This is a genomic window from Vibrio sp. GLN_1, from assembly GCF_043106015.1.
Lineage (GTDB): Bacteria > Pseudomonadota > Gammaproteobacteria > Enterobacterales > Vibrionaceae > Vibrio > Vibrio parahaemolyticus.
Map to the genome: position 1 here is coordinate 173,015 of NZ_JBICMD010000007.1, position 230,686 is coordinate 403,700.

At 46.9% G+C, this 230,686-nt stretch carries 200 protein-coding genes and 2 pseudogenes (2 of these 202 cut by a window edge); 108 read left to right on the forward strand and 94 right to left on the reverse strand.

Annotated elements, in window-relative coordinates:
• Together malQ and ACF8OV_RS03510 are read right to left on the reverse strand one after the other, a co-directional pair.
• On the reverse strand, positions 1–1,354 hold the 5' portion of the coding sequence (gene malQ, locus ACF8OV_RS03505; protein WP_317676232.1) for a 4-alpha-glucanotransferase. The gene continues 827 nt to the left of window position 1, outside the view; the window shows 1,354 of its 2,181 coding nt (coding positions 1–1,354); the start codon lies at positions 1,352–1,354; its stop codon lies off the left edge, out of view.
• 117 nt (positions 1,355–1,471) lie between these two features.
• A complete protein-coding gene (locus tag ACF8OV_RS03510) occupies positions 1,472–3,925 on the reverse strand; it encodes a glycogen/starch/alpha-glucan phosphorylase (RefSeq protein ID WP_020841521.1) in 2,454 nt (817 codons plus the stop codon).
• 753 nt (positions 3,926–4,678) lie between these two features.
• Here ACF8OV_RS03510 and malT point away from each other — a divergent pair.
• The 9 genes from malT to ACF8OV_RS03555 all read left to right on the forward strand — a co-directional run bounded on the left by malT (position 4,679) and on the right by ACF8OV_RS03555 (position 14,794).
• Positions 4,679–7,387 (forward strand): HTH-type transcriptional regulator MalT, encoded by a 2,709-nt coding sequence (gene malT, locus ACF8OV_RS03515; protein WP_005480178.1) that lies wholly within the window; start codon positions 4,679–4,681, stop codon positions 7,385–7,387.
• A gap of 591 nt (positions 7,388–7,978) precedes the next feature.
• Complete coding sequence (locus ACF8OV_RS03520) at positions 7,979–8,896, forward strand: DUF368 domain-containing protein (RefSeq protein ID WP_005458367.1); 918 nt, start codon at positions 7,979–7,981, stop codon at positions 8,894–8,896.
• A 245-nt stretch (positions 8,897–9,141) separates the two neighbouring features.
• The gene (locus ACF8OV_RS03525; RefSeq protein WP_020838259.1) at positions 9,142–9,567 is read left to right on the forward strand and encodes a hypothetical protein; all 426 of its coding nucleotides are present in this window, start codon (positions 9,142–9,144) and stop codon (positions 9,565–9,567) included.
• Between the two features lie 9 nt (positions 9,568–9,576).
• A complete protein-coding gene (locus ACF8OV_RS03530; protein WP_025590222.1) occupies positions 9,577–10,191 on the forward strand; it encodes an SCO family protein in 615 nt (204 codons plus the stop codon).
• A complete protein-coding gene (locus tag ACF8OV_RS03535) occupies positions 10,181–10,642 on the forward strand; it encodes a copper chaperone PCu(A)C (RefSeq protein ID WP_140279638.1) in 462 nt (153 codons plus the stop codon). Before ACF8OV_RS03530 ends, ACF8OV_RS03535 begins: the two co-directional genes overlap by 11 nt.
• A 176-nt stretch (positions 10,643–10,818) precedes the next feature.
• Entirely contained in the window at positions 10,819–11,115 is a 297-nt protein-coding gene (locus tag ACF8OV_RS03540; RefSeq protein ID WP_005480175.1) for a glucose PTS transporter subunit EIIB, read from the forward strand.
• Positions 11,116–11,428: 313 nt separating this feature from the next.
• The gene (gene rsgA, locus ACF8OV_RS03545; RefSeq protein ID WP_021822074.1) at positions 11,429–12,505 is read left to right on the forward strand and encodes a ribosome small subunit-dependent GTPase A; all 1,077 of its coding nucleotides are present in this window, start codon (positions 11,429–11,431) and stop codon (positions 12,503–12,505) included.
• A gap of 355 nt (positions 12,506–12,860) precedes the next feature.
• Complete coding sequence (gene sstT, locus ACF8OV_RS03550) at positions 12,861–14,078, forward strand: serine/threonine transporter SstT (RefSeq protein WP_005458382.1); 1,218 nt, start codon at positions 12,861–12,863, stop codon at positions 14,076–14,078.
• Positions 14,079–14,299: 221 nt separating this feature from the next.
• Positions 14,300–14,794, forward strand: coding sequence for a hypothetical protein (locus ACF8OV_RS03555; protein WP_021822075.1), 495 nt, complete (start codon positions 14,300–14,302; stop codon positions 14,792–14,794).
• 49 nt (positions 14,795–14,843) lie between these two features.
• On the opposite strand, the gene pdxY is transcribed toward ACF8OV_RS03555, so the two are convergent.
• From pdxY to ACF8OV_RS03585, 6 genes are all read right to left on the reverse strand, one after another.
• Positions 14,844–15,713, reverse strand: coding sequence for a pyridoxal kinase PdxY (pdxY, locus tag ACF8OV_RS03560; protein ID WP_005499985.1), 870 nt, complete (start codon positions 15,711–15,713; stop codon positions 14,844–14,846).
• A gap of 101 nt (positions 15,714–15,814) precedes the next feature.
• The gene (locus ACF8OV_RS03565; RefSeq protein ID WP_005458312.1) at positions 15,815–16,003 is read right to left on the reverse strand and encodes an AbrB/MazE/SpoVT family DNA-binding domain-containing protein; all 189 of its coding nucleotides are present in this window, start codon (positions 16,001–16,003) and stop codon (positions 15,815–15,817) included.
• Between the two features lie 147 nt (positions 16,004–16,150).
• Positions 16,151–17,461, reverse strand: a complete 1,311-nt coding sequence (gene potE, locus ACF8OV_RS03570) for a putrescine-ornithine antiporter (RefSeq protein WP_005374814.1) — start codon at positions 17,459–17,461, stop codon at positions 16,151–16,153.
• 61 nt (positions 17,462–17,522) lie between these two features.
• Positions 17,523–19,703: an ornithine decarboxylase SpeF gene (speF, locus tag ACF8OV_RS03575; protein ID WP_011106546.1), complete on the reverse strand. Its 2,181-nt coding sequence runs from the start codon at positions 19,701–19,703 to the stop codon at positions 17,523–17,525.
• 410 nt (positions 19,704–20,113) lie between these two features.
• On the reverse strand, positions 20,114–20,560 hold the full coding sequence (locus ACF8OV_RS03580; RefSeq protein ID WP_005458369.1) for a helix-turn-helix transcriptional regulator: 447 nt from the start codon (positions 20,558–20,560) through the stop codon (positions 20,114–20,116).
• A 697-nt stretch (positions 20,561–21,257) separates the two neighbouring features.
• Positions 21,258–22,454, reverse strand: coding sequence for a tetratricopeptide repeat protein (locus tag ACF8OV_RS03585; RefSeq protein ID WP_023584485.1), 1,197 nt, complete (start codon positions 22,452–22,454; stop codon positions 21,258–21,260).
• A gap of 543 nt (positions 22,455–22,997) precedes the next feature.
• Here ACF8OV_RS03585 and pulA point away from each other — a divergent pair.
• Positions 22,998–26,987, forward strand: a complete 3,990-nt coding sequence (gene pulA, locus ACF8OV_RS03590) for a pullulanase-type alpha-1,6-glucosidase (RefSeq protein WP_203503543.1) — start codon at positions 22,998–23,000, stop codon at positions 26,985–26,987.
• Positions 26,988–27,100: 113 nt separating this feature from the next.
• On the opposite strand, the gene ACF8OV_RS03595 is transcribed toward pulA, so the two are convergent.
• The 5 genes from ACF8OV_RS03595 to ACF8OV_RS03615 all read right to left on the reverse strand — a co-directional run bounded on the left by ACF8OV_RS03595 (position 27,101) and on the right by ACF8OV_RS03615 (position 33,795).
• Positions 27,101–28,717 (reverse strand): endonuclease, encoded by a 1,617-nt coding sequence (locus tag ACF8OV_RS03595; protein ID WP_203503546.1) that lies wholly within the window; start codon positions 28,715–28,717, stop codon positions 27,101–27,103.
• A 345-nt stretch (positions 28,718–29,062) separates the two neighbouring features.
• Complete coding sequence (locus tag ACF8OV_RS03600; protein ID WP_203503548.1) at positions 29,063–30,673, reverse strand: alpha-amylase family glycosyl hydrolase; 1,611 nt, start codon at positions 30,671–30,673, stop codon at positions 29,063–29,065.
• A 120-nt stretch (positions 30,674–30,793) separates the two neighbouring features.
• The gene (locus ACF8OV_RS03605; RefSeq protein ID WP_025498758.1) at positions 30,794–31,300 is read right to left on the reverse strand and encodes a hypothetical protein; all 507 of its coding nucleotides are present in this window, start codon (positions 31,298–31,300) and stop codon (positions 30,794–30,796) included.
• A 313-nt stretch (positions 31,301–31,613) separates the two neighbouring features.
• On the reverse strand, positions 31,614–32,423 hold the full coding sequence (locus tag ACF8OV_RS03610) for a MalM family protein (protein ID WP_017447177.1): 810 nt from the start codon (positions 32,421–32,423) through the stop codon (positions 31,614–31,616).
• A gap of 100 nt (positions 32,424–32,523) precedes the next feature.
• Positions 32,524–33,795 (reverse strand): maltoporin, encoded by a 1,272-nt coding sequence (locus ACF8OV_RS03615; RefSeq protein ID WP_017447176.1) that lies wholly within the window; start codon positions 33,793–33,795, stop codon positions 32,524–32,526.
• Between the two features lie 444 nt (positions 33,796–34,239).
• On the opposite strand from ACF8OV_RS03615, the gene glgX reads away from it, so the two are divergent.
• The 3 genes from glgX to ACF8OV_RS03630 all read left to right on the forward strand — a co-directional run bounded on the left by glgX (position 34,240) and on the right by ACF8OV_RS03630 (position 38,324).
• Positions 34,240–36,231 carry a glycogen debranching protein GlgX gene (gene glgX / locus ACF8OV_RS03620; protein ID WP_015313663.1) on the forward strand — a complete coding sequence of 664 codons (1,992 nt, stop codon included), beginning with the start codon at positions 34,240–34,242 and terminating at the stop codon, positions 36,229–36,231.
• A 243-nt stretch (positions 36,232–36,474) separates the two neighbouring features.
• Complete coding sequence (locus tag ACF8OV_RS03625) at positions 36,475–37,119, forward strand: recombinase family protein (protein ID WP_025634965.1); 645 nt, start codon at positions 36,475–36,477, stop codon at positions 37,117–37,119.
• The gene (locus ACF8OV_RS03630; RefSeq protein WP_031411804.1) at positions 37,116–38,324 is read left to right on the forward strand and encodes a multidrug effflux MFS transporter; all 1,209 of its coding nucleotides are present in this window, start codon (positions 37,116–37,118) and stop codon (positions 38,322–38,324) included. Before ACF8OV_RS03625 ends, ACF8OV_RS03630 begins: the two co-directional genes overlap by 4 nt.
• A gap of 80 nt (positions 38,325–38,404) precedes the next feature.
• On the opposite strand, the gene ACF8OV_RS03635 is transcribed toward ACF8OV_RS03630, so the two are convergent.
• Complete coding sequence (locus tag ACF8OV_RS03635) at positions 38,405–40,132, reverse strand: hypothetical protein (protein WP_020838274.1); 1,728 nt, start codon at positions 40,130–40,132, stop codon at positions 38,405–38,407.
• Positions 40,133–40,605: 473 nt separating this feature from the next.
• On the opposite strand from ACF8OV_RS03635, the gene ACF8OV_RS03640 reads away from it, so the two are divergent.
• Together ACF8OV_RS03640 and ACF8OV_RS03645 are read left to right on the forward strand one after the other, a co-directional pair.
• A complete protein-coding gene (locus ACF8OV_RS03640) occupies positions 40,606–41,559 on the forward strand; it encodes a M23 family metallopeptidase (protein ID WP_005455166.1) in 954 nt (317 codons plus the stop codon).
• The gene (locus ACF8OV_RS03645) at positions 41,463–41,915 is read left to right on the forward strand and encodes a polymer-forming cytoskeletal protein (protein WP_017447171.1); all 453 of its coding nucleotides are present in this window, start codon (positions 41,463–41,465) and stop codon (positions 41,913–41,915) included. Before ACF8OV_RS03640 ends, ACF8OV_RS03645 begins: the two co-directional genes overlap by 97 nt.
• A gap of 57 nt (positions 41,916–41,972) precedes the next feature.
• On the opposite strand, the gene ACF8OV_RS03650 is transcribed toward ACF8OV_RS03645, so the two are convergent.
• Positions 41,973–44,720, reverse strand: coding sequence for a pitrilysin family protein (locus tag ACF8OV_RS03650; RefSeq protein WP_170966492.1), 2,748 nt, complete (start codon positions 44,718–44,720; stop codon positions 41,973–41,975).
• A gap of 416 nt (positions 44,721–45,136) precedes the next feature.
• Between ACF8OV_RS03650 and ACF8OV_RS03655 the strand changes: the two genes are divergently transcribed.
• The gene (locus tag ACF8OV_RS03655; protein WP_203503551.1) at positions 45,137–47,023 is read left to right on the forward strand and encodes a methyl-accepting chemotaxis protein; all 1,887 of its coding nucleotides are present in this window, start codon (positions 45,137–45,139) and stop codon (positions 47,021–47,023) included.
• Positions 47,024–47,141: 118 nt separating this feature from the next.
• Here the strand turns inward: ACF8OV_RS03655 and fecE are convergent, their stop codons facing one another.
• From fecE to ACF8OV_RS03685, 6 genes are all read right to left on the reverse strand, one after another.
• Positions 47,142–47,906 (reverse strand): Fe(3+) dicitrate ABC transporter ATP-binding protein FecE, encoded by a 765-nt coding sequence (gene fecE / locus ACF8OV_RS03660; protein ID WP_005500016.1) that lies wholly within the window; start codon positions 47,904–47,906, stop codon positions 47,142–47,144.
• Between the two features lie 2 nt (positions 47,907–47,908).
• Positions 47,909–48,880 (reverse strand): iron ABC transporter permease, encoded by a 972-nt coding sequence (locus tag ACF8OV_RS03665; protein WP_203503554.1) that lies wholly within the window; start codon positions 48,878–48,880, stop codon positions 47,909–47,911.
• Positions 48,877–49,836: a FecCD family ABC transporter permease gene (locus ACF8OV_RS03670; protein ID WP_373897126.1), complete on the reverse strand. Its 960-nt coding sequence runs from the start codon at positions 49,834–49,836 to the stop codon at positions 48,877–48,879. Before ACF8OV_RS03670 ends, ACF8OV_RS03665 begins: the two co-directional genes overlap by 4 nt.
• A 74-nt stretch (positions 49,837–49,910) precedes the next feature.
• Positions 49,911–50,834, reverse strand: coding sequence for a Fe(3+) dicitrate ABC transporter substrate-binding protein FecB (locus ACF8OV_RS03675; protein WP_031820815.1), 924 nt, complete (start codon positions 50,832–50,834; stop codon positions 49,911–49,913).
• A 101-nt stretch (positions 50,835–50,935) separates the two neighbouring features.
• A complete protein-coding gene (gene pvuA / locus ACF8OV_RS03680; protein ID WP_203503568.1) occupies positions 50,936–53,074 on the reverse strand; it encodes a TonB-dependent receptor in 2,139 nt (712 codons plus the stop codon).
• Positions 53,075–53,196: 122 nt separating this feature from the next.
• A complete protein-coding gene (locus ACF8OV_RS03685; RefSeq protein ID WP_029809340.1) occupies positions 53,197–55,233 on the reverse strand; it encodes a TonB-dependent siderophore receptor in 2,037 nt (678 codons plus the stop codon).
• 247 nt (positions 55,234–55,480) lie between these two features.
• Between ACF8OV_RS03685 and ACF8OV_RS03690 the strand changes: the two genes are divergently transcribed.
• The 5 genes from ACF8OV_RS03690 to ACF8OV_RS03710 are packed head-to-tail and all read left to right on the forward strand — an operon-like array spanning position 55,481 to position 62,729.
• Positions 55,481–56,692, forward strand: a complete 1,212-nt coding sequence (locus ACF8OV_RS03690) for an acetyl-CoA carboxylase biotin carboxylase subunit family protein (RefSeq protein ID WP_203503571.1) — start codon at positions 55,481–55,483, stop codon at positions 56,690–56,692.
• Positions 56,689–58,521, forward strand: coding sequence for an IucA/IucC family protein (locus ACF8OV_RS03695; protein WP_029796733.1), 1,833 nt, complete (start codon positions 56,689–56,691; stop codon positions 58,519–58,521). The genes ACF8OV_RS03690 and ACF8OV_RS03695 overlap by 4 nt, the downstream gene beginning before the upstream one ends.
• A 6-nt stretch (positions 58,522–58,527) precedes the next feature.
• Positions 58,528–59,733: an MFS transporter gene (locus ACF8OV_RS03700; protein ID WP_203503574.1), complete on the forward strand. Its 1,206-nt coding sequence runs from the start codon at positions 58,528–58,530 to the stop codon at positions 59,731–59,733.
• Positions 59,705–61,534: an IucA/IucC family siderophore biosynthesis protein gene (locus ACF8OV_RS03705; RefSeq protein WP_140140792.1), complete on the forward strand. Its 1,830-nt coding sequence runs from the start codon at positions 59,705–59,707 to the stop codon at positions 61,532–61,534. The genes ACF8OV_RS03700 and ACF8OV_RS03705 overlap by 29 nt, the downstream gene beginning before the upstream one ends.
• Positions 61,527–62,729 carry a type III PLP-dependent enzyme gene (locus ACF8OV_RS03710; RefSeq protein ID WP_140052174.1) on the forward strand — a complete coding sequence of 401 codons (1,203 nt, stop codon included), beginning with the start codon at positions 61,527–61,529 and terminating at the stop codon, positions 62,727–62,729. The genes ACF8OV_RS03705 and ACF8OV_RS03710 overlap by 8 nt, the downstream gene beginning before the upstream one ends.
• 73 nt (positions 62,730–62,802) lie before the next feature.
• Here ACF8OV_RS03710 and ACF8OV_RS03715 read toward each other — a convergent pair whose 3' ends face one another.
• The 3 genes from ACF8OV_RS03715 to ACF8OV_RS03725 are packed head-to-tail and all read right to left on the reverse strand — an operon-like array spanning position 62,803 to position 66,177.
• Complete coding sequence (locus tag ACF8OV_RS03715) at positions 62,803–64,047, reverse strand: ABC transporter substrate-binding protein (RefSeq protein WP_025579258.1); 1,245 nt, start codon at positions 64,045–64,047, stop codon at positions 62,803–62,805.
• Between the two features lie 2 nt (positions 64,048–64,049).
• A complete protein-coding gene (locus ACF8OV_RS03720; protein WP_140052173.1) occupies positions 64,050–65,480 on the reverse strand; it encodes an ATP-binding protein in 1,431 nt (476 codons plus the stop codon).
• Complete coding sequence (locus ACF8OV_RS03725) at positions 65,470–66,177, reverse strand: response regulator (protein ID WP_203503577.1); 708 nt, start codon at positions 66,175–66,177, stop codon at positions 65,470–65,472. The genes ACF8OV_RS03720 and ACF8OV_RS03725 overlap by 11 nt, the downstream gene beginning before the upstream one ends.
• Positions 66,178–66,442: 265 nt before the next feature.
• Between ACF8OV_RS03725 and ptsG the strand changes: the two genes are divergently transcribed.
• Positions 66,443–67,885: a glucose-specific PTS transporter subunit IIBC gene (gene ptsG, locus ACF8OV_RS03730; protein WP_203503580.1), complete on the forward strand. Its 1,443-nt coding sequence runs from the start codon at positions 66,443–66,445 to the stop codon at positions 67,883–67,885.
• A 96-nt stretch (positions 67,886–67,981) separates the two neighbouring features.
• Here the strand turns inward: ptsG and ACF8OV_RS03735 are convergent, their stop codons facing one another.
• Entirely contained in the window at positions 67,982–68,428 is a 447-nt protein-coding gene (locus ACF8OV_RS03735; protein WP_024702221.1) for a DUF302 domain-containing protein, read from the reverse strand.
• Positions 68,429–68,655: 227 nt separating this feature from the next.
• On the opposite strand from ACF8OV_RS03735, the gene ACF8OV_RS03740 reads away from it, so the two are divergent.
• The gene (locus tag ACF8OV_RS03740) at positions 68,656–70,647 is read left to right on the forward strand and encodes a U32 family peptidase (RefSeq protein ID WP_258495620.1); all 1,992 of its coding nucleotides are present in this window, start codon (positions 68,656–68,658) and stop codon (positions 70,645–70,647) included.
• A 93-nt stretch (positions 70,648–70,740) separates the two neighbouring features.
• Here ACF8OV_RS03740 and araH read toward each other — a convergent pair whose 3' ends face one another.
• From araH to ACF8OV_RS03755, 3 genes are read right to left on the reverse strand one after another with little or no spacing between them, the layout of a single operon-like run.
• On the reverse strand, positions 70,741–71,730 hold the full coding sequence (gene araH, locus ACF8OV_RS03745) for an L-arabinose ABC transporter permease AraH (protein WP_005477508.1): 990 nt from the start codon (positions 71,728–71,730) through the stop codon (positions 70,741–70,743).
• Positions 71,731–71,744: 14 nt separating this feature from the next.
• Positions 71,745–73,259 carry an L-arabinose ABC transporter ATP-binding protein AraG gene (gene araG / locus ACF8OV_RS03750; RefSeq protein ID WP_005460653.1) on the reverse strand — a complete coding sequence of 505 codons (1,515 nt, stop codon included), beginning with the start codon at positions 73,257–73,259 and terminating at the stop codon, positions 71,745–71,747.
• A 56-nt stretch (positions 73,260–73,315) separates the two neighbouring features.
• A complete protein-coding gene (locus ACF8OV_RS03755; RefSeq protein WP_005460652.1) occupies positions 73,316–74,317 on the reverse strand; it encodes an arabinose ABC transporter substrate-binding protein in 1,002 nt (333 codons plus the stop codon).
• Between the two features lie 371 nt (positions 74,318–74,688).
• On the opposite strand from ACF8OV_RS03755, the gene ACF8OV_RS03760 reads away from it, so the two are divergent.
• The 7 genes from ACF8OV_RS03760 (at position 74,689) to ACF8OV_RS03790 (ending at position 81,779) form a co-directional block, all read left to right on the forward strand.
• Positions 74,689–76,392: a ribulokinase gene (locus ACF8OV_RS03760; protein ID WP_203503586.1), complete on the forward strand. Its 1,704-nt coding sequence runs from the start codon at positions 74,689–74,691 to the stop codon at positions 76,390–76,392.
• Positions 76,385–77,125 carry an L-ribulose-5-phosphate 4-epimerase gene (locus tag ACF8OV_RS03765; protein ID WP_005460645.1) on the forward strand — a complete coding sequence of 247 codons (741 nt, stop codon included), beginning with the start codon at positions 76,385–76,387 and terminating at the stop codon, positions 77,123–77,125. The genes ACF8OV_RS03760 and ACF8OV_RS03765 overlap by 8 nt, the downstream gene beginning before the upstream one ends.
• A gap of 9 nt (positions 77,126–77,134) precedes the next feature.
• Complete coding sequence (gene araA, locus ACF8OV_RS03770; RefSeq protein ID WP_031847143.1) at positions 77,135–78,628, forward strand: L-arabinose isomerase; 1,494 nt, start codon at positions 77,135–77,137, stop codon at positions 78,626–78,628.
• Positions 78,629–78,674: 46 nt separating this feature from the next.
• A complete protein-coding gene (locus ACF8OV_RS03775) occupies positions 78,675–79,193 on the forward strand; it encodes a hypothetical protein (protein ID WP_005500066.1) in 519 nt (172 codons plus the stop codon).
• A 56-nt stretch (positions 79,194–79,249) separates the two neighbouring features.
• Positions 79,250–80,089 carry an arabinose operon transcriptional regulator AraC gene (araC, locus tag ACF8OV_RS03780; RefSeq protein ID WP_005460426.1) on the forward strand — a complete coding sequence of 280 codons (840 nt, stop codon included), beginning with the start codon at positions 79,250–79,252 and terminating at the stop codon, positions 80,087–80,089.
• Between the two features lie 70 nt (positions 80,090–80,159).
• Complete coding sequence (locus tag ACF8OV_RS03785) at positions 80,160–80,405, forward strand: DUF3297 family protein (RefSeq protein ID WP_005460424.1); 246 nt, start codon at positions 80,160–80,162, stop codon at positions 80,403–80,405.
• Between the two features lie 276 nt (positions 80,406–80,681).
• Positions 80,682–81,779 carry a YdcF family protein gene (locus tag ACF8OV_RS03790; RefSeq protein WP_203503589.1) on the forward strand — a complete coding sequence of 366 codons (1,098 nt, stop codon included), beginning with the start codon at positions 80,682–80,684 and terminating at the stop codon, positions 81,777–81,779.
• A 77-nt stretch (positions 81,780–81,856) separates the two neighbouring features.
• Here ACF8OV_RS03790 and ACF8OV_RS03795 read toward each other — a convergent pair whose 3' ends face one another.
• The gene (locus ACF8OV_RS03795; protein WP_005460420.1) at positions 81,857–82,279 is read right to left on the reverse strand and encodes an organic hydroperoxide resistance protein; all 423 of its coding nucleotides are present in this window, start codon (positions 82,277–82,279) and stop codon (positions 81,857–81,859) included.
• Positions 82,280–82,404: 125 nt separating this feature from the next.
• Here ACF8OV_RS03795 and ACF8OV_RS03800 point away from each other — a divergent pair, with 125 nt between their 5' ends.
• The 4 genes from ACF8OV_RS03800 (at position 82,405) to ACF8OV_RS03815 (ending at position 86,181) form a co-directional block, all read left to right on the forward strand.
• Positions 82,405–82,863, forward strand: a complete 459-nt coding sequence (locus ACF8OV_RS03800; RefSeq protein ID WP_017447146.1) for a MarR family winged helix-turn-helix transcriptional regulator — start codon at positions 82,405–82,407, stop codon at positions 82,861–82,863.
• Positions 82,864–83,136: 273 nt separating this feature from the next.
• Positions 83,137–83,694, forward strand: a complete 558-nt coding sequence (gene ahpC, locus ACF8OV_RS03805) for an alkyl hydroperoxide reductase subunit C (protein ID WP_005395542.1) — start codon at positions 83,137–83,139, stop codon at positions 83,692–83,694.
• 157 nt (positions 83,695–83,851) lie between these two features.
• Positions 83,852–85,420: an alkyl hydroperoxide reductase subunit F gene (ahpF, locus tag ACF8OV_RS03810; protein ID WP_203503592.1), complete on the forward strand. Its 1,569-nt coding sequence runs from the start codon at positions 83,852–83,854 to the stop codon at positions 85,418–85,420.
• Positions 85,421–85,761: 341 nt separating this feature from the next.
• A complete protein-coding gene (locus ACF8OV_RS03815; protein WP_005484664.1) occupies positions 85,762–86,181 on the forward strand; it encodes a VOC family protein in 420 nt (139 codons plus the stop codon).
• A 76-nt stretch (positions 86,182–86,257) separates the two neighbouring features.
• On the opposite strand, the gene ACF8OV_RS03820 is transcribed toward ACF8OV_RS03815, so the two are convergent.
• Together ACF8OV_RS03820 and ACF8OV_RS03825 are read right to left on the reverse strand one after the other, a co-directional pair.
• Entirely contained in the window at positions 86,258–86,797 is a 540-nt protein-coding gene (locus tag ACF8OV_RS03820; protein WP_005484808.1) for a CAP domain-containing protein, read from the reverse strand.
• Positions 86,798–86,924: 127 nt separating this feature from the next.
• Positions 86,925–87,881, reverse strand: coding sequence for a LysR family transcriptional regulator (locus ACF8OV_RS03825; protein WP_140242826.1), 957 nt, complete (start codon positions 87,879–87,881; stop codon positions 86,925–86,927).
• Between the two features lie 126 nt (positions 87,882–88,007).
• Here ACF8OV_RS03825 and ACF8OV_RS03830 point away from each other — a divergent pair, with 126 nt between their 5' ends.
• The 4 genes from ACF8OV_RS03830 to ACF8OV_RS03845 all read left to right on the forward strand — a co-directional run bounded on the left by ACF8OV_RS03830 (position 88,008) and on the right by ACF8OV_RS03845 (position 91,516).
• Positions 88,008–88,694, forward strand: a complete 687-nt coding sequence (locus tag ACF8OV_RS03830; protein WP_140242825.1) for a DJ-1/PfpI family protein — start codon at positions 88,008–88,010, stop codon at positions 88,692–88,694.
• Between the two features lie 84 nt (positions 88,695–88,778).
• Positions 88,779–89,264 carry a sigma-70 family RNA polymerase sigma factor gene (locus ACF8OV_RS03835; protein WP_021450468.1) on the forward strand — a complete coding sequence of 162 codons (486 nt, stop codon included), beginning with the start codon at positions 88,779–88,781 and terminating at the stop codon, positions 89,262–89,264.
• A 201-nt stretch (positions 89,265–89,465) separates the two neighbouring features.
• On the forward strand, positions 89,466–90,161 hold the full coding sequence (locus ACF8OV_RS03840; protein WP_005477491.1) for a VC0807 family protein: 696 nt from the start codon (positions 89,466–89,468) through the stop codon (positions 90,159–90,161).
• A 269-nt stretch (positions 90,162–90,430) separates the two neighbouring features.
• A complete protein-coding gene (locus ACF8OV_RS03845) occupies positions 90,431–91,516 on the forward strand; it encodes a methyl-accepting chemotaxis protein (protein ID WP_203503614.1) in 1,086 nt (361 codons plus the stop codon).
• 21 nt (positions 91,517–91,537) lie between these two features.
• On the opposite strand, the gene ACF8OV_RS03850 is transcribed toward ACF8OV_RS03845, so the two are convergent.
• Positions 91,538–92,470, reverse strand: a complete 933-nt coding sequence (locus ACF8OV_RS03850; protein WP_140242823.1) for a LysR substrate-binding domain-containing protein — start codon at positions 92,468–92,470, stop codon at positions 91,538–91,540.
• Between the two features lie 115 nt (positions 92,471–92,585).
• Here ACF8OV_RS03850 and ACF8OV_RS03855 point away from each other — a divergent pair, with 115 nt between their 5' ends.
• Positions 92,586–93,899, forward strand: coding sequence for a 6-phospho-beta-glucosidase (locus ACF8OV_RS03855; RefSeq protein ID WP_129147303.1), 1,314 nt, complete (start codon positions 92,586–92,588; stop codon positions 93,897–93,899).
• A 48-nt stretch (positions 93,900–93,947) separates the two neighbouring features.
• Here ACF8OV_RS03855 and ACF8OV_RS03860 read toward each other — a convergent pair whose 3' ends face one another.
• On the reverse strand, positions 93,948–94,940 hold the full coding sequence (locus tag ACF8OV_RS03860; RefSeq protein ID WP_203503617.1) for a zinc-dependent alcohol dehydrogenase family protein: 993 nt from the start codon (positions 94,938–94,940) through the stop codon (positions 93,948–93,950).
• A gap of 25 nt (positions 94,941–94,965) precedes the next feature.
• Entirely contained in the window at positions 94,966–95,844 is an 879-nt protein-coding gene (locus ACF8OV_RS03865) for a helix-turn-helix domain-containing protein (protein WP_269646565.1), read from the reverse strand.
• A gap of 111 nt (positions 95,845–95,955) precedes the next feature.
• Here ACF8OV_RS03865 and ACF8OV_RS03870 point away from each other — a divergent pair, with 111 nt between their 5' ends.
• The gene (locus ACF8OV_RS03870; protein ID WP_193244445.1) at positions 95,956–96,648 is read left to right on the forward strand and encodes an MOSC domain-containing protein; all 693 of its coding nucleotides are present in this window, start codon (positions 95,956–95,958) and stop codon (positions 96,646–96,648) included.
• A 66-nt stretch (positions 96,649–96,714) separates the two neighbouring features.
• On the opposite strand, the gene ACF8OV_RS03875 is transcribed toward ACF8OV_RS03870, so the two are convergent.
• The 4 genes from ACF8OV_RS03875 to ACF8OV_RS03890 all read right to left on the reverse strand — a co-directional run bounded on the left by ACF8OV_RS03875 (position 96,715) and on the right by ACF8OV_RS03890 (position 101,360).
• Entirely contained in the window at positions 96,715–97,953 is a 1,239-nt protein-coding gene (locus tag ACF8OV_RS03875; protein WP_203503628.1) for a DEAD/DEAH box helicase, read from the reverse strand.
• A gap of 207 nt (positions 97,954–98,160) precedes the next feature.
• Positions 98,161–99,348, reverse strand: coding sequence for a mannonate dehydratase (gene uxuA / locus ACF8OV_RS03880; RefSeq protein ID WP_017447131.1), 1,188 nt, complete (start codon positions 99,346–99,348; stop codon positions 98,161–98,163).
• A 129-nt stretch (positions 99,349–99,477) separates the two neighbouring features.
• The gene (locus ACF8OV_RS03885) at positions 99,478–100,269 is read right to left on the reverse strand and encodes an FCD domain-containing protein (RefSeq protein ID WP_005461367.1); all 792 of its coding nucleotides are present in this window, start codon (positions 100,267–100,269) and stop codon (positions 99,478–99,480) included.
• A gap of 107 nt (positions 100,270–100,376) precedes the next feature.
• Positions 100,377–101,360 carry a TRAP transporter substrate-binding protein gene (locus ACF8OV_RS03890; RefSeq protein ID WP_005449968.1) on the reverse strand — a complete coding sequence of 328 codons (984 nt, stop codon included), beginning with the start codon at positions 101,358–101,360 and terminating at the stop codon, positions 100,377–100,379.
• 321 nt (positions 101,361–101,681) lie between these two features.
• On the opposite strand from ACF8OV_RS03890, the gene ACF8OV_RS03895 reads away from it, so the two are divergent.
• The 7 genes from ACF8OV_RS03895 to ACF8OV_RS03925 all read left to right on the forward strand — a co-directional run bounded on the left by ACF8OV_RS03895 (position 101,682) and on the right by ACF8OV_RS03925 (position 108,711).
• The gene (locus ACF8OV_RS03895) at positions 101,682–102,197 is read left to right on the forward strand and encodes a TRAP transporter small permease (protein WP_017447129.1); all 516 of its coding nucleotides are present in this window, start codon (positions 101,682–101,684) and stop codon (positions 102,195–102,197) included.
• An 11-nt stretch (positions 102,198–102,208) separates the two neighbouring features.
• Positions 102,209–103,510: a TRAP transporter large permease gene (locus tag ACF8OV_RS03900; protein WP_029843673.1), complete on the forward strand. Its 1,302-nt coding sequence runs from the start codon at positions 102,209–102,211 to the stop codon at positions 103,508–103,510.
• Positions 103,511–103,561: 51 nt separating this feature from the next.
• Positions 103,562–105,025, forward strand: coding sequence for a mannitol dehydrogenase family protein (locus ACF8OV_RS03905; RefSeq protein WP_203503631.1), 1,464 nt, complete (start codon positions 103,562–103,564; stop codon positions 105,023–105,025).
• A 12-nt stretch (positions 105,026–105,037) separates the two neighbouring features.
• Positions 105,038–106,450: a glucuronate isomerase gene (gene uxaC, locus ACF8OV_RS03910; protein WP_169615341.1), complete on the forward strand. Its 1,413-nt coding sequence runs from the start codon at positions 105,038–105,040 to the stop codon at positions 106,448–106,450.
• Between the two features lie 3 nt (positions 106,451–106,453).
• Positions 106,454–107,431 carry a sugar kinase gene (locus ACF8OV_RS03915; RefSeq protein ID WP_203503634.1) on the forward strand — a complete coding sequence of 326 codons (978 nt, stop codon included), beginning with the start codon at positions 106,454–106,456 and terminating at the stop codon, positions 107,429–107,431.
• Between the two features lie 9 nt (positions 107,432–107,440).
• Positions 107,441–108,070: a bifunctional 4-hydroxy-2-oxoglutarate aldolase/2-dehydro-3-deoxy-phosphogluconate aldolase gene (locus tag ACF8OV_RS03920; protein WP_025498799.1), complete on the forward strand. Its 630-nt coding sequence runs from the start codon at positions 107,441–107,443 to the stop codon at positions 108,068–108,070.
• Between the two features lie 89 nt (positions 108,071–108,159).
• Entirely contained in the window at positions 108,160–108,711 is a 552-nt protein-coding gene (locus ACF8OV_RS03925; RefSeq protein WP_140091106.1) for a YgjV family protein, read from the forward strand.
• On the opposite strand, the gene ACF8OV_RS03930 is transcribed toward ACF8OV_RS03925, so the two are convergent.
• Genes ACF8OV_RS03930 through ACF8OV_RS03940 form a run of 3 tightly spaced genes read right to left on the reverse strand, consistent with a single transcriptional unit; the run spans position 108,672 to position 109,999 of the window.
• Positions 108,672–109,322, reverse strand: coding sequence for a carboxymuconolactone decarboxylase family protein (locus ACF8OV_RS03930; RefSeq protein WP_021452860.1), 651 nt, complete (start codon positions 109,320–109,322; stop codon positions 108,672–108,674). The two genes, ACF8OV_RS03925 and ACF8OV_RS03930, sit on opposite strands and share 40 nt — an antisense overlap.
• Positions 109,323–109,380: 58 nt before the next feature.
• Positions 109,381–109,515 (reverse strand): hypothetical protein, encoded by a 135-nt coding sequence (locus tag ACF8OV_RS03935; RefSeq protein ID WP_256857499.1) that lies wholly within the window; start codon positions 109,513–109,515, stop codon positions 109,381–109,383.
• Between the two features lie 34 nt (positions 109,516–109,549).
• Positions 109,550–109,999: a cupin domain-containing protein gene (locus tag ACF8OV_RS03940; RefSeq protein ID WP_203503636.1), complete on the reverse strand. Its 450-nt coding sequence runs from the start codon at positions 109,997–109,999 to the stop codon at positions 109,550–109,552.
• A 365-nt stretch (positions 110,000–110,364) separates the two neighbouring features.
• On the opposite strand from ACF8OV_RS03940, the gene ACF8OV_RS03945 reads away from it, so the two are divergent.
• The gene (locus ACF8OV_RS03945) at positions 110,365–111,288 is read left to right on the forward strand and encodes an AraC family transcriptional regulator (RefSeq protein WP_140056545.1); all 924 of its coding nucleotides are present in this window, start codon (positions 110,365–110,367) and stop codon (positions 111,286–111,288) included.
• Positions 111,289–111,400: 112 nt separating this feature from the next.
• Here ACF8OV_RS03945 and ACF8OV_RS03950 read toward each other — a convergent pair whose 3' ends face one another.
• Positions 111,401–112,402, reverse strand: coding sequence for an arginine deiminase-related protein (locus tag ACF8OV_RS03950; RefSeq protein WP_020838319.1), 1,002 nt, complete (start codon positions 112,400–112,402; stop codon positions 111,401–111,403).
• Between the two features lie 403 nt (positions 112,403–112,805).
• On the opposite strand from ACF8OV_RS03950, the gene ACF8OV_RS03955 reads away from it, so the two are divergent.
• Positions 112,806–114,656: an ABC transporter ATP-binding protein gene (locus tag ACF8OV_RS03955; RefSeq protein ID WP_020838320.1), complete on the forward strand. Its 1,851-nt coding sequence runs from the start codon at positions 112,806–112,808 to the stop codon at positions 114,654–114,656.
• Between the two features lie 596 nt (positions 114,657–115,252).
• Positions 115,253–115,960 carry a DUF445 domain-containing protein gene (locus ACF8OV_RS03960; RefSeq protein WP_005484721.1) on the forward strand — a complete coding sequence of 236 codons (708 nt, stop codon included), beginning with the start codon at positions 115,253–115,255 and terminating at the stop codon, positions 115,958–115,960.
• A gap of 80 nt (positions 115,961–116,040) precedes the next feature.
• On the opposite strand, the gene ACF8OV_RS03965 is transcribed toward ACF8OV_RS03960, so the two are convergent.
• Positions 116,041–116,517, reverse strand: a complete 477-nt coding sequence (locus tag ACF8OV_RS03965) for an Lrp/AsnC family transcriptional regulator (RefSeq protein ID WP_005465952.1) — start codon at positions 116,515–116,517, stop codon at positions 116,041–116,043.
• A gap of 322 nt (positions 116,518–116,839) precedes the next feature.
• Here ACF8OV_RS03965 and ACF8OV_RS03970 point away from each other — a divergent pair, with 322 nt between their 5' ends.
• On the forward strand, positions 116,840–117,007 hold the full coding sequence (locus ACF8OV_RS03970; protein ID WP_140142371.1) for a hypothetical protein: 168 nt from the start codon (positions 116,840–116,842) through the stop codon (positions 117,005–117,007).
• Positions 117,008–117,014: 7 nt separating this feature from the next.
• On the opposite strand, the gene ACF8OV_RS03975 is transcribed toward ACF8OV_RS03970, so the two are convergent.
• Positions 117,015–117,263, reverse strand: coding sequence for a hypothetical protein (locus ACF8OV_RS03975; RefSeq protein WP_011106558.1), 249 nt, complete (start codon positions 117,261–117,263; stop codon positions 117,015–117,017).
• 360 nt (positions 117,264–117,623) lie between these two features.
• On the opposite strand from ACF8OV_RS03975, the gene ACF8OV_RS03980 reads away from it, so the two are divergent.
• Together ACF8OV_RS03980 and ACF8OV_RS03985 are read left to right on the forward strand one after the other, a co-directional pair.
• On the forward strand, positions 117,624–118,157 hold the full coding sequence (locus ACF8OV_RS03980; protein WP_203503638.1) for a GNAT family N-acetyltransferase: 534 nt from the start codon (positions 117,624–117,626) through the stop codon (positions 118,155–118,157).
• Positions 118,158–118,175: 18 nt separating this feature from the next.
• Positions 118,176–118,610 carry a hypothetical protein gene (locus ACF8OV_RS03985; protein WP_069505577.1) on the forward strand — a complete coding sequence of 145 codons (435 nt, stop codon included), beginning with the start codon at positions 118,176–118,178 and terminating at the stop codon, positions 118,608–118,610.
• Between the two features lie 90 nt (positions 118,611–118,700).
• Here ACF8OV_RS03985 and ACF8OV_RS03990 read toward each other — a convergent pair whose 3' ends face one another.
• Complete coding sequence (locus ACF8OV_RS03990; protein ID WP_005466432.1) at positions 118,701–118,940, reverse strand: RNA-binding protein; 240 nt, start codon at positions 118,938–118,940, stop codon at positions 118,701–118,703.
• A gap of 148 nt (positions 118,941–119,088) precedes the next feature.
• On the opposite strand from ACF8OV_RS03990, the gene ACF8OV_RS03995 reads away from it, so the two are divergent.
• Complete coding sequence (locus tag ACF8OV_RS03995) at positions 119,089–119,619, forward strand: GNAT family N-acetyltransferase (protein ID WP_005477406.1); 531 nt, start codon at positions 119,089–119,091, stop codon at positions 119,617–119,619.
• A 75-nt stretch (positions 119,620–119,694) separates the two neighbouring features.
• Here ACF8OV_RS03995 and putP read toward each other — a convergent pair whose 3' ends face one another.
• The 4 genes from putP to ACF8OV_RS04015 form a co-directional block, all read right to left on the reverse strand.
• Entirely contained in the window at positions 119,695–121,188 is a 1,494-nt protein-coding gene (putP, locus tag ACF8OV_RS04000) for a sodium/proline symporter PutP (protein ID WP_005484781.1), read from the reverse strand.
• Between the two features lie 136 nt (positions 121,189–121,324).
• Positions 121,325–122,032, reverse strand: a complete 708-nt coding sequence (locus ACF8OV_RS04005; RefSeq protein ID WP_005467523.1) for a 1-pyrroline-5-carboxylate dehydrogenase — start codon at positions 122,030–122,032, stop codon at positions 121,325–121,327.
• A gap of 11 nt (positions 122,033–122,043) precedes the next feature.
• Complete coding sequence (putA, locus tag ACF8OV_RS04010) at positions 122,044–125,175, reverse strand: bifunctional proline dehydrogenase/L-glutamate gamma-semialdehyde dehydrogenase PutA (protein WP_025537052.1); 3,132 nt, start codon at positions 125,173–125,175, stop codon at positions 122,044–122,046.
• Positions 125,176–125,562: 387 nt separating this feature from the next.
• Positions 125,563–126,375 carry an AraC family transcriptional regulator gene (locus tag ACF8OV_RS04015; protein ID WP_005468852.1) on the reverse strand — a complete coding sequence of 271 codons (813 nt, stop codon included), beginning with the start codon at positions 126,373–126,375 and terminating at the stop codon, positions 125,563–125,565.
• Between the two features lie 801 nt (positions 126,376–127,176).
• Here ACF8OV_RS04015 and ACF8OV_RS04020 point away from each other — a divergent pair.
• Positions 127,177–127,932: a PAS domain-containing protein gene (locus ACF8OV_RS04020; RefSeq protein WP_043028050.1), complete on the forward strand. Its 756-nt coding sequence runs from the start codon at positions 127,177–127,179 to the stop codon at positions 127,930–127,932.
• A gap of 76 nt (positions 127,933–128,008) precedes the next feature.
• Here the strand turns inward: ACF8OV_RS04020 and pdxH are convergent, their stop codons facing one another.
• Entirely contained in the window at positions 128,009–128,644 is a 636-nt protein-coding gene (pdxH, locus tag ACF8OV_RS04025) for a pyridoxamine 5'-phosphate oxidase (protein WP_025505747.1), read from the reverse strand.
• A gap of 205 nt (positions 128,645–128,849) precedes the next feature.
• On the opposite strand from pdxH, the gene ACF8OV_RS04030 reads away from it, so the two are divergent.
• From ACF8OV_RS04030 to ACF8OV_RS04065, 8 genes are all read left to right on the forward strand, one after another.
• Positions 128,850–129,014, forward strand: coding sequence for a hypothetical protein (locus tag ACF8OV_RS04030; RefSeq protein WP_154215082.1), 165 nt, complete (start codon positions 128,850–128,852; stop codon positions 129,012–129,014).
• Positions 129,015–129,105: 91 nt separating this feature from the next.
• A complete protein-coding gene (locus ACF8OV_RS04035) occupies positions 129,106–130,956 on the forward strand; it encodes an ATP-binding protein (RefSeq protein ID WP_203503640.1) in 1,851 nt (616 codons plus the stop codon).
• Entirely contained in the window at positions 130,949–132,175 is a 1,227-nt protein-coding gene (locus ACF8OV_RS04040) for a sigma-54 dependent transcriptional regulator (RefSeq protein WP_053320028.1), read from the forward strand. The genes ACF8OV_RS04035 and ACF8OV_RS04040 overlap by 8 nt, the downstream gene beginning before the upstream one ends.
• 169 nt (positions 132,176–132,344) lie before the next feature.
• Positions 132,345–133,736 (forward strand): HlyD family type I secretion periplasmic adaptor subunit, encoded by a 1,392-nt coding sequence (locus ACF8OV_RS04045; RefSeq protein WP_005464847.1) that lies wholly within the window; start codon positions 132,345–132,347, stop codon positions 133,734–133,736.
• Between the two features lie 114 nt (positions 133,737–133,850).
• On the forward strand, positions 133,851–134,534 hold the full coding sequence (locus ACF8OV_RS04050; RefSeq protein WP_005464869.1) for a transglutaminase-like cysteine peptidase: 684 nt from the start codon (positions 133,851–133,853) through the stop codon (positions 134,532–134,534).
• Positions 134,535–134,539: 5 nt separating this feature from the next.
• Positions 134,540–136,453 carry an EAL domain-containing protein gene (locus ACF8OV_RS04055; protein ID WP_317676227.1) on the forward strand — a complete coding sequence of 638 codons (1,914 nt, stop codon included), beginning with the start codon at positions 134,540–134,542 and terminating at the stop codon, positions 136,451–136,453.
• A 15-nt stretch (positions 136,454–136,468) separates the two neighbouring features.
• Positions 136,469–138,583 (forward strand): type I secretion system permease/ATPase, encoded by a 2,115-nt coding sequence (locus ACF8OV_RS04060; RefSeq protein WP_005464845.1) that lies wholly within the window; start codon positions 136,469–136,471, stop codon positions 138,581–138,583.
• A gap of 505 nt (positions 138,584–139,088) precedes the next feature.
• The gene (locus ACF8OV_RS04065; RefSeq protein WP_005464867.1) at positions 139,089–139,682 is read left to right on the forward strand and encodes a mechanosensitive ion channel family protein; all 594 of its coding nucleotides are present in this window, start codon (positions 139,089–139,091) and stop codon (positions 139,680–139,682) included.
• A 777-nt stretch (positions 139,683–140,459) separates the two neighbouring features.
• Here the strand turns inward: ACF8OV_RS04065 and ACF8OV_RS04070 are convergent.
• Complete coding sequence (locus tag ACF8OV_RS04070) at positions 140,460–140,888, reverse strand: hypothetical protein (protein WP_029854898.1); 429 nt, start codon at positions 140,886–140,888, stop codon at positions 140,460–140,462.
• 58 nt (positions 140,889–140,946) lie between these two features.
• Here ACF8OV_RS04070 and ACF8OV_RS04075 point away from each other — a divergent pair.
• Positions 140,947–141,060, forward strand: a pseudogene (locus ACF8OV_RS04075) (mechanosensitive ion channel family protein); the annotation flags it as partial.
• Between the two features lie 240 nt (positions 141,061–141,300).
• On the opposite strand, the gene ACF8OV_RS04080 reads toward ACF8OV_RS04075, so the two are convergent.
• Positions 141,301–141,639 carry a hypothetical protein gene (locus tag ACF8OV_RS04080; RefSeq protein WP_025627651.1) on the reverse strand — a complete coding sequence of 113 codons (339 nt, stop codon included), beginning with the start codon at positions 141,637–141,639 and terminating at the stop codon, positions 141,301–141,303.
• A gap of 231 nt (positions 141,640–141,870) precedes the next feature.
• Between ACF8OV_RS04080 and ACF8OV_RS04085 the strand changes: the two genes are divergently transcribed.
• Complete coding sequence (locus ACF8OV_RS04085; RefSeq protein WP_203503642.1) at positions 141,871–142,455, forward strand: flavodoxin family protein; 585 nt, start codon at positions 141,871–141,873, stop codon at positions 142,453–142,455.
• Between the two features lie 63 nt (positions 142,456–142,518).
• Here the strand turns inward: ACF8OV_RS04085 and ACF8OV_RS04090 are convergent, their stop codons facing one another.
• On the reverse strand, positions 142,519–144,144 hold the full coding sequence (locus tag ACF8OV_RS04090) for an ABC transporter substrate-binding protein (RefSeq protein ID WP_140289650.1): 1,626 nt from the start codon (positions 144,142–144,144) through the stop codon (positions 142,519–142,521).
• A 141-nt stretch (positions 144,145–144,285) separates the two neighbouring features.
• Here ACF8OV_RS04090 and mpaA point away from each other — a divergent pair, with 141 nt between their 5' ends.
• Positions 144,286–144,996, forward strand: coding sequence for a murein tripeptide amidase MpaA (gene mpaA, locus ACF8OV_RS04095; protein WP_140075301.1), 711 nt, complete (start codon positions 144,286–144,288; stop codon positions 144,994–144,996).
• Between the two features lie 19 nt (positions 144,997–145,015).
• Here the strand turns inward: mpaA and ACF8OV_RS04100 are convergent, their stop codons facing one another.
• Positions 145,016–145,867 (reverse strand): SIS domain-containing protein, encoded by an 852-nt coding sequence (locus ACF8OV_RS04100; RefSeq protein ID WP_021452841.1) that lies wholly within the window; start codon positions 145,865–145,867, stop codon positions 145,016–145,018.
• 242 nt (positions 145,868–146,109) lie between these two features.
• On the opposite strand from ACF8OV_RS04100, the gene murQ reads away from it, so the two are divergent.
• The 3 genes from murQ to ACF8OV_RS04115 all read left to right on the forward strand — a co-directional run bounded on the left by murQ (position 146,110) and on the right by ACF8OV_RS04115 (position 149,699).
• A complete protein-coding gene (gene murQ / locus ACF8OV_RS04105; protein WP_025629094.1) occupies positions 146,110–147,012 on the forward strand; it encodes an N-acetylmuramic acid 6-phosphate etherase in 903 nt (300 codons plus the stop codon).
• Positions 147,013–147,040: 28 nt separating this feature from the next.
• A complete protein-coding gene (gene murP / locus ACF8OV_RS04110) occupies positions 147,041–148,495 on the forward strand; it encodes a PTS N-acetylmuramic acid transporter subunit IIBC (RefSeq protein WP_140289652.1) in 1,455 nt (484 codons plus the stop codon).
• A gap of 148 nt (positions 148,496–148,643) precedes the next feature.
• Entirely contained in the window at positions 148,644–149,699 is a 1,056-nt protein-coding gene (locus ACF8OV_RS04115) for a porin (protein ID WP_203503644.1), read from the forward strand.
• A gap of 89 nt (positions 149,700–149,788) precedes the next feature.
• On the opposite strand, the gene ACF8OV_RS04120 is transcribed toward ACF8OV_RS04115, so the two are convergent.
• Together ACF8OV_RS04120 and ACF8OV_RS04125 are read right to left on the reverse strand one after the other, a co-directional pair.
• Positions 149,789–150,454, reverse strand: a complete 666-nt coding sequence (locus ACF8OV_RS04120) for a peptidase E (protein WP_203503647.1) — start codon at positions 150,452–150,454, stop codon at positions 149,789–149,791.
• Between the two features lie 37 nt (positions 150,455–150,491).
• Positions 150,492–151,403, reverse strand: coding sequence for a LysR family transcriptional regulator (locus ACF8OV_RS04125; protein ID WP_015313728.1), 912 nt, complete (start codon positions 151,401–151,403; stop codon positions 150,492–150,494).
• Between the two features lie 88 nt (positions 151,404–151,491).
• Here ACF8OV_RS04125 and catC point away from each other — a divergent pair, with 88 nt between their 5' ends.
• Complete coding sequence (gene catC / locus ACF8OV_RS04130; protein WP_021450425.1) at positions 151,492–152,151, forward strand: type C chloramphenicol O-acetyltransferase; 660 nt, start codon at positions 151,492–151,494, stop codon at positions 152,149–152,151.
• Positions 152,152–152,207: 56 nt separating this feature from the next.
• Here the strand turns inward: catC and ACF8OV_RS04135 are convergent, their stop codons facing one another.
• From ACF8OV_RS04135 to ACF8OV_RS04150, 4 genes are all read right to left on the reverse strand, one after another.
• Positions 152,208–153,887: a DUF342 domain-containing protein gene (locus tag ACF8OV_RS04135; RefSeq protein WP_203503650.1), complete on the reverse strand. Its 1,680-nt coding sequence runs from the start codon at positions 153,885–153,887 to the stop codon at positions 152,208–152,210.
• Between the two features lie 426 nt (positions 153,888–154,313).
• Positions 154,314–156,335 (reverse strand): tRNA(Met) cytidine acetyltransferase TmcA, encoded by a 2,022-nt coding sequence (locus tag ACF8OV_RS04140; protein WP_203503653.1) that lies wholly within the window; start codon positions 156,333–156,335, stop codon positions 154,314–154,316.
• Positions 156,336–156,459: 124 nt separating this feature from the next.
• Entirely contained in the window at positions 156,460–157,434 is a 975-nt protein-coding gene (locus ACF8OV_RS04145; RefSeq protein WP_015313732.1) for a ParB/RepB/Spo0J family partition protein, read from the reverse strand.
• 7 nt (positions 157,435–157,441) lie between these two features.
• Positions 157,442–158,659 carry an AAA family ATPase gene (locus ACF8OV_RS04150; RefSeq protein WP_005500197.1) on the reverse strand — a complete coding sequence of 406 codons (1,218 nt, stop codon included), beginning with the start codon at positions 158,657–158,659 and terminating at the stop codon, positions 157,442–157,444.
• A gap of 1,252 nt (positions 158,660–159,911) precedes the next feature.
• Between ACF8OV_RS04150 and ACF8OV_RS04155 the strand changes: the two genes are divergently transcribed.
• Positions 159,912–161,882, forward strand: a complete 1,971-nt coding sequence (locus ACF8OV_RS04155) for a replication initiator protein RctB domain-containing protein (RefSeq protein ID WP_020838338.1) — start codon at positions 159,912–159,914, stop codon at positions 161,880–161,882.
• Positions 161,883–162,170: 288 nt separating this feature from the next.
• Here the strand turns inward: ACF8OV_RS04155 and ACF8OV_RS04160 are convergent, their stop codons facing one another.
• From ACF8OV_RS04160 to ACF8OV_RS04170, 3 genes are read right to left on the reverse strand one after another with little or no spacing between them, the layout of a single operon-like run.
• Complete coding sequence (locus ACF8OV_RS04160; protein WP_203503789.1) at positions 162,171–162,638, reverse strand: transcriptional regulator; 468 nt, start codon at positions 162,636–162,638, stop codon at positions 162,171–162,173.
• The gene (locus tag ACF8OV_RS04165) at positions 162,638–163,570 is read right to left on the reverse strand and encodes an ATP-binding cassette domain-containing protein (protein WP_064490454.1); all 933 of its coding nucleotides are present in this window, start codon (positions 163,568–163,570) and stop codon (positions 162,638–162,640) included. Before ACF8OV_RS04165 ends, ACF8OV_RS04160 begins: the two co-directional genes overlap by 1 nt.
• Positions 163,567–164,421: an ABC transporter ATP-binding protein gene (locus tag ACF8OV_RS04170; protein WP_023584409.1), complete on the reverse strand. Its 855-nt coding sequence runs from the start codon at positions 164,419–164,421 to the stop codon at positions 163,567–163,569. Before ACF8OV_RS04170 ends, ACF8OV_RS04165 begins: the two co-directional genes overlap by 4 nt.
• 362 nt (positions 164,422–164,783) lie before the next feature.
• Here ACF8OV_RS04170 and ACF8OV_RS04175 point away from each other — a divergent pair, with 362 nt between their 5' ends.
• Both ACF8OV_RS04175 and ribA read left to right on the forward strand, forming a co-directional pair.
• A complete protein-coding gene (locus ACF8OV_RS04175; protein ID WP_005477395.1) occupies positions 164,784–164,984 on the forward strand; it encodes a PA3496 family putative envelope integrity protein in 201 nt (66 codons plus the stop codon).
• Positions 164,985–165,228: 244 nt separating this feature from the next.
• A complete protein-coding gene (gene ribA / locus ACF8OV_RS04180; RefSeq protein WP_317676226.1) occupies positions 165,229–166,290 on the forward strand; it encodes a GTP cyclohydrolase II in 1,062 nt (353 codons plus the stop codon).
• A gap of 105 nt (positions 166,291–166,395) precedes the next feature.
• On the opposite strand, the gene ACF8OV_RS04185 is transcribed toward ribA, so the two are convergent.
• Positions 166,396–167,151, reverse strand: a complete 756-nt coding sequence (locus ACF8OV_RS04185) for an ABC transporter substrate-binding protein (RefSeq protein ID WP_140177017.1) — start codon at positions 167,149–167,151, stop codon at positions 166,396–166,398.
• Between the two features lie 68 nt (positions 167,152–167,219).
• Here ACF8OV_RS04185 and ACF8OV_RS04190 point away from each other — a divergent pair, with 68 nt between their 5' ends.
• The 3 genes from ACF8OV_RS04190 (at position 167,220) to ACF8OV_RS04200 (ending at position 170,279) form a co-directional block, all read left to right on the forward strand.
• The gene (locus ACF8OV_RS04190) at positions 167,220–169,118 is read left to right on the forward strand and encodes an ATP-binding protein (RefSeq protein ID WP_005484783.1); all 1,899 of its coding nucleotides are present in this window, start codon (positions 167,220–167,222) and stop codon (positions 169,116–169,118) included.
• A 100-nt stretch (positions 169,119–169,218) separates the two neighbouring features.
• A complete protein-coding gene (locus tag ACF8OV_RS04195; protein ID WP_005464888.1) occupies positions 169,219–169,428 on the forward strand; it encodes a DUF3283 family protein in 210 nt (69 codons plus the stop codon).
• 134 nt (positions 169,429–169,562) lie between these two features.
• Positions 169,563–170,279 (forward strand): YebC/PmpR family DNA-binding transcriptional regulator, encoded by a 717-nt coding sequence (locus ACF8OV_RS04200; protein WP_025500765.1) that lies wholly within the window; start codon positions 169,563–169,565, stop codon positions 170,277–170,279.
• Between the two features lie 76 nt (positions 170,280–170,355).
• On the opposite strand, the gene rodA is transcribed toward ACF8OV_RS04200, so the two are convergent.
• Positions 170,356–171,438, reverse strand: coding sequence for a rod shape-determining protein RodA (gene rodA, locus ACF8OV_RS04205; RefSeq protein WP_005464909.1), 1,083 nt, complete (start codon positions 171,436–171,438; stop codon positions 170,356–170,358).
• A 457-nt stretch (positions 171,439–171,895) separates the two neighbouring features.
• On the opposite strand from rodA, the gene ACF8OV_RS04210 reads away from it, so the two are divergent.
• The 8 genes from ACF8OV_RS04210 to ACF8OV_RS04245 all read left to right on the forward strand — a co-directional run bounded on the left by ACF8OV_RS04210 (position 171,896) and on the right by ACF8OV_RS04245 (position 179,205).
• Positions 171,896–172,564, forward strand: coding sequence for a hypothetical protein (locus ACF8OV_RS04210; RefSeq protein WP_203503656.1), 669 nt, complete (start codon positions 171,896–171,898; stop codon positions 172,562–172,564).
• A gap of 9 nt (positions 172,565–172,573) precedes the next feature.
• Positions 172,574–173,272: an ABC transporter ATP-binding protein gene (locus ACF8OV_RS04215; protein WP_203503659.1), complete on the forward strand. Its 699-nt coding sequence runs from the start codon at positions 172,574–172,576 to the stop codon at positions 173,270–173,272.
• Positions 173,260–174,528: an ABC transporter permease gene (locus ACF8OV_RS04220; protein WP_203503662.1), complete on the forward strand. Its 1,269-nt coding sequence runs from the start codon at positions 173,260–173,262 to the stop codon at positions 174,526–174,528. The genes ACF8OV_RS04215 and ACF8OV_RS04220 overlap by 13 nt, the downstream gene beginning before the upstream one ends.
• On the forward strand, positions 174,521–175,294 hold the full coding sequence (locus tag ACF8OV_RS04225; protein ID WP_025622006.1) for an outer membrane lipoprotein-sorting protein: 774 nt from the start codon (positions 174,521–174,523) through the stop codon (positions 175,292–175,294). The genes ACF8OV_RS04220 and ACF8OV_RS04225 overlap by 8 nt, the downstream gene beginning before the upstream one ends.
• Positions 175,295–175,326: 32 nt before the next feature.
• Positions 175,327–176,667, forward strand: a complete 1,341-nt coding sequence (locus ACF8OV_RS04230) for a hypothetical protein (RefSeq protein WP_203503665.1) — start codon at positions 175,327–175,329, stop codon at positions 176,665–176,667.
• Entirely contained in the window at positions 176,668–177,699 is a 1,032-nt protein-coding gene (locus ACF8OV_RS04235; protein ID WP_140055524.1) for a sensor histidine kinase, read from the forward strand. It abuts the gene before it with no gap.
• Position 177,700: 1 nt separating this feature from the next.
• Positions 177,701–178,492 (forward strand): LytTR family DNA-binding domain-containing protein, encoded by a 792-nt coding sequence (locus ACF8OV_RS04240; RefSeq protein ID WP_140249047.1) that lies wholly within the window; start codon positions 177,701–177,703, stop codon positions 178,490–178,492.
• Positions 178,493–178,569: 77 nt separating this feature from the next.
• Positions 178,570–179,205: a DUF2268 domain-containing protein gene (locus ACF8OV_RS04245; protein WP_021484444.1), complete on the forward strand. Its 636-nt coding sequence runs from the start codon at positions 178,570–178,572 to the stop codon at positions 179,203–179,205.
• 102 nt (positions 179,206–179,307) lie between these two features.
• Here ACF8OV_RS04245 and ACF8OV_RS04250 read toward each other — a convergent pair whose 3' ends face one another.
• The 4 genes from ACF8OV_RS04250 to ACF8OV_RS04265 form a co-directional block, all read right to left on the reverse strand.
• The gene (locus ACF8OV_RS04250; RefSeq protein ID WP_005481711.1) at positions 179,308–179,802 is read right to left on the reverse strand and encodes a peptidylprolyl isomerase; all 495 of its coding nucleotides are present in this window, start codon (positions 179,800–179,802) and stop codon (positions 179,308–179,310) included.
• A gap of 118 nt (positions 179,803–179,920) precedes the next feature.
• On the reverse strand, positions 179,921–181,582 hold the full coding sequence (locus ACF8OV_RS04255) for a methyl-accepting chemotaxis protein (protein ID WP_203503682.1): 1,662 nt from the start codon (positions 181,580–181,582) through the stop codon (positions 179,921–179,923).
• A gap of 179 nt (positions 181,583–181,761) precedes the next feature.
• Positions 181,762–182,148 (reverse strand): thiol-disulfide oxidoreductase DCC family protein, encoded by a 387-nt coding sequence (locus ACF8OV_RS04260; protein ID WP_025628970.1) that lies wholly within the window; start codon positions 182,146–182,148, stop codon positions 181,762–181,764.
• A gap of 1 nt (position 182,149) precedes the next feature.
• Positions 182,150–182,977, reverse strand: coding sequence for a DUF4344 domain-containing metallopeptidase (locus tag ACF8OV_RS04265; protein ID WP_058964691.1), 828 nt, complete (start codon positions 182,975–182,977; stop codon positions 182,150–182,152).
• Positions 182,978–183,226: 249 nt separating this feature from the next.
• Between ACF8OV_RS04265 and ACF8OV_RS04270 the strand changes: the two genes are divergently transcribed.
• Together ACF8OV_RS04270 and gltS (ACF8OV_RS04275) are read left to right on the forward strand one after the other, a co-directional pair.
• A complete protein-coding gene (locus ACF8OV_RS04270; RefSeq protein WP_031820771.1) occupies positions 183,227–183,865 on the forward strand; it encodes a CatB-related O-acetyltransferase in 639 nt (212 codons plus the stop codon).
• Positions 183,866–184,410: 545 nt separating this feature from the next.
• Entirely contained in the window at positions 184,411–185,646 is a 1,236-nt protein-coding gene (gene gltS / locus ACF8OV_RS04275) for a sodium/glutamate symporter (protein WP_005464899.1), read from the forward strand.
• Positions 185,647–185,744: 98 nt separating this feature from the next.
• Here the strand turns inward: gltS (ACF8OV_RS04275) and ACF8OV_RS04280 are convergent, their stop codons facing one another.
• The 3 genes from ACF8OV_RS04280 to ACF8OV_RS04290 are packed head-to-tail and all read right to left on the reverse strand — an operon-like array spanning position 185,745 to position 187,800.
• The gene (locus ACF8OV_RS04280) at positions 185,745–186,575 is read right to left on the reverse strand and encodes a hypothetical protein (protein WP_025510609.1); all 831 of its coding nucleotides are present in this window, start codon (positions 186,573–186,575) and stop codon (positions 185,745–185,747) included.
• Positions 186,575–187,432: an ABC transporter ATP-binding protein gene (locus ACF8OV_RS04285; RefSeq protein ID WP_005497657.1), complete on the reverse strand. Its 858-nt coding sequence runs from the start codon at positions 187,430–187,432 to the stop codon at positions 186,575–186,577. The genes ACF8OV_RS04280 and ACF8OV_RS04285 overlap by 1 nt, the downstream gene beginning before the upstream one ends.
• Positions 187,429–187,800, reverse strand: coding sequence for a GntR family transcriptional regulator (locus ACF8OV_RS04290; protein WP_005464887.1), 372 nt, complete (start codon positions 187,798–187,800; stop codon positions 187,429–187,431). The genes ACF8OV_RS04285 and ACF8OV_RS04290 overlap by 4 nt, the downstream gene beginning before the upstream one ends.
• A 435-nt stretch (positions 187,801–188,235) precedes the next feature.
• On the opposite strand from ACF8OV_RS04290, the gene gltS (ACF8OV_RS04295) reads away from it, so the two are divergent.
• Together gltS (ACF8OV_RS04295) and ACF8OV_RS04300 are read left to right on the forward strand one after the other, a co-directional pair.
• Positions 188,236–189,462 carry a sodium/glutamate symporter gene (gene gltS / locus ACF8OV_RS04295; RefSeq protein ID WP_005464942.1) on the forward strand — a complete coding sequence of 409 codons (1,227 nt, stop codon included), beginning with the start codon at positions 188,236–188,238 and terminating at the stop codon, positions 189,460–189,462.
• Positions 189,463–189,639: 177 nt separating this feature from the next.
• Complete coding sequence (locus tag ACF8OV_RS04300; RefSeq protein ID WP_025633318.1) at positions 189,640–190,506, forward strand: hypothetical protein; 867 nt, start codon at positions 189,640–189,642, stop codon at positions 190,504–190,506.
• Positions 190,507–190,633: 127 nt separating this feature from the next.
• Here ACF8OV_RS04300 and nagB read toward each other — a convergent pair whose 3' ends face one another.
• On the reverse strand, positions 190,634–191,434 hold the full coding sequence (gene nagB, locus ACF8OV_RS04305) for a glucosamine-6-phosphate deaminase (RefSeq protein WP_005464933.1): 801 nt from the start codon (positions 191,432–191,434) through the stop codon (positions 190,634–190,636).
• 385 nt (positions 191,435–191,819) lie between these two features.
• Between nagB and ACF8OV_RS04310 the strand changes: the two genes are divergently transcribed.
• On the forward strand, positions 191,820–192,071 hold the full coding sequence (locus tag ACF8OV_RS04310) for a DUF3081 domain-containing protein (RefSeq protein WP_005464900.1): 252 nt from the start codon (positions 191,820–191,822) through the stop codon (positions 192,069–192,071).
• A gap of 151 nt (positions 192,072–192,222) precedes the next feature.
• On the opposite strand, the gene ACF8OV_RS04315 is transcribed toward ACF8OV_RS04310, so the two are convergent.
• The gene (locus ACF8OV_RS04315) at positions 192,223–192,576 is read right to left on the reverse strand and encodes a DUF413 domain-containing protein (protein WP_005464927.1); all 354 of its coding nucleotides are present in this window, start codon (positions 192,574–192,576) and stop codon (positions 192,223–192,225) included.
• Positions 192,577–192,724: 148 nt separating this feature from the next.
• Between ACF8OV_RS04315 and ACF8OV_RS04320 the strand changes: the two genes are divergently transcribed.
• The gene (locus ACF8OV_RS04320) at positions 192,725–193,624 is read left to right on the forward strand and encodes a LysR family transcriptional regulator (RefSeq protein WP_005464903.1); all 900 of its coding nucleotides are present in this window, start codon (positions 192,725–192,727) and stop codon (positions 193,622–193,624) included.
• A gap of 119 nt (positions 193,625–193,743) precedes the next feature.
• On the opposite strand, the pseudogene ACF8OV_RS04325 reads toward ACF8OV_RS04320, so the two are convergent.
• The 3 genes and pseudogenes from ACF8OV_RS04325 to ACF8OV_RS04335 form a co-directional block, all read right to left on the reverse strand.
• Positions 193,744–194,438, reverse strand: a pseudogene (locus ACF8OV_RS04325) (pirin family protein).
• A 21-nt stretch (positions 194,439–194,459) separates the two neighbouring features.
• Positions 194,460–194,903: a DoxX family protein gene (locus ACF8OV_RS04330; protein WP_025630175.1), complete on the reverse strand. Its 444-nt coding sequence runs from the start codon at positions 194,901–194,903 to the stop codon at positions 194,460–194,462.
• A 349-nt stretch (positions 194,904–195,252) separates the two neighbouring features.
• Positions 195,253–195,456, reverse strand: coding sequence for a hypothetical protein (locus ACF8OV_RS04335; RefSeq protein ID WP_005464930.1), 204 nt, complete (start codon positions 195,454–195,456; stop codon positions 195,253–195,255).
• Between the two features lie 180 nt (positions 195,457–195,636).
• Here ACF8OV_RS04335 and ACF8OV_RS04340 point away from each other — a divergent pair, with 180 nt between their 5' ends.
• The 3 genes from ACF8OV_RS04340 to ACF8OV_RS04350 all read left to right on the forward strand — a co-directional run bounded on the left by ACF8OV_RS04340 (position 195,637) and on the right by ACF8OV_RS04350 (position 198,401).
• Positions 195,637–197,004: a DNA-3-methyladenine glycosylase 2 family protein gene (locus ACF8OV_RS04340; protein ID WP_203503684.1), complete on the forward strand. Its 1,368-nt coding sequence runs from the start codon at positions 195,637–195,639 to the stop codon at positions 197,002–197,004.
• Positions 197,001–197,483, forward strand: a complete 483-nt coding sequence (locus tag ACF8OV_RS04345; protein ID WP_046264950.1) for a methylated-DNA--[protein]-cysteine S-methyltransferase — start codon at positions 197,001–197,003, stop codon at positions 197,481–197,483. The genes ACF8OV_RS04340 and ACF8OV_RS04345 overlap by 4 nt, the downstream gene beginning before the upstream one ends.
• A gap of 99 nt (positions 197,484–197,582) precedes the next feature.
• The gene (locus tag ACF8OV_RS04350) at positions 197,583–198,401 is read left to right on the forward strand and encodes a hypothetical protein (RefSeq protein WP_053806380.1); all 819 of its coding nucleotides are present in this window, start codon (positions 197,583–197,585) and stop codon (positions 198,399–198,401) included.
• 85 nt (positions 198,402–198,486) lie between these two features.
• Here the strand turns inward: ACF8OV_RS04350 and ACF8OV_RS04355 are convergent, their stop codons facing one another.
• A complete protein-coding gene (locus ACF8OV_RS04355; RefSeq protein ID WP_218771045.1) occupies positions 198,487–199,095 on the reverse strand; it encodes a YitT family protein in 609 nt (202 codons plus the stop codon).
• A gap of 201 nt (positions 199,096–199,296) precedes the next feature.
• On the opposite strand from ACF8OV_RS04355, the gene ACF8OV_RS04360 reads away from it, so the two are divergent.
• Complete coding sequence (locus ACF8OV_RS04360; RefSeq protein ID WP_005464875.1) at positions 199,297–199,692, forward strand: GFA family protein; 396 nt, start codon at positions 199,297–199,299, stop codon at positions 199,690–199,692.
• A 27-nt stretch (positions 199,693–199,719) separates the two neighbouring features.
• Here ACF8OV_RS04360 and nhaD read toward each other — a convergent pair whose 3' ends face one another.
• Together nhaD and ACF8OV_RS04370 are read right to left on the reverse strand one after the other, a co-directional pair.
• A complete protein-coding gene (gene nhaD / locus ACF8OV_RS04365) occupies positions 199,720–201,150 on the reverse strand; it encodes a sodium:proton antiporter NhaD (protein WP_005482814.1) in 1,431 nt (476 codons plus the stop codon).
• 410 nt (positions 201,151–201,560) lie between these two features.
• Positions 201,561–202,586: an acyltransferase gene (locus tag ACF8OV_RS04370; RefSeq protein ID WP_140279551.1), complete on the reverse strand. Its 1,026-nt coding sequence runs from the start codon at positions 202,584–202,586 to the stop codon at positions 201,561–201,563.
• A 253-nt stretch (positions 202,587–202,839) separates the two neighbouring features.
• Between ACF8OV_RS04370 and ACF8OV_RS04375 the strand changes: the two genes are divergently transcribed.
• Positions 202,840–203,430 carry a TetR/AcrR family transcriptional regulator gene (locus ACF8OV_RS04375; protein WP_005468576.1) on the forward strand — a complete coding sequence of 197 codons (591 nt, stop codon included), beginning with the start codon at positions 202,840–202,842 and terminating at the stop codon, positions 203,428–203,430.
• A gap of 120 nt (positions 203,431–203,550) precedes the next feature.
• Positions 203,551–204,408: an alpha/beta fold hydrolase gene (locus ACF8OV_RS04380; protein WP_025538352.1), complete on the forward strand. Its 858-nt coding sequence runs from the start codon at positions 203,551–203,553 to the stop codon at positions 204,406–204,408.
• Between the two features lie 117 nt (positions 204,409–204,525).
• On the opposite strand, the gene ACF8OV_RS04385 is transcribed toward ACF8OV_RS04380, so the two are convergent.
• Positions 204,526–207,072 (reverse strand): glycosyl hydrolase family 18 protein, encoded by a 2,547-nt coding sequence (locus ACF8OV_RS04385; RefSeq protein WP_005468573.1) that lies wholly within the window; start codon positions 207,070–207,072, stop codon positions 204,526–204,528.
• A gap of 369 nt (positions 207,073–207,441) precedes the next feature.
• Positions 207,442–207,945, reverse strand: coding sequence for a DUF2850 domain-containing protein (locus tag ACF8OV_RS04390; RefSeq protein ID WP_021452810.1), 504 nt, complete (start codon positions 207,943–207,945; stop codon positions 207,442–207,444).
• Between the two features lie 324 nt (positions 207,946–208,269).
• Between ACF8OV_RS04390 and ACF8OV_RS04395 the strand changes: the two genes are divergently transcribed.
• Complete coding sequence (locus tag ACF8OV_RS04395) at positions 208,270–208,554, forward strand: pyrimidine/purine nucleoside phosphorylase (protein WP_005464991.1); 285 nt, start codon at positions 208,270–208,272, stop codon at positions 208,552–208,554.
• A 170-nt stretch (positions 208,555–208,724) separates the two neighbouring features.
• Positions 208,725–209,006, forward strand: coding sequence for a hypothetical protein (locus tag ACF8OV_RS04400; protein WP_005497681.1), 282 nt, complete (start codon positions 208,725–208,727; stop codon positions 209,004–209,006).
• 19 nt (positions 209,007–209,025) lie between these two features.
• Here ACF8OV_RS04400 and ACF8OV_RS04405 read toward each other — a convergent pair whose 3' ends face one another.
• The gene (locus ACF8OV_RS04405) at positions 209,026–210,183 is read right to left on the reverse strand and encodes a GGDEF domain-containing protein (protein WP_005464995.1); all 1,158 of its coding nucleotides are present in this window, start codon (positions 210,181–210,183) and stop codon (positions 209,026–209,028) included.
• 575 nt (positions 210,184–210,758) lie between these two features.
• On the opposite strand from ACF8OV_RS04405, the gene ACF8OV_RS04410 reads away from it, so the two are divergent.
• On the forward strand, positions 210,759–212,099 hold the full coding sequence (locus tag ACF8OV_RS04410) for an MATE family efflux transporter (RefSeq protein WP_025639425.1): 1,341 nt from the start codon (positions 210,759–210,761) through the stop codon (positions 212,097–212,099).
• Between the two features lie 97 nt (positions 212,100–212,196).
• Here ACF8OV_RS04410 and ACF8OV_RS04415 read toward each other — a convergent pair whose 3' ends face one another.
• The 3 genes from ACF8OV_RS04415 to ACF8OV_RS04425 form a co-directional block, all read right to left on the reverse strand.
• On the reverse strand, positions 212,197–213,876 hold the full coding sequence (locus ACF8OV_RS04415) for a pseudouridine synthase (RefSeq protein ID WP_203503690.1): 1,680 nt from the start codon (positions 213,874–213,876) through the stop codon (positions 212,197–212,199).
• A gap of 117 nt (positions 213,877–213,993) precedes the next feature.
• Entirely contained in the window at positions 213,994–214,614 is a 621-nt protein-coding gene (locus ACF8OV_RS04420; RefSeq protein ID WP_024702282.1) for a DsbA family protein, read from the reverse strand.
• Complete coding sequence (locus ACF8OV_RS04425; RefSeq protein WP_025442413.1) at positions 214,608–215,474, reverse strand: MBL fold metallo-hydrolase; 867 nt, start codon at positions 215,472–215,474, stop codon at positions 214,608–214,610. Before ACF8OV_RS04425 ends, ACF8OV_RS04420 begins: the two co-directional genes overlap by 7 nt.
• 126 nt (positions 215,475–215,600) lie before the next feature.
• Between ACF8OV_RS04425 and ACF8OV_RS04430 the strand changes: the two genes are divergently transcribed.
• The gene (locus ACF8OV_RS04430; RefSeq protein WP_025621987.1) at positions 215,601–216,488 is read left to right on the forward strand and encodes a LysR family transcriptional regulator; all 888 of its coding nucleotides are present in this window, start codon (positions 215,601–215,603) and stop codon (positions 216,486–216,488) included.
• 94 nt (positions 216,489–216,582) lie between these two features.
• Positions 216,583–217,386: an HAD family hydrolase gene (locus ACF8OV_RS04435; RefSeq protein ID WP_203503693.1), complete on the forward strand. Its 804-nt coding sequence runs from the start codon at positions 216,583–216,585 to the stop codon at positions 217,384–217,386.
• 108 nt (positions 217,387–217,494) lie between these two features.
• On the opposite strand, the gene ACF8OV_RS04440 is transcribed toward ACF8OV_RS04435, so the two are convergent.
• The 5 genes from ACF8OV_RS04440 to ACF8OV_RS04460 form a co-directional block, all read right to left on the reverse strand.
• The gene (locus ACF8OV_RS04440; protein WP_005464976.1) at positions 217,495–217,884 is read right to left on the reverse strand and encodes a hypothetical protein; all 390 of its coding nucleotides are present in this window, start codon (positions 217,882–217,884) and stop codon (positions 217,495–217,497) included.
• A 24-nt stretch (positions 217,885–217,908) separates the two neighbouring features.
• The gene (locus ACF8OV_RS04445) at positions 217,909–219,000 is read right to left on the reverse strand and encodes a diguanylate cyclase (protein ID WP_058964680.1); all 1,092 of its coding nucleotides are present in this window, start codon (positions 218,998–219,000) and stop codon (positions 217,909–217,911) included.
• Positions 219,000–219,461: an oxidoreductase gene (locus ACF8OV_RS04450; RefSeq protein ID WP_005482833.1), complete on the reverse strand. Its 462-nt coding sequence runs from the start codon at positions 219,459–219,461 to the stop codon at positions 219,000–219,002. The genes ACF8OV_RS04445 and ACF8OV_RS04450 overlap by 1 nt, the downstream gene beginning before the upstream one ends.
• A gap of 445 nt (positions 219,462–219,906) precedes the next feature.
• A complete protein-coding gene (gene fghA, locus ACF8OV_RS04455; protein ID WP_203503707.1) occupies positions 219,907–220,746 on the reverse strand; it encodes an S-formylglutathione hydrolase in 840 nt (279 codons plus the stop codon).
• A gap of 61 nt (positions 220,747–220,807) precedes the next feature.
• Positions 220,808–221,956: an S-(hydroxymethyl)glutathione dehydrogenase/class III alcohol dehydrogenase gene (locus tag ACF8OV_RS04460; RefSeq protein ID WP_005464962.1), complete on the reverse strand. Its 1,149-nt coding sequence runs from the start codon at positions 221,954–221,956 to the stop codon at positions 220,808–220,810.
• A gap of 293 nt (positions 221,957–222,249) precedes the next feature.
• Between ACF8OV_RS04460 and ACF8OV_RS04465 the strand changes: the two genes are divergently transcribed.
• A complete protein-coding gene (locus ACF8OV_RS04465; protein ID WP_203503710.1) occupies positions 222,250–223,056 on the forward strand; it encodes an arylamine N-acetyltransferase in 807 nt (268 codons plus the stop codon).
• Positions 223,057–223,136: 80 nt separating this feature from the next.
• A complete protein-coding gene (locus ACF8OV_RS04470; protein WP_203503712.1) occupies positions 223,137–224,006 on the forward strand; it encodes a LysR family transcriptional regulator in 870 nt (289 codons plus the stop codon).
• Here the strand turns inward: ACF8OV_RS04470 and ACF8OV_RS04475 are convergent, their stop codons facing one another.
• The 3 genes from ACF8OV_RS04475 to kdgR form a co-directional block, all read right to left on the reverse strand.
• On the reverse strand, positions 224,007–224,717 hold the full coding sequence (locus tag ACF8OV_RS04475; RefSeq protein WP_021452800.1) for an exonuclease domain-containing protein: 711 nt from the start codon (positions 224,715–224,717) through the stop codon (positions 224,007–224,009). It abuts the gene before it with no gap.
• A gap of 2 nt (positions 224,718–224,719) precedes the next feature.
• A complete protein-coding gene (locus ACF8OV_RS04480) occupies positions 224,720–226,588 on the reverse strand; it encodes a DUF294 nucleotidyltransferase-like domain-containing protein (RefSeq protein ID WP_005482867.1) in 1,869 nt (622 codons plus the stop codon).
• 83 nt (positions 226,589–226,671) lie between these two features.
• Positions 226,672–227,454: a DNA-binding transcriptional regulator KdgR gene (kdgR, locus tag ACF8OV_RS04485; protein ID WP_005460804.1), complete on the reverse strand. Its 783-nt coding sequence runs from the start codon at positions 227,452–227,454 to the stop codon at positions 226,672–226,674.
• Between the two features lie 255 nt (positions 227,455–227,709).
• On the opposite strand from kdgR, the gene kduD reads away from it, so the two are divergent.
• The 5 genes from kduD to ACF8OV_RS04510 form a co-directional block, all read left to right on the forward strand.
• Entirely contained in the window at positions 227,710–228,471 is a 762-nt protein-coding gene (kduD, locus tag ACF8OV_RS04490) for a 2-dehydro-3-deoxy-D-gluconate 5-dehydrogenase KduD (RefSeq protein WP_005482916.1), read from the forward strand.
• An 18-nt stretch (positions 228,472–228,489) separates the two neighbouring features.
• Positions 228,490–229,014 carry a YgjV family protein gene (locus ACF8OV_RS04495; RefSeq protein WP_005497706.1) on the forward strand — a complete coding sequence of 175 codons (525 nt, stop codon included), beginning with the start codon at positions 228,490–228,492 and terminating at the stop codon, positions 229,012–229,014.
• A 7-nt stretch (positions 229,015–229,021) separates the two neighbouring features.
• A complete protein-coding gene (locus ACF8OV_RS04500; protein WP_005467181.1) occupies positions 229,022–229,342 on the forward strand; it encodes a cupin domain-containing protein in 321 nt (106 codons plus the stop codon).
• Between the two features lie 40 nt (positions 229,343–229,382).
• Complete coding sequence (locus ACF8OV_RS04505) at positions 229,383–230,018, forward strand: RpiB/LacA/LacB family sugar-phosphate isomerase (RefSeq protein ID WP_005460779.1); 636 nt, start codon at positions 229,383–229,385, stop codon at positions 230,016–230,018.
• A 77-nt stretch (positions 230,019–230,095) separates the two neighbouring features.
• Positions 230,096–230,686, forward strand: the 5' portion of a protein-coding gene (locus tag ACF8OV_RS04510) for an alpha/beta hydrolase (RefSeq protein ID WP_069489131.1). It continues 321 nt past the right edge of the window; the window shows 591 of its 912 coding nt (coding positions 1–591); its start codon is at positions 230,096–230,098; its stop codon lies beyond the right edge, outside the window.

Sequence of the window (230,686 nt, forward strand, 5' to 3'; positions counted from 1 at the left end):
TAAGCGGTGGCAGACCCCAGTTTTGACCTAGAGGGCCAAGAATATCTGGTGGCGCACCGATGCTTGCATCCAGCACTAGGTTGCCTTCATCCGCCCATGTTTCACTGCCAGAATCTGCAACACCTACAGCAAGGTCGCGGTACAGACCCACAGCCATGCCTTTTTCTTCAGCTAGGGCTTGCGCATCTTTGATTTGATCGTCTGCGATCCATTGTAGGTACATGTACAAGTGAACGCGATCTTGGTTGTCTTTGATGTATTTCTGAGTGCCAGCCGCGTCGAATGTGCGGTATTTCTCAGGGAATACAGGCCAACCCCAAACGCCAGAATCTTCAGCGTGCAAATCTGCATGAAGCGCATCAAATGCCGCTTGGTGCAATAAACTTTCGCCGCCCTTCTCTACGAAATCTAAGAATGCGCGAGCGCGGTCCGTGTTTTTATCGAGATGACGAGCCTTGAACTCACTAAATAGCAGCGGCAATACGCTCATTTTTAGTTGAGAAACTTCGGTGTAGTTCACCCAATGTGAGTCACGCGCTTTTTGTAGACGTTGTTGGAACTCTGCGCTGCCCACTCGCTGTTGTGCTTCTGCACTTAGCGCAAACTCAGGTACAGAGCTTACGTCGATGTACATGATGTTCAGCCAGCGACGAGAAGACGGGCTGTATGGGCTCGCACCTTCTGGGTTTGCTGGGAAAAGTGAGTGAATTGGGTTCAAGCCAATGAAGTCACCACCACGAGAGGCAATGTCACTCACCAACTGTTTTAGGTCACCAAAATCACCGATGCCCCAGTTATGCTGAGTACGCAGTGTGTAAAGCTGAATGCTTGGACCCCACAGTTTTTTGTGTTGGTTTAGGTCTTCTTGTTTGAAACACGCTTTCGGTGTGATGATCAATGACATCTCGTAAGGCGTTTTACGACGCTTGCGACTGATGATCAGTTTGTGGTAACCCCATGCCAAGTTCTTTGGCAATGCAAACACTAGAGGGCCACCCTCAGCACGCTCATCACGAACAATTTGAGACTGAAGATAGCCTTCAAGTACCTCTCCTTGTTCTGTTTCTAAACGCCAGCTGAATTCACTCTCACGAGCACTCGTACCTAGGTTTAGTTCCACTTCGACTGGTTCGCCGTCGCGTAAAACAAGAACAGGGGCTAGTACGTCTTTCTTATGTTTCTTTTCAGCAGAAGCCAATAGTTTTTCATCGCTGCTAGTATCGTAGCCTAGTGAAGTGAGCAAGCGGCGTAGAGTCTCGTCAGAAACTTTTGCCTCGTCTCCCCACGCGCTGACATAGCTATCAGCCAATCTCGCCATTTCCGCGACTTTCTTTAATGCTGTTTGTTCTTTCATCGCTTTCTCCGAAGGTAATACCAACACCTTCCATGTAGGGTTTTATTGTTATCAATAACGTAAGTTTGCAAATGACCAAAGGTAGCGCTTGGCTACCTTGGTCTTAACTCTGTTCTATTAACGGTGAACCGCTTCTAGTTTCCAGATATTGTTCACGTAGTCGCGAATTGAGCGGTCTGAGGTGAACTTACCAACAAGGGCGGTATTAAGAATGGCTTTCTTCGCCCAGCCAGCTTGGTCTTTATATTGTTTGCCCATCTCTTCGTGCGCTTTCACATACGATGCGAAGTCCGCAAGACATAGGTATGGGTCACCGCCATCCAGTAGGCTATCGTACGTTGCACGTAGTAGGCCCGGTTGACCTGGAGTGAATTCTTCACCCAGTAGTAGGTCCATGGACGCTTTAAGTAAGTGATCCGCGTTGTAGTAGTCAAATGGGTTGTAACCTTGAGCTTTTAGCGCTTTCACACCTTCAACGTCTAGACCGAAGATGTAGATGTTTTCATCGCCCACTTCTTCACGAATTTCAACGTTCGCACCATCCATCGTACCGATAGTTAGGGCACCATTTAGCGCCATCTTCATGTTACCCGTACCTGATGCTTCTTTACCCGCTAACGAGATTTGTTGAGAAACGTCAGCCGCAGGGATGATGATTTCAGCCATGCTCACGCGGTAGTCAGGAATGAATACCACTTTCAGCTTGTTACCGATGCGAGGGTCGTTGTTCACCTTGTCTGCGATCTTGTTGATTGCGAAGATGATTTCTTTCGCTAGGTGGTAACCCGGTGCGGCTTTCGCTGCGAAGAACACAACGCGTGGCGTGCACTCAAAACCTGGTTCGTTAAGAATACGGTGGTACAAAGACAGTACGTGTAGCAAATCTAGGTGCTGACGTTTGTACTCGTGCAGACGCTTGATTTGAACATCGAAGATAGCGTTAGTATCGAGCTCGATACCCATGTGCTCTTTCACCCAGTTTGCTAGGCGCTCTTTGTTCTCTTTCTTCACTGCCATGAATTCTTTTTGGAATTTCGCGTCAGTCGCGTACTTAGCAATGCCTTCTAACTGCTCAAGTTTCGCTGGCCATTCTGCGCCTACTTTCTCAGTGATAAGCTGAGACAGGCCTGGGTTACAGAATTTCAACCAACGACGTGGCGTGATGCCGTTTGTTACGTTGTGTAGACGTGTTGGGTACATTTCATGGAACTCTGGGAATAGGTCTTTCTTAACCAATTCAGAGTGAAGTGCTGCTACACCGTTTACTGCGTAAGAGCCGATTACACATAGGTTTGCCATGCGAACCATACGGTGGAAACCTTCTTCGATGATAGAAAGCTTCTGTTGTTTCGCGACATCACCCGGCCACATTGCACGTACGTCTTGTAGGAAGCGGTGGTTGATCTCGTAAATGATCTCCATGTGACGTGGTAGTAGGTGCTGGATTAGCGACTCTGGCCATGTCTCTAGTGCTTCAGGAAGTAGCGTATGGTTGGTATACGCGAATGTCTTAGAGCTGATTTCCCAAGCCGCTTCCCAAGTTAGACCTCTTTCGTCCATCAGGATGCGCATTAGTTCAGGAATCGCAATCGTTGGGTGCGTATCGTTAAGCTGGATAGTCTCTTGCTTAGGTAGATCCGCTAGCGAGTAGCCTGCTGCTTCGTGGCGACGTAGGATGTCGCGTACAGACGCTGCTGAGTGGAAGTACTGTTGCATCAGACGCAGTGTTTTACCTTTCTCGTGGTTGTCGTTCGGGTAAAGCACTTTAGTGATGTTACCTGCGTCGATCAGTGCGTGTTGCGCTTCGAAGTAATCACCGTTGTTAAAGCTTGCTAGTGAGAATGGTGCAATCGCCTGACATTCCCAAAGACGTAGCGGGTAAACTGTGTCTGATTCGTAACCTACGATAGGCAGATCCCAAGGCATTGCTTTTACAGACATGCCAGGAACCCATTTGCGAACTTCTTTACCGTCTACATTAACAACTTCAACGTGACCGTAAAAACCGATTTCTTGCGCCAGCTCAGGACGAGCCACTTCCCAAGGGTAGCCTTCCACACCACGCCATGCGTCTGGTGCTTCTTGTTGGCGACCGTCTTTGAACGACTGCTTAAACAGGCCGTATTCGTAGTGAAGGCCGTAGCCCACTGTTGGGAACTCTTGAGCAGCACATGAATCCATAAAACATGCAGCCAGACGACCAAGACCACCGTTACCAAGTGATGGATCGCGCTCTTCTTCTAGAAGGTCAGTCAGGTTATGACCTAACTCAGCCATTGCTTCTGTTACTTGTTCGTACAGGCCCATGCTGATTAAGTTGTTGCCCGTTAAACGGCCAATAAGGAATTCTAGTGAAAGGTAGTTAACGCTCTTCGCTTGTTGGATGCGAGGATCAGTTTCTGTAGCAAGCAAATCAAAAGTAGTGAACTCAGCCAGTGCGCGACCCATTGCTAGGTACCATGCGCGGCTGTCTGCGTTTTCAACCGTGTGAGCGTAAGTTACTGAAAGGTGTTTCTTAACGCTGTCTTGGAAGGACTTCTTGTCAAATTGTTTCTGTTGAGTAGGTTTCATTACGAAATTCTCACGTCTTTTAGTAATTCATCTGCCATACATCGTGCATTTACCTCTGTGAATAAACATCCTCCTAATTCTCCTCCTTTGCAGGAGGAGGGGTGAGGGCGTAGAGGGGGGACCATAAGGAAGTTAGTGATCCAAATCTCAACACGACGTCCTTGGCTCCTATTCTTAGTGATTTTGATCACAACCAAATATGAGAAAGGTTAAAGATTGTTCATGACGCTTTTTATTGCCCTTTTCACCTATCATGCAAAAAGTGTCTTACCGATCACATTAGCTTCGTTAACATCGAGAAATTTTTCGCAAGAGATGTGCAACACAATCTTAATAGCACCAACACCAAAGACATTTAAGTGACAAAAATCACAAAACAAGGGCGTAGTTGATGCCAAATCCATCAACTCTTGAGAATTAGGAAGTGGATCAAAGTAACGAGCATTTCTGATGTCGTACCATCCCTCTCGGCTTACAAGATTGAGCAATTTTTATACAAGCTAGAATTATGCGGTGTGAGTCATTTCTAGTTTTGCTAGCTTTTATACCTAAGTGACCTCGGGAGATGGCATTTTGTGTGGATATTGCCAAACCCAAAACAGGGCAGTGCAAAGTGAAAATCACGCTTAATCGCCGAAACATTGATGGTTGTTTAACGGTGTCGCTGGACGAGAGGAAGACTTCGAGAGGGTCTCTTGTTAAAAACAGTGCGTTGAAGTCACTTGGGTATCATAAATAAGGACATAATTACTAATGTGGATTCCATCTAAACTTACTCGTCCCGGCCGACTACACAATGCCATTGTGCGCCCACGAGTGTTGGACTTACTACAACAAGCGCCTTACTACAAATTGGTTTTGTTCCGTTCTCCAGCAGGTTACGGAAAAACAACGATGGCCGCTCAATGGCTATCCGATAAGCCAAACGTCGGTTGGTACAGCATTGACGACAGTGACAATGATGGCTTTCGTTTCGTCAACTATTTACTCCAAGCGCTGAACAAAGCGACCAACTTCAGCTGCTCGAACGCGCAAAAGCTGGCCGAAAAGCGCCAGATTTCCTCTTTACGCTCCCTGTTTAGCGAAGTATTTGCCGAAATGGCAGATTTTCATCAAGAGTGCTACGTGGTACTCGATGACTACCACTTGATCACCAACGATGAAATTCATGAATCCATGCGTTTCTTCCTCAAGCACATGCCAGACAACTTAACGGTTGTCGTCACCAGCCGTGCAGCGCCGCCTCTGGGCACGGCAAACTTGCGTGTGCGCGATTTAATGATCGAAATCGGCAACGAAATGTTGGCGTTTGATACTGAAGAAACCACCCGCTTCTTTAACCAACGCATTGCCGATGGCATTGATGAAGACATGGCGAACAGCCTAAGAACCTACGTGGAAGGTTGGCCATCTGCCATGCAGTTGATCGCGCTGCAAGCCCAACATCAAAACCGCACATTGGCGCAAACCGTCGAGTCGGTATCGCAGTTCAATCACGCGCATTTGTGGGATTACCTAGTCGAAGAAGTATTCGACCTGCTCGATCACGAAACTCGTCACTTCTTGATGCAAGTGTCCGTGCTGGATCACTTTAACGATGAACTGGTATTTGCCCTCACTCAACGCGAAGACGCGCTGGGCCTGATTGAATCGCTTAACCGTTATGGCTTGTTCATTTACCCACTTGAAGGCGAGCATAACTGGTTCCGCTTCCACAACTTGTTTGGCGAGTTCTTGTCTCACGAGCGTCAAGCACGTATTCCTCAACAAGAAAAAGATCTTCACCGCAATGCGGCGGTCGCTTGGTTGCAACAAAAATCGCCACACCAAGCCATTCATCACGCACAAAAGTCCAACGATAAAGACTTAGTCGTTGAGATTTTGAATGAATTCGGTTGGAAGATGTTCAACCAAGGCGAATTAAGCACACTCGAGCATGCCATCAATAAGCTGGATGCAGAGCTGCTATTTAGCCACCCTAAATTGACGATGTTACGTGCATGGTTAGCGCAGAGCCAACACCGATACAATCAAGTTGGCCAATTGCTTGAAGAAGCTGAAGAAGAGCATAAAAAACGTAATATCGAGCTAGATATCCATTACCAAGGCCAAGCTAACGCGCTGCTTGCTCAGGTCGCGATTAACAGCAACCAACCCGAGAAAGCGCTTGAACTTGCGGAGCTGGCTCTCAGCCAACTAGACAACACCATTTACCGTAGCCGAATTGTCGCGACCTCAGTCGTAGGCGAAGTGAACCACGTGCTGGGTAAACTCGACCGCGCGTTGCCGATGATGCAACAAACCGAAAAATTGGCGCGCCAGTATCAGGTTTACCATCAAGCACTGTGGGCGATTTTACAACAAAGCGAAATATTGATTGCTCAAGGTTACGTGCAAGCGGCCTTTGAGCTGCAAGATTCGGGCTTCCGTCTGATTGAAGATCAGCAATTACAGCACGTTCCTCTGCACGAGTTTTTATTGCGTATCCGCGCGCAAGTTTTATGGTGCTGGAACCGCCTAGATGAAGCCGAAGAGTGTGCGTACCGAGGCCTACAAATTCTCGAGAACCATTCGCCGAGTAAGCACTTACATAGCTACTCAATGTTGGCGCGCATTGCGATTGGCCGTGGCGAGCTAGACAAAGCCGGTAAATTCATCGAGCACATTCAACATTTAATGAAGCAGTCTACGTACCACGTAGATTGGACCGCCAACGCCTCTTTATCGCTGATCTTATTCTGGCAAGCGCGTGGCAATACAGAAGCCATGCAAGAATGGTTGAATACAGCGGTTCGTCCAGAATCGGCATGTAACCACTTCTTGCAACTGCAATGGCGCAATATAGTGCGTGCACACATCAATTTGGGTCAGTATGAAGAAGCACGCCAAGCGCTAAACTTCCTGCAAAGTGAAGCGCGCCGTACCAACCTCATTACCGATACCAATCGCAACCTCGTTGTTGAAGCAGTCTTGGCCGCACGCCAAAAAGACGAAGAGCAAGCCAAAGCGCTGCTAAAAGAAGCGCTAGTAATGACGAACCAAACCGGTATGGTCGGAAACTTCCTAATTGATGGCGCTACGATTGGTGGCCTGCTAGAGAAACTCAGCCTGCGTCATGAGCTGGGCGATCTAGAACGTCACCGCGCTCAACAACTAATGAAAGACATTTCATCGAATCAGCGCAGCCGCTCGATCCACTTTGATGAAGACTTTATTGAAAAGTTGGTAAATCACCCGAATGTGCCGGAGCTTGTACGCACGAGCCCGTTAACACAACGCGAATGGCAGGTTCTAGGTTTGATTTATTCTGGCTTTAGTAACGAGCAAATCGCACAAGAATTGGATGTGGCAGGTACGACAATCAAAACCCACATTCGCAACTTGTATCAAAAGCTCAACATCGCGAATCGTAAAGAAGCCATTGTAACTGCGGAGAATTTACTGCAATTGATGGGTTACTAAATCAAATAACCTTAGTAAAGAAATGGGCTTTTAATTGAAAACAAAAATGGGTTGGCGTTATGCGTCAGCCCTTTTTTTATAAGCCGCCAGTGAGGGAAGTGCAATTTGCAAAGCACGTAAGTAACGTTGTTCATATACGACAGGCAAAAAAATAGCCAACCGCAATAATCGCGATTGGCTCATATTTATTGTGAACAATCTATATTCACTAACAACGTCAGTTGGCTAGGTGACCCTCGGCTTAAGAAGGGTCGAGAAGTATTATGCATTAATCATGCCAATTTTCAAAGCTTTATTTTTGGGCACAAGATCTCATATAAACTGATATTGCCTATATAAATTTTTGCAAAAAACAAAACCCAATTGCATTATGCAATTTCAAAATGCAATTTAGGTGATTTATTAACAATTGAGTTAGTCAAAATGTAAATGAAAATAAAATGTTAACGAGTTGAAAGTTCGCTGTTCTCGCCTTTTCCTGGGATTGATTCATAAGCAACCACTCAAGTATTAACTACGACACTATTTCATACTTTTTTCGCAACAATCTTTGTATACTCTGTGCCAACTACATGACTTAGCACTAAAGAAATGAACTATCTAATTACTTTCTTCAAAGGAATAGCCATGGGTGCAGCCGACGTTGTCCCTGGCGTGTCGGGCGGTACTATCGCATTCATAACAGGCATTTACGACACACTGCTTGAAAGCATTCGTCGTATTAACCCGTCTCTTTTCTCTATCTGGCGAAAAGACGGTTTTAAAGCCGCATTCAATCATATTAATGGTTTTTTCCTTATTGCTCTGTTTGCTGGCATCTTGTCGAGCATTGCAACCTTAGCGAAGCTGATCACATGGCTGCTAGACACTCATCCGATCCCTATTTGGTCGTTCTTCTTCGGCCTCATTTTGGTCTCTGTGTATCACATCCTCCGTCAGGTAGAGAAACGCGATGCGATTCGTTTCGTGACTCTTCTACTGGGCGTCGGCTTTGCGTATAGCATTACGGTGCTGAAACCACTGCATCTTGAACCTACTGCTATTAATACGCTGATTGCAGGTGCGATAGCAATTTGTGCGATGATCCTCCCTGGTATCTCAGGCAGCTTCATCCTGCTACTGATCGGTATGTATACTCCGGTACTTGCGGCCGTAAAAGGCTTCCAAGTGGATACGTTGGCGCTATTTTTATCGGGCTGCGTGATTGGCCTACTTTCTTTCTCTCATCTGCTCTCGTGGTTACTACGCAAGTTCCGCGACTTCACGCTGATGTTCTTAACTGGTTTGATGATCGGTACACTACCTAAAATCTGGCCTTGGAAAGAAACCCTAACATGGCGTACGAACTCGAAAGGCGAACAAGTACCGTTGCTACAACACAACTTGTCTCCATTTGAATTTGAACACATTACCTCTCAACCATCGCAGCTAGTGATTGCAGTAGTAATGATGCTGGCTGCTATTGCGTTGGTTTTAGGTCTCGAAAAGTTCGCAGACTCTGACAAATAAACTGCGCAGCACATTCATAGAAAACGGAGCCATTGGCTCCGTTTTTGTTTTTAGGGTGTAGAAAAAGCCGACAATCCGGTGGTTCGGCACACGCTCTCAACCCAAGTCCGACTCACAATGAGTCGTTAACTCATTCATCTCAAAATCATTTAGGTATAACGCACAAATTGTCGAGGAGACGCCTTGGCGAGTTACACATATGTGCTACGATGCGGTTAATGTTAAGTGATAAATGCTGAACCTTAATGAAAGTGTTAAAAATTGCCGCCATTGCGGTCGCACTCGTTGCGGGATTCTACGCCCCGACGCTGCTCAAGAGTTTCTCTTCTTCCTCGACAGTCAAACCACTTGATGAGTACTGCCTGCTCTCGACAACGGCATGTGTCCAACAAGGTGTCACCATGACACTCAATGTCGATAATGCTCAACCCCTTATTCCTGCAAAACTCGATGTTGAGTGGAACAAAAGTGACGCAGAGCAGTTGGTTCTGAGCCTTTCAGGAAGAGAAATGGAAATGGGCGAGCCGAAGTTTCTCCTCAAGAAAATAGCGCCTGGAAAATACTCTGGCGAAGTCGTGTTGCCCGTTTGCACTCAAGAATCGATGACGTGGGTCGGAGAACTGACCGACGGACAATCCACCATCTATCCCGCCATCAAAATGCAAAGATAAGGAATCATTATGAGCCGCAATTGGTCTCTCTTTCTCGTAGTCGCATTCGTACTGGGTTTCGGTACTAAAACCTATTTAGATAGCCTAGATAAACCCGCAGACGTTTCAGAAACAGCCTCGTCAGAACAAAGCGTGTTGTTTGGCGAAAACAATCAACCAGTCAACGTCTTTGATGTGAACGACCCTCGTATTCGTATCGTTTATTTCGGTTTTACTCGTTGCCCTGATGTCTGCCCAACATCGCTTGCGATGCTGGCAGGAGCACTAAATCAAATCAGCGATGAGCAAAAATCGCAGCTGCGCCCGATGTTTATCTCTCTCGACCCAGAACGTGATGAAGCGGACGCGTCCGCAAAATATGCGCACTACTTCCACCCTATGATTGAAGGTCTATCTGCGCCGTTGGACATCACGACTCCACTTGCTCACCGCTACGGCGTTATTTTCCGTAAAACCGAATTAGAAGGTTCGGAACTGAAGTACACCCTTGACCACAGCTCTTACTTCTACTTCCTCAAACCGGACGGCACGTTGATCACCAAAGTGCCACACACGCTAACGCCTGCGCCGATTGTTGAAGCAATTTCAAAACTCACCACTAAGGAAGGCTCGAATGAAGGCTAATCAACTGTTCAAAACCTTGGCTTTGGGGGCATTACTGCTCAGCCCTTTAGCTCAGGCTAAGCTCGATGTCATGGCGCACGAACCGTATGCGCGTGCTATGGCTCCGGGTGCAATCACCAGCGCCGTCTTCGTAACCTTTGCCAACCGCAGCCAAGACGACATCAATATCGTTGCCGCTGAAACGCCTGCAGCGGGCAAAGTTGAATTGCACGATGTCATTAAAGATGGCGATGTGATGAAAATGCGCCAAATCGACCGCATAACGCTAGGCGCAAAAGAGACCACCGAGCTAAAACCGGGCAGCTTACACATCATGCTGTTTGATTTGAAAACGCCGCTCAATGAAGGGGATGAAATCGAAGTAACCGTGACTTACGATAACGGTCAAAAGCAGAGCTTTAACGCGCCAGTGAAAAAAGTGATGGCAGGGATGAAACATACAGCCCACTAAAATCGAATTAGGCTCCTCATTAGGAGCCTTTGTTTTATTCGCTCTCTCGCAGCGCAATGGCGATTTTATTTAAAAATGTAAATCTGTGCTTTATACCCCATACAACACACCGCCCTCTTCGCTATAACTCTATTTCCTTGTTTCCACATCTAACCCTGTTCCCGAGATAACTCTTTATGTTTCAAGCTCTCAAACGCGTTTTCAGTTTTTTGACTCAAACCAATCCAAATGTCGAGCAAGACGTGGACACCATTATTGCCGCAATTGGTGGCCTCGATAACGTGGTGGAAACAGGAGCGTGTGCAACGCGGCTAAGACTCACGCTGCGCTCTACTGCTGTCGTAGATAAAGAGGCTTTAAAGAAACATGGCGCTCATGGCGTTGTTGTGTTGGATGAACGTCATATCCAAATCATATACGGTTTGAAAGCCAACACGTATTCGCAGATCATGGAAGAACGAATGACAAGCTAGGCGCTCGTAGCAACTCTCCTAGCAAACTAAGCGGTGATTTTGCTACCCACAAATAAAAAGGGCAGCTATACTCTCCTCGTTTCATTAACCAAAGAATGAACTCACCAACGTATCAACTAACAAAGAGGACACATGATGATTGTATTGAATAGCACTAACTGGGCATCGCAAGGGTAAACCTAACCGCACCAACTCTGTGGCATAGCCACAACTCCCCTTCTCTGCCCGGTCTTCACCGGGGTCAACTCTATCCGAATTAGACCCTAATGCGATTTGTATTAAGGCGCTTTGTTGCGTCTGGGATAATTCAACAATGAATCAAACACATACTTTTTGTGACACATTAATTTCCACTTCAAACCCATTAAAGCGATTGGGTTGGAAACCATTTTTTCAGCAACAACTGACACTAGACGACTACGACAATACGATCTTTGCACGCGTGATCGCGCATCACCGAAGTGGTTATTTATTGGCAACAGAAGCAGGGCAAGTTCACCTTAATGTCCACCACTCTCTGCCCAATATGACCGTCGGAGACTGGGTAATCTTAAATGAAGATCAGCAATTTGTTCGCTTACTGGATCGCTTGAGCCTCTTTAGCCGCAAAGCGGCGGGCAGCAAAGTGGCAGAGCAACTCATCGCGGCCAATGTCGATACTGTGTTTATCGTCTGCTCACTCAATCACGATTTCAACTTAAGCCGTATTGAACGTTACTTAGCCTTAGTTCACGAAGCTGACGTCGAGCCCGTTATCGTGCTTTCCAAAGCCGATTTGTGCGACAACGTCGATGAACTCAAAAGCCAAGTACAGAAGCTAGACCCTCTGCTAGTCATTGAGACGGTCAACGGCTTAGATGCAGAAAGTACTTCTAAGCTCATGAGCTGGTGTAATGAAGGGCAAACCGTTGCTTTTATCGGTTCATCAGGGGTGGGTAAGTCAACGCTGGTCAACGCGTTACTTGGTCAACAAGAACAATCGACAGGGCATATCCGTGAAGACGACAGCAAAGGACGCCATACGACGACCTCGCGCTCGATTCACCTATTACCTGCGGGCGGGATTTTGATCGATACTCCAGGAATGCGAGAAATCCAACTCGTCGATTGCGAAGCTGGTGTCAGCGAAGCCTTTGCTGACGTTGAAGCGCTTGCCGAGCATTGTCGATTTGGTGATTGTAAACACCAAACCGAGCCAGGTTGCGCCGTTCAAGCGGCCATTGAAAATGGCTCTCTTGAAGTTCGCCGTTTCAACAATTATCAAAAGCTGCTGCGAGAACAAGCCTTTAATGGCGCGACCTTAGCAGAGCAACGAGCTCAGAGCCGACAATTTGGCAAACTCACTCGCAATGTGATGAGTGATAAACGCAAACGTCAGCAAAGTTACTGAGTTGTTAGATTTGAGTTGTCAATAAATTCAAAGGAGACTTTCGTCTCCTTTTTAATAACTTTATTAAAAACCATTACTCATAACCAACGAGATCTTTCAACATAAAGATCTCGTTTAGATAACATCGAGCAAACATTTAATCCAAAAACAAACTAAAACTAGACACAAAATATTACCAAGCTAAGATATGTGATATTCAGCAAGAAAATGGCTGAATTTATAAAAACAGGATAATTGATAATCATGTTCTTAGCGCACAGAAGCAATGCTCATTCCTTGTTCATCAAGGGCATTATCGCCGTGTAATGTTTGGCTATTGCCCTGCCGCTCTGACATAAAATTGCAGGAATGACGTATGCAACACAACAGCCTCGTTGCCCGATATGCTCGCGGTAACCTCGTTCTCCAGATCCTTGTCGGTATTGTCTTTGGTATTTTGCTCGCAACAGTTTCACCAAGCCATGCTGAAAGCGTTGGACTGATTGGTAGCCTTTTTGTAGGCGCTCTTAAAGCCATCGCACCGATCCTAGTGTTTATTTTGGTTGCCGCTTCAATCGCGAACCAAAAGAAAAACCAACACACTTACATGCGCCCAATCGTTGTTTTGTACCTAATGGGTACGTTCTTCGCAGCGCTTGCAGCCGTGGTTCTAAGCTTCCTTTTCCCGACCCATCTAACGCTTGTAACCGGCGCTGAAGGTGCAACGCCTCCTCAAGGTATTGCAGAAATCCTACGTACCTTGCTGTTTAAACTGGTTGATAACCCAGTAAACGCACTAGTAGAAGCGAACTACATCGGTATTCTTGCTTGGGGTGTGGGTCTTGGCCTTGCACTTCACCACGCATCAGCAACAACGAAAGCGGTATTTGAAGACCTAAGCCACAGTGTTTCTCACATTGTTCGCTTCATCATCCGTCTTGCACCATTTGGTATCTTTGGTCTGGTTGCTTCAACTTTCGCGACAACTGGTTTCAGCGCGCTAGCAAGCTACGCTCACCTTCTTGCGGTTTTACTTGGCGCAATGATGATTATCGCGCTGGTAGTAAACCCAGCGATCGTATTCTTCAAAACCAAACAAAACCCGTACCCATTGGTATTCCAATGTCTACGTGAAAGTGGTGTAACAGCGTTCTTCACTCGCTCAAGTGCAGCGAACATCCCAGTAAACATGGCGCTATGTGAGAAGCTAGACCTAGACGAAGACACTTACTCAGTATCTATCCCTCTGGGTGCAACCATCAACATGGCTGGTGCAGCAATCACTATCACAACGCTAACGCTGGCTGCAGTGCACACAATGGGTATTGAAGTTGACCTAATGACAGCGCTACTTCTAAGTGTTGTCGCGGCGGTTTCTGCATGTGGCGCTTCTGGCGTTGCGGGCGGTTCTCTACTGCTTATCCCTCTAGCGTGTGGGTTGTTTGGCATCTCAAACGACGTAGCAATGCAGGTGGTAGCGGTTGGTTTCATCATCGGTGTGATTCAAGACTCTGCTGAAACAGCGCTAAACAGTTCAACAGACGTTATCTTTACCGCTGCTGTTTGCCGTTCAGAACAGCAAAAAAGCCAGTAAGATAAACATTGAATAATAGAAAGGGGAGCCTGTTGGCTCCCCTTTTTCGTTGTCGATAATTTATTGTCGACAGAATATGCATTCGGTATCACTCATTGATCACCAATAAACTTTCTGTCAGTTTTTTCTGAAACACGGGATTTACCCTTAAATTTTCAAGATTCGATGCGTAGAATGCCGCCCCATTGTATGAATGGTCGATTTAATTTGAGGGTAAACGAATGAGATGGTTGTCTAGTTTCTCATTGAAAGAGTGGTTGTTCGCTGCTGTTTTACTAGGCGGAATCTCTGCTTATGCACTCCACCATTCGAACCAGCGCACGTCCGACGCCCGCTCTGCTGCCATTCAAGTTTTGTTTGCCGACATGCAGTACTACGTCTCCATTCTCAACGCCAATGCGAAAGCATTCAACCAAGAGAATGGCGCAAACCAATGTGTCCTGACGGCTGTGGGCTATCAAGAGTTCTACAACGGCTACCCAGAAACGCAAAGCGAATGTGGCGAACACCTTGGCTTTTTCGACAACATGACGATCTCAGACGAAATGAAGCAAGCGAACTTGGTGTTCATTGAAAACAACACTTATTCGATAGTCGGCTATGGACGTAGTGACTCACCAGAAGCCTTGATGCAAGGCAAATGCTACGCCTATTACCGATTGGAAGGCGCAGGAAAAGACGGACACAGTTTTAAAGTCGATACGTCCCAATGTTAGCGATCAAAAAAGGAGCCGCCGGGCTCCTTTTTTGTGTTCGAAAATAGCGTTACGCCATTTCTAGTTCCACTTCTTCAATTGGGAAGTGTTTGCTTGGTTCAACAAACTCTTGCTGCGCTGCGATGGTTTGCAGTTCCCATTCGCCTGCATGGTAAGTGGCGCTTAACACCCCGTAACACGCGTCGTGACAATGTTGGAAAGCTTGTTTAGGAGACCAACCTTTCAGCAATCCTGAAGTGAAGATCGCCGAGATAAGGTCGCCCACGCCAACAGGTTGTTTAGCAAACTCAAATTGAGGGCGCTTCGCAAGGTAAATGCCTTCTTGCGTAGCCAGTAGCATGTTAAAGCTGCCATTTTCTAGGCAGTAAAGGTGCTTAACTAGCACAACTTTTGGACCTTTCGCTAGCGCACGCTGGCATGCGGTGATCGCATCGTCTAGTGAGTGGATTTCCATCTCAGCAAATTGACTCAGCTCGAATTGGTTCGGAACGATCACGTCCGCCATTGGCATCAAACGAGTCAGAAGATTTTCAGCAATACCCGGAGCCACAATGCAGCCTTTGTCTGGCGCGCCCATCACAGGGTCGCAAACATAAAGTGCGTTCGGATTCGCTTGCTTCACTTTCGTCACGGTATCTTCAACAGCAAGGCACTGCTCTGCGCTGCCTTGGTAGCCGGTCAACACCGCTTGGCATTTTTCCAATGCACCGATGTTTCCAAGACCACGAACTAACTCGCTGATGTCTTCAGCCGCAAACGCTCGCCCAGTCCAGCCTTCTTGATACTGCGTGTGGTTAGAAAATTGAACGGTATGAATCGGCCATACTTCGAAACCCATGCGTTGCATTGGGAAAACGGCACTGCTGTTACCAGCATGACCAAAAGAAACATGAGATTGTATAGAGAGGATACCTTGCATAGTACCTTACCTCTTATTGTTGTTATCGATAGTTCAAAGACAGCGGCAAGCGCCAGTTTTGCGAAACCAGTAGTGTATCCGACAAACCAAGATTCTCTAACTCAATTCTCCTCAATATCTTCAGAGTAAGTTGGAGTGCTGGTTTTCAACACCATCTTCTTAATTTCCATTTTGTCTTTATTCAGTGCGATTTCTAGGGTATCTCCTTCCCTTATCCCGAGCTGAGCCAGGATTGCGCTTGGAATGACTACGGCGGTATCGTCACCGATTTTAACAGGTTGACTTATCATCTTTCGTCCTCCAAATGTCGAAAATGAGTTTTCACGTCATTGGATGTCTAGTCTCAAATACATTGAGCTGACTTGGATTTGGCGTAAATGCCTAAAAACAAAGAGCCTTCCACACCGCGTTTGGGAAGGCTCTTTCAGTATTATTTTTTAATTTGCTAAAGGCTCATGCTTCGCAGCAATCAGACCGTAAGCACTCCAGCCTAGGAAGGTTACGATAGAGCCCCACATCATCGCTTCGTAGCCGGAGCCGTAAAGCGCGTAGAAGCTGTACAGAGAACCAATCAGAGCGATAACGTTGGTGGTTTTCATCTCGCGCTCCGGCACGTGCGCCACTTGCTGCATGATGAAGATTGCGCCCATACATAGAATGTAAGGAATAACGTTTGTTACTACCGCTAGGTTAACCAGCGCTTCGAACTGCTCGTTCAGCGTTGGAGAGATCGTCATTAGAGACAATACAGATTGGATAATAGTAATCGCGATCATACCTTTGATTGGCGTACCACGTTTGTCCACTTGAGAGAACAATTTAGGGAAGAAGCCAGCATCAGAAGACGATTTGAACACTGACGCGATAGTGAATTGCCAACCCAATAGAGAGCCCGCACAAGCCAATACCGCCATACCCGCAACCACTTTACCAGCGGCTGAACCTAGCATCACTGTCCATACGGTTGAGAATGGCGCTGTAGATGCAGCAAGCTCAGAGTTTGCAACGATACCAGAACAGATGTTTGTCGATACAATGTAAACCACAGCCGCGATTAGTGTACCGCCTAGCACTGCGATTGGTACGTTCTTCTCTGGGTTTTCTACCGCTTCAGAGTTCGCACAAGCTGATTCAAGACCAAGGAATGCCCATAGCGTCATCGCAATAGAAGCGCTCACTGCCTCACCAAATGGCAAGCTGTGTGGGTTCCAAGCTTCAATGTACATGGTTGGGTTAAACCAGAACCAACCAACAATACCCAATGAACACACTGGTAGGATTACGCCCCACACGGTGAATGTACCAATTTGACCTGTGATTTTCGCACCACCGAAGTTAGCGAAAGTACAAATCCAAAGAATGGCGATGGTGTACAAACAGGTTTCGACCGGAGATAGGGTCACTTCAAAGAATGCGGAGCCGTAACCCACACAAGTAATTGCGATCGCAATGTTCGCAATAAGGAGTGACAAACCGTAAGTCCAGCCCGCCATAAATGCACCCGATTTACCGAATGCATAAGACGCGTAACCGTTCATACCGCCGTCACGTTTACTAAAGCGACCACATTTTGCGAACACGTAAGCCAACGCCAAAGAGCCCGCCGCCGTGATCAGCCAAGACAACACAGAAATGGTGCCCACTTGCGCCAGTTTACTTGGCAGCATGATGATGCCGGAGCCGGCCATGTTGATGAATGTCAGAATGGTTAACTGCACCACCGACATTTTTTTAGTTTCAGTACTCATAAATTATTCTCCACGAATAAGCGGTTCGCACCGACGCCGGAGCGTGGTGCGAACGGGTAGATTAATCTTTTAGGACATAACAATGTGCGGTAGTGCGACCGTTAACATCTTCAAGGTACACACCTTGAATTTCTGGCGCGAAGCCTGGGAAGCGGTTAATACCTTCTTCTAGAGATAGGAAGTAATCCACCACGTGTGGGGTCCAGATTTCACCAGTGATCACACAGATGATGCCTGGAGGGTAAGGAAGTGCACCCTCAGCGGCTACGCGACCAACGGCCTCTTTAAGTGGTAGGTAATCGCATTCACCACGGAAGTATTTGCGTGTTGCCACGTCTGGTTTGTGAACCATTTGTGGGAAGTACTCGCTGCGGAACATCGCTTTTTGTAGCTGTTTCACGTTCAGCTCTTTGTACATGTCATGCATTTCCTGACATAGCTGACGGATGGTGTAGCCACGGTAGCGTTCTTTATTCGCTTCGTAGACGCTTGGAAGTACGATACTTAGAGGCGCATCATCACGGATGAATTTTTCGAATCGGTTAATTTGAGCCACAAGGTGACGGATCTTACCCATATCTTCCGCAGGAGTGAGTAGGAACAAGATGGAGTTCAAGTCACACTTCTCAGGGATGATGCCGTTTTCACGAAGGAAGTTCGCCAATAGCGTTGCAGGAATACCGAAATCTGCGTAGCTGCCGTCTTCTGCAATACCCGCAGTAGTTAGCAACAATTTACATGGGTCAACGAAGTATTGACCTTCACCGTAACCTTCAAATTTGTGCCAGCTTGCGTTTGGCTCAAACATGAAGAATTTCTTATTCGTTGCGATCACGTCAGTGTCGTAGCTGCCCCAAGGTTGACCTTCGACTTCGTCTGGAATGAACGGACGAATCAATTCACAACTCTTAAGGATTTCTTTACGCGCTTCGATACCAGTCTTAACCGCATCACGCCATAAACGCAGACCAGCTTCGCCATCGTGGATCTTCGCGTTCACATCAAGCGCAGAGAACAGTGCGTAGAATGGTGAAGTCGATGCGTGCATCATAAACGCGTTGTTAAAGCGTTTGTGGTTACAGTAACGAGCTTGACCTTTGATATGGCGGTCTTTCTTGTGGATTTGCGATGTTTGAGAGAAGCCAGCTTGTTGTTTGTGAACAGACTGAGTCACGATCACACCTGCGTCTTCTGGTTTCAAATCCAGCAGCAGTGGTGAACAGTCTTTCATCATAGGGATGAACTGCTCGTAACCAACCCACGCAGAGTCAAACAGGATGTAGTCACAAAGATGACCGATCTTATCCATCACGTAACGAGCGTTGTAGATAGTACCGTCGTAAGTACCAAGCTGGATAATAGCAAGACGGAAAGGACGTTCATCGCGTGCACGTTCTGGATCCACTTTCGCGATTTGAGCACGAATGTATTCTTCATCGAAACAGTGCTCATCCATACCACCGATGAAGCCCCAAGGGTTACGCGCCGTTTCTAAGTAAACTGGCATACCACCCGCTTGGATTAACGCACCGTGGTGGTTCGATTTGTGGTTGTTACGGTCGAACAGTACCAAATCACCTTCAGTTACTAGCGCGTTACACACCACTTTGTTTGAAGCAGAAGTACCGTTGAGTACGAAGTAAGTTTTGTCCGCGTTAAATACTTTTGCAGCGTGCGCTTGCGCTTGGTGTGCAGAACCTTCGTGGATCAGCAAGTCACCTAAATCCACGTCCGCGTTACACAAGTCACTACGGAACAGGTTTTCGCCGAAGAAATCGTAGAATTGTTTACCAGCTGGGTGTTTTTTGAAGAACTGACCACCTTGGTGTCCCGGACAGTCAAACGCTGAGTTACCCATCTCAACATAGTGCGTTAATTGCTTGAAGAAAGGAGGAAGCAGACGACATTCGTACTTGGTTACTGCTTCATTGATTTGACGACAGTAGTACTCAATAGATTGTCTTTCTAAATCGATAACGCCAGTTAGCCAAACGTAATCTTCTGCCGAAACTGGGTTTTCATCCGTTACTAAGAAAACTGGAATACCGTAACCCGTTTCAGAAATCATTTTATGCAGACCTGCTTTAATGTCTGCTGAAGTAATAATAGCCGCACCAACGTCGGTTAATTCAACTTGCTCTAAAGGTTGTAAATGACGATTAAATTGTTCATCTAAAGATTCAGCTAATAAACTGAAGTCTTCTGGCATGTAATTACTAACACCTATAATTAAACGTTTCATTTGGAATATCTCTTTTTTGTTCTTTAAAATTGACAGGTACAGATATTACAAACGAAAACGATATTTAAAATTCAAAAAACAAATTTCGTGATTAAATTTTCATATTTAAAAGTCTTATTTTCTCGAATTAAAATTTCGCGATCTTCATCACTTTCCAATTGATAGCCCAATGATATTGAAACCAGGCTTAAAAGGAAAAATAATTAAAAATTGTGTGACCACAGCCATTGTTGTTAGAAATAAAATATCAAGAAAATAAATTTTTGAGATTTCTATCACTATATAATTAGTAGGACTATATTATTAGGGATAATAAATGTTTTAATTTTAACTAAATTTAAACACATAATAAAAAAGCCATCAACACATGTATTGATGGCTTTTTACTTTAGGTGCAAAGGAAACACAATTCAATTAAATAAATGACTATCTAGCTTTACGCCATTGTTGGACCACTGTTGATAGCGTTTTACCGCGATACCAGACGAGTACATGGTATGCTTACAATCCATGCACTCGACAAAGTACAGCCCGCTCATTCCTGCCATAACGTGCAGTCTACGGCTATCGCAACGCTTACAGGACAAGCGTTGCACCTTAGAGTTCACATCTATGCGTCGGGCAAAGTTAAGAGTCTCATGAGAGCAAAGGGCTTCCACTGCGCTTTCCTTGAACGGATGCTCACTGAGTAAATGATTGATGGCGTAATCGTACACCGGGGGAATCGAAGATTTGCCACTTTCAATATTGGTTATCTTAGCTACGGAAACTCCCAACAAAGACGCAAACTCCGCTTTGCTGTATTCCAAGATGAACCTTGAAGAGATGAACTTATCTGCACTAATGATTCTCAACATACACAAATCTCTAATAGAAATAAAACAGAGCAAATGGAATATGCTCCATTTTCTGTTGAAACATGTAATGAAAAAGTTACTTCCGAATGTTTTTATACGCATAGTATGCGCTATTTTTATTTGCTTATTATCTTGCGCCTAATTAAGAATAAAATCAACAAATCAAATCTTAAACCAAAAATAGAAATTTAGATTTAGAGGTACAAATTTTAATTAATATTATTAGATAAAGTAATGAGTGTATTTTTTAGCCTTTTATTTATAGCCACGAAATTAATTTCCAATTCCAGTTAATTAGATATTGGAAATGTTTGATTTGAGCTTAATAACCATCTCTGAAACAGGGGGGATTCCCCTCCATTTTTAGGTTTCACTAGAAAGTCTGAACTAAACGTACAAAATCTGTTGAGAAATCGAATAAATAATATGCAAATGAATAAATTAAGATCTTCGCAACACTCAACCATAACCGCTTGGCCATGTTTGCAGCGTTAGTACATATAGAAGCGAACATCGTGATTCAGGACTCGATGCGATGAGAAAACACGCAAACGTCTTAAAAACGGTGTACTCGTCTCTATATAGAGATTCTTGTAAAAACAGGGATGGGAAGAGAGAGGGTGGCATCGCCTAGAGGAGCTTGCCAGTAGCTGTTATCAGGCAATAAAAAAGCCTCATTACTGAGGCTCTTCGAAGATTAAGGTTGTAAAAAATTCTGCGTAAAATCGAGCACATCTTTGGAAGGCGTTTTCTGCTCAGGTGGTTTCGCTGATTGATCTTCTGTTGTGACCGTTGTCATATCCGGTTCGAAGTTCAGCTCCGTCGTCTCTTCCCACGTATTCGCCCCAGATTTGTGCTCGTCACTTAACACCTCGTTAAGCTCTTCTTCGCCAGGGAAATATACGTCACGTTTGTACACTTTATTCAGCGCACGAATGATCGAGTGCTTTTTCACCATGCCAGATGCGAGCTTTCTTTGCAGAGGCTTCGCAATGGATTGAAGTCCAACGACCACATCCACACCGATGTTCGCCGCCACTTCATCGCGAAGGGTGCGAGCTGGTTGATAACCCATATTGGCAGAAAGAAACAACCAAACATACGCAATCGCATTGCCTGTTTTGCCTCTGTCTTTCCATGCTTCGCCTGCATGGTACATCGCTTCTGCGCTGCCGCCCTCAGCAGCACGTTCCAGCCAATAGCAACCTTTCACCATGCTCTTGTCTGCGCCAATGCCGTTTAGATAACACAAGCCGACTTGAATTTTGCCTTCTGCACTGTCTTTTTCTGCCGCTTTCATAAACCAGTAAAGCGCATCGGCTTTATGGCCTGAAGTATTTTCAGGCGAGAGCTGCCACTCTCCCATGTAAAGCATCGCAGCAACGCAACCTTCTTCGGCCGCCGTTTCGATGAGTTGATGGCCTTTCGGGATGTTCTTCTCTACCCCTCGACCAAACACCAGTGCTTTACCTGTCGTGAACTTCGCTTCAATATCACCTTCCATGCCCGCGATGGCAGTTCGCCAGAAGTTCGCCTGCTCTTTTAAGATCACATCTTCTCGCATTCGCTCACTAAGGCGCACAATGCCGTACATGCCTGTCACGTTATCCAACTTCGCCGCTTTGTCGTACCAATACAGCGCTTGTCGAACGTTGTCCCGCTCAGCTTCTTTCGCTAAAAACAAAATCGTCGGGATGTGGCCAGTTTCTGCTTTAAACTCACGCTCTTTGCGTTCTTGCTCACGCGCCTTTTGCATCGCTTTACGATACGCAGCTTCACGCGCTTTCCTCTCGGTCTCCAGCCGTTGCCTTCGCATCGACAATGAGATCATCCAAACAAATATCAGGACGAGTGAAAGGCCAGTTGCCGCAATGGCAATGCCCATACTACTCATAGATAGCCTCTTTTTTAGTCAGGGCCCAAATGAACTCCCTACCGGGGAGTCTTGAAAATCACATGCCGACCAATATCGGCAGCCTTTATTATATAACGACCATTACCGCAAAATCTGAAGCTTCTAAGTGTCTGTTGACGTTATTTTATTCAATATCAGCGCAACTTATTTTTAAAGGCGAAATATCACCCCATTTTTTATAGAAGTTAATCACAGTTTTGGGGCTGAGATATTCTCCTCCCCTATCATCCCCCCTTACTCCTCCTATAAAAATTTACATTTTGATGGTGTGCGGAATATCTCACTATGCGACCGTTTTATTATTTATTTTGTGAACAAAATCGACTGTGACAGAAAATTTTTACTTGTAAAAAACTTAACAGCCTGCTCTCACATTTTGCTGATGATTCAGTGTATTAGCATCTAGTTGAACATTTCCTTTTCGGCATCTTGCCCCAAATAGGGCGTGTAGCGCTTCGAGCTTTAGAGCCACGAAATACCGCACGTCCGTTATATCAATTCAATAACAATGGATTTGTAAACGTGGACAATAAAACATTCAAATTATCAACGATTGCCAAAACCGTACTGCCTTTGATTTCCATCGCGGTCATCAGCGGTTGTGGCAGCGATAGCACAAGCGACGACACCACGAACCCAGGCTCTGGCCTATACCCTGCGGGAGAGAACGAGGTTGTCATTTACTACAAGCGCGATATTGCATCCGCATCAACGGCAAGCGACTACGAAGGTTGGGGCCTGCACTTGTGGAACGGCGAAGGCTGTACCAGCACCGACTTAGAAGCCATGGGCATTGCTGGCACAGGTACGGACTGGTCTGCACCCCGTCCATTCGACGGTATCAACGACACCTACGGCGCTTACTACGTACTGAAAGTGAACCCAGATGCGTCTGATCCGCACGAATGTATGAACTTCATTCTGCACAAAGGCGATGAGAAAGCCTTCGGTAGCTCGAACTCAAAAGTGGAGCTGACCAAAATTGGCGAATCTAAAGGTCTATTTGGCTTCCACGGCAGCAGCGAGCTTTACTACGAGCCAATCGAAGAACGTCCAGTCGATATTGATGGTCAAAAAGCGCATTGGTTAGATGCCAACACTATCGCATGGGAAGCAGCAGCCAATGCTGATTCCATGAAACTGTTCTACAGCTTGACCAACGACATCAAAATGGATGAAGACAAGCAAATCTCTGGCGGTACAGCTGTTGAGCTGACCAAAGCGGGCGATTTGTCTGACGGTCTTAAATCTCGTTTCCGCCACCTTGCAAGCCTTCAAGCTGCTGGCATTGATGTGGACGATGCAACCCTACGTACGATTCTGAAATCACAAATCGTTATGGTGGCGTACAACGCAAATGGCGACGTTATTTCTGCAACTGAAGTGCAAAAGCCGGGCGTTTTGGATGCGGTGTTTGCCGACTCCAAGGCAGGTAACGCAATTAGCCAAGAACTCGGTGCGATTGTGGAAGGCGGCGCAGCAACCTTCAAGCTTTGGGCTCCAACAGCGCAAGACGTTGCTCTGATCATCTATGACGAGAATCTGAAAGAAGAAACGACCGTTGCGATGAAAGAAGATTCAGCAACCGGTATCTGGGTTTCTGAAGCGCAAAGCAACGTCGTCAACAAATACTACCGTTACAAAGTTAAAGTTTACCACCCAACAACGGGCGTCATCGAAACTCGCTTGGTCACAGATCCATATTCTCTGAGCTTGTCGAAAAATTCGATGTACTCTCAAGTGATCGATTTGGATGATCCAAGCTTGATGCCACAAGGCTGGAGCGACTACGAACGCCCAACCGTTAAAAAAGATGAAGACCACGTACTTTACGAATCACACCTTCGTGACTTCAGCTTTAACGATACAAAAGGCACCAAAGAATACAACGGTAAGTACTTAGCACTCACAGAAGCAGACCGCGAATCGGTCTCTCACTTGCAAGCACTAAAAGACGCAGGTTTAACAACGCTTCACATCCTGCCAGCGTTCGACATTGCTACGGTTGATGAAGAAGCGGCGAACCGCGTCGATATTACTGACACCGTAGGTAAATTGTGTGGCATCAAACCAGAAGCGTCTGTCTGTGACGAAGTTGATGGCGCGAAAGTAATTGAAGATGTGCTGAACAGCTACGATCCAGCCACCGGCTCTGCGCAAGCACTGATGAACGATTTGCGCATGCTAGACAGCTTCAACTGGGGTTACGACCCATTCCATTACACGGTGCCAGAAGGCAGCTACGCGACCGATCCAAACGGCTCAAAACGTATTCTTGAGTTCCGTGAAATGGTGCAAGCAACGCACAAAATGAAGCTGAAGCTGATCATGGACGTGGTGTACAACCACACCAATGCCTCTGGCATTAACGACAAGTCCGTTCTAGATAAAATCGTCCCAGGGTACTACCACCGTCTTAACGTCAACACTGGCGGCGTAGAAAACTCAACCTGTTGTGACAACACTGCAACAGAAAACTTGATGATGGGTAAACTGATGGTTGACTCATTGAAAGTGTGGGCGGACGACTACAAAGTTGACGGTTTCCGTTTCGACTTAATGGGCCACCAGCCAAAAGATGTGATGGTCTACGCACTTGAGCAAATCCGCAAGATTGACGAAAACACCTTGTTCTACGGTGAAGGTTGGGACTTCGGTGAAGTGTCTAACAACGCTCGTTTTGATCAAGCCACTCAGCTAAACATGGCTGGCACTGAAATCGGTACGTTCTCGGATCGTCTGCGTGACGCTGTTCGTGGCGGTAGTCCATTTGATGGCGGTGTCGATTCAGAAGGTAAGCACCCACTTCGCTTCAACCAAGGTTTTGGTAACGCGGCTTACGCGAATGAAGAAACCAAAGTGGACGCAGAATCGGTGAATGGTCGTCTACACAACCAAGATCTGGTTCGTCTAGGCATGGCGGGTAACTTGGCTGACTTCGTTCTTCTAGACTACAAAGGCGACACAAAACTAGGTAAGAACGTTGATTACAATGGTGCGCCAGCAGGCTACACAAAAGTGCCATCAGAAAACATCTCGTACGTGTCTAAGCACGATAACCAAACACTGTGGGATAACAACGCGTACAAGATTGCGACTGCGACTCCTTCTGCAGATCGTGCGCGCATGCAATCTGTCTCGCTATCAACAGTAATGCTTGGCCAAGGTATCCCATTCATCCACATGGGTTCTGAGCTTCTGCGTTCTAAATCGATGCAGCGCGACTCTTACGATTCTGGTGACTGGTTCAACCGCGTCTTCTTTGACGGCAGTGACAACAACTGGAACGTAGGTCTGCCTCGTGAAGACAAAGACGGCGCAAACTGGGAGCTGATCAAGAAGATCGTTTCTGACACGACAGCGAAGCCAGATGCAACCGACATTGAGCTAACCAAACAACAATTCCTAGAACTACTAAAAATCCGTAGTTCAAGTGAACTGTTCCGCTTAGATACCGCTCAAGAAGTCATGAACCGTGTTGACTTCCGCAACGTTGGTAAAGACCAAGTGGAAGGCTTGATCGTTATGTCTATCGACGATGGTAAATCAGCAGGTGCCGATTTGGATTCGAAATACGATGCGATCGTGGCTGTGGTGAACTCAACATCAACAGAGAAATCATTTGTCGTGAAAGGCGCGACAGGTTTCGAGCTGCATGAAGTTCAACAAAACTCTGCAGATGACATCGTGAAAGGCGCAAGCTTCGCCAATGAAACCTTCACAGTACCAGCACTGACTACTGCGGTATTCGTACAGCCACAAGACGGCGCGCAAGGTGCGGGTCTGCCAGTAAATACAGACAACAAAGACGTATCGAGCATTCCTCCTTTCGGTGAAACCGTGGTTTACGTGAAAGGCACAATGAACAATTGGTCAGACAACAGCGACTGGGCAATGACTTTCATTGGCAACGGCATGTACTCAGTAACAGGCGTACTTGAAGCAGGCAGCCACGAGTTCAAATTTGCAGACACAGGTTGGACAAATCCGAACATCGGTTGTTCTGTGGCAACAGTGGGCAGCGGCTCTCTGGAGCTAGGCGCAGACGAAAACTGTAAACTCACCGTCGCAGAAACAGGCAAGTACAACTTCACACTGAACGCGCTATACGTTCAAGATGAGAAAGTTGAAAAACCTGTGGTTTCCGTAACCAAATCTGCGGATGCACCAACGTTTGGTGAAACAGCACTGTACCTACGTGGCACCATCACAAGTTGGGACACTCCGGCGCAAGATTCAGCAGCGAAGTTCAGCTACGTCGCCAATGATGTTTACTCGCTAGACATTGACTTAGCTGCGGGTAGCTACGAGATGAAGATTGCAAGTGCAGACTGGGCAGCAGACACCAACTTCGGCGGCGAAGGCAGTGTTGAGCTTGGTAAAGCACTGACGATGGAAGTCGGTGGCGGTAGTGCAAACCTAAAAATTGCGATTGCAGAAGCAGGAAATTACAACTTCCATTTCAATGCGGCTGACAAGTCAGCGCCAATCGTAACCGTCACGAAGAACTGAGTTCTCCAGTTTTCACAACATCCGTAAATACAAGGGGAAGCATTATGCTTCCCCTTTCTTATTCTCAATGGTTCGCCGTGAGATTGACTCGCAATGTTGAAACCAATTGCGCGTTAATTCCCCCAAATTTGCTCAACAAATTCAGGATGATCGATAAACGGGTTGCGGTTTCCTTGGAACTCAAACACCAAGTCATTGCGACGGATTTCTTTCGCGCTAACAGGATCATTTTTGTGCCAACGTTTCAGCATGTTTAGCATCCAAGGTTCAAATACGTTCGTACTGGTGCCATCCAACACCGCGTCAGAGTTGCTCGTGTTGTTCTCCCAATTGCCAATCACGTTCTCGTAACGGGTTGCCATGTAAAAATACGCGCGCGCAAAATCGCCTTTAAACTCATCAATCGGCTCAAACACGGTGCCTGAATAACCCAGTGCTGTGCTCGCTTGACCTAGCTTAGAACCATTGCTGGAAACATAAGTCGAGGTGCCCACTTCGCCAAATGGCCAGTTGCTACGTTTGGCGTTTACATAACCATCGGTGGCAAACAAATGGTGACCGTCTGAGTTCATCGGTTCAACTTTTCCACCAAACCAGCTTTTCGGGAACGAGTGTTCACGGTTGTAGCAATCCCCTTCTTGACTGTATTGACCGCATTGGTCGGTTACTTTCGTGAAACTCACTGCGTCGTTGCCCGCAGGCTTCTCTGAATACATATCAAGAATGGAGCCGTCTTTCTCGTAGTAGTTATCCAAATCTGCGTCTTTTACCAAAGTCCAAATCGCTGAATAGCCACGGCTGGAGTGATTATTGATGATGTTAAACAACGCCGTTTTGAGTGCGTAGCCTGTCTTGCCAGACGCGGCTTGATAATACCCATCAACCACTGGTGGAGTCGTGGTGGTGTCACCTAACGTAAAATCAGTGGTTTCGCTTTTGGCGAACTCAGCGCCAGAAGCAAGGGTCTTGGCTCCTTCCATCAACGTGTACGAACCCGCGCCACTTCCACAACAAATGCCGTCACCATACTCATCTTGAATGGTGAACTGGTAGTCACCGTCGGCTAAACACATGCTTTTTTCAACGGTGGTTGCCGACTCATAACCCTGACCAGAGAACAGTACTTCGGCTTGGCTGTTTTTCAGCGTCCAACTCGTTTCAGAGCCGTAGTTGTCGGTCGTGAGAGTCAAGATCACTTGGTGATCACTACAGCTCTCTACGGGAGGCTGCGTGCTTGTCTCGGTCGGTTGGAAGTTATCGACATAAACCACTTCTGAGCCGTCAAAGCCCGCTTCATCATAAAAACGCAATCCCACATCGATGGTTTTCGTGGTCGTCGCGGTGTAATTGAGTGTGAGTTCTTGCCACTGATTCGTTTGCTGCGGATTGGAGTAGCCGTGATAACCGTCTGCCACCAATCGAGCTTTTACATGCCCTTCAGTGTGATACACCGAGACTGAGAATGGATAGGTTTTCCCTTGCTCCACATTAATGGTTTGCAAAAAGTCGGTGTTGCTCTGGGTACCCGTGTTCACGACGACTTGAGCAGCCAAGCCGCCCGATTTGATTTGTTCGTTGCTTGGCGACACCGCGATGCCAGCGTCAATCACTGACCACTGCGTAGGTGCATTGCCATTCCACTGTTCAAAGTCACCATTAAGAATTTGGCTATACGCGAGCGGAGAGCTAACGGCAGCAAGGAGACAAAGAGGAGCTGTGATGGATTTCATTATACTTTTCCATTAGTTATGTAAATCCCACACACGATAAACATATTAGTTAGGCATAAATAACCCGTAAGTCACACTTTTACGTTGCACGAGTGTTAATTTGCTTTTTAATGTGCAGCTTATCTCACAAATATCGTACGGATTAACAGCAAAATACCTGTGCGAAACGCGAGGTAGCCAGTTATCCGCACTTTGGTAAAAACCATTGAGAAGTTGAGAAGAAAGGAGAGAAGTAGAGCGAAAAAAGCCAAGTGTGCACCTATGGGGGTCAGCAACAACACTTGGCTTGTGTATTAGAAAAGTTCTGTGCAGCTCAACCGATGAACGGCAATGCTGGATGATTCCTTAGGGAGTTACCGCAAAGAATCGCCCTTGTAATGGCGACATCGGAAGTTGATATTGACCATTGCTCGGAGCAATTTTTTCATTCGTGAGTAAATCCACCAGCTCACCTGTGCCAACACTCTCCTGAGCAAGAATGACGGTTCTCGCGCTCTCTAAGGTATTTAGCGCAAACAAGACTTTGTCTGAACCAGATTGTTTCAAGTCCACATAACTGCCGTTACTCGCAACTAAATTCGTGCGTGACCCTTGATAAAGAGCGGGATGTGCATCGCGCATTGTCATCAGCGATGTCACATAAGCTTTGAGATCGGCTTGGTTTGCATCAAGCGTCGCCGTCACGCCTTCAATTTTTGCACTGCTGCGCGCAACGTGATCATCGCACAAACCTTGAATAGCACAGGTGTTGTTGTCTTCTTTTGCGGCAAAACCATCCACTTGATCCCCGATTTCATCGCCGTAATACAACGTGATTGGCCCAGTGTACGCAGCTTGGAAAGCAAACGCGGCTTTATGGCGTAACCAATATTCTGCATCATTCACATCCGCCAAGTTTCCGCGCTGCAACAAGTCACCAAAGCGCACTAAATCATGGTTGCCGATCATCAAATTCGGCTGCGCATGTGTTGGATATTGGTTGTGTGTGCTGTAGCCGTTGTCTAGCCAATCCACTCCGCGACCACCCACGCCACTCTCATTCACGGCCAAAGTTTCAACGATGCGATAGCGCATAGGGAAGTCAAACGCAGAGCACAATGCTGGATCGCTGTTCGATCCATACGCCTCATTCGCGATCTCAGACTCCCCTTTCCAAATCTCTGCCACCATGTAACCCAACGGATTCACTTGATCGCCTTTGCTATTGGTGTACGTCACACTTTGTGAGGCTTCATCGACAGCTTTACGAAGTTGTGTCCATGCGTCTGTCGGAACTTGATAGGCTTGATCTAAACGCCAGCCGTCAATCTTGAGTTCTTTGATCCAATACGTCGCCACCTCTTTGTAGAAATCGAGACTGGCTGGGTAATCAACGGGATTGCTTGAGCCAGAAGGTAACAAGCCGGAAGGTGAGGGTTTGATCAAACCATTCTTATGGTGGCCAAATACGCCATCAAAAAATACGTACAAACCGCGTTTGTGTGCTTCTTCGACTAGAGTTTTCGCGGTCGCTAAGTCACCAAATTTAGGGTCGATTTTAAAGTAGTCTGTCGCAAAATAGCCGGTGGCGTCCAAACGATCCGCCCAATGATCTTGTCCTGCTATCGCTTCTGACTCAAAAACTGGCGTCAACCAAATCGCATTCATCCCTAAGTCTTGGATGTAGTCGAGTGAATCAATCACCCCTTGCAAATCACCATTGTGATGGCTGGTGCCATAACCTGTACCGTGACCAATGCTTGCATCACCATCCACAAAGCTCTCTACCATGATTTGATAAGTACGAAGTTGGTTACTTTGCGCCATGGCATTGGCTTGGCAAGCATAACTCGTATCCGGTAGCGGCGTGCTGCTATTACTGTCGCCACCAGAAGAATTACACGCAGATAAAGCACCCATCACACTTAACGCAAGCAACGATCGATACAGGCGATGGTTACGTAGAACATTACGCATTTTACTCTCCCTAATTTACTCAAATAACCTACAAACATTTGAGCAATAAAATTAACCCCGACATGTTTTCCATGTAGGGGCTAATAAATAAAAACTAATTTTAAATAACTTAATGGAATATTATTGGCACTTGTTTACCATGACATGAACAGGTTTGCCTTTTCCTTCAAACTGAAGGCTCCAGACATATTTACCATCTTCTTTAATATCCACAACCGTATCAGTACCGTAACCACCAAACGTTAATGGTGTTAATTCACCAACATTCATTCTATTTCCTTTTGCAGTAAATTGTGGGAACCACAACTCGGTCGCATACTGCATTTTGTAGGAGCCTACTTTTTCTTGAACCACCGCTTGGTAGAAGTTATTCCCTTTGTAAGTGTATTGACGCTGAGGCACGTGTTTCCAATCGGAATCCGCAAACGTACCCACCACAAATAGTGGTTTAGAAATTGGTCCTTTCGCCGTGCTATCTGGGTTGTCACACGCTTTCATGAAAGCAACCACTTCGTCTTGAGACATATTAACAACTGGCTCTGCGGCCGCTTCAGGTTCTGCCGTCGATTGACAACCTACTAAGGCAACAAGCAGGACAGCAGCAAGAGAGGTCTTCATCATGTTCATTTCACGTAATTCCTTTTTAGTATATACAAAGCAAAATAAACTCAACGACTAAAATAAATATTAATCGTTATTAAAATGGAAATATCGAACGCTAAATATCGTCGGCTTGAGAATTTAAATCACTTCGAGAGTTTTATTTATTTCCTAAGCTAAAAATATAAGTTAGGAACTGTCATTAATTATTGATCTAACCAATATAAAAAACAAAGCAATAAAAATAATTATGTGAATAAGGTAACTCTATGTAGGGGTATTTTTATTGGTTTATTTACTATGAAAAAAGGCCAGCATTTCGCTGACCTTTTATATTCGATTATTTTTTATTTACGGCTTTCACAAACACTTCTTGTGCGCCTTCAATACCTAGCTCTTTTGCTTCATCAAGCAAGGTGAGTGCTTTCGGAATATCGTTCGCTGCGACTGCCGCTTCAATAGAGCTGTGGTAGTAGCTAGTGAGATCCGAACCTTGAGGAATGTTGTCGTTTTTCGCAACAATCTTGGTATTCACGATATCATTCGCGGATACCGAAAAGCGGAACTGACCCAATGGGCTATGTTTCGCGAGAGGGTCTGCAATATCTGGCGGCTGAGTATGGCGCGCCATGGCGAAGGCTTTTGCAGGGTGTAGAACTTGTGTACTTCCTTTTAGATCGGCGGAAGTCGTGTAAACCAATACATGAAGATCATTACCTGTCATGTCTGGAATCACATTGAGATCAAGTACGAATTTATCGTTGTCCAACAATTTTGCTGGTTCGTACTTAAACTTTGAGAAATCGGCTTGGTAAATGGTTTCTCCTGCCGAGTTCATCACTGCGACATTTGGAGCATAAAATTGAAGTTCTTTACTTACGAATGTCTCTAATTTGATATCGAGACTGCCACGATTGCCCGGAAGAGCGAACGCTGCAATTGCGCCAGCACTGTTGCCATCCAACAGCATTTGGCTTTTATCAGTCAAAGCGAACTCAGTAACCACAGGCACATTAAGCGGTACCCATTGAATATCACCCGATTGAGTGATTACTTGTTGCTGACCTTTTGGACTCATCTCTACTTGTTCTACGGACGCACAACCAGTAGCCAACATGCCCAGCAGTACGGGAGCAAGCCATTTTCTCATTACTGTCTACCTCGACTCATTATTGTTTTTGAAATAAATACAGCCAGATAGGTTCTGGCTGTATCATTCTAGGACAATTTAGGACTTAGTGGTTAGATGATTACCACCAAGCTTCAGCTTGTACACCGAATTGGAACGTATCGTCTGAACGACCGTTATCAAATGTGTTTGAGTTGTCTTCTTTGTCAGCCGTTAGGTAAGAAGCGTAAACACGGATTTCAGGACGAGCCCAGAAGCTAGAGCCAGCAGACCATGCTTGAGCAACAGTTAGCTTACCGTATTTGTTTTCTTCGCCGTCGTTATCGTCGATAGCGTAGCCAGCTTCGAAGATAGTTTTGTGGTTGTCATCCCATTTGTACATTGGACGAACAACAACAGACATTGTTTCCCACTTGTCTTGGCCAGCCCACATGTCTTCACCAACACCGTATACTAATTGGTGACCCATTTCCCAGCTGTCGCCCATGCCGATTACACCCCAGTTGATTAGGCGGTAACCAGATGCACCATTATCAGCTTCTGCACCGTACCAGCTACCGTCGCCGTAGAACGCCATTGTTTTTGAGTAGCCTTCAGTACCGTACTGGAATACAGTTTTGTTGAAACCAGAGTCTAGACCTTGAGTCAACTCTGCTGTGAACATTACGCCGTTTTTCGCATCTTTAGTGCTGTTTGGCGCAGCGTCAGTTTCGTTAAGAATCGCGTAGTTCAAGCCCATTTCTAGAGAACCGTTGTCCCATAGAGGAAGACCTGCGTAACGTACGTCTAGAGTGTTAACGTTTGTTGCGCCGCCGTCGTTGCCTGTATCTACGATATCGCCACGGTCGTTACGAACCCAAGCGAAAGAAACTTTACCTGGACCTGCTTCGATACCTTCAACACCAGCGCCCGCGCCAGAGATGTTCCAGTAGTAGAAGTCAGAGATATGGATGTCATGACGTTGGTAGTAACGCTTACCAGCCCAAAGTGTCGCTTCTGGAGCAAAGTTTAGTAGGCCTTTAGCTTGAACGTTAAACTGACGTAGAGCGAATTGTGCATCGTCTACACATTTCACGTTGCTTCCGTCCATACCACAGTTAGTTGAAGTACTTTCCCAGTCGTTTGAACCGTTAGAAGTCATTGCGATCATAGAGTCTACGTAGAACGTTTTACCGTTGTTGTTGTAAACTTCTTTACCTAGTTGAATCTCGCCGTAAATATCACTCTCGTTACCTAGACGACCAACCTTGTTCTTTTCGAATGTTAGTTGTTGACCACCGTCAGCGTTCACGCCAACGCCAGCACGCATGTAACCGTGGAAGTCCACTGCGAAAGCAGAACCAGCAGCTAAAGTTGCAGCAACAGCAGCTGCAATTACACTTACTTTTTTCATTCTTAACTCCATTAAGGGTATTTATAATTCTGTCTTCCCTGCTCGCCCTCAGGTGAATATAGGCAGTAAAAACGCACCTAAAGAAAGAGAGGTAAGATGGGAACGAATCCCCGTTTGTTTCAACAGTTATAAGACTACCCGAGGGGTACAAGGATGACTTCCTCCGCCCCAAACTAATTTAGGGGGGATGAGAAGGGAGTAGAGAAATTACCGCATGGTGTTTTTTCGAGTCAGATCACCAATCTAGGGAGGAATTAGTAAGTTTCTTCGGTTTTGAGCCGCTACAAAGTGATAGCTAATTCATATTTTTGACCCGAAGTCGTCATCTAAAGTAATTAAATTACACGAATATTTTTCTATTTAAGGTGGTTGACCTTAGTAAGACAAAGTTTTTAACTTATAGTTTCCTAAAGGTAGCAATAAATAATAAATAAAGTATCTCCGATGACACGACTTTTCTCTCGCCCCTACCCCCTAGGCGCAACGTTAAATAAAGAAGGCTGTAACTTCTCTATTCATGCTCCGGGTGTAAAAGATATCCAGCTGGCATTGTTTGCAAGCGATGGCAGCTATAGTTTGCATGACTTACCCAATGAATATGCGGGTATACGTCATACCTTTATTCCCGATATCAAACCGGGGCAAAAATATGGTTACGTTGTCACACATAGAGATGAACCATTACTCATCTCCGATCCTTACGCCAAATCTTTAGATAAAGCCCTTCACTACCATCCTCCTTATACTCCAGCCAAAAGTTTTGATATGCCGAAATGCGTCGTGATTGAAGACACTTTCGACTGGCAGGAGACGGACCATCCTCGTATCCCGAGAGAGGACATGGTGCTGTTTGAGACGCACGTCAAAGGGCTTACCCAATTACATCCAGAAGTCAGTGCAACCACCAAAGGGCGGTATCTTGGCCTTGCTTCACCTCAAATGCTGGCGTTTTACAAACAGCAAAACATCAACACGTTGCAATTGCTACCTATCGCAGCGTGCATGCATGAGCCACATTTATTGGAGATGGGTAAAGTCAACTATTGGGGTTACAACCCTTATTTGTTTATGGTGCCCGATCCTCGTTACGCAGAAAAAGACGCGGTAACCGAGCTCAAAACCACCATTCGTGAGCTGCACAAGCATGGGATCGAAGTGATTCTGGATGTGGTTTACAACCACACAGCAGAAGGAGGCGAAGGCGCGACAGTATTTAATCTCAAAGCGCTCGATTCTCGCTTTTACATTAAGCACGGCAATCACTTCGCCAACTACACTGGTTGTGGCAACACGGTCGATCTCACCTATCAACCAGCATTAAATCTGGTTATGGACACGCTGCGTTACTGGGTTAGCGAATTTAAAATCGACGGTTTCCGTTTTGATTTGGCCGCCACTTTGGGACGTCAAGGGGATGATTACAACCCTGAAGCGGCATTTTTCAAAGCCGTCGCTCAAGACCCGATTTTGCGTGAAACCAAATTGATTGCCGAGCCGTGGGATATTGGCCCTAATGGCTATCAAGTTGGTAACTTCCCATTTGGTTGGAACGAATGTAACGACAAGCTGCGCGATATTTCCCGCAGTTTTTGGCGTGGTGATCAAGGCTATTTGAAAGAATTCGCCACTCGCCTTATGGGCTCTCGCGATATCTACAGCGCCGCCAACTGGCCATACAAACTCACGGTAAATTACATCACTTACCACGATGGCTTCACGTTGCAAGATTTAGTCTCTTACAAGCACAAACATAACGAAGCCAATGGCGAAGAGAACCGCGATGGCCACGGTGACAACCGTTCAGAAAACTACGGCGTAGAAGGCGAGACGGAAAACATCATGATCATCGCCACGCGTGAGAAGCAAAAACGCAACCTGATTGCGAGCTTGCTCTTTGCGTTTGGTATTCCGCACATTTTGACCGCCGATGTATTGTCACACTCGCAAGGTGGCAACAATAACGCCTACTGCCAAGACAATAAAACCAGTTGGATCAACTGGAGCGAGACGGAGCGCAAAGCGCACTTCAAAACTTGGATGGCGCAAATGGTCGCAAACCGTCACCAATACATGGTGCCTTTCATCCGTGCTTTCAGCGGCGAAAATCGCAACAACAACCGTATTTTCTGGCGTCGAACCGATGGCCGATTAATGGAACACGACGACTGGAACCGATTAAGCTCCGTAGCGCTTCACTTAGGCATTGGTAAAGACGGGCAAGAGTTGGTTTACCTCATCAACCAAACGAACGCTACAGCGCGATTTAAGCTGCCAAACGAGCGTAATCAAGAATGGGTAACGATTTGTGATACCAATGTGCGCAACCTCAATCCTGGGCACGCAGAAGGCGAAGTCTTGCTGTCACCGACCTCGATGGTGATTTTGCATTACCAGCCAAAGCCAAACTCGCCACAAGGTGAGCAATTGCAAAGCTAGCCAATACAACACCTAAAACAAAAAGCCGATACAAACATCTGTATCGGCTTTTTTCATTGCTTGCAGACAGATACCCCAACATACATCTTTGAACACCAATCAGCCATAAAACTCATCACCTAGATAATTGGGATATGCTCTAAGAAAGCCCAAATGGTTCATTTAGTGTTGTAAGCATTAATGAACCCTTGTATATTTATGGACCATTACAGTATATGAACCAACCCAATGAGGAATGCGGTCATGACGACTTATATCTACACGCGCTACTCTCCAAAAAACAAAGCCCACAGTGAGCACCTTGCTGCGTTGCGCGAGGCCGCTCCTGATGCGCTGCATTTTGAAGATAAAATTCGTGGCTGCGTTCCCCCTTCAGAAAGAGAAGCGTTTCAAAAGCTTAGCAATACGATTCAATCTGGCGATACCATCGTGATGTGGTGGCTGACAGCATTTGGTCGCGATTTTAGTCAGGCTCTCAACGCCATTCGAGCCTTGCTTGAAAAAGGCGTCACAATAAAAACCGTGTGTGAACCATTGACGTTTGAACCTGACTCAGAACAGACGAAAACGTTACTCGCTTTGCTATCAGGTTATGGAAAGGTGCAAATTCAGCACCGACTATTTGCGGCAGAGCAAGGCCGGCAAGCCATTAAAGATCAACCGGAGTTGTGGAAACAGAAGTTCCGTGGCCGCCCTGCTGACCGGGAAAAACATCGACTCATCGCGGCGTTACTATTAGAAGGTAACACGCTGTTGAGCGTGGCAGAGCAATGCGATGTCAGCTTGTCGACGGTTAAACGAGTCAAAGCAAAATTGAGCGAGTTTGATGAAGATGGCGCTCTAAGAACGCGAAAAAATGCCGGATTCGCCGATGGTGAATCATCATGAAACGTCCCATCAATTTCCGCACGATTCTATTGGCCTGTTTGATCATCAGTGTTGGCCAACTGAGCATGGGTTTAGTGATGCCTTCCCTACCTTGGATCGCCAAAGACTTCTCAGTTTCACTCGATCAAGCGCAGCTCCTCGTGAGTATTTATCTACTTGGATTTGGCCCTTCCCAGTTCATCTATGGCCCAATGTCCGACGCATTAGGGCGCAAGAAAGTGCTACTCGCTGGTTTGCTGATCGCAATGTCCGGCTTGCTGATGATCATTTTCTGGAGTCATACGTTTACTGGCATGGTCTTAGGCCGCTTTTTGCAAGGCTTGGGGACGGGTTGCTGCGCGGTGCTGGCTCGTGCTTCTACTCGCGACCAGTTTAGTGGGAATGAGCTTCCCGTCGCGATGTCTTACATTGCTATGGCAGCGTCCATCACGCCGTTGATTGCTCCTGTGATTGGTGGGTTCATTAACTTCCACTTTGGCTGGAGCATGGTGTTCATTTCATTGTTGGGTTACGTGTCACTCGCTTGGATCATCATTGCGTTTCGATTCAAAGAGACCATCACACGACGATCTGCAATCCCCTCTCCAGCCAAAATGTTGGTGCAGTATCGTGATTTGCTCTCGTCTCGATATTTTATGAGCTTTGCGAGCATCAGTTGGCTCAACTTCAGCTTGATGATCACGACCGTCTCCGTGATGCCTTTTATCATGCAAGACCAAATCGGGATGACATCGGACGAATACGCCATGTGGGCACTGATCCCCGCGTTAGGTATGCTCGGCGGCACAACCATTTGTAACCGCATCCGCCCCGTCATCGGAAATAAGAAAATGCTGCTTTGCACGCCTGTTTTGCATATCAGTGCTGCACTGTGGCTGTTTTTCTGCCCGGTAGAACCCTTGTATTTGATGATTGGACAATTGTTGATGATTCTTGGCAATGGCATTGCGTTGCCTTGTGCACAAGCACTTGTGATGCAACCATACAAAGAGCAAGCGGGCGCGGCGGCAGCCATGTCTGGCGGCGGTCAAATGGTGGTCTCTTCCTTGGTGAGTATGACGCTGGTGCAACTTGGATTGAGTGAAGCGTGGCATTTGTCGTTGGTTGTAGTGCTGTTTACCGCCATCACCTTGACCAATATTCTACGTGGGTTCAACACTGAAGAAGCGCATCAACAACGAGAGGCGTCAGAGAAAGCCGGCTAATGTCACCGACTTAATTGAAGAAAGAAAAACGCCCACAGCATTCCGTGGGCGTTTTCGTAGGGTTTCAAGTCTTGTTGCGTTTACTGCTGGGCAACGCTCACCTTTTTGGTCGAGCTGCGGTAATCAAACTCAAAACCGATGCCTTTGTCAGTAACGTCCATCTTCATGCCGCCCGTTAGCTCGTTTTGGAAGCTCACTAGCACGTCTTCAGGAAGAGGCTGGCCTGTCGCCATTGATGCTTTTTCTAACACTTCCAGAATACGCTCTGAGTCCATGCTAAAGCTCAACAAACCGTTTGGCTTCAACTCTTGAGCCATCACGTCCTTGCTTGCTTCTGCCGCGTACTCACCGCTGTATAGCGTTAGGTGGCTGCCATTTAAGCGTGCAAACACGTCCATCTTCATGCCAGTGTGCATCTCTAACAAGTCACTTACGTTCACAGGTTGGTTGTCTGGTTGCAGTTGAAGCTGCGCCAATTCAGGAACTAGCATTTGCGCAGTTTGAATCAACATGTTTGGATCTTTCGCAGACAGAGTAAACATGCCATCCATTTGGCTAAACACTTCGCCAAACTGTGCATCAGGATTGATGTTCAGATCGAACAGTTGCATGCTCAACCCTTTCAACCCATTCAGCATGCCAGAGCCCATACTCACCGCTGCCGCCGGGTTTTGTCCGCCCATGTCTTTTTGCATTTGGCTCAGCAGCGCACATTGGTATTGTGGCTGAGTTATCTCTGTCCAAATTTGACCAATCGATGGCGCAAGCGTATTGATGTCGATGCCTAGCGCCAAGCTAAAGAAGCTCTTATCGCTGTTAGACTCGGTTAACACACCACGAATCGATTTAAGCGCATCGACGATCACTTTATTCTTCGACTCAACAACAAAGCCGCCTTTGATTGACGCTTGCTCACCGTTTAGCTTGTACTCCGCAAACGCCACCGATTGAGGCCAGTTTTCTGCAATTTGCGTAAACTCGTTATGACAAACTGGTGTGCGCATTTCCGTAATGTTTGGATCGACATTAAGACGAGTTAATTGACGAGCAAACATGTTGCCATCAACAGTGGTTAAACCTTTGATGATTTCACGATGGTCGATGTAGCCAAAAGAGTTGTTGTTTTTACCATACTGAGTTTGGATGGCTTCAGCACGACCGCTATCCGCTAATGATTGGGTTGGAGACTCAAGACCCAGCGCCATTTTCAACGGGTTAAGATCACCCAACTCCGCGATATCCACCGTCACGGTTAGCACGTTGTCGATAACCGCCACAACTAAGCCAATGCCATCCTGCGGATCTACTGCATCCGTCATTTCATAACGACGGTACTCCACCGTACCCAGCTTCACTTTTTCGTGTGTCACGCCGCTCATTTGCTCTTCGTGATCCAACGTTTTCCAAAGCGCCTCTGGATTCTCGATTGGCAGTTTGTAAACTGGCACCATACCGAGCGTGTAAAGCACTGGGTTGATCTCATCGCCTGTACCTAAGTACGCTTTCAAAGTTTCTGGCGACGCAGCACTTTTTAAGTATCCGTCAAACAGATCGATCGCAAACTGCTCTTTTGGTGACAGCTGCTCACCAACAAACATATCAGACATGGTCATTTGATTGGCAGAGCCAAACGCGTTCACATATTCGTAGTGTTTGAAAGGTTCTGTTTGGAAAGTAACTACGAGCGAATCGGCTGGGATTTGCGCCAATAGTGAGCTTGAACCGCTCTGAGGAAGGTTATTTTGGTACAAGTACCCAGCGGCCCCCGCTGCTGCGACCACTGCTGTAGCCAATAATAGTTTTTTCACGACCAACTCCGTTGTTAGTTATATCGGTTCGTAAATGCGTTTTGCATTCGAGTTTTAAGCCTTAATAAATCGAGTTCTGTAGAGACGAATTACAGTTCTCCTACACCGCCAAACACTGGCTAATGAGTGCTCTATCGGCATATCAACCGTCATCATAAAGATCCGTCGCCAGTTATCAATTTAATGAATATTAATTTCTTAAAATATCCGCAATTTATAGGATAAACCGTGAAGTATGTTGAATTGCACATTCATACTATTGGTAATTTCGTCACTCTAAAGTGCCAAACATGCAACACCGACCAAAATTAACCCAACATTAAATCCACACTGAGTCTTTTATCAAATATCGGAAAACGGCTCACGACCTGACACTTCTTTCCAATTTGCCTCTGGCAGTCCCCTGTGGTTTTCCTTACAGTCGAGCTCACTCAGTGACGAGGCTTATACCAGAATACGATCATTACGACATGATGAAAGACCAACTGACGATCTCGATATCAACCATCAATGGCTCCAAGCATTGGTATTTCAGTAAACGGATGCAACGCAACCTAAAAACCTTTTTAGGGCTATTTGTACTGACTTTGGCAGCTACCGCCATTCTCATAAACCATCTTTACGCGCGGGTCGATAGCGCAGCGATGAAACAAGCGCAGCTCACCGAGCACTCACGCAGCATGGGCGAAGAGCTCAGTACATTAAAGGCGTTGAAGTCTGAACTAGAAAACGACCTTTCTGAGCGAGAGGAGCGGGTTCAGTTGGTTTCCGAGCGCTTAGGCGAGCTAGAAAAAGTGCTTGGCGTGGATAATCACGCCACCAATGAAGATTTGGATACTCGACTGGATTCAGCAGCGATCACTTCGAATGTACGAACGCTGATGCTCAATCAAATTCCAAACGGTTCGCCAGTAGGTAAAGTTCGACTTTCATCCGGTTTTGGCAAACGTATTCATCCCGTCACCAAGGTAGCGAAAATGCACCGCGGATTAGATTTCGCGGTGAACATCGGAACAAAAATTTATGCCCCTGCCGATGGCGTGGTGGAAGTCACTCGTCGCAGCAATACCGGCTCTGGCAACTTTCTGAGGCTACAGCACTCTTTCGGTTTTACCAGTTCTTACTCGCACTTAAAGAAATTCAAAGTGCAAAGCGGCCAATTCGTAAGAAAAGGCGATTTGATTGGGATTTCTGGCAACAGTGGGCTCTCTTCTGGCCCACATCTGCACTACGAAGTGCGCTTTGTCGGACGAGCATTGAACCCAAAACCGTTTGTTGATTGGAGCCTTAATAATTTTGAAGATATCTTTACTAAGGAGCGAAAAATACGATGGGAATCTTTGATAAAAACCGTGGAACAACGAGTAGCTCAGCAGCTTCAACTCTCATCGCCAAAGGCTGTACTGTTAGCGGAGAACTCAAAGTAGAAAACGACGTCCAGATTGACGGCATCGTCGATGGTCAACTGAATGTCGAAGGCACGTTAGTCGTTGCAGAAAGCGGTAGAGTCACTGGCGATGTGTATGCCAAGCAGCTGATCATCAATGGTATTCTGGACGGAAACTGTCACGCAGAGCACATTCAAGTACTCACTAAAGGCCGTGTCAGTGGTAAAATCTGGAGCAACAATCTGAGCATTGAACCGGGCGGTAAGTTCTTCGGTGAAGCAGCAGAATTGCCAGAAAAAGAAGTGGTCAGCCTGAAAGGCAAAGTGCAAGAAAGCGCAACGGCGAAAGACAACAGCGCCAACACTGAAAAGCGACTCGCGCGCAAAAGCGCATAAAAAAGACGGCTATTAAGCCGTCTTTTTCGTTTTACTGTTTGCATCCAATGTCTGGTTTTACATCGGGTTGAGAATCAGCGCAGAACGCTTGGCATTCGGACCAAACGCCGATGCCGCACGTGCTTTCACTTCTTCTAGTGTTACGCTCTTAGCGGCTTTCTCCACATCCAACACAACATCCAATCCGTAGTCGTGCGCAAGGTAGCGGCTGTAAACCCAAGCGCGAGAACCAGGGTTGTCACCCAATCCTTGCATCGCGACAGCAAGCTGCTTGGCCGCAGTGTCGACTTCTTTCTGGGTAATGTTGATCGCGAGATCGTCGAAAACCTTATCCAACAGTTTATCCATCAAACCCACATCTTTTGGATCCACCTGCGATTCAAACAACCAGTCCGAAATCGGCTCACCATCTTGCGTCATCGTATAAATGCTAGGGCTGTAATCTAAGCTTGATTCTTCACGGAACGTCTCCAGTACTCGTGCGGCACTGATGCGCTCCAGAATGTCTTCTATCACCGTGTCTTTTGCCGTACGGTTGTACTTATCGGTGTTGGTAAAACGCAGCAGGTAAAACGATGAAGGCTCGTGACCATCAGTGACGACCGAGCGCGCTGGCAGCTCATCATTAAATGACACACGATAATCTACAGCTTTACCCGGCTTCATCTTAATTGATGCCACGTATTTGCGTAGAAGCGGCGTAATTTGCTCAGGCTCAACGTCTGCAACAATCACCATTTTGTAACCATGATCGGTTTTAAATAGTTGATCATGCATCGCAAGAATCTGCTCAGGTGTGACGGTATCGGCACCATCACTGCTCAGCAAACGATGACGACTATCCGGCGTATAAGCGCTGGTGTTCGCTACTTGGATGAGCTTACCCATAGGCGATTCCAAGAAAGCGCTGCGCTCTTGCTTAAACTCTTGTTTCACCGCGGCAAGCTGACGTTCATCAACCTTGATTTCGGTCGAAAGGTTGTACAAGCCATTCAAAGCTTCAACTAGACGATTTTTTTGCGTCGTAACCTGAACGCCATGCACTGTTGGCTCGAGTATTGGACCAAAAGCGATGTTGTTCGTACGTAAATAGGCATCCAGCTCTGAGCCAGAAAACTCTCCTAATCCACTGCGAACAGCGGTCATGGCAGCCAGTTCGTAGGCTGGATAAAGCGATTTATCTAGAGCGGCTTTACCCCCTTGGCTAGTGAAGTAGATGTAAGCGCGGCCACCGGCTTTTGCGTCTTTTTGGAACCAAACATCCACACCGTTTGATAAGGTGTAAACCTGAAAACCACCCGGAGCTTGACGCATACTAACGATGCTGCCTTCCTCTGCTGGTTGCAGGAAGCCTTCCGCTTTGGCGTTCATGCCCGAAGGCTTTTCACCAGCTTGTAGGTAGGCGCTGTTGAGCGCAGTGAATACATCAGCAAACTGCGCTTGCGTTTCACTTTTGCCCATGCCAATCACAAAGCTTGGTTGATTAGACAGCAGCTCTTTTAACTGCGCGTTTACGCTCTCTAGCGTCGTTTTATCCAAAAAAGCTGCCAAGCTTTGCGCATAGCTCTCTTTCGATTGGCTTACGCTGGCTTGCTCCAATTGGAAAATACGCGCTTCCGCGTAACTATTTGGCTTGCGTTTGCTCCAATCAGAATCAAGATTTGCCAGTTCGCCATACCAGTTAGATGTGATGCTCTCTAGCTCAGCTTGTGTCACGCCGTAATCGCGAAGTGACGTCAACGCACTGATGAAAATTTGGTGCATTTGTTCACGGCGGTCAGGCGAAAATGAGATACCCGCCGACATCAGGCGTTGGTAGTTAGAGTAGTAAGGCTGCGCATAAACGTATTGGTAAGGCTCGGCGGCATCATTGAGAAGACTGATCAAACGCTGTTGAATCAGTTGAATGGCCACTTCGTCTCGCCATTCTGCGTGTTGCTGCTCGACCGTTTCGCGACGAAGATCGCCGCGTTCAATCACCAAATGCAAGCTTGGTGACTCCATCGAGTTGCTTGGCAGAATTTCGTCTTGAGTATTGAGTCGAATGTCACGACGCTTTTCGATGGCGATATCTGAGGTACTTTCCCAGTTCGAGAACTTGTTCTTGATGATGTTAGCAAGCGACTTAGCGTCCACATTGCCCGTGACGATCAGCTCGGCATACTGCGGCTGATACCATTTCTCGTAGAAGTTTTTCAGCCCATTTGACGTCGCGTTCTCAATTGCATCACGAGTACCGATTGGATCATGTTCGGCGTAGGGCGTTCCTTCAATCGAAGCCTCATACGCGTGCATCGAAAACGACTTATCATCTGGATTGGCGCGTCGCCATTCACCCAAGACAACACCTTTCTCTTTTTCAACTTGAGCAGGAGCGAACTCTAAACCGTCGCCGATGTCTCGCATCCAAGTCAGGGCATCTTCAAGCTTATCGTTATTGGCCAAGTCAAGCTTATAGGAGGTTTGCTGATAGGTGGTAAACGCGTTGATATCTGCGCCAAAACTGCCGCCAGATTGCTCAAAAAGCTTAACAACGTCGTTGCCGGTAAAGTGTGTGCTGCCATTAAATGCCATGTGCTCAACGAAGTGAGCGTAGCCTTTTTGATTAGCTTCTTCTTGGAACGAACCAATGTGCATCACCAAACGAACCGAAACTTCTTGGTCTTGAGTTGGATAGATGTGGTATTTCATTCCATTGGATAGCTGATTAACGTGCCAGTTGGCATCAGGCTGAATCGGCGTGGATTGTTGTGTCAGAGCACACCCTGACAACAATAACGCGGGGACTAACAATATACTGCGCATAACTATTGCCCATAACTATGATTAAGCCGATCAATATAATCTTCGTTCCATGACCTTCACATTTTTAATGGATTATTTACTACCCAAACGTGATCTATATCACCATTTAATGAAATCAATTATCATTTACAAAATACGACAAATCCTTACTTTACAAATACATAAAACAAGCCGCTCTCGTATTAGGTTCTTATTTCTTATAAAGCTCAAATTCGCGACATAGCGCCAGTATTTATTTTGAGCAGTAAAATATAATCAATCGATGATTTCGGCGTCAAAACCGCTTTTCAGCGACGACGCCGAATCATATACGAATGAAAATAACCAATAACAAACTACCCCGCGCTTTTAGGTCAATGGGCATTAAGCCCGACACTTAACGCCGCTTGGGTACAAAAAATCTATTAATCGCTGCTATGTTCAAAAATTTATCACTGAAGAATAAACTGGCTATCTCGGCCAGTGCTGCCATCATCCTTGGGGGCGTGTTAGTCGAAGGCTTGTCTTTTCGAGATTCGTTACAACGGTTGGATGCGGAAGTTGCCCAGCGTCTGGAAAGCACCAGCGCGTCATACAACCAGTACGTAAGTGACTGGCTACTCTCTAAAGAGCGAGCACTCACCTCCCTTTCTGCTGAGTCAGAAAAACGAGCCATCGTGACGCACTTGAAGCAGGTGCGAGATTCCGGCGCGTTCGATAACGTCTTCCTCGCTTACCCAGACGGCTCACAAGACAACGCCAATGGGGTGATTTTACCGCCAGGCAATAATGATCCTCGCAAGTGGGGCTGGTACACCAACGCCATTGCCAATCCATCGAAAGTCTTTATGGATAACCCGACCGTTGCTGCTGCAACTGGTGCGAATGTAGTGTCGCTCGGTAAGGCGTTACAACTGCACGGCCAAACAACTGTACTGGGTGCAGATGTCGAAATTGGAGATATTTTAAACAGCCTCAACCAAGTGATCCTTCCGGGTGAAGGCTACATGTTTATTGCCAACGATCAGGGCAATATTTTCACCCATAACGACAGCAAGCTCCTAAACCAACCGGTTAGCAAACTGGGCTTAAACAACAACGACATCACCAACGCTGCACGCTCAGGCACTGAACGTCGCGTGTCGATCAGCGGCACCGATTATGTGATTTATGCGCGTCCAATTGAGGGCACCAAGCTCACGACGGTAACGGTGTTGGATCACAACTCGTTGGTTGCACCACTTTACGATGCCGTTTGGGATCAAATTATCGCGACGGCTATCGTGGTGATCATCTGTGTGGCGTTGTTTAATCTGCTATGTAACATCTTGTTCCGCCCACTCTACAACGTTTCGAATGCGCTTTCGCAAATCGCCAACGGTAGCGGCGACTTGACTCGACGTATCAAAGTAGAAAACCGTGACGAAGTTGGTGAGCTGGCTGAAAACTTCAACCAGTTTGTTGAAAGTTTACAGCAGCTTATTGGTCACATTCGTCACCAAGCGGAAGAACTCAGCCAACAATCAGAACTGAGCACGACTCGCGCGAATCAGTCGGTTTCTGATCTGAACCATCAGCAACAAGAAATCACTATGGTAGCGACCGCTGTGACTGAAATGGCCTCGGCAACGCAAGAGATTGCAGCGCATGCAGAGCAGACGGCTAAAGCCGCTCAAGACTCTTCAGCGAGCACACAAAATGGTCATGAGTTAGTGATCAACTCCAAGTCGTCCATCAACAATTTGTCTTCTGAAGTCAACCAAGCGAGCGTTGTCATCGGCGAGCTCAACCAGCACGCGCAAGACATTTCTACCGTGCTATCAACGATTCGAGACATCGCAGAGCAAACCAACTTACTGGCTCTGAATGCGGCGATTGAAGCGGCGCGTGCAGGTGAACAAGGTCGCGGTTTTGCCGTAGTTGCAGACGAGGTTCGCGTGCTATCACAACGCACACACACCTCAACCGAAGAGATTCGCTCGACGATCGAGACTTTGCAGCAAACCACACAACGCGCTGTGACTATCATGGATAAAAGCTCTCAGCTCGCGCAAGGTTCGGTAGAAGATGCAGATCGCGCAGCACTGGCTCTGGATGAAATCAACGCGGCCGTTGCACTGATCAGCGATATGGCAACGCAAATCGCGACCGCAGCCGAAGAGCAAACGCACGTAACCAATGAAATCACGCAAAACGTCACGTCCATTAAAGATGTGACCGATCACTTGGTGATTGGTGCCGAAGAATCGATGAATCAATCTGCTGAGCTGAAATCGCAAGCCGAGGATCTCAACTCGAAAGTGGCAACGTTTAAACTGGCTTAAACGCCACGTTAGGAACGCTCTTAAAAACAACAAACCCCGCTAGCAACTTTGTTACTAGCGGGGTTTGTTTTTATGGCTCAGCGTTTTAACTGCAGATAGCTTTCGAAAGACGTAAGACCTACACCGCCACACACATCGGCGTGCCTGAGATTGGGTCGTTAAATACTCTCGCTTGTAAATCAAACACCGATGCCAACATGCCTTCTGTCAGTACCTCTTGCGGCGTTCCCTGCGTGACTAACTGACCTTTTTCCAACACCACCAAATGATCGCAGTAACGGCAGGCTTGGTTTAGATCGTGTAGCACTACGACCACTGTTTTGCCTTTGTCGTTCATATGCCTCATGAGTTTCATCAGCTCAACTTGGTGAGAGAGATCCAAGTAAGTGGTTGGCTCATCAAGCATCACTACGTCGGTATCTTGCGCCATTACCATCGCAATCCACGCCCTTTGCCTTTGACCGCCAGACAACGATTCAACTGGCTTGTCAGCAAACTCAATCACGCCAGTATCTTGCATTGCTTGCTCGACCAACGCTTTATCTTGCTGACTTAACCGCCCCCAGTGAGAGAGATAAGGCGATCGGCCATATTCGACCAGTTTTCTGACTGTAATACCTTCAGGACTGACAAGAATCTGCGGCAGTAAAGACAACGAACGCGCCAAGCGTTTATCGCCGTAGTTGCTTAGCGGTTTATCGTCATACAACACTTCGCCAGAAGCTGGTTTATTGATGCGTACCAAGGTTTTTAATAGTGTCGACTTACCGCAACCATTTGGGCCAACAAGCGCGGTAATTTTACCTTGAGGAATCGACAAAGAGAGATCCGGAATGATGGTCTGTTTGCCGTACGCGACGGATAAGTTCTGCGTTCGTAACATGCTTACCAACCTCGATAACGATACAAAAGAAAAATGAAATATGGTGCGCCAATAACAGAAGTCAGCACACCCGCTGGCAACTCAATTGGTGGCTGTAAGCCTCTCGCTAGACCATCGGCGCAAATCACCAACAGCGCGCCAAGGGTTGCAGAAGCAGGAATCAATAACTTGTGATTGTGACCAAACAGCAAACGCGCAAGATGCGGCGCAAGCAGGCCAACAAAGCTGATCGTGCCTGCCACAGACACACTGATGCTCGCCAATAGCACGGCAGCGATCAACGCAAGAATTTGGATCTGTCTTGGTTTCGTGCCAAGTGTAGTGGCGCTTTCTTCTCCCAGTCCCATCACATCTAACCGCCATGCCAGCCAAAACGCCAATGGCAGTAGCAGTATTAGAGCGCTCCAAATAAACGGCACTTGTTGCCAGTTTCGTCCCCACAAACTGCCCGTTAGCCAGACCATCGCCGTATTGATTTCGATAGGGTGCACAATCAGAAGAAAGTCGATACCGCTGGCTAAAAATGCGCTGACAGCAACACCAATCAGCGCCAAGCGCGCAGGCGTTGGCTTCGACCAATAAGCCAGCACAGCAATAAAGCCTGCAGCAAGCAAACCTCCCGCCATAGCGACCATCGGCAACATTGCCACCGGCGCGCTCGGATACAACACCAAGCAAGCGGTAGCCGCCAGCCCTGCCCCTGCGCTTATCCCCATTAAATCTGGGGAGGCAAGTGGATTACGGATGACGCCTTGCACTAAAATGCCTGACAGCCCTAACCCAGCGCCCACGCCAATGGCGAGCAACATTCTCGGCAGTCGATATTGGTGAATCACAAAGTCCGAATCAGAGAAAGAAAACAACAATGCAAAAACCTGTTGAGCCGACAGATTCGCCGCGCCAACAAACAGCGTGAGAGACGACGCAATCAGCAAAAGCCCAAGCAGTGCCATCAGTTTGGTTTGATTCATCATGATGATTTCCTCATTGCAATCGCGATAAAGCAAGGAGTGCCCAACAGTGCGGTAATCACGCCCACCGGCGTTTCGGCCGGAAAGGCAATCGCGCGTGACAAAGCATCTGACCACGTCACCAATGCCGCGCCACACAAAGCGGAAACCGGAATAAGAATGTGATAGTTGTGACCAACAATCGGGCGTACCAAGTGCGGCACTAACAACCCGACAAAGCCAATTGGCCCAGCAATCGCCACGCTAGTACCCGCCAACAGCACAACCGCTAAGCCACTGATTAGTCGCGTAAGACGAATGTTGCCACCCAACCCGACAGCCACTTCGTCCCCCAACGCGAGTAAATTTAAGTTTCGCGTTAATCCCATGGCGAGCACCAAACCTAAAGTCGCAAAAGGCCACAGTTGCTGCCACTGCTGAGAATCTACCGCAGAGAGTGAACCCGTTAACCAATGCAACACGCTGTAAGCCATGTCATCCGCCAAAATTACCGACGCACGAGTTAACCCTATCAGTAGCGCACTGATGGCAATGCCCGCCAACACCAAACGCAATGGGTGAGAACGCGCGGAGAAAAAACCACCCAACAACATGACCGCACCACCACTTAGTAGCGCGCCGAGTACTGCGTTGATGATGGGGTTCAATTGACTAAAGAATGGTGCGCCGGTGGAGGCCAAGGCCATAAAACACGCCGCACCAGCATTAATGCCGAGAATGGATGGCGACGCCAAAGGGTTGCGAGTTAACCCTTGCATCAACACACCGGATACCGCAAGCGAAGCGCCAATCAATAACCCCGCATAGGCGCGAGGAGCGCGCAACGTCGCGAGGATTTGATGCAGCATATTACCCTCATCAAATGCAAACCAATAGCTTGTCAGGTCATTAACACTCAAGGAAAAGTTAGACCAGCCAATCATTGAGGCGGTATAGCCTGACAGCGTACACAACGCCATAGCACAGACAAACAAGCTCACTTTCCAATGCGGTTTTCTAACCGAAGTCGGGCTTTCTGAGATTATCGACGCACTCATGAGCGCCCCAATAACGCTTCAAGGTTGCGGGCAATTTCTTCCGCCGCCAACATGCCACGATTTAATGACCACAGCTCCGGAGAGACTTCGACCAGTTGTCGCTTTTTCGCCGCAGTTAACAGCTTAAATAATGGATTTTTGCGCCATTCATCCACGATATTTGGTTGAGAGTAAAGTCCAACTAGTAACCAATCAGGGTTGGTTTTTAGTAAAAGTTCGAAGCTGGTTGGGATATAAGCATTTTGCTCAGACGGAGCCAGAGGGCTTTGGATGCCTAGTGTACTCAAAACGCCACCAGCGTAAGAAACCGGGCTATGCAGCCACATCCCTTTATCGGAAACCACACCAAACTGAATGGTTTCTTGTGTCGCAAAATGCTGTTTGAACTCCGCCATGGTCTGTTTGTGTAGCTCGATTCGTTGCGTCATTTGCGCTTGCTTGCCAATCGCCACGCCGATTTTTTGCGCGGATTCGAGATTTTCTTGATATGTCTCACCACGACTTTTTAATAGCAAAGTTGGCGCAATTCGCTGCAAATCTTGATAAATCGCGCGATGACGTTCGGCATCGGCAATGATCATATCAGGCTTGAGCACCGCGATCGCCTCTAAACTCGGTTGTGAACGCATGCCGACCGATTGCCAAGGTTCAATCTTGGCGCGAACAGCAGGGATGACTCGTGTGACATCGTTGTCATCGGCAACGCCTACCGGTGAGACATCGACGGCCGCCAGAGCGTCCACAAACGAAAACTCCAAAACCACAATACGTTGAGGTATCGCTTCTAGCTCAAAAGTGCCTTGCTCATCTTGCACGCTGCGCGCCTGAGAAAATGCGCTAAATGACATCAAAGCTGAGCTCAACAGCATCAACAAAACGGTTGAAAAGTGTTTGATCGTAAATTGTTTTTTATTTTTCATCTTGCTTTTTTCCAGTGCTAAGAGTTTTCCAGAACCTAAGATCGGCAAAGTCGCCAAGGTAAATTGGCGACTTTTCTTTTCAAACTCGGTGAACGAAACGCTTAAAACTGATAGTTCAGATCCAGTGTGTAAGAGCGTCCCGGAGCTGGGTATCGACCAACTGGGCTGGTATCAATCCCACGGAAGTAATACTCCTCGTCAAACAAGTTGTTTACTGCAACATTCATGCGTAACTTGCCTTTGTCGTCTTTGTATAAATCCGTACCTAAGTTGAAGTTCCACACCATGTAAGACGGCACTTTGCCCGTTGCACCTGTTGCGTCTTCGGCACTGGTGTTGGCGTTATCGGTATACGAATCACTGAAGTAGAAGCCCGATAGCGTGGTGTCCATGCCGTAAAACGCGTAGGTCGCATCCCAACCAAGTTGATGTTTAGAGGTGTAAGGCAGCTGGTTACCTTTATTCGCACCTTCTTCTTCAAGCGTGGCATCGAGGTAGTTGTAACTTGCGCCCAAGCTCAGAGCAGGTAGAACTTCCGGCACGTAACGAGCAGAAAGTTCTAAACCTTGGTGAAGTGTTTTTCCGATGTTATCGAAGGTCTGCGTTGAACTTTGCCATTGCAGTTGGTCTTCAAAATCGATGCGATAAAGTGCAGCGTTAAAACTGGTCGCATCTTGGGTGTAACGCGCGCCAACTTCGTAGTTCCAAGCCAGTTCGCTACCTTCTTCACCCAAGCCTCGGATGTAGGCAATTTGTGGCGCACGAAGTGATTTTTGCGCGTTCGCATACGTTACCCACTGGTCGGTCACGTTGTATGCCACCGTCAAACCCGGCAGCCATTCGGTCACGGTGTTGTCTGCCGTTTGCTCTTTACCGCGATCGGTAAACGTCATGCGAACCGACTCAACACGCAGCCCTGGCGTTACCTTCAACGTATCGTTGAACAAGCCAATCTCGTTGCTAACGTAACCAGCAAACGCATCCGTATCTAAATGCCAATCACGCGGCACTTTGGTTGCGCCACCAGCGATTGGAGTCTGAGTGAGTTTGTAGTCAATGTCTTCGTTAACATAACGAGTACCCACGATCCAGTTTTGGGTAACGGATTTGCCTTCACCAAAATACATCGCCATTTTCGGCTCTATGCCGTACACGGTAAATTCACGTGGAGAGGTACGAACGTCCGTCGCAGGCAGAGCCGGATCCGCCCAATGGCCACCCGCACTGTTAAAGCCCCACTTGAAAAGACGCTCTGATTTGTGACCAAACGTTAGCACTTCTAGCTCGGCACTGTCGGCAAATGGCAAATCGTGGATGTACTTAACACTCCAGCGCGTCGACTTACCTTCATAATCATCGTAAGGACGTTTCGATTGATGACGATCTTGCTCGTAATCTTGTGGCGAAAGTGCGCCCGGCATTTGCGTTTCAGCATCGTAACGTTGCAGGAATGCTTGAATCTCTTGAGTATCACTCAGTAGCCATTGTGCTTTAGCTTGAAAGTTCTTCACGTCCGTATCGGAATGTTCACGGAAGCTTTCGCCTTTTAGAAAGTTACCTTCCAACTGTAGCGCGAATGTGTCGCTTAACCAGCCACCCGTGCGTAGGTAAAAATCATTCAGCGGCGCATCACCACCGTCAAACACGGTAAGGCGGTTGCTGATTTCAGTTTGCCAAGTGTGTGGAATCGGTTTGGTCACTAGATTGATCACACCACCGACGTTGTTTGGGCCGTACTGCACTGCGGCACCACCGCGTACAATGTCAATACGATCAAGCATCGACAGCGTTGCTGGGAAGATAGACTGACCAGTATGACCGTAAGGCGCGAGCGTTAGCGGCACACCATCCATCAAGAACTGAGCATGACCACTGCGGCTTGCTTTCAAACCACGTACGGAAATGTTAGGCAATACTCCTGTTCCGCTTTCATCCTGAACTTTAATACCCGGCACGCGCTGTAGCGCATTATCAATCGAACCCGCTGCGGTTTTCTCAATTTGATCACGGGTAATGACGGTACGAGCACCAGGGTACTCTTTGACGTCTTCAATATCAGAGTTACCAATCACGCTGCCAGTGACAACGACGGTTTCCATCACGGTGGTTTCGTTTTTTTCAGCAGGAGCGGCAACTGCGCTCATAGAGGTGGCAGAAGCGATAGCAATCGCGAGCACACTGTAAGTGGTAGACAAACCAGCACGTACACGCACTTTACCATCCAAATTCTGGTAAGACATTAAGGTCTCCTTTACGAGAAATTGAGCCTCGGGCAGAACATTTCCCGTAGGCTCTCGGGGCTAAAACATCCTCAATAAGAGGCAAAAAATCGGCTAACGTGCGCCAACTACGCACAACAAGCCTAGAACTGGTATCCGTAGCTAAGCATGAACTCGGCTGGTGCGCCGTAGCCAATCTGGTTTAGGCCAGACGTGCCGTTTGTTGCGCCAAGAATGTATTTCTCATCCAAAATGTTGTAAGCGTTCGCTTGGATCTTGTGACGACCAGTGGTGTACGCCGCCATCAAATCCACCGTGGTGTAATCGCCAAGTGCGACGGCTTCGTCGTTACCTGCATAACGGTCGCCCACGTATTTCACGCCGCCACCCAAACGCCAGTTGTCATCCAATTGGTAAGTGCTCCAAAGAGAGAACAAGTGGTCTGACACATCATTCGGCTTTTTACCTGTGGCTTTGTCTTCTGCGTCCAAGTAGCTGTAACCAACAGAGATATCCCACTGTTTGGTGATTTGGCCGCGAGCTTCTAGCTCAATGCCTTGGTGACGTACTTCAATTTTGTCGATGACATCGCCATCCACGTTGGTTTGTGGCTGCTCTTGGTCGATCTGGAACAGTGCCGCATTCAACATTAATGCGTTATCCAGCAGGTACGCTTTCGCCCCCACTTCTTTTAAGTCGGTATGGAAGAATTCCGCCAACTTTGGATTGATGTAGATGCCTGCGTACGGCAACTGCCAAGAGCGCGCTAAACTGGCGTAAACGGATGTGTCGTAATTGATGCGGTATACCAAACCAGCGCGATAGCTGACTTTGTCATCGTCCAATTTTTCCTTTCCTGCGCCCGCTTTTTGCTGTTCGAGATCCATCGAGTCGTAACGCACATTACCGATCACAGAAAGGTCGCCCCACGTGTACACATCTTGTACGTACACACCCGTGGTTGTGGTGGTATTGTCACGGAATGGTTTGAAGCCCGGATCGGGTGTTGGGCCCACAACTGGGTTGTAGATATTTTGCGGAGGAAGCGTTTTGTCACTTGCCAACGTCAGGTCGATATCAATTTGGTTGAAATCCGCGCCCAACATCAATTGATTGTCGTTGGTTTCCCAAATCAGCTCAGATTGCAAAGTGGTTGTAGTACGAGGGTCGTAGCCAAAGTTATTCACGGTTTGAGACACTTCATTGCCCGTCACTTTGCCCTGACGCGTGCCTTTTTGCTCAAGTTCGATATGGTTGAACGCCGCTCGGTTGTTCCATACCCATTGATCGTTCAAACGCCATTCGTAGTCCACTGCAACGCGAAGACTGTCCGACTCCTGATAATCGTTCGTGCCACCAAAGTAAGTACTCACTGGCAAATCAACTGGCTTGCCATTTTTTGATGGCACACCACGATATGGCACTAATTCTTGATGGGCGTATTCAACGTCAATATCAATGGTGTGACCGTCCGCTGGCAACACGCGAATGGTCGGCGCGATGAAGAAATCGTTCGAATCAACATGATCGACGTAAGAATCGGCCTGACGGTATTCCAAGTTAATACGTCCGTTGACCTTGTCGGAAAACGCCATTGAGCTGTCGACTTGACCAACATACTGGCTGTTGCTGCCCACACTGCCTTTTACGTGGGTGAAGTTCTCTCCGTTAGCGCGCTTCGTCACCAAGTTGATGATGCCACCTGCCGAGCCACGGCCATACAGCGCGCCTGCCGGGCCTTTCACAATTTCAACGCGCTCAACGTTCGCCAAGCTGCGGTAAGACTGCAGCGTACCGTCGTCTCGCATGCCGTCACGGTACATATCATTGAGTGAATCAAAACCACGGATCATGAACTGATCGCGGCTGCCTTCGCCCAAGGTGTTATTGACCCCAGCCACCCCATCTAACGCATCCACTAAGCGCACCGCGCCGCGATCTTGCATTTCTGTTTTGGTCACCACCGAGACCGCTTGCGGCACATCAAGCCACTCGACGTCCGTTTTGGTGCCCGATTGAGGCATATGTTCAGCGTAGCCTTCGTACTGATGTCCGTAGACTTGAATGGTTTCGGTTACCGATGGGGTTGAGTTTGTCTCTTCTGAAGCCACTGCGCTTGGTACCACTAGTGAAGAACCAATCGCGACCGCCAAAGGGGTCAGGGTCAATAATTTATTCATTCCATAATTCCGTTTAGTTGTTATAAAGCCAACGGATAGAAATAAGAACAAATATTATTTACATTTGCAATATTAATTTTATGCTCTATATTTATTTACCCTAAAAACACAAGCAACAACAAAAAATCAAACACAATAACAATAAAGACCAAACCTTCTGCCCCGTAGCCTCGCGAGAGGCACATTGGAAGCCGACTGTGAGCAGACAGTATCAACGTTAGGAAATGTTAGAAAATTAGGAAAGCTCATGAAATCTACGATGATTATCGTAAGTCATGTCGTTAATGATGCAGTCACTCACGGCTTCGTGCCTGCAGCTAAAGCGATGGACCTCCACGTCGTTCTTATCACCGATCACAAGCTCAGCCATTTAGAACTGGCAAGTCGTGATAGTCACTTTAATCCGGATACCATTCTAGAGTGCGATGTCTTCAATCCCTTGGAGATCATCGAAACCATCACTAAGAATGAGTTAAAACCTGACGCTATTTTCAGCAATAGTGATCACTTACAAACTTCCACCGCCATCTGCGCACAATTTTTTGGTCTACCGGCCAAAGATTGGTCTGTCACGTTAAAGGCCAAAAACAAACACTTAACTCGACAAGTGTTGAATGAAAAAGCCCTACCCAACACACAAAGCTGTTTGTTGCACCGCCATTCGAATGTGGCATTAGGCATGGCCTTCCCTGTCGTAGCAAAACCCAAAGAAGGCGTGGCGAGTTTAGATGTGCAGCGCTGTGACTCCCAAAGCGAGCTCGACGCATACTGCGATGCGTTTTGGCAAAAACACCCAAACGCCGCCATTCTGGTGGAGCAATTCCTTCAAGGGCCTTTGGTTACGCTCGAAACTCTGGGAGATGGTGAGCGCCTTATCGCCGTTGGCGGTTTTGATGTGTCGCTCTCTGAACCGCCTTACTTTATCGAAACGGCCGCAGACTGGAACGGACCAAACGGCATTGCTCACAGAGAAGCTTGCTTGGCTCAACTGAAAGCGTTCGGCGTTGGTTTTGGAGTTTGCCACAGCGAATTTATCATCACGGAAAACGGCCCAGTTCTGGTGGAAATTAACTACCGCAGCATTGGGGACGGTCGCGAATTCTTGCTCAACAATCTCGCTCACTTCGGTTGGTTTAGCACAATTTTAGGTCTGCATTTGGGCCGAAGATTGGATGGCGATTACCAAATTCATGGCTCAGCACACGTGCACTATGTGGTTGCGGAGCACAATGGTGTGATTGATGGAGATTCGACCTCCTTCATCCAACACGATGGCGATGTCATCACCCAGCAACAGGTACTAAAAACCGCGGGAGAACTCTTCCAACAGAGTTATTCCAACAAGGATTATCTCGCCCGAATTTCGATTGTCTCGCCTTCGGGGCGAAACCTCGACCAAGCGCTGCAGAACGCGCTTAGCAATTTCAATCTAGCTCCGACTCGCGAGGTGGCAGCATGAATCACAACGCTTTATACCTAACCCAACGATTGATCGATACTTGCCTGCGCGAAGACATGTTTGGCATTTTATCGAATGCCAAGTTCAGTAGCGCCGCACCAAAAGGAGTAATTATTCCTCAAGGCGAGCAAGTCTGGCTAACCTTTGATAATCCGGATTTCACGCTCTATTTACCTGTTGTGCCAACGTATTACATGCAGCATTGGTGTTACGGCCAAACCAATGGCGAAACGCCGCTAGGTTGGTGGGTGGAGAAAAATGGCCAAGTCGAGCATCAGCAGCATTATCAAGAGTGGATTGCGCTACTAACGACACTGGCGCATGAGAGCTCTCACGAATTATTAGCGGGATATCTTCAAGAACTGGAATGCGCAGAGAAACACAAAGCACTGTGTGACCAAGCGTTTCGTCACCACGCCGACCACATTTCTCAACCAATATCCAAGCTTGGCTCTTGGCATCAAAAACTGCTGCTTGCCGACCAGATCGCGTCTTACCTAGACCACCCTTACTATCCAACTGCGCGTGCGAAGTTTGGTCTGAGCGATGAAGACCTTGCTAAGTACGCGCCCGAGTTCGCACAAAGCTTTGCTCTGCATTGGATTGCGATTGAAAAATCACTGGTGACATTAACCAGCGAACAACCTGATTGCTGGCCGACGATGGAGCAAGTGGGGCTTCCTGCTGATTTCGCACTGAGCCACGTACTGTTCCCTGCGCATCCGCTCACCCTTCGCTCTTTAGAAGCCTTACCCGAAGGCATGATAGAAGCGCCGTTTATGTACCTAGACGTGACGCCAACGCTTTCCGTTCGTACTGTGGTAGTCAACGACGCGCCGCATATTCACATCAAAGTTCCGCTGATCATGCGATCGCTAGGCACGAAAAACATTCGCTTAATCAAGCCTTCAACACTGTATGACGGCCACTGGTTTGAACGCCTACTCAGCCACCTTGAGCAAACGGACGCCGACTTAAACAGTCGCTTGTTCCATTGCAACGAAAAACACGGTGGACACGTCGGCGAGGATAAAACCTTCGCGTACATCGTACGTGAGTACCCACTTACTCATTGCGAAGACAAAGCGTTAGTTCCGGTTGCAGCACTGGCAAGCCCAATGCCTGACGACCGCTTGTTCTTAGAACATTTGGCAGAGCAGTACTATCAACAAGATACGCTGGCGTGGTTCCAAGATTACGTCGACCTTCTTTGCCAAGTGCACCTCACCTTGTGGCTTCGTTATGGCATCGCATTGGAGTCCAACCAGCAAAACGCCATCGTTGCATTTGATCAACAGGACAAAATGACGCTCGCGATGAAAGACAACGACGCGGCGCGAATTTGGCCTGAACGCTTCAACTTCGCAACGGAGCATGCCGCCCAAAAACACGGAGCAGGAACAGCTCCCGTGGATTGTGATGAACTGCTCGACCAACGCATCAAAGTCGACAATGAATTGGCACTCGGTCAGATGTTTACCACCATCACATTACAATTGGATATCGCAGCGATTGTAGAAGCCATGGCAGCGAAGGGCATTGCCTCTTCAGCATCGCTTTACGCTATCGTGGCCAAAAGCATTGCAGAGCAACTCAACCGATTAGAAGGCGAAGGGTTAGAAACAAAACTGGCACGCGAGTTACTGCAAGAGGCGCCTGATTTGTACGCCAAGTACTTGTTGAGCTCTGGCAGTTTGCTCTCGAAAGAAGCCTCCGGCGCGAGCGACATCAATAAGTTCTATGGTTTGTCGGCTCCGAACTTCTTGCTGCTTTCTAGCGAAGAAGCGCAACGCGCCTACTTAGAAGCCATCAAAAAAAGCGTACGTTAAACGATTATGACCAAACTCATCTACAGTGTGTTGTTGTGCCACTTTATCGCTGCGTTTGCCGCGTTAGGTATGCCGCTATTTCTACCCGTCGTGTTGCCAACGTTAGGCGCAAGCATTGATGCGGACTGGGCAGGGGTATTGTTTATCCTACCCACGTTTTGTACTGCGTTGGCGGCGCGATTTTGGGGCAACTTTGCCGATCGCTACGGTCGCCGCCGCTCACTCTTGCGTGCACAACTTGGCCTTGCAGCAGGGTTTGCGCTGTGCGGCTTGGCAGACAACCTCGCCATGTTTGCGTTTGGTCTTATTGTTCAAGGAACCTTTGGCGGCACCATGGCCGCCTCGAACAGCTACTTATCTAGTCAAATTAAAGAAGCCAAAACACTCGGCAAGTCACTCAATAAAACCCAACTATCTGCTCGCTTGGCGCTGATCGTTGCGCCCATTGGGCTCGGCTGGAGCTTGTCAGAGACCAACCCGCTCAACGCGTACCTTTGGTTATGCGTTTTGCCTTTAATTGCTATGGGCATCACGCTAACACTGCCTGCGGATAAACCCGCCGAACAAAACCTCGAAAAGCCAAACTCAGAATCTCAGCAAGAACAACCTGTTGCAAAGAAAAACGCAATGCATACCATTCGTTGGATCTTCTTTGCTCAGTTCGGGTTTGCGTTTTCTATGGTAGTGACCTTTCCTTATTTCTCGCCGTTTGTGCAGCAATATGGCATCACTAACCACGCATGGATCGGTTTTTTGTACGCACTGCCGCATGGCGTCTATCTGTTGCTGGCAGGCAAAATCCACGTGTGGTCAGATGGGTTGAATCGCCATCAACCGCTGCGCACGTTGTGGCTTGGGTTTGCATTGCTGGCCGTGAGCTCTGCTTTGCATTTGATTGCGTCCGAAACCGCACTCATTGCTGCGAGAATTATCTTCGGCATCGCGATGGTGTGTTGCTATCACGGATTGCATCAGCATCTTGCGAGCAATCTGGATCGCAAACTCAGTGGCAAAGTATTTTCTCGCTTTGATGCCATGTCCAAATGGGGTGGCGTGGCGGCGGGATTTTGCGCTTCTTTCATTTCTAGCTTGGGGCTACTTGAGGTTCCTTTCCTACTTTCTGCGATAGTCAGCGTAATCACCTTGATCGCGCTGGTTCTCCACTCAAAATTTGGAAATCAACATGTTACAAACTCAATCCTCTCAGACTAGCGAGTTGCGCGCGCATGATGTGCAGCTCAATCGTGAGAAAGCCCAACTCAACACGATAATGGGTGTTCTTAATTGTTACTTACGGGAATTTGCGTTACCGAATCAACAAGTGGAATGGCACTACCAATCGACATCGCTACCCCAAACGTTAAAACGCAACTATTCCGCCAAGCAGCGGGTAGCCGTTCATCTTTCTCAACAAAATGGCGTGCTGGTTTTGCCGATTCACTACGCGAGCAAACTGGGCAAAATCAAATTGGCAGAACTGCCTTGGGCGAAAATGCCGGGCTCTGGTTGGGCGAAATTGGATGCCACGCAAACTCTTACGCTTTTGCTTAACTATCTCAAGCAGGTGTTGGCGATCCCATTTAACCATGAGCTGATCGAACAACTGGAAAATAGCGTGCTGGTTACCGAGCAGTTTCTCAACGTCGCGCCCAAATCGCATCACAACGAGTTTATCGCTTCAGAACAATCTCTGATTTGGGGGCATACTTTCCATCCGACCCCAAAAAGTCGTTCGGGCGTCACCATGGATGATCTCTTAGCGTTTTCTCCAGAAGTCGGCGCGCAAGTCCCGCTGTACTGGTTTGAAGTGGATACGTCGTTACTTGATGTGCTGAGTTCCGACGGAGAAGCTAACCCTGCGCAGCGCATGCTACAACAGCTCGCGCCACAACACACCACCAGCTATGGGAAGACACTCTACCCTTGCCATCCTTGGGAAAGCTACACCATTTTGAGCAACCCAAGCGTGAAGCGTGCCATTGAACAAGGCAAGATCACGCCACTGGGTTTAGGTGGTGAAAAGATGCAGCCGACCTCTTCAGTTCGTACCCTCTACCACCCAGACATGGACTGGTTTGCGAAATTCTCCATCAACGTACGATTAACCAATTGCGTGCGCAAAAACGCGTGGTACGAACTCGACAGCGCCGTGCAGCTCACGTCGATTCTCAAACCAATTCGAGAAAACGAACAGCTGCACAACCCCGTATTTAAAGTGATGACAGAGCCTTACGCCACCACATTAAATCTAGAAAGTGTCGCTGAGCGTAATTGGGATGACAACACCAAAGCGCGCGAATCGTTTGGGATTTTGTATCGCGAAAATTTCTCGCTGAGCGAAGTCGATATCTTAAAACCAACCCTCGCTGGCGCTCTGTTTGCTTACGACAAAAACGGCAACAGTTGCATTGCTCAACGCCTTAAAAACAAAGCGCGTACTACGCAAAATCGCTATTCCGACATCGCGACACTGTGGTTTGAACGCTATTTGCATTGCCTAATTCCGGGCGTGTGTAATTACTACTTCAAACACGGGGTGGCGTTTGAGCCGCATTTGCAAAACACCTTGATTGGTTTTGAGCAAGAGATGCCGTGTTGTGTTTGGATTCGTGATTTGGAAGGCACTAAATTACTGCCAGAGTTCTGGCCAGCAGAAACATTAACTGATTTGTCTGAACGCGCGCGACAATCGGTTTACTACAGTCGCGAACAAGGCTGGAATCGCATCGGATACTGCACCTTTATCAACAACATCAGCGAAGCGATTTTCTTCATCGCAGAAGGTGATGAGCCACTAGAGCAAACGCTGTGGAATGCGGTGCAAAGTGCCATTGTGCGTTGGCAGTCAGTGAATGGAAAACAGCCGGAACTAGAAGCGTTGCTGAATGGCGGTCACTTCCCAAGCAAAAATAATTTCACCACGCGTTTGATGCAAAAAGCCGATAAGGAGTCGGGCTATACCCAAGTCGCCGCGCCTTGGCAGCAACACGAAAAAGGAGCGCAACATGTCTAATTCACTCTCCCTACCGACACGCGTTAGCCAACAAGTTCACACGCTCGCACAGCAGCAAAATCAACCCTTGTGCGCGTACTTGTATGACCTAAACGCCTTAGAAGAACACATCAAACAACTGCGTCACGTTTTGCCGAAAAATGTCGAGCTATTTTACGCAGCCAAAGCCAATCCATCGGGCCCTATTCTTAAAACGCTCGCGCCGCATGTCGATGGTTTTGAAGCAGCGTCTGGCGGGGAGCTGGCACACCTCCACCAGCAACAACTCGATAAGCCATTGATCTTCGGTGGCCCAGGAAAAATGCCAAGTGAATTGCAACAAGCGATTGAGCTTGATGTTGATGCAATTCATGTCGAAAGCCTCACCGAGCTGCAACGCATTGGTGCGCTAACCGAGCGCCTCAACCGCCCTGCTTCGATCTTTTTGCGTATGAACATTGATATTGGCGACATCACGCTCAGCAAGTTGGCGATGGGCGGCAAGCCGACTCCGTTTGGCTTGGACGAGTCCGAACTGAGCAATGCTTTGATGTTGCTGCGCGATTTCCCGCAAGTGTTACTGAAAGGCTTCCATTTTCACTTGATGTCGCATCAGCTTGATGTTGAACGTCACTTAGCGTTAATGCAGCGCTATTTCCAAGTCGTGAAAACGTGGCAACAAGAGTTTGAACTCGGTGAGCTGATGATCAACTTGGGCGGCGGCATGGGCATCAACTACCAAAACCCTGAGCAACACTTTCCGTGGATGGAGTTTTGCGACAAGTTGGAATTCCTCATCGCTAAAGAGCAAGTGCAAGATTGGACACTGCGTTTTGAATGCGGACGTTTCATCACGGCGGCATGCGGTTATTACGTAATGGAAGTGCTGGATATTAAGCAAAATCTTGGCGAAAACTTTGTCATCGCGCGCGGAGGAACCCACCATTTCCGCACGCCAGCAGCGCAGAGCCATAATCATCCATTCGTCATCCTGAAAAGCGAGCAACACCATGAGATTTCTCACCCAATTCAGCATGCACAAGCGACCTTTGTCGGCCAGCTTTGTACGCCCAAAGATGTGCTGGCACGCGATCAACACGTCGCCCACGTCGATATTGGTGATTACGTTGTGTTTACCTTAGCTGGCGCCTATGCGTGGAACATCTCCCATCAAAACTTCTTGATGCATGAACCGCCGATCTTCCATTATTTCTAAACGGCATACTTCGCTTCACTCAAGCCCCAATCATTGGGGCTTTTTTATTCCACTCGGCACAAATTCATTGCCATTAACCGCTTTGCGAAATAGCAATAATGCGTTTTATCAGCTCGTCGGGTTCCATTTTGGGATTGCGGTAAAAACGGAAGATTTCCGAGTTTATCGCTTGTTGGGCAACCGGATTGACCGCCATCGAATCAATCATACTCGGCACAGCGAGGTTGTGTTTAACGCCGTAGTGAAAGTCTTGATATGACTGGACCTGACACGGATTAAAATCGCTGATGTCGATATCGGTACGTACCGGAATCGAGCCTTTTACCTTATTGAACTTAGCTTGAAACTCGACGTCTGCCAGCGCGCTTGCGGTTTGCTGAGCAGCCTCGGCAGAAAACGACTTGCTCGACATAAACACCAAGCTGTCCATGTTGTAGAGGAATACACCATCGCTGTCAGGCGTTGGGTAACAGCCGACCTCTTGCGGAACCGAGACTTGATTGGCGAGCAGCTCACCTAAAATCCAATCTCCACCGATTTGAAACAGCGCTTGACCGTCGGCTAGCGCTTGGGTCGCCGTATCCCACTTACTGTCGGGTAATTGGTTGTCGATCAACAAACTCAGGCGGCGAAATTGCGTCAACGCCTGGCGCAGGGTATCACTGTCGATGCTGTCTCGCTCAAGTTTAACCATTGCATTGGTGTAGAACTCAACGCCGCCAGTGGAGATCACTAAGTTCTCGAAAAGTTGGGCGACTTGCCACGGCTGCTCACCGACCGCGATTGGCACGATGCCATTTTGCTTCGCAAGCTCCATGGCGGCGAACATTTCTTGCCAATTTTTCGGCGCGGACAGATTCAGTTGTTTAAGCAGCTTGTGGTTGACCCACAGCCAGTTCAAACGGTGCAGCGTAAGTGGCAGGGCGATATAGCCGTTTTGTGTTTTGTTGATTTCAATAGACAGCGGATAGAGCACCTCGTCCCAGCGTTGCTCATCGGCAACGGCGTTAACGTTGTGCAAAATACCGATGGCATCCCATGCTTTAATACTTGGCCCTTCGATTTGCGCGAAGCTCGGTGGATTGCCCGCCAGCGCGCGAGCTTGCAGTACCGTCATCGCGCTGTCGCCACCACCGCCTAACACCGGGCTTTGCAGCAGCTCAATATCGTGCCGTTTTAGCTGAGCTTTAAGTGTTTGCAGCGCTTGCTGCTCGCCGTCAGAAGTCCACCAATGTAAAAACTCTACCCCTTGTGGCGACTCAGCGTGAGCGACGCAAGGGGCGAGCAACAGTGGGAACAAGAATGCCAGTTTGTACATAGTCAGTCTCTCGGGAAAGTCAGTGTGGCGCAGAGGCCGCCAAACTGAGAATGGCTCAGCGACAAACTGCCGCCGTGAGCCTTTGCAATGCTCTGTGAAATGGTTAACCCCAGCCCACTGCCTTCTTTATCGTTGCTAGCGCGGAAGTATGGCTGGCAGAGCTTTTCAAGTAATAAATCGTCAACACCGTCACCGTGATCTTCAATTTTAATTTGGATCGACTCTGGGCTTTCACTCAGTGTAATGTCCGCTTGATGGCCGTATTTGAGCGCATTATCGACCAGATTCTGAATGCAGCGCTTAATTGCTAACGGTTTACCAGCAAAGTGGGTGCGGATTTCGCCGTGGATGCGAATTGTGTCCGGCGCATCGGCGATATTGGAGGAAATGTGCTGAATCAGTTGGGTGAAATTGATCGGCTCGATCTCCTCGTGGATATCGGTCTCTTTAATGCATTGCAATGCGCCTTTGACCATCAAATCTAGGTCGTTACTCAGGCGGATAAAGCGTTCTCGGTCGGCGTCGTCATCTAGCATTTCCGCCCGCAGTTTTAGGCAGGCTATCGGCGTTTTCAGATCGTGTGAAATGGCACTGAACAGCATCTCGCGGTCTTTAATGTGGCTGTCGATGCGTCGATTCATTTTGTTAAACGCACGTACCGCCGCTTTCAGTTCGTTACTGCCTCGCTCAGAGACTTCGGGCACGTCTAATCGGCTCGACATCAGGGTTGCGGCTTTTGCCAGCTCTCGAATGGGTTGAATTTCTTTGCGAACGATAAACCAGGTACACAGCAACAGCATTAGCGCGGACACCAATAGCGTCAGCCATTGGCGCAGCTCAAAATAGTTAGTCTCTAGGTTGATGTAAGGCGCGGGTAGCACCGCCGCGAGATAAAACCATTCGTTCTGTGCGACTTCGACCTGCATCACCAGAATGGGTGGGTTGAGGTCACCAAACGAAAGCGAATAATGCGCCCACAATAGCGGCAGTTCGTCGATAGGTAGCTCGTTGTTGAACACTTTGAGTTTGTCGCGCTGGGTGAATTCCACCTCGATATTAGGAATGCCGCTCAGCTCGCTTTCTAATACTTCACGAACTTGGTTGATGACCAACGTTTTGCGTTCGCTTTCTGGCAGCGGGTCGACGTCAATCTGGTGGTTGTTGAGTGAGACGAAAAAGCGCGTGCCGCCCATATTGCGTAGTTGATTGAGCACCAAGTGGCGATATTCAGAAGGAAGGGTTTGAAAGAAAGCGATGGTGGAAGAAGCGCTCAGTGCTAAGCTTTTGACCGTGGTGGTCAGGCCTTCTTTATCGCGTTCGCTGGCGTGTTGATACCAGATAATCCCGGATAATACCTGCGCCAGAATGATCACCAGCAACAAGAACACACTGGTGCGAACAACCAGTGATCCCGTCCAGCGTTTAATTCTCATAATGCACGTCCGTGGTCAGCATGTAGCCTTTGTTGCGCACCGTTAGGATCAGCGAACGGTCTTTATCTTCAAGGTGATGACGCAAGCGGCTGATCTGCACGTCAATGCCGCGTTCAAATGGGTCGGCATCGCGTCCCCAGATCTCGCGCGCAATGTCATCGCGAGACAATATTGATTGCGCGTGGTTGACGAATAAACCAAGCAGCGACAAATCCGCGCCACTCAGTTGCTTAACCTCGCGGCTAGCAACGTGGGTCAGTTGCCGGGTTACGGTATCTAACAACCAATCGTCAAAACGCACTTTACGCGTCAGTTTGCTATTGGCGGTCGTTTGGCTGCGTCTCAGAATCGTTTTGATGCGCGCGAGCAGTTCACGCGGACTGAATGATTTGGTGATGTAGTCGTCAGCGCCCATTTCTAGCCCCGCGACTCGGTCGGCTTCTTCAGTGACGGCGGTCAGCATGACGATCGGGATATCGGAGTTTTTGCGCAGTTTCTGGCACAGGGTAAAACCGTCTTCACCGGGCATCATAATATCGAGGATGATCAAATCAGGATGGTGATCGTTGAGCAGTTGCCACATCACGCCGCCGTTTTCTGCGCAAAGCACTTCAAACCCTGCGCGACCAAGGTAATCTGACAATGCTTCGCGAAGGTCAAGGTTGTCATCGACGACCAGTATCTGCTTGTTTTCCATCCTACTTTCCCTGTGTCCGTCCCTGTGCCTGCCCCTGAGTTTGGCGCTGGCCAATATGATGCATTCTTAAACGCCCATGCACAATCGAGCCGATTACAATTTTCACTTCTCGGTGTAAGAGATTTGTAAGCGGCCACTTACAAACTGATTGCCTTTTGTAACCTTAGGCGCCGCCTTGCTCGCTATGATCATCCTGACCTTACGTGAAACAACATGACCTGAAGGAATCAGGTCCTACAACACTGGCATTCGTCAGGAGGAAACCATGTTTGCAAGTATATTTGGACAACTACAAAAAATAGGGCGGTCGTTGATGCTGCCTGTGGCGGTGTTACCGGTGGCTGGCTTGATGCTGGGTATTGGTAACGCGGGTTTTGCGTTTATTCCAGACGCGGTCAACAAAGTGATGCTCGCCGCCGGTGAAGGTGTGTTCGGCAACATGCAGTTGATGTTTGCAGTCGGTGTGGCGCTCGGGTTATCAAAAGGCAATGACGGTGCCGCGGCGCTCGCAGGCTTAGTTGGCCTAATTATTATGAACGCCTCGCTCGGTATCGTGACAGGCTTGCGCGGCTTAGAAACTGACGCCACCATCATGGGCGTTGAGACGCTGCAAACCGGGGTGTTTGGCGGCATCTTTATCGGTGCGGTCGCAGCGTTCATGTACAACCGCTTCTACAACATCAAATTGCCGGAATATTTGGGCTTCTTCGCGGGTAAGCGATTTGTGCCCATTGTCACCGGTCTATCGGCGATCGTCGTTGGTGCGATTCTCGCGTTTGCATGGCCACCTCTCGGACAACTTCTTGATGCATTCTCTCACTGGGCCGCGTACCAAAACCCGGTACTCGCGTGGGCGGTTTACGGCGCGGGCGAACGTTCACTACTCCCGGTTGGTTTGCACCACATCTGGAATGCGCCGTTCTTCTTTGAAGTCGGCAGCTACGTAGACCCAGAAACCGGCAAAGAGTTTACCGGTGAGCTCACTCGCTTCTTCGCGGGCGATAAAACCGCAGGTTATCTGTCTGGTGGCTTTATGTACTCCATGTGGGCGCTACCAGCAGCGGCACTGGCGATTTACCACTGCGCGTCTCCTGAGCGTAAGAAAATCGTCGGCGGTTTGATGATGTCTGCGGCGTTGACCTCTTGGTTAACTGGTATCACAGAGCCAATCGAATTTACCTTCCTATTCGTCGCGCCAGTGCTGTACGTAATCCATATTTTCCTCACCGGTATTGCGTTTGCGATCACCGCATTTTTGGAAATCAAACACAGTACTGACTTTGCGCACGGCGCGATCCAGTTCTTCCTTTACTACCCAATGTCGAGCAACGCGTGGATGTTCATCATCATCGGTCCAATCTGGGCGACGCTGTACTACGGCTTGTTCCGATTCCTAATTGTGAAGTTAGATCTAAAAACGCCGGGGCGTGAAACCGACATTGCAGAAGTGAAGATTGCCGGACAGCCTGATGAAATTGCGGTGGATGTAGTCGCTGCATTGGGCGGCAAAGCCAATATCAAGTCAGTCGATGCGTGTATCACTCGTCTGCGTGTCTCGGTGAAAGACATCGCTAACGTTGATGTTGCTAAGCTAAAAGCACTTGGCGCGCGAGATGTGTTAGTGATTGGCGACAGTTTACAAGCGATTTTCGGCACGCAGTCTGACTCAATTAAGTCAGAAGTGCACAGCGTACTCGCCGCCTCCTGATCTTATCTACCCCCAGTCTAGGTAAGATTTGCCAACCTCCTTGTGAGGTTGGCTTTTTCGTTTTCGGAGGTAAAAAAGCGAAGCCAATAACCAGCCCTACTTCGCCGCCGCGTTGGTTAAATTGCCCAGCACGCCGCTGATTTTGTTCAATACCTCATCACAGCCTTCAATAAGATGGCGCTGCTTTAAATACATAGGATCGTTATAAGCTAACCACGTTTTGCCTTCAGCATCTTCATACACCAACACTTTTTGGGGTAAATCGAGCGCCACTTCCTGCGCACAGATCATCAGTGGCGTGCCCACTTTAGGGTTCCCAAACACGATAACTTCAGTTGGTCGCAACGTCATATCGACTTTCACGGCGTTCTCTTGATGGTTAATGCGCGCAAAGACGTTCAACCCTTTTTCTTGCGCGATAGCGACAAATTTATCCGCCGTATCTTTTGCTGAATGCGTGCTCGCAACGGTTACCACCCCCTCCCCAGCCAATGCACTCAATGACGTCAACGCCACGACCAACCCGATGATTACTTTTTTCATTTGTCGTCCCTTCCTCTCTCTGAGTCGAAAACTAAATATAGAAAAACCAAGTGTAGGAAAACTATAGAAGTCAGATTCCGCTATCGCGAACTGCACTCTACCCACTCAAGAGTCGACCGTGTAACACGGATTAATTGATTCAGATTAATAAAGCGTTAACTAGCTGAGCATCAAAAGCGTGAAATACGTAACATTTGCAGCCTATTTTAGTAAGAAAGAGAAAAGTAGTGACACGCGATCAATTTGAGTTATTAGCACCCGGTGGTGATTTAGATTCCATCAAAGCCGCCATTGCCGCTGGCGCCGATGCAATTTACTGTGGGCTCGACCGCTTCAATGCTCGTAACCGAGCGACCAACCTCACCTTAGATAACTTAAATGGCGTGTTAACGTTAGCCCATCAGCACAGCTGTAAGATTTTCCTAACGTTGAATGTGCTGATTTTAGAAAGTGAAATTCCGGCGATTGTTCGCTTACTCAGCCAACTGAACACCACCAAAATCGATGGCGTGATCGTGCAAGATCTCGGTCTGGCCTACATTCTCAAACATCACTTTCCCGATTTGGATGTGCACGCTTCAACGCAACTAAACACGCATAACGAAGGCCAGATCCTCTTTCTCAACCAGCTCACCGCAAGCCGAGTAAATCTATCTCGCGAACTTAACATCGATGAAATAAAACATCTGGCGCAATTTGGTCGCGAGCACAACGTAATGATGGAAGTGTTTGTCCACGGCTCATACTGCATCGGATTCTCCGGAATTTGCTACATCAGTTCCGCTCGCAATGGTGCATCAGGTAACCGTGGACGTTGCAGTCAACCTTGTCGCGAACAGTACGAAACGACCAAAACGGGCAACAACTACCCACTCAATATGAAAGACAACTCCGCCTTTGGGGACTTGAAAGCGCTTGCCGATGCTGGCGTGTATTCATTAAAAGTGGAAGGACGAATCAAGAAATCGCACTACGTCTATACCGTGGTCGATAATTGGCGTCAGCAAATCGATCGCTTGTGCGAGGGTTTGGAACTCTCTGAAGACACCACCGAGTTATACACGGTGTTCAACCGCGATTTCTCCAACGCATTTTTGCAAGGTGATTTCGGCAAGGCGATGTACATCGACAACCCGCGCGACCACGCTGTAAAGCATTTTTCGAAGGTTTATCAATGCCAGTCTGCTGATGATGTGCAAGCGGTGAAAAAGAAACTCTACGACGACAAAACCGCGATCATTGAGAAAGTGGCAGAGCAAACTAAGTCGTTCGATGTCACTTCAACACAAGTATCCGGCAGCAGCTTGAAAGGGTCGATTGATGTGCCAACTCTGCCAGCGTTACCTCAACCAGCCCCTCGCCAAGGTGCGCCAAAATTATCGGTTCTGATCTCGTCAGCACAAGAAGCCATGCTGTGCGAATACCGCGACATTGATGTTTACTATCAATTGCCAATGGGATTGTCTGGCGAACTGAGCGCGATGATTGAATTGTTCCAAGCCAACCCAATGCTCAAACCTTGGTTTCCTGCCATTTTGATTGGCGAAGACTACCAAGCCGCTCGTGTATTTTTGGAAACCATCCAACCTGAGTTGTTGATCACCAATAACTCGGGCGTCGGCATGATCGCAAAAGAGCTCGGCTTAGGCTGGGTGGCAGGCCCACAAATGAACACGGTGAACTCATACGCGTTTAAATGCCTTCAATACGAGTTCGCGGCAAGTGGCGCGTTTGTTTCTAACGAGCTGAATATGAAGCAGATGCGCCATATCAAGCGTCCGCAAAACATGCGCAGCTTCTACAGCATTTATCATCCAAATACCCTACTCACGAGCCGCCAATGTTTATTCCAACAAACCGAAGGATGCCGTAAGGTGAAGGTCAACAAAGGTTGTTTGAAACGCTGTGATAAACGCACGTCTATCATCAACTTAAAAGACAACCCTTACGTGGTGCAAAAACAGAAAGGCAGCCACAATTCAATCTACAGCGAGCACAACGTCTTAAACCTGCAAGTGCTGCACGATCTGCCGCAATTGTTTACCGATGTGTTGATCGATCTGCGTGATATCCAGACCGAAACGAAAGTCTCAGCAAGCAAACCTGAGTTGATTGACGCGTTCTTAGCTCTACTTGAAGAGTACAGCGAACAAGCCGTCCAAACGCTGAATGCCATGATTCAACCGACAGCCAACGCGCAGTATTTAAAGGGGTTGTAGGGTTTGATTCGAGAGCTAAACCCAAAACAGCCATGCAATCATGGCTGTTTTGGGGCCTGTGTTCACTTGGAAGGATACCAAGTAGAAAGAGCATTATGCGCGGCTGGTTTGTTTGTAGCGGTCAAAAATAACAGCAGCAAGTAATATGGCACCGCGAACGACGTATTGCGCGAATGGTGACATGTTAAGAAGGTTCATTGCATTTTCGACTGTACCCAAAATCAGCACGCCAGCAATCACGTAAGAGACTTTACCGATGCCACCTTTTAGCGACACACCACCAAGGACACAGGCAGAGATAACCACCAATTCAAAGCCCACTGACGTCATAGGCTGACCACTGGTCATACGCGCCGCCAAAATAACCCCCGCCAATGCCGAGATAAAACCAGACACGGTGAAGATAATCATCTTAGTTTTCACTACATTCACACCCGCTAAGCGAGCCGCTTCTTCGTTGCCCCCAATCGCGAGCGTGTTACGACCATAAACAGTGCGATTCAGCAAGAAAGCAAAAACTCCAAAGGTAATGATCGTCAACCAAATAGGCGTTGGGATACCAATAAATGATGAGTTACCCAGTGCAAAGAAGCTCTCTTCTGTGATGCCCACCGCTTTACCATCTGAGATGATGTAGCCCAAGCCTCGTGCTATCTGCATGGTCGCCAAAGTGGTGATCAGTGCGTTGATTTGCAACTTAGCAATGACAAAACCGTTTAACAGACCAAAAGCAACGCCAGAAAGTAGACCTGCGCCCACACCAAGTACCACGCTGCTGGTTGCGTTAATTGCGACGGCGGTAACCACACCAGAGCAAGCAATGATGGACGCGACCGACAAATCCAGATCACCACACGCCAAGCAAAACAGCATGGCACACGCCACCATGCCACTCATAGAGATCGCCAAACCCAGACCTTTCATATTGATGAACGTCGCGAAGTAAGGCACAAAGAAAGCACACAATAAAAACAGACCAGCGAACACCATCAGCATGCCGAATCGGTCCCAAATCCCAGCAAAATTCCATGAACGCTTCGCGTCCTGTTGTTCTAGTATTTTCGTAGAGCTTGTTACAGACATAGGATATTCCTTTATTATGCAGCAGCTTGGTTGTTGCCTAGCATGGCTAAACTCAAAGCAGTTTGTTCTTTAAACTCATGGCGCTGTAGTTCACCTGTTACCGCACCTTCTTTCATCACCATTACGCGATCGGATATACCAAGAACTTCTGGCAAATCACTCGACACCACCAGCACAGTGACACCGCGCTCAGCAAGATTGAAAATCAGTTCGTAGATCTCTGATTTCGCACCAACGTCAATGCCTCGTGTCGGCTCGTCCAACAAAATCACACTCATATCGGTGGAGAGCCAGCGACCTAGAATCACTTTTTGTTGGTTACCACCAGACAACTGCCCTATAGCCTGTTGTAATGAGGCGGTTTTAACGTTCAAAGCCTTACGTTGCTGCTCTGCGTTGTCTCTTTCCCATTTGAAATCGATCAAACCGCCCAATTTCAAATTCCATGGACGAGCACTGATGTTGGTGTTCTCTTCCACCGAGAGAATAGGAACGATAGCGTCCGCTTTACGGTCTTCTGGGCATAACGTAATGCCTGCGCGAATCGCATCTTGTGGACTTCTGACACTGATGGGCTGCCCATGAATGTAAATTTGTCCGGCTTGCGCTTTTTCCGCGCCGAAAATGAGACGGGTTAGTTCTGTTCTCCCTGCCCCAACTAAACCAAACAGACCCAGAATTTCACCTTGACGAATATCGAGTGAGACTGGTTGGGTTAACCCTTTGCCTTCAAGGTTTTCAATGCGTAGGCCACTTTCGCCTAGAGAACGCGAACGGTAGTTGTAGATATCGTTGATTTCACGACCGACCATCAGCTCAACCAATTTTTCATGGGTTAAGTCGGTCATGTCGTCAAATGTTTGTACATGTGTCCCATCTTTGAAGATGGTAATGGCATCGCACAAATCGAAGATCTCTTCCATACGATGGGAAACGTACAGAATGATTTTGCCGTCATCGCGCAATTCGCGAATAACTTTGAATAAGTTTTGAATTTCGCGTTGAGACAAACTGCTGGTTGGTTCATCAAACGCGATAATCTGAGCATTGCGGCTTAGTGCTTTGGCAATTTCCACCATTTGCCACTGGCCGATAGAAAACTCTTTAAGTGGGCGAGAAGGATCAAAATCCTCCCCCAAACGTTTTAGCTGTTCTCGCGCTCGAGCGTTCAATGTTTCCACATCTACACTGCCACCTTTTGTTGGCAACTGACCTAGGTAGATGTTTTCTGCCACACTAAGCTCAGGTACCAAGTTCAGCTCTTGGTAAATAATGGCGATACCTTGCTCAAGCGCATCAGTCGCTGAGTTGAACACCAAAGCTTTACCATCGACGACCAACTCGCCTTCAGTGGGTTGGTGTAAGCCACTGAGAGTTTTAAGCAACGTTGATTTACCTGCACCGTTTTCACCCATTAGCGCATGAATACTGCCTTTGTTGGCGCGAAAACTAATATTGCTCAATGCCTTAACTCCTGGGAAATGCTTCGATATGTTGCAAAACTCAAGGTAAGAAGGGGAATTTATCATGATCATTCTCTCCGTTTCCCGAAAGAGCGGCGGTCATTGCACCGCCGCAAATAGGCTTAAAGACCTTTTTTCTGTAGCTCTTCACGGAAGTTGTCGCGAGTGATCAGCACGACATCGGTGACTTCCACAAACTTCTCTGGCTGCACATCTTCTTTCACCCATTTGTAAAGTGATTCGATGCTCTTAAAGCCGTGCACGTCAGGGCTTGGCAATAGTGAGCCAAAGAAACCCGTAGCGTTTGACTTCGCCAACTCATTCACGGCATCGACACCATTAATACCAATACCAATCACGTTTTCAGCGGCAAAACCTTGGCCTTCAGTCGCGCGTACACCACCTAAAACCGTGTTGTCGTTCATACCAACAATCAGCCATTGCTTAACCTTCGGATATTGAACCAACAGTGAGTTAGCGGCATCTAACGCACCTGGGATGTCATTCGTTTTGGTCGGAACACGGTAGATTTGAGATTTAGGAAAGCCAGCATCTTCAAGTGCTTTTACAGAACCATCCACACGGCGACGAGCGGTATCTAGTTCGTCAGCAGTAATGGCCATAACACCTGTTGTAGCGGCATCCCATCCACGATTCGTCATCTCCTTAAACAGCTCTGAGCCCTGACGGTAACCAATTTCACTCGCCGCCATCATCACTAAAGGCACCTCTTTCATCGGTTCGCCTTTCGCGTTTAGAAACTGATCATCAACGGTAATAACTTTCAAATCGTAGCTTTTCGCTTTGGCCATAATCGCAGGGCCAAGCTTTGGATCTGGCGTACAAATGACAAAGCCTTTCGCCCCGCTGGCAGCAAGCGTATCAATCGCATTCAGCGTTTTTTCACCATCAGGCACGGCCATCTTGACCAATTCAAAATCGTATTGCTTCGCTGCTTTTTCCGCAAAAGACCACTCGGTTTGAAACCAAGGCTCTTCCGGCTGCTTCACGAGGTAACCAAGTCTGACGTTATCGTCATTGGAGCCAAAAAAAGCGTTAGCAGAGGCACTGAGCATTGTCATGCCAGATAGGGCAGCGATTGTGAGTAGTTTTTTTAATTTCATTGTTATCCATCCACTGGTAGAGGTGAGTGTTCGCTGTACATATTTGTGCATCCTTGACCATTTGTTAGTGATAAGAATCACAGCGGAAAAATGTAGCAATTTTGTCCATTCATTTAGCTACAGAGGCTATGAAGCAGCTCTCAATCGTGCGACTAGCAACTTTCAAATATCACTCAAACCCCAAAGCAAACGTTAATCATGGTCGAAAACACTTAATTTTTGAGCAATATATAAAGGTGTTAAAAAGGACACAAAAAACACCCAGTGACGTTTTTGTCCATAAACTTAGCAACCCTATTTATGGGATAACCCACCTGCTCTGGCTATAACAACAAGTAGATTTAGTTTGCTGACCAAAAGTTGGAGTTGTCATGGACACAATAAATACACATCAGCAGCATGTAATTGGTTTGGACTTCGGATCGGACTCCGTACGTGCGCTTATTGTTAATGCCGAAACAGGACAGGAAGTTTCCTCGTCTGTGGTGTACTACTCACGATGGATGAAGGGGCTCTATTGCCAACCTGCGCAATCGCAATTCAGACATCACCCGCAAGATTATTTGGATGCAATGACCAGCGCGATCCAAGAGGTACTGGCAACAGTGCCACAGACTCTGGCCGATTCTGTTGTCGGCATAGGCGTCGACACAACAGGCTCAACACCGGCTCCAATAGATGAAAACGGCACTGTTTTGGCGCTGCTTCCTGAGTTTGAGCACAACCCAAATGCAATGTTCGTCCTCTGGAAAGATCACACATCCGTAGCCAAAGCAGATCGAATTAATGAACTCGCCCATTCGGGAAAATTCACCGATTACACGCGTTACGTCGGCGGTGTGTACTCTTCAGAGTGGTTTTGGGCAAAAGCGGCTTGGGTCAGCGAACAAGATGAACAAGTTGCAAAACGTGCTTTCAGCTGGGTCGAGCTGTGTGATTGGATCCCAGCAATTTTGGCTGATACTCAACATCCACAAAAACTGCGTCGTGGCATCTGCGCTGCGGGACACAAAGCGATGTGGCATGAAAGCTGGGGCGGACTACCTGAGCAAGCGTTTTTAAGCGCAATTTCACCGACGTTAGACGGTATTCGCGACCGTATGTTCACAGAAGTCTTTACCTCCGATCAGGCGGCCGGGTACCTATCAAAAGCATGGGCAATAAAATTAGGCTTACCAGAAGGCATCGCGATTGCAATCGGCGAGTTTGATTGCCACATGGGTGCCGTTGGTGCCGGTGCTGGTGCCAACGATTTAGTTAAAGTCATTGGCACTTCTACCTGTGACATTTTGATGGTTGAATCACAAAACGTCGGTGACCGCACTATTCATGGTATTTGTGGTCAAGTCGAAGGCAGTGCTATGCCCGAGTTGCTAGCACTTGAAGCCGGACAGTCCGCTTTTGGCGACATGTATGCCTGGTTCAAAAACGTCTTAATGTGGCCACTACAGGCTTATGCCGAGCACAATCCAGACTTTGCCTTAACTGCCGAAGAAGTTGCTTCAGAACTTTTGCCATTGCTCTCGCAAGCTGCCGAGCAGCAAGGTATCGACCAATATACTCCGGTTGCAATGGATTGGCTCAATGGCCGCCGAACCCCTTACGCAAACCAGCGTCTTAAAGGTGCCATTTGTGACTTAAACCTTGGTAGCACATCACCTGCAATTTTCTCCGCACTCGTAGAATCCACTGCGCATGGCGCAAAAGCGATCGTCGATTGCTTTATAGAACAAGATGTCACTGTCGAACGCGTCATCGCCATTGGTGGCATTGCGCAAAAATCCCCTTACGTGATGCAAATGTGCGCCGATGTGATTGGTCGCGACATCATCGTGGTCGAATCAGATCAATGTTGCGCATTGGGAGCAGCGATTTTTGCAGCCGTCGCAGCTGGCGTTTACCCGACGACGAAATCAGCACAAGCCGTGATGGCAAGTCCTGTTCGTCAAACCTACTCACCAACACCAAAAGTGCAAACATTGCGAGCACAGCGTTACGCGACGTATCGCGAGCTTGGGCAACACATGGAGCAGATTGCGGAGTTTCACCAATCGCAGGAGCGTGAAGATGTCTGAACAAACCGTCTGGAATGATGCGAACTCATTAGTCGAACGAATCAAAACGCTGCGTCACCAAGTCTGGCAAGCCAATATGGATTTACAACGCCATAACCTTGTGACGTTCACATGGGGCAATGTGTCAGGCATCGATAGAGAATCTGGGTTGGTTGTTATCAAACCTAGCGGCGTTGAGTACTGCGAACTGAATGCTGAAAACATGGTGGTGGTCGATCTGCACGGCCAAGTGGTTGAAGGGAAACTCAACCCATCTTCCGACACAGCCACGCATCTAGAGCTTTATCGCCATTTCCCGGAGATTGGCGGCATCGTTCACACCCACTCTCCTCAGGCAACGGCATGGGCACAAGCAGGCAGAGCCATTCCCGCGTTGGGCACAACTCATGCGGATTATTTCTACGGACAAATTGCGTGCACTCGCGCCTTGAGCGACGAAGAGATCGCACACAACTACGAGCTCAACACTGGCAAAGTCATCGTCGAAACCATCGGTGATTCAAACGTTATGGCGTCACCCGGCATTTTGGTCAAAGAACACGCACCTTTTACTTGGGGTAAAAGCCCTGCTCAAGCGGTTCACAACGCCGTAGTGGTTGAAGTTGTCGCTGGCATGGCTTTGCAAACACTGCAAATCAATGCCGAGGTAGACACTCTTAACCCTTCGCTTCTCGACAAACATTATTTACGTAAGCACGGCGCGAACGCCTACTACGGTCAAAGCAAAAAATAAGGAAACATGATGAAGATTTTCAACGACAAACAAATATGGTTTGTAACAGGCTCTCAGCATCTTTACGGCCCACAAGTATTGGAAAGCGTTGCGCAAAACAGCGAAGAAATCATTGCAGGATTAAATTCGTCTGATGATATTTCAGTTTCTATTGCTAACAAAGGCACGGTAAAAACACCGGATGAAATTCTCGCAGTATGCCGCGCAGCCAATAACGATCCTGACTGTATCGGCTTGATGTTGTGGATGCACACTTTCTCTCCAGCCAAGATGTGGATTGCCGGCCTAACCCAGCTAAATAAGCCATTTTTACACCTTCACACCCAGTTCAACGCGGCGCTACCATGGGATGAAATCGACATGGATTTCATGAACCTCAACCAAAGTGCGCACGGTTGCCGAGAGTTTGGCTTCATTGGCACCCGTCTGAATATTGAACGTAAAGTCGTAGTCGGACACTGGCAAGAACCGCAAGTGCATAGAGATATCGACGATTGGTGTCGCGCCGCTATTGGTGTGAATGCAGGTCAGCACCTGAAAGTCGCCCGCTTTGGCGACAACATGCGCCAAGTCGCGGTCACGGAAGGCAACAAAGTCTCTGCGCAAATCCAGTTTGGATATGAAGTGAATGCGTACGGTCTTGGTGAGCTCAGTGACGTAGTCAACTCGATATCAGATGCGGATGTAAATCACCAGCTGGATGAATACGCATCCGTGTATGAGATGTCTCCAGACTTATTCAACGACTCTGATTTGAAAAAGCTGATGACGCAAGAGGCACGTTTAGAACTTGGGATGGAATCTTTCCTCAAATCTGTTGGAGCAGGCGCTTTCACCAACACGTTTGAAAACCTAACTGGCTTAACAAATTTACCAGGACTAGCAACGCAGCGCTTAATGGCTAAAGGTTTTGGTTACGGCGGAGAGGGTGATTGGAAAACCGCAGCGATGACGCACATCATGAAAGTCATGGGGCAAGGCAAACCGGGCGGTACATCTTTTATGGAAGACTATACCTACAACTTCGGCGAAAAAGGGCAAGTGTTAGGCGCTCACATGCTAGAAGTTTGTCCAACTATCGCAGCAGCGAAACCAAGATTGGAAGTTCATCGTCACACCATTGGCTGTCGTTGCGATATTCCACGCTTAATTTTCAGCGGCCAATCTGGCGAAGCGTTAAACGTGTCGATTATTGATCTTGGCGATCGCTTTAGAATGATCGTCAACGTGATTGATACCGTCACACCACCACAGTCACTGCCACATTTGCCTGTAGCTCACGCGCTTTGGGAACCTCAGCCCAACTTAAATATCGCAGCAGCCGCGTGGATTCACGCTGGCGGCGCACATCACGCAGTGTACAGCCAAGCTGTCACATTGCCGATGCTTGCCGACTACGCTGAAATCCTTGGCATCGAAATGGTTGTGATTGACAACAGCACCAACTTACGCCAGTTCAAACAAGAATTGCGTAACAACGGAGTGTATTACCGTCTCGGTTAAACCACACAAATGTGCTCCCGCTTAGGGAGCACTTTGGAGTCAATTAGTGAATGATACAGATGTAGAAACCGTGCCCACTTTTCAACTGGAAAAAACTCGCTGGACGCTCAACCTTTCCACTGAGCAACCAGCGAGTTTCGAGCTACAGCGGGATGGTAAAACGCACTTTATCGGCACCATGGAAGTATTAAACAACGGACAACTCATTGCCGTTCACGATGCTGATTGGCGCTTTAGGCACAAGCCAGAAAAGCTCGAACAATGGTGTCAACTGCACCATTCAGAAACCTTATCCATCAATATGAACTACTACTTTGCTGATGATGCTCTCGTGATCGAGTATTTGGCGAGAAACACGGTTCCAACTCGCCTTGATATCCGTCATACCATCAAACAAGTTGTCGATTCACCTGTCGAAGACAACGAGCAAGCGCGAAGTGCGAAGTGGCAGCACCAAAGAGATGGATTACCAAGTGACTTCTTATCGAAAACCGCTAAGACGGACTTTTTCCGAGAAGCCTTTTCTGCCAAACAATGGATCGTTCTAGAAAACTGTGAGGAATAACGACGACAGTTTTTCCGCTCCAGAATAGACTGATGAAAAAGTAAATTAGTTGAAATATGCAAAACAACGACCCTTTAAAACCCGGCTACAACTTTGACGCACACCTTGTGGCTGGGCTTACCCCCATTATCGAAGGCGACGAGCTCGATTTTGTGATTGATCGTCCGAACGGGATGAAAGGGTTCATCATCAACATCACGAGCCAAGGTGAAGGAACGATATTTCATGGTAATGATGCTTTTGATGTCAAAACCGGGGATTTATTGCTATTTCCACCAAGCGCAACGCACTTCTACCATCGTAAAAAAGACAACGCATCATGGTTTCACCGCTGGGTCTATTTTCGTCCTCGTGCCTTTTGGAATGACTGGTTGTGTTGGCATGAACAACGAAATGGTGTGTATCTCACTCAAGGATTGGATAACAGCACGATTTCTCAGATTGAACGCCTATTCATCGACATTGAGTACATTTCCAAATCAGACATGCCTTATCGAGATGATCTCGCGATTAACTTACTGGAACAACTGCTGATTCGTTGTAAAACTATTCAACCTGATGTGGTGAGCAAACCGTTAGATCCTCGTGTTATTGAAGCGATGAACTACATGACGCAGAACCTGAATCAAAATTTCACACTAGAAGACATCGCTGATTTCACCTGCCTGTCCGCCTCACGCTTAGGGCATCTATTTCGAGATGAAGTTGGCATGACCATTACTCAATGGCGTGACGACCAACGTATTAGCCGAGCGAAACAATTGTTGGTCACAACCAACTATTCGGTCAATCACATTGGTCGTATCGTTGGTTATACCGACCCACTCTACTTTTCTCGCGTATTCAAACGTAAAGCCGGCGCAAGCCCCAAATTGTATCGAGAGCAGATTAGTTGAAGGTTATCTTGAACACTCACTGTGCACTGACTACAATAGCGCACTTTTTTACGGAATTTAGGTCACAAACATGACAGATACAGCAAAACCAGCTCTACCAGATCGCCTAGCAGGTAACCCACGCAGCCCATTCTTCATCAAAGAATGTTTTGAGCACCAAATCGGTATCCGTTTCAACGGTAAAGAGCGCACTGACGTAGAAGAATACTGCGTGAGTGAAGGTTGGGTAAAAATTGCGTCTCCTAAAGCAAAAGACCGTTTCGGTAACCCAATGCTGATCAAACTGAAAGGCGAAGTTGAAGCGTACTACGTGTAAGCAACTCTCGTTCAGTCGAATCTAAAAAGCTCGAGTCTTACTCGGGCTTTTTTAATGCCTACGTTTTGTTGTATTCGCACTGTTTATCTTTTAAACCAAACAGTTACATGACAAATAATTAGTAAACCATTTTCGTGATCCTACTTCGTGTTTTGGCGATAAAGGTCGCTTGGCTCGGCAGCTTTGAGATTCGTTTCACAGTTTATTCATGAGCCAAACCTAGACTGAAAAAATCCACCTTTCTAATTCGAAAAATAACAAAACTAGGATTCACCCATGAAGAAGAACCTCCTGGCTATCGCCCTTGGCAGCGTAATTGCGCTGACAGCAGCCCCTTATTCACTGGCCGCCAACGATTCTACAATCCAATCTTCCGCAGACTACTCGCAACTGGTGACCAAACGTCAAGTTGTCGACCAACTTTTGAATGACGCCGTGGAAGCCTTTAAATCGCCGGCGCGTATATCTCACGCTGGTTTTACCGCGAAAATGCCGAGCAATATGGAGATAGTTACCGACCGATTGCTAGAAGCTTACCAACTTGAGCCATACCGCACCGACCTACTCATTTCTGCGGCAAATGCGCAGATTTACAACAAGAACGTCGATCGAGCAATTGAACTGTTCGAACAAGCCTTGTCGGTGGCGCCGGACGATGCAGATTTACACGCTTATCTTGCGGTGTGGCAGCGCTTTAAAGGCAATCAAACCGAATCAGACCAACACATGGCAACGCTGGCCAAACTGAATGCCGGCAAAGCAGCAGACATCAACCGCATTTTCGACACAGTAGATCGCGTTTTGGCAACGCCGCTGAAAGAGAAAGCCGATAAAGGCAAACTGGACAACAAAGGGGCGATCGTCACACTGGGATACGCACTGAATCCGGATGGTTCAATGCACCAAATCTTGGTTGAGCGTTTGGAAACCACGTTAGCAATGGCGAAAGCGAACCCAGATGCGATAATTATTTTGACGGGCGGCGTACCAAAGAACCACAAAACCGAAGGTAAATTGATGGCGGACTGGCTGATTGAAAAAGGAGTCAGCAAAGACCGCATCATCGAAGAAAACTACGCCACCAGCACGGTAGGCAATGCCCTGTTCAGCAGCTACGCCTTGGCGCGCCACAACATCAAACATGCGACCATTATCAGCTCGGCAAGTCACGTGCGTCGTGGTCAAACCTTGTTTGAAATCGCTAGTTGGCAAACTGGCCCGCAGGGCATCACTTTCGACACCGTAAGTTACCCAGACAAACCCCTCAAAGACTTAGCGAAAGCCTGCGAGAGCGAACTACTTGGCATTTACCGCGATGCGCTGCGTACTTACGGTATGTGGAGTTATCGCTCTTACCCGTTGGAGTCGCGTTAACCCTTATCGCCCCACTCAAATCGAAAAAAGCCTGCACGCTCGCAGGCTTTCTTGCATTAGAACAGTGTCTAAAGCGATTAGATCGCTTCACCATTTACTGTAACGGCGACGTCAATGTTGCCACGAACGGCATTTGAGTATGGGCACACTTGGTGGGCAATGCGCGTCAGCTCTAGTGCTTGTTCTTGTGGTAGGTCTAACTCTGCCGCGAGGCCAACGGTCAAAGCAAAGCCACCGTTTTCATTCGGGCCAATGCCTACTTCAGCTGTCACAGGTGCGCTCTTTAGCGCTACTTTTGCTTCACGCGCAACGTGCAAAATCGCGTTAGAGAAACAAGCCGAGTAACCCGCTGCAAACAGTTGTTCTGGGTTCGTTGCTGCGCCTGTGCCACCCATCTCTTTTGGGTAAGCAAGTTCAAGATCCAGCAGACCATCGTTGGTTTTTACTTGACCATTACGGCCAGCCAGAGCAGTAGCTTGAGTTTTGTATAATGTTGTCATGCGAATATCCCCTTCAATTTAAGTTGTGCACAATTTAATTGCTTGCAACCTTACATCGAAACAACGATAGTTTGCAACTATATTGTGCACAATTTATTTTTATCGCCTTTATCGAGATTAAGCCCATGAGCCAGTGTTACTCCCCAAGTACATTGAATGCAGACGAAAAATTGTTACTAGAGAATCAAGTCTGCTTTCCGCTATACAGCGCTGCGAACGCTGTGATTCGCGCGTACCGACCGTTGTTGGACGCACTTGATCTCACCTACTCGCAGTACTTGGTAATGATGGTATTGTGGGAAAAAGATGGCACGAGCGTAAAAGAGTTGGGCTCACAGCTTCACCTCGATTCAGGAACGCTCACCCCGTTGCTAAAACGCTTAGAAGCAAAAGGCTTTGTGAGCAGAGGAAGAAGTGAAACCGACGAGCGCGTACGCGTATTGAACCTTACTGAAGCAGGCAGAGCACTTAAAGATCAGGCGAAGTCCGTCCCTGATGCCATTGCCTGTAAGTTCACGTTGGATCTAGAAGAATTGGTGACGCTAAAAACGCTCTGCGAGAAAGTGCTCGATAAGCTCAGCTAACCGCCAAGCCCTTTATAAACTCCTCTCAATAGCTAAAAGCCTGCCATTGCAGGCTTTATTGATCTCATTGCTTTCAGACACTCTTTCTACTGCCATTCTTCAATAAAACCTATCAACTTCTCGCGTCTATAATCGGATTTCCCTATTAGCGAAAATAGGATTTGTCTATCAATAGGATAGTTACAAGCAATTTTCCTTAAACACAATCCGATGCGAATATACTTTCCGAAAGCAAGAACTGCTCACCCTAAAACATTCTGAGGAAAGTAAAAAATGATTAATACAAAGATCAAACCATTTGCAGCTACAGCATACAAAAACGGCGAATTCGTTGAAGTAACAGAACAAGATGTTCTAGGCAAATGGGCTGTATTCTTCTTCTACCCAGCAGACTTCACATTCGTATGTCCGACAGAACTAGGTGACCTAGCAGACCACTACGAAGAGCTACAAAAACGCGGCGTTGAAGTGTACTCAGTATCAACAGACACACACTTCACTCACAAAGCTTGGCACGATAGCTCAGAAACAATCGGCAAGATCCAGTACTACATGCTTGGCGACCAAACAGGCAACATCACAAACAACTTCGGTGTGATGCGTGAAGGTCAAGGCCTTGCAGACCGTGCAACGTTCCTAATCGACCCAGAAGGTACTATCCAAGCAATGGAAATCACTGCTGAAGGTATCGGTCGTGACGCAGAAGACCTACTACGCAAAGTGAAAGCAGCTCAGTACGTAGCAGCACACCCAGGCGAAGTTTGCCCAGCAAAATGGAAAGAAGGCGAAGAGACGCTAGCTCCTTCTCTAGACCTAGTAGGCAAAATCTAAGCCACTGAATTTAAGCTCAATTTGACATGCTAATTGACGCTTAACTTAGAGAGCATTCCAGGTTAGATACCTTGACGACCTTCTGCCTGGTTTGCTCTCTCCCTACTGATTTTATCCAGAGTAACCACTCTTTTGTTTATTTAAGGTAACAACAACTATGTTAGACCAAGCGATCCAACAACAACTCAAACAATATCTGGCTAATGTAAAAGAAGACGTTCGTCTAGTGGTTAGTCTAGATGAAAGCAAAGCATCGAATGACATTCTGTCTCTAGCGAACCAAATTGCAGAGATGAGCGACTTTATCACCGTTGAACGTGACGACAACGCAAGCGCACGTAAACCAGTGATGACGGTGACGAACCCAGTAAAAGGCACAGCACTCCGCTTTGCTGGCCTACCAATGGGTCACGAATTTACCTCTCTGGTACTGGCATTGCTGCACTCTGGTGGTCACCCAATCAAACTAGAGCCGGAAGTGATTGAACAAATCGCAGCGCTAGATAAAGAGTTGGAAGTTGAAGTGTTCATTTCACTGTCGTGCCAAAACTGTCCAGACGTGGTTCAAGCGTTCAACATGATGGCGGCGATCAACCCGAAAGTGAAAGCAACCATGATCGACGGTGCACTATTCCAAGATGAAGTGAAACAACGCGACATCATGGCAGTACCAAGCGTATTCGTAAACGGAGAGCTATTCGGTCAAGGCCGTATGTCTCTAACTGAAATCCTAAACAAAGTGGATGACGGTGCGAGCGAGAAAGCCGCCAAAGCACTGAACGAAAAAGACCCATACGACGTGCTAGTTGTCGGCGGTGGCCCTGGTGGTAGTGCAGCAGCACTATACGCAGCGCGTAAAGGTATTCGCACTGGTGTTGTCGCTAAACGCTTCGGTGGTCAGGTGATGGACACTATGGCAATCGAGAACTTTATCTCGGTAAAACGTACTGAAGGTCCAAAACTGGCGACTGACCTAGCAGAGCACCTAAAAGAATACGACGTAGACGTCGTGACTGAGCAACAAGCGCAAAAACTGATGGGCGCAGCACATACAGAAGATGGTTTGATTCACATCCAACTTGAAAGCGGCGCAACGCTGAAAAGTAAGAGTGTCATCCTAAGCCCTGGCGCACGCTGGCGTGAAATGAACGTTCCGGGTGAGCAAGAGTACCGCAACAAAGGCGTCGCGTACTGCCCACACTGTGACGGCCCGCTATTCAAAGGCAAGAAAACTGCGGTTATCGGTGGTGGTAACTCAGGCATCGAAGCGGCTATCGACCTAGCAGGTATTGTTGAGCACGTAACCGTTCTTGAATTTGCAGACGTACTTCGCGCAGACCAAGTGCTTATCGACAAAGCGAACTCTCTACCAAACATCGACATCATCACGATGGCGCAAACCACAGAAGTAGTGGGTGACGGTACTCGCGTAACAAGCTTGAAGTACAAAGACCGTAACACAGATGAAATCAAAGAGATTGAACTGTCAGGTATCTTTGTTCAAATCGGTCTAGTACCAAACACAGAATGGCTAAAAGATTCAGAAGTAGTGCTTTCTGAGCGCGGTGAAATTGAAGTTGGTAGCCGTGGTGAAACCAGCCTAGAAGGTGTCTTCGCAGCCGGTGACGCAACGACGGTTCCTTACAAACAGATCATCATTGCGATGGGTGAAGGTGCAAAAGCAAGCTTAGGCGCGTTTGACTACCTCATCCGTAAGCAAGGTTAATCTCCAAATTTCTTGAACACAAAGCGCACGGTGCAGTGTTTTCTTCCCCTGAAAACCAATCGGGGCAACGTGTAGAACGGAGTGGCAAGAAAGAAAAGCAAAAACCTAGAAGCCCAAAGACTTTGCCAGCAGGTACTAACTGCTGGCTTTTTTGGTTTTTGGGAGGGTTGCAAGCACATAACCCAACTCGCAGATTCAAAGTACCACCCCACCGAATCTCTCCATGTATCAAGCTCCAAAGACACCAACCCTAAAAAATTTAAAACAGCCCTTTACCTCGACTTAACTTGAGGTTTTAGCATGTTCATCGTTGGCTAGGAAATGACAAAAAGGAGCACATCATGATCCAACTAGAACATATTAATTTAGTCGTGAAAAACATCCCTGAAATGCTGAAGTTTTATCAAACTGCATTTCCACATTGGTACGTGCGTGACGAGGGAGAAGGTACATGGAGCGGCAAGCATAGAAACTGGCTGCACTTTGGCGACGAGTATCAATACATTGCGATGAGTGACCACGGTGAAGGTGAGAACCGCGAGTTGGGCGGCCATCAAGTTGGACTAGCGCATTTTGCTTATGTAACCAATAACGTCGATGCCATCATCAAAAGGCTGACCGATGCAGGTTACCCAATTGCCCAACCTGGGGCTGATGAGCCATACCGCAAGAATGTGTATTTTGTTGACCCTGCAGGTTTTGAGATCGAATTTGTTGAATACCTGACGGATGATCCAAAACTTCGTAACCTGACAAGCTAAAAAGGCTTAAATAACAAAACGTCAGCAGATGGTGACTGCTGGCGTTTTAGTTTATCTATCAGGTTTATTTATCGCATTAGCGCTGTTTGGCAAAAACCTGAGTCCAGTAATACCCGTAGCTTGCAGAGTGATTTTCGACAAGCGACGCGCCCATCTGATCGAAATCCGCACTCATGATATTGAGGCAGTGACCTTCGCTCGATAGCCAAGCATTGACGACGGCGTTAATGGAGCTTTGCCCTACGGCGACATTCTCACCAATAGCGCTCCAAGCATAGCCCGTTGCGTTGACTCGATCTGACAGCGTGCTGCCGTCAGAGCCTGTATGACTCATGAAATCGCTGTTCGCCATATCGCTCGAATGTCGATAAGCAGCGCTTTCCAAATCGTAGCTCCAAGTCAGAGCTCCAACAGGTGGCATGGTGGTTGCGCCACACTGTTGTTTGGTAGAGCGAGCACTGTTGACCGCTGCGAGCATCTGCTCGGCAAATGTACCTTGTGACGATGTGGAACCTGTGTTTTGAGAGCCGTTTTCTACAGGTGCTGACGACTCCCCGTCGCCGCCACATGCGCTGAGAAGTAGGGCCAAAGCAGGCACTAAGATCTTAGTTGGCATTGTCTTTCCTTTATGAGTGACGAAGAGCAAACTGCGCTTTTCGATAATAACGCCCAATAACCTAACAAAAACCAATAAAAGCACCATATGGCTTGGAGTGTTTTAACCAAAGACTCACATGAAGTTTTCAATCGCCTTGGTTCGGTTGGTAAATCGGCAACGTTTCAGCCCACGTATGGAATGGCGTTTCATCCATATCCTGTATTGCTTGAGTGATAAAATCGATGAACACCCTCACTCGGGCAGGCACATATTCCCGGTTAGCATAGAGAAGATACACGCCATTTCCTGCTTGACGCATGCTCGGAAATATCGGCACTAAACGCCCGGCTTTGAGCCAATCTCTCGCGATAAAGTGAGGAATCTGAGTTAACCCTAAGCCTTCTGCGCAAAGCTCTGCCATCGATTCGCCGTCGTTTACAATAAAATTTCTCTCGGGGTTGTTCTCACTTGTGCCGTCTGGTTCTGGCATCCGAATCGGCAACAGTTTCCCCGTTTGTTTAAAACGAAAACGAACCCAAGAATGGTCATTGAATGCGTCCGGGCCGCTCGGAACACCATGCCGTGTTAAGTAATCCTGACTGCCACAAATAATAAAATCGATAGGACTCAGCTGGCGCACGATCAACTGGCTGTCCTGAACGACACCAGAACGAATCGACACATCAATCCCTTGTTCAATAATATCAACGTAGGCGTCATCGTAATGAATATCGATAGTGATGCTGGGGTAGCGGCGGCAAAACTCTTTTAATAAAGGGCGAATGTAAAGGCGACCGTAGGAGACCGGCACATTAATCTTAAGCAGCCCTGAAAGCGCATCATTGTGGCTTTTTAAGGAATCCTCACACGCAGCCAGTTCGTCCAGTACAAACCTAGCGGTATTTGCGTATCGACGACCAGCTTCTGTCAGACGGATCTGTCGCGTAGAACGCTGGAACAGCTGTATTCCCAAGTCGCTTTCAAGACGATGGATTGCTTTACTCACTGTAGAAGGGTCTGTGCCATACGCTTTGGCGGCTGCAGCAAAACTGCCACCTTCTAAAGTAGCAATAAAAAATCGTAGGGACCGTATCTTATCCATAAAACTCGCACATTCCATTCGTGAACTTTCTTCACTTTAGTAAAGACAAACTGGCTCTTCAATCACCAATCAGCCCAAATATAATGAATCTCAATAACTTGATGCTCTGTTAGCGAGGAAAAAACAATGGGTAAAAATGGATTAAAGAATGCACTAAAACTACTAATAGCGACCTTAGTCCTATTCTTTGGGATGCTTCAAACGGCACATGCGGCGGATAAACGCATTGGCATTCTGGTTTATGACGGCGTACTGACCTCTGATGTCACTGCGCCTTTAGAGGTCTTTGGCGTCGCAAGTCGGCTGACTTGGTTTAGTGATTATGAAGTGCTCACCATTTCCGTCTCTGATCAGAAAACCATCACCACTGAAGAGGGATTAGAAATTGGTGTGGATGCTTGGATTGGCGATCAGCCAGAACTCGACGTGCTGGTTTTAACATCCAGCTACGACATGGATGCGCTAATCGAAAACAAGGATCTCATTCACTTTATTCAAACCACATCAAAGGCGGCAGATTGGATGGCAAGTAATTGCTCTGGTGCGTATCTATTGGCCGAGGCTGGCCTGTTAAACGGTAAGAAAGCGACGACGTGGGCAGGAGGTGAAAACGGATTACAAAAAGACTATCCAGCAGTTGATGTACAGTTCGACCAGAATTTTGTGGTTGATGATAGCATCATCACCTCAAACGGCAGCCTAGTCAGCTATCAGGCCGCCCTTAAATTACTGCATCTCATGACTTCGGAATCTAAAGCTCAAGAAGTCGCAGACGCCCTTCAATACTCACGTTTTTCTACTCAGCCATTTTAAACGGGCAAGGACGAAACCGCAGGTAACCTTCGATGTTTCAGAGGTTACCTTGCAGCCCACTTCTACACTTCAGGTCTTAATGTTATGGAAAAACAAAAACGTTACGAAGCACTGACGAAAGAGCGATACCAAGATATCTATCGTCTCGCATATTGGCTGTGCAAAGATCAACACATTGCTGAAGATTTGGCGCAAGAGACCTTCCTGAAAGCGTGGCGATTCTTTGATAACTTAAATGATCCCAACGCCGAGAAGCCTTGGCTCATCACTATTTTGCGTCGTGAGAATGCTCGGCGCTTTGATAGAAAACAGTTCGATTTTGTCGACATTGATGAGTGTGCAATACAGACAAAAACCTACCCCGGCAGTGACCACGACATGGCCCAAGATTGGCTTCAAAAACAAATGATGATTCTCAAACCCAAATACCGAGAGCCATTGCTCTTGAGCCTAGTGGCTGGGCTGAATCATGATGAGATTGCCCAAGCCTTGAGGCTCAATCACAACACGGTGGCGACTCGATTATTCAGAGCGCGCAACCAGCTCATCGCGCAGCAAGGAAACCATTAAGACAGAAGTTCCTACTGGTATGGAGCTCACCTAGCCACCAAAAAAACTTGGTCAATCATGCCAACTAACTGGCTATGCTCGGGTCTATTTCATAAGTCGTTACATAACTTGGTGCGTTAACGCTTTACATCTGGCGTTACTGGATGAACACTTCCACCCAAAGTACAATGGCAGCCGACATAATAGAGTCAGTAGGAAATTATGAGTAACACGACGGCGAAAAAGTCGAATCCCCTATTCGAGATCCTTTTTAACGTATTCATCCCTTCGTTCATCTTGATGAAATACAGTGGTGAAGAGCACCTAGGAACCGCAATGGCACTGGTTGTCGCTTTGCTCTTTCCTGTGGTTTACGGCGGTATGGATCTCATCCGCAACAAGAAATTTAACTTTATCTCAGCGCTTGGTTTTATCAGCGTATTATTAACTGGTGGCATCGGCTTGTTGGAGCTTGATACTCGCTGGTTAGCCTTGAAAGAAGCCTTGATTCCCGGCCTGATCGGCATCGCGGTATTGGGCTCCACTTTTACCCGCTACCCATTGATGCAAAAAATGGTATTGAACGACACGGTTTTGAACCTCGCATTGATTAACGAGCGTTTGAGAGAAAATGGTAAAACCGATGCGTTCGAACGTTGCCTAATGTCTTCGAACTACTTGTTCGCAAGCACCTTTGCATTCTCATCTGCAATGAACTACTTCCTTGCTACATGGATCGTCACCAGCCCATCAGGCACTGCGGCCTTCAATGAAGAGCTCGGTAAGTTGACACTTTACAGCTACCCAATGATCGCCATTCCTAGCATGTTGATGATGTTTGGTATTTTTTACTACATTTGGCGTCAAATTCGCGCGATGACGTCTCTTGAAACTGAACAAATTTTCCACATAAAGTAAAACCTCAGCACTCGAAATACTAAGGGGAAGGGCCCTCTTCCCCTATCTTCCACCCGCCCTTTTCTATTCCATAGCTTTCCATTTAGATTCGCTCATCCGTCACTCAGTGTTGACCACGTTCACATTGATAGGGGTGACTTTCGCTCTTTTTATGAAAACCCACATAAAAAATGTGACAAAAATGAACAAGTATATGAAAGTCATGGTGCATTGCTTATCCAACTGATTTAACATGAATTTTTTAAAACCTTGCTGCATTTATAAAAAACATGTTCGGATCAAAAAAATTAAAAATGGAAAATGAGGCGCTTAAGCAGGAATTAGCGAGCCTTAAAGACAAGTACCAAACCGACGTTGAGACGTTGGAATGTCAGTTAAAAGAAGCCAAACAACTACTGAACACAGCGCAACAGCGTTACGAAAGTAGCGACGAGTTGATGTCGAGCAGCTTGAAAGGCGGAGATATGCTCCAAACCATTCGCACAGCGATGGTCGAAAGCGCTCAATCTATGGCGCATGAAAACGAAGAGCTAAAGCTGCTTGATGATATGTTCAAGCAAACACATCAAGCACTCGCACGTCTGGATGACCGAGCGGTAAAAATCAGCTCACAAGCCACTCAAAGCATTGAATCTGTGCAGATATTAGATAGCACCGCGACTTCTATTTCCCACCTTGTATCTACTATCCAAGAGATTTCTGACCAAACGAACTTATTGGCTCTCAACGCAGCGATTGAGGCAGCACGCGCTGGTGAAGCAGGCCGCGGATTTGCCGTGGTGGCGGACGAGGTAAGAAATTTGGCAGGTAAAGCCAGTGAAGCGAGCGAACAAATTGATTCACTGGTTAATCAAGTGCTAACCCAAGTCAGCTCAATCAAAAGCGCGATTGATGAAAACCAAATCTGCGCAGAAGAAGTATCCGCCTCTTCGGCGCAAATTGGCTCAATCGTCAACGAGGTGGTTGTCAAATCAGAGCACATGAAACGGGTGATCCACTTTGCGTCTACCCGCTCTTTCCTCGATACGGTCAAGCTTGATCATGCCATTTGGAAAAACAACATCTATCGCTTGCTGCAAAGTGGCTCTTTTGGTGAAACCGTCAATAGCCATTCAGAATGTCGATTGGGCCAGTGGTACTACAGAGGTGACGGCAAAGCATATAGCCAACTAAGAAGCTACGCACAGCTCGAAGCGCCACACAAAGGTGTGCACGATAGCGGCCGTGATGCGATGAACCACGCGAAGTCAGGAAATATGGCCGGCATGGTGACCTCCATCAACTCGATGGAAGACGCGAGTGAGCAAGTGGTGATTCACATTGACCGCTTGATGGATGAAATCATCGCAAACTAAGACTTGTGCCTCCCTTTGTTTTTATTGCGATGCAAGGGGAGGTAGCTGCGTTTCTAGCCATTCGATAAACGCCGCATTTTTCGGTCTGTGCTGCTGGCCGTTTAAACAAATCAAATCGTACCCTCTCCCGGCGTTGACGCGTTCAAAAGGCGCGACCAGTTCTCCCTTTTCCAAACTGGTTTGCACCAAAGACGCCCGCGCCATTGCGATTCCCATGCTGTTTTTGGCGGCAATCATTGCCATATCGGCATGGTTAAAAAGGTAGGTTTTCTCCATCACATTAAGCGATTTCAGCTCAGAGTTGCTTTGGCTTGCTAACCAGCTCTGCCATTCATGATTTGGCTCGTTTGCTTCTAACGATTCTGTGCAATGGATAAAGGTCACGGCCTCAAATTGGCTGGCACTACTCATACCATCGGAGAAATGTATTTGGCTGTATTCAGGGCTACAAACCGGCATCAACTCTTCATCAAATAGCCTTTGATGATGGAACCCCGGATGCTCGCTGTCACTGTAGTAAATCGCAATATCAACGGGCTCATGTAAGAAATCTAATCGGCTTGCCTTTACTCGAAGCTTGATATTGAGAGAAGGATACAAACGCTGAAATTCCACCATACGCGGCAGTAACCAACTCTGTGCAAACGTGGGGGCCACGCCGATGTAAAGCTCGCCACGCAGCTCGTTGAATTTGATGTCTTCAAGTTCAGAGAAAATCACCTCAAACGATTGGTTAAGCGCGTGCAGTAACCGCTCTCCTTCTTTGGTCAGCTCTAATCGCCGAGTCATACGCACAAATAAGCTGAAACCCAGTTGTTCTTCCAGTGACTTAATGCGTTGGCTCACTGCCCCTTGGGTTATAAACAACTCTTCAGCGGCTTTGGTAAAACTCAGGCACTTACCAGCAACGGCGAAAGTGTACATGTTAGAGAGCATCTGCTGTTTTCTGTCCATCTTGGCACTCAACATAAATTAGAAAGGCTAATGCATAGCAAGTTTCAATTGGTTTGTATAGCGAATCACGATGCTTTTTAATCAAACTGTCTTATCCATAACGAGAAACAGCACGATGAAAAAGAATCTAAAAATTACCATTATTGGCGCAGGCTCCAGTTACACGCCTGAGCTTATCGAAGGTCTCATCAAGCGCAATCATGAACTGCCTATCGGCGAGTTGTGGTTGGTCGATATTGAAGATGGCAAAGAGAAAGTCAGCATCATTGGCGATTTAACGCGCCGTATGTTGGCGAAAAACAACCTGTCTCATATTGATGTTCACGTCACGCTGGATCGCAAACCCGCATTAAAAGACGCCGATTTTGTCTGTTCTCAATTTCGCGCGGGTTGTTTGGAAGGTCGCATCCGCGATGAACGCATCTCGCTTAAATACGGCATGATCGGTCAGGAGACCAATGGTTTAGGCGGTTTTGCTAATGCCTGTCGCACCATTCCTATCGCGCTAGAAATCTGTAAAGAGATGGAAGAATTATGTCCAGACGCTTGGCTGCTGAACTTTACCAATCCATCGGGCATGGTGACCGAAGCGATTCTCAAGCACACCAAAGTAAAAGCGGTCGGTTTGTGCAACGTGCCAGTGATCATGCAAAAAGGCATCGCGCAAATGCTGGGGGCTGACGAGCAAGACTTTGTATTGCAAGTCGCGGGTTTGAACCACTTTATCTGGGCGCGCCAGATCCTGCATGAAGGTCGCGATAAGCTGCAAGAGGTAGTCGAAGAGATCTTATCGGGCAACGATCCTCTCGTTCCACAAAACATTCCTCCATTCGAATGGCCAACAGAACTGCTGCATAATATGGGGATGATTCCATGCGCATACCTTCGCTACTACTACACCAGCGAAGACATCATGAAGCAGGAAATTGAAGAAGCGAACGGCGAAGGCACACGCGGCGAAGTGGTCAAAGCGATGGAGAAACGTCTGTTCGATATCTACCGCAACCCAGAGCTTAACGAGAAACCAAAAGAACTCGAAAAGCGCGGTGGCCAATATTACTCAGAAGCGGCCTGTGAGCTGATGAGCTCTATCTACAATGACAAACGCACCATCATGCACGTGAACACTCGCAACAACGGCGCGATTGCGGGCTTGCCGGACGACTGCACTGTGGAAGTCAGCTGTATGATCACCAAATCAGGGCCAGTAGCTTTGAATGTTGCGCCGTTCCCAACAGATACGCTGCGCCTGATTCAATTGATGAAGGATTTTGAATCACTAACAGTAGAAGCTGCGGTCACAGGCAACCGCAACGCGGCGCACCGAGCGTTGATTCTGAACCCACTGGTCACAACAGGAACGATTCTAGAGCAAGCATTGGAAGAAACGATTCAAGCGAACCTCGATTACATGCCGCAGTTTCGTTAATCCTAACTAAAATGCAAAAGGGATGGTGAGTGCCATCCCTTTTTGTGTTCACATGGTTAGAATAATCTTGCCACTCCGCGCTAGTGATTTTTTTTCAATTTGTTCAATCGCAGTTTGAAATGCTTCTAACGGTAAGTAGTGTGCAACTGCGAGCTTTATATCATTGGCAATAAAGTGTTTTAACATTTCAGCGAATACCGTCTTTCTCCCGCCTTTGCCTACCGATTCTTCCCAATACCGCAAAAAGAAGGTACTAAAGTCGATGTTGTTGGCCTTCATGGACTCAAAAAACACGGGCGTATAAGGCGCTAACGACAATGTTCCGTAGTTGATGTATTGGCCATTTTCTTTCAAGGTACGAATGAGATCTGTGCCAGCCTCACCGCCTATCGCATCCAAAGCGACCGTTGGTTGTGGCAGTTTGCGCGTTTGCAGTTGCGCGTGTAAGTCTTTCTTCGCGTCCAACACTGGAATTGTATCGTACGGATACTCTTCTGGCTTTGAAGTCACAGCAATCAGTGTAAAACCCAGTGAATGAGCGAGCTGGGCAAATATCTTACCGATCGCTGACCCTGCCGCATTGATGATCACCACATCACCTTTGTTCAACTTAGCCACTTTAGTGGTGATAACCCACGCGGTTAGCGCGTTGATGTACAACTGGCAGGCATAGCCGTTATCCAAACTTTCAGGTAGCGGAAAAAGATTCTCGGGCGAAGCATCGATGTAGTATTGCCAAGTACCACTCATCGCTACCAGCACTTTTTGCCCAACTTGAAAGCCAGTTTGACCAACAGCACTGACTTCCACCACACGCCCAACCGCTTCAAACCCCGGCACGCGAGGTGGTACGTGAGCGCGGCGGTATTGCCCAACTCCATGAATGGAAAGCAAGTCACTTGGGTTAATATTGGTGGCTTCCAGTCGCACCCGAACCTTGCCCTGAGCAAGCGGTTTTAGGGGCACTTTTTCCAACGACAGCGACGTTTTGGGTTGACCAAAACAGAATTGATTAACTCGTGTATTTATCGTTGGTGCCATTGTTACTCATACCATGTAATTGAAATTAAAAAGGGACGTTTCTTGGCTTCTTCTCAAAAGCATTAAGTGAAGTCGAAGATCTGTATTTCGACCTGCGCGATGCGCCGTTCACTCTAAACTGTTGTGGCGTCATATCAAAATAGGCTTTAAATGCTTTGATGTAGGATGAGTCATTTTGATAACCCACTAGGTCTGCAATGGCTTGGATTGGCAACGATTCATCTAACAAAGAAAGCGAGTAAATTAGCCGAATTTGTTGCCGCCAAAGCAGAAATGAAGTGTTGAATTCCTTGGCGAACAACCGTGATAAAGTGCGCTCAGACGCGCCAATTTTCTCCCCCCACTTTTTTAGCGAACAGCTCAACGCCGGCTCGTCGGTCAGTTGCTCGAAAATCAGTTTTAGTCGTCTGTCTTGTGGCAGTAATAACTGAAATGTCTGCACGTTGCTTTTCAAAATTTGATCATGCAGCACCGCAAGCAAGCGCGACACTTCCCCATCACTTACACCCCCTTCGCACTGGCGGCGAATTTCCTGTAGCAGCTCATTTAAAAACGGCGTGAGCGTAATGGTTCGCACTTGATACTGATACTCGGTTCCAAAAGCCGGATTGAGGTAGATGCCAACAAACGTGGTATGACTTAGCGCGATAGATTCATGTTGAATGCCCGCAGGAACAAACAGCGCAGAGGTATGGGGCACAAGGTGCTGGTAGTGATCGGTTTGGGTTTGCAAAAGCCCTTTGATCGGGAAAATGACTTGATGCCAGGTATGTTCGTGCATCGCATCTATGTAACCTTTGGGCATGTCGATGGTTTTAACCAATGCAGGAGAATGGGGATTCGCGGCCATCATCTCATTGGAGGTGGTGACGCCTGACTTCGAATCAATTTGGCGAGTTAGCATTGTTGATTGTCTTTTCATCCCTATTCCGACACAAGTTCTCTAGGCTATCATGCTCCGCATCGTGAATGAAGGTAAACACTTTATCTCTCATTCAAATAACAAGGAGGTTACATGAAGAAAATCGGCGTCGTAAAAGCTGTGCTAGCAGGGAAAACCGTCCCTTATGCTCATGGAGCGCAAAGCGCTATCAACAAACAAGTGCTGCCTGAGCGCCAGCACGCAACAGAGCTCGGTTTTATCAGTGATGAGCAAGGCGATCCGCGCTTTCATGGTGGCATTCAAAAAGCGCTTCATATTTACCCAAGCGAACACTACCCAATCTGGCAACAAGAATTAGGCGAAAGAACTATTTTCCAATCCGCCGGCGGCTTTGGCGAAAACATCAGCTCCGAAGGCGTAACCGAATCCACGATTTGCTTGAAAGATAAAATTCGCATTGGCTCAACACTACTGGAAGTGTCGCAAGGTCGCATGCCTTGTTGGAAGCTTAACATACGCTTTGACCAACACGACATGGCGAGAAGACTGCAAGATACGCTTCGAACAGGCTGGTATTTCCGAGTGCTGGAAGAAGGCGATATCGGTGCAGGTGACGAGATTATTCTGTGCGAAAGACCTTATCCAGAATGGCCACTGGCTCGCATCATGGGCGCGGTTTTCACTGGCTGCCTGGATAAAACAGAGCTAAGCCAACTGGCAGAACTTCCATTGGTTGAATCTTGGGGCAAGTTGGTCGAGCGCCGCCTAGAAACTGGCGAAGTTGAAGATTGGGAAATGCGCTTGGTTGGCCCAACTGTGGGTTAACACCCCAAAGTAAAATTTTAAGCCACGCTCTGAACCGACTATGCCGTCAGAGCGTGGTTTTTTGGTTTACTTCGCACTCGGGGCTGGGCGTTTCGACTTACCTTGGAACTGCTTAATGCTCTTCTTAGCATTAGTTCGGCGGTTGGCTTTTTTATCGCGTGGCGCGCGTTTGCTCTCGCCAGTTGATGGCTTATCCGTTACTGGAAAACCTTCCAGATCTTGCACTGGCAATGCACGTTGAGTCAGGTGACGAATCGCGTTTAGTGCGTCCATTTCACCATGACATACCAATGACATCGCCACACCTTGTTCGCCTGCGCGAGCGGTACGTCCTACTCGGTGAACATAAGTTTCTGCATGCATTGGCAGTTCAAAGTTGATCACTACAGGTAATTGCTCAATGTGAATGCCGCGCGCTAGTAGATCGGTGGCAATCAACACCTGAATTTGCCCAGATTTAAACTGCGCCAGTGCTTCTTCTCGCTCTGCTTGGCTCTTGTCACCATGCAGTGCATTGGTTGAGATGCCCGCTTTATTCAGCTTTTTCGCTAAGCCATCTGCGTTCTCTTTCGCACCAATAAAGACTAACGCCAGAGTCCACGCGTTTTTTTGAATCAGTTCAATCAATGCCTTGGTTTTACTGCCTTTGTTGACGAGGTACAGCGTTTCAGCAATATCTTGGTTGGTGCTGTTTTCTTGATGCGCTGCGACTTGCTTTGGTGCCTGCATAAGCAGCTTCGCTTTACCCTTCAACTCATCTGAAAACGTTGCCGAGAACATTGCCGTTTGACGCTGGTTTGAAATCTGCCCTGCAATATTTTGTACGTCAGGCCAAAAGCCCATATCCAACAGACGATCCGCCTCATCCAACACTAGGTGATGGATATTGCTTAGGTCTAAACCGTTGTTCGCCAGATCAACCAAACGACCGGTTGTGGCAACAAGAATGTGAGAGTTTGTCGCTAGTGCTTGCAGTTGCTGCTCTTTGTCCACACCACCGCACAAACACACCGCGTTAAGGCCAAGAGCTTGACCAACTTGGTTAATCGCCTCGCTCACTTGTGTCGCCAGCTCGCGCGTTGGTACCAAAATCAGCGCTTTTTGCTCAGGATTGACACCTAGCTTTTCCAACAAAGGCAAACCATACGCAAGGGTTTTGCCGCTGCCCGTATTTGCCAAAGCCAATAGATCTTGACCAGCCAACAGCTCAGGAATGGCCAACGCTTGAATATCGGTCGGTTTCTTGAAGTCTTTTGGCAGGGCGTGAATCAGCTCAGAACTCAATGAGAGAGTAGAAAATGGCATTAGCGAAACCTTGTACTTTTGGTTGAAGAAGCAATAAAAACAATGAAGATGCGGTAAAACGCAGGCGCGGACTTTATCACAATCTGTTAGGTGAACCATCCTATTTTAGGCGCTTAAACCAAACGTCGCCTATGCAAATCGTCAGAAAACAAAAAAGCGCCGAGCCGAAACCCTGCGCTTTTAAAAACGGTTTTACATTGTAAATCGTTACTTGGTGTAGAACGCGCGTTTTAGTGCCATCTCTAAGCCGCGAACTTCAGCCAAACCTTTCAAGCGACCAATAGCGGAGTAGCCTGGGTTGGTTTTCTTCTTCAGGTCATCCAACATTTGGTGGCCGTGATCCGGGCGCATTGGAATCAAACGATGGTCGCCCACTTCTGCGCGGCGCTGTTCTTCATCCAGAATCGCCATCACCACGTTGTACATATCCACATCGCCATCCAGGTGAGCCGCCTCGTGGAATGTCATTGGGTTGCTTTCTTCACGCTTGGTGGAACGCAAGTGGGTGAAGTAAATGCGCTCGCCGTGCTTTTTGATCATCTTCACTAAGTCGTTGTCACCACGCACACCGTAAGAGCCGGTACACATGGTCAAACCGTTCATTTTGCTTGGCACTTTTTCGGTCAACCAATCAATATCTTCGATGGTTGAAACGATACGCGGCAAGCCAAGAATTGGGCGCGGTGGATCGTCTGGGTGCACCGCGAGTTTCAAGCCGTGCGCCTCACACACAGGCATCAGTTGCGACAAGAAATACGCCATATGCTCACGCAGTTTGTCTTTGCTAATGCCTGCGTAGCGGTCGAGTTGCGCTTGGAACTCTTCTAGCGTGTAACCTTCTTCTGCGCCCGGCAAACCAGCAATGATGTTGCTTGTCAGTTGTTGAATTTGATCCGCCGTCATGTTGTTGAAGTATTCAAGGGCTTGCGCTTGCTCAGCTTCGGTATAATCCGCTTCTGCGCCCGGACGCTTAAGAATATGCAGCTCAAATGCCGCAAAAGCGATTTGGTCAAAACGTAGCGCTTTAGAGCCATCCGGCATTTCAAATTCGAGGTCTGTACGTGTCCAGTCGAGTACTGGCATAAAGTTGTAGCAGACAGTATCTACGCCGCACTCAGCAAGATTACGCAGCGTTTGTTTGTAGTTGTCGATCCATTGTTGGAAGTTGCCCGTCTGAGTTTTGATTTCTTCGTGAACAGGAACACTTTCAACCACCGACCACGTTAAGCCTTTCTCTTCGATGATGGCTTTACGTTTTAAAATCTCTTCTTTAGACCACACTTCACCATTTGGAATGTGATGCAAGGCATTCACAATGCCTGTTGCGCCTGCTTGACGAATATCGTCTAGCGACACAGGGTCATTCGGACCGTACCAACGCCAAGTTTGTTCCATGACACTCACCTTTTTTAAGACGCACTCAGCCCGCTCGAATTTATCAAGCTAAGTGCACAACGACTTCTTAATATGCAGCCACGATAATGCAGCTGCGCTGACTAGAGCCGACCGAAGCCGGCAATGTGGTTAACCGTTTTCAGCACCCTGCAGAACAACAGGGTTGGAACTGAATAAGTAACCATCAAAATTCGGGTCATCGATGTCAGACAGCTCCAACAGGCGCTGTTTAACGTTTTCAAGGTGTTGCCACATGGCATTTTTTGCAGCGATTGGATCTTTACGCTGCAATGCGGCAAGGATTTTGGCGTGATCGTCTAACCACTCTTCACGGTAGTCTTGACCAGCAATGTGAGAATGAAGTTTCTTCCACATTGGGCTGCTCTCGCGTCGCTCCCAAGATTGCTTCAACATGTCCACCAGCACAGAGTTTTGAGTTGCCTCTGCAATGCACATGTGAAACTTCTCATCACCGTTGCAATCTGCGGTGCCACTGGCAAGTTCTTCTCGTTCTAACTCAAGGGCTGCACGCATTTTCACGATGTCGCCAGGCGTTACTTGCATCGCTGCAAATTCCGCAATGTTACTTTCAAGCAACTGGCGAGCTTGGAGCATTTCAAACGGACCGGCATCATCGCTGATCACGTTCTCACGGGAGTTCGGTTGAGATGGAATATTGATGACATACACTCCAGAACCTTTCTTCACTTCGACAAGGTTTTCCAGCTCCAGCATGATGATCGCTTCACGCACTACTGTGCGGCTAACGTCGAGACGTTCTGCGATATCGCGCTCAGGCGGCAGCCTATCTCCGACCACGTAACGGCCATTGATAAGTTCTTGTCTAAGGACTAAACCGATCTCTTGATACGGTCTTTTCGGTTCAAAAGGCATCATGATGATATTATCACTATATTCCATCTAACTTCTCACGCCATCATAACGACCAATAACAATTGGTCAACCTCTATGTACCAGAATGTGGTAACACCTTGTTTTCGATTGTTTATTACTAATTACTTTGTGAATTACTTAACTGCTTTGATCTTCTCAACCAGTTCATTTAATTCAGGATTTGTCTTTTCTAAGTCCGCGTACATTGGTTGAACCGCTTCAACGAATGCCGCTTTATTTGGTTCAACAAAAGTTACGCCCATCTTTTCAGCTTTTGTACGCTCTTTTGCTTCTGACTCAGCCCACAACTTCTTCATGTATTCAGAAGAGTCTGCTGCTGCTTTCATCAGTGCTTTTTGTTGCTCAGGTGTTAGCTTGTCGTACGTTTTAGTCGAAATAACCAATACGTCTGGCACCATGGTGTGCTCGTCTAGGCTGAAGTATTTCGATACCTCACTGTGACGGCTCAAGCTAAATGATGGGATGTTGTTTTCCGCAGCATCCACCACGCCTTGTTGTAATGCTGTGTATAGCTCACCGTATGCCAATGGTGTCGGGTTACCACCTAACGCTTTTACCATCGCAATAGCAGATGGGCTCGGCTGTACACGTACTTTCAGACCTTTTAGATCTTCCGGCGTATTGATTGGTTTGTTGGTGTAAAAGCTACGTGCGCCCGCATCGTAGTAAGTCACACCAATAAAGCCGCTGTCCGCTGAAGAATTCAGGATTTCACGACCCACTTCCCCGTCTGTCACTTTGTAGTAGTGGTCTTTATCGCGGAACAAGTAAGGCATGTTGAATGCTGCGTAAGCAGGGGAGAAAGCTTCCAATTCTGCCGCGTTGCTCTTCACCATATCCAGAGCACCGTTTTGCATCAGCTCCATCGATTCACGCTGAGTGCCTAACTGCGCATCAGGGTAGATACGGATACGAACTTCCCCGTCTGTCATTTCACGAACTTCTTTTGCCATAAAGTCCATTGCTTTATGTACTGCATGGTCACGAGGGTGGTTGTGACTTAGCTTCAAAGTGGTCGCAGCATAAGCAGAAGCAGTGGCGCCGAAGGTCATTGCAGCACCTACTACAGCGCTTAAAAGAGTCTTACGCGTCATCATTGTTCTATTCTCCTTGGATTGGTTATCCAATATGTAGGGTAGTTTTAATTTTTCACGGTATTTCTTGTTTCGAGGTCATTATTGGCGATCGAAAAACCTATCGTCAAAACAAAAAAGCAAATTGATTGACCAAAATCACACTAATTACCCTTAAATTGGTTAACCAATTCATTTGTGAAGCTGCTCACGTGACAACCAAATCGCCTAACTTATAATCCACTCAGAACAACATGCTTATTTTGAGACCCTACACAAATACGCTCGCCCACATTGGTAAACCAATTGTTATGCAGTCCGCGTGTTTACTTTAAGGAAATGAAAATGAATAAACTGGTCACGTATATCAACAGGGGGTTGGCAGCATTTACTGTCTCTCTTTCGACCTTTCTTGTCTTCTGCGTGGTTTGGCAGGTGCTTTCACGCTACGTACTCGGTAAACCAAGCACCGTCACGGATGAACTGGCTCGCTATCTCTTTATGTGGGTGGCGCTTATTGGTGCCGCTTACACCACAGGTCTCAAACGTCACCTCGCCATTGACCTTTTGACGATGAAACTCAAAGGCAAGAAAAAACTGGTTAATGAAATCGTCATCCAAGTGGCCATTGCGCTCTTCTCTTATGTGGTGTTGGTCCACGGCGGAACACAATTAGCACTCAAAACATTGGCCACTGGCCAGCTAACCCCGGCATTGGGCCTAGAGATGGGCTACATCTATTTCTGCCTGCCTATCAGTGGCGCACTGATGATCTTTTATTCCGTGATTTTCGCTTATGAGCGCGTCAAACAATTAATGTCTGGTGAAGCCCTACTCACCGACACCCAACTTGATCAATAGAGGGTTCCACAATGGAATGGCAATTAATTCTTACCCTATTCGGTAGCTTCGCAGTCCTGCTTGCGATTGGTGTACCGGTTTCCTTCGCCATTGGTCTTTCTTCACTGGCAACCATTTTAATGGGCCTACCATTAGAGCCTGCGATTGCGGTTGTCGCTCAGCGCATGGCAGCAGGTCTTGATAACTTTGCTCTACTGGCGATCCCGTTCTTTATCTTGGCGGGTAACATTATGAACCAAGGTGGTATCGCACTGCGCCTGATTAACTTTGCCAAAGTGTTAGGTGGCCGTCTTCCTGGTTCCCTAGCGCACGTGAACGTGATGGCGAACATGATGTTTGGCTCAATTTCTGGCTCAGCCGTCGCATCTGCCGCAGCGGTTGGCGGCACTATGTCGCCACTGCAAAAGAAAGATGGCTACGATGAAAACTTTTCTGCCGCGGTAAACATCACTTCTTGTCCATCGGGTTTGTTGATCCCGCCAAGTAACACCTTGATCGTGTTCTCGTTAGTCTCTGGCGGTACCTCTATCGCGGCGCTGTTCCTCGCTGGTTACATTCCGGGCATCTTGATGGGTCTGAGCATCATGGTGGTGGCTGGGCTCATCGCCAAACGTCGTGGTTACCCAATTGCTGCTCGCCCAACGCTAGCGATGGTTTGGGATACATTTCTAAAAGCGGCGCCTTCACTGGCTCTGATTGTGGTCATCATGGGTGGCATCATCGGCGGTATCTTTACAGCTACCGAAGCCTCTGCCATCGCCGTGGTCTACACCTTTGTTTTGGCGGTGTTGGTGTATCGCGAAGTGAAATGGCGAGATCTTCCTAAGATCATTTTGGAATCTGCCGTCACCACATCGATTGTTTTGCTGTTGGTTGGCGCGTCTATGGGCATGTCTTGGGCGATGGCGAATGCCGACATTCCATACATGATTGCCGATGCGCTGCTGGCGATCTCTGACAACCCAATGATGATTCTGCTCATCATCAACATCATCTTGCTGATTGTCGGTATCTTCATGGATATGACGCCAGCGGTACTGATCTTCACGCCGATCTTCCTGCCAATCGCGCTGGATATGGGCATCGACCCGGTTCACTTCGGCATCATGATGACCTTCAACTTGGCGATCGGCATCTGTACTCCACCGGTAGGTAGTGCGTTGTTTATCGGTTGTTCTGTGGCGAATGTTGCGATCGACAAAGTGATCAAGCCGCTTCTGCCATTCTACGTTGCACTGATTGCGGCCCTAATGGCGGTGACCTTTATTCCTGAACTCAGTCTGTTCTTACCAAAACTGGTCCTAGGCTACTAACTCTTTCAATGAATCATCCCGCAGAGCACTCTGCGGGAGAAGGGAAATAAAATGAAAACCATTGCAAACTCCACCCTAAATGCTGCTGTTTCGCTGCCAGATTACGACCGTTCTACACTCAAAAGCCGTATTATTCACCTTGGTTTCGGTGCTTTCCACCGAGCGCACCAAGCACTGTTCACCAATGAAATGCTGAGCAAAACGGGCTCGGATTGGGGCATTTGCGAAATCAACCTATTTGGCGGTGAAGAGTTAATTCAATCGCTGCGCGCGCAAGATCACCTCTACACGGTGGCAGAAAAAGGCGCAGAATCGACCGAAGTCAAAGTGATTGGCTCGGTGACGGAATCACTGCACCCACACTTGGACAGCATCGAAACTGTTCTCGAAAAAATGGCCGAGCCACAAGTGGCGATCGTTTCAATGACGATAACCGAGAAAGGCTACTGCGCCGACCCTGCAACGGGCACGCTGGATAAAAACAACCCGCTAGTCATTGCTGACCTTGCCAACCCAACGGAGCCAAAATCGGCACTAGGTTACATCGTGCAAGCACTGAAGATACGTCGTGAACGCGGCCTAACGCCATTTACCGTGATGTCTTGCGATAACGTGCAAGAGAACGGTCACGTAGCAAAAGCAGCGGTACTGGAATTTGCTCAACTGCTTGACCCAGAATTGCGCGACTGGATTGAAACCAACGTTACCTTCCCTTGCACCATGGTTGACCGCATTGTGCCAGCAGCAACCGAAGAGACACTGACCGAAATCGCTGAGCTACTTGGCTGTGAAGATCCATGTGGCATCGCTTGTGAACCTTTCCGTCAATGGGTTATCGAGGACAAGTTCGTGGCTGGTCGTCCAGATTGGAATGTGGCTAGCGCAGAATTTGTTGCCGACGTTGTGCCTTACGAAGAAATGAAGCTGCGCATGCTAAATGGTAGCCACTCGTTCCTAGCCTACCTAGGCTACCTTGGTGGTTACGCGCACATCTCTGACACCATGACAGACGAAGGCTACCGCAAAGCGGCATTCGACATGATGATGCAAGCACAAGCCCCTTCACTGACCATGCCAGAAGGCACCGATTTAGAAGGCTACGCCAAGCTGCTTATCGAGCGCTTCACTAACCCAAGCTTGAAACACAAAACATGGCAAATCGCGATGGATGGCAGCCAGAAGATCCCGCAACGCATGGGTGGCAGCTTGCGATTCCACCTTGCTCAAGGCTCTAACTTCTCTTGGTTGGCAACAGCAATTGCAGGTTGGATGCGCTACGTATCCGGCGTGGACGAGCAAGGCAATGACATTGATGTGCGCGATCCAATGGCAGAGACACTGCGTCAGATCTGCGACCAACATGGCTTGAACGTTTCTGTGGTGCCTGCGTTGCTCGCAGTTGAAGCCATCTTCCCTGCAGAGCTTGGTCAAAACCCACAAGTGATTGATGCGGTGAGCAGCGCTTACCAATCGCTAATCGATAACGGTGCTCGTGCCACTGTCGCTGCATTGTAATAGGAGTTAACGATGAAGAATTTCTTGTGTGAAGACTTTTTACTCTCAAACGAAACGGCACGTCGCTTGTACCATGAGCATGCGTTCCACCAGCCAATTTATGATTACCACTGCCACCTAAACCCAGCGGAAGTGGCGCAAAATCGTCAGTTCGATAACTTAGGTCAAATCTGGCTTGAAGGCGATCACTACAAATGGCGTGGCATGCGCTCGGCAGGCATTGAAGAGCGTTTGATTACGGGGAACGCGAGCGATTACGACAAATATATGGCGTGGGCGAAGACGGTACCTCAAACCTTGGGCAATCCGCTCTACCACTGGACGCACCTAGAACTGCGTCGCCCATTCGGTATTACCAATACGCTGTTTAGCCCAGACACCGCTGACCAAATTTGGCATCAATGTAATGAGCTACTGGCGACACCCGAGTTCACCGCTCGCGGCATCATGCAGCAAATGAATGTGGTAATGGCAGGCACGACCGATGATCCTATCGATTCATTAGAGCACCACAAAACGATTGCTGAAGACGAAACGTTCAACGTCAAAGTCCTGCCGAGCTGGCGTCCGGATAAAGCGTTCAAGATTGAATTGGACCTGTTTGCGGATTACATGCACAAACTGGGCGAAGTAGCAGACATTGAGATCCGCCGCTTTGATGATTTATTGAGTGCACTCGATAAACGTTTGGCACACTTCGATGCACATGGCTGTCGTGCGGCAGACCACGGCATTGAGATCGTCCGTTACGCGCCGATCCCAAGCGAGGCTGATTTAGATGCGTTATTGGCTCGTCGTTTAAATGGCGAGGCATTGTCAGAGCTTGAATGTGCGCAATTCTCTACCGCAGTTCAAGTTTGGCTCGGCAAACGTTACGCGCAATTGGGTTGGGTCATGCAGCTTCATATTGGCGCACAGCGCAACAACAGCACACGCATGTTCCAACTGTTAGGTGCCGACGCTGGCTTTGACTCGATTGGCGATCGCCCCTTTGCTTTTGAGCTGGCACATCTACTGGATGAAATGGACCAAACCAACGAGCTCCCTCGCACCATTCTTTACTGTTTGAACCCTCGTGATAACGAAATGATGGCGACTATGATTGGTAACTTCCAAGGTGGCGGCATCGCGGGCAAAGTGCAGTTTGGCTCAGGTTGGTGGTTCAACGACCAGAAAGACGGCATGCAACGCCAAATGGAACAGCTTTCTCAACTTGGTTTGCTCAGCCAATTCGTCGGTATGTTAACCGACTCGCGCAGCTTCTTGTCTTACACTCGCCACGAATACTTCCGCCGTATCCTGTGTGACATGGTTGGTCGTTGGGCTGAAAACGGCGAAGTTCCAAATGACCTATCATTGCTTGGTCCTATGGTCGAAGACATCTGTTTTGGTAACGCAAAACGCTACTTTGAAGAGAGGGCGTAACCAATGAAGCACATCGCCATTATTGGTGAATGTATGATTGAGCTGAATGGCAAACCGTTCGGCTCCATGCATCAAACATTTGGTGGGGATACGCTCAACGCTGCGGTTTATTTGAGCCGCGGCTGCGAAGCCAATAGCAAACCTGATGAAGTTAAAGTCTCTTACGTTACGGCGCTTGGCAATGACCCAATCAGTACGGGCATGCTGACTCGCTGGGAAGACGAAGGCATCTCAACAGACTTAGTGCTGCGCGATGAGATTCGCACGCCGGGTTTGTATTTGATTCAGCTTGATGACCAAGGCGAGCGTACGTTTCTATATTGGCGCAATCAATCAGCAGCACGTTACTTACTTCAACATCCTAACTTTGGCCTGGTTAAGCAAGCATTAACTCAAGTGGATGCGGTGTTTCTCAGCGGTATCTCTTTAGCCATCTTGCCAGAAGAAGACCGAATTTCACTGCTTAATTTGTTGGTCGAGCTTAAAGCCCAAGGCGTTGAAATCGCGTTTGATAGTAACTTCCGCCCAGCACTGTGGCCTCAAGACGAGAATCAAACCGTCAAAAACGTTTACCAAGCCATGTATCAACTGACGGACGTTGCCTTGGTGACTTTTGATGATGAGCAATTGATCTGGGGTGACGAAACACCAGAGCAAACCATTGAACGACTTACCTCTCTTGGCGTGGGCAAATGCATCGTCAAGCTCGGCGCAGATGGCTGCTTAGTTCAAGACTCAACAAATCAGGGTTCGAGCGCGGCTCAGGCTCCACAAGCCGTGCCAACCCAACCTGTCGCTCAAGTGGTGGACACCACATCGGCGGGCGACTCATTCAATGGTGGCTTTTTATCGGCATACCTTGCGGGCGCCGATCTCGCGGCCTCATGTCAAAGAGGAAACGCACTGGCAGGTGCTGTGATTCAACATCGCGGTGCCATCATTCCCAAAGCATTCACACAACCGGCGCTTGGCGTCGTTTAAGGAACACTCATGTCTAGCATCAAAGAACAATTGAAAGCTCTGAAAGTCATCCCTGTTATCGCTATTGATAAAGCAGAAGACATTATCCCACTGGGTAAAGTATTGGCAGAAAACGGACTACCAGCGGCTGAAATCACCTTCCGTTCAGCAGCGGCTGCAGAAGCGATTCGCCTACTGCGTGAAGCCCAGCCAGACATGCTGATTGGCGCCGGTACGGTGCTAAACCGCGAGCAAGCAATTGCAGCAAAAGAAGCAGGCGCAACCTTTATTGTATCGCCTGGCTTTAACCCAAATACCGTTAAAGCGTGCCAAGAAATCGGCATTGATATCGTACCGGGTGTGAATAACCCAAGCACAGTTGAAGCCGCGTTGGAAATGGGATTAACTACCTTGAAGTTCTTCCCTGCCGAAGCCTCTGGCGGCATCAACATGGTGAAATCACTGCTTGCGCCCTACACCGACATCGAACTGATGCCTACTGGTGGCATTAACCCTGCGAACATCAAAGATTACTTAGCGATTCCACGCGTGTTGGCCTGCGGCGGAACTTGGATGGTAGACAAGAAACTGATCGAAGAAGGCAACTGGGAAGAGCTGGCACGCCTAACTCGCGAAGCGGTTGCGCTTGTAAATGAGTAATCGCTTTTAGCGATTGAATAAAGTGCCCAGCCCTCCCTCGGTGGAGGGCTGATTCGTTTGCCACTCACTCACATGGTTAAGGAACCTAGATGGAAAATGGGCTAGCACAAGGCATTGGTGGCATCGCGTTTATGGTTGGCGTGATGGCCTTCTGGCAGAAAGATGACCTACGCTTTCGCTATCAGATGATGGTGTTTTGTTTCATCATGGGCGTTCATTTCGTCTTACTGGGCGCAACCGTCGCGGCCATTGGCGTGGTCATTAATGGTATTCGCAGTTTCGCCTCCATCAAAACCCAATCACGCAAAGTGATGTGGTTCTTCATTGCAATGATGTGGCTGATGACCCTGCCAAACATGAGCCACTTTTTTGAATTCATCACCGTGTTTGGTTCCTCCGTTGCCACTTGGGCACTGTTTTCCAAACAAGGCATCGCCCTGCGCAGCTTAATTTTATTCAACTCATTTTGTTGGGTGAGCCACAACCTTTGGCTTGGCTCGATTGGTGGCTCCTTGGTTGAGAGCACCTTTATCATCACTAACCTGCTCACCATTTATCGTTTGTTTCATGCCCAAGAACACATCTCCCAAACCCAAAACAATCAGTTTTTGGCGTCTAACACCGAATCCAGTACAGATTGAGCATTACTCGCAATACTTTCATCACAGCACTGCTTTAAAACCAGAATGAAATCATTCAGTTCTTCGGCAGACACGCCATTATTCATGCTGATGTTGTAGTGCGCCGCAAGCTGGCTGTTCACTCCTTTGATATTTGCCAGCGCTGCAATCGTGGCAATTTCTCGTTGTTTCCACGTCAGGAGGTCACGCGCGAAAATGTCACCAAACAAATGGGCTTTTAAGTACTGATCTATTTGAGGTGAAAAGTCGAACAGCGGGCCTTTGACTTGCATACCGACCAGCGTTGTTTGGTTCTGACTGCCTAGCTCTAAGCTGCTTTTATCTGCCGTCAACGGCGTCGATTCACGCCCTAATATGTCGGTAATACCACGATTTTTGCGCACTTCAACTACTTCCATAAAAGCAGCCAATCCATTCAAACTGCGGGGAAAACCTGCGTAAGCGTATAGTTGAGCGAGAACTTCTTTAATCTCATTGATCGTTAAGCCGCTTTCTAAACCATCATTCAGGCTAATCTTGAGTTTTTCTACGTCACCGCTTGCGGTGAAAGCCGCGATTGGAACGATGGCTCGTTCTTTATTACTCAATTTATCTGTTGCAAAAGCAGGCATAACAGCGGATATCGTTGTCATAGTCAGTACCCAAATTAATATGGACTTGATTGAAGTTTTAATTGCGATCATCGTCAGAACCTTCCGTTGGTTGACCACACGCCGAAGCGACTTGAGGAGCCATAAAAGCAATACCAATGAGCGCAATCTTTACGCTCATGTAAGTTTGATATTTACTTGGCTTGCCTGTCATTGTCAGATCTCCGACGTCCTAAGTTAGCGTTCAATTAGCCAAGCTCTGCGTACTCTTCGTCCGTCACGGGTTCACACCACTCATTGCTTGCTCCTTCAGCGGGTATTTCTATTGCTACATGTGAAAACCAGCTGTCTTTAGCTGCGCCATGCCAATGCTTAGTGCCAGGCGCAATATGCACGACGTCGCCCACGTTGAGCGCTTGCACTGGCTGACCAAATTCTTGATACCACCCACGGCCTCCCGTCGCGAGCAAGATTTGTCCGCCTTCGTGATGAATGTGCCAAAAATTACGGCAGCCCGGTTCAAACGTCACATTTGCTACGATCAGCCCCGGTTGGTTGAGCAACGCCAAGTAGCTTGTCCCCGTGAAGTAATCGGCATACGCTTCGTTCTTTGCCCCGAAATCAAAAATGCCACGGCCGTTAAATACTCCTGCTTTTAGTGATTGTGGAATCTGTGTGTTTGCTGTGTGATTAACCATTGCTCTACGTCTCTTTATGGAATGCAGGATGCGTATCGAGCATTCGCCAAACTGTGTAGATAACGTTAACGCCGCAGGCCATTTATCGTTAGCCTATTCATGGCTAATACTTGCCTAATTTTCCAAACAATTGGACTTACATTTTGGTACTAGAGACGACCAACCGTCTCTTCTTCTGCCAAGAACAATAAATAAACCATTAATTTAAAAGCAAAATAAGTAAGAATAGAGATTGAAAACGTTTAAATTGGAACGGTTCAAAATCGCACAAAAGGAAAACAGCGCCTTGCCTGATAATCTTTACTTCGCAAAATGTCGTGATATACATTGAATAACAACCTCAATAATCCGAGAGCCTTTTCGCGATGTCAGATTTATCACCTACCAGCTTACCAAGTAGAGCATTCGCCACTCAGAAATTAGCCAAACTGATTGATCGATGGACGGGAGACGCAAACCAATACGACACGCCAATTTCGGGGTTGAGGTTCAGTCGTTGGACAACCCCGACACCGCCTACGAGCTATACCCACAATCCAAGTATTTGTCTTATCGCGCAAGGCAGGAAGCGAGTCTTATTGGGAGAGGAAAGCTTTATTTACGATGCCAACCACTTCCTGATTTCTTCTGTCGATCTCCCTATCATTGCCAACATTATCGAAGCCAGTGAGGAGCAACCTTATTTAGGGCTGATCATGGAGCTGGATTTGACCGAGATTTCCCAACTGATTGTCGATAGCGAACTTGCCTTTACTCAAGCCAAAGAAGCGCAAAAAGGCATTGCTGTCGGTGAGTTGTCGGAATCTCTATTGGATGCGTTTGTACGTTTAGCAGAATTATTAGACGAAGGCCAAAACATCAAAATTTTAGCGCCCATCATTAAACGGGAGATTTTTTATCGCCTTTTGATGAGTGAACAGGGCACGCGTCTCCATCAAATCGTGACTGCGGGCAGCCATAGCCATCAAATAGCCAAAGCCATCGACTGGCTCAAAAACAACTTTGTCAAACCATTAAGTGTTGGAGATTTGGCTTCGTACACAGGTATGAGTAAATCGTCGTTTTACACGCACTTTCGCTCCATGACGTCCATGACACCATTACAGTTTCAGAAGAAGTTACGCTTAAGTGAAGCACGCCGATTGATGCTGACAGAAAACTTAGACGCCATGGCTGCGACATTCAAAGTCGGCTATGAAAGTCCGTCTCAATTCAGTCGGGAATACAGCCGCTTGTTTGGCGCACCGCCGTCTAAAGACATCAAATCGCTAAGAGAAAATTTGGGCTAAATTGGCACAAAAAAGCCGTTAGTCTGTACTGCCACAGAGCTAACGGCTAAAAACCCATGAAGAGATCGCTTCGTCAGCACTTCACTGCGGCTGACAAAAAATGTGTAGTTTATTAAAGCACAGCCTTGCGACTCGGTAAGAACACTTCACCCAACATGCAACGTACAGAACCACCACCAATAGATTCTATGGTGGAAACGTCGAATGGCAGCAATTTACCGTGTGTCGCCAATTGGTTTCTTTGTGCTGGTGAGAATGCTTCGTACGCCGATTGAGACATCGCAATCACCTTGTCGCCGTTGATGGTTTCCAGTTGCAGAATGTTGCCACAGAACTGGTTCATCTGATCAAGCGAAATGGAGATAACTTGTTTATCTTTTGCCAGAGACTTCAAAACAAAACGACGCTCAAATTCTGGGATCACTTCATCACAGATCACACAAAACTGCTCACCCACAGCCATCATCACGTTGGTATGGTAAATCGGCGAACCCGATGGCAAACGGGTTTGGAATGAAATCACGCGCTCATAACCAATGCGATTCGCGTAATCTTCCAACACTAGGCGATCACAACGCTGTGACAACGCGGCATAAACGGTTTTGTTTAGATGATCAAAAACCATCACCCCAGTGCTTTCTAGGTACGCGTGATCGCCTAGGTAATCCGTTAGACTGCTTTGCTGGTGAACTTCACGTCCTGCAGCGGCTAGCGCGGCAATTAACGCTTCCGGGCGAACCTCATGCTGACGGTTTTCACACGCCATTGGGAAGGTATAAAGCGTGCCGTCTGGTGTTGTGCTAAACCAGTTGTTTGGAAATACCGCATCAGGCGTCGCAACATCAGAAACTGGATAGTCAAATTCCACCACTTGCACTCCTTCTTGGCGCAACGTGGCAACCATTGCCGAAAATTCAGCCATGGTTTTTTGTGATACTTCTTTCTGGCTCAATGACACCTGATGCTGAAACTCATTGTCTTGCGCCGTTTCTTCATTAAAACGAAATTCTTTAGGTGGCACCATCACTACGCAGTTTGCGGTTTGGCGCAGAGCACTTTGTGTGCTTTCTTCTTTCCCATCAGCAAATTGGGGTACTGATTCGTGTAATAGCATCCAATATATTCCTTATCTCTAGAATGGAGAGATTGTAAATTTATTGTTAACTTCAGTTTTGCTGTTTTCGCGATTATTTCCATTCTCTAAAAGTAATTTTTCCTGCAATTAGACAGCGAAACACGATTTTTTATTGTCACTTTGCTGGTTTACGCTTTTGTGGCTCGGACATGACAAATCCAATAAATGGGATATTTCAATTCAGTTCATAACCAACTAGTTACATTTAAAAGGCGATCGGTTAGACTATTTTTTCGCCCCTCTCACAAACTCGTCTGCTTTTCTGGCCAGCGGACAACGATATTTCTTACCACCTATCTCGGTGCGCACTGCCATGTCCAAGCAGTGTAAATCGATGGATTCAGTAGACCGAGATGGCATTGTTTTAACTTTAGGATGAGTTATGTTTAAACGATTTGAAGGCTTCACAGAGCCATTTCCCAAATCTACGCCCGATCAGCCCCCTTCAGGGATTTTTGCCTTTCTACGCCATTACACCCGAGGGTATGAAAAGCCACTGATCATCATGTCACTGATGTCGACGATTGTTGCCATCGTTGAAGTCATGCTGTTTGGTGCAATGGGCCAACTGGTGGACTGGCTTTCCACCAGCAATCCAGAAACCTTTTTGCAAGATAACCGAGCGGATCTGATTTTTTACGGCGTCTTACTTCTGGTTGTAATGCCACTTTTGGTTGTTATCTACTCTTTGCTGGTGCATCAAACCTTGTTGGGTAACTACCCAATGTCCATTCGCTGGCTTGCTCACCGTTATCTGCTCAATCAGAGTCTGAACTTCTATCAAGATGATTTTGCAGGGCGCGTTGCAACCAAAGTGATGCAAACCTCTCTCGCAGTACGTGAAACGGTCATGAAGAGCATGGACGTGTTTGTCTACGTGACGGTTTACTTCACCAGTATGGTCGTGATGTTAGCAGCTGCAGATTGGCGTTTAATGATTCCAATGATTGTCTGGCTTTTGGTTTACATCGCGATTCAGATTTACTTTGTACCGAAACTGAAAGATGTGGCCTCTGAGCAAGCCGATGCGCGCTCAACCATGACAGGCCGTATTGTCGACAGCTACACCAACATCCAAACCGTGAAGCTGTTTTCACATAGCCAACGAGAAACCCAATATGCCGAACAAGGCATGAAAGGATTTCTCAACACGGTTTATCGCCAAATGCGCTTGGTAACAGGCTTTGACGTGGCGGTTGAAATTTCCAACTACATCTTGGTGTTTTCCGTCGCGGCTTTGTCGATTTATCTGTGGTTAGACAGCGCGATTAGCGTCGGTGCCATTGCTATTGCGGTCAGCCTAGCACTGCGCGTTAACGGCATGTCGATGTGGATCATGTGGGAAGTAGGAGCCCTGTTTGAAAACATGGGTACTGTCGTGGATGGCATGAAAACACTGTCCAAACCTATCGATATCCAAGACAAACCGAATGCGAAAGACTTGGTCGTATCTCAAGGTGGCATCCAGTTCGATAACGTCAGCTTTCATTACGGTGAAAACAAAGGCGTCATCAACCATCTGAATCTCGACATCAAACCTGGCGAAAAAGTCGGCTTGGTTGGGCGCTCTGGCGCAGGCAAATCCACGTTGGTGAACTTGCTGTTACGCTTCCATGATGTGGAAGAAGGCAGCATTAAGATTGACGGTCAAAACATTGCTGACGTCACGCAAGATTCGTTGCGCTCGAAAATTGGCATGGTGACACAGGATACGTCTCTTTTGCACCGTTCAATAAGAGATAACATCTTGTACGGCAACCCAACCGCCTCAGAAGGGGAACTGCTTAAAGCGACGAAACAAGCGCACGCTCACGAGTTCATCGAAACACTGACAGACCCATTTGGCAATGTCGGCTACGATGCGCAAGTTGGCGAACGAGGCGTGAAGTTGTCTGGTGGTCAGCGTCAGCGTATCGCTATTTCTCGTGTGTTATTGAAAGACGCGCCGCTGTTGGTACTGGATGAAGCGACTTCAGCTCTGGACTCAGAAGTCGAAGCGGCTATCCAAGAAAGCTTGAACGAGCTCATGCAAGGCAAAACCGTGATTGCAATAGCACACCGATTGTCGACCATCGCCCAGATGGATCGCTTAATCGTTCTCGACAAAGGTAACGTCGTAGAGCAAGGCACGCACCAAGAGCTGATCGCTCATAACGGCATCTACGCACAGCTTTGGGCACACCAAACTGGCGGTTTTCTTGGTGAAGAACTAGACAATCAGCAAGCTTCTTAACACCGCTTCATCCCTTTAAAAACGGCGCTTAAAGCGCCGTTTTTTATTCTCGAATTACATGGGCACTGAACTGACGAACTCACTTATTCTCATTTATGAAACACCAACAATGATGAAGATCACACTTTTTCTGCTAATATAGCGCCTCGTTGCGTATCTATTGCAATGGACACAATGCAGAGTACCTAGCTGAATTCATTTATCGTTTCACTTTTTGATAAGCAGCTATACTCAATAGATGGCTTAGTTATTAAATTAACAATAAGGTAATTAGCTTATGTGTAAATGTGGTTCAATGCAGATCGTACAAGTAAAACCTAGTTGGGCTGACAAGCTATTCGGCTATTCAGAAAGATGGAAATGCCAACTTTGTTGTAAGATCTACCGCATCTAAAAATTAAAAAAATAGAATCTTAGTTTTTCTAAGAAAAAGCAGTGGCCCGACAATGATTGTCGGGTTTTGTTTTTCTAAAGCCTCAATTATCTCCCTACGCTTCCACGCAAACCAATCTGCTCAACACCTAGCATCTCAATGTGACTTAGGTATAGAATCTGGCCCACTTATTTCTTCCTCTATTCATACATAACTGGTCACTATGAACAAAAGTTTGCTAACGAATCTGCTCGCCATCGCTTTGATGGGCGCGGGCCATCAATTTCAGAACGACTATCTTTGGTATGCAGGTCTCTTTGCCTTCTCTGGCGCCATCACTAACTGGCTTGCCATCCACATGCTGTTTGAAAAAGTGCCGGGTTTGTACGGTTCTGGTGTGATTCCCGCACGGTTTGAAGAATTCAAACTGGCGATCAAAAATTTGATGATGGAACAGTTCTTTACCGAAGCGAACATCGACCGATTCTTGAATAAAGAAATGGCGGGCGGTGTGAACATCGATCTTCAACCTGTGATTGAGAAAGTGGATCTAAACCCAGCCTTTGACTCACTAGTAGAAGTCATTGAGGGCTCCCAGTTTGGCGGCATGCTAGCGATGTTTGGAGGTGCGGAAGCTCTACAGCCGATGCGACAACCTTTCGTCGAAAAGATGCAAGTGTCCATCATCGAACTGAGCAAGAGCGACAGCATTAAAGAAGCTTTGAAAGAACAGTTTGAATCACCAGCCATGATGGATGAGATTAAGCAGAACATCGAAGGCATCATCGACCAACGCCTTAGCGAGTTAACGCCGGCATTGGTTAAAGAAATGGTGCAAAAAATGATTAAAGAACACCTAGGCTGGCTAGTAGTTTGGGGTGGCGTATTCGGTGGTTTGATTGGTGTTATTAGCACCTTTATCGGCGCATAATCCTTCACTGAACATCGAGAGACCTATCGAAAAAGGAGCCCGTTGGCTCCTTTTTTATGTCCTGTACCACGACAAGTGCTTTAGCCTAATAGCTCCGGATTCACACCAAATCCCGTTTTGTGCTCTTCTATCACCACTTCACTTCGCGTCTGAATAACACCCGGTAGCGTGCCTAGCTTACTCGACATGAACTCTTGATACGCTTTCATGTTCTTCACTCGGACTTTAATCATGGTGTCGAAGTCACCAGAGAGCGAATAACACTCTTCGATTTCTGGCATCAATTCCACCGCTTTGGCAAACTTTTCAAAAATCGAGAAGCTGGTTTGATCCAAACGAATATGAATGAACACCTGAACATCCAATCCTAATTTTTCAGCATTCAACTCTGCATGATAGCCATTGATATAGCCTTCTTTCTCAAGCCTTTTGACGCGATCTGAGCACGGCGACGTGGTTAAGTTAATCTGCTTCGCCAGTTCGACGACTGGAATTCGTCCGCGTGAATGAAGCACTCTCAAAATATGCAGATCAATCCTGTCTAATTGGTAGCTCATCAACACATCCTTGTAACAACTCAGGGAACTTTACATTAATCGTTACCGTTATGTTTGCAAACTAACAAATGAACAACGTGTGAATTCCGCTTAGTTTTAACGTTTGCTTAGCACAAAAAGTCATCATCAACCTAAAAACACATCCTAGTTGTTAACATAAGTTTATAAATAACAAAGGCACTCACATGGCTTTTATAAGAGAAAAATCGGTGTGAATGAAAAAGTGAAACGATGAACTTTGCAGAGAATAAAGTGAGCTATAAACAGAAGAAATGAGCCAAATAGTAAGGCAATAATAGGAAAAATTATTGAGGAAAAAGCAATGTTAACCTTACAACTGGCGTATAAACCGTTTGGTGTTGGCGAATGGACATACACCACGGTTTCTCACGAAGTCGCGAAGTTTTTAGCACGTGAATACGCATCTTATGGCTGGCCAGTGATGATCGACGGAACGCCCTACTCCAACGAAGAACTTTTAGCAGCGTAACGTTAAACTACAGAGCGGCCGATACGTGTCTTGCCGGGTGAGGTACCACTTCACCGATCGCTCGGTGGTTGCAGCAACGACAAAAATACTGTGGTTCCATCTCGTAATAGTGCTCACCCGAGACAAACTTCGCCATCAGTTGCGTGAAACTCACCACCTTACCGGTTAACGTGTCAACGGATTGAGGCTCACAACGCTTCATGATCACTTTATGTTGCGTTGATTTTCTACACGCTGAGCAATATATATCCGGCATCTCTCTTCTCCCTGAATTTTTGTGTGCTACTGACAATTGACATATTTTGTTCAAAATAATTCCACAATAAAAAAGCCCCTTTACTTTTTTGTGCCCTATCTTCAAAAAATCCTACTAAAGTATGCAAAAACTGAGACCTTGGTCAGACCTCAACTTTTATACCACTTATATGAAAAACAGCACCTATGTGTGTAATAATACGACACATCACACATAAGCTATTGTTAGGGCTTATTATTTAGTAAGGCGCGTGACAACTTTACAGTTGGCTAGGTCGAGCTTTCGTAACGCTTTGTTATCTCGATTTACCCCGCAAACCAGTTGCTAGCAACAACAGCCGTCTCATCAAGGAAGAAATGCATGACGATACAACCGACTCTCACTACCGAAAGACTCGTCCTCCGGCCATTCAATATCGGTGACTGCCAACAAGTGGCTTTACTCGCTGGAGATAAGCGAATTGCCGACATGACAGCAAACATCCCACATCCTTATGAGCTACCAATGGCGCAAGCATGGATAGATAGGCACGATCCGATGTATCAGCAGCATCAAGGCGTGGCGTACGCTATTACCTTGCGAAACACTGGGGAGTTACTTGGTACGGTGAGTTTACCGCGTATCGAAGAGGGGTACGGAACATTAGGCTACTGGGTTGGCGTGCCACATTGGGGGAAAGGCTATGCATTCGAGGCCTCCAAAGCCTTACTCGAATTTGCTCGAATACACTTTGAGTTAAACGGAATAACCGTGATGCATTTGGTGGATAATCAGCGTTCTAAATCGGTGATCCAAAAACTAAAGATCCCTTACGTCGGTGACAAAACATTGCGCATGCAAGGCAAAGAACGAAAGGTTTGTGTCTACCAACTCACGTTCGTCGCTTCTGAATAAAGTCGAGGGATATGTCGGATGATCATCCATGAAACTTCACAAAATCTACCCAAGAACAACCCTTTCTTGCTGGGAACTGTATCGTCGTCGCTGTTCTATTTTTCCTACCTAGCAGACAAGCTCGTCGAGTTTGGACTCTTAGCACTCACAATAGTCGGATTGAAACTGATCTCAACGTACTTCACGCGCCGCGCGTTCAATCCTAAAACGCTATATATCGACGCAAGCACTAGCGCCTTGAAGTACAGCCAGGGCTCAACGGTTTACTTCCGTCTACCTCTTGATGACATTGTCAGAGTCCAAATACAGAAAGAGTCCTTCTCCAGCCAAAGTTTAATGATCTACACAGTCAACGACGCTTACCAAGTGCCGAATTCTGACAATTTCGATTCTCTGCAATTAAAGGATTTAATGAAACAACTTGAAAAGAGGCTTGATGATCAACGTCGTTAAAGCAAAAAGAGAAGATATTCCAGAAGTTTCCAATTTGGTCTCTAAATAGAAAGACAAAAAAGCCAGCAATTACGCTGGCTTTTCTCTGTGTTAGTCTTGTGCGACTTTCACGCGAATTTTGCTTTTTTCTACGTTCGTCAAATTCAGTGCTTCAAGAGCAGAAATTGCTTCTGCTTCGTCCGGCATGATGACAAAACCGAAGCCTTTCGACAAACCCGTTTCTTGATCAAGCACTAGCGAACACAGTTCTACTTTGCCGTACGCTGAGAATAATTTGCGGATATCTTGCTCGGTCATGTGACGAGCCAAGTTTCTTACTAAAAGTTTCATAATGAACCTAGTTGGTTTGATAACGGTTCGATTCTCTCAGTTTCTCTCTGGCAAACCAAGTGAATAATATGACGGCGTTGACTAGATCATTCTAAGTACATCTGTTTAAATGATTTTCCGTTCATTTTTCACCCATAGGATAGCCAGCATGGAAACGAAACGTCTCAAACTCATCCCCGCTTGTTTAGAACGAGCCGAAGAGGCGCATCAAGCTGTCGTTCGCAGCCAAAAGACTCTCGAAGTCTATCTGCCGTGGGTGCCTCATGTGCTAACATTAGAAGCGATGATAGAAGGGACAGAGAAAGCCATCGCAAACTTTGAAAACTTCGAAGAAGAGCTGCGTTACTACATCATTGAAAAGGAAAGCGATCGCTTACTGGGTGCGGTCGGTTTGATGATTCGAGATCCCGACGTACCATCCTTTGAGATAGGTTATTGGTTAGATGATGCAGCCGTTGGCAATGGTTATGTTGCCGAGGCTGTGCTCGAAGTTGAGCGCTATGCGTTTGATGATTTGGGTGCCAAGAGAATCGCAATTCATGCTGATAGCACCAACCAAAAGAGCCGTGCTGTAGCCGAGCGCTGTGGTTATGAGTTCGAAGGCGAACTCAGAAACGAACGTCTTACCACATCGGGAGAGCTGAGTAACACCGTGATTTACTCAAAAATCCGCGAGTGAGCCGCTTAGCTAAACCGATTTGAACACAATAAAAAAGCCCGCGATATTCGCGGGCTTTTGTCATCTTTGCAGTGGTTAGTCTAAATCAACCAACTTCTGCTTGTACTCTTGGTGTTGGTCTAGAACTTCTTGACCTGCACCGCCAGTCATCTTGCTAACCAACACGATAGCCAGTGTTGAGAAGATGATGCCCGGTACGATTTCGTAAACGTCGAACCAACCGCCAGTTAGCTGTTTCCAAACTACGATGGTCACGCCACCCACTAGGATGCCCGCTAGTGCGCCGTTACGGTTCATACCGCTCCAGTACAGGCTAAGTACTACGGCAGGGCCAAATGCCGCGCCGAAGCCCGCCCAAGCGTAAGATACAAGACCTAGCACAGAGCTGTCTGGTGTCATTGCTAGGAACAATGCAATCAAAGAAATCACGATAACGCCCACACGGCCAATCATCACCACTTCTTCTGAAGAAGCATCAGGTTTGATCACTTGCTTGTAGAAGTCTTCTGCTAGTGCAGATGAAGATACTAGAAGCTGTGAATCCGCTGTACTCATTACTGCCGCTAGGATTGCTGCTAGTAGGATACCAGCAACCACTGGGTGGAATACGGTGTTCACAAGCAACATAAAGATTTTCTCACCATCTTCTAGTTGCGTGCCTGGGTGGCCAGTCACCCATACCAGACCAACTAGACCCACTAGCATTGCACCTGCCATTGAAAGCGCAGTCCAACCCACAGCGATACGACGCGCTGTAGTTAGGTCCTTGTTTGAACGTGATGCTTTGAAACGCGCTAGGATGTGTGGCTGACCAAAGTAGCCAAGACCCCATGCCGCTAGCGAGATAATCGCGATAGCTGACAGCGGCTCACCTTTCACATCATTCCACAACGTCAGTAGTTCTGGGTTGATGTTGTGCATGTCTGAAGACAGTTGGCCAAAACCACCGTCCATCACAGCAATCGGAACGATCATCAGTGCTGCTGCCATCAATAGGCCTTGCACTAAGTCAGTCCAAGATACCGCTAAGAAACCACCGAACAGCGTGTAAGAAACCACACAAACTGTACCAATAACTACTGCAATGCTGTAATCAAGGCCGAATACGGTTTCAAACAGTTTGCCCCCTGCAACCAAACCTGAGCTGGTGTAGAAAAGGAAGAATAGAAGAATGAAAAACGCAGAGATGGTCTGAATCAGTTTTGATTTGTCGTTGAAACGACGTGACAGGAACTCTGGCAATGTTAACGCGTCAGTTTGGATGCTGTAAGTACGCAGGCGTTTTGCACTGATGAACCAGTTAGCCCATGTACCAGCAAGTAGACCGCCTGCTAGCCAAAATGCCTCGATACCTGCTGCATACGCGTAACCTGGCAAACCTAGTAGCAGCCAGCCACTCATGTCTGATGCACCTGCAGATAATGCAGCAGGCCACGGACCTAGGCTACGGCCACCTAGGAAGTAGTCAGATGAATTGGAAGTCCTCTTATACGCGTAAACGCCAATGGCAACCATAATTATTAAATACGCCACAAAAGTGGACGTGATAGCAAAGCTATTTTCTATCATTTGATAGTCCTCGTTATAATTATTTCCTTCCTTGTCTTCTCTGACATTTTGCCATCGCAGCAATACGCCAAAGCAAGAGACACCAATCTGAACAAGCTCTCAGGCTGGTTATTTCAAATTGGTGTCACAAGTCAGGTTAGTGAGTTTCGTTCCCCAACTCGAGTAGAGTCGCGTTACCACCCACCGCTGTAATATTTATCGTTCGAGTACGCTCAGTAATAAAGCGCAACGAGAGATGCGGATCGTGAGCCAGTTTTGGTGACTCCAAATCCGTTTCAGAAACTAAGCCAACGATAGCACCATCGCGCTTAGCCAATTGAAGATTGAGCGCATGCTCAACCTGAGAATGCCCAACATAACCCACACTACGTACATCGCTTTCTAGCAACGGGGCAGACGCATCGTACGCAACTACTTGGACTAAGTTAGACGGGAAGTTTGTTGACGATACCGCTTGTTCAACCAGTCGGTTTAGCTCGGCATTGTCGCTGCAAATCACAACACTGTTACCTGCGATGAGGGCACAAGTGATCATTGCAAAAGTGCTGTACAGCGCGTTTTCAGTGTTTTCGATGTTGTTTTCACAAATCACCAAAGCCACACCACGACCAGCCGCGTACAGCTCGTTAGTTTCCCCCGTAGGGCCCACTAACTGATGAGGTTCTGCAAGCAGTGCAGACGCTTGTTGCAAGTGGTAAGACACTACTTTCGCCACAACAGCATTCTGCCCTTCTAGTGCAGATTTTAATGCCAACACATGTTCGCATTTGTAATCAAAATCGGTCAGATTCCACTGCTCCCAAGCAGAGAATGCATCTTTAAAATATGTGATCTGATGAACCATAATGCGACTCCTTATGCGTTCTCTGCTTGAGCAAGAAGATGTTGAGTAAAGCGGTACAAGTAGTGAGGACCACCAGCTTTTGGACCTGTACCAGACAAGCCTTGACCACCAAACGGCTGAACGCCAACAACCGCACCAACTTGATCTCGGTTGATGTAGCAGTTACCCACGCGAGCGTGTTTTTCAATCCAGCGATAAGTGGTTTCGTTACGGCTGTGAATGCCCATTGTTAGACCAAAACCTGTTTGGTTGATCTGCTCTACCACGTTTGGCAGTTCAGACGCTTTAAAGCGAACAATGTGCAAGATAGGACCAAATTGCTCTTCTTTCAGAACATCAATGCCTGAGATTTCAAACGCACTTGGTGCAACAAAATCACCGTATTGACACGCTTCTTCCAGTTGCAGCTGCGCAACTTTCTTCTGCGTGCTGCTCATCTGTTCTAGGTGAGCAAGGAGTTTTTGCTTCGCATTGCGGTCAATAACCGGACCCACATCGGTTTTGTGCAAGTAAGGCAAGCCAACGTGTAGCTCTTTCATCGCGCCTTGGATAAGGGTGATGATGCGGTCCGCAACGTCTTCTTGAACAAACAGCACACGAAGCGCAGAACAGCGTTGACCCGCCGATGCAAACGCAGAGCGAATCACATCACGAACCACCTGCTCTGGCAGTGCAGTACTGTCGACGATCATGGCGTTTTGGCCGCCAGTTTCCGCGATAAACGGTACAGGCTTCGCGGTACGCTCTGCCAACGTTACGTTGATGCGCTGTGCCGTTGCCGTAGAGCCCGTAAATGCGACACCTGCGATGGCGTCGTGAGAGGTTAGTGCATGACCAATCTCACCACCGCGACCAGGAAGTAATTGAATTACGCCAGCTGGGAAGCCAGCTTCCAGCATCAAATCAATCGCGCGAGTAGCAATCAAGCTGGTTTGTTCAGCCGGTTTAGCAACCACAGTGTTACCCGCAACAAGCGCCGCGGTTACTTGACCAAGGAAAATCGCCAGAGGGAAGTTCCAAGGGCTAATACAAACGAACACACCGAGACCTTCACGGCTTGAAATGCGTTTCACACCATCGAAACCTTCCAGTTCAAATGGTTGTAGGTTTTGCGCTTGTTTTGCGTAGTAACGACAGAAATCAACCGCTTCACGAACTTCATCAATGCTGTCGTGAATGGTTTTACCCGCTTCTTGATGACAAATCGCCACCAACTCCGCCAAGTTTGCTTCCATCAGGTCGGCAAGTGTTTCTAAACACTTCGCTTTTTGCTCAATCGCGGTGCCTTTCCATTCTGGGAATGCCGCTTGCGCCGATTCAATCGCAGCGGAAACATGATCAAGAGTTGCAAAAGCGACTTGACCCACTTCAACACGACGATCGTAAGGCGCGGTAATGATCTCAGCGAGGTTTTCCTTGATCATGCTTTCGGCAAAACGTTCACCGTTGATCACAGGGCCCGCAATCCACTTATTGTTTAGGAAGCTTTCAACTTGCGCTTCAAATGGTTTTGCTTCGCTTTCGATATCAATGTTCACGCCGTAAGAGTTTTTACGTTCAGGGAAAATACCTGAAGGCATTGGGATCTTATCGTTATTCAGCGTCGCAAAACTGGTTAGCGCATCCACAGGGTGATGTGTCAGTTCAGAAATTGGGCAACGCGCGTCAACCAAACGGTGCACAAACGAGCTGTTTGCGCCATTTTCTAGCAAACGACGAACAAGGTAAGGCAGTAGATCCGCGTGGCTACCAACTGGAGCGTAAATACGAACAGGTTGACCGTATTTCTCCATCACGTGGTTGTAGAGTGAATCTCCCATGCCGTGTAAGCGTTGGAATTCAAAATCCTTATGCTGCGCCATCACTGCAATCGCAGTAACTGTGTGCGCATTGTGGCTGGCAAATTGCGGGAAGATATTGCCACGTACGCCTTCGCTTAATAGGAAACGCGCACATGCAAGGTAAGCAACATCGGTCGCTTCTTTGCGTGTGTACACAGGGTAGTTTTCGTAACCCGCTTGTTGTGACCATTTGATTTCGCTATCCCAGTACGCGCCTTTGACCAAGCGAAGTGGGATCAAGTCACCTTGTTCTTTCGCAAGGGCATTGAGCCAAACCAATACTGGTAGAGCACGCTTCGAGTACGCTTGCACAACAAGACCAAACTTGCCCCAACCTTTCACGAGGTCACTGCGGTAAATCTTCTCGAACAGCTTTAGAGACAGCTCAAGGCGATCAGCTTCTTCTGCATCAATCGTGATCGCAACGTCGACTTCAATCGCGCGTTTTAGTAGTTGCATGAGCGTTTCATACAGCTCAGTCATAACACGCTCTTCGTTCGCCACTTCGTAGCGAGGGTGCAATGCTGAAAGCTTGATAGAAACCGAAGGCGCAGGGCTGGTGTCGTTACCGTAAGTCTCGCGACCCACCGCTTCGATCGCCATTAGGTAATCTTTGAAGTATTTGTTTGCATCCGCTGTTGTTAGCGCCGCTTCACCCAACATATCAAATGAGTAAGTGAAACCTTTGTCGCGCATCGGACGACCATTTTTCTGCGCTTCTTCAATCGTGCGGCCGCGAACAAACTGGTGACCCATGATCTTCATTGCCTGATACATGGCTTTACGAATCACAGGTTCAGAGAATTTGTTAACCAGACGGTTTACAGCCTGACTTGGGCTCTGGGTGCCTTGCTCACCAAGACCGACCACTTTACCTGTCAGCATTAGACCCCATGTTGACGCGTTAACGAAAACAGAATCTGAGTTTTTCAGGTGAGATTTCCAGTCCGCAACGCTTAACTTGTCTTTAATCAGCGCGTCTGCGGTTGCCGCATCCGGGATGCGCATTAATGCTTCTGCAAGACACATCAGCAAGATACCTTCTTGAGTATCGAGACTGTATTCCAGCAAAAGTGCATCAATCATCTGGATTGACTTCTTATCGGCACGAATGGCTTCAATAAGTTTGGTCGTTTGGTTAGTGATCGCCGATTTTTCTTCCGTTGTCGGCGTCGCTAGTGGCAATAATTGCTCTAGCCATTGAGACTCGTCCACCATATACAATGGCGAGATCAGTGACCACAACTTATCAAGCGGCTGCCCGATAAATTCCGGTGTCAACACGTTCGTAGCTGTAAACATGTGTGTTCCTCAATCTCACTCCTCGAAAACCGCTTCGAGGATCATCAATGGCTGGCAGTGTATTTTGAGGCCGATAATAATACTTGTCAAAAACTACGATATTTTTGCCAAAAACTCGCTTTTATAACAAAACATCCACATAGTCACATTCAAATAGATAATATTTTGTGTTGTAAATTTTAATTTTTGCATTTTAATCACAACAAAATGTTAGGAATATCAATAAGATTATTCTTATAGCAACACCTTCTTTTGAGCATTGGAGGCCACAACGCTCAATAAACCGTCAATTTGGCCTTAAATCTATAAAATTGAGAAATAGATCACAGGTAAAAAAGTACAAAAAAACCATGCATAGAGCATGGTTTTGTCTTTTTCTTGGTAAATTTACCCAACCTGTTTCTTATACTGAGAGGGAGAAAGTCCCTGCAATCGAGTGAAGGTATGAGTAAAAGTGCTTTGACTTGAGAAGCCGGTAAACTCGGCGATTTGCCCTAAAGAGAGGTGACCTTGCTCGATTAGCTCACGAGCCATATCAATGCGCTTACCTAATACGTATTGATGCGGAGTAATCCCCATCTGATCTTTAAACAAGCTGTGGAATTGGCTTTCACCCAAGAAAACGCGCCCTGCAAGCTGAGCAACGCTGATCTTATGGCTGAGATGTTGTTCGATGTAGCGGTCTATTGCTTCTAGATCAAAGCGCGAATCTTTGCGGCTGGTTTCAAATGCAGAGATATGGCGCTGCATCAATGCAATCACGGTGTCATTACACGCGCGACTAAGCAGCAGATCATCAGGATGGTTACGCATTTCCTGTACCAGCATCTGAATCAGCTTCTGAATTTGACCATCGAGTTGAAAATAAAGGTGGGAACGCTCTAGGTTATTGATCTTCTGAAGCATCTCAGGGTCATCATTGGTCGGCTTCGGCATATTCAGCACTAAAATATCCGACTGATGAATCACGCCGCCGAAAGCATGATCAGAGCATGCTGTTACCACACAACCTTGCCCAGGACCGACTAAATTACCCTGCCCACGGACTTCGAATTCCGCTTGACCTTTCAACCCAATCACGATCTGCGTGTAAGCATGATCATGGCAATCCATATAAGATGGCAATGTGATCAGTTCTGCTGGTTTTGGCAGCATACTTTCTTTATATGGTGGGGCTTTCGGGTTATCTGAGTCACTCATTTCACACGGTCATCTTAAGCGTTCGGCTTACATCGAGGCATGATATACCTTCTCGGTTGCCTTGCAAATCTCCACGGAGCCAATCGCGCAAGATCAAACCAACAAGATCAACTCCAACCACATGATCATAGTTCCGGAACGATGATCATGCGAGATTAACTTACGGTCAATGTACAACCAACTTTCTTAACAAAAACGGGCAGATAGAAAAGGCAGGCATTGGCAACAGGCTAAGCTCCTAAAGATCTTCACTACAAAAGTCTCGTATTTTCTATGTATTGCTGCCGCGAATGGCTAAAAACGCATTAATCGATTGAATATAAACCACATAGAGGGATTTCCCCCCTTACTAATATGCCCCTGATTCAATACATTAGACCTCGAGCTCTAGGATGCATACGACCCTGAGCTCTCGGTATCTGATTGATACCTCTAACTTACTTAGCAGACCCTCGCTATGTAATTTAGAACCTCTTCTACACGTCGACAAGATTATATCTTGTGTTGCCAGCCCGTCTTCAGGCTGGCTTTTTTTTGTATCTCAAAAATGAAAACAATGGCATAAGCTGATATTATATCGGCCATCTCACCGTATCCTTACGTCAATCACCACGCTGAGTACTCTTGATCCATTTTTCTCCGCTCCCAGTGCCATCTGGTGCTATTTACCGAAAGCATGATCAAGGAATAACACTGCGTAGATGACGAAAGAATCCATGAAGTGAGCATACTGACCTGCATAAAGCAGGCAATGTATCCAAGTCATGTCTGAATGCTGGTGTAAACACAGCTGATGGAGAGATGGCTTGGGGCCAAATAGCAGTAGTGAGTCCTCTTGTGAATATTCCAGTCAATACCATAGAACAGTCGCTCCTCCGACAGCTACCGGGTTGTTGGGGGTGCAAAGATAAAGATTCGGTATTCCGTTATGTGAATCAGGAATACGCCGAATTATTGGGCCATGCCTCACCAGAAGAGTGCATTGGTAAAACTGACTTCGAGATGTCGAGCCCAACCACTGAATGCGCACAAGAATTTCAACGCCAAGATAAACATGTGATCGAAACGGGCGAATCGTTGAAGATCCTTGATATTCATCCTTACCCTGACGGGCGTTGGCGCGCACATATTTTCACGAAAACCCCTTGGCGAGATGAACAAGGCAACACCCTCGGCACCATTTTTTATGGCCGAGAGTTAACCGACACCGCCGTGATTGAAGTGGGCTACTGGGTGTGTCGAGCCATCGGTACAGACATAAACCATCAATCCATTTTCCGCTTTTCGAATCTGAATCCGAAACCAGAAAAGCTCACATGCCGCGAGCAAGAAACGCTATTTTTACTGCTTTACGGCAAAAAACCTCAGTTTATTTCTCAAGTGATGGGCATCTCCACAAAAACGGTAGAAGGGCACGTCGCACGTCTAAGAAACAAGTTTGAAGCGAATAGTAAGAACGAGCTGATCGATAAAGCAATGGAGGCAGGCTATGGATCTGTTGTACCCAAAACGCTGCTTAAACATCAGCTTTCTGTTGTTTTGAATGGAGAGCGCTAACGCCACGCCGCTTTATCTTTATAAACACAAACACCGCCTAAATGGCGGTGTTTTGTTAGGCGTTAAGTAAGATGCCCTATGGCGCGAGACGGTCGATATCCCATTCGCCATCGTGTTGAGAGAATAGGAAACGGTCATGTAGGCGATGCTCACCGCCTTGCCAAAACTCAATGCTTTGCGGTTTAACTCTAAAGCCGCCCCAAAATGTTGGCATTGGAATTTCACCTTTGGCAAATTTCTGTTTGAGCTCAAGGAACTTACCTTCCAGCACTCCACGAGCAGAAATACGGCTACTTTGCTTACTCGCAATGGCCGCCAACTGGCTATCTTTAGGGCGGGAAGTAAAATACTTCATGTTTTCCATCGCAGTCAGCTTTTCAGCCACACCAGTAATGTGAACTTGGCGCTCTAATGGATGCCAAGGGAAATGCAGGCTGATGTTGCTGTTATGCTCAAGATGCTGCGCTTTGCGACTACCTAAGTTGGTGTAAAACACGAAACCATCTTTATCGACGTTTTTCAATAAAACGATTCGTTGAAATGGCATGCCGTTTTCATCTACGGTCGCCACTGTCATCGCAGTAGGATCAGTCAACCCCGCCTTAATCGCTTGCTCCAACCAAAGGTTGAATTGATCAATTGGATTAGCTTTCAAATCTTTACGACGTAGGCCACCTTTCGTGTACTCACGACGAATATCAGCAAGTTCCATCTTTACTCCTTCACTCGTTTTTTGTCGATTGTGCTCCCGAAGCTACTGAAATACAAGGACAGCAAACATAGATGTTGAAAAACCGATGGTAACCTCTAGATTCAGGCAAAAAGCGAGGCCCGGCAACACTTCTAACAAGACCAAAGACCAACGGCAGGGCAAGTTTTTCCACCCAAATGATAAGAATGAAGCGACGAGAAGTAACGTGAAGTCATCCAAAAATAACTTCGCTTCGTTTTCTCTCCAACGGGACAAGATTGACTATTTAACATCAAGTGAGCATAAACTGACCGCTATGTCACACAACGAACCAATCGCTTACTTGGCAAACAACCGTTACGTATTTATTAGTACGGAATACTACTTCTAAAATGCAGTTCGATTCCTAGTTAACGTTACCGCTCACAGCATCGTTTAATACCTTTTGATAACATGGCATTAAAAACTCCGGTGAGCTAATTGTGAACTTACTCAATCCCAAAGCCCTGCGCCATTTTCTATTGCTGTTGTTTGTTATCGGCATTTTAGGGCTTGCTCTTACGCATCACTACGCAACTCGCTATCAACACGATCAATGGCAACAAAAGCTCAAAAGCCAAGCGGCTCAAGTCTCACAAGAAGTCGACTACGAACTGGCGAAGTTTGAACAAATTCCCAATTTGCTTAGCCATGACCCACGCTTGCTTGAAGCCGTTGAGAAAGGTGCCCCGTCAACAGAACTGAACTTACTGTTGGCGCAATGGCTGAAGCAAAGTTTGGCCGATACCATTTATGTCCACGATAAAACAGGCTTGGTTATCGCTTCGAGTAACTATCAACAGGCGGATACGTTTGTCGGTTCGAGTTTTAGTTATCGCCCTTACTTTAAAAATGCCCGTCGTGGTAAGCCTGCTCAATACGTGGGGTTAGGAGTACGCTCTAGCAAACGGGGTTACTTCTTTTCCTCTCCACTATGGTTGAACGGCGATGTCATCGGCGTCATCACGGTAAAAGTGAATTTGGAGCAGTTGGAACAGCGCCTTGCACAAAGTGGCGCAGACGTTTTGGTGACCGACAAACACAACGTAGTGTTTATGAGCAACCTACCCGATTGGCGCTATCGCGCGCTGTTTCCACTCTCACCAACAGCCATCAATGAACTGACTGAAACTCGCCAATACGGTGACACGTTGCCCGAATATTACGGCGAACTTACCGCGCAAAGTGACGAAAGTGAGTTTGCGGATAACCAATTATTGCTGTCACCAAACTACCTCGCGTACGCGACACATTTGTTGGATAAAGGTTTTCGCGTTGTAGCGTTAATCAATCACCACACCGTACTGACGGCAGTATTGCAAGCAGATGTAGTCTATTTGATTTTATACGCGCTGATTGCACTGATCGCATTGGCATGGTTTCAGATGTTGGTGAACAAGGCTCGTCTTGCCAATCTCAATGTGAGCTTGGAAGAAAAAGTCATGCAACGCACGGTTGTACTAAGTGAAGCAAACAACAAATTGCAGCAAACGGTTCGTCAGTATGAACAAAGCCAGCAAGAGCTAAGACAAACTCAGCAAGAGCTGACTCAAGCCGCCAAACTTGCTTTGCTGGGAGAGTTGTCTGCCAGTATCAACCACGAGATAAACCAACCACTTGCCGCGCTGAGAACTTACACCGAAAACTCCCAGCGCTTGTTGTCGATGGAACGCTACCCGATGGTCGCAGACAACTTAAACAAGATGCTCTCGCTAAACGAGACTATTGCCGAGGTCATTGCTAGGCTAAAAGTCTTCACCCGTAAAACTTCTCATGAACCTCATAATGAAGTGTCGATACTCCACGATGCGGTGCACAATGCCACCAGCATATTGAGCAATAAGTTGATCAAGCAAGGCGTCACGCTCAAAGTACCGACGATCGACCACGAGGTGAGGCTCGCCATTCACAGCGTTGAACTAGAACAAGTGCTCATCAATCTGTTCCACAACGCCGCGCAAGCGATGGATGGCTATTGTATTGATCCACAAATTTCCATCGCGATTCAATGCCACAATTCGAGCTGCGATATTCTGGTGTCAGATAACGGCCCGGGGATGTCTGACGAGGCACTGGCGAAAATCTTTGACCCGTTTTTTACCACCAAACCAGAAGGGCTCGGACTGGGTTTGACCATTTCAAAACGTATTTTAGAAAGCTATCACGGAGCGCTCAGCGCCTATAACCACCAAGGAACGCAATCGGGTGAGTCAGGCGGCATGACCTTTGTTGTCACCGTTCCGATGGCAAACACCAGTACCACCAAACCAGTAACGGAAAACGACCATGCATAACGCAGTTATCTTTGTTGATGACGAACCACACATTCGTGATGCCGTTTCACAAGCACTACTTATCGAGGGCATTGAAGTCACTTGCTTTCCCAATGCCGTTGAAGCACTCAGAGTTATCGATGCCAATTCTCCAGCCATCATCATTACCGATATTCACATGCCGGTCATGGATGGCTTAGAGTTTATGCGTACGCTGCTGAGCAAAAATCACCACTTTCAATTCATCGTTCTAACTGGGCATGGCGACGTTAAAACGGCGGTCGAAGCAATGAAAAGCGGCGCGTACGACTTTCTGGAGAAACCATTTTCAACCGATCAACTGATGAAATCACTGAACAACGCCAGCGATAAGCTGAACTTGTTGCAAGAAAACATCTGGCTAAAGAAAGAGCTCGACATGCAAACCCATGTCGGCCCGAAAATGATTGGTCACAGTAAAGTCATGGTGAGTATTCGCCGAGCCTTAATCAGCGCACCGACGAACCAACCTCTAATTTTCGTGGGACAAGACGGCACTGGCCGCCGATTAGCTGCGCAATTTGCTCACGATATTCACGCCACACCAGACAGCGAGCTGATTGCAGCATCAGGTGAAGACCTTTACGAACTGTCGCTAGATGCACTCGACAAAGCCATTGACCACCTGACGGAAGACTCAAACCGTTGCAGTTTGTACCTGCACAGCGCAGAACATATCTCGCTCGCACAGTGGCAATGCCTGTTTAACCACCCGAAATTGGAGCGCGTATTTGGTGCGACGACCAAGGTTGATGCCGATGTTAAAGCGTTCGCAACGCTCATCCACTTACCAACGCTGGATGAACGCAAAGAAGATATTGGCCCACTTTACAAACACTTCGTACGTCATGCAGCAAGCCGTTATCAGCTGCAACCACCGCACATCAGTTTGGACGAAGTACGCCGAATTACAGAGCTTTCTTGGCCAGAAAACGTTAAACAACTGCGCCAATTTGCGGAGCTGCGCGCTCTCAAACCTGAGACTTTTCGCATGGAAGATTGGGACAGTGAAAAGAGCATCGAAATTCAGAGCATGACTCAACGCACAGAACACTTTGAATATTGTCTGTTATTTGATGCATTGCAGCGACACAGAGGCAGACTTAAAGAGGTTCAACTAGAATTACAGGTGTCACGCAAGACCTTGTACGACAAACTAAAAAAACATCAGTTGGACAAATCGAAGTTTAAGACTCAGTAGCAATACCTCAAGATCTCTTCAGCCTTTCAGCAAGAACAGGCTGAAGCCAGACGGGTAACCAGAGCGAATGTCCTCTGTTACTTATTTTTATTAGCCGGAATGCTGACATGATCGGGTAATAATAATAAGATCAAAAAGATAATCCGTATTTATATAAGCAGAGAATGTGATGAGCCGAGACAACTACAACAAACTCAGCAATGATGAGCTGGATTTTGTCGATGACAAAACTGCCGCACTGCTTCTCAACACCCCAAATAGTGCCCGACTAATGTTGTGGGTTATGGTGTTGTTTTTTGTTGCAGCCATTGGTTGGGCATCGTGGGCACAGATCGACCAAGTCACCGTCGGTCAAGGTAAAGTAATTCCCTCTTCTCAAATCCAAGTAGTCCAAAACTTGGAAGGTGGCCTCGTCAAAGAAATTCTGGTGAAGGAAGGACAACTGGTGAAAAAAGGCCAGCAACTTCTGTTGATCGACGATACTCGTTTTCGCTCGGACTACCGCGAACGTGAACAACAAGTTGCCAACCTGACCGCCTCGGTATTACAACTTTCTGCTTCTATCAACAGCGTGGCCGTCAATCGCGATTTTAATATTCAAGATTGGGAAAAAAGCGTCGTTCTCGATTACGGCAAACTGACTTTCCCACCGGTATTGGAAGAGACGCAGCCACAATTAACTCAGCGTCAAAAAGCAGAATACCGCGAAGATTTGGATAACCTACGCAACCAACTGTCGGTGATCGATCAACAAGTTGAGCAAAAACAGCAAGACTTGGTCGAGATTGAAGCGCGAGTGCGCAACTTACGCCAAAGCTACCAATACGCGAAGAAAGAACTGGATATCACCCAACCGTTGGCGGATGAAGGCGTTGTTCCGCGTATTGAGCTACTCAAATTGCAGCGCCAAGTGAACGACACTCGCCGTGAAATGACATCTAGCGAACTGAAAATCCCAGTGATCAAATCCGCCATCAAAGAATCTATGCTCAATCGCATTGATGTGGCGTTGAAGTTCCGTTCCGAACAACAAGAGAAACTCAATAATGCTCAAGACCAACTGTCTGCATTAGTTGAATCGGCTGTTGGCTTGGAAGACCGCGTAAACCGCACAGTGGTGGTCTCTCCGGTGACAGGCAAAATCAAAACGCTGAACGTCAACACCGTTGGCGGCGTTATCCAACCGGGTATGGACATCGTTGAAATCGTACCAACCGAAGACACCTTGTTAGTTGAGGCGAAAATCGCCCCGAAAGACATCGCTTTTCTTCGCCCGAACCTAAATGCCATCGTAAAATTCACCGCGTATGACTTTACAAAATACGGCGGCTTAGTGGGTGAACTGGAGCACATCAGTGCAGATACCACCCAAGACGAGGAAGGCAACAGTTTCTACATCGTGCGTGTGCGCACAGAAAAAACCAGCTTTGGTCAGGATGCCGATTTACCAATCATTCCAGGAATGACAGCATCGGTCGATATCATCACAGGGAAGCGAACCGTTTTGGAGTATCTGCTTAAGCCGATCTTAAGCGCCAAAACCAACGCCTTGAAGGAGTAACTGATACAAAGGCACTCACAATGTGCAGTTAAGCTCGATAAGTGGTTAAATAAAAAGCACTTATTTCTCACCAACGAGCCCATTGGAAGAGTACACTTGTGATGTGAGTCGAATATGCGATCCAATTTGAAGCGTAAAGTTACATTATTAATCAGTTTAAGTTGTTTTTCGTTCCAAATTGGTGCGTTAAGCACAAAAGAACAACGATGGGTCGATGCGGTCACAGCGGTGTATGGCGAACGCGCCGGATTGCGCGTAAATACATGGCGACAGAACATCGACCTTTTTAAACAATTGGAGACTCATGAACAGCTCGTGGGCGTTAACGATTTTTTCAACCAACTCTATTTCGTTGACGACATAAAACTGTGGGGAAAGACAGACTATTGGGCTACGCCACTCGAATTTTTAGGGAGCAACGGCGGCGATTGTGAGGATTTTACCATCGCTAAGTACTTCTCGTTACTCGAGCTAGGAATACCAGATTCAAAGATGCGTTTGATCTACGTAAAAGCCATCGAACTGAATCAGTTTCACATGGTATTAGCCTACTACCCGACCCCAAGTTCTGAGCCGCTCATCCTCGACAATATCAATCCAGAAATTGTCCGAGCCTCTAAACGTAGCGATTTGCTACCGATATACAGTTTTAATGGTACAAACCTGTGGTTGATGAAGTCCTCTGCTGGCACTGGAGAGCTGGCGGGGAAAGCATCACGTTTGAGCCTTTGGAATGACTTACGCTCGCGCGAACGTAAGTTGCAGTTAAATAAACCTAAAATTAACTATGACGAGTGAGAAACATGACCCTATATAAGAAGCTTGTAGTGGGAATGGTTACGGTCTTTATACTCTTGATGGCATCAGTATTCGTAATCGAATTCAATACTACTCGAACGAGCTTGGAACAACAGCAACGTTCAGAGGTCAACAACACCATCAACACCGTGGGTTTGGCGTTAGCACCTTACCTAAAAGATAAAGACAAGGTTGCCGTTGAATCGGTAATCAATGCATTATTTGACGGCAGTACCTACTCAGTGGTGCGTCTCACCGCGTTAGATTCTGATTACCAGATCGTACGCTCTTACCCAGTAAAACCAAGCACCGTTCCGCAATGGTTTATCGACATGAATCTGTTCAAAGCGATTCACGATAAACGCGTGGTCACCAGTGGTTGGATGCAACTGGCCGAAGTCGAAATCATCAGCCACCCAGGCGCGGCGTATGAACAACTATGGCAAGGTTTTATCCGTTTGCTATCTGCGTTTAGCGTCATCTTCCTAGCCGGATTGATTGCGATTTCTTACATTCTGCGTCGTTCTCTAAAACCACTGGCTGCTATCGTGAAGAAAATGCACGACATCGCAAACAACCAGTTTGGTGAGCCACTCACTCGCCCTAAAACCAAAGACCTGATCGCGGTCGTGGATGGCATCAATATGATGTCGGCACAGATTGAGTTGTCATTTAAAGAACAGGCCAAAGAAGCACAACGTCTACGTGCTCAAGCATACCTAGATCCTATCTCCAAACTAGGTAACCGCTCGTTCTACATCAACCAAGTTGACCAATGGTTGGCAGAACAAACGCAAGGGGGTATCGCGCTACTCCATGCAGAATATATTGGCGACATTTACGAGACAAAAGACTACCAACGCGCTGATGCCCACGTGAAAGAGTTGTCTCAACGTCTGAAAAACACCATTGATGTTCCGGGAGCCACCATTGCTCGTCTTTCTAGTGATGAATTCGGTCTGCTTTTCCCGCACATGGATGAGAGCGAACTGCGCATTCTCGCGGACAGCATCGTCAACTGTGTCAATGGCCTAAACACTGATCCAACTGGCTTAGCAAAACCAAAAGCCTCGCTTGGTGTGGCACACAGCAAAGATCAGAAAACGCGTTCTGAAGTCCTTTCTATGGTGGATAACGCACTATCGAAAGCCAAAGCACAGCCAGACAAACCATACGGCTTCATTTGTAGCGATACGCCATCTAACTTGATGGGTAAACAGCAATGGAAAGCGTTGGTTGAAGAAGCAATCCACAGCGATTGGGTGAAATTCCGCTTCCAAGCTGCGAAGAATACTTGGGGCAAAGTGTTCCATAACGAAGTGTTCTCAAGCATCGAAAAAGATGGCGAGACTTACCGTGCTAACCAATACTTATTTGCATTGGAACAGTTGGATGCGACCAACATCTTCGACCAATACGTGATTGAGTCGATGATTAAGATGCTAGAAAGCGGCGAGCTTAACGATCCAGTCGCGATTAACATCGCACAAAGCAGCTTGTCTCAGCCATCGTTCATTCGCTGGACAACCAACATGTTGGAGAAACACTCGAAAGTGGCGTCTAAACTTCACTTTGAGATTCCTGAAGAGTGCTTCATCGATCATCCGCACCATACCGCACTGCTTTGTAACGCAATTCGTCAGTCTGGTGCTGAGTTTGGTGTCGATAACTATGGTCGTAACTTCCAGTCGCTGGAATACATCCAAGAGTTCCGTCCGAACTATGTGAAGCTGGATTACTTGTTCACACACAACTTACACGACGAAAAACAGAAGTTCACACTCACGTCGATCTCTCGTACCGCTCACAACTTGGGCATTACTACGATTGCATCGCGTATTGAAACTCAGATCCAATTGGATTTCCTCACCGAGCACTTCGTAGAGGTATTCCAAGGATTCATCGTCGACAAGGAATAATAAGGTTCACCAACGATGAAAGACCCTTTACTGAATTCGCTCATCTACGTTAGCCGTTACTATGGGTTAGCCAACTCGCCGGAAGCTCTTGTGAATGGGCTTCCGCTGTCAGATGGTAAATTGACCCCGTTCCTGCTACCAAGAGCGGCGGAAAGGGCCGGATTGGTTGCCAAGGAAAACCGCGCAGAGCTGGAGAAAATCTCCAGCCTGATTCTGCCGGCAATCTTAGTTCTTAAAGGTGGTGACTCTTGCGTTCTCAATAGCATCAATATGGAGACACGCGAAGCAGAAGTCACAACCTTAGAAAGTGGAATGGTGCCAATCTCCATTCCATTAGAAGACCTACTTGAGCAGTACACTGGTCGCTACTTTTTAGTTAAAAAGCAATTCCGTTTCGATGAGCGCTCTCCCGAAGTGCTCAAAACCAAAGAAGGTCACTGGTTCTGGTCAACCTTGTGGCAATCTAAACGCATCTACCGCGATGTACTTATCGCTTCTCTTTTGATCAACATCTTCGCCATTGCCGCACCAATGTTCACTCGTTTGGTGTACGACAAAGTGGTGCCAAACCTCGCGTTTGAAACCTTATGGGTGTTGGCAAGCGGTATCTTCGTCGTGTTCATTTTCGACTTTTCTCTCAAGTCACTTCGTAACTACTTCATCGATGTGGCGGGTAAAAAGTCGGATATTCTGATCTCCTCTAAACTGTTTAGCAAAGTAATGGGGATTCGAATGGAATCCAAACCGCCGTCAGTGGGTGCATTTGCACGTCACTTGCAGGAGTTTGAATCCATCCGCGAATTCTTCACTTCCGCTACCGTCAGCGCGTTGATCGACCTACCATTTGCGATTCTGTTTTTAATCATCATTTGGTTGATGGCGGGCAATTTGGTATTTGTGCCGATGGTAGGTGTTCTCATTCTGATCATCCACTCTCTGCTCATCCAAGGCCCTCTACGCCGTTCTATCGAGGAAGGCTCACGTCTGGCTTCTCAAAAATACGCCAACCTGATTGAGAGCTTGGCAGGCTTAGAAACGGTGAAAATGTTGAGTGCTCAAAGCCAGTTCCAATACCGCTGGGAAGAAGCGGTAGCGCACATGGCAAACTGGAACATTAAGAGCCGTCGCATTACCGACAGCATCCAAAACGCAGCGGGTTTCGTGCAGCAAAGTAGTAACGTCGGGATGATCATCTTAGGCGTTTACTTGATTGCAGAAGGTGACTTAACCATGGGTGGTTTGATTGCCGCAACCATGCTAAGTGGTCGTGCGATTGGGCCTTTGGTTCAGCTATCGCTACTTTCAACGCGTTATAACCAAGCCAAATCGTCGATGACCATCATCAACCAAGTGATGGAAATGCCGGACGAGCAAGAAGAAGGCAAACGCTACATTCACCGCCCTATTGTACAAGGTAAGATTGAGCTAGAACGCGTTACTTTCCACTACCCAGACTCACCAGTGGCGTCAATTCGAGATTTGAGTTTGACGATTAATCCTGGCGAGAAAGTGGCGATTATCGGCCGTATCGGTTCGGGTAAAACCACGTTAGAGCGTCTCATCATGGGCTTATACCAACCGACAGAAGGTCATGTTCGCATTGATGACACCGACATCGCGCAGCTTCATCATGTCGATATTCGCCGCAATATCGGGTGTGTGGCGCAAGATTCCAATCTGTTCTTTGGCTCCATCCGCGACAACATCACGTTAGGCCGTCCATTAACCGATGACCGTGACGTGATGGATGCAGCCAATCGTGCGGGTGTGACCGCCTTTACGCAATCGGACCCAGCAGGTTTGGAGCGTCAGGTTGGTGAAGGGGGCGCAATGCTTTCTGGTGGTCAACGTCAGGCGGTGACGATTGCTCGCGCGTTCCTTGGACGTCCTCCGGTACTCTTGATGGATGAGCCAACCAGTGCAATGGACAACCGCTCAGAAATGCACATCAAGCATCAATTGGCGCAGTTAAAACCGAGCGAAACGCTGATTTTGATTACACACAAAACGTCGATGCTCGACATCGTAGATCGCGTGATTGTAATGGAGAAAGGCAGCGTAATTGCAGATGGTCCAAAATCTCAAGTGCTGAACGACTTGAAGCAAGGTAAGGTTAGAGCAGTTAGCTAATCTCTGAAATCAAGAAAGCCATTATTGAAATACAAAGCCCCGTTGAATCGAAAGTTTCACGGGGCTTATTTGATCGGCAAACCAAGATAGTTCAGCTCTTCAAGCACAACCCAAATAAGCACGAACCCCACGATCACCACCAGCATCATGATCGCCTTTTCATCTTCTTCCATACGCCCGCGCCTCTCCTACCGACTTCTTTCAACCACTACTAGGTTAGCAGGACGAAGGTCATATTCATCAAATTTATGACGCGCTTCACTTGGCGTAATTTCGGATATGGGATGAAGCTCAAACATTGAGCACATGAAAGATATGCCGACTCTGGTTGAATATTAGGCATGGTAACGAAATACTACCCATCGCAGTCTTTCATTATGCTATTTCAGTAACATGTAAGGCGTTTTAATGCCGATACAGGGTAAACAGAGTAGAAAAATTGTGATTACTTACAGCAGAAAATCAGCTATAAAAGCCGCTTTCTAAATATCGTCGAGTTGAAGAAATGAATGATTGGATCCAATTAGAACAAGTGAGCCAGTATTTCACTACAGGCTCCCTCGGTTACAAAGTGTTGATGGGCGTCTTTGTCCTGATCGCTTATCGTATCCTGAAGAGAATCGTCAATCGAGCCATCTTAAACTTAGCAACCTCAAAGGGCGTAAAAAAGGCCCGACTGAGTTTTATTCAGCGCTGTTTCAATGTCGCGCTGCTGTTTTTGACCGCCTCTGTTTTTGCCATTATCACCGGTATTGGCTATGGCGATGTGTCATTGTTCCTGTCGTCCATTTTCGCCGTATTGGGTGTGGCGTTTATCGCGCAGTGGTCAATTCTGAGCAATATCACCGCCAGCTTTTTGATCTTTTTTGTCTTCCCATACCGAGTGGGCGATCGTATTAAAGTCGTAGACAAAGACGAAGACATCAGTGGCGAGATTCAAGAAATCAGCATGTTTCACGTGTTAATTAAGCACGACAACGGAAACTTGATTACTTACCCAAACAACCAGATTTTGCAAAAAGCGGTACTAAAGCTGGCAAAAAATAAGCCAGAGCCAAGTAAAACAAAATCTCGGATTTATACTCGAAGAAAGAAATAATCCACTCAAAAGCCGATGTATCTACACCGGCTTTTTGTTATCACTTGGTGGTCACAAATAGCCCAAAGTTAATAGCGAAAAACAGTGAAGAGACAAAACGTATAAACTGAAGGTCATCACTGTATTCTTTCATGATAAAAACATGACACATCGCCGAAACCAAAAGCGCTACTTTAACCAAAGGAAACGTCTTCTTTACAAACCTTAAATACATGCAGAAAATAGAGATGGCGCAAGCAAAGAAAAAAATCGTCATAAGTTATTTATCCTTTAGCGATAAGTGATGTCGAATCTAAGACACCTTCATAATCACGGGTATACATCAGCTATTTTTATTCCGCTTTCACCCTCTGATAAAGGGTCAAAAATATTGGCATGTTAATTACGAAAAAGTAACCGACGACAGCTCCCCTCGCTGCAGGGAACGTTAACCAAACACCGAAACACAGCACCACAGAGACCACGAAAGCCATTATGATTATTACTTTAATTTTGACCAGAATCGAATTAGGGAACAAAGGTAATAAGTAAACTAGTGCAAAAGGAATGAAAGCATAAAGATTGGTATTACCGTCGCTAATTGAAAGCTCGGTGTGCAGCATAACTACCAACATCAATAGTAGAAACAGTGATGCGCCCCTCGATAAAACGATCATCTACTCATCCTTTTTAAGATATTCCTTTAACGCTTTAATACTCGACACGCCAGCGCTACATCGTTGAACTCTATCCTTTATGCTACGAGAGCTAGCACCAATACTTCTGTAATACGTTCATTTATATACATGTTAATAGAGGGATATACTTACAAAATCCTGCTTCGGTTATATACTGATCTTGATAGATCATTTCTTTTCCTAAATATATCTGTTGTAACTCAATATTTTTTCCCTGATCATAACTAGCATCATAGGCACCGGAAGCAGTTAGTGTTGTTGTACTTAAAAGTTGTGTTTGTAACCATCTGCACATCTGTGGTGACAGGCTATCTGCATAATATTGTAGATTGCTTTTTTTATCTTTAATTATCGCAACTTTTGTCCCATTTCTCCATCCCCTAGAATCAGCACAAAGCACCTCATCCAAACTCAAGTTTACAGTCTTAAATGTACTAGTATCAGGTGTTGTACAAAATAGCCAAACTAAAAATAGGGAGAAAAACGTAAAGAGACTACCTATTTTAAAAAGTCTTACTGTTCTATTCATTATATTCTCCTATTGTTTTTATTGTACCAACGCCATCAGTCAAATTAGAGATTGAATGCTGATCACTTACCCAAACAACCAGATTTTACAAAAAGCAGTGCTAAAGCTGGCGAAAAGCAAGCCAGAGCCAAGTAAAGCAAAATCTCGTATTTATACTCGCAGAAAGAAATAACCCAAAGTTAATGGCGAAAAACAGTGAAGAGACAAAACGTATAAGCTGAAAGGTCACCACTGTATTCTTTCATGATAAAAACATGACACATCGCCGAAACCAAAAGCGCCACTTTAACCAAAGTAAGCTTCTTCTTTACGAACCTTAAATAAATACAAAAAATAGAGATGGTGCAAGCAAAGAAAAAATCGTCACTAGTTCCATCTTTCTTAAAATACAAGGACATGGTTTTAGTTAAGCTTATATTTTTAGCTTCATTATGAGCCACCCACTAATATTTAGCGAGATAAGGGCAGAAAAGAGGTAAAAAACAAGACTGACCGAAACAAAAAGTAGTGCATGCACTTTTTCTTCTAAGCTCTCTGGATGAACATTCATATCCACATCAAACACCCCCCCTATAAAGTGTGCAAATGCCGTGGAAAAGGCTGTAGAAAGGCCTCCTACCATAATGATAATAATCCCTCGCCTTAAGAAACGATGAAATGTACTTTTCCCGCCTTGGATCAGGTCTGAGTTTACATATTTTAATCTATTTTTCCGCCTATTAATCATCACTAGTATCGGTACCTTTATCATTGTTTCCAAGAGAGTTTTCTACATCTTTAAGATCTTCCTTTAACGCTTTTATACACGACATTCATCGTCGTTGCATTCACTGTAGTTATGCCGTCGATTTACCCTATAAGAAAGCTCTTTAGATACCAATTCGTACTTTATCTATCTCAAATCTCTTCTTGACCTCAACTTGGCTTGAGGTTTTAGCCTTAGTCGCACGATTAAAAATCAACAATGAAAAAAGGAACCATTGTGTCCAAAATTGCGATTATTTATTTCTCTAAAACCGACGTTACTGGCCAACTTGCTCGTGCGATTGCCGCAGGCCTTGAACAACAAGGCATTAAGCAGCAAGGTGAATGTGAAATCCTCTCTCACCGAATTGAAGGCAGTGAGATCATTGAGGGACGTTTTGTGAATCCTCACCTAATGGATGAACTTGCTGAATGTGATGCGATTATCTTTGGCTCACCGACCTACATGGGTGGCGTGGCTGCGCAGTTTAAAGCATTTGCAGATTCAAGCAGTGAATCTTGGTACCACCAGAAGTGGGCAAACAAAGTGGCAGCAGGTTTTACTAGCGGAGGAGCGTTGAATGGCGATCAATCTTGCACACTGCAATACCTTCAAACCTTCGCTTACCAGCACGGCATGATGTGGGTCGGGTTGGATAAGATCAGCAATTCTGGGGAGCAAAACCTGAATCGTTATGGTGTACAAGGCGGTATTGTTGCACAAGGTGGTGAAGATGGTCAGTTGCATGCCTCTGATGTTGCAACGGCGGAGTATCTTGGCAAACGAGTCGCAATGCTAGTTGACAAGTTCTCCGCTCGCTAACAACAAAAAGAAACCCCGTAAGACACATCTTCGGGGCTTCGTATTTATCGCTTGTTTTGAGCACTACTTTTTAATGTAAAGGTCTTTCGAGTAGATACGACCCTCTACGTTGTTTTTGGCAAAACCGCCAACCGTAAGGCGAACCAAACGCGCTTGCATGTAGTAATAGATTGGCGCAATGGGCATATCTGCCGCCAGCAACTGTTCTGCTTGGTCATAAAATCCTTGGCGCGCTTTCTCATCGGTTGCAGCCAATGCACTGTTCATCGCGTTGTCGTACGCTTGGCTACTGTAACGTGCAAAGTTACCCGAAGAACCTGAACGCAATAAACTCAAGAAAGTGGACGCTTCGTTGTAATCACCACACCAAGACGCACGCATCACATCGAAATTGCCTTGTTTACGCGCCACTAAGTACGACTTCCACTCTTGGTTTTCTAACTCCACGTTTGCACCGAGATTTTTTTGTAGCATCGACGCTATCGCAACCGCGATCGATTTGTTTGCCTCACTGGTGTTGTACAGCAATTTAAAATCGAGCGGCTTGTCTTTGCTGTAACCCGCTTCTTTTAACAACTGACGCGCTTTCTCGTCACGTTGTTGCTGACTCCACTTACTATACTCAGGGGGCGTCGCATCAAAACCGGCAGTGTACTGATGCGCAAAGGTATACGCAGGAAGGTTGCCCACTTGCGTGACACCATTCGTAATCACATCACGCATGATGGAGTACGACACCGCTTGACGCACTCGCGCATCATCAAATGGCGGACGAGTGGTATTGAACGCGTAGTAATACGTGCACAGTAATGGCACCACCGTGTAAGCCTGCTTGTAATCTTGTTTAAGCTTCTGCGCCATATGAGTCGGCACATCTGACGTGATATCCAGCTCTCCTGCCGCATAACGATTGATTGACGCGTTTTGGTTTTCAAATGGAATGTAAGTCACTTTGTTTAAATGCGTATCTGCGCTGTCCCAGTAATTTGGACTCTTAACCAGTTCAATGCGCTCATTCACGACCCACTTATCCAATGTGAATGCACCATTGCCAACAAATTGGTCTGGATCGCTCCACGGCTTGTCGCGGTTTTCCACTGTCGCGTGATGCACTGGCATCATGGACGTGTGCCCAGTCATGGCAACAAAGTACGGCACTTGACTGTCCAACTCAAAACGTAGGGTGTATTTATCCACCGCCTTGATACCGAGCTCGTCCAAAGGCTTTTTACCCTCTGCCACATCGGCGATGTTTTTGATCTTGGTGAGTTTGAGATACCAAACATTTGGAGAAGCGGTCTTCGGATCCACCGCTCGGCGCAGTGAATAGACAAAATCATCCGCCGTCACAGGCTCGCCATTCGACCATTTCGCATCTTTGCGTAGGTGAAAAACAAAGGTTAGGTTGTCCTTGGTTTCCCACGACTCCGCCACACCGGGAATGATGTTTCCGTCACGATCTTGAATCACCAGCCCTTCAAATAAGTCACGAATCACGTGCATTTCTGGCAGACCTTCGGCTTTTGCCGGATCAAGCGTTGCCGCCTCTGCGTCATTCGCACGTACCAAATGTTGCTCTGCGGCGAGTTGAACGCCGTTAGGTAAGGTATCTGCAACGACAGATGTAGAAAGAAAAGGGGTGAATAAAGAGGAAATCAGCAACGCCGTTGAATGTTTTTTAAAATCCATATCGTTTTTCGTTCTCCTAACACGTCTTGTGAAGCAAGCGCCACAATTAACATTTCAACCGTTGACGAGTTTAAACGGTTCGGTTTAGCTAGGTTTAATTAGCTTAGATATTGATATTACTTCATCAATCAGGAGATTACGGTGAGTCTAATTCCAAGAACGGAAAGAGCGGCATTTTTAATTCGGCCAACAACATACGGTCAATCCGTACTTGGTGCGCCATTACTGTATTTTCCGGCACAAGTCGAAAGTGCTTCGCGAGGTTTGATTTTGGCAGGCACTCACGGGGATGAGACGGCCTCGATTGCAGGTTTGTCCTGCGCGCTAAGAAGCTTGCCAGCTGAAAGCTTACGACATGATGTGATTCTGTCACTGAATCCAGACGGCAACCAGCTAGGCACACGCGCAAATGCAAACCAAGTGGATCTCAATCGCGCGTTTCCAACCCAAAATTGGACTGAGCATGGCACCGTATATCGATGGAGCTCTCACACACCCGTTCGAGACGTAAAGGTGAAAACAGGCTCTAAAAACCAGCTAGAGCCAGAAGTTGGCGCATTAATTAACTTGATTGAACTGCGCAGGCCAAAGTTTGTAGTGTCGTTTCACGAACCGCTTGCGTTTGTAGATGATCCCAAACATTCCAACCTTGCCAAATGGCTCGGCGAGCAGTTTCAGCTGCCAATCGTGGACGATGTCGACTACGAAACACCCGGCTCATTCGGCACTTGGTGTAGTGAACGTGATTTACCTTGCATCACGTTGGAGTTACCGGCAATTTCTGCCGATCTCACCATTGAAAAGCATCTCCCCGCCTTTATTGCTTTGCTGATGCACGATCCGGATCTTTAGTCCGCTGTTGGTTAAGTGATCATGTGAGGATCTGTTTGATGTCGGTACTGATATCGCTGATCAACTGACGTGCACTTTCGTCTCTTTGCTGAACCAAGATGATAAACAGCAAATCGGTGATCACGTTTTGCGCGGTGCGTGAAGCAATGGATGAGCTGCGATGTTCCGTTTCATTTGCAATCGTATCAAACGTAATATCGGCAATACCGCGCAAGCGACTTCTCCCAGGAGCAGATAACGCAATCACCTTCGCGCCCTGCTCTTTTGCCGCTTCTGCCGCGACGAGAATTTCTTTGCGTTCGCCCGAATACGAAATCGCAATCTGCACATCTTCTGAAGAGAGGGTACGAGCAACAGCAATCTGCACGTGGCTGTCTTGTTCGGAAAGCGCCGTAATACCGAGTTTAAGCAGTTTAAAGCTTAAATCCTTCGCGGTCAGGGCTGAGCCCCCAATCCCGACCACTTGCACTCGACGCGCTTCACTCAACCATTTCACCGCTTGGTGACAAGCTTCATAAGACAGCGCATTGGTGGTTTGAAACATAGCATCTGTTTTTGCTTTCACCAGTTTCTGTGAAATAACCGCTATGGGATCATCTGCCAAAATATCACTGTGCAACGGTGTCGACTGCATCGCATGCTTACGGCCAATCTCTTCATTCAGAGCTAACTTAAACTCGCTGTAGCCTTTAAAGCCAATACGCTGAGTAAATTTCACAATGCTCGATTGACTCACTTTTACTTGCGCCGCAAGTTCTTGGCTAGTGAGCAGCGCCGCCTTTTCTGCATTTTCAACAATCCAATCGCCGACCAAACGACCACTTTGCGAAAGCTGAGTACGCCTCGCGACTATCTTATTGATAACTGACACAACAAAAACCTCAAAAAATTTAAATAAATTATTCCAAAACAAAAATAATTGGAATTTGATTTAACCCCATGATTATTCTAACCAAGCCAGTTTATACCGGATGTAATGGACGTATATTTTCTCTCATTATTCCAAATTTCTCCTGCACAAAGAATAACCTCAAGTGTGATTTTTATCACCAAAACAGAATATTTTATTCCATAGAATCGCCCTCAGATTGAACATTACGAAGAGTGTAAAACATGAAAATTGATTTAAGCCGATTGGTGACAGAAAGCCGTAATCCAGCCAGTGCAGAGATTGATACGCTTTCGACCATCGAGATGCTGCAAGTCATTAATGAAGAGGATCAAAAAGTCGCGCTCGCGGTCAAAGCAGTGCTACCACAAATTGCAAAGGCGGTTGATGCGATTACCCAAGCTTTTACAAATGGTGGCCGCTTAGTTTACATGGGAGCTGGCACATCAGGCCGCTTAGGAATTCTTGATGCGAGCGAGTGTCCTCCTACCTACGGCACGCATCCAGATATGGTGATTGGCTTAATTGCTGGTGGACACCAAGCGATTTTGAAAGCGGTAGAAAACGCCGAAGACGACGCGCAAATGGGTCAAGACGACTTAAAAGCGCTTCACCTCACCAGCCATGACGTGGTTGTAGGCATTGCAGCGAGTGGCCGTACACCTTATGTGCTAGGTGGTTTGGAGTACGCTAAATCCATCGGAGCTACGACCGCATCTATCGCCTGTAATCCAGAATGTGCCATGGCAAAAGCGGCCGACATCGCGATTCTGCCGATTGTTGGCGCAGAGGTCGTTACTGGCTCTTCTCGCATGAAAGCCGGCACCGCACAAAAACTGGTGTTAAACATGCTCACGACAGGTGCAATGATTCGTAGCGGTAAGGTATTTGGCAACTTAATGGTGGATGTAGAGGCCACCAACGCCAAGCTCATCCAACGCCAAACCAACATTGTTGTAGAAGCAACTGGCGCATCAAAAGAAGAAGCAGAGCGAGCATTAAATGCCTGCGATCGCCACTGCAAAACTGCCATCTTAATGATTTTGGCCGATTTGGATGCCGAACAAGCCAAATCACGCCTCGCCGCGCACAACGGTTTTATTCGCGCAGCACTAAATAATAACTAAATAATCCGAGTTCTGAAGGATAGACCCTATGGCAAAAATAACTTCAAACACAGTATCGCAGTTGCTGTCCGCAGTGGGTGGCAGCAGCAACGTAAGCAAATGTGGTAACTGTATGACGCGTTTGCGTTTATCGCTCGCCAACAATGGCTTGGCTGACCAGTCTGTTATCAAGCAAATTCCCGGCGTAATGGGTGTGGTGGAAAGCGATGAGCAGTTTCAGATCATTCTCGGTCCCGGAAAAGCTCAACAAGCGGCTGAGATGATGAATCAATTGATCGACAGCTTAACTTCTGGTGACAGTGAAGAACCAGATATGCCGCAACAGGATCTTTCTGCCGTCGCGGCCAAGCAAAAAAAGCAGATGAAGAGCAAACAAACCAGTGCGGTTCAGCGTTTTTTAAGCAAGTTTGCTACCATCTTTACGCCGTTGATCCCTGGTTTTATTGCCGCTGGTTTGTTGCTAGGTTTTGCGACGTTATTGGAACAGATGTTTGTTCTCGACCAGACACCAAGCCAGTTTATGCTGGATTTGATCGCCTACATGAAAGTCTTTGGTAAGGGTCTGTTTGCTTTCCTAAGTATTCTGATTGGTTACAACGCGCAGCAAGCGTTTGGCGGCTCTGGTGTTAATGGTGCCATTCTCGCCTCTTTGTTTGTGCTGGGTTACAACCCAGAGGCTACATCCGGTATTTACTCTGGCATGAACGAGTTTTTCGGCTTTGCGATTGATCCGCGCGGCAACATTATCGGCGTACTTTTGGCGGCGATCATCGGTGCGCAAGTCGAGCGTAAGGTTCGTCAATACATGCCAGATGATCTGGACATGATCTTAACGTCCGTTATCACTCTGTTGATCATGGGTGCGGTAACCTTCTTGATCATCATGCCAATCGGCGGCGAGCTGTTTAAAGGGATGTCTTGGTTGTTCCTCAACTTGAACGATAACCCATTAGGCGCTGCAATCTTGGCAGGTTTGTTCTTAATTTCTGTGGTATTTGGCATCCACCAGGGTTTTGTTCCAGTGTACTTCGCATTGATGGAAGCACAGGGCTTTAACTCGCTATTCCCTATCCTGGCGATGGCTGGTGGCGGTCAGGTTGGCGCGTCAATGGCGCTGTATTTCAAAGCAAAAAAAGACGCTCTACTGCGCACTCAAGTTAAAGGCGCTATTATTCCTGGCCTTCTAGGTATTGGCGAACCATTAATTTACGGCGTGACATTACCACGCGTAAAACCATTCGTTACCGCTTGTATTGGTGGTGCTGCGGGCGGCTTCTTTATCGGTTTAGTTTCTTACCTTGGCTTACCAGTTGGTCTTAATACGGTGTTTGGCCCGTCCGGTATCGTGGCAATTCCTCTCATGACATCAGAAAATGGCATCTTCCCGGGCATGATGGTGTTTGTTGCTGGCCTGCTTATCTCTTACATCGTCGGCTTCCTCGCGACTTACTTCTTTGGCTGCAAAGACGTCGATTTAAGCTAAATCATTCTTCCCCTATAGGAATGGACTAGCTCGCGCCCTTGGCAAACAAGGGCGCACCCTCTCTCTACTTCACGACAGTTTTTCTTATTCCGTTACTCGGAAGGGGCTTTGTCGTACCTAAAACAATAGAAATGAAAGGTCGTTAATCATGAAAAAGCACATTTTGACTCTACTTCTCCCAACATTGATGGCATCAAACGCAATGGCAGCGCAGCTGTATCAAGCGGAAGATGGGTCAGTTTTAAATATTTACTCTCGTCTTGGTTTCAATGTCACCAGTAAAAATGATGAGCACGGCGATGCAAATGGCGAGTTTGATGGCCGTATTGGTTTAAACGGTTCACAAACCATCAACGAGTACGCGTCGATCATCGGCCAAGCGCAATACCAAGTGGGTGCCGCTGAATACGCAAACCAAGTAAACGACAAACCGTCTCTGACCGCACGTTATGTATGGGCGGGTATTGATGCGAAAGATTATGGTCGCATTACTGGTGGTCGCGTGGCATCTGGATTGATTATGTTTACCGACATTGGTGATGTGTTCGCCTCTTCCGATGTTTCTATGGCGCGCCAAGCGAATAAAGTCGACAAAACCGCGACGCAAGTTTTCCGTCAAGATGGCACGCTGCAATATCAAAACAGCCTAGGTAATTTGGACTTTTCTGTCGCGTACATTTTAGGAAACAACACTTCTGAGCTCGACTACGGTTACAACGCTGCACTGCGTTATACGCTAGACATGGGGAATTTGGGTACCTTGGCACCAGTGGTGGCGATGCAGAAAAATAAAGGTGATGCACGTGAAAGCAACGACACCGATTACACATTCTGGGGCGCAGGTACACGTTACTACCTAGGAGATTTGATGTTGGGTGCGTTGTACTCGGAAGATGAACTAGAGGGCTATTACTCGCAAACCAGTACCGACAAAGTGATGGAATTGACGGCGGTTTACAGTGTAAATGACAAATGGGCACTGCGTGCTGGTTATCGTTCTTTAGAAAACAGTGAGGGTGACGAGCTAGAGCTGAAAGATACAACGCTAGAAGTGCAATACAAACTGACGCCTCGTTCTTCTATCTACACAAACTACGTTGATCGTAACGGTTCGCGTGGCTACAGCAATGGACAAGAAGTCTCGTTTGGCGGTGCGCACGCAGACGAAAGCTACTACCACTTAGGTCTGCGTTACGAGCTGTAAGCACGATACTTAATGTAAGTTAGCTGAATCCATGAGCTTCTTCTGTGTCCGGTCAGTAGTTATTGCCTTTAATGCTGATTTGAAGAAGCTCACCCTCGTAATATGTTTTCTTCGTTACCTGTTTTGACCAACACGCCTGCATCAGGAAAACTGGTGACAGTAGCTAACAATTTTCCATCGACAAAGTGCAATGCCGCATAATCGTGAATACCATAACAAGTGATGCTCGGTAGAGAACGAGCAAAGGCTTGGAAAACCTCAAACTTCTCACCAACATGGGAAAAATGCGCCGCAGCCAAACCGTCAATGAATCCAAGACAACGCATAACTTGGTATGCTTCGGGATCACTGTCTGTCACCGCAAACTCAAACCAACAAATTGCACCAGCGCTCATGCCACAAATGATGATGCCTTGTTCATAACACTGCTTGAGTATTCTATCGATTCCCCATTCGCGCCAAATGGCCAACATCGAACGCGTATTACCGCCACCGACGTAAATGATGTCTTGTTCAAATAGCGTTTCTTTCCAACCAGCATCAAACTTAAACAACGGAAAATGGGTTACGTTTTCACTAAGCTTCGCATTGTAAAAACGTTCAATAACTTCATCGGCGTCTCCCGTGGCTGTCGGTAGAAAACAAATGTTTGGATTCTCCTTACCAGACAAAGACAAAATGTATTGATCGAGTGGGCTCGGATTCTCTCCCATCATCCAGCCACCACCACCAATCGCAATACAGTGTTTTCGCATTCCTTTGCTTCCTCAATTGTTGCTAAGTTTGTTGTCGCTATTCGCCGACAGAATATATGTTCCTAAAGTGATCAATGAACGCTCGCGTTCTTCTTGGTAAGTGCTCACGTTTTGGGTAAAGCAGATAAAGCGGCAAAATCGCATCCGTTTGCCATTCTGGCAGCAAACTCACGAGTTGTTCTTTTTGTGCAGGGTCGAGTTTAGCCAGTGCAAATTCATCTAACATGGCTACACCACAGCCAGTCAAAGTAGCATCCAACATGGACTGGACAAGATTAAAACTCAGCGTACTTTCTAACTCAATGCTGCACTGCTGTTGAGTTTGCTTATGCGTAAACGTCCACTTGTCTAACACCAAGTCACGACTTTTATAAAGGATGTGCTCTAAGTCACCAAGCTCCTCTGGCGTACTTACATTTGGTTTATCAGCTAAATACGAGCGATGAGCGATCGGTTTACAGTGTAAAGTGCGTAGCTGATGGCCGACGTATCCCTCTGGGGGAGTATCGGTAAAGTAGAATGCGATATCAAACCCAGCCTCAATCAAGTCGAGAGGTGTCTCTGTGAAGATCACTTCGACGCTCACTTGTGGATGTTGCAATCGAAACTCGATCAATGTTTGGCTGAGTAACGCAGCTCCGAAAGAAGCGGACGCCGCTATTCTCAATTTTCCCGATACGATCTCGTTTGCCATGACTTGCTCATTGATCTGCTCAGCGCCTTCGAGCAGTTGCTTTACCTGCTGATAAAACCGCAAACCATCGTAGGTCAAATTAAACTGGCGCGTAGTTCGCTGAATAAGCTGCACCGACAATATATCTTCAAGCTGTTTAAGTTGCCGACTTACATGCGCATTCGAACAATTCAGGCGCTTTGCTGCGCCAGCAATACTTCGCTCCTCGCACAAAGCGACGTAAAGTGGTACGTAGCTGAGCCATTTTATTTCCATACAGTAATTCTGAATCTCTAAAATCAAACTACTGGAAATAATAGAAAGCCTCTAAACTCTGTACAACCTAAATTTGAAAGGATGAGTTATGAGTGTTTTCGACACGTGGTTAAAAGGTCAAGTCATTAAAGATCACATCACTAATCCCAATATCATCGTTGGCGATTACAGCTATTACTCGGGCTTCTATCATCAAAAAAGCTTCGAAGAGCAAGCGGTACGCTACTTGTTGGGTGACCCCGTAACACTTCAAGAATGGCAAAGTAGAGAACCCGATAGCATCGACAAATTAATCATTGGCAAGTTTTGTTCCATCGCTTCTGGAGCCACCTTTATGATGGCAGGAAACCAAGGTCATCGCATTGACTGGATTTCGACCTTCCCCTTCTCTCCTGAAGAATTTGGAGAAGGCGTACAAGACGGTTTCGAGCGTGCCGGAGACACGGTGGTGGGGAACGATGTTTGGATTGGAAGCGAGGCGATGATCATGCCCGGAGTAAACATCGGCGATGGAGCCGTCATCGGAGCACGCGCCGTAGTGACGAAAGACGTGCAACCTTATTCGGTGGTGGTTGGAAACAACCAAGTCGTACGTCAACGATTCGGCGATAAAGAGATTGAAACTCTACTCAATATCCAATGGTGGAACTGGCCAATAGAACACATTAAACAAGCAATGAAAGTAATGTGTAGCAGCCAAGTCGGTGCGCTTGCGGACTACTATCAAGAGCACATTGTCGATTTGTAGATAAACAAAAGCCCACACTTCTTGTTGCAACGTGTGGGCTCAGTGAGTAAGAAAGCTTAAACCGCAGCGACGTCCTCTTCTTCCAAGTTCGCCGAGACTTTAATTTCGTATTGATTGAAACGGAACGAACAACCGCCATGAGTGCGCTTTGTCGTTACTTGTTCGTCGCCAAACAGCACCGTCACGCGAGTGAAGACACGCTCTTTGGCTTCGACAATATTTTCTTCTAACGCGACTTCAAAGTCATGTTCCGTTTGTTCTAGCTTTTGCTTTATCGCTTCAAGCTGCTCGTTGTTTTGTGTTTTCATCACATCAATCTGAGCTTGTTCTTCGTCGGTACGTTCGACTTTAGGACGCTTCTTAAATTCGAGCTCTTTACGAATCACATCCATCGTTCCTTCTTGAGCGCGTTTGTATTGATCTTTGAGCTCAGCTAATCGCTCCTTAAATGCAGAATAGCGCGCGAACGCTTCTACCTTAGTGGCGGTGTCGCCTTCTACGCCCAGTTGTAAGCACACCACTTTGTCACCGACTTTTGCATCTCCGCCGCTGAGCGTGCCGTTCCTACCGTTCGCATCCAGCACCGTCAGATTGCGCCCACAAACAATATCGTTATTCATGCTGTGCACCGCCAACTCAATATCTTCGCCAGCTTGCAAATCACAATATTGGGCGTAGCTGGCTCGAATCGAACCTTTGGCTTTGACGTGACAACTCTTTGGCTGGCCATCACTCACGGTGTGGCCAATGATCCCTTTACCAACTTGAATGTCGTCTTGCGCTTGTACGTCAGCCGATTCAATGAAGCCGCCTACAGTAATAGAACCCGTCGCTTTAACAATCATGCCGGATTCAATATTGCCACCGATAATCACATTCCCTTTGAATTTCACGTGACCTGTATTCACGCCAACGCTATTGAGACAGAGTGCGTTATCAACTTCAATGGTTTTGTCTTTAATTAGAGGCGTACCGGATACCGATGCAATCAATAGGTTTGGGTCGTGCTTGCTTATCTCGGTGCCCTTGCCTGGCTTCATTGGGCTGTCTTTTCCAGCTTGTGGAGGAATCACTCGCCCTTGAACAGTAAAACCTGGCGTACCTTTGGTCGCAGGCGTGCGGCGCATCACCTCATCGCCTACGTCAACCGCAATAGTTTCACCGAGGTTACGTAAATCAATTTTGTCGCTAGCAGATTGGCCGTCTTTGGGTTTGAGGATGCGTTTGGTGATGTCTTTAACGAGAGGAGTAAAAAGAGCGTCTTTGCCTTTGATAGGTTGCTTACCAACCGCTACAGGTTGAGAAAATGTTTCGCCGGGTTTGAGCTGAGTGCTGACAACCAACACTTTCTTCAAAGCCAGTTTGTTGATGCCTTTCGAAACTCGCGCTTGAGCAAGGGCTTGAACAATCTCGGGGCCACGTAAACCTCGGCCTCCGTACGCGCCGACAACGTTCATACTGGCGAGCATGTCATTATTCGATAATTCGACCTCAACTTGCGCGTTGCGTTTTTCCGCAATGACAATGCCTTCGTAAGCTTCGGCTTTACGTTCTTTGGCGCAGTTATTGAATCTCACGACTTCCCCCTCAACAACAAACATCTTTTCAGCATTCATTGCGACGAGCTGCTCGTTTAATTCATTTTGATTTAGCTCACCACCGAGGTCCACTTCTCCCGGAAGACGGGCTATCACCTTGGTCTTATCTTCAGATAACTCAAGACACAGCTTCCACATACCCTTACCACTTTGCTTCCCATCAACACTTTCAGTCTAACCAAAAACATTTTCTGAACAAACCTCGCACTTCGAAGAATAGGGCTCAGGTCACTAAAGGTCGAAGCCTTGGTATTATTGAGTAAATAAAGTATTAGGCATGGTGATTCATCCGCGTAAATCATTCCACTCACGTTTCACTTCATGCGCCACTCTACAGCATAAGAAAGTTGTAGCTTGTAGTTATAGCGCTTCAATACAATAGAAGTGGCGACGGCACTCCTTCCCTTTTATTGGCGGTTTTGTTTACAGCTCAACATTGAACTTTGTCGGTCATGAGTTTGCTTTTTATCATTCATCAAAAACAAAAAAGGAGTGAATTTACAGTGTAAAGTCACTCCTCTCAGCTCGTCTCTATTTACAGTGTAAATCCATAAGGCGTAGCGTTTACACTGTAAATTGATTCAACAACTTTTCTAACTCACTTCTTAACTGTTGCTCAACTTGCTTTCTTCCCGATAATCCAAATTGTTTGGCACAAATGCCCCAATCATGGTTTAAGAACACTTTACTTATCATCAAATCAGAAACAGGCGCTAAACCATGTTGACGCAGCCACTGTTGTAACCACACAAAAATCGATTCATAGCTTGCACCACCCTGCGCATAGCTTTGAAGCAATACTCGCTTAGTCGGATGTAAGGTTTGATGTTGAATCGGTTGACACAACAAGCTTCTAGCCAGACTCGGCTCTAACTTAGGATAAACAAGGGAAAGGCTCGCAGACAAAAACTCATGAAACAATGCTTGTGCGTCATCAATCCAAGTTTGTGATTTATTCGCAAGTTGGCGAACCATCAACAATGAATAACAACCGCTGGCGGCATCGCGCATAGTTCCTAAACGAATAGATTGATAGCCAACTTGTTGCCAAAACTGAATCAACTCATCCGTCGCACCAAAACTTGTCGATAGGTAATCCACATGAGCACCAACACTTTCCTCGAGTAGTGTTAACATGCGCTTGCCAATGCCCGAACCTTGTAGATCAGGATGCACCGCAATTCGCATCACTCGTGAAGTAATAAGCTTACCTACTTTTACCAAACCAAGTTGATTGATGATGGTGATTGGCGTCAAATGCCCCTTAGGACGACGTTGACCAAGTTGAACGGCTTCAATTAACTCGTCATCAAGACCGCCCTCCTCAACCGTGAGAATGACTCCGATGATATTTTGTTTATCCAACGCGAGATAAACGGAGCTGTTGTCATCTCGCAGTAAATGGAGCAAATCATTCGGTGAGGTTTGATAATGAGCGTTAACCAGTAAAGCAAAGCATTCGCGTAGTAAGTTGGGTTGGTGAACCAGTGCTTGCTTGTCCACTTTGTTCAACGATACGTTCGCCATGCCTTCAATGGATTGCGGCGACAATTCCGCGTTCAAGATAAAAGCGTCATACAACCACATTTCTAACTTATCATCTGCGCTCCAACGAATTGGCTGCTGCATGTGATACGTCTTCATGCCAGGTCGTTGTTGTTGCAACCATTCAATGAACTTCAACGTGAAGCCACGTCCGCAGCCTTCATAGCCATGAATCGTGCTAGAAAAGACCAAACGATGATAATGCTCGGTGATTTGTTTGAGCATCGGGACGGGAATCGCAGCCGCTTCATCAACTAGCAACAAATCACACTCAGGCAGCGAAGACAACAATTCGTCAGGCGCAATAAACTGAATATACCCATATCCGACTTCCAAACGGTCTTTCTTCATCTGTTTGGCATCCGTAAGTAAACGCTGCGCGTGCTGATAGACTGGCTCAACAGCGTTAATAGAAGGCGCGGTAAGTAATATACGCAGCGGCTTGTGTTGCAACAACTGAGCACAAGCGATACCTAACGCGCTGCTTTTACCTCTACCGCGATCAGCCGTGAGCACTAAAGGACGCTTACGATGCCCACTCACCACTTTCTCGATTAATGAAACAGCGTGAGTCTGCTCTATGTATTCTGTATTTCTCTGCGCAATAGCAAACTCAGAAACCTGGGGAATGACTTTCCCCTGCTCAAGCACTATCAGCTTTTGCCATTGGGTCTGCATCCATTGCTCAGCGCATTGTTGTGGCTGAGCAGTATTTGTCACAACAAGTAGCATTCCTCCGCCAACGAGAGAGCCAATTGCCGCCGTAAAGCTATTAGCATCGAACTCTTTTCGCGCGTCAAACAGCAGCACATCACATTCTCTGCCGAGTAGTCGATTTCCCTGCTTCATTCCAACACAAAAGGCACTCTCGAATGACCAATCCCCAACACAGAACCAACGTTGTGTGGTTTGAGTTTGAAGAAATGCAGAGAGAATGGCCTCTTGCCAATCGGCCTCTCCTTGCAAAACGACGCCTGAGCGTTGAAAAGCATGTTGAGATTGGCGTTGAAGTGAAGATAGAAATTCAGATTGTGCGTGCATGGGGTCTATCCGATGTTGAACTGCCGCCATGTTATCACATCTACTATACGGAGCATGCTTCCACACGCTCAAGATCGCAGACATAAAAAAACCGCCCGAAGGCGGTTATCGTTAAAGCTTAGTTTTATTGCATTTTGCTTTGAACAAAAGCAAGGATTTCTTCCATCAAGCTGTCATCGACTTTCTTCAGATTGAGAGCAAGATTGCTTCCTTTACGACTGTAGCTTGCTCGACCTTTGACAAGGTCAACTTTTTCAGCTTTTTTTGCAGGTTTAGCTGGTGCTAACTCTGAGATCCAACTTTCGATGCTTTCCGTCACTTCTTTGGTCAAACGAGCCACGCCTTGTGCCTTGCTACGTTGCCACAAGTAACCTTCAGATGTACGGCATTTATCCAACAAGTTTTGCTGCTGCTCAGCGGTCAATGTTGAGAACTGTTTGTGCAGTTTAACGATGGTTGGACGACCTAAATCGCCAACATTTGGATACGCTTGTAGCAATTCTAGCGGCAATGCCGCGGCTTTAAGCGCACCACTTACCAATGCTTCACTGCATTGGAACATTTTCGCTAGCGCTTTTTGGTCTTCGGCTTCACCGCTTTCCAGCTTAGCCTGCATCTCTTTGCCTTTTTCGTAAAGCGACAGCGGTTTGTGAGCATTCGCGACGTCAGATAGGAATTTCGCGTGTTCAGTGTTGATGCCATCACCAACGTAAACCAAGAAATCCTTACCCGCCAAGATACAAGACATTCGACGGCGGCTACCGTCTAGCACTTCAATTTTGCCATCGTCAGTGCGACGACCAACAGCTGGGTACTGTTGACCACGCTCTTTCAGTGTCACCAAAACATCAGATAAAGCATGCTCATTCAAGAATGATTGTTCACGGGCGTTGTCCGCGAATACACGCGTCTCGCTTGCCACTTTATCTGCGGGAATACGAACCAATTCAAACTGAACCGTACCCTCACCCGCCACTGCCAACTCGATGGTTTGCGCTTTTTCTTTTGCTGCCGTTTGCGCTTCTTGTGGAGTCGCTACTCGACGTTTATTCGTTTTACCAAATAATTTCGCGTTTAATTCAGACGTTTTCAAAGCCATTTACTGTTTACCCCTGATTTAATGACGGCCAGTTAGAGTGCAATACGCGCTCCAATTCCAATGCGCTTTTGTGAACCGCATCTTGAGCAGTTGCAAGTGTCTTCTTGCCGCCTTCGAAATCACTTACGGTTAAATCAAACACAGTGCTGTAGGTGTCTGCACACGTTTCAAATGCACGGCTACGTGGAATGGTTGCCATCATCACTTGGTCACCAAGCAGATAGTTCATTTCCGTCAATACCGAGACTTGCTTCTTGTTGTCGTCTTCGAACATGGTTGGCATTAGACGAACAAACTCTAAGCCATTCCAATCTTCTGGGAACATCTCATAAACCGTAGGCAAATGCTGGAAGAAGTTAACCGTAGATGCCCAGTCTAGACGTTTTGCCGCACAAGGAATTAACAGTGCATTGGACGCGTACATCGCATTCCAAACCAGAGGGTCGACGTGCGGACCGGTATCAATCATGATGATATCGAAGTCATTCGCAATCTTGTCGATAAGCTGTTCTTTCAATAGACGAACGATATCAAGTGATGGGTCTTCAGACAGCGTTTGCCACGCTTCTGCGTTAAACATAGCATCTTCTGGGAATGCGGAGATTGACTTCAAGTTCGGATATTGCGTCGGCAACAGCACGTTCTTGTGTAAAAATTCGCGGTCGATCTCTACTCCATCAGGCACGTTGCCTAACATGATGTCTACCGCTGAATAAATGTTGTCGTGCTCAGCCACACTGATTTGCGGGTTTAAAAACAGACGTAATGAACCTTGAGGGTCCAAGTCAATCAAACAAATGCGGTAGCGTTTATCTAGGTTAAGCGCCAAACAAGCAGCCAAATGTACGGCCGTCATTGATTTACCCGTACCACCTTTTTGGTTTTGTACGTTGATAATCCATGGTTTATTACCGTTATTCTTCTTACGCTCATAGAATTTTGGCACTTCAGCCGCATCCATCAGCATGTGTGCTTCTTCTAACGTAATGGAGTAATGATTCGCGTTGTTTTTAGTAAATTGGTGGCCTGCGGCTTCCATCTTACCGATCGCTTCATCCAGTTTACGACGAGTTAAACCAGAGCGAGTCTCCATCATCGCCTTAGACATTGGTGGGAAGTAGTTGTCACTTCGCTCTTCCAAAACAATCTCAATACGGTCAGCTTGAACTTGTTGCGTCAGCTCAGCTAACTCTTGAAGATTTTCAATCGTTTTTTCTCTTTTCATGCCAAATTCCGTTGGAAGGATATCTGCATCCAATTGTACAGCAGTAGACTTCAAAAACAACAAAAAGGTGCACATTCATTTTGAACAACCATCACATAAAAAACCATCAAAATTGGCTGTTTTATGATTTAAGAAGAAAAATATATCAATTTTTAATCGATTTATTCCAAATAAAGGAGGTTAGTTCTTCTCAAAATTAAAAGTGTTACATTGTCACTTATTTACAATGTAAATCTATTTTATCCGGAACGATTATATAAGTGGGCTAAATTACGGATTATGTGATTTCAATCGACTTAAATCATTTTACATACTGATTGTGGAGGAAAAGAGAGGAAATCGTGTCGCGTCACGACCTTGATCATGCATCCGAAACAAAATCAGCGAAAAGACAACGAATAAGAACGGAACCATGATCAAGGAAGACTCTTGATCATGTTTTCGAAGATAACTGTAAATACGAAAGCATGATCATGGCAGATAATGGACGAATGAAGGTAAATCAAGGCTTGAGTACATGGATCCATTTCTCGGAAAAATGATCAAGCAAGTAGGTTTCTCGGAAGCATGCTTTTTAATGCGCTATTTACGGCTGAATGCAGACGGAATGGGGGATTGAAGCATAAATGCGCCTCTCAACCTTCGGAACGATGAAATACAGTATCGGCAAACAAGACATAGTGTCTTTCATGATCATGCTTCCGTTAATTCTGATAATCATGCAATCTTTGAGGCTAAGGACCCAAATTGACGTCATTTTAATCGTTTGGCTAATTTGGCAACAATTGAAGGTAAAGAGAGATGAAATAACCTTAGCTTGATCATTGATCCGCAACCTCGAAACACTCACAATAGCAGAGGATCGACAAATCAAGATCGAGGTAATCACGGATTTCTGTGGATAACCTGTACAGATATCATGATCATCGTTTCATGATTGTTTTGATCATCTTTTCAGGAACTTAATGATCATGCTTGCGGAATGAAGTGATCATGCTTTCAAGGTTTTGTTGATCATCGTTTCGATAAAGCTATGATCATAGTTCCGAAAAGCCTCAAAAAAATACTCATTAATAACAGCAACTTAGGCTCGTGAAAATAACCAGATCAATAGATCATATAATCAATTAAGATCAGAATAATCAAAAAGATCAGTTATTTAAAAAACAAGATTTTTTCTTTATTTATGATCTGTTTTTCTTTATTCTTCGGAACCATAGCACAACTACGGCTAGTGTGATCTGGATCTAAAATGACGGCTGATGAAAAAATTCTGATTAAAGCACCAAGAAGCCATAAGGATGGCCATCTTTTTGAGGTACATGAATCCTCTGCTGATTGGGTAGAGCAGTACCAACATTTCAAAGGGGTGACCAAAAGCATCTTAGAGTTGCTTAATCTGATCTCATTGCGAGGTTTCAGCAGCAAAGATGGACTTGTTTCAACAACAGAGATTGTTGAAGCCACAGACGGTCAACTGACTCGTGCTGCACTTCAGCAACGTTTACGAGCGGCTGTCAATATTGGCTTGTTTACCCAGACTCCAGTACGTTTTGAGGAAGGCCTAGCAGGTAAAACCATGCTGCATAAGTTTGTAAACCCAAACCAGCTCATTTCGGTTTTGGGGGCAACAAGCTTAGTCACTGACAAAGTTCGTCAGAATGAAAAGCAAAAACGTTCTAAGGCACTCGCACAAACCCAAGTGAACAAGCGCTTGTTGAATGAGCACGGCTTAAATACGCCACCAATGATGAAGGATGAAGCGGATCAATTTGTCGTTTCACCAACGAATTGGGCTGGGATCATTGACCAAGCACTCGCACCACCTCGCACTCGTAAAAGCTATCAGAAATCCATGGTGTCGATCTCAGGCACCAAAGCGGTGATTGAAACGCGATCTTCCAAAAATATCATGACAGTCGATGATCTGATGACGCTGTTTGCGTTGTTTACTCTGACAGTGCAATACCATGATCATCATAAAGATCAATATCAAATGGATGCCGCGCACGTTCCGAATAAAACGCCGCTCTACATCACCGATATTTTGTCATTACGTGGAAAAAAAGACAGTGGCCCAGCGCGTGATTCCATCCGTGACAGTATCGATCGTATCGAGTTTACCGATTTCCAACTGCATGAACTCACTGGCCGATGGCTCAGTGAAAATATGCCCGAAGGCTTTAAGAGTGATCGCTTCCGCTTCTTAGCCCGTACCATCACGGCTTCAGAAGAAGCGCCGGTTGAAGGCAGTGATGGCGAAATTCGTATTAAACCCAACTTATACATCTTGGTGTGGGAACCGTCGTTCTACGAAGAACTACTAACACGCGATTATTTCTTCTTGTTCCCACCAGAAATCCTGAAACAGCACACGTTGGTGTTCCAGCTGTATTCGTTTTTCCGTAGCCGTATGGTGCGCCGACACACAGATTGCATGCTGTTAAGCGAGTTAAATCAGAAGCTTGCACGTAACATTGAATGGCGTCGGTTCTCAATGGATCTGATCCGTGAGCTGAAACGCTTGTCAGACGGCAAAGGGACAGACGATCTTTTTGTGGTGAACTTGTGGGGTTATCACTTAACGATCGAAACTATGATCGAGAATGATAAAGTGATGGATTACCAGATCGACATCAAATGTGACGTCGAAGAGGTGCTGCGTTACTCACGTGCTCGTACAACCAACGCAGGCAAGCGCAACATGGCGCCTACGCTGCCAAACCCGCTTCGTAATGAGATGGTAACCCGACAGCAGCTTGAAGCGCTCTCAGGCATCATTGACGGCGAATTTGAGCCTATTCAACGCAAAGCCCCGTCTCCGCGAGGAAATTTGGGGCGTCGAGTGAAGCAAAGAAAGCACCTTGTCGAGATCAACGCAGATGAGATCACCATTACTCTGTCGAAATACACTTCTCCAGAGGCGCTAGAACGCAGTATAACGGCGTTGTCTGCAATGACAGGGCACTCGTATGCCTCAATCAAAGAAGAGTGTTCTGAGTACATTGAGAAGCTAGATTGGCTGAGAGTAGGGGATGAACCGATTCCTTATGAGACTCTGAGCAAAACTGTAGAGCTGTTTAACACTCAAAACGAGGTTAAACATCTCACGATTGAACGTTTGATTGCCGGTTTAGCGGTGCGCCGTAAAGTTTGCCGACAAGTGTTTGATGGTCACATGGATGAGATGGTGTTCCGTGCTTTGGATGAAATGGCGATTTAATATGATCTCGCGCAAGCAGGGGTGAGTAATAGCCGCGACTGATTGATTTAAAATGTAACAATGTCTTTCGATGATAGAAAACAGACTCAACTCTAACAAACCACTGACATTAGATGTCTGAGCGAAGACTAAGATTTATCTCGAATAGACAACCTTTTGTCCTTTCTGATGATTAATAGATTGGCTCATATTGTTACATTCATTCTGAATAGACTTCGCGAGTTTCTCCTCAAGAAACTCGCTTTTTTTTGCCTAATTTTCCTGAACACTCTTGATCATTCTTCCGTATTAATGTCGCAGTCCTTGATCATGTTTCCTTGTTTCATTCCAGTTAAGTGATCGCATTAAGGCGACATGTGATTCGATCAAGTTATTGGCTTGTTGTTGCCATTGGCTTTGATCTTGCTGTTGATTGCAAAATTCCAACGCCAATACGGTCAAATGCTGTAAGCGTTTTAAGCACCAATCTTTAAGCAGAATATCACTCATGGGGTGGCATGCCGCTTGTTCGAGCCTCGCGCTTGCATAGAGCAGAGTTTGGTAAGCTTTGTGATGGTCTTGATACCTGGCGTATTGAAATACTCTCAAACATCCATCTAGCCAGCAGGCGATGGCTTTGCTTTGTTGATCAGACAACACCGGACCAAACACGGTATCAGGAGCTTCGTACAAGATCGCTTCTAACACGTCTACTTGATCATGCTTCCTAGTTTCATACCAATCCGAGATTTGATCTTGCCAGAAGGTCAGTTCCATCATGCAGCCTCAATCCATTGTTTAACAAAGTGATTCGGACCAACTTGATCATATTCATCAACCACAACACTGCTGCGATGACGGATCTCATCGGCGTCTATTGAGTAGTTTGGTTCATTTTTCACCAAGTTTCCAAATGGCAGATCAGGATCGGGCACGGCTGAGATCAACAACTTAGTGTATGGGTGCTGTGGATTTTTCAAGATCGCGTGCGTGTCACCCCATTCAACGATTTGCCCTTTATACATCACCGCTGTTTCTTCAGCGATGTAGTGCGCGGTGGCGAGGTCGTGGGTAATGTACAAAAAGCCAATCCCAAGCTCTTGCTTTATACGCTGCATCAAGTTCAATACGCCCAAGCGAATTGACACATCCAGCATCGATGTTGGCTCATCGGCCAAAATTATTTGTGAACCGACGGCCAGTGCGCGTGCGAGATTTACTCGCTGACGCTGACCGCCGCTGAGTTCGTGCGGGTACTTGTTTAACGTCTCTTCTGGCAATTCCACCAGCTTGAGAAGTTCCTCCAATCTCGCCGGGATCTCGCGGTCATGCTGCACCTGCTTGTGGATTTTCAACGGGCGAGTTAGATGATGACGAATTGTGTGGGTAGGGTTCAGCGATCCAAAAGGGTCTTGAAACACCATTTGTACCTTACTGCGATAATCTTGAATATCGTGTCGTGAGGTGATGTCATTGATGTTGGTGCCGTTAAATAGAATTTCCCCTTCGCTCGCCGGGTAAACCTTTGTGATTAGCCTTGCACACGTGCTTTTACCGCAGCCTGATTCGCCAACGAGAGCCAATGTTCGCCCAGCGTAAAGATCAAAACTGACGCCTTGCAACGCTCGAAAAGTCTCTTCTTTGGCAAAGCCACCGCCCACAGTGAACTCTTTGATCACGTTTTTCATTTGAATGATCGGTTGACTCATGCTGGTGCTCCTTGTTGCTCTGGCTGCTTGTGAACATCGTGAATATTGGGGAACGAGGCCCACAATTTTTGCGTGTAAGGGTGTTGTGGGTGATTGCGGATCTCGTAAGCGTGATTGACTTCTACGATCTCACCATGGCGCATGATGGCGATGCGGTCGCACAATTGGCTCATCAAGGCTAAATCGTGGGTGATGAAAAGAACTGAGAAACCAAATTCTTCTCTCAGCTGATAAATTTGTTGCAGGATCTCTCGCTGCACCACCACATCAAGCGCTGTCGTTGGTTCATCCATAATGATGAGCTTAGGGTTTAAAGACAGCGCGATGGCAATAACCAGCCTTTGGCGCATTCCCCCAGAGAACTGGTGCGGATATTCACCCAGTCGATCTCGAGGGATGTTCACCAAATCGAGCAGTTTTTCGGCGCGATCTTTGGCTTGCTTGTTGCTGAGTCCTTGATGATGACGTAGGACGTCTGCAAACTGCTCTTGAATGGTCAGTACCGGATTAAGCGAATTCATGGCACTTTGGAATACCATGGCGATTTCGCTCCAACGCAGCGCTCCTAGCTCCTTATCGGACAAACATAAGATGTCCTTACCTTGGAACAGAATTTGTCCGCCAGAGATAAACGCGGGCGGCTTGTGCAGACGATTGATCGAAAAAGCGATGGTACTCTTTCCGCATCCAGATTCCCCAGCAAGGCCGAATACTTCGCCTTTTCCAATATCAAAGCTGACCGATTTCACCGCATTAAAGTCACCATTGTCGGTGATGTAGTCCACGCACAACTCTCGGATCTGGATGACCGGCTCGCTGTGAAAGGCGTGACTTAAATTAATCTCACTCATTAAAAATACCCAATCAATACAAAAGATAATTATTATCATTATCGTATGTGCAAATGAGAAGAAAGCGTAATCGACTGAATAGGTGAAGTGACTCGAAACTTGAATGAAAGAAAAAGTCGAATTTTGGTTACGAGAGTGTGATAAAAAAAGGCAAAAGTGAGAGCTGGATCAGCACACTTTTCTTAGGGGGAATTTTTCAAATTTAATCGTAAATTTGGCCTTTGGCAAAAGGTAAGTGATGAATCTATTAACGAGTTGATGAAAGGTCGGGAGGGGTCACATTTCCCCACTGTTTTTCTTACCTCCGCACAGTGGGTTTGCTATAGATTAGCTGTCCAAAACATGGTGTGTTCGGAGGAAATATGTCCATTAATTCTATCGACCATGAAGAGATGACCAACATCGCTCACAAGTGGGAATTACCCGAAGAAGAAGAAACCGTTGTGAAGCCAGAGAAAACAATGAAATCAGCAGAAGCCAGACGTCGCATTGAGGCACTGCGTGAAATCCGCGAAAGCGGGTTAAGCATTGAAGAAGCAAGAGAACTTGGCTTGATTCACTGATTCTCTCAATTCGGTGTACCACTCCATAGGGTAGCCAACTGGCTGCCCTTTTTATTTGCTAACCCCATCATTTAACCGAAGTTTCTTGCTCGTTTTGTTTGTTCTCCAACCTTATTTTTATTCAGTCTGAAGTCATTTTGCTTGCTTACTATGGTTTGACAAATGGTAGAGGCGTTACTAAAAGATATATCAGTAGGATATGCCTTTTGTTGACTATCCATATCACCTAAGCAGGAGCGCGAATATGGTTGATCAGATCCTTTTCTACGAGCCCGATGAGCCGCACGGCTTCCTCTCCAACTTCTGTCATGCCCCCGTCGAAATATCTTCCCAATCTTGGCCCACCAGCGAACACTACTATCAAGCTCAGAAATTTGTTGATGCCCAACTGCAAACCAAAATTCAGCATGCCCAATCGCCGGATGAAGCGTTCGCGTTAAGCCGTCAGTACGAGCATCTCGTTCGCAGCGATTGGGACAACATGAAGCTCTCAGTTATGGCGTTCATTGTGCGAGAAAAATTCCTCCAAAACCCGAAACTTGCTCAGAAACTGATGCGCACGGGCAATGCTTGCCTTACCGAGCATTCGCACAAGGACGCATTTTGGGGAGATGGGGGAGACGGTAAAGGTTTGAACCACCTAGGAGAAATTCTGATGAACGTACGCGCAGAGCTGCGACATGTCGAGCCTTACAATTTGGTTAAGTTCATCGACAAAGCTAAGCTGCCAACTCAGTGGGGCACATTCATGATGCACGGCTTCATCGAGACGGCTACAGGGAAGGAGCATCTCGCGCTGGTGTATGGCGACCCGACGTCTCAGCCTGCGCCATTGATTCGGCTCCATTCTGAATGTCTCACTGGGGACGCACTATTTAGCACCCGCTGCGATTGTGGTTTTCAGTTAAATCGTGCGTTGCAAAACATCTTTGAAGAGGGTTGCGGCGTGCTGCTCTATTTGCGTCAGGAGGGACGTGGCATCGGTTTAATCAACAAAATTCGCGCCTATCACTTGCAGGATGATGGTGCGGATACCGTTGAGGCGAATGAGCGTTTAGGGTTTGCTGCTGATATGCGAGACTATGCGTTTTGCAAAGGGATGTTAGAGCATTTAGGGATTGACGAAGTGCGTCTGATGACCAACAACCCCCGTAAGCTTGCGGCTTTGAAAAACGCGCACATCAATGTCGTTGAGCGTGTGCCACTGCAAGAAGGTCGCAATCCAAGCAACCAACACTATCTAAAAACCAAAGCAAACAAATTAGGCCACATGTTTGATCCCCATTTTGTTGATCAAACGGAATGATCGTTTCTGGCGGGTATCAAATCGAATAGATAAAAACGCCAGCTTGAGAAGGCTGGCGTTTTAGTGGGGATCTCAAAAGCTGCACCAGTAAAAGAGCTAGGCGCATTAAAGATAGTGTTTGACGATGTTATCGATCTCTCCCGAGGCTTTTAGATCCGACAGGCGTTGATTAATAAAGTGTTGTACTTCAGGTTTCATCTCTGGAGAAAAGGCCAGATAGATCGAATAGTCGGGGATCACAGCGCTAAAAGATTGAATCTCAAATTGTTCGAGTGGCAGTTCCAGACGTTTTAAGTTGTACATCACCCGCGATTCCATCTCGACAAACGCCGTATCGCCTGGCGTTCTCTGAATTACGCGATATGCGGCGTCGTAATCTTTAACGCGCATCTCGTTGACGGTTTTATCTTCAAAAAACGGTATTAAGTTTGGGTAGTCGAAACCTAGCAGCAACACGATGGAACGACCTTTGATGTCTTGCATGGTATTGAATTTAAAAGGCGCATCACTGCTGGATACCAACACGTGTTTTACAGTGTAAATAGGCTCTTTAGATAAGTTTTCTGATTGAACTCGGCCCCAATCAGGGCTGCCGTATGTCAGCCAGTTTTCTTCCCCACCCGCTTCTAACATTGAAATCATGCGCTTAAACGGATAGGTGTGAAAATTCACCTTATAATCTGAGTTGGCAAAAATCGCGTTCACAATATCCGTCACGATCCCGGCGTGTTGTTGTCCTTGTTGTTCGATTTGAAATGGCCTTGCTTGGTCGGCGATAACGTAATAATTCACCTCTTCAGCGGCGGTCGCAGCACTGACTGCCATACAACTAAAAGCCAATACACGTAGAAGTCCTTTCATCCTATCCTCGATTATTATTTGCTCACGACTATATTTAGAGTAGCGCAAGATTATCGGAGTGATTTCATATGGATGTAAAAGAGCGAACTCAACGCCGGTTTAGTATCGGTAACCAGCTTATGCTGGCGGTTTTAACGTTGAGTTTGATCTTTACGTTAGTCATTTCTGCCATCAGTTTATATCGTGATTTTCAAGAAGAGTTGTCTCATCTCGACACCGACTTAAAACAAGTGGAGTCGAGCTACCTCTCCAGCTTTTCAGCCAGTTTGTGGGTTGAAGACCGTGAGCTGTTACTCACCCAAGCGCTGGGGGCGATGCGTTTGCCTTCGGTGGATTACCTACGCATTGCTACCAAAGACGAAGTTATCATCGAGCTCGGAACAGAAATCACGCAAGATGTGGTTGAGAGGCGTTGGCCGATGCAGTTTAGTGTGGGGGAAAAAACGTTTGAGCTTGCAGAGCTGACTGTGCAATCTGACCTTAGCGCCGTCTATCAAGATTTATGGCAACAGTTCTTTTTTCTACTCACGACAGAAGCGATAAAAATTTTGCTGTTGATGGTTGGGGTGTTGTGGGTTGCCTTCCGTTTATTGGTGAATCCTTTGCAGTTGCTTTCCGGTGCGGTGAGTGATTTTAGCGGCGGTAATGCGCCGAGTACGGTCACGCTGCCCAAACGTTGGTGTTTTGATGAAGTCAGCTTGTTGGCGCAAAAATACAATCGAAGCGTGCAAAAAGTGCGTGAGCATCAAGCCGAGTTAGAAGCCGAGCGAGATAAGGCGGAAGTCGCCAATCGCAAGAAAAGTGAGTTTCTCGCGACCATGAGCCACGAGATCCGCACCCCTATGAATGGCATTATTGGTGTGGCGTCGCTGCTTAGTGATACTAAGCTAGATCCGCAGCAAAAAGAATTTGTGGAGATCATCGATAACTCATCGCAATCGCTCATGACCATTATTGATGACATCCTCGATTTCTCCAAAGTCGAAGCGGGGAAGGTGGAACTCGCCAGCGAGACGTATCATTTTCGCCAGCTATTAGATGATGTGATCAGCTTACACACAGTAAAAGCGCAGCAAAAGAATTTGCAATTGCTCAGTGATATCGACCCTAAGTTGCCCGCTGAAGTACAAGGAGATGAAGGGCGTCTGAAGCAGGTGCTCAATAACTTACTTAGCAACGCGGTCAAATTCACCGAGCGTGGTCATGTCAAATTACTTGTCTCATTGCACGAGCAAAACAACGATATCGCCCAAGTTCGCTTTCGCGTTGTGGACTCGGGGATAGGTATTGCCAAAGAGCACCAGCAAGCGGTGTTTGAACGCTTTCAACAAGCCGATGGCAGTACAACTCGCAAATATGGTGGTACAGGGTTAGGTTTGGCGATTTGTGCCCAACTCGTTCACATCATGGGTGGAGACATCAAGCTAACCAGTGAACTTGGCTTGGGAAGCTGTTTCGATTTCACCATTCCTTTAACGGTGGTGAGCGGTCTTCCAACATATACCGATCCGCTCAATGTGCTCGATTTTCCTCGAACAGAGGCGAATGAGGCAACGAACAAAAATCCAGATACGCCGTGGGTTTTGATTGTCGAAGATACAGAAGTGAATCAGAGGGTTGTTCGCATTATGCTGGAACAGCTAGGGCTTAAAGTTAGTGTCGCGAGCCATGGTGAAGAAGCATTGCAGTTATGCCGCGAGCACGCCTTTGATCTCATCTTTATGGATTGCCAAATGCCAGTGATGGATGGGTTTATCGCGACAGAGCAGATCCGTGACATGAATGAGTGGGGCGCTCACGTGCCGATCATCGCATTAACTGCCAATGTAGTGAAAGAAGATCAGCAGCGTTGCTTTGAAGCGGGCATGAACGAGTTTGTTGCTAAGCCTGTGACGAAGGCGCGATTACAGCAAATCTTTGAACAATATTTGCCAAAAGCCCTCAAAAATATCGCCACACCCAAGTGAGTAACTTGAAATTGATCAAGTTAAGTGCGTTTCTATTCTGCAATTGTAACTCTGTATGCTATAGTGCGCGGCTAATATTTAAAGTACCTTGAGGCTGTGAATGTCGTTTAATCTATCCCTGTTGCCGCCTGATGAAAAAAACAAGATCGAACTGGATAAACAAGCGTCGTTTTTGGTTTGGAAACTCAGAGAGGCCAAATCTGGCCCTGAAGCAATAGAAGAACAGCTGTCTAAGATTAACGATGCTGATGAAAAAGTCTTTTTTCAACAGGCAGTCGAAAAGTACAAACGAGTAATGGGTGTCGCATGATGCGAACCGTGGCTCGGTGTAAACCGTAGCGGCGAATGAGGTTTCCTCCCCATTCCTTTGCAGAGTGAAATGGACAATGTTTCACTCTTTGCTAAAATCCTTCGCATTAAATTTGAACTTAGAGAGACATCCCGATGGGAAGAAGTTTTGAAGTGCGCAAAGCCTCTATGGCGAAAACTGCAGGCGCAAAAATTAAAGTTTATTCCAAATACGGTAAAGAAATTTACATGTGTGCGAAAAACGGTGGTAGTGACCCAGACATGAACTTGTCTCTGAAACACCTAATCGCAAAAGCGAAAAAAGACCAGGTTCCTGCGCACGTTATTGAAAAAGCACTAGACAAAGCAAACGGCGGCGGTGGTGAAGACTACGTACCTGCACGTTACGAAGGCTTTGGTCCTGGTGGCACAAGCGTGATCGTCGACTGTCTAACAGACAACGGCAACCGTACTTTCCAAGATGTTCGCCAATGCTTTGTAAAAGTTGGCGCGAAAATTGGTGTGGAAGGTTCTGTGTCTCACATGTTCGATCACCAAGCGGTATTCCAATTCAAAGGCGAAGACGATGAAGTGATTCTTGAAACGCTAATGATGGAAGACGTAGACGTAACTGACGTTGAACTAGAAGATGGTGTGATCACAGTATTTGCTCCTCACACTGAGTTCTTCAAAACGAAAACAGCGCTAAACGCAGCATTCCCTGATCTGACAATTGATGTGGAAGAAATTACTTTCGTTCCTCAAACTCAAACGCCAGTAGTGGGTGAAGACGCAGAGAAATTCCAGAAGTTCCTAGACCTTCTAGATGACTGTGACGACGTTCAGCAGGTATACCACAACGCTGAGCTATAATTTTTAGCTTTCGTTGTTGTAAAAAAGGCTTCCCGAGGGAAGCCTTTTCTGATCGTGCTGAATGTTGCGAGTAGCGCTAAGTATTACGGTATTTGGAGTAACACAGAGACATGATTACGCCAAAGCAGATGCCCTGTGTCAGCATGGCAGTTCCGCCGTAACTAAAGAATGGAAGCGGGCTTCCCATTACTGGCAACAATCCACTCACCATTCCAGTATTAATAAAGGCGTAGAGGAAGAAGCTCATCGCCAAGGTGCCACTGACTAAGCGACTAAAAAAGTGCTCAGATTGGCATGCTAGCAACATCACCCGTGCTGTAATAAATAGGTATAGCGTCAGCAATACCACACAGCCAATGAACCCCCATTCCTCCGCATAGGTTGAAAAGATAAAGTCGGTATGACTTTCTGGAATAAAGCCCAGTGTTCCTTGTGTGGCATTCATCCAACCTTTGCCTTTCATACCGCCCGAACCAATCGCAATCAGCGACTGAATGATTTGGTAACCAGAGCCAAGTGGGTCAGATTCTGGGTGTAAGAACTGAGTCACACGGCTTTTTTGGTAGGCTTCCATCACGAAAAACCACAGAATCGGGGCGAGCGTTAGAACGCTCACCACAAATCCGCCAATGATTTTCCAGCTCATACCCGCGAAAAATAACACGAATAGTGCGTAGATCACGGTAAAGATCGCACCATCCAGATCGGGTTGCAGAGCGATCAACCCTGCGGGAACCAAGGTAATCATCAAACAAAGCGCGATTTTACGAAAGTCAGGTCTGCCGCCTTCCAGATGCAGCATCCAAGCTATCATGATCGGAATCGACAGCTTAATTAATTCCGAAGGTTGAAAACGAAAAAAGCCGATATCTAGCCATCGTTGTGAACCGTTAGTGCTGTCACCAAACAGCGCGACGGCCAGCAGTAACGACACGGCGACAAAATACAAGTACGGTGCCGAGCGTTGATAACTGGCTGCTGGAATGGATGACATCACCAGAATACACACCAGTGTCAGTGCGCAGCGGGCTAAGTGTTTAAAGAGCATGGATTCATCGAAACCACTGGCGCTCCATAGCGTCAGCGAACTCAATAACATGATCGGAATTATCGCCATCAAAAGTGGCAAATCGATTCTTGGAAAGAAACGCTTGTTCATTTACTACAACCTAAAAACGCTCTCAAAAGAGCGAAAACAACCAGAACTCAAGAGAGTTCAAACTATTCCGATGCTAAGAATCCAATAGGTCGGGTATGTTGGCTTTCTTAGATTTGTTGAAAGTGAAAGCGCAACAGGCCTGTTCACAGATGCGGCGCAAAGGAGTGCGAGAAAGGAGGTGCAGCATCATCTGTTGTGGTACGTCGACTGGGAATGTTGTGAAGAGGATAAATACACCAGCCTTGATATTTTCGCCACTCTTTTTATCGTACTTAGTGTTGAATCCAGCAATAATTGATAACTCGCTCGGATGTTATTGTGTTTTCACTCAAAACCATTTATCGCCGCTCACGCCCATTTACTCCCTAAAAATACCATTGGTCGCATCCTACAGCTGACTATGAAGCGATGGCGTAATCTGAAACCATCAAATCACGTTCAACTAAGGACAGTCACCATGATGGTTTTCAATCTTCATTTATCCAGAGCCACAACCTTGCTCGGCGCTGCATTGGCTGCGTTTACCTTGAGTAGCAGCTTGGCGTTGGCAAACCCTACTGAGCAGTTACTAACCCGTTTTAACCAAGCCGCACAGGGCGACACGGGTTTGGTGGATACTGTACATGACGAGCTTTCACAATTAGTTCAAAAGCACGGCGCTACGCCTGTGACATTGGTTTACCTTGGCAGCAGTGAAACCTTGCAAGGGCGCGATGCGTTTATGCCATGGAACAAGATGAAGTTCACTGAACGCGGGCTTGCCACCATTCAGAAAGGTTTGGATTTAATGGCAAACCAACCTATGCCGATTCAAGAGCAGCAGCGTTTACAAGGGCTACCAGAATATCAATTGGCTACTGCGATGGCGGCCACTACTTACACTTCGCTTCCGGATATGTTTAATCACTTTGAGCGTGGGTACGAGCTGTACCTGACCCTGCTTGATGAACCGAGCTTCAATCAACAACCGTTCGCGGCAACGGCTTGGGTTTACCTTTACGCCATTGAAGCAGCGCTGCGTGCAGAGGACATGGAGCAAGCGCAGAAATGGTTGGCGAAAATGGAAAGTTTCGATAGCACTCACTTAGAAACGCAAACAGCCAAAGCGTTACTGGCTAAACATTAAGGAGGCGTCATGATCGTTTTCAGTCAACTTAGTCGCGATTACACCCTCGGCAGCCAAACCGTACGCGCGTTGCAAGAAATCTCTGGTGAGGTGTTTGCCGGTGAAATGGTGGCGCTGTGTGGGCCTTCCGGCTCAGGAAAAAGTACCTTACTCAATGTGCTTGGCATGCTGGATTCTCAATATCAAGGTCAGGTAACTTTTGCTGGCCAACCTTACCCGAACGGACAAATGCAGGCTGCGAAAATGCGCCGAGAAAAGCTCGGTTTTGTATTTCAAAAATTCAACTTGGTGCCAGTGATGACGGCTTTGGAGAACGTCGCTTATCCGTTGCATCTCAACGGTTTTTCAAAAACTGAACAAACCGAACTTGCCTCACAAATGCTGGAACATGTGGGGCTGGGCGAATTTATCCATCACATGCCCGATAACTTGTCTGGTGGTCAGCAGCAACGGGTAGCGATTGCTCGCGCTTTGGTTCACAAACCTGCATTAGTGATTGCCGACGAGCCAACAGCAAGCCTCGATAGCCAAACCGCAAACAAAGTCATCGATATCATGAAAGGGCTCGGGCACGAGTTTGGTACCACCTTCATTGTCGCCACTCACGACCCTCGTATGGCATCACGCTGCGATCGCACCATCGAGCTGGTGGACGGCAAAATCATCCAAACACACGCCAGTGTGGAGGAGGTCTCATGGGCAAGCTAATTCCCGTTTCGGTTCGCCTTGCTTGGCTGAACCTACAACGTAATCGCCGACGCAGTTTGTTGTCGATGCTGATCATCGCCATTGCAGTTTTTGCGCTGACCAGCGCAGGTGGTTTCGGCCTTTATACCTACGACAGCTTGAAAGAATCCACAGCGCGAGACACGGGGCATCTGACATTAACCACGCCGGGCTATTTCGCTAAAGAAGAAGAGATGCCATTGAGCAATGGTTTGAGCCATGCCGATGAGATCACCAAACAGTTGATTGGTTTGAGTGAGGTGCGAGGCGTACAGCCTCGAGTGGAATTCAGCGGTTTGATCTCTAACGGCAGCAAGTCCTCGATTTTTATTGGTATCGGCGTTAACGAACGCGAGTTCGATATGAAAGGGCCGTTTTTGGACGTGCGTGATGGGCAGACGCTTTCCAACATTCATGCCTCTCGCTACGACGCTTCTGAGCCAGAAGTGATGCTTGGGGTGGATCTCGCCAATAATCTGAGCGTCAACGTGGGTGATTGGATTACCTTACTTGCTACTACGACAGATGGCGCTTTGAACGCTTACGACCTTAAAGTTCGCGGTATCTACTCAACGGGCGTGCCTGAGCTGGATAAACGCCAACTTTACGTACACATCAACAGTGCTCAGTCTCTGCTGGGGTCGGACAAAGTCAGTGCGCTGTCAGTATTTCTGTTCGACACCAGCTTAACCAACAAGGTTGAACAGCAAGTCGCGACGATTCTAAACAAACAACTACCGAGCTTTGGCGATCAAGAGGTTGAAATTACGCCTTGGCAAGAGCGTGCGTTTTTCTATCTCAAAGTGAAAGATTTGTATGACCGTATTTTCGGCATTATGGGCGCCGTGATGGCTCTGGTCGTGTTTGTCGCGTTGTTCAACACCATGACTATGTCTGTGACCGAGCGTACTCGTGAAATCGGCACCTTGTCCGCATTGGGCAGTTATCCCCGAGAAATCATCGCCGGATTTTTACGCGAAGCGGGTTTACTCGCGTTGATTGGCAGTTTAATCGGCGCCTTGTTTACCGCGCTGGTGACCATTTTTTTGATGATGGTGGACGTACAAATGCCGCCACCGCCAGGACGCACAGAAGGCTATCCATTGACGATTTACTTTTCTTGGGAGCTGGTGGCTGCTGCAGGGTTATCAGTATTGCTGATTTGTTTGGTCGCGGCGTTTTTCTCGGCGCGTAAAGGCGTAAACAAGCCAATTACGGAGGCACTGATCTATGTTTAATTTCAAACCATTACTAACCATCACACTATTGGCTGTCAGCAGCGTTGCGAGTGCTGCTGAACAAGCGCTGGATGCACAACAAGTCGCGCAGTTGATTGAGAAAGCCGACAGCTACCGCTTGCAAGATGATTCTTCTAAAGTGGTGTCTCTGGTGCGTTTGTATCAAGACCAAGAGTTGGACAAAACGCGTCTCTACCATGTGTACACGCGGCCAAACCGTGAATCGCTGGTGGTGTTCAAATCGGTGGTCGAAGCGGGGCAGAAGATGCTGATGATGGGCGATAACTACTGGCTGCAAATGCCTAAGAGCCGCCGCCCAATTCGTATTACGCCAATGCAAAAGCTGCTTGGTGAAGCCTCAATTGGTGATATTTCAACGTTGACGTGGAGCCAGGATTACCAAGGCGAGTGGAAAGCGACGGAAACCCTCACGATAAATGGACAGAGCATCGCGGCTTATCGCCTTGCCCTAACGGCCAAAACCAAGGGAGCGAGTTATCAGAAGATCGATTTGTGGTTGTCTGAGCAAGATGCGTTCCCGATCAAAGCGGATCTTTATTTGCGTTCGGGCAAGCTTGCCAAGCAAGCGCAATACGGACGAGCGACCAACCGCGGCGAAGATTACGTCAGTGAGATGACCCTGCTCGACAGCATTCAACCGAGCAAAAAGACGGTGATTGAGTATCAAGAAATCGTCCCGTGGCAGTTGGATAATAAATTCTACAACCCGAGTTATTTGCCGAAAGCCAATACATCGGAGCTGTAATTTAAGGTTATTAACGCCATCAAGGATGTTTTATGAAAGTGCGATTCTTTAACGCCATCATCAATGTAAACAGCGTTGCGATTAGCTTCATTGCCGCTTCATTCTGGATGGTTGCACCTGTTGCGGCCAATGATGAGTGGAGTTTTGAATGGGATTGGGCCGTAAGTTACGAAACCGCCAAGCTGCGAGATAGCGCGTTTATGGAGGCGCAAGGAAGCGCACGTGACTCGCTCAACGCTTTACTTGATGTGCAAGTGAATTATCAAAACATCAGTGGCTTATTCACCTTGTACAGCCAAGGTTTGTATCTCAATCAGCAAGGTGAGCATGAATGGTGGGGCGAGGCGGATAATCAACTTCTTATCCGAGAACTGGCGTGGCAGGGCGAATGGCAAGTTGGTGATACCACTTTGGATGTCAGCGCAGGCAAGTTGCGCGTTGATTGGGGCGTAGGTTATGGCTATCGACCCTTAGATCTGTTCAAACCATATCGACAAAATCCGGTCGGCTTGGTGGCAGAGGAGGGAGCGGGGGTGTTTTCACTTTCGTATTACGACATGTCAGGTGTATGGACGGTGATTGCAACAGACTCAAGTTGGGGACAACAGGATCAAAGCGCGCTTGATCAAGCCGTAGAACAGCGTGGGTTTGGGATTCGCCGTTATGCGCTGGTGGGCGATACGGAGTACCAACTCATAGGCTATTACGATGATGTGCGTCGGGGTTTGTTGGGTGCGAGTGCCATTGCCGTGTTGGATGAATCTATAGCCATGCACAGCTCGTTGCTGTGGCAAAAGCAGAGCGTTGGCTATCAGTTTAAAAATGAAGGGCAGCCGAGCGATCGTTATCAACCCGTGACGGTGGAAGAACAAGGCAGCGCTTTCCAAGCGTTGGTGGGATTGAACTGGGCGAACCAAGCCGGACACAATGTGATCGCCGAATATTGGTATGACAGTCGAGCATGGTCGAAAAGCCAATGGGAGCAAGCAATCGCACGTGGTGAATGGCTCTCCCAATCGTCGGATACGATTCTACTTGCTACTAGCTACGCCCAAGGGTTTCAACACGCCAATATTGTTCAGCACAATCTCATGTTGCATTGGCGCTGGGATCTCGAAGCGTGGACTGCGTGGCGCGCAAGAGCGGATTTGGAGTGGCTTAGTGATATCACTCCAACATTGGACGTCATGTACTCGCCGCAAGATGGCGGTGTGATTGTGACGCAATGGCTGAATTACCAATGGATTGACACTGGCGATCAAAGTGTAGAAGTGGAAGTTGCCGCACGCTTTTTAACCGGAGACGACCATTCTGCTTACGCACAAATCAACGATAAGAATATGATTGTATTTAACATCAAAGGGAAATTTTAAATGTGTTCAGCTAAGTCAATGGTAGCAAGTGGATGGCAGCGCAGTGTGGTTGTCACCACGTTGTTTTGTTTGTTTATCTCGGGAATGACGCTCTCAGTTTGGGGCGGTCCGTACTACGTGCATGTGCTGGTGAGCTTTGGTTTTGGCTACTCTGCGCTGTTTTTCTCGTGGTTGATCGACAAGTTGTTTCCGACCATCCCACGCATGCTAGAAATTGCGCTATCACTGACTGCGTGTTTGTTGTTTGGTGTAATTAATGCGCAGTTTTGGCTCGGTGAATACTTCGGTATTTCGGGCATGTTGCCTGTCTTACTGATGGGACTGCTGTTTAGCGGTATGTGTTATTTTTATTTTCATTCACGCGAAAAAGAAGCCATTGCACAGCGTGAGCTAGAGAGCATCAAACGTGAAAACGCCGAACAAGAGCGAGCCCTTTTACTCAGCCAGCTCAAGCAGATGCAAAGCCAAATTGAGCCGCATTTTCTGTTTAATACGCTTGCCAATATCAGCGCGTTGATGTCGCAAGACGTCGATAAAGCCAAACAAATGTTGGATCAACTCACTGCGTTATTGCGTGCAACGCTAAAAAGCTCGCGTGAGGAGCACACCACGGTTGAGAATGAAATCGCCTTGATTGACGCTTATCTGGGTATTCAAAAAATTCGTTTAGGCGAGCGATTAAGCTACACAATCGAGGTGCAAGAAGGGTTAGGAAATACAGAGTTGCCTCCGATGATGCTGCAACCTTTGGTAGAAAACGCCATTATTCACGGCATCGAGCCAAAACGTGAAGGTGGTGAAGTCCAATTGCTGATAAAGCAAGAGAAACAACTGTTGCAAATTGAAGTGAAAGACACTGGCGTGGGGTTGAGTCACGTCAGCAATCACTCTGGTGCGGGGATTGGGTTGAGTAACCTTAAACAGCGCATGGATGCCTTATTTGCTGGCCAAGGTCAGGTGTCGATCAGTGAATCTTCCGAAGGTGGTGTGAGTGTGCGTTTGAGTTGGCCAATGACAAGTAAGGAACAGTGAAATGAATACAGGGTTTACTGCCATTATCGCCGATGATGAGCCGTTATTGCGGCATCATCTCGACAAAAGCCTCGCGGAAGTGTGGCCGGAGTTGGACATCGTTGCCAAGGTAGCTGATGGCGAACAAGCCTTGCTCGCCATTGAGCAAAGCCAACCTGATATTGCCTTTCTCGATATTCGTATGCCCGTGTTAGATGGCATGAGTTTGGCGCAAAAACTCAATCGTTTGGCCAACCCGCCTTTGATCGTGTTTGTTACTGCTTATGATGACTATGCCATTAAAGCGTTTGAGCAAAATGCGGCAGATTACCTGCTCAAACCCATTTCCGACGCTCGTTTGCAGATGACCTGTGAACGAGTCAAAGCTCGACTCAGCCAACGAGGAAGCGACAACAGCCATGTTCAGATGAATAGTTTGTTGGAACAACTGCAACAGTTGTCTGCGCCTCAAACACCGCAATACTTACAGTGGATTAAAGCCACGCAAGGTGACGATATTCATCTCATCGCGACGTCTGATGTGCTGTATTTCAAAGCGGAAGAAAAATACGTTTCGGTGTATGCACAGCAAGGGAAGGGGGAAGTGCAAGAATATTTGATCCGCACATCGCTCAAAGAGTTGATTGGGCAGCTAAACCCAGAGCAGTTTTGGCAAGTGCATCGCTCAAGCTTGGTGCAAGTGTCTAAAATAAGTAAAGTAAACAAAGACTTTGCAGGAAGAATGTTTGTTTATGTTGGTGAAACTAAGTTGCCAGTGAGCCGCGCTTCTCAAAGTTTGTTTAAAGGCATGTAACTTTTCCCTAATCCGTTGCTGCTCACTCTTTACACTGTAAACTCGCCCCACATCATCTAAGTTATCAAGGAAGATAAATGAGTTATCGTGTGACCTTATTGAATGCGACGGGAGCGTTGTCTCCTGTTGCTGATTATTTGTATGAACAACTGAATAGCCTGAGTCTGCAACTCGCCGATCATTTTGAGCTGACCAATATTGATGTCACCATCAGTCCATTTGGTCACGGTGATGCGCCGCAAAGTGGCATTGGTGGTTACTGCTTAAGCCCCTACCGAGTCGAAGTCTTGCTAGACACTCAGCGCACGGATATAAAAACCGTCATTGAAAACGAACTGGCTGCAGTGCTCGCGCATGAATTGCATCATCTGTTTCGGATGCGAGCGGGAGAAAATGGACTCACTCTGGGAGAGGTGTTGATCATGGAAGGCTTGGCTTGTCATTTTGAACGTCAGGTCAACGGCGGCATAATTCCGAGTTTGTTTGAGTTGATAAAAGACCGCGACTGGCGGCCGTTTTACACAGAGATGAAAGATAAGTTAACGAGCTTGGATTACAACTTTGATGCTTACTTTTTGGGAAGCGATGAAAGCCGTTGGCCGAAGTACATGGGGTATTGGGTGGGGTATAACCTAGTCGCGGAATACCTAGCTAATTTTCATGGTTCTGAACTCGATTTGGTCGGTGCCAAAGCCGAGATTTTCTATCAATAATTCTATCTAATCCAAGAATTCCTACTAATCATCAACACAAAAAAAGCGCCTAATTCAGAAGAGGTTAGGCGCTTTTTCTTATCTTGGAGCGGATAGAGGCGACTATTCGCTGATCGTCACTTTTTCAATAATGATAGGTTCGCATGGCACATCATCGTGACCCTGCTTTGATGTCGTTTTCACTTTCGCGATGCGATTAACCACATCCATGCCCGCTGTCACTTTTCCAAATACCGCGTAGCCCCAACCCAAGTTGGTGGTGGCGGTGTGATCTAAGAAATCATTGTCTTCCAAGTTAATGAAGAACTGCGCAGTTGCTGAGTGCGGCGCGTCGGTACGTGCCATCGCAATTGTGCCGACGGTATTTTTTAGGCCACGGTTCGCTTCGTTTGCGATTGGTGCGCGGGTTGGTTTTTCTGTCATGTCCTCAGTGTGACCGCCACCTTGAATCATAAAACCGTCGATAACGCGGTGGAAAATCGTGCCGTTGTAGAAGCCCTCTTCACAGTATTTTTTGAAGTTTTTTGAGCTCACTGGCGCTCGTTCCAAGTTCAGTTCAATTTCGATGTCACCGAAATTGGTGGTCATAATAATCATGTCGATTTGCCCTTGTGGGTGCTAAGTTGGCGGCATTATAGCGAAGTCGTTTCTAGGCCGTAACAAAAACAGCGACGCTATGACGTCGCTGTTTTTATTTGTCGGTTAGCCTGTTGGATTAAACCGTGAAACGACCAACCAAGTCGTAGAGCTCGTTGGCTTTGTGATTGAGGTTTTGGCTTCCCGAGCGGTTTTGGTTGGCAAGGCTTGCCGATTGACTACTTTGTTGCGAAATGACCTCAACACGTTGAGAGATTTCTTGTCCCACTTGGCTCTGTTCTTCGGTTGCAGTGGCGATCAGCGTGTTCATGTCCATAATGTTGGCAATCGCTGCTTGAATGTCTTGCAACGCAACCGAGGCGGCGCGCGCCTCTTCTACCGTTGCTTCACCGCGCGCTTGGCTTGATTCCATCGCACGTACAGCGGCATCTGAGCCAGATTTTAGTTGCTCAATCATTTTATGGATATCGCCCGTACTGTCTTGAGTGCGGCTTGCAAGCTTGCGGACTTCATCTGCTACTACCGCGAATCCACGCCCTTGTTCGCCAGCTCGCGCAGCTTCAATCGCGGCGTTTAGCGCAAGCAAATTAGTTTGCTCGGCAATATCTTGAATCACTTCTAAAGACGATGAGATGTTTTGAACGTCGCTTTCTAAACGGGCAATCACAGTGCTCGCCTCTGAAACTTCGCTTGCCAGCTCTTCGACAGAATTCGCAGCGGAATCGACGATGTGTTTCGCTTGTTGAGCGTTTTCATCGGCGTGTCGCGCTGATTCTGCTGCTTGGTTAGCGTTGTTCGAAATCTCATGCGCGGTGGCTGTCATTTCCGTCATCGCTGCGGCAACTTGCTCGGTTTCTTCACGTTGACCGCCAGCGAGTTCGTCGACTTGAGAGGCGCGTTGCGACATGTTGTTGGTTTCTGCGACGACTTCTTCACCAACTTGAGTCACGCTCTTGATGATGCCCTGTAGGCTTTCAACAAAGATATTGAAGTTGTGCGCTAACTGTTTGAACTCAGGTACGTTGGATTCGTGCATGCGCGCCGTAAGGTCGGCATCGCCTTGCGCGAAGGATTGGATCGAGGCATCAAACTGTTCGATTGGTCGCATGATGCTACGATTCACAAACACGGCGAAGATAGCAACTACGGCAGCGATAGAAACACAGAACAGCGCGATGGCCACTAGAGTTGTGTTGAGCGCGTCATGGGCTGAGGCTTCCATTTCTGCAATGACGGCATCAATGTCATCGGTGTAGAAGCCGGTACCGATCATTAAATCCCACTCAGGAATGAACATTGAGTAGCTCAATTTCGGTAGCGCCTCTGTTTGTCCTAGTTTCGGGAAGTAATAGGTAGTGAATTCACCCGTTTTGGCGTTTTTCAGCAAATCTTGAATCAGGTAATTACCTTTCTTGTCTTGCAGGTTATAGAAGTTTTCACCGATGCCTTTGTCGTTCTTGCCGACCACAACACGGACGCCTTTGGAGTTGTAACCGAAGATGTAGCCCGTTTCACCAAATTCCAGCTCTCGTAAAACGGGAAGAGCTTCTTCTAATGTCGCATTTCTCTTGAGTAGCGGTTCAATCGCCGAGCGAGCCATCTGAACATAGTTTTTCAGCTCGGCTTTTTTCATCGCCATCATGGTGGTGTGGGTCTGATCAATTTGCTGTTGGTTATAAGCGTTAGTTTGCAGGTAGGTGAACCACATCATACCTAGTGCAATGGTGAGTACTGGAATGATGGAAAGAATATACAGTCGCTTTCTTATGGTTAGATTCATAGAGACTTCCTTACTTCTCGGCGCAGCGTTACGAAAAGGCAAAATTCAATCGATTTGCCGGATAAATATATAGCTATTTATTTTTGTAGTGATTGCAGATTAACCGACTTAGTAGGAGAGAAGTACTGGAAATGCACGATTTATCGCGAGCGTATTAACATTTTCAAGCGTGATCACAATTACCGAGAGCAGCGGCTAGAATTACAACGAGAAGTGCCCGTTAACCAATATGAGATGCGATACCTATTTTGGGCGAAGCGCAGATAAAGCCAGTCCGCAACAGGTCTGATGAGTCGCCAGCGCAGTGGTGCATACAACCAACCTCGTCCAACAAGCTGCCAAGCTCGGTAGGTCACATCCAGCCCGAGGAGTAAATTTCCGTGGTTGTCCAAGGCATGCAGAATGGTGTTGGCACGATCAGGGTCGATTTGCGGGTAGGCCGAAAAAGCGTCGCTGTAAATATCAACGGTGTTTATCTCTTGCTCATGATCGTGTTGGCGTAAAGCCTTCATCTCTTTGGCGCACAGTGGGCAAGTGCCGTCGTAGAAAATAGTCAGTTTAGTCATATCAATTCGTCATTGCATTGGGGCTGCTTGATGGTTTCTCGCTGCTTTTACGTGGCGATGCTTCTTTGGGTTCATTGTGCTGCAGGTAGTGCTGCCAGTTAGTGCGAATGTTTTCGTAATTGTATTGGCAGAAGTCTTTGCGATCTCGAAGGTAGTCTTTTTCAACTTCGTCGAGTAACGATTTGTACTGTTCAGGATCGCTGCCATACACCAAGCACAAAGTGGAGAAGTAACGCTGCAGGTCAAAACTGTGTTCGTCAATGTACTCGCCGAAATCGTAATAGTCGGGTCTGTCATCGGACTCAAACGCAAACATGTCGGCGGCACTGATGGCCATATCGGCGCCATCGTCTAAATAGTCGATCAGTAAAATAGTGGCGAAATTGTCAACGGCATCTTCTTCTTTCCCCAACACAGGGATGCTTTGATCCTCGATGTACGCATGCCCAGCTTCATGGAGCAAAGTGTGTAATAAGGTATCTAATGCACCAGTCTTTGGCGATTTTCCGTAGCGATCTTCATATTGGTTGTTGGAGAAGTAATTGAGCGACTCCAAGTAAAACGTATAAGGAATATGGATGGTGTGCGTGTCGGGATCGTACATAGGGCCATCTTCGCCGCCATAAATCAGAGTGAGCGGTTTACGAAAAGGGAAGTAGGCTTGAGAAAGTCGAACAAAAATCGGGTTCACATCGCTGCTTTGAATGGATTGCTCGGCAAGTTTGTCATGGGTTGTTTCTGCGGGCATGTACTCGATACGAATATTGTCCGCTGCGTTGGCAGAAGCGGTGCAGAGTAATAGCACAGGGAGAAGCGATTGAATTTTCATGTTGAGCTCTTGTTATTTGAATGGCTTGCATAAAAATTATACATGTTTTTGGCGAATGAATAATCGGGATTGGCGTTTGTCACTCTGCGCCAATTCGTTTTATAGTTCGCCTAAAGGAGATCACTATGCCTAATCCACTGTTGTTACAACCCCGAATCCAATAGGCGTTGTTGACTGAGAACGCAGCAACAGCGCCACGAGAAATCGTTCCGTGGCAAAATTTTACTCTCTATTGAAGAGGCAAATGCCATGACTAAACATTGGTCTAAAGTTCAGTATCTGCACCAAGTGGTGCAAAACGCCAACATCCATATTAAAGGTACTCACAGTTATTACAGCGATTGCTGGGATAATGGTTTTGAGCAATCCGTCGTTCGTTATCTGCTGGGGGATGAAATCAGCAAGCAGTGGCAACCCCGTTGGGAAGTCGACCAACTCTATATTGGTGATTATGTTTGTATCGCCGCCGAAGCGGTGATTTTAATGGGTGGCAACCACAATCATCGAACCGATTGGTTCTGCTTGTATCCGTTTCTTGATGATGTCGAATGCTCCTATCAAAGCAGGGGCGACACGATTATCGGAGATGCTGTTTGGATTGGAATGCGCGCGATGATCATGCCAGGCGTTACGATTGGCGAGGGCGCGGTGATTGCCGCAAACAGTGTCGTGACGAAAAACGTGCCGCCGTACACCGTGGTAGCGGGCTCTCCTGCTAAGCCGATCAAAACTCGTTTTGGCCCAGAGACGATTGATAAGTTATTGGCTCTTAAGATGTATTTTTGGGATGAGGCTAAGTTTAACGCGCTTCGCTCTTTTATCTGTGGAAATGATATTGAGCAGTTAATCATTGCGGAAAGTAACTATAAAGATGGCGAATGTCACTGAAATGAGGAAAATTATCAGCGATATGTTATAATCTCGCTCCGTTGTGACGAAAACTATTGTTGCAGCTTGTGCGTTTCCTTGGCATCGATTCGTTTAAATCACCATGAGTCAGAGTTGAAAAACTACGATAGGAACAAGCAAACTCAATTGTTTGAACGCGATCTCGGCGTTTTGACGGTTACAGCGGGAAGGAACTTTGTTCGATAGTAATCGACGCATTCTGTTTAAGTAAGGGAGCCCATTGCGCGGTTCAGAAAGTGTCACTAGAAATTACTCACAACATTATACCCGGCGCATTGACCACGCGTTTTTGGTTGAGGCAAAGGGCATTTGAAGGAGCTGTAAAGGCTCCTTTCACATTTTAAGGGCGGCAAACAGCAAACCATTGGCACAATGCTTAACAAGCGCCCTTAAACTAGCCTAAGGCGCATGACACCATCTAATGAGTATTTTCGGAAATAAAGCGAGAAAATTTGCTATTGAATGAAGGTTAAACTAACACTCAATCATTACGGAGGATGAAGAGAACAATAATAAGAGGCGATATGAATCATTTAATATCTGTAGGTGCACTGGAATCCTTCTTGGTTGCGATCAGTGTGCTTTTCTTGGGGCATTTTATTAATGCTAAGTTACCGATTTTAAAGAAGTTCAATATACCTGAGCCGATTGTAGGTGGCCTTATCGTAGCCTGCATCATTACTGCTCTTCATTTTAACGGTGTCGACTTAGAGTTTGATCTACCGTTACAAAACACCTTTATGCTGATGTTCTTTGCCACGGTTGGTTTAGCGGCAAACTACACTCAGTTGATGAAAGGAGGCGCGAAGGTTTTTATCTTCTTAGCGGTCGCGTCTTTCTATATCATCATTCAAAACGGTGTCGGCGTGTCACTTGCGGCGGCATTGGGTTTAGACCCATTAATGGGGTTAATCGCGGGTTCGATTACTCTGTCTGGTGGTCACGGCACGGGGGCGGCGTGGTCACAAACTTTCCAAGACGTGTATGGATTAAATAACGTTCTGGAAATCGCGATGGCATCGGCCACTTTTGGTTTGATCATCGGCGGTATCATTGGTAGCCCAGTGGCTCAACGCCTAGTGGAAAAACATGGTATCGAATCTGAGTACGGTCGTGGTGGTAGAGATGCCAAAACCCACGAGAAGTTCCCAGAGCTGGTGACGTACAACGAGTACGAAGAAGACAAAGTAACGGCGAAAAAGGTCGTGGAAAAACTCTTCTTCTTACTGATCTGTGTGACGGGTGCGAAGTACGTTGAACAGTGGGTGAGTACCTACGAAATCTCTTGGTTGATGATTCCTGATTTCGTTTACGCGCTGTTCATTGGTGTGATTATTACGAACTTCTTAGAGGTGACTAAGATTCGTAAGCTGGACGCTGAAACCGTCGATATGCTCGGTACGGTGTCGCTGTCTCTGTTCTTGGCGATGGCTCTCATGAGCTTGAAGCTATGGAACATCTTTGATTTGGCGATCCCATTCTTAGTGATTCTGGCGATTCAGTCGGTGATTTTGGCCATCTTCACCTATTACGTGACCTTTAAGGTAATGGGCAGCAACTACGATGCGGCGGTTATCTCGGGTGGTCACTGTGGTTTTGGTTTGGGTGCGACGCCAACAGCGGTGATGAACATGGGTTCTATTGTTAACCGTTTTGGTCCTTCGCCTCAGGCATTTATGGTGGTACCAATTGTTGGCGCGTTCTTTATCGACATCGTCAACTTAATCATCTTGCAAGGTTACATTTCTTTCCTTGGCTAGACGATTGGATAGATGAGCCCCTAAGGGTAAAAAATAAAAACGGTCACAACGCAGGTTGTGACCGTTTTTTATGTCTCGATTTTTGTTCGAGCCGTTGTTTATTGAATAGTACGGCTGAACTTCAAACTTGCCGTCCACGCCAGTATCCCAATAAAGGCGTAGATGCCGACGTTGGCCAAACCCGCTTCAGGAATCGCACTGAATGGGTTAGAGGCGATGATCGCATGCAGAGGCAAATAGAGCACGGCTGAGAAGAACTGATCCACCCCGTAGTAACCAAACATCGCAATTGGCATCCAACGTAGCGCATAAATCGCGATGAAGAGAATCACCAACGGCGAGTTTACCTTCTGCGAAATTGCCATCGCGCAAAGTGCTAGTGGCAGCATCAACACGCCTGCGAGCGCCATTCTTGCTAAGAACTCCACCCAGTGCAGCAGCACGTAACCAAGCGAAGTTTGACGATAGAGCAAAGCCAGTTGTTGGTCGGTCGAAATATTGAGTAACCACAGCATAAAATCGGCCGCCAAAACGAGGCCAGAACACACCAGCGGGATCACCAACAAACCAAACGTCAGCTTCACGAGGTGCGTTTTTAGATCGCTAACTGGCATACTGCGCCAAAACATAATGCTGCCTTCGGCACGTTCTTTACGCAGCGTTCTAGGGAAGTACTGAATGGCAAGCAACATAGACAGCAAACCAGCGCCACCAGTGATCAGCATGTTGACGTCATCCCCAAGTTCTTTGTGAATATCACTCACATCGCCACCGAGGCTCATTTCGAAAAACATATTGTGTTGTAACGTGGTGTTACTCATCAAACTAATAAAAAGCAACGCTCCACACGCCAACATAAACAAAGGTAAGCGCAATACTAGTGGGTTTTCTAACCACTCTTTACGCAACATTGCGACGACAGAGCGCATCATGCTGCCTCCTTTTGTAACGCTAAAAACAGATCCGCCAGTTTTACACCATGCACATCGCCAAGCCCTGCCGCTTGATCAGCGTATTGTGAAGACAATAGCCATTTCGTTGTGCCTAATCCTTTTTGAGAAGAGAGTGGGTGCATCGCTTCAATTTGCGCACGGTGTTCGTCATTGGCATCGAGAATAAAGTAGTCTTCACTGATACTGTCCATTGAGGTTTGCAGCACCGGGCGACCGTGTTTAAGAATCAACACATCGGTTAACAGATGCTCGATCTCGGAAACCTCATGGCTGGTGATGATCAGAACGCGTTCACCATCGTGAAACCATTCCAATAAATGACGGTAGAAGGTGTCGCGGTAAACCAAATCCAAACCAAGAGTTGGTTCATCCAAAATCAGGATTTGTGTATTGGTTGCGATCACAATGGCAAGGTGCAATTGCACTTTCATCCCTTTCGAAAGGGCTCTGATTTTCGCACGTGGTTTGATGTCGGTTTGACGAAGCAGCGCATCCGCTTTGCTGCGATTGAAACCCGGGTGAACCCCTTCGGTATAACTCAGAAGCTGAGAGACCGTCATCCAATCTGGCAAAACATTCACATCTGAGATGTACGACAAATTCTGCATGATCTTGTCACGCTGCATCATGGGCTCGAAGCCATTGATGCGAATAGTCCCTTCGTAGTCGTGGGCGCCGAGTAGGGCGTTAATAAGCGTCGACTTACCCGCGCCATTGTGGCCGAGTAAACCAAGCACTTGACCAGCATGTAAGTCAAAACTCACATCATGAAGCGCCTCTCCTTGTTGGCGGTACTGCTTGGAGACGTTTTTTACACTGACTAATGCGCTCATTGGTCACCTTTCATATGGGGGTTAAGTTGCTGGACAAGTTCATCAACTGACATGTCCAGACGTTGTAATGTATCGGCTATTTGAGGAATTTGCTGTTCAAGAAAGCGAGCCTTTTCCGCAGAGCGCAATTGTTGAATTGCCCCTTGTGCGACAAACATGCCTTGGCCACGTTTTTTCTCCACCAGTCCTTCATCAACAAGTAACTGATAGCCTTTCATGACGGTAAGGTGGTTAATTTTCATATCGGCAGAGATGCTGCGGACGGAGGGTAAAGCCTCGCCTTCTTTCCAGACGCCCTGCAATATTTGTTGGGTGATCTGATCAGCCAACTGGCGAAAAATCGGTTGGCGATCATGCCAATGCGTCATGATAAACATCCTATGGCTGAATTGGTGTTATATATATGTATAACACTGAGTTTGAGAAATAGAAAGAATTAATCTTTTTGCCATCACACAACAGCGTGTTTATGGCGTCCGTTTTCGACACGTTGCACCGAATATTTGCACGCAACCGGATGCGTTTTTTCTATTTTAAATTGATATAAAAACAACCACTTCTCATAAGCTGAGAATCCGCAATTAGAGGTACTTCAGAGCGTGAGAAACTTACGACAAAACTCGCGTTTATCACTGAGTGAGAATTTATTGAATATTAAAATTAAAACATTCTTATTTAGTGAGAATTAGAGTGGAATTCACCCTAGAAAAATAAGGACTCAATAGGCAACCTGATTGGATTCGTTACCTATCTCTCGTTGAAGCATTACTCAGCGGATGAGAAAAAGGAAAAAAAGAGGTTTTATGAATCATGTTATTTCAATCGGCCCACAGGAGTCGTTTCTCGTCGCTATTTGTGTGTTGTTCCTAGGGCAATTTATCAACACCAAACTTCCAATTTTAAAAAAATTTAATATCCCAGAACCGATTGTTGGTGGGTTAGTCATCGCTTGTGTGATTACCGCAATGCACTTTAATGGCGTTGATTTATCCTTCGATTTACCACTGCAAAATACCTTTATGTTGATGTTTTTTGCCACCGTTGGATTAGCGGCAAACTACACCCAGCTGATCAAAGGTGGTGCGAAGGTGTTTATTTTTCTCGCGGTGGCATCAGCGTACATTCTTATTCAAAACGCCGTTGGTGTGTCTTTGGCGACCGCATTGGGCTTAGATCCGCTAATGGGCTTAATTGCGGGTTCCATTACGCTTTCTGGTGGTCACGGAACAGGCGCAGCTTGGTCGCAGACTTTCCAAGATATGTACGGGCTACATAACGTACTTGAGGTTGCGATGGCATCTGCGACGTTTGGCTTGGTGATTGGCGGCATCATCGGCAGCCCAGTGGCACAGCGTTTGATAGACAAAAACAACCTAGAATCGGAATACGGCCGTACAAATCAAAGTCACCAACGTTTTCCTGAACTCGTGACTTATAACGAGCACGAAGAAGACCGAGTTACTGCAAAGAAAGTGGTCGAAAGCTTGTCGATTATTTTGTTGTGTGTGACAGGGGCGGGTTATCTAGAAAACTGGGTGAGCAGCTTTGGCATCAAATGGTTGATGATTCCAGACTTTGTCTACGCGTTGTTTATTGGTGTGGTGATCACCAACATCATGGAAGTGACGAAAGTTCGCAAAGTCGACTTAGAAACCGTGGATATTCTCGGTACGGTTTCATTGTCGCTGTTCCTAGCAATGGCGCTAATGAGCCTAAAACTGTGGAACATTTTTGACCTAGCCATTCCGTTCTTGATCATCCTTGCCGTGCAGTCGGTAATTCTTGCGGTGTTCGCTTACTACGTGACATTCCGCGTCATGGGCAGCAACTACGACGCGGCGGTAATTTCTAGTGGACACTGTGGTTTTGGTTTGGGGGCGACCCCAACAGCCGTGATGAACATGGGGTCTATCGTGAACCGTTTCGGCCCGTCACCACAGGCATTTATGGTGGTGCCGATTGTCGGTGCATTCTTCATCGACATCGTTAACTTAGTGATTTTGCAAGGCTGCATCGCGTTTATCAAATAATCGGCGAAAGGCGTAAGCGCGCCAATTTTAAAATCATTTAAAGGCAAAGCCAGTCGGAAAAGACTGGCTTTTTTGTTTCTTGGTATGAATCTTTCTCATTCTTGCTTCAAGCAATGAAATCAATGCGTTAATATCATTCACAGGATGTTATTTTCCCAGCAGCAGGAGGCTCCACACATGTCAGAAAAAATATCGACATCAGCATTAGCGAAAATGCGCAATATTGACGCCAAGCTGTTGTTTTCAGATCTCAAACGCGCCGGTTACATCACTCGCCAAGAGGACAAATGGATCCTGACGGAAGAGGGCGCTAAGTTCGGCGGTGAATATGTTGACCACCCCAAGTTTGGGCAGTTTATTGTCTGGCCTACGAACTTGCATATTGAGCTGAATCCTACCTCTGGGAAAACTCTGAGTGCCACACTACTGGGCAATAAACTTCGCCTTAATGCCAAGCGAATCAACCAATTGTTGAGTGAGCTAGGCTGGATAAGTAAATCAGAAGACGGATGGCAAGTCACCGAAGCGGGCATTCGAGCAGGTGGTCAACAGCGTGCAGACAAAGAATCACAAAACACCTTTGTGGTTTGGCACGATGTCGTTTTGCGCAACAAGCGCTTGAAGCAATCTGTAGTGGAGTTTTTGGGGCAAGATGCGGAGTCGCACTCCACCGACAAATCCTACTCCAGTTTTCGTCAAAAATTCGAAGCCAAACACCGGACTTTGGATGGGCACTATGTTCGTTCAAAAGGGGAGTTATTAATTGATAACTGGTTGTATTTGGCTGGAATTGTCCATGCTTACGAGCGACAAGTCCCGATAGAACAAGAAGTGATGAGCGATTTTTATCTTCCTGCTGGCAAGCTGTACCTTCAGTTTTGGGGAAGTGATAGCGGAGAGACGCCAGAAAAAGAGCGAGAAGCCATTCGTGCGGTGTATCAGCAACACAACTTCAATTTGATCGAAGTAGAGCCAAGTGAACTAGACAAGCTGGATGAAGTATTGCCAAAACGTCTGCGCCAATTTGGCATCCAAGCGTACTGAGGTTCTTCTCAAATGAATGAAGATGCTTGCGATGTGATGGTATTTGTCATGCCCAGAAACGAAAAAACCCGTGATGATTCACGGGTTTTGTGTTTTTAGCGGTTATCTTGGCTTATTGCCCGAATGATTAGAAACCTTTGATGTTTTCCGCTTCTAGCTCAGAGAAGTACTTAACTGTCTTCACTTTAAGCTCTTGTTGTGAAGGCTCGTCACATACGATCACTGCTTTAGGGTGCAGCTGAAGAGCAGAAACTGTCCATAGGTGGTTTACACAACCTTCAACAGCCGCTTCTAGTGCAAGTGCTTTGTTGTGACCAGTCACTAGGATCATCACTTCTTCTGCGTCTAGTAGTGTGCCTACACCGATAGTCAGTGCGTATTTAGGAACTTGGTTGATGTCGCCATCAAAGAAGCGAGAGTTCGCGATACGAGTATCTTCAGTTAGTGTCTTGATGCGAGTGCGAGAAGACAGAGAAGACGCTGGCTCGTTGAATGCGATGTGACCGTCGTTACCTACGCCGCCCATGAATAGGTTGATTTTGCCGTAAGACTTGATTTTGTCTTCGTAGCGTTTGCATTCTGCTTCGTGGTTGTCAGTGTTGCCGTTCAACAGGTTGATATTTTCTTCTTGAATATCAATGTGGTTGAAGAAGTTGTTGTACATGAATGAACGGTATGATTCTGGGTGATCCGCAGGGATACCGATGTATTCATCCATGTTGAAAGTGACAACGTGTTTGAAACTTACTTCACCAGCTTGGTAAAGCTCGATCAGTGCTTTGTAAGTTGCTAGAGGAGTGCCACCAGTTGGTAGACCCAGAACGAATGGACGCTCAGCAGTAGGTTTGAAATCGTTGATACGCTTAGCGATGTGCGCAGCTGCCCACTTACCTACTTGTGCTGCTCGAGTTAACGGGATAAGTCTCATTTTGTGCCCCTAGTTATTGGAATTTAAGATGTACTGAAACATTAATTCGCATTATAAAATAAGTAATGGCGAACTGCTATTGTTTTAGGTCAAAAATTTGCTTTTTCTTTAACCAATGTTGCCTTTTGCAACCAGTTTTACGTTTGCTTTACGCTAAATTGTTAACTTGTGAGCGTTTTTTGGTCACTTGAGTTCATTGATAGATGTGTAAAATTTATGGCTTGAATTAAGTTATAAAGTAAACATCAAGCGTCGATGTTCTGGGTTTATTGGATGGTAAGTGGCGGAAAAAATTCAAATATTTTGATCTCACTCAACCTCGTACATGGCAGGTAAATCATTCCTTAACCATAATTACAGCGTGTGAACAGGTAGGGATATCACTATGAAAAACGAATTGGATCCAAGCAAAGTGCTACAAGCGTACGAAAACGTCATGAACAACGGTTCGCCAACGGAGTTCGGTAAGATCTATGAAGGTGTGGAGGCGTTCTCGGATTACGATGGTTACAACGTCTTTTTAAGAGGCAACGGCGTGGAGCTGAAAGTGGGTTTCCACAACACGTATCACCTAGAGTACGAGCAGGAGCACTTAAAAGAAACGTTTTTGAAAAAGATTGCGATGCTGGCGAAATAGGTCGACATTTCCCATGCACCAAAATCGCAGATATTAAAAAAGCCCTCGGGAGAACGCGCCCTTGGGCTTTAGGAGAAGAAATGGGTCAGAAGCGTTCACTCACACCGAATGATGAACGTTTGTTGAACATCTGACGTTTGGTTATTTCTTATTAATCGTCTTCAGCCAAACTCTCTTCTGCATAGTCGTCAGCCGCATCTGGTTTGTTGCGACCGTTTAGCGTATGGAAGCGCTTACGACCACGAGCCAATTGGGTGTATTTTAACCAAGTGCGCTCGATTTTAGTTTTCGCTTTGCCTGGGTTTTCTAGCACCTTGACGAAGTGTTTCTCTTCGCTATTCTCAGGTGTTAACTCGCCTGACTCTAAGCCAAGCATAGTATCCCCATAAATTGTTAGGATTTCCTCTTCCGAAAGAGTAAAATCGCCAGACTTTGCAAAGCCGCGTGGGAATTTTACGTTGTCGTAAAAACGTTTTTTGCCATGACGGAATTCAGTGTCAGACATGTCAACAGCCTCTGTAACCGTTATTGATGAATGTAGTGAACTACGGCGAAAATTAGGCGCAAAGCTAACAAAAGAAAAACAAAACTTTTTTGTCGTCAAGATTTTAATTAATTGTTAATCTGGTTTGATATTAACCAGGAGTTGGTTTATGGATGTTAAGGTCTTTAGAACATTTTTAGAGCTGGCAAAGGTTCGTCACTTCGGACGCGCAGCTGAGAACCTGTATATTACGCAAGCAGCGGTCAGTGCCCGCATCAAACAATTGGAAAGTTACTTCGATACGCAATTGTTTATTCGTGATCGAAATAACATAAAGCTGACCTCAGCAGGGGAACGCTTAATCAGTTATGCCGAAGTTATGGTCACCACATTGCAGCAAGCAAAACTGGAATTATCACTTGAAGATGGAAAAGCATTACAGCTCACCATGGGCGGTACGCCAAACATTTGGGATGCGTATTTGCAAAACTGTTTGAGTATTGTGACGGATTCTTTCGGCGGTTACGGCTTTATGGCCGAGGTGATGGGCCGTGAAATGCTAAGCCGTAGCTTATTAGAGCGCACGTTAGATATGGCATTTGCGTTTGACCAAATCAAAGCTGATGAGCTTAATTGTAAAAAAGTCGCGGATGTTGTCCTTGTGCTGGTTTCTACCGAGCAAGATTCATTAGATACGGTGTTTGAGCACAAATATGTGTATGTGGATTGGGGAACACGCTTCGCTTCTGAGCACTCTGAGCGTCACCCTAAAATTCCGGCTCCGTACCTGCGCACATCGACTGCGCGTATTGCTTTGGACTTCATTTTAGAGAAAGGCGGCGCGGCGTATCTGCCGGTGTCTCTCGTAGAGCCGTTTATTGCGAATGGGCAGCTCTACAAGGTGTCTGGAGTGGAAGATTGGTACCGACCTATCTACTTAAGCTATCGCAAAGCCAGCACGTCTGTAGAAGCAATTAAACAGGTCGAAGAGATTGTGAAAGAAATCGATCCTCTCACGGCTTACAGCTTGCAACAGATTGGGTCTGCATCATCGGACGCAAACCATTAACGCTTGGCGTTAATGAAAACGGAAAAATGAAAAGCCCCCTTGGCGTTTGCCTTGGGGGCTTTCTTTTTAAGCGAGATTTATCACCGGATGGCGATAGGTCGATATCTATGAACCGATAGTTACGGCAAGTCAAAGATTAGCGCAGTAACTGATTGATTGGTCAGGTTACGAAATGTCACCTTGCTCTGAGCTTCGATTTTAGCGCCATCACCGCCCGTTAGCAGGGTGTTGTCGACATGAAGCTCTCCCGATACCTGATGAACGTAAACATTTCTTCCAGAGTGGATGCCGAAGGCGAGTTCGCGATTCGGCTCCAAAATCAATTGATACAAATACGCATCTTGTTTGATGTGCAGTGTGCCACTCTCTCCCGTTGGGGTTGCAATGGTGGTTAACCCTGCATTACGTCCAAAATCTTTTTGCTGGTAGCCCGGTTTATTCCCAAAGGTGTTAGGTTGAATCCAAATTTGCAAAAAGCGTAAAGGGTCTGTTTCTGATGCGTTATATTCGCTGTGGTAAATGCCTTTACCTGCCGACATCAGCTGAAACTCCCCCGCAGGTAATGTTTGTACATTGCCTTCACTGTCTTTGTGAGCAATAACACCTTCTAGCACATAACTGATGATCTCCATGTGCGGTGACTATGAGTATCAAAGCCTGCGTTGGGTTGAACTAGGTCATCGTTGATGACTCGCAGTTCAGAAAAGCCCATGTGTTTTGGGTCGTAATAGCTACCAAAAGAAAACGTATGTTTGCTGTCTAGCCAGCCAAAGTTTGCTCGACCTCGGTCTTCGGCGTGTCTTACGGTGATCATCAGTGCCTCCAGTGTCCGTGGTTAGGAGAATTTTTTGTTTAGGAAGTTATCTAACGCCGCTTTACCTGCGCCAGAAAAGGCCAGTGAAACACTTGCTGCTAGCAGAGCTAGGCCAAATTCGTAGCCGTTGTTTGCCATAAATAAGCCGTTTTCGAAGTGCACTGAGAAAATCGCCACAACCATAGTGAATGAGAGTGCGACTGCCGCAGGGCGTGTCAGCAAACCAAGTAGAATAAACAAGCCGCCGAAAAATTCTGCGCTACCAGCAAGAAATGCCATCAATACGCCAGGGCCAAGTCCAATTGATGCCATCCATTGTCCTGTGCCTTCCAAGCCGTAGCCGCCAAACCAACCAAACAGTTTCTGAGTGCCGTGCGCCATAAAGATGATGCCGATAGGGATACGTAATGCCAGTGCGCTGTAACCTGATTGTGATGTCGTGATTTTGTGTAAAAGTGTTTTCATGATGCTGTCCTCGATATGTTTGTTTCAGTGGGAGTGTGTCTGCTCCTGAGCTGTTGAGAACAGTTTAGGCGTGGTTGATGAGGTTATTAATTGGCTTTATTTGACCTTCTCGTTCAATAAATTCGAATTAGTATATTTTAACGTTTTTGCTCAAATGCTTATCTGTAATTTATTGGGAGTAAGATTGGCTAATTTAGCGATTTTAACGACAACTAAGTCGTAAATTTCGATGGATTTGGTATGTGAGAGAAAAGATATTGTTGATCAAAACGCAAAAAAAAAGAGCACAGGGGGCTGTGCTCATTGCTTTCACGATTACAAGGGAGAAAGGTGTGTCCAAAGTAGAAGATCAAAGGTTCATCAAACTTTCTAACGATTCCTCGACATTGTTGTAGTGATAGGTCCGAATATTCACGCCATCTGTGGCATTGATTTGAATTTCTGAAATTTCGTTACCTGAGTCACGTTCGATGATCCCAATGGAGTGATCAACGGATTTACTGGTAATAACCTTTTGGTTTCTTAGTACAATTACGCAAGTATGTAAGTCCATGCCAATTCCCTTTAGCCGACGTTGTTGTGATGTTCTGGATTTAACTTTAGTGTACAAATTCGCTAATGCCAATAAATCTCAATATTGAGTTCCGAAAATGGCTAATCTTCATTTGTTCTGCGTTCTACAATGAAGTTATATCGAGTTGTTTTCACAGAATGCACGAGCAAGGATCGCTTCATGTTTATCCATCCTCATACATCGTTGACCTTCGAGCAGTGCCAAAAGGCGCGAGTGTCGCGAGATAGCCGTTTTGATGGTCGATTTTACGTCGCGGTAAAAACCACAGGGATTTTCTGCCGACCGATTTGTCCGGCGAACCTACCCAAAGAAGAAAATGTAGAGTACTTCACCGATAAAGCCCAAGCACTTAAAGCGGGTTATCGTCCTTGTTTGCGTTGTCGCCCAGACAGCGCGCCGGGATCGTGGGCATGGAAAGGCGTAGAAACAACATTTCAACGCGCGATTTCGTTGATTGATCGAGGAGAGCTGCATCACCACTCGGTGTCTGAACTGGCAGAGCGCGTTGGGATTTCTGATCGTTACTTGCGTATGCTGTTCGAGCAGTATCTCGGCATGTCTCCAAAACAGTACGCGCAATATCAGCAGTTAATGTTCGCCAAGCAGTTGCTGCATTCCAGTTCGATGTCGGTTACGGAAGTCGGCTTCGCCGCCGGTTTTAACAGTACGCGCCGTTTCAACGATGCGTTCCAAAAGTTTCTGAAGCTCACGCCTTCTCAAGTTCGTCGAAGAGAATTTGATGGCGTGAGCACGAATCGAATTGCGTTGTCTTATCGTGGCGAGTTGAATTGGCAACACATGCTGGATTTTTACCGATTAAGAGCCATTGAGGGCGTGGAGCGGGTGAGCGGCGAGAGTTACCAACGCAACGTTTGTTTGGATAACAGCAAAGCGTGGTTTAAGGCGAGCAAAGGTGAAGGAAACCTTGAGCTTGAATTCGAAATTGAAGAAGTTGCGAAGCTGCAAAATTTAGTGTCTGGAGTGCGTCGTATGTTCGATCTCGACACCGATATTTGTACTGTCGAGCAGCATTTGGATTATGTGGCGCCGGGGCTTGTTTCGAACCGAGGCATTCGGATTCCTGGGGTGTGGAATGCTTGGGAAGCCGGGGTTAGAGCCGTTCTTGGTCAACAAGTGTCGGTCAAGGCCGCGATAGGCCAGCTTAATTTATTGGTGAAAACGCTTAGTGGTGATGCTGACAAGCACTTTTTCCCGACACCAGATGCGATTGCGAATGCCGACGTGAGTTTTTTGCGGATGCAGCAAAGTCGTAAAGAGACGTTGGTGCGTTTCGCTCAGTTTATGCAAAGCAACGCGGAGACGGATCCGCAACAATGGTTAGCGTTGAAAGGCATTGGACCTTGGACGGTCAGTTATGCTCAACTGCGTGGGCAATCCCAACCCGATTGCTTTTTAGATAAAGACTTAGTGGTGAAAAAAGCGATGCAGCGCTACCCATCACTCAATACGCACACCGCAGCCCCTTGGGGAAGCTACGCGACGTTTCACTTATGGAATCAATCATGAACACAGTTTATACCGAGATGCCGAGCCCACTAGGTGCGGTCACTATCCAATCTAACGCTGAGGGCTTACTTGGCATTTGGTTTGAGACTTGTACGACCAAGCCAAGTGAATTGGGGCGAAGAGATGATCAGCATCCGATTTTGCGCCAAGCCGTCACCCAGTTGGACGAATACTTTTCGGGTCTGCGCAACGAATTTGATTTGCCTTTGGCAGCGGCAGGTACCGATTTTCAAAATCAAGTGTGGCATGCGTTAACGACCATTCCATACGGCGAGACGTGGAGCTATCAAGATCTCGCCAACGCGATTGGCAACCCGAAAGCCGTACGTGCGGTTGGGTTAGCAAATGGCAAGAACCCTATTTCCATTGTGGTGCCTTGTCATCGCGTTATTGGTAAAAGTGGCAAACTGACTGGGTATGCTGGTGGGGTAGAACGCAAACAACGTTTGCTCGCATTAGAGCAAGGTACACCACTTTAAGTGAGGCGATTCTCATATTGTTATTTGGCGTGCAACGCACGGTTGAGAATTGTGTAGAGTGGTTTATTTACGAACAAGATAACAAAGGATAACAAGGGCATGTCTTTCAAAATGGATTTTGATGCATTCATGAGTGAGTGTTGGCAGCTGCACGAGGAAAAGCCAGAACAGGTCTATGCTCAGCTAGAAACGGCGCTGAATGAGGTGGAAGCGCTCAGCCAAGTTGAGCGAATATTTGCACTGATGCTGCACACCGCAATTGGGCACCTTGAGCATCCCGAACGATTTCTTGCCTGTTTAGACAGCTTAGATGATCGCGCCATTACCGAGAGTTTGGCGTTTCAACGTAGCATCGCCGTTGCACGCTTTTTTGTCGATGGCACTGAGGATGTAGCATTGCTGGAGGAGCAAGATCAGCGTCGCGTGTTCTCTCTTATTGCGAACGAACTTTCTGCTCTTACTCAGCTTGAACCAGCAAGTCAATGGTTGGCGAAAGCCGCATTAGGAATGACACCACACGATGCAGAAGAGGTGCTAGCGCGTTCGATCGCAATCACCGCAAACAACTTGGCTTGTCAGTATGAAGAGCTCTCAGAGCGTACTGACGAGCAGAAAGCGAGGATGTTAGAGTCTGCAAGGCTAGCACTGGATTATTGGAAAATAGCGGGCGGTTGGATGCAGGAAGAGCGCGCAGAATATCGTTTGGCGATGAGCTTGCTGAAAGCCGATGCACCTAAAGAAGCCAAAGTGCATGCTGAACGATGTGAAGCCATTTGTCTGCAAAACGGCGGCGATGCGTTTGAGCTTTTTTATGCGCATGACTTATTGATGCAAGTGCATTTTCAACTTAGCCAGCAATGCAAAAAACAATTGGATGCGCAGGTGCAGCAATACTGCACAACCAGCGAACTGGCGTAGGTTTACCGCCACAGCAAAAAGCCCCGAGCTAATGGCTAGGGGCTTTTTTTGGCTGTCTAAACACTTTCGTATTTCTAGGTGTTGATTATGCCGTTTGCGGTTTTGGCTGGTATCGTCCAGGTTTGTGGTTCATCGCCAAAATCAAGTTGGTCGCAATGGCACCAAGAACGGAGAGAGCGATAAGGTGCACATCCACAATAAACAGCGACATCACCACGATGGCACAATCGAGCGCCATCTGAATTTTGCCCGCTCGAATCCCAAAGCGTTCCTGAAGGTACAAGGCCAAAATATTAAAGCCGCCCAAACTCATCTTGTGACGAAATATCACCAGCATACCAATACCGATCAATCCACCGCCCAACAACGCTGCGTAAAAAGGTTCGATTCGGGAAATTTCGATCACGTGGTGCAAATGGTCGACCGCGAAGGAGACAATAGAAACGGCAATAAAGGTATTAACCGTAAACCTCCAGCCCATGCGCATCACAGACAGAATATAAAAAGGCAGGTTAAGGGCGAAAAATATTTGACCAAAACTGAAGTCACTGACTTTGGTCAGAAAGATGGCCAAGCCAGCAGTGCCGCCAGTCAGTAATCCTACTTTGCTGAAAAATATCACCCCAAGTGACACCAACGCGCTACCGAGCGTCAGAGCCAAGAGGTTTTCTCTTAGGCGATGATCTTTATCCATAAAACAATTTCCTTGGTTTAAAAACCGCGGCGGAGACAATCTGCCTATCGAACGCGGTAAACAGTTACCAAAATAGCGACTAATAAATCGACCGATAAAATGTCGCGAAAAGTGACCAATGTCGAGTTTTTGGACAAGATTATGATGATGTTAAGCTGTTTAACATAATGTACACATGAATAAAAACAACAAGGAAAAGCGATGATTAAGCAAGTTGGCAACACTCAAATCAACCCCCTGCATCGACTGACCTGTCACTGCGGAAAAGTCGAACTGGAACTGACGTTACCCAACGGAATTGAAAAGCCGAGACGCTGTGATTGCTCTATGTGTCGTCGTCGAGGTGCGATTGTGGCTTCAGTCCCTTTGAGTGGTATTCGTATCGTTCAAGGTGACGATGTTTTAAAGCTCTACCAATTTAATACGCATACCGCGAAGCATTTTTTCTGTAGTGAATGTGGCATTTACACACACCATCAACGCCGATCAGACCCAAGTGAGTACGGTTACAACGTGGGATGTTTAGAGGGCGTTAACCCGTACGAATTGGGTGATATTGAAGTGATGGATGGCGTTAACCATCCATCGGATCGTTAGACTAAGTAGCTAGGCGTGTCATTGGGATTAGGTAAACAAGCCGCCGTTCATCCACAAATGAGCGGCAATACTGGCGGCGTAGCCCAGAGCGATCACGGGCGTCCATTTTAAATGGCCAAAGAAAGTGTATTGGCCACGCGCTGCGCCCATTAAAGCCACACCCGCGGCAGAACCAATCGACAACAAACTACCCCCTACGCCCGCAGTGAGCGTAACAAGCAACCAGTTACCAGTGGACATGCTTGGGTCCATCGTTAGTACCGCAAACATGACCGGAATGTTATCGACAATGGCAGAAAGCACACCGACCATCACGTTCGCCCAAACCGGATTCCATTGGGTGTACATGACGTTTGAAACCAATTCGAGATAACCGAGTAAGCTCAAGCCACCTACGCACATCACGACGCCATAGAAGAACAGCAAGGTATCCCATTCGGCGCGAGAAACACGATGGAATACGTCAAACGGTACGACAGAGCCTAAACGTTTCAGCGCATGATCGTCCCCATTCGCAATCGCCATGGCCGCTTTTTTCGCGAGCGAATGTTTGAGGGTTTTTCTTAAGAAGTACCCGAAGAATTGTAGGTACGCCAAGCCCATCATCATGCCAACCACGGGTGGGAAGTGAAGAACAGCATGGAAAGAGACAGCCGTAGCGATCGTGAGGACAAACAGCAGTACAATGCGCCTTGCGCCACGTTTTAATTCGACATGCTCGTGGATGGTATTGGGTTTGGTGTTCGGTACAAAAAGGGACATTAAAAACGCTGGCACGACATAGTTTATTAGAGAAGGGACAAACAATGGCATAAATTCAGAGAACCGCACGTGCCCAGCTTGCCAAACCATCAAGGTTGTAATGTCACCAAATGGGCTGAATGCCCCGCCCGCGTTGGCTGCGATAACGATGTTGATGCAAGCAAGATTGACGAACCTAGGATTGTCGCCAGACACTTTCATTACCACCGCGCACATCAAAAGGGCCGTGGTTAAGTTATCTGCGATTGGAGAAATAACAAACGCCAGAAAGCCCGTCAGCCAAAACAGTTTTTTGAACCCGAACCCTTTCCCGACCATCCACGCTTGTAGAGCATCAAAGAGTTTGCGCTCTTCCATCGCGTTTATGTAGGTCATCGCGACGAGCAAAAACAGCAACAGCTCGGCGTACTCAAGTAGGTTATGTTCCAACGCCGCTTTTGCCACGTCTTGCTGGTGGTGCTGGGCGAAGGTGTAACCAATCAAAATCCAAATCAGACCTGCCGCGAGAAGTACAGGTTTGGATTTTCTCATCTTCAAATACTCTTCGAGCATGACCAGAATATAAGCGATCGAGAAAAGAATGAGAGCGATATAGCCTACGGCGGAGTTCACCAGATTAAGATCACCGGATGCCGCTGCAAAGCTGGAACTTGAGAACAACAAACAGCAGAAAGCCACAATAGGATAGATTGGCATAGACATTTCTCCCTTGTCTTGTTGGAGAAATATTAGCCATAAATTAAGGGGTTAGTTGTGAGAGAGCTCGAATTAACAGTAGGAGTTAAGATTTGGGTAGCTTGCGCCACTATTTTCTGAGTGACGCAATGCTCGCCGCGCCAAATAAGATCGCAACAGCGTATAAACCATAAGTTAGCCAATGGCTAATTTCTAGAAAAGGAATGAGTCCCTGACCTGCCCACATACAGCCTCCGTTTAATGAGCAATGTTGTATTAGTCGGGTCAATCTAAAGCAAATGAACAATGTTTTTTGTGAGTGACGGCAAATTCTGAAGGATTAGAAAGTCAAATTTTGGTGAGTGAGAGAGAACTCTCACTTTAAAAATCAATACGCTAACACTTTAGTGTTAGCGTGTTGCTGAATCCATTTAGCGGAGTAGGGCTTTTTTCAGTGGAGATGCTTCAATTGCCCTTACCAACAACAAGGTCACGATGAGAGTGGCAGGAAACAAGAAGGCATCTTTTGCTAAGTCTTGTAATCCTAAAAAGCCCGCTATGTTCATCATGACAATAATGACCAACAGATGGCTCACGTAAACGCCTAAAACACTTGGGGCCCACTTAAATACCCACGACATGTTGCCAAAATTAGGATGAACTAACAGCCACATGAACACGCCGAGTGACCAAATGACGGTGCCAAACAAGAAGTCGTTAGAGTTGAAGGCCACATCGTATTGCATCAACCAGTAGGCTTCACCAAAGTGCAGAGCCATACCGAGGAGAATCAGGCGAATGGTGTTGTTGCGTGACCAAAGCCACTGTTTTTCTCGAATCAAGTAGCCAAATACCACAAGCAAGGTACTGAAAAATGGCCCATTACGAGTGAAAAACGGAGCAGGTAAATCGGTGAGAGGTGCATAGCTGCCTGCCAAAACACCATAGACGTAAAGCAGCACTGCTGTTGGAAGCAGTAACTGCGTCATGCCAATTCGAACTAAGAAGGCGATGATAGCGACCGCAATCACCAATGCTGGAATAAACCACAGGTGGACAAGCCCGCCTTCTAGTAATGAATTCAGTGGTGCAGACGCTAAGTATCCCCAGTAGCCTTGTCGTTCGGCAAGGTATCCCGCTTCTGCTACGACTTGCCATTGGAACGGCATGAGTAAGCTGATCACGCTCCAAACCAACCAAATTTTCATTAGAGGTTTCGCATAGTTGACTAAAGTTTCGAGTGGATTGCTGCTCAGCTTAGGTTGGATAAGGTAACCAGAAATAAGGAAAAAAAGCGGAACCGCAAAACGAGCGAGCTGATTAAGAAGATAACCAACCCAAGGTACGCCATCCCACTGCCAATAAGTGAGGGCCATTTGGCAATGCAGCCCGACAATTGCCACCATGGCAATGATGCGTGCAAATTCTAAACTGGCTATTTTTCGGTTTGTCGCCATACGTTACTTACCTAAATGAATAAAAAACATCAGCGAAAGTAACAGTTCGCGACGCACTTCATGCATGAAAAAATCAACACATTGCAGCTTGAACCTTAGCAATGTCTGAATTTAAGACTCACTTCAAACTTCTTGATTCCGCATCTATTAACCCACTCAATAGGTCGATCTTAGCGAGAAAATGACATGGATAGATGGTTAGACCAGTTAACTCTTCATTGCAAAAAAGAACGACCGTGCTAAAACTACAGTTATGAAAAAAGGAAAAGTAACGAAAGAGTTCATTCTGCAGCGCGCATTTGAAATTGCCAGTGAAGACGGCTTAGAAAGCCTCACCATTGGCGAACTAGCGAAGCAGTGTGGCATGTCCAAAAGTGGTCTGTTTGCTCACTTTAATTCCAAGTTGAATTTGCAGCTTTCCGTGCTTGAGTACGCAAACCAAGTGTTTGCTGAAAGAGTGATTGAACCTGCACGCGGGCTTGGTGATGGCAATATTGAGCGGAAAATCCGAGGGTTGTTGGATTCTTGGATGACGTGGAACCATTCATTTCAAGGCAGCTGTATGTTCCTTGATGCGTGGAATGATGCCGCAGACAAAAATTGTCCGTTACAAGCGGCATTACGTAAAGCGATTGATACTTGGTTAAGTTATCTAGAAATTCAAATTGCGAAAGGCAAAGAAAACCAAGAGTTTATAAGCGACTTAGATACTCGTCAGGCGACGTTCGATTTATACGGGCAGTACCTGAGCGCGCATGTTTTCTATTCGATCAAAGGTGAGGAAGAGAGCTTACGCCTATTTTGGCAAGGCATCGACAACTTGCTTGCTCGATGGAGAGGTTAACACCGTCTACGGGTAACGAAGATTCATTTTAAAGAGCGACAGAGTTCGCTCTTTCTTATCAGCATAAAAAGCACGACCGTTCTATTTTTGCTAAGTGTGCTGATAACTAAGGAAAAGATCATGAGTGAGAAAATCTATTTTAATACCTCGCAGCGTTTTAGTGTGAAGCGCAGTCTCGTCAATATCAGTACCCGCTTGCACCACACATTGGCCCCATCGCATGCGAAGAAAACGGCGCGAAAACTGCTGCTTACTCCTGCGCGTACGCAACCAAAAAATGCGGAGCCACAAGGATTAGTTAAAGCAGAAATCCAAGGGCACACTGGGGCAATCAAAACGTATTCGTTGGGTCAGGGGCCTGTGTGGGTTCTGACTCATGGTTGGTCGGGCACGGCGAGCCAGTTTTATCCGTTGATGGAACATATCGCGGCTTGTGGATTTACAGCGTTGGCTTACGATCATCCAGCACATGGTGAAAGTGATGGTCAATATGGCCATATTCCGGGCTTTGTGCGTGGTTTGGAAGAGGTTCTCGACTCGGTAGAAGAAGGCGTCGCCGGATTGGTTGGACATAGTATGGGAACGGCGTCTGCACTTGAGTGCCGTCATCATAAGTTGGAAAACAAGCCACTGCTATTGATTGCGCCAGTGTTGAATTACGTAGAGAACTTGTTTGGCAGCATTGCGCGTTCTGGCTATTCAATGAAACTGTTCAAAGCGGTGGTATCGGAAGTGGAAGATCAGTATGGCTACCCATTGCAATCGATCGACCCTCTGAAGCGACTCTCGGAGCGAGCGGCACCCACGATCATCGTGCATGATGAGAAAGATAAATTCACTAAACACAGTATTTCCGCTCAAGCCGCTGACGAGATTGAAAATGTTGAGTTGGTGACAACACAAGGTCAAGGCCATGGGCGAGTCATGAAGTGTGAGCAAGTATTTAGCTGCTTCGACCGCTTGATTGAACGCGTGTAGTTATTGGCTTAATGATGTTTAATCACAATGAAAAAAGAAAGGACAGCCGGGGGCTGTCCTTTTTCGTTTTTAGCTTTAGCTTCTGTGAGTGCAAGGTTTACACTCAGAATGTTAGGCTTAGTTACAGTTAGCTACGCCAACTTCTTTCCATACACCCCATTCGCCAGACTTGCTTGGATCGTCACCCTGAGTCCACCATTTCGCTTCCCACGTTTTACCTGCGTGAGTCACTTGGTTGCCACCTGTGTACACTGCGCTCGCATCCCATGCGTTGTCACAAGTACCTGGGTTTGGATCGGTTGTGTGCTGTGCAACAACCACTGTCGCGCTTGCCGATGAAGACGCTTTACCGTCGCTCACACTTACAGTGAAACTTAGGCTTGTGTCTTGCGGGTATTCCGCAGCAGTAAACGTCACTTTAGAGCCGTTTACCGTTGCGTTCAGACCTTGAGGCAGAGTCCAGTTGAAAGTAAGAGTATCGTTGTCTGCATCGCTAGACGCAGATGCATCTACAACCACAACGTCACCAGCGTTTGCTGTTGCTGGAGCAACAACTTGCGCTACTGGCGCGTTGTTCACTGGGTCAACCACACCTGCTGGCTTCACAGTTACTACAACAAGGTCAGATGCCGTTGCACCTTCATTGTCAGTCACTGTCAGCTTGAAAGTTAATTGCTCTTCAACAGTAACTTCTGCTGCATCAAAGCTTGCTTTCGCTGTGTTTGCACCTGCTAGTACCACTGCCGTGCCAGATACTTGTTCCCACGCGTAACTCGCGATAGTGCCGTCAGAGTCTTTCGATTGGCTACCATCTAGAACCACACTTGCTGGGCCAGTTACCGATTGATCTGCGCCAGCTGCGGCTGTTGGTTTACGGTTTGGTTGAGGAACCACACCGCCAGCCATACCTTCGTGCATTGCGTTGAGAATGTCGCCGTTATCCGCGTCGATTTCCCAAGAGAATAGACCCGCAAGACCCAGAGATTTCGCGTAGCTACCTTTTGCTAGCACTGAGCGATGGTCATCAAATGTGATCAACTCACCCGTTGTACGGTTCCATACCCATGGTGCTTCAGCTTGTGCATCGTAGCCGTACTCGAAGCCGTTAATGCCAGTGTTGTTTGCACCTAGCATGAATGACTTAATGCCTTTGTAGTCGATTACGCCATCTTCCCAAACACCTTGTGCAGTGCTGCCTTTCAGTTTACCTGTCGCAGTACCTGTCATTGGGTCATTTGGATCAGTGAGCGTATCTGGTGTTACGCCTTCCCAGCCACGGCCATACATTGCAGTACCAAGGACTAGCTTGTTCGCAGGAACGCCTTGAGCAAGAAGAAGTTGGATACCGTTATCTGCTGTGTACGCAGGGCCTTTGTAAGCTTCGCCGTTTTCATCTACGCCGCTGCCGTCACATTGACCAGGGCGCATGAACGAACCACAGTAAAGTGCTGTTTGGTGACCAGGAACGTTGTTCCAGCCGCCGTAGAAGTCGTAAGTCATCGCGAAGATGTAGTCCATGTATTGAACGGCATCTGCGTAGTTTACGTCTTCAATCTTGTCGTAGCCGACACCGATTGCTGAAGTTAGCTCGTAAGTACGGCCAGTTTCTGCTTCTAGCTCATCTAGCATTGCGCGCAGTTCACGCATCAATGCAACGTAAGCTGGACCATCGTTTACTGGGTCGCCTTTATCTGCTGCAGCACCGCCGCCACCAGGGAATTCCCAGTCAATATCTACACCATCGTAGAATTTCCAAGTTTTCAGGAATTTCTTAACCGATGCCACGAATGTGTCGCGGTTCGCTTTATTAACGAAATCGTAGAATGGGTCAGACAGTGTCCAGCCACCGATAGATGGGATGATTTTTAGATCAGGGTTACGTTGTTTCAATGCCATTAGCATTGCGTAGTTACCCTTGATGGGCGTGCTGTACTCGTGGCCAGCTTGCGGGAAGCTCTTCTGGTAAGCGGCCCATGGGTCATGGATTACCACTTCGTAATCAGGCACACCGCGACATGCAGTTTGAAGAGCGTTAAAGCTGTTACCACCAACAGACTTAACAGATTCGTTTGGACCACAGATTGGAATAAAGCCGTAAAGGATGTGAGTTAAGTTGTCGGCTGGCATGTTGTCTACGGTGTAGTTACGACCATAGATGCCCCATTCAACAAAGTACGTACCCATCACGACGCTAGGGTCGGTGTTGTATGTTTTGTTGTTTGGATCAACGTTCATCGTTAGTGGCTTCAAGTGAGAGCCATCTGTATCCGCGATGGTGATTTCTGCAGGAGCACTTTTCGAACAGCCTGTAGCATCACACGCTTCAATTTCCATTTGGTACAAGCCGCCTTGGCCGTAATCAAATGTTGCTGTGGTTTGGCCGCCAGTGATAGCGCCTGTTGCGACTTTTACGCCATCAAAATAGATGTTGTAAGTGTCGCCAGGTGTACCGCTCCACTGGTTGAATTTAACGGTGATTTTAGCTTGGTCATGGTATTTCACCATGTCGTAGTAGCCAGATGTGGTTTCCATAGCCAGTTCAATTTTAGAAAATTGAAGGTTATTAGAACCGTACATATCGACACTTGGTGCGGTCGGAGCTGCGACTGCAGCACCTGATAGCGCTAAAGCAACCCCAGCTGCACATAGGTTAAATCGAATCATAACTTCTCTCTCAATCCTTGGATTCATGTTCTTTCGTGAACATAAGCTGCTCTTGCACCAGATAAGATGATCAGATTTACACCACGTGCAAAAGCATCACACTCAGCATTTCAGAGAGTTTTTTTTCGTCAAAAAAAATTAAAACGGTTTTCGAGTCACATGAGAGAACTTAAATAAAACCCACACTCTGTTACACGGAAAATGTAAGACTGAGTCAATAATTTATAAATATTTGGCAGGAATTAAATTAATTGTTTACTCAATTTGGGTGGGTATAAATGCGACGAATATCTTATTTGATTGTTTATTAAGGTTTTATTTCATCGCGTAGAAGTGCCTTAGGACGGTAAAATAGTGGTAAAAAACGTGCTAGTCGCGACTGAAATGTTCACTCAGTGCGGCTCGTCGTTTTGATGCTGCGCCCACTTCTGAACCTTGAACAGTATGCTCAAATCCCTTTCGAATGAATCGCTGATCTGGGATTCGAGGTTCAATTCGGCGTATTTGTGGTGACAGATGAGAGCCAGAAAGTTGATACGCGGTTTCACCTAATCCGGTATTTAAGGTGATGACTTTGCCATCAAACGCAAATTCCGTCGTGATCAAACGATGATTTCGATACACCCCATCGGAGGTAAAAATAAGGCGTTCGGTTTGATAAGGTGGAGCACCAATTTCGATCCACTCACCATAGACGTGTTCGGGGTCGATGTAATCTTGGTAGGAGACGTGGAGCTGATAAGCGAAAAAAGCCACCAAACTGCAGACAAAAATAACGAACGCACTTTTGATCATCTTAAGCTGGTGTCGAGCCCAAAATGAAAGTTGCGGTTCTTTATCTTGTTTCCTTTTCCTGCGAGCGGGTATGGCCATGAGTACTCTTATCGTCCTTTTTTAATATGGTGGAAACCTTCCGCACTAAAAACAAACAATCTCGCCGTTGCGACCCAGAAACTATGATCTAATGTCCACTTTTACAATCGGATACACTATTACTGATTGATTTGTCGTTAATGATTGACTCCTTAGTGATTAAGAATGGACTGCAAATTTCGAATTATTCTTTCCTGTTGCGTTAGCCAAATTCTGTGCTGATTAACTGAGTTCTCAATTCGGTAGAATCTCTGTGCTTTAAAGGCTTGAGTCGCAGAAAAAAACAGGGTAAAAAAGAGCGGACTTTTGATAAGGAAACCAATAATGAGTATTAAGGAAAATAGCTATTTTGCAGGTGGTGTAAAGTCACTAGGTTTTAACCAGCACGGACAGGATGTTAGTGTCGGTGTGATGCTTCCGGGCGAGTACACATTTGGTACGCAGGCTCCTGAGCGCATGACAGTCGTTAAAGGTGCTCTCGTGGTGAAACGCGTAGGTGAAGCCGATTGGACAACCTACAGCAGCGGTGAGTCGTTTGATGTTGAAGGTAACTCATCATTTGAGCTGCAAGTGAAAGACGCAACGGCTTACTTGTGCGAATACCTATAATCGGTACAAATGCTGAATTGCTTTAAGCCACCTTCGGGTGGCTTTTTTAGTTGCGTAATTTCCTTGAACTGGCGCACGAGATATCGCTTAGAATTCGGTATCTTGGCGCTATTTATGCGCAACTGTGTATATACTTAGTATAAGTACACCCATCAACCAAGGAGGAAGTGATGGCAGTACAACGTAAGCATTCTGATCTCCCTCCTCGCTACGAAGCGAGCGATTTAACGAATGAACAGCGACACCGCTTTACTGAAGTAGCGAACGCGGCGCACAAAAGACGCAAGTTTTACAAACAGGCGATAGAAAAAAGCTTGGTCGGAAAAATGAAGGAGCGAGCTTTTAAGCCAGGGATTGCACCACAACAAGGAAAACCAAGCCGGGCGCGTCAAGCCTTCTGGTTGATCGTGTTTTTAGCGCTTGGGTTGTGGGCGATGCACTTTTTTGCATAATCGGGCGACTCACAGAGGCTTAGCACGCCTCTGTCATCTCAAGCATTGATTCTTGTTGTTTGCGCAGCTCACCAGCATGAGAACAATGTTCGTAAAACGCGTACTGATTTTTACCCGTGTGTTTCGCGGCATACATCGCTTTGTCTGCGCAGCGGGTAAGCTCTGATAAATCGTTGGCGTCTTGTTTATAGATTGCGGCTCCTACGCTCATCGTCAGCTCATTATAGGTATCGTAGTTTTGATATCCCTTTGGGAACAAATTAACGATGCGATCCAAAATGCCATCTAGGTCTTGTTTACTGCGTACATCGTAAAGCATTAACACGAACTCATCGCCTGCAAAGCGCGCAATGGAGTAGTCATGTTTATCGGTTTTTCGGTCACTGTTACGAATGCTTTTCTTCAATCGAGTCGCAAATGCTTTCAACACTTGGTCGCCAACATCGTGGCCATAGGTGTCGTTGATGTACTTAAAATTGTCGATATCGAGAAAAACCAACGCAGTGACACTGCGTTCGTCTGAGTGATCAATGTCGTGCAGTTTTGCTCTGGCCCACGTTTCAAAGCTCCAACGATTCGCTAAGCCCGTCAGTTGGTCTAGGTAGGCTAACTCCTCAATCCCTTCTCGGTAAAGGGTTTGAATGTAGCTGACGACTTTTGCGTAGTAGTAGGAGAAGGTATGGCAGACAAAACTGATGGCAATCAAGGTGAACATGAATCGGCGTTCGATCATATCGCCAGTGGCAGGTAAGCCGTCTAAAAACGTAATGCCAAAGAAAACCAAAATCATGTAGGTAGCGCTAAAGAGTAAACCGACTTTGAACTCGTTAATCAAAATGATGGTTGCGACGATGGGGTAGAGCCACAATAACTTGCCGGAGGGCGCATCATTAAAAAGAAGCAGTAATAACCCCTCAAACATGATGACGGCACTGAGCAGTAAATCGGCATATTTGTGATGCCTTTGAACTTTAATGAGATAGCAGATACCTAAGCATGCGATGGCACTGAAGGCATGCAAAACGCTTAACCCCCAATGATTTTCGAGCGATTGGACGATAGCGCCGTACACCAGTAGTGTGGCGGCAATGCTAGAACACAGAAAAACGATTTTCTTTTTTCTCGTCGAGCGGATATCCGCCATTTCTTCTAGGCGAGCCCCGGCCAATGTCGACATCTTCTATCCCTACTTAAATTGATATGTACGTCTATTCTAGGCGGTATTTTAGCGATAAATAGAATAACAAAATCGCCAAATGTGAACTTAGTCATGCTGCGAGGTGATTGAATCTTGTAAGGAATTTTCTGGGTGTGACGACGCCAAGGGTTTTGTTTATTACGATATCTATCGATATGTTGCCTGCAATATGGTGATGAGGGTTACAAAGTTACCTTGATGTGTGCACGTTGATAAATACAGATAATGCATAAAAACGGCTGTTGGTGAGTCGATTCTCAATTCGCTGAATGGCGTCATTTAACGGCGTTAAGCCACTTATCAACCGCGTACCTATTGAGCTCATTGTTCGTCAGTCGATGATCTCTAAGCTCCGTCAATGAGTCGCGTGGGCTTGAAAAGTCATTAGAAATATTTTCCTCAAATGACAGGAATTATTGTTGTCGTTGTGACCAATCTCCGACTAAAATCCGCGCTGAATCTCAGTTTCATCTCAAACGAATCCCGAATTACTTTTTATAGACTGCCTCACAGTTCTCTGCGAGGCAGTTTTAGTTGTTGGAAAGGTTAAAAACATGCCTAAAAGCCAAAACATCAACCAACGAATGTCCATCGTGGCATTAGCTTGGCCGATTCTTGTCGAAATTTTGCTACGGACGGCTTTAGGAACCAGTGACGTGTTCATGCTGAGTGGCTACTCGGACAAAGCTGTATCCGCTGTTGGTGTGATCACGCAGATTACCTTTTTCTTAATCATCGTTTCGACGTTTGTCAGCAGCGGAACGGGGATTTTGATTGCCCAATACAATGGCGCAGGGCGCGAGCAAGAGTCTGTGAATGTCGGCGTTGCAAGTATTGCGCTGTCTGTGATCATCGGTGTGCTATTGAGTGTGATTGCCGTGCTTGGCGCGATATTCCTGCTCCCATATTACGGTTTGGAGGCACAAGTCGAGCAATACGCTCGTGAATATTTGCTGATCAGCGGAGCGATGACGTTCAACGTCACCATAGGCATAGTCTTTACGACCATTCTGCGTAGCCATGGCTATTCACGCTCTCCAATGGTGGTGAATTTGATCTCGGGTGTGTTCAACATCATTGGTAACTATATTGCGCTTTACCAGCCACTCGGTTTACCTGTGTATGGTGTGCAAGGTGTAGCAATAGCAACCGTCGTCAGCCAAGTCATCGGTACGTTAATGTTATGGTTTATTCTCGCTCGCAGCAGCATTGAACTACCGATGTCGACCATGAAACAAGTGCCCGCAGAGATTTACAAAAAGATCTTAAAAATCGGCGGTATGAACGCGGGTGAAGTGCTGTCTTACAACGTGGCGCAAATCTGCATTGTGTACTTTGTGGTGCAAATGGGGACGGCATCGTTGGCAGCTTTCACTTATGCGCAAAACATTGCCCGTTTCTCGTTTGCTTTCGCGTTGGCAATTGGTCAGGCAGCGCAAATTCAGACTGGTTACTACATCGGTAAAGGTTGGGTGAGCAGCATTTTAAAACGTGTACAAATCTACTTCTTAGTGGGATTTGTGGCATCAACGGCGGCAACCACACTGATTTACCTGTTTAGAGAAGAGATTCTGCGCGTATTTACCGATCAACCGGAAATACTCACATTGGCAGGCTCGTTAGTCATGGGCTCAATTTTACTCGAAGCCGGACGTGTGTTTAACCTGATTTTTATCGCGGGGCTCAAAGGCGCGGGTGACATCAAGTTCCCAGTGCAAATGGGGATTTTGAGTATGTGGGGACTAGGCGTGCTTTTCTCTTATATCTTTGGCATCCACTTGGGTTATGGCGTTTTAGGGGCTTGGATGGCAATCGCTCTCGATGAATGGGTGCGTGGTATCATCATGGCAAGGCGTTGGCGCTCTCAGGTGTGGACCAAGTTTAAGGTGAGCTAACGGTTTTCGGTATTGCGCATCACGCTTATTCTGTTGTTAGAAACCAAAAAAGGCACTGTTAGTCAGTGCCTTTTTGTTATTTAAAATCTGGAAGACGTTAGAATTCGCACTCAGCTTTGAACACCATGCGCTCTTTGCTGTATGGATGATCCAGCTCTAGCATCTCAGCATGCAGGTGTAAGCGATTCGCTTTTTCGCCGTATAAACCATCACCAACCATCGGCATGTTTAACCCCATGTGATGAGCACTGTGTACACGTAGTTGGTGAGTTCGCCCGGTTTTCGGATACATGTATACCTTGCTGCGTCCATCTTTGACGTCAATCAGTTGCCAGTAGGTTTCTGCATGTTTCCCGTGTTCAAAACACACCAGTTGACGTGGGCGGTCGTCTGGGTCGCCACGCATTGGCAATGAAATTTCCCCTTCAGGCGCGTTTAATACGCCTTCGAGCAGTGCCATATAACGTTTTTGTACGCCGCGAGCCATAAACTGTTTTTGCAGACTTTTGTTCGCGCGCTTGGTTAAGGCAAACACCAAAATGCCAGAGGTCGCCATGTCGAGGCGATGAATCACAAACGGCCCTTCCACATCAGGGAACATCGCTTGTAGGCGAGTATAAGCAGAGTCTTTGATGGTTTTACCCGGCACTGAAAGTAAGCCCGAGGGCTTGTTGACGACGACCATAGCGTCGTCTTGGTAGATTATCTCTAGCTCTTTGTCTTCTGCCCAATTCTCCGCCAATGGGTTAGGTTCGACATCCAGCCCTTGCATCATATGGCCCAAAATCGGCTGACATTTGCTGTTGCACGATGGGTAGAATTTTTTGTGTTGGCGAACTTCAGACTTTGGCGAAACACCCCACCAAAATTCTGCCAACGCCAGCGGTTTGAATTCGTGTTTAAACGCGTATTGGAGCAGTTTTGGCGCAGCACATTCCCCTGCACCTGCTGGTGGTATTGGGTTTGTGGTGTCCGAAAAAATGTCCACCAAGTCGCGTGCTTCGCCATGGCTGTTTAGGAAGCGGTATTGTTTATGCAATTTGTGCTGCAAAGCGTTGGAGAGTGTCTTGCGCTGCTCTTTCAGATGAGCAAGTTGCAGCTCTAACTCGGCCAATCGCGCTTCTTTGATTGCAAGCTTTTCATCCCACGCTTGCTTTAAGTATTTGAGAACGTTTTTCTCGGCGACACTTTGTTTACCCAACTCATCCAACAAGATTTTGAGATCATTGGCATTGAGTGTTTGCTCACCCTGTTGGCGCTGTCGTTTGCGTGCGGCGCGGCCTTCAATCATCACTTGGCGCTGTGTTTGCTCCTCTTGCTGATAAGCGGCTCGGTCGGCTTGGATTTGCGCTTTAAGATCCGCCAATTCCGGATTCGCAGCACAGGTTTTGTACTCCGCATTGGCGGCGTTGATGGCATCCGTTTCTGCGCGGAAGAAGCCTTCATCGGTCAGCATGTCGTACACAGGAGGGACAAATCCTGGAATCAAATTTTGGTCAGCAATTTTGCCAGAAAACGCACTTAAAAAGCCGAGCTCGCCTTGAGGACTTTCTATCAGCAATACGCCAAACATTTTGCCTCGCCCCGTTTCTTCATTAACCAAACCAAAATCGTGTTCGAAGTCGGTTTGCGCTAATAAGTGCTGTTGCAATTGCTTTGCGGCCATAACGCAAAGCGGATGCGGCGTGTAGTAGAACGGAAACGTAAACTGCGTTGGTAATTCATAGTCAGAAGTATCTGCAGTAAAACGAGTAAAACAATGTTCAGGCGAGTGCATGGTGGGTATCCGCGCGAGTAAAAAATCGAGCGAGGATTGTACCTGTTTGAGTCAGGATTGCCATGTCGGTGTTGGCACTCGCTCTTGGATTAAGAACAAGAGCGAGTGGGGAAGAGCTTATTGCAGTTTTTGTAATGCAAGCTTCCACTGTGCCGGTTTGTCGTAGTAGGCCGAGTGCGGCAAGGTCAGGTACTCGCCATTTACTTCTGCAATCAGGGTTGGATAACCACCAACGTGTAACTGGCGCATCAACTGTCGGCTAGAGCGAATTTTCTCATCTAGATCGGCTTCGCTTAACGTCATGTTTTGCTCCCACACATCGTTTGCTAAACCTAGCGATTCTGCAATGGCTTTGAGCGTCGATGCTTCATTCACTTTTAACCCGAGCTGATAATGCGCGGATTGGATGGCCTTTAGCATGTGCCATGGATTCAGCCCCATTTTCTCCGCACTCAAGATCGCTTGTGTTGGTAGATAAGAATCAAGAACAAACGTATCTTCGCTTTTCACGCGTTGCAGATATGCTTCACCAAACGTTGCTCCGGTTTCGGTTGCGATACGAGCGTCACTGTTGATGATGTGCTGACGAAATTCAGATTCAATCGCGCGTTTCTCAATCATACCGCCGGGATGAAGCTCTACCTTAAATTGAGAGGTGTCCATCAAGGCTTCGATGAGTGGTGATGCCCCGTAGCACCAACCACACATGGGATCGAAGAAGTAATGCACGGTTACCATGACATTTCACCAGTATGCACTTTCGCACCGATTTCTAGCGCGATTGGCAATTGAGCTTCTGGGTATTTCGCTGACATGGTGTCAATGAGTTGAACGCTGTTATTGCTGTGTTTTTTCGCTTGCTGAAAATCCTGCAAATATTGTTGCGAGTAGTGAATGGTGTCTGCGTTCAGCTTTGTGCCTGCTTTCATGTGACCAGGGATGACCACTTGAGGTTTAAGCGCAAGCATCTCGCTAAGCTGTTGCTCCCAAGCATTGATAGCGGTTTGGTCAGCGGCATCGGCCATCCACAAATGTACGTTTGAGTACACGGCTACGTTACCTAGAATCGCTTTGTTATCTGGAATCCATAGGTAAGGGCGGTGTGCTGATGTGCCGTGGTTACCACGAATTTCAATCTTATGACCTTCTAGCTCCAATGATGCTTTATCGTACGCGACAGGGATCACTGGTTTTACCGGTGCGTTTGCGCCAAGCTTTGGTCCCCAGTACGCCAGCTTTCCAGCCAGTTTCTCTTGAATAATTTTTTGAACCGCAGGCGTTGCGATGATCTGCGCATCAGGGAACTGTTGGTGTAGGGCCTCTGCGCCAAAGTAGTAGTCTGGGTCCGCTTGGCTGATAAAAATGGTTTTAAGCGTTTTGCCTGAGTCCAACACTTTAGCGGCAATGCGCATCGCATCAGCTTTGGTGAAGCCAGTGTCGATGACCATGGCGTCAGTCTCACCGTATACCAAGGTTGAGTTAACGTGGAAGCTGTTACCGTCGGCGTTGTAAACCTCAAGAGTAAGGGGAGAGTGGTTTGCCGCTAGGACAGGGCTTGCCATTAAAACGGATGCAGCAATCAAAGTGAATTTTTTCATAATAAGCTCCTAAAGAATTTGGGGCCAAGCGACGATGGCTTGGGAACGGGAGCTATATTAGGAAATTGATACGCTCGGAAAAATACACAATAATGTACATCACTATTTCTTATTTCGAGCAAATGTATGGACAGAGTAACGGCAGCAAAAGTATTTGTGGATGTGGTGTATTCTGGCAGTTTTACTGCGACCGCAGAGCGGTTAGACATGTCTCGGCCTATGGTGACTCGTTATGTAGAGGCGATGGAGAACTGGCTGCAAACTCGTTTGTTGCACCGCACCACGCGCAAGGTGTCGCTCACCACCGCAGGGGAGCGCAGCTTGCCTCAGATTGAGCGCTGGTTAAAACAGGCCGATACGTTGACGTCGAACATTGCCGTTGATGGTGAGCTGTCCGGAAAAATCCGTCTCGCGTCTAGCACTTCATTTGGATTCTCACAGTTGATCCCAGCAGTAAACAGTTTTATGCAAAAGCACCCCAAAGTGCATATCGACATAGATCTGCAAGATTCAGTGAGTGATCTAACCGAGCAACGTATCGATCTGGCAATCCGAATTGCGTCAGATCCCGATCCTTCTTTGATTGGTAAGCCGATTGCGGTGTGTGAATCGGTGTTGGTGGCATCGCCGCAATACTTGCAAACTCACCACGCGATCACGCATCCGCGAGATTTATCTTCACACGACTGTTTGGGTTACAAAAACTTTGAGCGTCACGTGTGGCATTTGTCTCAGGGCGACCAGTTCGAATCGGTGGGAATTGAGTGTCGCCTAACCAGCAATGAGGCCACGGCGTTATTGCATGGCGCGTTACAAGGCATGGGTATTTCGATGTTGCCAACCTATTTGAGCAATATCTATCTGCAATCGGGTCAGCTTGAGTCGGTGTTGCCGAATTGGAAGCCAAATGATCTCAACATTTACGCGCTGTATTCATCGCGTAAACACTTGTCTCCTGCGGTGAGAGCCTTCATCGATCACAGTGAAGATTACTTTAAACAGCATCATTGGTAATCGCGAAAGGCGTCGTCATCCCGACTTGAGATTCATACAAGATCCTGTACCTTACATGGATATATTTTCGCAGCGTCATTTAGAGTTTTAGTTAATGTCACAAGTTCGCATCAAATTTATTGCTTCCGATATGGATGGCACTTTGCTTGACCAATACGGTCGTTTGGATCCAGAGTTTTTCGACCTGTTTTTGCAACTGGAAGAGCAAGGCATTTTATTCTCCGCTGCGTCTGGTCGTCAGTATTACAGCCTGCGAGACACGTTCGCGCCAATCAAAGATCGAGTGTTGTATGTGGCCGAAAACGGCACCTTGGTGATGTACCAAGACAAAGAGCTCTACAGTTGCACAATTCCTAAAGCGGAAGTGGCGGAGATTGTGAAAGCGGCTCGTGAAATTGACGGAGCGAACATCGTATTGTGTGGCAAGCGCTCGGCGTACATCGAAACGCATGATCAGCAACCACTGGAAGAGTTTCAAAAGTACTACCATCGCTGTGAAACGGTGGCGGATTTGCTTGAGGTCGAAGACGAGTTCATCAAGGTAGCGATTTGTCACTTTGACGGTTCGGAAGAGCTCCTGTTCCCGACTATGAACGCGAAGTTTGGCGCAACGCATAAAGTTGTAGTGAGCGCAAAAATTTGGCTGGATGTGATGAATGCCGAGGCGTCTAAAGGCGCGGCCATTAAGCATCTTCAAGAGACGATGAATTTTACTCCGGCAGAAACCATGACGTTTGGTGATTACCTCAACGACCTCGAAATGCTGCAAGTCAGTGAGCATTCGTACGCGGTTGCCAACGCGCACGAAGAGATTAAGAAAATCGCTCGTTATTCTGCGCCAAGCAACCAAGAGGCTGGGGTACTCAAAGTGATTAAAGAGAAAGTGTTAGCGAAGTAACGCCCTCCTTTCGATGTTACTTTCTTCTTAACGTACAAAGCCCCGCAGTACATGCGGGGCTTTGTTTTTTTTGTGTGTGATGGGAGGGGGTAGTAATGTTCCCGTTTTTTAGCGCACGTAGTTGGCAGTTGCGCTGACTAAAAAGTGCTGCAACTTTCCATCCGATTTTGGTACCCACAAGTCGTTGTGGTATTGGTAGATACGGCCATTGACGGTCACAGACAAGGTGTTATCACCCGTTTGTTCCATGCGAATAAACTGATCCGAAGTGACCAAAAACGGCTCTTGCTCTTCAATGCTCTGACCCGTTGCCAATACGAAGTAGCCGAATCGGTTACCAGCATCCGGATCGGTTGAGTAGATTCGATGTCCAACGAGGCTGTAGTCGTCGTTGAGTGCCTGCTCAAGCGTTTTTTGCCCGATGGTTTCGTGCGATGGGATAAATACCCAAGCCAACACACCTGCCGCAATGACTGCCAGTAGAAGCAATACTTGCATGAACTTTCTCATCATAAATACCGTTTAACGTTGAAATTTCATTTTGTACATGCGCTTATCCGCTATGCTGATAAGAAAGTCAACATTATCGCTGTCACTTGGGTAGTGCGCGACGCCAATACTGGTCGACAGTGACGATACGTTGTTCGCGTTTAGAACCGGAGTATCAAACACGGAATGGATGTGTTTTTTCGCCTCCTCTGCATCGACGTCTGAGGACTCAATCACGACAGCAAACTCGTCTCCACCCATCCGATAGGTACTGAAGCTATCAATATTCATGTCTTTCAATCGCTTGGCAATTTCGCACAACACTGTATCACCAGCTTGGTGGCCGTACGTGTCATTCACGTTTTTGAACCCGTTTAGATCCAGAAGGCACAAAGAAAAAGTCGTTCGGTTGCGGGTGTTATTTCTCAACGTGACAAACAGAGCATTTCGGTTGCCAAGGCCAGTAAGAGGGTCACTCAGTGCCAGCTTGCGGTGAAAGTGCGACTCTCTGTAGAAGAAGTAAGTCAGCGACAAAATCGACAAGACGAAAGTGGCAAACAGCATGTATTGCGCTTTCATCAATCGTTGGCTTTCATCTTTTTGTGTCTCGTACACTTGGCTGGTTAAGCGAAAGTTCTGGTTCACAAACTCCACCAAGTTTAAATACAGCGTTTGAGTGGCGCGATAAAACTGAGCTGCCGCTTGGCTGTCGCCGGTTTTGGCTTCCACCAACAGTGGTTCTAACTCTTTAAACTCATTAAACAGTTGCAAAAAATATTGTTGAATGTGATTGCGAGAAAAAAAGGTGTAGACGTCTTTACTATTTATTAATAAATCAAAACGGCTCCAAGCAAGCTCATACTGAAGTTCTGCTCCTTCTATTTTTAAAACATTTTCGTCCAGTCGACGTGCTTCACTGACGAGCTCAGAAAGTTCTTTCGATAACTGGAATAAAAACCATGTCGCTTGTTTTTGCTCATCAGTAAAACTTTGCGCTAAGACCCGAGTTTGTTGGAGCAATATGACATTTGCGAGCAATAAAGAAGTGGCAAAAACCAAAAGGAGCATTTTGCTGGTCGTCGAATAATTTTTTTGTTTAATTGGGTAAGCTTCTGATAACTTCATTATTTTTGTTTTATTTTCATCTCATTAACTTGCCATACCATTTGGGCATGATATTCATTGTGATCCAATTCAGGATATTGACTGAGAGGGTATATCACCCAGTAAGGGCCTTTATTTCTCACTTTGATGTAATGATGATCTTGCTGGTACGCCAAAATTGGCTGATAACGAACAATATCTTTGCGAGATAAGGTGGAGTGATAGTTGTTTAAACTGCCGATATCGACTTGCTCTGGAATGCTTCCATAAACATGAGTCAGCAGCGTGCTGAGCTTTACACCAAGAAACTCTGAAGATTGTTGAATCCAAGGTAAATCAGTGGTGTAGCTGGTGGTTGGGAGAGATTGAAGCTCTTCCAGTTTAAGTGTGACGCTAGGTTGCTGAGGACTACTAAAAGTAATGGAATTGGCAGAAAGGAATGGTGCGAACAGCAGCAAACTGAGTGATACAATTTTTTTCATCATACGCCCTTTTGTTTTTTATTCTTTTTACCGAGCTAGAACAAAAAGTTGCTAGCGATAAATTATTTATGATTTTAATGACAAAGCCAACCGTATGAGATTTTATAATATGTTATGTTTGAAAAGTAACTGTAGGTTTACTTCACGTCAAGGTTCTTTAGTGACTTCTTAATTAAAAGGTCATTAAAAAGAAATTATTATCGAGTTATATGACGATTTAACGTCATTTAGCCGAATTTCAATGAAAATCCATACCATTCTCACTTAATGAACTCTCGCTCAGAATTAACATTGAATTTAAGATTTAAATAATGAGCTCAACATGTTTGGTGTACGTTGGATTTTATTGGAATAATTGCACTTATTTATTAAATACGTCATACAATAAAGCCACCTAATTTGGTGGCTTTATTTTTATATATCATCAAGTTATTTTCATTGTTATTTACGCAAATAAATATTTTGCGTGAAAGTTTAAATGATTGTCTATAAAGCTCGATATAAAGTAATAACTGTGGTCGTAGCCAGATTGCATTCTCAGATTCAATTCTGAACCGTGTTGTTTTGCTGCGGCTAATAAGACTTCCGGTTTGAGTTGCTCACTCAAGAAGCCGTCCGCATCGCCTTGATCAACCAAAATTGGTAAGGGTGATTTTTCTTTCTTCAAAAGCTCACTTGCATCGTATTGCTTCCAACTTTCGATATCAGTGCCCAAGTATGCGGTGAATGCTTTTTGTCCCCACGGACACTGCATTGGGTTGCTGATTGGGCTAAATGCTGAAATCGAGCGGTATAGTGTCGGATTCTTAAGGCCAATGGTGAGCGCACCGTGTCCGCCCATGCTGTGGCCAGAGATTGATTTCACATCCGATACTGGGAAGTTGGCTTCGATGATGGCTGGCAGCTCTTGCGTGACGTAGTCGTACATATGGTAATGCAGTGACCACGGTGCTTGAGTGGCGTTGAGGTAAAAGCCTGCGCCTTGGCCTAAGTCGTAACTTGCATCATCGGCAACGCCTTCACCACGCGGGCTGGTGTCCGGAGCAATGATGGCAATCCCAAGTTCTGCCGCCATACGAAATGCGCCGGCTTTCTGCATAAAGTTTTCATCGGTGCAGGTTAAGCCCGACAACCAGTATAAAGCGGGTACTGGGTTGGATTTGGTTGTATTCGGCGGCAAGAAAATCGCAAAACGCATGGTGCAGTTCAACGCTTTAGAATCGTGCGTATATTGTTTGTGCCAACCGCCAAACACTTTGGTTTGGCTTACATTTTCAATGGTCATGGATAAACTCTCTAACAACAGAATGAATTCAGGCTCCCCTTACGGAGAGCCTGAGTCAGCATTACTTATCCATATGGATAACGGTACGGATGCTCTTACCTTCGTGCATCAGATCAAATGCTTTGTTTACGTCTTCCAAGCCCATCGTGTGAGTAATGAACTCTTGTAAGCCAAACTCACCCGCCATGTAGCGGTTTACGATTTCTGGAAGCTCAGAGCGGCCTTTCACGCCACCGAACGCACTGCCGCGCCATACACGACCCGTAACCAGCTGGAATGGACGAGTTGAGATCTCTTGACCTGCACCCGCAACACCGATGATCACCGACTCACCCCAACCTTTGTGACAGCACTCAAGCGCTTGACGCATTACGTTTACGTTACCGATACATTCGAATGAGTAATCCACACCGCCATCCGTCATTTCAACAATCACTTCTTGAATTGGTTTGTCGAATTTTTGTGGGTTGATGACGTCTGTAGCACCAAGTTGTTTCGCTAGGTCGAATTTGCTTTCGTTGATGTCGATACCGATGATGCGGCTTGCTCCTGCCATGCGCGCACCGATGATTGCTGAAAGACCGATGCCGCCCAGACCAAAGATCGCAACCGTGTCGCCTTTCTCAACTTTTGCAGTGTTTAGAACCGCGCCCATACCAGTCGTTACGCCACAACCTAGTAGACACACTTCTTCAAGAGGCGCTTGCTTGTTCACTTTGGCTAATGAAATTTCAGGCAGCACTGTGTACTCAGAGAAAGTAGAACAACCCATGTAGTGGAAGATGGTTTCACCGTTGATAGAAAAACGGCTTGTACCATCTGGCATCAGACCTTTACCTTGTGTTTCACGAACGGCCTGACAAAGGTTGGTTTTGCCCGATTTACAGAACTTACACTCGCCACATTCAGCGGTGTAAAGAGGAATCACGTGGTCGCCAACCTCAACGCTGGTAACACCTTCGCCAACCATTTCAACAATACCGCCACCTTCGTGACCAAGAATCGAAGGGAAGATGCCTTCTGGATCGTCGCCTGACAGAGTGAACGCATCAGTATGACAAACACCTGTCGCGACGATGCGCACTAGCACTTCACCCGCTTTAGGAAGCTGTACATCCACTTCTTCCATTTTCAGTGGCTCGCCAGCCGCCCACGCAACCATTGCCTTGGATTTGATGTGAGTTTGACCAGGTTTGATTTCAAGAGTCATTGGATTTTCCTTTATATTCTCAGTATATGGAGTGACGTAATAAGCGTAGTTAAGGTTTGCTTCCTGCGCTGCGTCGTTTTGTTGGTGTCCATTCTAGGTGTTTCAATAAAAATGATAATCCGTCCATTTTGAAAATGATTTTTACATATTCGTAATAATGTTAAGGTGAGTGGACAACAAGAGTGTGATGCCTCCTCAAAACAGAAGGGAAAACGGAAAAGGCGATTGACCTGAGGTTAGGTAGAGGGACTAGAGTAGAAAACAATCAACCCATCAGCTAAGTAAGAGTGATTATGAATAAGACGGATCTGAACGCCTATTTAACCAAGCTCGGTTTGCCGAGTGAGTTACCCGCCGATTTGGAGTCATTGCACAAGATTCACGTAGCGCAGCACCGTTGCCTGCCGTTTGAGAACTTTGATATTTCGTTGCAGCGTGGCATCTCTGTTGAGATTGAAGACATCATTCAAAAAACCGTGTATCACTCCCGTGGTGGCTACTGCTTTGAACTGAATGGCTTAATGCTCGATGTGCTCAAGACCCTCGGGTTTGAAGCGCGCAGCTTACTTGGGCGTGTTCACGTGATGGGGACGCCGACAGGTCGCAGCCATCAAATCACGTTGGTGATGCTGGATGAACAAGCATGGATTGTCGATGTAGGCTTTGGCTCCAATACGCCGCGCGCGCCATTGCCGTTTATCCTCAACCAAGTGATTCAGACGGATTTACAAACCTTCCGCTTTGTTGAAGATGCCCAGTTTGGTTACTTCCTTCAAGTGTTGTCAACGGACGGAATGGACACATGGAACAACCTTTATAGCTTCGATTTAGAGTTTGTGTTTGCGGGTGATATCGCGTGTGGCAACTTTTTTACCTCCACTTCTCCTCATTCGCGTTTTACCAGCGCAAGAGTCGCGGCGAAAGCAACAGAAAGTGGGTTGGTGACATTGCTTAACTACACACTCAAATACACCAGCCAAGGTGAGCAGACAGAATTGGAGTTAGAGCCAGGCCAAGCCTATCTGGATGCATTGAAAGAATACTTCGGCATTGAACTTGATGCGCAGTACGGCGATCTTCGTCCGTTGCCTGACGCCTAAAATTCTCACGTTTTCAAAGCGTAGCACGACGAGAACATTTTCATCACTATTTGTCTAAAAGAGGTCGACAGGAATACAGCATGGCGAATTGGGAAGGGGTAAGCGAACTTGTTGCTGTGGCGGAAACCAACAGTTTTACCGGAGCAGCAGCTAAGCTGAAAACATCGGTGGCACAAATCAGTCGTCGGGTATCGGCACTTGAAGAACGACTTGCGGTGAAATTGCTGCATCGCACGACGCGAAAAGTCTCCCTGTCTGAAGCCGGACAACTCTATTACCAGCAGTGTAAACATTTGGTGGAAGGGTTAGAACTGGCCGAGCTTGCCGTAACGCAAATGCAGACCGAACCGCGCGGTTTGCTGCGCGTGACGGCTCCTGTGACGTATGGGGAAATGAATCTCGCGCCGCTTTTGCATCAGTTTTTGGAAAAGTACCCGCGTGTGGATCTTGATTTAGTGCTGACCAACCAAAAGCTGGATTTGATTGAGCAAGGTGTGGACGTGGCGATTCGTCTTGGCCGCTTGCAAGATTCCAGCATGATCGCCAAGCGTCTTTCCTCACGTCAAACCTACGTGTGTGCCAGTCCGATGTACTTGGAGCGTTTTGGTGAGCCACATACGTTGTCGGAATTGGGACGGCATCAATGCTTGGTTGGCTCGGTCGACTATTGGCACTTTAAGGAAAATAAACGCGATAAATCTTTACGCGTGTCGGGACGGATTAAATGCAACAGCGGTTTTGCTTTGGTGGACGCAGCGAAACGCGGTCTTGGTTTAGTGCAGCTGCCGGATTACTACGTTCAAGAAGCGTTAGACAGTGGTGAGTTAGTCGAAGTGCTGACCGATTACCGCGACGATCGCGAAGGCATTTGGGCGCTGTATCCGCAAAGTCGCAATTTGTCGCCAAAAGTGCGGTTATTGATCGACTTTTTGGCGCAAGAGTTGGCGTGATCAGCGCATCAACTGACGCAACGTGACATCCGGAAGCGCGGTCAGTTTTTTACTTTGCACCAAGAACAACTCCGCGCACGCCAAGGCATCACTGGCGGCTGAGTGCGATAAGTACCCCGGCAGGTGATAATAGCGGCGCAAATCGTCCAACTGATAACTGCTGTGCGCGCCGCTTTTCCCTGCATAGCTAAACTGCTTTTCGATTTGCAGAGTGTCGATAAAATACGCGGGGAAATCCTCTACTTGGTAGCGAGAGGAAAAATAAGCGTGAATGAAGGCTTTTTCAATGCAGCATCCGTGGGCGAGCACCACTTTTCCTGTGATGCGTTCCAGCAACCTATTCATCCCTTCATCCAATGGCAGTCCTTTGGCGAGATCTTGCGGAGTTAAGCCATTAATTTTCGCTGTTTCTGGTTTGATGAATTGTCCATGACAAATGTACCACTCTTTGGAGCTGGCGATATCAATGCCGTCCAGCGTTAGGTCAACCACGCCAATCGATAAGATTTTATCACCTTGCGCGTCCACGCCTGTGGTTTCAAAGTCCAACGCAACAAAACTCAAATCCTTCAAGGTCGTTGAGTCATCCACCAAAGGCCGTTGAAGATAGTCTTTCAGCACCATTGGCCAATCGTCAATAACGTGAATGGCTTGGCGTTTTTGCTCAGGAGAGAGCGGCGTTTCCCACCGCTTAAACCAACGTTTAATCATGGTTACGCCCCTTTCACAAACTTCAGTTTCGCGACATCTTGCAGCTCACTGATGATCTTAAATGCATCTTTTAAGTGCTTGCGTTCAAAGCTACTGAAATCATCGGGTGCGATGTGGTTGTCAGGTGTGGTGCCTGCCAGAATCGCATTGAGTTGATGACGGAAACGTACCTGAGTAATAAAGCGATACGCGCCAATGATGTTTTCAACGCTGTCTTTCGACAATGTGCCGTGCTGGGCTGCGTAGCGAAAACGCTCTTCTGTGCCAGTTAACGAGCCGCCAGCGGCAAGACTGAAAATACGCGCCAGATCGATGATCAGATTCAAGGCGTACTTTTTGATGTTTAACGTGTTGCTGTTTTCCCCACCTTTTTCCAACACCAAATTGTTGAAAATGCCAAGTGGCGGCTGAGTGTCAATCGCATCGCGCACCAAAGCCGGAATAAAGCTCGGGCTCTTTTGAATACAATCATGCAAGTGTTGTTGGATTTGGTCGACAAACTCGCGGTTGCCGTGAATGGCACGCACTTCAAGGAATACGCTAATGCTCAATAATTTGTTGTATTCTGGGCTGGCCACCCATTTCTGATAGTACTCTTTCCAACGACGAATTGGCTGACACCACTTTGGTGACGCTGCCATGTACTTGCCGTCACAAAGCGGATAACCGCACGCCGCTAAACCATTACACACCCGCATGGCAAGGTGAGTGAAGTACAGTTTATGTTCTTCGGTGGCGTCATCGGAAAGCACAATCGCACTGTCTTGGTCCGACAGCATGTGCACTTCGTTACGGGCGTGAGAGCCTGCAACCAACCACGCGTAATCACATGGCGGTGGGCCCAACAGTTCTTCATTGAGCTGGATGATGCGGCGCGTGAAAGCGTCCATGATCATCGACATCACTCGACCCTGAATTTCCGCACTCACACCGCTTTCCACCAACGCTTGGAAAATGGTTTGACGTTCTTCTTTCAACGCCGCCAGCGCGTTGAGTGAACTCGCGTATTTGATTTTCTCAATTAAGAACAAAGACTGCGTGCGGTGGTTATGCACTAAATGTGTTGTCGTTAGAAGTCCTTTCACTTGCTTGCCATGTACCACGGGCAAACAGCGAATGTTGTATTGCAGCATCAAGGAAATGGCTTGAATCACTTTAGCATCGTCTTCGATCAACACGGGGTTTGGCGTCATCACGTCGGCAATGGGCTGATTGGTATCCATGTCTTGTGCGACGACCGATTTCGTCATATCTCGGTCGGTGACTAAGCCAATAATTTCGCCTTCTTTCATCACAACGGCACAGGAGCTGCGTTGTTTGCCACACATGGTTTGCGCCACACTGCGGATAGAGTCGTTCACATCGACAATCGCAATGTTTTCACTGGCGATCTCGCCAACAGTACGAAAGAACAGTCCTTTTTCTTCTTTCCGACAAACGTACTTCACCGCAGAACTCAAGCGCACATTGGCTTGGGCGGCAAAATAGTCCGCAAATTCTGGGTGTTCTTCGCTGACCAGTTTTAGCTCAGAATGGGGGATCAAATAGAGCAATGAATCTTCAATCGCTTCCGCTTGGTAGCCATCTTCGGCATTTTCGAGTGGGTCGAGGAAAGTAAAACCAAATTGGTCATCTTGCCCAAGGCGTGCACGCAGTTCGCCATTAGGCGTGCGCTGTTCAATGGCGCCGGTTCGGATGATGTAGAGGTAACGTTGATCGCACAAGGCGCTAAAACCGATGGTTTCGCCCCTCACGAGATACTTGACCTTGACGGAATTCGCGATGCTTTCAACCACAGGTTCTGGCAGTTTATCAAAGGGGTCAATTTTGATTAAAAAGTCGAAGATGTTTGGAGTGACGGATGTGCCCATGGTTTACCTCTAAAGTGAACCGGTGTTTCAACATTGTTCTAAGTGGCAAAAAAAGCAGCCTCGCGGCTGCCTCTTGTTTCTGATTATGCCGGGTAATCGTGGTAACCCAATTGCTCAGAAATGTTTTTACCTGCTTGATGCAGTAAGCCGACGTAATATTCCATTCTCTCTTCATCGAAACGGATGGTTGGGAATGAGATAGACAAGCCAGCAATGATTTGACCAAAGCGGTCATAAATCGGCGCAGCGATACAACGAAGACCTGGTTCTTGCTCTTCGTTATCTTCTGCATAGTGGAAATCGCGCACTTTCGCCAATTCTTCTAGCACTTGATCAGTGTTTTCCAATGTTTTTTCTGTGTGCTTAATGAACTCGACATCGCTCAATACGTCACGAACAAAGCTTTCATCGCGCTCAGAAAGCAGCACTTTACCAATAGCAGTACTATAGAGCGGATTGCGACGACCGATGCGCGATTGCATGCGTAGGTTGTAGCCAGAGTCGATTTTGTGGATGTAAATGATGGCATTTTCATCCAGTGCACCAAGGTGCAAGGCTTCGTTGGTTTGTTCTGAAATGTGGCGCATTTCTTTGTCGGCCAGTTCGATCAGATCGACGTACTCAAGCGATTTTGCGCCCAACTCGAACAGCTTAAGTGTTAGAGAGTACTTATCCGCTTCGCCTTCTTGAGACACGTAACCGAGCGATTTCATGGTTTGCAGAAAACGGTAAGTAGTCGCTTTCGACATCATTAGACGTTGTGAAAGCTCTGAAACGCCGATGGCTTTCTGTTCACCAAGTGCTTGAAGAATATGAAAAACCTTAAGTACTGACGAAACCGCTTCAGGCTGAGTCGACTTTTCCATTGTTGCCCCTTTCATTCTTAGTTTTCTGCATTATATCGCTGAAAAATTTAAGAACCAGTATTTTTAAAATGCCTTTTCAAAAATTTGAAACCGCGCAATTAAAGAATCCAGAAAAACAAGATCACAATCAATATTTTTAAAACGCCTTTTCAAAAAAAATTGCAAACAGTTTCTTTTTGGGTCAGGATGAATGCATACAAAGTGACATGGCCAAGACGCCAAATCACGACATTACCTACTATTGAGGAAAACGACATGATTCTTGATTCATTTAACCTTGAGGGAAAAGTGGCCATTGTTACTGGTTGTGACACTGGTCTTGGTCAAGGTATGGCGCTTGGTCTAGCAAAAGCGGGCTGTGACATTGTTGGCGTAAACATCAGCGAACCAACAGAAACGATTGAGAAAGTAGAGGCTGAAGGCCGTAAGTTCGTTGATATCCGCGCTAACTTAATGAAACTAGACGACATCCCAACTATCGTTGACCGCGCAGTAACCGAACTTGGTCGCATTGATATCCTAGTGAACAACGCGGGCATCATTCGTCGTAACGATGCCATCGAGTTTTCTGAACAAGATTGGGATGACGTAATGAACATCAACGTGAAGTCTGTGTTCTTTATGTCTCAAGCGGTTGCAAAACAGTTCATCGCGCAAGGTGAAGGCGGCAAGATCATCAACATCGCATCAATGCTTTCTTTCCAAGGCGGTATTCGCGTGCCTTCTTACACTGCGTCTAAAAGTGGCGTAATGGGTGTGACTCGCCTAATGGCGAACGAATGGGCAAGCCACGGCATCAACGTAAACGCGATTGCTCCGGGTTACATGGCAACCAACAACACCGCGGCATTGCGTGCCGATGAACAGCGCAACAAAGAAATCGTAGACCGTATTCCTGCTGCTCGTTGGGGTACGCCAGAAGATCTAGCTGGCCCTTGTGTATTCCTAGCATCTAAAGCTGCGGATTACATCAACGGCTACACCATCGCAGTAGATGGTGGCTGGCTAGCGCGCTAATCGAGTTGCGAGAAGGTGATGGTGGATACCACGATATTAGCGCAAGCTTTAGGGTTTATTAGTTTTGGTTTGGGATTCTCCGTCTTCTACCAGAAGAATGACAGGCACCTAAAAATCTTGATGCTGATTTTTAACCTCAATCATCTTCTCCACTTTTTATTGCTGGGTTCGATGGTCTCTGCGCTGAGCGCATTGCTGTCGGCGCTCAGAACGACCACGGCGATTTTTGTCTCGTCGAAACGAGTTGCTGCTGTCTTTATTGTGATCAGTTTAGTCAGTGGCTTTTGGGTAGCAGAGCAATGGCGTGATTTATGGCCGATTATCGGGACGGTGATTGGTACATACTCGGTGTTCTGCTTGTCAGGGATCAGGATGCGCATTGGCTTTTTGCTCGGCGCGTCTTGCTGGCTAACCAATAATATTCTGGTGGGTTCCATTGGTGGAACGCTGTTAGAAATGACCGTGATCGTGATGAATTTATTGACGATTTATCGCTTACATCGTCAGCAATCAGAATCCATGATTAATCAATCAAGTTATTAGGTGAACCATGTTCGTATTTAACCAAGACATTCCGATGGAAGATCTCGGCGAAGGGATTTCACGCAAAGTACTGGCACACAGCGACAACATGATGTCGGTAGAAGTGCACTTTGAAGAAGGTGCAATTGGTGCGATGCACTCGCACCCGCACGAGCAGCTGACTTACGTGCTTTCTGGTGAGTTTGAATTCACCATCGGTGATGAGAAAAAAATCGTCAAAACCGGCGATACTATGTACAAAGAGCCAAACATTGAGCATGGCTGTGTTTGTCTGAAAGCGGGTGTACTTATCGATACTTTCACCCCAATGCGCAAAGATTTTGTTTAAGAATTGAAATTTGAATGCGGAGTTTCCGCAGGAGTAACACATGAAAATTGCACTAATGATGGAAAACAGCCAAGCAGCGAAAAACGCAATGGTGGCTGGTGAGCTTAACTCAGTAGCAGGTGGCCTTGGTCACGATGTTTTCAACGTTGGTATGACGGATGAAAACGACCATCACCTAACTTACATTCACCTAGGTATCATGGCGAGCATTCTGCTGAACTCAAAAGCTGTGGACTTCGTGGTCACTGGTTGTGGTACTGGCCAAGGTGCATTGATGTCTTGCAACCTACACCCTGGCGTTGTTTGTGGTTACTGCCTAGAGCCATCAGACGCGTTCCTGTTCAACCAAATCAATAACGGCAATGCGATTTCTCTAGCATTTGCGAAAGGTTTTGGTTGGGCGGGTGAATTGAACGTTCGTTACATCTTCGAAAAAGCGTTCACAGGCAAACGCGGCGAAGGTTACCCAATTGAGCGTGCAGCACCTCAGCAAGCGAACGCGGCTATCCTAAACAACGTGAAATCAGCGGTAGCAAAAGACGTGGTTGAAGGTCTACGTGCTATCGACCAAGAGCTAGTGAAAACTGCAGTAGGCAGCACGCAATTCCAAGAGTGTTTCTTTGCGCACTGCCAAGTACCTGAAATTGCAGAATATGTGAAGTCGCTACTAGACTAAGCACTCATTTTATCGGGAAATAGGTTAAGGCCAGCCATTGTGCTGGCTTTTTTTGTTTTTAAGCTGGAGAGAATGCCATGCACGTTGCGCCGATTACTTCACTACAGACTTGGTTTCCTGAGCATCTCGTTTTGCCTTTGTGGTCTGAGCCTCAAATCCCCTCCCATCTGGTGCAAAGTTATCAAGAAAGAAATCCGAACGAGTTGTTACCAGATCGTGCAGTGTTTGACATCACGCATCCCGAAATTGTCGTGTTTGAACCAGAGCAATCCAACGGGATTGGTATTTTATTGATGCCCGGTGGCGGTTATCAACGAGTCTCGGTGGATAAAGAAGGGGCGGACAGCGCACGCGTGTTGAACCAAGCAGGTTTTACCGTGTTTGTGATGACCTATCGCATGCCAAACGAAGGGCACGAATTTGGAGCTTGGACGCCACTGGCGGACGCGCAGCGAGCAATGCGTTTGGTGCGTCAGTTGCCTTTGGCGTCTCATTTATCATCGATTGGTGTGTTAGGTTTCTCGGCTGGCGGACACGTTGCAGCGAGCTTAGCGACGAGTCACGCATTGGATATTTATCCTCTTCAAGATGAGGCGGACCGTGTATCTGCCAAGCCCGATTTTTGCGCTTTGATGTACCCGGTGATCAGTATGAACATCGATATTGCG

Excerpts from the sequence above, each read along its gene's own strand:
- ACF8OV_RS03860 (WP_203503617.1), bottom strand. The coding sequence starts at position 94,940 with ATGGCACCAACGATAAATACACGAGTTAATCAATTCTGTTTTGGTCAA.
- ACF8OV_RS03990 (WP_005466432.1), bottom strand. The coding sequence starts at position 118,940 with ATGAAACTTTTAGTAAGAAACTTGGCTCGTCACATGACCGAGCAAGAT.
- ACF8OV_RS04050 (WP_005464869.1), top strand. The coding sequence starts at position 133,851 with ATGCGATCCAATTTGAAGCGTAAAGTTACATTATTAATCAGTTTAAGT.
- ACF8OV_RS04215 (WP_203503659.1), top strand. The coding sequence starts at position 172,574 with ATGATCGTTTTCAGTCAACTTAGTCGCGATTACACCCTCGGCAGCCAA.
- pvuA (WP_203503568.1), bottom strand. The coding sequence starts at position 53,074 with ATGTCTTACCAGAATTTGGATGGTAAAGTGCGTGTACGTGCTGGTTTG.
- ACF8OV_RS03920 (WP_025498799.1), top strand. The coding sequence starts at position 107,441 with ATGTCTAGCATCAAAGAACAATTGAAAGCTCTGAAAGTCATCCCTGTT.
- ACF8OV_RS04090 (WP_140289650.1), bottom strand. The coding sequence starts at position 144,144 with ATGGATTTTAAAAAACATTCAACGGCGTTGCTGATTTCCTCTTTATTC.
- ACF8OV_RS04300 (WP_025633318.1), top strand. The coding sequence starts at position 189,640 with ATGTCAGAAAAAATATCGACATCAGCATTAGCGAAAATGCGCAATATT.
- ACF8OV_RS04055 (WP_317676227.1), top strand. The coding sequence starts at position 134,540 with ATGACCCTATATAAGAAGCTTGTAGTGGGAATGGTTACGGTCTTTATA.
- ACF8OV_RS04405 (WP_005464995.1), bottom strand. The coding sequence starts at position 210,183 with ATGTCGACATTGGCCGGGGCTCGCCTAGAAGAAATGGCGGATATCCGC.
- speF (WP_011106546.1), bottom strand. The coding sequence starts at position 19,703 with ATGAAACGTTTAATTATAGGTGTTAGTAATTACATGCCAGAAGACTTC.
- ACF8OV_RS04165 (WP_064490454.1), bottom strand. The coding sequence starts at position 163,570 with ATGAGTCAACCGATCATTCAAATGAAAAACGTGATCAAAGAGTTCACT.
- ACF8OV_RS04470 (WP_203503712.1), top strand. The coding sequence starts at position 223,137 with ATGGCGAATTGGGAAGGGGTAAGCGAACTTGTTGCTGTGGCGGAAACC.
- ACF8OV_RS04400 (WP_005497681.1), top strand. The coding sequence starts at position 208,725 with ATGGCAGTACAACGTAAGCATTCTGATCTCCCTCCTCGCTACGAAGCG.
- ACF8OV_RS03855 (WP_129147303.1), top strand. The coding sequence starts at position 92,586 with ATGAAAAAGAATCTAAAAATTACCATTATTGGCGCAGGCTCCAGTTAC.
- ACF8OV_RS03625 (WP_025634965.1), top strand. The coding sequence starts at position 36,475 with ATGACGACTTATATCTACACGCGCTACTCTCCAAAAAACAAAGCCCAC.
- ACF8OV_RS04160 (WP_203503789.1), bottom strand. The coding sequence starts at position 162,638 with ATGGAACTGACCTTCTGGCAAGATCAAATCTCGGATTGGTATGAAACT.
- rsgA (WP_021822074.1), top strand. The coding sequence starts at position 11,429 with ATGAATCAAACACATACTTTTTGTGACACATTAATTTCCACTTCAAAC.
- ACF8OV_RS03785 (WP_005460424.1), top strand. The coding sequence starts at position 80,160 with ATGACAGATACAGCAAAACCAGCTCTACCAGATCGCCTAGCAGGTAAC.
- ACF8OV_RS03915 (WP_203503634.1), top strand. The coding sequence starts at position 106,454 with ATGAAGCACATCGCCATTATTGGTGAATGTATGATTGAGCTGAATGGC.
- ACF8OV_RS04505 (WP_005460779.1), top strand. The coding sequence starts at position 229,383 with ATGAAAATTGCACTAATGATGGAAAACAGCCAAGCAGCGAAAAACGCA.
- ACF8OV_RS04065 (WP_005464867.1), top strand. The coding sequence starts at position 139,089 with ATGAATGATTGGATCCAATTAGAACAAGTGAGCCAGTATTTCACTACA.
- uxaC (WP_169615341.1), top strand. The coding sequence starts at position 105,038 with ATGAAGAATTTCTTGTGTGAAGACTTTTTACTCTCAAACGAAACGGCA.
- ACF8OV_RS03540 (WP_005480175.1), top strand. The coding sequence starts at position 10,819 with ATGTTTCAAGCTCTCAAACGCGTTTTCAGTTTTTTGACTCAAACCAAT.
- catC (WP_021450425.1), top strand. The coding sequence starts at position 151,492 with ATGAGTGTTTTCGACACGTGGTTAAAAGGTCAAGTCATTAAAGATCAC.
- ACF8OV_RS04435 (WP_203503693.1), top strand. The coding sequence starts at position 216,583 with ATGTCACAAGTTCGCATCAAATTTATTGCTTCCGATATGGATGGCACT.
- ACF8OV_RS03940 (WP_203503636.1), bottom strand. The coding sequence starts at position 109,999 with ATGGTTAATCACACAGCAAACACACAGATTCCACAATCACTAAAAGCA.
- ACF8OV_RS03870 (WP_193244445.1), top strand. The coding sequence starts at position 95,956 with ATGAAGAAAATCGGCGTCGTAAAAGCTGTGCTAGCAGGGAAAACCGTC.
- sstT (WP_005458382.1), top strand. The coding sequence starts at position 12,861 with ATGCAACACAACAGCCTCGTTGCCCGATATGCTCGCGGTAACCTCGTT.
- ACF8OV_RS04145 (WP_015313732.1), bottom strand. The coding sequence starts at position 157,434 with ATGGCTTTGAAAACGTCTGAATTAAACGCGAAATTATTTGGTAAAACG.
- nhaD (WP_005482814.1), bottom strand. The coding sequence starts at position 201,150 with ATGCCAATCTATCCTATTGTGGCTTTCTGCTGTTTGTTGTTCTCAAGT.
- ahpF (WP_203503592.1), top strand. The coding sequence starts at position 83,852 with ATGTTAGACCAAGCGATCCAACAACAACTCAAACAATATCTGGCTAAT.
- ACF8OV_RS03800 (WP_017447146.1), top strand. The coding sequence starts at position 82,405 with ATGAGCCAGTGTTACTCCCCAAGTACATTGAATGCAGACGAAAAATTG.
- ACF8OV_RS04315 (WP_005464927.1), bottom strand. The coding sequence starts at position 192,576 with ATGTCTGACACTGAATTCCGTCATGGCAAAAAACGTTTTTACGACAAC.
- ACF8OV_RS03995 (WP_005477406.1), top strand. The coding sequence starts at position 119,089 with ATGGAAACGAAACGTCTCAAACTCATCCCCGCTTGTTTAGAACGAGCC.
- ACF8OV_RS04255 (WP_203503682.1), bottom strand. The coding sequence starts at position 181,582 with ATGAATCTAACCATAAGAAAGCGACTGTATATTCTTTCCATCATTCCA.
- ACF8OV_RS04045 (WP_005464847.1), top strand. The coding sequence starts at position 132,345 with ATGAGCCGAGACAACTACAACAAACTCAGCAATGATGAGCTGGATTTT.
- ACF8OV_RS04185 (WP_140177017.1), bottom strand. The coding sequence starts at position 167,151 with ATGAAAGGACTTCTACGTGTATTGGCTTTTAGTTGTATGGCAGTCAGT.
- ACF8OV_RS03980 (WP_203503638.1), top strand. The coding sequence starts at position 117,624 with ATGACGATACAACCGACTCTCACTACCGAAAGACTCGTCCTCCGGCCA.
- ACF8OV_RS03555 (WP_021822075.1), top strand. The coding sequence starts at position 14,300 with ATGAGATGGTTGTCTAGTTTCTCATTGAAAGAGTGGTTGTTCGCTGCT.
- ACF8OV_RS04040 (WP_053320028.1), top strand. The coding sequence starts at position 130,949 with ATGCATAACGCAGTTATCTTTGTTGATGACGAACCACACATTCGTGAT.
- ACF8OV_RS03580 (WP_005458369.1), bottom strand. The coding sequence starts at position 20,560 with ATGTTGAGAATCATTAGTGCAGATAAGTTCATCTCTTCAAGGTTCATC.
- ACF8OV_RS03935 (WP_256857499.1), bottom strand. The coding sequence starts at position 109,515 with ATGACAGGCAAGCCAAGTAAATATCAAACTTACATGAGCGTAAAGATT.
- ACF8OV_RS04440 (WP_005464976.1), bottom strand. The coding sequence starts at position 217,884 with ATGCAAGTATTGCTTCTACTGGCAGTCATTGCGGCAGGTGTGTTGGCT.
- araC (WP_005460426.1), top strand. The coding sequence starts at position 79,250 with ATGCAAAACAACGACCCTTTAAAACCCGGCTACAACTTTGACGCACAC.
- ACF8OV_RS04015 (WP_005468852.1), bottom strand. The coding sequence starts at position 126,375 with ATGAGTGACTCAGATAACCCGAAAGCCCCACCATATAAAGAAAGTATG.
- ACF8OV_RS04245 (WP_021484444.1), top strand. The coding sequence starts at position 178,570 with ATGAGTTATCGTGTGACCTTATTGAATGCGACGGGAGCGTTGTCTCCT.
- ACF8OV_RS03825 (WP_140242826.1), bottom strand. The coding sequence starts at position 87,881 with ATGGATAAGATACGGTCCCTACGATTTTTTATTGCTACTTTAGAAGGT.
- ACF8OV_RS04355 (WP_218771045.1), bottom strand. The coding sequence starts at position 199,095 with ATGGATAAAGATCATCGCCTAAGAGAAAACCTCTTGGCTCTGACGCTC.
- ACF8OV_RS03530 (WP_025590222.1), top strand. The coding sequence starts at position 9,577 with ATGAGCCGCAATTGGTCTCTCTTTCTCGTAGTCGCATTCGTACTGGGT.
- ACF8OV_RS03710 (WP_140052174.1), top strand. The coding sequence starts at position 61,527 with ATGTCTAATTCACTCTCCCTACCGACACGCGTTAGCCAACAAGTTCAC.
- ACF8OV_RS04135 (WP_203503650.1), bottom strand. The coding sequence starts at position 153,887 with ATGTGGAAGCTGTGTCTTGAGTTATCTGAAGATAAGACCAAGGTGATA.
- ACF8OV_RS03610 (WP_017447177.1), bottom strand. The coding sequence starts at position 32,423 with ATGAGAAAATGGCTTGCTCCCGTACTGCTGGGCATGTTGGCTACTGGT.
- ACF8OV_RS03720 (WP_140052173.1), bottom strand. The coding sequence starts at position 65,480 with ATGAGAATTAAACGCTGGACGGGATCACTGGTTGTTCGCACCAGTGTG.
- araG (WP_005460653.1), bottom strand. The coding sequence starts at position 73,259 with ATGATAAATTCCCCTTCTTACCTTGAGTTTTGCAACATATCGAAGCAT.
- gltS (WP_005464942.1), top strand. The coding sequence starts at position 188,236 with ATGAATCATGTTATTTCAATCGGCCCACAGGAGTCGTTTCTCGTCGCT.
- ACF8OV_RS04385 (WP_005468573.1), bottom strand. The coding sequence starts at position 207,072 with ATGATTCGATTTAACCTATGTGCAGCTGGGGTTGCTTTAGCGCTATCA.
- ACF8OV_RS04220 (WP_203503662.1), top strand. The coding sequence starts at position 173,260 with ATGGGCAAGCTAATTCCCGTTTCGGTTCGCCTTGCTTGGCTGAACCTA.
- ACF8OV_RS04390 (WP_021452810.1), bottom strand. The coding sequence starts at position 207,945 with ATGGCCATACCCGCTCGCAGGAAAAGGAAACAAGATAAAGAACCGCAA.
- ACF8OV_RS04420 (WP_024702282.1), bottom strand. The coding sequence starts at position 214,614 with ATGGTAACCGTGCATTACTTCTTCGATCCCATGTGTGGTTGGTGCTAC.
- putA (WP_025537052.1), bottom strand. The coding sequence starts at position 125,175 with ATGTTTACAGCTACGAACGTGTTGACACCGGAATTTATCGGGCAGCCG.
- araH (WP_005477508.1), bottom strand. The coding sequence starts at position 71,730 with ATGTCTGTAACAAGCTCTACGAAAATACTAGAACAACAGGACGCGAAG.
- putP (WP_005484781.1), bottom strand. The coding sequence starts at position 121,188 with ATGATAGAAAATAGCTTTGCTATCACGTCCACTTTTGTGGCGTATTTA.
- ACF8OV_RS03690 (WP_203503571.1), top strand. The coding sequence starts at position 55,481 with ATGAAATCTACGATGATTATCGTAAGTCATGTCGTTAATGATGCAGTC.
- ACF8OV_RS04375 (WP_005468576.1), top strand. The coding sequence starts at position 202,840 with ATGAAAAAAGGAAAAGTAACGAAAGAGTTCATTCTGCAGCGCGCATTT.
- ACF8OV_RS03510 (WP_020841521.1), bottom strand. The coding sequence starts at position 3,925 with ATGAAACCTACTCAACAGAAACAATTTGACAAGAAGTCCTTCCAAGAC.
- ACF8OV_RS03695 (WP_029796733.1), top strand. The coding sequence starts at position 56,689 with ATGAATCACAACGCTTTATACCTAACCCAACGATTGATCGATACTTGC.
- ACF8OV_RS04020 (WP_043028050.1), top strand. The coding sequence starts at position 127,177 with ATGGCTTGGGGCCAAATAGCAGTAGTGAGTCCTCTTGTGAATATTCCA.
- ACF8OV_RS04415 (WP_203503690.1), bottom strand. The coding sequence starts at position 213,876 with ATGCACTCGCCTGAACATTGTTTTACTCGTTTTACTGCAGATACTTCT.
- ACF8OV_RS04445 (WP_058964680.1), bottom strand. The coding sequence starts at position 219,000 with ATGAAGTTATCAGAAGCTTACCCAATTAAACAAAAAAATTATTCGACG.
- ACF8OV_RS04140 (WP_203503653.1), bottom strand. The coding sequence starts at position 156,335 with ATGCACGCACAATCTGAATTTCTATCTTCACTTCAACGCCAATCTCAA.
- ACF8OV_RS03885 (WP_005461367.1), bottom strand. The coding sequence starts at position 100,269 with ATGGAATATAGTGATAATATCATCATGATGCCTTTTGAACCGAAAAGA.
- malT (WP_005480178.1), top strand. The coding sequence starts at position 4,679 with ATGTGGATTCCATCTAAACTTACTCGTCCCGGCCGACTACACAATGCC.
- ACF8OV_RS04190 (WP_005484783.1), top strand. The coding sequence starts at position 167,220 with ATGGATGTAAAAGAGCGAACTCAACGCCGGTTTAGTATCGGTAACCAG.
- ACF8OV_RS04370 (WP_140279551.1), bottom strand. The coding sequence starts at position 202,586 with ATGGCGACAAACCGAAAAATAGCCAGTTTAGAATTTGCACGCATCATT.
- ACF8OV_RS03640 (WP_005455166.1), top strand. The coding sequence starts at position 40,606 with ATGAAAGACCAACTGACGATCTCGATATCAACCATCAATGGCTCCAAG.
- ACF8OV_RS03955 (WP_020838320.1), top strand. The coding sequence starts at position 112,806 with ATGTTTAAACGATTTGAAGGCTTCACAGAGCCATTTCCCAAATCTACG.
- ACF8OV_RS03835 (WP_021450468.1), top strand. The coding sequence starts at position 88,779 with ATGGAAAAACAAAAACGTTACGAAGCACTGACGAAAGAGCGATACCAA.
- ACF8OV_RS04170 (WP_023584409.1), bottom strand. The coding sequence starts at position 164,421 with ATGAGTGAGATTAATTTAAGTCACGCCTTTCACAGCGAGCCGGTCATC.
- pdxY (WP_005499985.1), bottom strand. The coding sequence starts at position 15,713 with ATGCAAGGTATCCTCTCTATACAATCTCATGTTTCTTTTGGTCATGCT.
- ACF8OV_RS03670 (WP_373897126.1), bottom strand. The coding sequence starts at position 49,836 with ATGGCGTTGTGTACGCTGTCAGGCTATACCGCCTCAATGATTGGCTGG.
- ACF8OV_RS03845 (WP_203503614.1), top strand. The coding sequence starts at position 90,431 with ATGTTCGGATCAAAAAAATTAAAAATGGAAAATGAGGCGCTTAAGCAG.
- ACF8OV_RS04250 (WP_005481711.1), bottom strand. The coding sequence starts at position 179,802 with ATGATTATTATGACCACCAATTTCGGTGACATCGAAATTGAACTGAAC.
- ACF8OV_RS04480 (WP_005482867.1), bottom strand. The coding sequence starts at position 226,588 with ATGGGCACATCCGTCACTCCAAACATCTTCGACTTTTTAATCAAAATT.
- ahpC (WP_005395542.1), top strand. The coding sequence starts at position 83,137 with ATGATTAATACAAAGATCAAACCATTTGCAGCTACAGCATACAAAAAC.
- ACF8OV_RS03930 (WP_021452860.1), bottom strand. The coding sequence starts at position 109,322 with ATGCCTGCTTTTGCAACAGATAAATTGAGTAATAAAGAACGAGCCATC.
- ACF8OV_RS03630 (WP_031411804.1), top strand. The coding sequence starts at position 37,116 with ATGAAACGTCCCATCAATTTCCGCACGATTCTATTGGCCTGTTTGATC.
- ACF8OV_RS03960 (WP_005484721.1), top strand. The coding sequence starts at position 115,253 with ATGAACAAAAGTTTGCTAACGAATCTGCTCGCCATCGCTTTGATGGGC.
- kdgR (WP_005460804.1), bottom strand. The coding sequence starts at position 227,454 with ATGGAAAAGTCGACTCAGCCTGAAGCGGTTTCGTCAGTACTTAAGGTT.
- ACF8OV_RS03605 (WP_025498758.1), bottom strand. The coding sequence starts at position 31,300 with ATGAACATGATGAAGACCTCTCTTGCTGCTGTCCTGCTTGTTGCCTTA.
- ACF8OV_RS04175 (WP_005477395.1), top strand. The coding sequence starts at position 164,784 with ATGTCCATTAATTCTATCGACCATGAAGAGATGACCAACATCGCTCAC.
- ACF8OV_RS04200 (WP_025500765.1), top strand. The coding sequence starts at position 169,563 with ATGGGAAGAAGTTTTGAAGTGCGCAAAGCCTCTATGGCGAAAACTGCA.
- ACF8OV_RS04340 (WP_203503684.1), top strand. The coding sequence starts at position 195,637 with ATGTTTATCCATCCTCATACATCGTTGACCTTCGAGCAGTGCCAAAAG.
- ACF8OV_RS03970 (WP_140142371.1), top strand. The coding sequence starts at position 116,840 with ATGTTAACCTTACAACTGGCGTATAAACCGTTTGGTGTTGGCGAATGG.
- ACF8OV_RS03865 (WP_269646565.1), bottom strand. The coding sequence starts at position 95,844 with ATGCTAACTCGCCAAATTGATTCGAAGTCAGGCGTCACCACCTCCAAT.
- ACF8OV_RS04070 (WP_029854898.1), bottom strand. The coding sequence starts at position 140,888 with ATGAATAGAACAGTAAGACTTTTTAAAATAGGTAGTCTCTTTACGTTT.
- ACF8OV_RS04210 (WP_203503656.1), top strand. The coding sequence starts at position 171,896 with ATGATGGTTTTCAATCTTCATTTATCCAGAGCCACAACCTTGCTCGGC.
- ACF8OV_RS04265 (WP_058964691.1), bottom strand. The coding sequence starts at position 182,977 with ATGAAAATTCAATCGCTTCTCCCTGTGCTATTACTCTGCACCGCTTCT.
- ACF8OV_RS04060 (WP_005464845.1), top strand. The coding sequence starts at position 136,469 with ATGAAAGACCCTTTACTGAATTCGCTCATCTACGTTAGCCGTTACTAT.
- araA (WP_031847143.1), top strand. The coding sequence starts at position 77,135 with ATGAAGATTTTCAACGACAAACAAATATGGTTTGTAACAGGCTCTCAG.
- ACF8OV_RS03615 (WP_017447176.1), bottom strand. The coding sequence starts at position 33,795 with ATGAAAAAAGTAAGTGTAATTGCAGCTGCTGTTGCTGCAACTTTAGCT.
- ACF8OV_RS04475 (WP_021452800.1), bottom strand. The coding sequence starts at position 224,717 with ATGATTAAACGTTGGTTTAAGCGGTGGGAAACGCCGCTCTCTCCTGAG.
- ACF8OV_RS04430 (WP_025621987.1), top strand. The coding sequence starts at position 215,601 with ATGGACAGAGTAACGGCAGCAAAAGTATTTGTGGATGTGGTGTATTCT.
- ACF8OV_RS03715 (WP_025579258.1), bottom strand. The coding sequence starts at position 64,047 with ATGTACAAACTGGCATTCTTGTTCCCACTGTTGCTCGCCCCTTGCGTC.
- ACF8OV_RS03795 (WP_005460420.1), bottom strand. The coding sequence starts at position 82,279 with ATGACAACATTATACAAAACTCAAGCTACTGCTCTGGCTGGCCGTAAT.
- ACF8OV_RS03595 (WP_203503546.1), bottom strand. The coding sequence starts at position 28,717 with ATGAAATCCATCACAGCTCCTCTTTGTCTCCTTGCTGCCGTTAGCTCT.
- ACF8OV_RS04125 (WP_015313728.1), bottom strand. The coding sequence starts at position 151,403 with ATGGAAATAAAATGGCTCAGCTACGTACCACTTTACGTCGCTTTGTGC.
- ACF8OV_RS04395 (WP_005464991.1), top strand. The coding sequence starts at position 208,270 with ATGAGTATTAAGGAAAATAGCTATTTTGCAGGTGGTGTAAAGTCACTA.
- ACF8OV_RS03815 (WP_005484664.1), top strand. The coding sequence starts at position 85,762 with ATGATCCAACTAGAACATATTAATTTAGTCGTGAAAAACATCCCTGAA.
- ACF8OV_RS04310 (WP_005464900.1), top strand. The coding sequence starts at position 191,820 with ATGAAAAACGAATTGGATCCAAGCAAAGTGCTACAAGCGTACGAAAAC.
- fecE (WP_005500016.1), bottom strand. The coding sequence starts at position 47,906 with ATGTTACGAACGCAGAACTTATCCGTCGCGTACGGCAAACAGACCATC.
- ACF8OV_RS04120 (WP_203503647.1), bottom strand. The coding sequence starts at position 150,454 with ATGCGAAAACACTGTATTGCGATTGGTGGTGGTGGCTGGATGATGGGA.
- ACF8OV_RS04235 (WP_140055524.1), top strand. The coding sequence starts at position 176,668 with ATGTGTTCAGCTAAGTCAATGGTAGCAAGTGGATGGCAGCGCAGTGTG.
- pdxH (WP_025505747.1), bottom strand. The coding sequence starts at position 128,644 with ATGGAACTTGCTGATATTCGTCGTGAGTACACGAAAGGTGGCCTACGT.
- ACF8OV_RS04410 (WP_025639425.1), top strand. The coding sequence starts at position 210,759 with ATGCCTAAAAGCCAAAACATCAACCAACGAATGTCCATCGTGGCATTA.
- glgX (WP_015313663.1), top strand. The coding sequence starts at position 34,240 with ATGACACGACTTTTCTCTCGCCCCTACCCCCTAGGCGCAACGTTAAAT.
- ACF8OV_RS03890 (WP_005449968.1), bottom strand. The coding sequence starts at position 101,360 with ATGATGACGCGTAAGACTCTTTTAAGCGCTGTAGTAGGTGCTGCAATG.
- ACF8OV_RS03725 (WP_203503577.1), bottom strand. The coding sequence starts at position 66,177 with ATGGAAAACAAGCAGATACTGGTCGTCGATGACAACCTTGACCTTCGC.
- ACF8OV_RS04350 (WP_053806380.1), top strand. The coding sequence starts at position 197,583 with ATGTCTTTCAAAATGGATTTTGATGCATTCATGAGTGAGTGTTGGCAG.
- ACF8OV_RS03520 (WP_005458367.1), top strand. The coding sequence starts at position 7,979 with ATGAACTATCTAATTACTTTCTTCAAAGGAATAGCCATGGGTGCAGCC.
- ACF8OV_RS04270 (WP_031820771.1), top strand. The coding sequence starts at position 183,227 with ATGACTAAACATTGGTCTAAAGTTCAGTATCTGCACCAAGTGGTGCAA.
- rodA (WP_005464909.1), bottom strand. The coding sequence starts at position 171,438 with ATGAACAAGCGTTTCTTTCCAAGAATCGATTTGCCACTTTTGATGGCG.
- ACF8OV_RS04195 (WP_005464888.1), top strand. The coding sequence starts at position 169,219 with ATGTCGTTTAATCTATCCCTGTTGCCGCCTGATGAAAAAAACAAGATC.
- ACF8OV_RS03840 (WP_005477491.1), top strand. The coding sequence starts at position 89,466 with ATGAGTAACACGACGGCGAAAAAGTCGAATCCCCTATTCGAGATCCTT.
- ACF8OV_RS03900 (WP_029843673.1), top strand. The coding sequence starts at position 102,209 with ATGGAATGGCAATTAATTCTTACCCTATTCGGTAGCTTCGCAGTCCTG.
- ACF8OV_RS03790 (WP_203503589.1), top strand. The coding sequence starts at position 80,682 with ATGAAGAAGAACCTCCTGGCTATCGCCCTTGGCAGCGTAATTGCGCTG.
- ACF8OV_RS03650 (WP_170966492.1), bottom strand. The coding sequence starts at position 44,720 with ATGCGCAGTATATTGTTAGTCCCCGCGTTATTGTTGTCAGGGTGTGCT.
- ACF8OV_RS04260 (WP_025628970.1), bottom strand. The coding sequence starts at position 182,148 with ATGACTAAACTGACTATTTTCTACGACGGCACTTGCCCACTGTGCGCC.
- kduD (WP_005482916.1), top strand. The coding sequence starts at position 227,710 with ATGATTCTTGATTCATTTAACCTTGAGGGAAAAGTGGCCATTGTTACT.
- ACF8OV_RS03975 (WP_011106558.1), bottom strand. The coding sequence starts at position 117,263 with ATGCCGGATATATATTGCTCAGCGTGTAGAAAATCAACGCAACATAAA.
- ACF8OV_RS03905 (WP_203503631.1), top strand. The coding sequence starts at position 103,562 with ATGAAAACCATTGCAAACTCCACCCTAAATGCTGCTGTTTCGCTGCCA.
- ACF8OV_RS04150 (WP_005500197.1), bottom strand. The coding sequence starts at position 158,659 with ATGAAAAGAGAAAAAACGATTGAAAATCTTCAAGAGTTAGCTGAGCTG.
- gltS (WP_005464899.1), top strand. The coding sequence starts at position 184,411 with ATGAATCATTTAATATCTGTAGGTGCACTGGAATCCTTCTTGGTTGCG.
- ACF8OV_RS04330 (WP_025630175.1), bottom strand. The coding sequence starts at position 194,903 with ATGAAAACACTTTTACACAAAATCACGACATCACAATCAGGTTACAGC.
- ACF8OV_RS04380 (WP_025538352.1), top strand. The coding sequence starts at position 203,551 with ATGAGTGAGAAAATCTATTTTAATACCTCGCAGCGTTTTAGTGTGAAG.
- ACF8OV_RS03760 (WP_203503586.1), top strand. The coding sequence starts at position 74,689 with ATGGACACAATAAATACACATCAGCAGCATGTAATTGGTTTGGACTTC.
- ACF8OV_RS04320 (WP_005464903.1), top strand. The coding sequence starts at position 192,725 with ATGGATGTTAAGGTCTTTAGAACATTTTTAGAGCTGGCAAAGGTTCGT.
- ACF8OV_RS04345 (WP_046264950.1), top strand. The coding sequence starts at position 197,001 with ATGAACACAGTTTATACCGAGATGCCGAGCCCACTAGGTGCGGTCACT.
- ACF8OV_RS03535 (WP_140279638.1), top strand. The coding sequence starts at position 10,181 with ATGAAGGCTAATCAACTGTTCAAAACCTTGGCTTTGGGGGCATTACTG.
- ACF8OV_RS03675 (WP_031820815.1), bottom strand. The coding sequence starts at position 50,834 with ATGAAAAATAAAAAACAATTTACGATCAAACACTTTTCAACCGTTTTG.
- ACF8OV_RS03950 (WP_020838319.1), bottom strand. The coding sequence starts at position 112,402 with ATGCTATTACACGAATCAGTACCCCAATTTGCTGATGGGAAAGAAGAA.
- ACF8OV_RS03965 (WP_005465952.1), bottom strand. The coding sequence starts at position 116,517 with ATGAGCTACCAATTAGACAGGATTGATCTGCATATTTTGAGAGTGCTT.
- nagB (WP_005464933.1), bottom strand. The coding sequence starts at position 191,434 with ATGAGACTTATCCCGTTAACTCGAGCAGCACAAGTAGGTAAGTGGGCA.
- ACF8OV_RS03705 (WP_140140792.1), top strand. The coding sequence starts at position 59,705 with ATGTTACAAACTCAATCCTCTCAGACTAGCGAGTTGCGCGCGCATGAT.
- ACF8OV_RS04500 (WP_005467181.1), top strand. The coding sequence starts at position 229,022 with ATGTTCGTATTTAACCAAGACATTCCGATGGAAGATCTCGGCGAAGGG.
- ACF8OV_RS03585 (WP_023584485.1), bottom strand. The coding sequence starts at position 22,454 with ATGAGTAGTATGGGCATTGCCATTGCGGCAACTGGCCTTTCACTCGTC.
- ACF8OV_RS03765 (WP_005460645.1), top strand. The coding sequence starts at position 76,385 with ATGTCTGAACAAACCGTCTGGAATGATGCGAACTCATTAGTCGAACGA.
- ACF8OV_RS04425 (WP_025442413.1), bottom strand. The coding sequence starts at position 215,474 with ATGAAAAAATTCACTTTGATTGCTGCATCCGTTTTAATGGCAAGCCCT.
- ACF8OV_RS03665 (WP_203503554.1), bottom strand. The coding sequence starts at position 48,880 with ATGATGAATCAAACCAAACTGATGGCACTGCTTGGGCTTTTGCTGATT.
- ACF8OV_RS04005 (WP_005467523.1), bottom strand. The coding sequence starts at position 122,032 with ATGGTTCATCAGATCACATATTTTAAAGATGCATTCTCTGCTTGGGAG.
- ACF8OV_RS03820 (WP_005484808.1), bottom strand. The coding sequence starts at position 86,797 with ATGCCAACTAAGATCTTAGTGCCTGCTTTGGCCCTACTTCTCAGCGCA.
- ACF8OV_RS04495 (WP_005497706.1), top strand. The coding sequence starts at position 228,490 with ATGGTGGATACCACGATATTAGCGCAAGCTTTAGGGTTTATTAGTTTT.
- fghA (WP_203503707.1), bottom strand. The coding sequence starts at position 220,746 with ATGACCATTGAAAATGTAAGCCAAACCAAAGTGTTTGGCGGTTGGCAC.
- ACF8OV_RS03755 (WP_005460652.1), bottom strand. The coding sequence starts at position 74,317 with ATGAAATTAAAAAAACTACTCACAATCGCTGCCCTATCTGGCATGACA.
- ACF8OV_RS04290 (WP_005464887.1), bottom strand. The coding sequence starts at position 187,800 with ATGACGCATTGGCATGATCGCCAACCGATTTTTCGCCAGTTGGCTGAT.
- ACF8OV_RS03830 (WP_140242825.1), top strand. The coding sequence starts at position 88,008 with ATGGGTAAAAATGGATTAAAGAATGCACTAAAACTACTAATAGCGACC.
- ptsG (WP_203503580.1), top strand. The coding sequence starts at position 66,443 with ATGTTTGCAAGTATATTTGGACAACTACAAAAAATAGGGCGGTCGTTG.
- ACF8OV_RS03645 (WP_017447171.1), top strand. The coding sequence starts at position 41,463 with ATGGGAATCTTTGATAAAAACCGTGGAACAACGAGTAGCTCAGCAGCT.
- ACF8OV_RS04335 (WP_005464930.1), bottom strand. The coding sequence starts at position 195,456 with ATGGACTTACATACTTGCGTAATTGTACTAAGAAACCAAAAGGTTATT.
- ACF8OV_RS03525 (WP_020838259.1), top strand. The coding sequence starts at position 9,142 with ATGAAAGTGTTAAAAATTGCCGCCATTGCGGTCGCACTCGTTGCGGGA.
- ACF8OV_RS04080 (WP_025627651.1), bottom strand. The coding sequence starts at position 141,639 with ATGATAAAGGTACCGATACTAGTGATGATTAATAGGCGGAAAAATAGA.
- ACF8OV_RS03945 (WP_140056545.1), top strand. The coding sequence starts at position 110,365 with ATGTCAGATTTATCACCTACCAGCTTACCAAGTAGAGCATTCGCCACT.
- uxuA (WP_017447131.1), bottom strand. The coding sequence starts at position 99,348 with ATGGAACAAACTTGGCGTTGGTACGGTCCGAATGACCCTGTGTCGCTA.
- ACF8OV_RS04225 (WP_025622006.1), top strand. The coding sequence starts at position 174,521 with ATGTTTAATTTCAAACCATTACTAACCATCACACTATTGGCTGTCAGC.
- ACF8OV_RS03985 (WP_069505577.1), top strand. The coding sequence starts at position 118,176 with ATGATCATCCATGAAACTTCACAAAATCTACCCAAGAACAACCCTTTC.
- ACF8OV_RS04280 (WP_025510609.1), bottom strand. The coding sequence starts at position 186,575 with ATGCGCTCTGTCGTCGCAATGTTGCGTAAAGAGTGGTTAGAAAACCCA.
- ACF8OV_RS04230 (WP_203503665.1), top strand. The coding sequence starts at position 175,327 with ATGAAAGTGCGATTCTTTAACGCCATCATCAATGTAAACAGCGTTGCG.
- ACF8OV_RS03925 (WP_140091106.1), top strand. The coding sequence starts at position 108,160 with ATGGAAAATGGGCTAGCACAAGGCATTGGTGGCATCGCGTTTATGGTT.
- ACF8OV_RS04460 (WP_005464962.1), bottom strand. The coding sequence starts at position 221,956 with ATGACTCTTGAAATCAAACCTGGTCAAACTCACATCAAATCCAAGGCA.
- ribA (WP_317676226.1), top strand. The coding sequence starts at position 165,229 with ATGGTTGATCAGATCCTTTTCTACGAGCCCGATGAGCCGCACGGCTTC.
- ACF8OV_RS04465 (WP_203503710.1), top strand. The coding sequence starts at position 222,250 with ATGAATAAGACGGATCTGAACGCCTATTTAACCAAGCTCGGTTTGCCG.
- ACF8OV_RS04450 (WP_005482833.1), bottom strand. The coding sequence starts at position 219,461 with ATGAAAAAAATTGTATCACTCAGTTTGCTGCTGTTCGCACCATTCCTT.
- ACF8OV_RS03600 (WP_203503548.1), bottom strand. The coding sequence starts at position 30,673 with ATGCGTAATGTTCTACGTAACCATCGCCTGTATCGATCGTTGCTTGCG.
- ACF8OV_RS04240 (WP_140249047.1), top strand. The coding sequence starts at position 177,701 with ATGAATACAGGGTTTACTGCCATTATCGCCGATGATGAGCCGTTATTG.
- ACF8OV_RS03850 (WP_140242823.1), bottom strand. The coding sequence starts at position 92,470 with ATGGACAGAAAACAGCAGATGCTCTCTAACATGTACACTTTCGCCGTT.
- ACF8OV_RS04360 (WP_005464875.1), top strand. The coding sequence starts at position 199,297 with ATGATTAAGCAAGTTGGCAACACTCAAATCAACCCCCTGCATCGACTG.
- murP (WP_140289652.1), top strand. The coding sequence starts at position 147,041 with ATGGCAAAAATAACTTCAAACACAGTATCGCAGTTGCTGTCCGCAGTG.
- murQ (WP_025629094.1), top strand. The coding sequence starts at position 146,110 with ATGAAAATTGATTTAAGCCGATTGGTGACAGAAAGCCGTAATCCAGCC.
- ACF8OV_RS03895 (WP_017447129.1), top strand. The coding sequence starts at position 101,682 with ATGAATAAACTGGTCACGTATATCAACAGGGGGTTGGCAGCATTTACT.
- potE (WP_005374814.1), bottom strand. The coding sequence starts at position 17,461 with ATGAGTACTGAAACTAAAAAAATGTCGGTGGTGCAGTTAACCATTCTG.
- ACF8OV_RS04285 (WP_005497657.1), bottom strand. The coding sequence starts at position 187,432 with ATGAGCGCATTAGTCAGTGTAAAAAACGTCTCCAAGCAGTACCGCCAA.
- ACF8OV_RS03685 (WP_029809340.1), bottom strand. The coding sequence starts at position 55,233 with ATGAATAAATTATTGACCCTGACCCCTTTGGCGGTCGCGATTGGTTCT.
- ACF8OV_RS03875 (WP_203503628.1), bottom strand. The coding sequence starts at position 97,953 with ATGCCATTTTCTACTCTCTCATTGAGTTCTGAGCTGATTCACGCCCTG.
- ACF8OV_RS03700 (WP_203503574.1), top strand. The coding sequence starts at position 58,528 with ATGACCAAACTCATCTACAGTGTGTTGTTGTGCCACTTTATCGCTGCG.
- ACF8OV_RS03735 (WP_024702221.1), bottom strand. The coding sequence starts at position 68,428 with ATGAAAAAAGTAATCATCGGGTTGGTCGTGGCGTTGACGTCATTGAGT.
- ACF8OV_RS04155 (WP_020838338.1), top strand. The coding sequence starts at position 159,912 with ATGACGGCTGATGAAAAAATTCTGATTAAAGCACCAAGAAGCCATAAG.
- ACF8OV_RS03655 (WP_203503551.1), top strand. The coding sequence starts at position 45,137 with ATGTTCAAAAATTTATCACTGAAGAATAAACTGGCTATCTCGGCCAGT.
- ACF8OV_RS04115 (WP_203503644.1), top strand. The coding sequence starts at position 148,644 with ATGAAAAAGCACATTTTGACTCTACTTCTCCCAACATTGATGGCATCA.
- ACF8OV_RS03565 (WP_005458312.1), bottom strand. The coding sequence starts at position 16,003 with ATGATAAGTCAACCTGTTAAAATCGGTGACGATACCGCCGTAGTCATT.